Source organism: Flagellimonas chongwuensis, from assembly GCF_013376415.1.
GTDB lineage: Bacteria > Bacteroidota > Bacteroidia > Flavobacteriales > Flavobacteriaceae > Flagellimonas > Flagellimonas chongwuensis.
The window spans coordinates 1-171869 of record NZ_WYET01000009.1; the positions used below are offsets into that span (position 1 = coordinate 1).

At 41.8% G+C, this 171869-nt stretch carries 161 protein-coding genes, 3 tRNA genes, 1 pseudogene and 2 riboswitches; of the genes and pseudogenes, 93 read left to right on the top strand and 72 right to left on the bottom strand.

What is annotated here, in order from left to right; genetic code table 11:
• From GUA46_RS16855 to GUA46_RS15000, 3 genes and pseudogenes are all read left to right on the top strand, one after another.
• Nucleotides 1-128: pseudogene (locus GUA46_RS16855) on the top strand (gluconate 2-dehydrogenase subunit 3 family protein); the annotation flags it as partial.
• Nucleotides 129-288: 160 nt separating this feature from the next.
• Nucleotides 289-1089 (top strand): helix-turn-helix transcriptional regulator, encoded by an 801-nt coding sequence (locus GUA46_RS14995; protein WP_176621174.1) that lies wholly within the window; start codon nucleotides 289-291, stop codon nucleotides 1087-1089.
• A gap of 60 nt (nucleotides 1090-1149) precedes the next feature.
• Complete coding sequence (locus tag GUA46_RS15000) at nucleotides 1150-2463, top strand: serine hydrolase domain-containing protein (RefSeq protein WP_176621175.1); 1314 nt, start codon at nucleotides 1150-1152, stop codon at nucleotides 2461-2463.
• Between the two features lie 6 nt (nucleotides 2464-2469).
• On the opposite strand, the gene GUA46_RS15005 is transcribed toward GUA46_RS15000, so the two are convergent.
• From GUA46_RS15005 to GUA46_RS15025, 5 genes are all read right to left on the bottom strand, one after another.
• Nucleotides 2470-3372: a YihY/virulence factor BrkB family protein gene (locus GUA46_RS15005; protein WP_176621176.1), complete on the bottom strand. Its 903-nt coding sequence runs from the start codon at nucleotides 3370-3372 to the stop codon at nucleotides 2470-2472.
• Nucleotides 3373-3511: 139 nt separating this feature from the next.
• Nucleotides 3512-3596: transfer RNA gene (locus GUA46_RS15010), tRNA-Leu, on the bottom strand.
• A gap of 43 nt (nucleotides 3597-3639) precedes the next feature.
• Nucleotides 3640-3712, bottom strand: a tRNA-Gly gene (locus GUA46_RS15015).
• A gap of 150 nt (nucleotides 3713-3862) precedes the next feature.
• The gene (locus tag GUA46_RS15020; RefSeq protein WP_176621177.1) at nucleotides 3863-4606 is read right to left on the bottom strand and encodes a LytR/AlgR family response regulator transcription factor; all 744 of its coding nucleotides are present in this window, start codon (nucleotides 4604-4606) and stop codon (nucleotides 3863-3865) included.
• Nucleotides 4591-5670, bottom strand: a complete 1080-nt coding sequence (locus GUA46_RS15025) for a sensor histidine kinase (RefSeq protein WP_176621178.1) — start codon at nucleotides 5668-5670, stop codon at nucleotides 4591-4593. Before GUA46_RS15025 ends, GUA46_RS15020 begins: the two co-directional genes overlap by 16 nt.
• A gap of 217 nt (nucleotides 5671-5887) precedes the next feature.
• Here GUA46_RS15025 and GUA46_RS15030 point away from each other — a divergent pair, with 217 nt between their 5' ends.
• A complete protein-coding gene (locus GUA46_RS15030) occupies nucleotides 5888-8341 on the top strand; it encodes a TonB-dependent receptor (RefSeq protein ID WP_176621179.1) in 2454 nt (817 codons plus the stop codon).
• Here GUA46_RS15030 and mutS read toward each other — a convergent pair.
• On the bottom strand, nucleotides 8338-10920 hold the full coding sequence (gene mutS, locus GUA46_RS15035) for a DNA mismatch repair protein MutS (protein WP_176621295.1): 2583 nt from the start codon (nucleotides 10918-10920) through the stop codon (nucleotides 8338-8340). The two genes, GUA46_RS15030 and mutS, sit on opposite strands and share 4 nt — an antisense overlap.
• Before the next feature lie 147 nt (nucleotides 10921-11067).
• Between mutS and GUA46_RS15040 the strand changes: the two genes are divergently transcribed.
• Nucleotides 11068-11607: an RNA methyltransferase gene (locus tag GUA46_RS15040; RefSeq protein ID WP_176621180.1), complete on the top strand. Its 540-nt coding sequence runs from the start codon at nucleotides 11068-11070 to the stop codon at nucleotides 11605-11607.
• Between the two features lie 115 nt (nucleotides 11608-11722).
• Here the strand turns inward: GUA46_RS15040 and folK are convergent, their stop codons facing one another.
• Entirely contained in the window at nucleotides 11723-12865 is a 1143-nt protein-coding gene (gene folK, locus GUA46_RS15045; RefSeq protein WP_176621181.1) for a 2-amino-4-hydroxy-6-hydroxymethyldihydropteridine diphosphokinase, read from the bottom strand.
• 69 nt (nucleotides 12866-12934) lie between these two features.
• On the opposite strand from folK, the gene sppA reads away from it, so the two are divergent.
• Genes sppA through GUA46_RS15060 form a run of 3 tightly spaced genes read left to right on the top strand, consistent with a single transcriptional unit; the run spans nucleotide 12935 to nucleotide 18164 of the window.
• Entirely contained in the window at nucleotides 12935-14695 is a 1761-nt protein-coding gene (sppA, locus tag GUA46_RS15050; RefSeq protein WP_176621182.1) for a signal peptide peptidase SppA, read from the top strand.
• 20 nt (nucleotides 14696-14715) lie between these two features.
• Complete coding sequence (locus tag GUA46_RS15055; RefSeq protein WP_176621183.1) at nucleotides 14716-15423, top strand: queuosine precursor transporter; 708 nt, start codon at nucleotides 14716-14718, stop codon at nucleotides 15421-15423.
• Nucleotides 15424-15458: 35 nt separating this feature from the next.
• Nucleotides 15459-18164, top strand: a complete 2706-nt coding sequence (locus GUA46_RS15060) for an AsmA-like C-terminal region-containing protein (RefSeq protein WP_176621184.1) — start codon at nucleotides 15459-15461, stop codon at nucleotides 18162-18164.
• Between the two features lie 33 nt (nucleotides 18165-18197).
• On the opposite strand, the gene GUA46_RS15065 is transcribed toward GUA46_RS15060, so the two are convergent.
• The 3 genes from GUA46_RS15065 to GUA46_RS15075 are packed head-to-tail and all read right to left on the bottom strand — an operon-like array spanning nucleotide 18198 to nucleotide 21080.
• The gene (locus tag GUA46_RS15065; protein WP_176621185.1) at nucleotides 18198-18962 is read right to left on the bottom strand and encodes a DUF6090 family protein; all 765 of its coding nucleotides are present in this window, start codon (nucleotides 18960-18962) and stop codon (nucleotides 18198-18200) included.
• A 1-nt stretch (nucleotide 18963) separates the two neighbouring features.
• Nucleotides 18964-20247 carry an APC family permease gene (locus tag GUA46_RS15070; protein ID WP_176621186.1) on the bottom strand — a complete coding sequence of 428 codons (1284 nt, stop codon included), beginning with the start codon at nucleotides 20245-20247 and terminating at the stop codon, nucleotides 18964-18966.
• A 38-nt stretch (nucleotides 20248-20285) separates the two neighbouring features.
• Nucleotides 20286-21080, bottom strand: coding sequence for a DUF2797 domain-containing protein (locus GUA46_RS15075; protein WP_176621187.1), 795 nt, complete (start codon nucleotides 21078-21080; stop codon nucleotides 20286-20288).
• Between the two features lie 98 nt (nucleotides 21081-21178).
• Between GUA46_RS15075 and GUA46_RS15080 the strand changes: the two genes are divergently transcribed.
• Complete coding sequence (locus tag GUA46_RS15080) at nucleotides 21179-22693, top strand: GH3 auxin-responsive promoter family protein (RefSeq protein WP_108244853.1); 1515 nt, start codon at nucleotides 21179-21181, stop codon at nucleotides 22691-22693.
• 171 nt (nucleotides 22694-22864) lie between these two features.
• Complete coding sequence (locus GUA46_RS15085; RefSeq protein WP_218109572.1) at nucleotides 22865-23410, top strand: hypothetical protein; 546 nt, start codon at nucleotides 22865-22867, stop codon at nucleotides 23408-23410.
• Here the strand turns inward: GUA46_RS15085 and clpX are convergent.
• From clpX to GUA46_RS15120, 7 genes are all read right to left on the bottom strand, one after another.
• Nucleotides 23407-24642, bottom strand: coding sequence for an ATP-dependent Clp protease ATP-binding subunit ClpX (clpX, locus tag GUA46_RS15090; RefSeq protein ID WP_108244851.1), 1236 nt, complete (start codon nucleotides 24640-24642; stop codon nucleotides 23407-23409). The genes GUA46_RS15085 and clpX overlap by 4 nt on opposite strands.
• A gap of 86 nt (nucleotides 24643-24728) precedes the next feature.
• Complete coding sequence (clpP, locus tag GUA46_RS15095; protein ID WP_108244850.1) at nucleotides 24729-25409, bottom strand: ATP-dependent Clp endopeptidase proteolytic subunit ClpP; 681 nt, start codon at nucleotides 25407-25409, stop codon at nucleotides 24729-24731.
• 90 nt (nucleotides 25410-25499) lie between these two features.
• Entirely contained in the window at nucleotides 25500-26822 is a 1323-nt protein-coding gene (gene tig / locus GUA46_RS15100; protein WP_176621188.1) for a trigger factor, read from the bottom strand.
• A 99-nt stretch (nucleotides 26823-26921) separates the two neighbouring features.
• Entirely contained in the window at nucleotides 26922-27266 is a 345-nt protein-coding gene (locus GUA46_RS15105) for a phage holin family protein (RefSeq protein ID WP_166246891.1), read from the bottom strand.
• A 78-nt stretch (nucleotides 27267-27344) separates the two neighbouring features.
• The gene (locus GUA46_RS15110; protein WP_176621189.1) at nucleotides 27345-28847 is read right to left on the bottom strand and encodes an SGNH/GDSL hydrolase family protein; all 1503 of its coding nucleotides are present in this window, start codon (nucleotides 28845-28847) and stop codon (nucleotides 27345-27347) included.
• Between the two features lie 137 nt (nucleotides 28848-28984).
• A complete protein-coding gene (locus GUA46_RS15115) occupies nucleotides 28985-29755 on the bottom strand; it encodes an alpha/beta fold hydrolase (RefSeq protein WP_108244846.1) in 771 nt (256 codons plus the stop codon).
• The gene (locus GUA46_RS15120; RefSeq protein ID WP_108244845.1) at nucleotides 29755-30471 is read right to left on the bottom strand and encodes a pyridoxine 5'-phosphate synthase; all 717 of its coding nucleotides are present in this window, start codon (nucleotides 30469-30471) and stop codon (nucleotides 29755-29757) included. Before GUA46_RS15120 ends, GUA46_RS15115 begins: the two co-directional genes overlap by 1 nt.
• 85 nt (nucleotides 30472-30556) lie before the next feature.
• Here GUA46_RS15120 and GUA46_RS15125 point away from each other — a divergent pair, with 85 nt between their 5' ends.
• From GUA46_RS15125 to murI, 8 genes are all read left to right on the top strand, one after another.
• A complete protein-coding gene (locus tag GUA46_RS15125; protein ID WP_176621190.1) occupies nucleotides 30557-31213 on the top strand; it encodes a CBS domain-containing protein in 657 nt (218 codons plus the stop codon).
• A 1-nt stretch (nucleotide 31214) separates the two neighbouring features.
• Nucleotides 31215-32096 (top strand): NAD kinase, encoded by an 882-nt coding sequence (locus tag GUA46_RS15130; RefSeq protein WP_176621191.1) that lies wholly within the window; start codon nucleotides 31215-31217, stop codon nucleotides 32094-32096.
• Between the two features lie 112 nt (nucleotides 32097-32208).
• Nucleotides 32209-32892, top strand: coding sequence for a type IX secretion system protein PorG (porG, locus tag GUA46_RS15135; protein ID WP_176621192.1), 684 nt, complete (start codon nucleotides 32209-32211; stop codon nucleotides 32890-32892).
• A gap of 1 nt (nucleotide 32893) precedes the next feature.
• Nucleotides 32894-33634 carry an isoprenyl transferase gene (locus tag GUA46_RS15140; protein ID WP_176621193.1) on the top strand — a complete coding sequence of 247 codons (741 nt, stop codon included), beginning with the start codon at nucleotides 32894-32896 and terminating at the stop codon, nucleotides 33632-33634.
• Nucleotides 33606-36242, top strand: a complete 2637-nt coding sequence (locus tag GUA46_RS15145; RefSeq protein WP_108244840.1) for a BamA/OMP85 family outer membrane protein — start codon at nucleotides 33606-33608, stop codon at nucleotides 36240-36242. Before GUA46_RS15140 ends, GUA46_RS15145 begins: the two co-directional genes overlap by 29 nt.
• Before the next feature lie 275 nt (nucleotides 36243-36517).
• Nucleotides 36518-37339 carry an OmpH/Skp family outer membrane protein gene (locus tag GUA46_RS15150; protein WP_176621194.1) on the top strand — a complete coding sequence of 274 codons (822 nt, stop codon included), beginning with the start codon at nucleotides 36518-36520 and terminating at the stop codon, nucleotides 37337-37339.
• Nucleotides 37340-37388: 49 nt separating this feature from the next.
• On the top strand, nucleotides 37389-37898 hold the full coding sequence (locus tag GUA46_RS15155) for an OmpH/Skp family outer membrane protein (RefSeq protein WP_108244838.1): 510 nt from the start codon (nucleotides 37389-37391) through the stop codon (nucleotides 37896-37898).
• 89 nt (nucleotides 37899-37987) lie between these two features.
• On the top strand, nucleotides 37988-38767 hold the full coding sequence (murI, locus tag GUA46_RS15160) for a glutamate racemase (RefSeq protein ID WP_176621195.1): 780 nt from the start codon (nucleotides 37988-37990) through the stop codon (nucleotides 38765-38767).
• Nucleotides 38768-38770: 3 nt separating this feature from the next.
• Here the strand turns inward: murI and GUA46_RS15165 are convergent, their stop codons facing one another.
• Both GUA46_RS15165 and GUA46_RS15170 read right to left on the bottom strand, forming a co-directional pair.
• On the bottom strand, nucleotides 38771-39262 hold the full coding sequence (locus GUA46_RS15165) for a dihydrofolate reductase (protein ID WP_176621196.1): 492 nt from the start codon (nucleotides 39260-39262) through the stop codon (nucleotides 38771-38773).
• Nucleotides 39259-39651 carry a 2TM domain-containing protein gene (locus tag GUA46_RS15170; RefSeq protein WP_176621197.1) on the bottom strand — a complete coding sequence of 131 codons (393 nt, stop codon included), beginning with the start codon at nucleotides 39649-39651 and terminating at the stop codon, nucleotides 39259-39261. Before GUA46_RS15170 ends, GUA46_RS15165 begins: the two co-directional genes overlap by 4 nt.
• A gap of 54 nt (nucleotides 39652-39705) precedes the next feature.
• Between GUA46_RS15170 and GUA46_RS15175 the strand changes: the two genes are divergently transcribed.
• A complete protein-coding gene (locus tag GUA46_RS15175; RefSeq protein WP_176621198.1) occupies nucleotides 39706-40800 on the top strand; it encodes an aminotransferase class V-fold PLP-dependent enzyme in 1095 nt (364 codons plus the stop codon).
• 141 nt (nucleotides 40801-40941) lie between these two features.
• Complete coding sequence (locus GUA46_RS15180) at nucleotides 40942-41238, top strand: isoamylase early set domain-containing protein (RefSeq protein ID WP_108244834.1); 297 nt, start codon at nucleotides 40942-40944, stop codon at nucleotides 41236-41238.
• 95 nt (nucleotides 41239-41333) lie between these two features.
• Here the strand turns inward: GUA46_RS15180 and GUA46_RS15185 are convergent, their stop codons facing one another.
• Nucleotides 41334-41759 (bottom strand): Dabb family protein, encoded by a 426-nt coding sequence (locus tag GUA46_RS15185; RefSeq protein ID WP_176621199.1) that lies wholly within the window; start codon nucleotides 41757-41759, stop codon nucleotides 41334-41336.
• 18 nt (nucleotides 41760-41777) lie between these two features.
• Nucleotides 41778-41996, bottom strand: coding sequence for a helix-turn-helix domain-containing protein (locus GUA46_RS15190; protein WP_229418525.1), 219 nt, complete (start codon nucleotides 41994-41996; stop codon nucleotides 41778-41780).
• A gap of 111 nt (nucleotides 41997-42107) precedes the next feature.
• Between GUA46_RS15190 and GUA46_RS15195 the strand changes: the two genes are divergently transcribed.
• Nucleotides 42108-42311, top strand: a complete 204-nt coding sequence (locus GUA46_RS15195) for a hypothetical protein (RefSeq protein WP_176621173.1) — start codon at nucleotides 42108-42110, stop codon at nucleotides 42309-42311.
• A 150-nt stretch (nucleotides 42312-42461) separates the two neighbouring features.
• On the opposite strand, the gene GUA46_RS15200 is transcribed toward GUA46_RS15195, so the two are convergent.
• From GUA46_RS15200 to GUA46_RS15230, 7 genes are all read right to left on the bottom strand, one after another.
• Nucleotides 42462-43205 (bottom strand): HNH endonuclease, encoded by a 744-nt coding sequence (locus tag GUA46_RS15200; protein ID WP_176621200.1) that lies wholly within the window; start codon nucleotides 43203-43205, stop codon nucleotides 42462-42464.
• Between the two features lie 613 nt (nucleotides 43206-43818).
• A complete protein-coding gene (locus tag GUA46_RS15205; protein WP_176621201.1) occupies nucleotides 43819-44643 on the bottom strand; it encodes a thymidylate synthase in 825 nt (274 codons plus the stop codon).
• Between the two features lie 114 nt (nucleotides 44644-44757).
• A complete protein-coding gene (locus GUA46_RS15210; protein WP_176621202.1) occupies nucleotides 44758-45117 on the bottom strand; it encodes a four helix bundle protein in 360 nt (119 codons plus the stop codon).
• Between the two features lie 122 nt (nucleotides 45118-45239).
• Nucleotides 45240-46700 carry a NupC/NupG family nucleoside CNT transporter gene (locus GUA46_RS15215; RefSeq protein WP_176621203.1) on the bottom strand — a complete coding sequence of 487 codons (1461 nt, stop codon included), beginning with the start codon at nucleotides 46698-46700 and terminating at the stop codon, nucleotides 45240-45242.
• Nucleotides 46701-46713: 13 nt separating this feature from the next.
• On the bottom strand, nucleotides 46714-47343 hold the full coding sequence (locus GUA46_RS15220) for a bifunctional nuclease family protein (protein ID WP_108244830.1): 630 nt from the start codon (nucleotides 47341-47343) through the stop codon (nucleotides 46714-46716).
• 89 nt (nucleotides 47344-47432) lie between these two features.
• Nucleotides 47433-48401, bottom strand: a complete 969-nt coding sequence (locus GUA46_RS15225) for an electron transfer flavoprotein subunit alpha/FixB family protein (protein WP_176621204.1) — start codon at nucleotides 48399-48401, stop codon at nucleotides 47433-47435.
• Between the two features lie 16 nt (nucleotides 48402-48417).
• A complete protein-coding gene (locus GUA46_RS15230; RefSeq protein WP_176621205.1) occupies nucleotides 48418-49164 on the bottom strand; it encodes an electron transfer flavoprotein subunit beta/FixA family protein in 747 nt (248 codons plus the stop codon).
• Nucleotides 49165-49332: 168 nt separating this feature from the next.
• Here GUA46_RS15230 and GUA46_RS15235 point away from each other — a divergent pair, with 168 nt between their 5' ends.
• The 4 genes from GUA46_RS15235 to GUA46_RS15250 all read left to right on the top strand — a co-directional run bounded on the left by GUA46_RS15235 (nucleotide 49333) and on the right by GUA46_RS15250 (nucleotide 56092).
• Nucleotides 49333-50310: a pyruvate dehydrogenase complex E1 component subunit beta gene (locus GUA46_RS15235; RefSeq protein ID WP_176621206.1), complete on the top strand. Its 978-nt coding sequence runs from the start codon at nucleotides 49333-49335 to the stop codon at nucleotides 50308-50310.
• Between the two features lie 161 nt (nucleotides 50311-50471).
• Nucleotides 50472-52967 carry a DUF5686 family protein gene (locus GUA46_RS15240; protein WP_176621207.1) on the top strand — a complete coding sequence of 832 codons (2496 nt, stop codon included), beginning with the start codon at nucleotides 50472-50474 and terminating at the stop codon, nucleotides 52965-52967.
• A gap of 77 nt (nucleotides 52968-53044) precedes the next feature.
• A complete protein-coding gene (locus GUA46_RS15245; RefSeq protein ID WP_108244825.1) occupies nucleotides 53045-53572 on the top strand; it encodes an inorganic diphosphatase in 528 nt (175 codons plus the stop codon).
• A 117-nt stretch (nucleotides 53573-53689) separates the two neighbouring features.
• Complete coding sequence (locus GUA46_RS15250; protein ID WP_176621208.1) at nucleotides 53690-56092, top strand: sodium-translocating pyrophosphatase; 2403 nt, start codon at nucleotides 53690-53692, stop codon at nucleotides 56090-56092.
• A 69-nt stretch (nucleotides 56093-56161) separates the two neighbouring features.
• On the opposite strand, the gene GUA46_RS15255 is transcribed toward GUA46_RS15250, so the two are convergent.
• The 6 genes from GUA46_RS15255 to GUA46_RS15280 all read right to left on the bottom strand — a co-directional run bounded on the left by GUA46_RS15255 (nucleotide 56162) and on the right by GUA46_RS15280 (nucleotide 60324).
• Entirely contained in the window at nucleotides 56162-56794 is a 633-nt protein-coding gene (locus GUA46_RS15255) for a hypothetical protein (RefSeq protein ID WP_176621209.1), read from the bottom strand.
• Nucleotides 56795-56824: 30 nt separating this feature from the next.
• Nucleotides 56825-57541 carry an energy transducer TonB gene (locus GUA46_RS15260; RefSeq protein WP_176621210.1) on the bottom strand — a complete coding sequence of 239 codons (717 nt, stop codon included), beginning with the start codon at nucleotides 57539-57541 and terminating at the stop codon, nucleotides 56825-56827.
• A 138-nt stretch (nucleotides 57542-57679) separates the two neighbouring features.
• On the bottom strand, nucleotides 57680-58948 hold the full coding sequence (locus tag GUA46_RS15265; RefSeq protein ID WP_176621211.1) for a serine hydrolase domain-containing protein: 1269 nt from the start codon (nucleotides 58946-58948) through the stop codon (nucleotides 57680-57682).
• 26 nt (nucleotides 58949-58974) lie between these two features.
• The gene (locus GUA46_RS15270) at nucleotides 58975-59187 is read right to left on the bottom strand and encodes a hypothetical protein (protein WP_176621212.1); all 213 of its coding nucleotides are present in this window, start codon (nucleotides 59185-59187) and stop codon (nucleotides 58975-58977) included.
• 208 nt (nucleotides 59188-59395) lie between these two features.
• Complete coding sequence (locus GUA46_RS15275; RefSeq protein WP_108244821.1) at nucleotides 59396-60013, bottom strand: deoxynucleoside kinase; 618 nt, start codon at nucleotides 60011-60013, stop codon at nucleotides 59396-59398.
• Between the two features lie 140 nt (nucleotides 60014-60153).
• Nucleotides 60154-60324: a hypothetical protein gene (locus GUA46_RS15280; RefSeq protein ID WP_176621213.1), complete on the bottom strand. Its 171-nt coding sequence runs from the start codon at nucleotides 60322-60324 to the stop codon at nucleotides 60154-60156.
• An 18-nt stretch (nucleotides 60325-60342) separates the two neighbouring features.
• On the opposite strand from GUA46_RS15280, the gene metK reads away from it, so the two are divergent.
• The 20 genes from metK (at nucleotide 60343) to GUA46_RS15380 (ending at nucleotide 86257) form a co-directional block, all read left to right on the top strand.
• Nucleotides 60343-61596 (top strand): methionine adenosyltransferase, encoded by a 1254-nt coding sequence (metK, locus tag GUA46_RS15285; protein ID WP_176621214.1) that lies wholly within the window; start codon nucleotides 60343-60345, stop codon nucleotides 61594-61596.
• A 101-nt stretch (nucleotides 61597-61697) separates the two neighbouring features.
• On the top strand, nucleotides 61698-63632 hold the full coding sequence (locus tag GUA46_RS15290) for a CocE/NonD family hydrolase (RefSeq protein WP_176621215.1): 1935 nt from the start codon (nucleotides 61698-61700) through the stop codon (nucleotides 63630-63632).
• A 112-nt stretch (nucleotides 63633-63744) separates the two neighbouring features.
• A riboswitch (SAM riboswitch) is annotated at nucleotides 63745-63849 on the top strand.
• A 78-nt stretch (nucleotides 63850-63927) separates the two neighbouring features.
• The gene (thrA, locus tag GUA46_RS15295; RefSeq protein WP_176621216.1) at nucleotides 63928-67311 is read left to right on the top strand and encodes a bifunctional aspartate kinase/homoserine dehydrogenase I; all 3384 of its coding nucleotides are present in this window, start codon (nucleotides 63928-63930) and stop codon (nucleotides 67309-67311) included.
• Entirely contained in the window at nucleotides 67308-68480 is a 1173-nt protein-coding gene (locus GUA46_RS15300; protein WP_176621217.1) for a trans-sulfuration enzyme family protein, read from the top strand. The genes thrA and GUA46_RS15300 overlap by 4 nt, the downstream gene beginning before the upstream one ends.
• A 54-nt stretch (nucleotides 68481-68534) precedes the next feature.
• Nucleotides 68535-68942, top strand: a complete 408-nt coding sequence (locus GUA46_RS15305) for an RrF2 family transcriptional regulator (RefSeq protein WP_108244816.1) — start codon at nucleotides 68535-68537, stop codon at nucleotides 68940-68942.
• Between the two features lie 177 nt (nucleotides 68943-69119).
• On the top strand, nucleotides 69120-69383 hold the full coding sequence (locus GUA46_RS15310; RefSeq protein WP_108244815.1) for a DUF2061 domain-containing protein: 264 nt from the start codon (nucleotides 69120-69122) through the stop codon (nucleotides 69381-69383).
• Nucleotides 69384-69394: 11 nt separating this feature from the next.
• Nucleotides 69395-70018 (top strand): phosphoadenosine phosphosulfate reductase domain-containing protein, encoded by a 624-nt coding sequence (locus tag GUA46_RS15315; RefSeq protein ID WP_176621218.1) that lies wholly within the window; start codon nucleotides 69395-69397, stop codon nucleotides 70016-70018.
• Nucleotides 70019-70107: 89 nt separating this feature from the next.
• The gene (gene cysD, locus GUA46_RS15320; protein WP_108244887.1) at nucleotides 70108-71016 is read left to right on the top strand and encodes a sulfate adenylyltransferase subunit CysD; all 909 of its coding nucleotides are present in this window, start codon (nucleotides 70108-70110) and stop codon (nucleotides 71014-71016) included.
• 15 nt (nucleotides 71017-71031) lie between these two features.
• Nucleotides 71032-72279: a sulfate adenylyltransferase subunit 1 gene (locus tag GUA46_RS15325; RefSeq protein ID WP_108244813.1), complete on the top strand. Its 1248-nt coding sequence runs from the start codon at nucleotides 71032-71034 to the stop codon at nucleotides 72277-72279.
• Between the two features lie 73 nt (nucleotides 72280-72352).
• Nucleotides 72353-74443: a HEPN domain-containing protein gene (locus GUA46_RS15330; protein WP_176621219.1), complete on the top strand. Its 2091-nt coding sequence runs from the start codon at nucleotides 72353-72355 to the stop codon at nucleotides 74441-74443.
• A complete protein-coding gene (gene cobA / locus GUA46_RS15335) occupies nucleotides 74436-75212 on the top strand; it encodes a uroporphyrinogen-III C-methyltransferase (RefSeq protein WP_176621220.1) in 777 nt (258 codons plus the stop codon). Before GUA46_RS15330 ends, cobA begins: the two co-directional genes overlap by 8 nt.
• A 44-nt stretch (nucleotides 75213-75256) precedes the next feature.
• A complete protein-coding gene (locus GUA46_RS15340) occupies nucleotides 75257-76318 on the top strand; it encodes an NAD(P)/FAD-dependent oxidoreductase (protein WP_176621221.1) in 1062 nt (353 codons plus the stop codon).
• A gap of 89 nt (nucleotides 76319-76407) precedes the next feature.
• On the top strand, nucleotides 76408-77325 hold the full coding sequence (locus tag GUA46_RS15345; RefSeq protein WP_176621222.1) for a helix-turn-helix domain-containing protein: 918 nt from the start codon (nucleotides 76408-76410) through the stop codon (nucleotides 77323-77325).
• A gap of 84 nt (nucleotides 77326-77409) precedes the next feature.
• Nucleotides 77410-78171 carry an SDR family NAD(P)-dependent oxidoreductase gene (locus GUA46_RS15350; protein ID WP_176621223.1) on the top strand — a complete coding sequence of 254 codons (762 nt, stop codon included), beginning with the start codon at nucleotides 77410-77412 and terminating at the stop codon, nucleotides 78169-78171.
• A 144-nt stretch (nucleotides 78172-78315) separates the two neighbouring features.
• Nucleotides 78316-78412: riboswitch (SAM riboswitch) on the top strand.
• Nucleotides 78413-78529: 117 nt separating this feature from the next.
• Nucleotides 78530-79531: a homocysteine S-methyltransferase family protein gene (locus tag GUA46_RS15355; protein ID WP_176621224.1), complete on the top strand. Its 1002-nt coding sequence runs from the start codon at nucleotides 78530-78532 to the stop codon at nucleotides 79529-79531.
• Between the two features lie 3 nt (nucleotides 79532-79534).
• Nucleotides 79535-82210 carry a methionine synthase gene (gene metH / locus GUA46_RS15360; protein WP_176621225.1) on the top strand — a complete coding sequence of 892 codons (2676 nt, stop codon included), beginning with the start codon at nucleotides 79535-79537 and terminating at the stop codon, nucleotides 82208-82210.
• Between the two features lie 5 nt (nucleotides 82211-82215).
• Nucleotides 82216-83169, top strand: a complete 954-nt coding sequence (metF, locus tag GUA46_RS15365) for a methylenetetrahydrofolate reductase [NAD(P)H] (protein WP_176621226.1) — start codon at nucleotides 82216-82218, stop codon at nucleotides 83167-83169.
• A 19-nt stretch (nucleotides 83170-83188) separates the two neighbouring features.
• Nucleotides 83189-84289, top strand: a complete 1101-nt coding sequence (locus GUA46_RS15370; protein WP_176621227.1) for an acyloxyacyl hydrolase — start codon at nucleotides 83189-83191, stop codon at nucleotides 84287-84289.
• Nucleotides 84290-84303: 14 nt separating this feature from the next.
• Complete coding sequence (locus GUA46_RS15375) at nucleotides 84304-85107, top strand: head GIN domain-containing protein (RefSeq protein ID WP_176621228.1); 804 nt, start codon at nucleotides 84304-84306, stop codon at nucleotides 85105-85107.
• A gap of 70 nt (nucleotides 85108-85177) precedes the next feature.
• A complete protein-coding gene (locus GUA46_RS15380; protein ID WP_176621229.1) occupies nucleotides 85178-86257 on the top strand; it encodes a serine hydrolase domain-containing protein in 1080 nt (359 codons plus the stop codon).
• Between the two features lie 2 nt (nucleotides 86258-86259).
• On the opposite strand, the gene GUA46_RS15385 is transcribed toward GUA46_RS15380, so the two are convergent.
• Nucleotides 86260-87711 (bottom strand): pyridoxal phosphate-dependent decarboxylase family protein, encoded by a 1452-nt coding sequence (locus tag GUA46_RS15385; protein ID WP_176621230.1) that lies wholly within the window; start codon nucleotides 87709-87711, stop codon nucleotides 86260-86262.
• Nucleotides 87712-87792: 81 nt separating this feature from the next.
• A complete protein-coding gene (gldA, locus tag GUA46_RS15390) occupies nucleotides 87793-88686 on the bottom strand; it encodes a gliding motility-associated ABC transporter ATP-binding subunit GldA (RefSeq protein ID WP_176621231.1) in 894 nt (297 codons plus the stop codon).
• A gap of 377 nt (nucleotides 88687-89063) precedes the next feature.
• Between gldA and GUA46_RS15395 the strand changes: the two genes are divergently transcribed.
• The 5 genes from GUA46_RS15395 to GUA46_RS15415 all read left to right on the top strand — a co-directional run bounded on the left by GUA46_RS15395 (nucleotide 89064) and on the right by GUA46_RS15415 (nucleotide 93795).
• Nucleotides 89064-89891 carry a prephenate dehydratase gene (locus GUA46_RS15395; RefSeq protein WP_176621232.1) on the top strand — a complete coding sequence of 276 codons (828 nt, stop codon included), beginning with the start codon at nucleotides 89064-89066 and terminating at the stop codon, nucleotides 89889-89891.
• Nucleotides 89891-91033, top strand: a complete 1143-nt coding sequence (locus tag GUA46_RS15400; protein WP_176621233.1) for a pyridoxal phosphate-dependent aminotransferase — start codon at nucleotides 89891-89893, stop codon at nucleotides 91031-91033. The genes GUA46_RS15395 and GUA46_RS15400 overlap by 1 nt, the downstream gene beginning before the upstream one ends.
• 2 nt (nucleotides 91034-91035) lie before the next feature.
• Nucleotides 91036-91896 carry a prephenate dehydrogenase gene (locus tag GUA46_RS15405; protein WP_176621234.1) on the top strand — a complete coding sequence of 287 codons (861 nt, stop codon included), beginning with the start codon at nucleotides 91036-91038 and terminating at the stop codon, nucleotides 91894-91896.
• Nucleotides 91897-91904: 8 nt separating this feature from the next.
• Entirely contained in the window at nucleotides 91905-92987 is a 1083-nt protein-coding gene (locus tag GUA46_RS15410) for a bifunctional 3-deoxy-7-phosphoheptulonate synthase/chorismate mutase type II (RefSeq protein ID WP_108244796.1), read from the top strand.
• A 133-nt stretch (nucleotides 92988-93120) separates the two neighbouring features.
• Entirely contained in the window at nucleotides 93121-93795 is a 675-nt protein-coding gene (locus GUA46_RS15415) for a head GIN domain-containing protein (RefSeq protein ID WP_176621235.1), read from the top strand.
• 69 nt (nucleotides 93796-93864) lie between these two features.
• Here GUA46_RS15415 and GUA46_RS15420 read toward each other — a convergent pair whose 3' ends face one another.
• On the bottom strand, nucleotides 93865-94305 hold the full coding sequence (locus GUA46_RS15420; protein WP_176621236.1) for a hypothetical protein: 441 nt from the start codon (nucleotides 94303-94305) through the stop codon (nucleotides 93865-93867).
• Between the two features lie 95 nt (nucleotides 94306-94400).
• Between GUA46_RS15420 and rsgA the strand changes: the two genes are divergently transcribed.
• The 10 genes from rsgA (at nucleotide 94401) to GUA46_RS15470 (ending at nucleotide 103378) form a co-directional block, all read left to right on the top strand.
• The gene (rsgA, locus tag GUA46_RS15425; protein WP_176621237.1) at nucleotides 94401-95339 is read left to right on the top strand and encodes a ribosome small subunit-dependent GTPase A; all 939 of its coding nucleotides are present in this window, start codon (nucleotides 94401-94403) and stop codon (nucleotides 95337-95339) included.
• Nucleotides 95340-95792 carry a D-aminoacyl-tRNA deacylase gene (gene dtd / locus GUA46_RS15430; protein WP_176621238.1) on the top strand — a complete coding sequence of 151 codons (453 nt, stop codon included), beginning with the start codon at nucleotides 95340-95342 and terminating at the stop codon, nucleotides 95790-95792.
• Nucleotides 95792-96118 (top strand): nucleotide pyrophosphohydrolase, encoded by a 327-nt coding sequence (locus tag GUA46_RS15435; RefSeq protein WP_176621239.1) that lies wholly within the window; start codon nucleotides 95792-95794, stop codon nucleotides 96116-96118. The genes dtd and GUA46_RS15435 overlap by 1 nt, the downstream gene beginning before the upstream one ends.
• 69 nt (nucleotides 96119-96187) lie before the next feature.
• Nucleotides 96188-97417: a 3-phosphoshikimate 1-carboxyvinyltransferase gene (locus GUA46_RS15440; RefSeq protein ID WP_176621240.1), complete on the top strand. Its 1230-nt coding sequence runs from the start codon at nucleotides 96188-96190 to the stop codon at nucleotides 97415-97417.
• 87 nt (nucleotides 97418-97504) lie between these two features.
• Entirely contained in the window at nucleotides 97505-98554 is a 1050-nt protein-coding gene (gene queA / locus GUA46_RS15445; protein ID WP_108244790.1) for a tRNA preQ1(34) S-adenosylmethionine ribosyltransferase-isomerase QueA, read from the top strand.
• Between the two features lie 73 nt (nucleotides 98555-98627).
• On the top strand, nucleotides 98628-99668 hold the full coding sequence (gene rlmN / locus GUA46_RS15450; protein ID WP_176621241.1) for a dual-specificity RNA methyltransferase RlmN: 1041 nt from the start codon (nucleotides 98628-98630) through the stop codon (nucleotides 99666-99668).
• 171 nt (nucleotides 99669-99839) lie between these two features.
• Complete coding sequence (locus GUA46_RS15455; protein ID WP_176621242.1) at nucleotides 99840-100814, top strand: polyprenyl synthetase family protein; 975 nt, start codon at nucleotides 99840-99842, stop codon at nucleotides 100812-100814.
• A 111-nt stretch (nucleotides 100815-100925) separates the two neighbouring features.
• Nucleotides 100926-101501, top strand: a complete 576-nt coding sequence (locus tag GUA46_RS15460) for an RNA polymerase sigma factor (RefSeq protein ID WP_108244787.1) — start codon at nucleotides 100926-100928, stop codon at nucleotides 101499-101501.
• Nucleotides 101502-101505: 4 nt separating this feature from the next.
• Nucleotides 101506-102222: a hypothetical protein gene (locus tag GUA46_RS15465; RefSeq protein ID WP_176621243.1), complete on the top strand. Its 717-nt coding sequence runs from the start codon at nucleotides 101506-101508 to the stop codon at nucleotides 102220-102222.
• An 85-nt stretch (nucleotides 102223-102307) separates the two neighbouring features.
• Nucleotides 102308-103378 (top strand): hypothetical protein, encoded by a 1071-nt coding sequence (locus GUA46_RS15470; protein ID WP_176621244.1) that lies wholly within the window; start codon nucleotides 102308-102310, stop codon nucleotides 103376-103378.
• A 48-nt stretch (nucleotides 103379-103426) separates the two neighbouring features.
• Here the strand turns inward: GUA46_RS15470 and GUA46_RS15475 are convergent, their stop codons facing one another.
• Nucleotides 103427-103669, bottom strand: a complete 243-nt coding sequence (locus GUA46_RS15475; RefSeq protein WP_176621245.1) for a zinc-ribbon domain-containing protein — start codon at nucleotides 103667-103669, stop codon at nucleotides 103427-103429.
• Between the two features lie 106 nt (nucleotides 103670-103775).
• On the opposite strand from GUA46_RS15475, the gene GUA46_RS15480 reads away from it, so the two are divergent.
• Nucleotides 103776-104405: a 2OG-Fe(II) oxygenase gene (locus GUA46_RS15480; RefSeq protein ID WP_229418527.1), complete on the top strand. Its 630-nt coding sequence runs from the start codon at nucleotides 103776-103778 to the stop codon at nucleotides 104403-104405.
• On the opposite strand, the gene GUA46_RS15485 is transcribed toward GUA46_RS15480, so the two are convergent.
• Together GUA46_RS15485 and GUA46_RS15490 are read right to left on the bottom strand one after the other, a co-directional pair.
• Nucleotides 104406-104717: a phosphoribosylpyrophosphate synthetase gene (locus GUA46_RS15485; RefSeq protein WP_108244783.1), complete on the bottom strand. Its 312-nt coding sequence runs from the start codon at nucleotides 104715-104717 to the stop codon at nucleotides 104406-104408.
• 37 nt (nucleotides 104718-104754) lie between these two features.
• Nucleotides 104755-106533 (bottom strand): Xaa-Pro dipeptidyl-peptidase, encoded by a 1779-nt coding sequence (locus GUA46_RS15490; RefSeq protein ID WP_229418531.1) that lies wholly within the window; start codon nucleotides 106531-106533, stop codon nucleotides 104755-104757.
• A gap of 201 nt (nucleotides 106534-106734) precedes the next feature.
• On the opposite strand from GUA46_RS15490, the gene dnaG reads away from it, so the two are divergent.
• Complete coding sequence (dnaG, locus tag GUA46_RS15495; RefSeq protein ID WP_176621247.1) at nucleotides 106735-108708, top strand: DNA primase; 1974 nt, start codon at nucleotides 106735-106737, stop codon at nucleotides 108706-108708.
• 69 nt (nucleotides 108709-108777) lie between these two features.
• Here the strand turns inward: dnaG and GUA46_RS15500 are convergent, their stop codons facing one another.
• Together GUA46_RS15500 and nadE are read right to left on the bottom strand one after the other, a co-directional pair.
• Entirely contained in the window at nucleotides 108778-109407 is a 630-nt protein-coding gene (locus tag GUA46_RS15500; RefSeq protein WP_108244780.1) for a response regulator, read from the bottom strand.
• Between the two features lie 158 nt (nucleotides 109408-109565).
• The gene (gene nadE, locus GUA46_RS15505; protein WP_176621248.1) at nucleotides 109566-110354 is read right to left on the bottom strand and encodes an NAD(+) synthase; all 789 of its coding nucleotides are present in this window, start codon (nucleotides 110352-110354) and stop codon (nucleotides 109566-109568) included.
• A 66-nt stretch (nucleotides 110355-110420) separates the two neighbouring features.
• On the opposite strand from nadE, the gene gldB reads away from it, so the two are divergent.
• On the top strand, nucleotides 110421-111410 hold the full coding sequence (gene gldB, locus GUA46_RS15510) for a gliding motility lipoprotein GldB (protein WP_176621249.1): 990 nt from the start codon (nucleotides 110421-110423) through the stop codon (nucleotides 111408-111410).
• Entirely contained in the window at nucleotides 111411-111746 is a 336-nt protein-coding gene (gldC, locus tag GUA46_RS15515; protein ID WP_108244778.1) for a gliding motility protein GldC, read from the top strand.
• Between the two features lies 1 nt (nucleotide 111747).
• Here gldC and GUA46_RS15520 read toward each other — a convergent pair whose 3' ends face one another.
• The 4 genes from GUA46_RS15520 to GUA46_RS15535 form a co-directional block, all read right to left on the bottom strand.
• Complete coding sequence (locus GUA46_RS15520; protein ID WP_176621250.1) at nucleotides 111748-112248, bottom strand: hypothetical protein; 501 nt, start codon at nucleotides 112246-112248, stop codon at nucleotides 111748-111750.
• 108 nt (nucleotides 112249-112356) lie between these two features.
• Nucleotides 112357-113085, bottom strand: a complete 729-nt coding sequence (locus GUA46_RS15525; RefSeq protein ID WP_176621251.1) for a pirin family protein — start codon at nucleotides 113083-113085, stop codon at nucleotides 112357-112359.
• Nucleotides 113086-113190: 105 nt separating this feature from the next.
• Nucleotides 113191-113805 carry a ribosome biogenesis GTP-binding protein YihA/YsxC gene (gene yihA / locus GUA46_RS15530; RefSeq protein WP_176621252.1) on the bottom strand — a complete coding sequence of 205 codons (615 nt, stop codon included), beginning with the start codon at nucleotides 113803-113805 and terminating at the stop codon, nucleotides 113191-113193.
• A gap of 2 nt (nucleotides 113806-113807) precedes the next feature.
• Nucleotides 113808-114572, bottom strand: coding sequence for an alpha/beta fold hydrolase (locus GUA46_RS15535; RefSeq protein ID WP_108244774.1), 765 nt, complete (start codon nucleotides 114570-114572; stop codon nucleotides 113808-113810).
• Nucleotides 114573-114836: 264 nt separating this feature from the next.
• Here GUA46_RS15535 and GUA46_RS15540 point away from each other — a divergent pair, with 264 nt between their 5' ends.
• The 18 genes from GUA46_RS15540 (at nucleotide 114837) to GUA46_RS15625 (ending at nucleotide 134027) form a co-directional block, all read left to right on the top strand.
• Complete coding sequence (locus tag GUA46_RS15540; RefSeq protein WP_108244773.1) at nucleotides 114837-115292, top strand: division/cell wall cluster transcriptional repressor MraZ; 456 nt, start codon at nucleotides 114837-114839, stop codon at nucleotides 115290-115292.
• Nucleotides 115285-116187: a 16S rRNA (cytosine(1402)-N(4))-methyltransferase RsmH gene (gene rsmH, locus GUA46_RS15545; RefSeq protein ID WP_176621253.1), complete on the top strand. Its 903-nt coding sequence runs from the start codon at nucleotides 115285-115287 to the stop codon at nucleotides 116185-116187. The genes GUA46_RS15540 and rsmH overlap by 8 nt, the downstream gene beginning before the upstream one ends.
• An 8-nt stretch (nucleotides 116188-116195) precedes the next feature.
• Nucleotides 116196-116513, top strand: coding sequence for an FtsL-like putative cell division protein (locus tag GUA46_RS15550; RefSeq protein ID WP_108244771.1), 318 nt, complete (start codon nucleotides 116196-116198; stop codon nucleotides 116511-116513).
• Nucleotides 116513-118522: a penicillin-binding protein gene (locus GUA46_RS15555; RefSeq protein WP_176621254.1), complete on the top strand. Its 2010-nt coding sequence runs from the start codon at nucleotides 116513-116515 to the stop codon at nucleotides 118520-118522. The genes GUA46_RS15550 and GUA46_RS15555 overlap by 1 nt, the downstream gene beginning before the upstream one ends.
• Nucleotides 118519-119982, top strand: coding sequence for a UDP-N-acetylmuramoyl-L-alanyl-D-glutamate--2,6-diaminopimelate ligase (locus GUA46_RS15560; RefSeq protein ID WP_176621255.1), 1464 nt, complete (start codon nucleotides 118519-118521; stop codon nucleotides 119980-119982). The genes GUA46_RS15555 and GUA46_RS15560 overlap by 4 nt, the downstream gene beginning before the upstream one ends.
• Before the next feature lie 8 nt (nucleotides 119983-119990).
• Nucleotides 119991-121211 carry a phospho-N-acetylmuramoyl-pentapeptide-transferase gene (gene mraY, locus GUA46_RS15565; protein ID WP_108244768.1) on the top strand — a complete coding sequence of 407 codons (1221 nt, stop codon included), beginning with the start codon at nucleotides 119991-119993 and terminating at the stop codon, nucleotides 121209-121211.
• A 2-nt stretch (nucleotides 121212-121213) separates the two neighbouring features.
• Nucleotides 121214-122548: a UDP-N-acetylmuramoyl-L-alanine--D-glutamate ligase gene (gene murD / locus GUA46_RS15570; RefSeq protein WP_176621256.1), complete on the top strand. Its 1335-nt coding sequence runs from the start codon at nucleotides 121214-121216 to the stop codon at nucleotides 122546-122548.
• Nucleotides 122549-122551: 3 nt separating this feature from the next.
• Nucleotides 122552-123757, top strand: a complete 1206-nt coding sequence (locus GUA46_RS15575) for an FtsW/RodA/SpoVE family cell cycle protein (protein WP_176621257.1) — start codon at nucleotides 122552-122554, stop codon at nucleotides 123755-123757.
• Nucleotides 123744-124832 carry an undecaprenyldiphospho-muramoylpentapeptide beta-N-acetylglucosaminyltransferase gene (murG, locus tag GUA46_RS15580; RefSeq protein WP_176621258.1) on the top strand — a complete coding sequence of 363 codons (1089 nt, stop codon included), beginning with the start codon at nucleotides 123744-123746 and terminating at the stop codon, nucleotides 124830-124832. Before GUA46_RS15575 ends, murG begins: the two co-directional genes overlap by 14 nt.
• A complete protein-coding gene (murC, locus tag GUA46_RS15585) occupies nucleotides 124829-126178 on the top strand; it encodes a UDP-N-acetylmuramate--L-alanine ligase (RefSeq protein WP_176621259.1) in 1350 nt (449 codons plus the stop codon). Before murG ends, murC begins: the two co-directional genes overlap by 4 nt.
• Nucleotides 126168-126887: a cell division protein FtsQ/DivIB gene (locus GUA46_RS15590; protein ID WP_176621260.1), complete on the top strand. Its 720-nt coding sequence runs from the start codon at nucleotides 126168-126170 to the stop codon at nucleotides 126885-126887. Before murC ends, GUA46_RS15590 begins: the two co-directional genes overlap by 11 nt.
• Nucleotides 126888-126890: 3 nt before the next feature.
• Nucleotides 126891-128237, top strand: coding sequence for a cell division protein FtsA (ftsA, locus tag GUA46_RS15595; protein WP_108244762.1), 1347 nt, complete (start codon nucleotides 126891-126893; stop codon nucleotides 128235-128237).
• A gap of 27 nt (nucleotides 128238-128264) precedes the next feature.
• Nucleotides 128265-130274: a cell division protein FtsZ gene (gene ftsZ / locus GUA46_RS15600; protein WP_108244761.1), complete on the top strand. Its 2010-nt coding sequence runs from the start codon at nucleotides 128265-128267 to the stop codon at nucleotides 130272-130274.
• Nucleotides 130275-130374: 100 nt separating this feature from the next.
• Complete coding sequence (locus GUA46_RS15605) at nucleotides 130375-130827, top strand: GatB/YqeY domain-containing protein (protein WP_108244760.1); 453 nt, start codon at nucleotides 130375-130377, stop codon at nucleotides 130825-130827.
• A gap of 12 nt (nucleotides 130828-130839) precedes the next feature.
• Nucleotides 130840-130913: transfer RNA gene (locus GUA46_RS15610), tRNA-Arg, on the top strand.
• A 236-nt stretch (nucleotides 130914-131149) separates the two neighbouring features.
• Nucleotides 131150-131800 (top strand): phage integrase SAM-like domain and Arm DNA-binding domain-containing protein, encoded by a 651-nt coding sequence (locus GUA46_RS15615; RefSeq protein ID WP_176621261.1) that lies wholly within the window; start codon nucleotides 131150-131152, stop codon nucleotides 131798-131800.
• Between the two features lie 2 nt (nucleotides 131801-131802).
• On the top strand, nucleotides 131803-132417 hold the full coding sequence (locus GUA46_RS15620) for a site-specific integrase (RefSeq protein ID WP_176621262.1): 615 nt from the start codon (nucleotides 131803-131805) through the stop codon (nucleotides 132415-132417).
• Nucleotides 132418-133382: 965 nt separating this feature from the next.
• Nucleotides 133383-134027, top strand: coding sequence for a hypothetical protein (locus GUA46_RS15625; RefSeq protein ID WP_229418529.1), 645 nt, complete (start codon nucleotides 133383-133385; stop codon nucleotides 134025-134027).
• A gap of 570 nt (nucleotides 134028-134597) precedes the next feature.
• On the opposite strand, the gene GUA46_RS15630 is transcribed toward GUA46_RS15625, so the two are convergent.
• The 4 genes from GUA46_RS15630 to GUA46_RS15645 are packed head-to-tail and all read right to left on the bottom strand — an operon-like array spanning nucleotide 134598 to nucleotide 138675.
• Nucleotides 134598-135305, bottom strand: a complete 708-nt coding sequence (locus GUA46_RS15630) for a galactosamine-6-phosphate isomerase (RefSeq protein WP_176621264.1) — start codon at nucleotides 135303-135305, stop codon at nucleotides 134598-134600.
• Entirely contained in the window at nucleotides 135302-135856 is a 555-nt protein-coding gene (locus GUA46_RS15635; RefSeq protein ID WP_176621265.1) for a gluconate 2-dehydrogenase subunit 3 family protein, read from the bottom strand. The genes GUA46_RS15630 and GUA46_RS15635 overlap by 4 nt, the downstream gene beginning before the upstream one ends.
• Nucleotides 135857-135888: 32 nt before the next feature.
• Nucleotides 135889-136977 (bottom strand): Gfo/Idh/MocA family protein, encoded by a 1089-nt coding sequence (locus GUA46_RS15640; RefSeq protein ID WP_176621266.1) that lies wholly within the window; start codon nucleotides 136975-136977, stop codon nucleotides 135889-135891.
• Between the two features lie 9 nt (nucleotides 136978-136986).
• On the bottom strand, nucleotides 136987-138675 hold the full coding sequence (locus GUA46_RS15645; RefSeq protein ID WP_176621267.1) for a GMC oxidoreductase: 1689 nt from the start codon (nucleotides 138673-138675) through the stop codon (nucleotides 136987-136989).
• A 252-nt stretch (nucleotides 138676-138927) separates the two neighbouring features.
• Here GUA46_RS15645 and GUA46_RS15650 point away from each other — a divergent pair, with 252 nt between their 5' ends.
• The 3 genes from GUA46_RS15650 to GUA46_RS15660 all read left to right on the top strand — a co-directional run bounded on the left by GUA46_RS15650 (nucleotide 138928) and on the right by GUA46_RS15660 (nucleotide 140934).
• Nucleotides 138928-139728 (top strand): helix-turn-helix domain-containing protein, encoded by an 801-nt coding sequence (locus tag GUA46_RS15650; RefSeq protein ID WP_176621268.1) that lies wholly within the window; start codon nucleotides 138928-138930, stop codon nucleotides 139726-139728.
• 349 nt (nucleotides 139729-140077) lie between these two features.
• Complete coding sequence (locus tag GUA46_RS16780; RefSeq protein WP_218109574.1) at nucleotides 140078-140263, top strand: hypothetical protein; 186 nt, start codon at nucleotides 140078-140080, stop codon at nucleotides 140261-140263.
• Nucleotides 140264-140382: 119 nt separating this feature from the next.
• Entirely contained in the window at nucleotides 140383-140934 is a 552-nt protein-coding gene (locus tag GUA46_RS15660; protein ID WP_176621269.1) for a hypothetical protein, read from the top strand.
• Between the two features lie 240 nt (nucleotides 140935-141174).
• Here GUA46_RS15660 and GUA46_RS15665 read toward each other — a convergent pair whose 3' ends face one another.
• Together GUA46_RS15665 and GUA46_RS15670 are read right to left on the bottom strand one after the other, a co-directional pair.
• A complete protein-coding gene (locus tag GUA46_RS15665; protein ID WP_176621270.1) occupies nucleotides 141175-143562 on the bottom strand; it encodes a 7TM diverse intracellular signaling domain-containing protein in 2388 nt (795 codons plus the stop codon).
• A gap of 193 nt (nucleotides 143563-143755) precedes the next feature.
• The gene (locus tag GUA46_RS15670) at nucleotides 143756-144316 is read right to left on the bottom strand and encodes a hypothetical protein (protein WP_176621271.1); all 561 of its coding nucleotides are present in this window, start codon (nucleotides 144314-144316) and stop codon (nucleotides 143756-143758) included.
• 229 nt (nucleotides 144317-144545) lie between these two features.
• Between GUA46_RS15670 and GUA46_RS15675 the strand changes: the two genes are divergently transcribed.
• The 4 genes from GUA46_RS15675 to GUA46_RS15690 all read left to right on the top strand — a co-directional run bounded on the left by GUA46_RS15675 (nucleotide 144546) and on the right by GUA46_RS15690 (nucleotide 147289).
• Entirely contained in the window at nucleotides 144546-144992 is a 447-nt protein-coding gene (locus GUA46_RS15675) for a YHS domain-containing (seleno)protein (protein WP_176621272.1), read from the top strand.
• Nucleotides 144993-145053: 61 nt separating this feature from the next.
• Nucleotides 145054-145539, top strand: a complete 486-nt coding sequence (locus GUA46_RS15680) for a DinB family protein (protein ID WP_176621273.1) — start codon at nucleotides 145054-145056, stop codon at nucleotides 145537-145539.
• Nucleotides 145527-146243 carry an NRDE family protein gene (locus GUA46_RS15685; protein WP_176621274.1) on the top strand — a complete coding sequence of 239 codons (717 nt, stop codon included), beginning with the start codon at nucleotides 145527-145529 and terminating at the stop codon, nucleotides 146241-146243. The genes GUA46_RS15680 and GUA46_RS15685 overlap by 13 nt, the downstream gene beginning before the upstream one ends.
• Nucleotides 146244-146248: 5 nt before the next feature.
• Nucleotides 146249-147289, top strand: coding sequence for an ATP-grasp domain-containing protein (locus tag GUA46_RS15690; protein WP_176621275.1), 1041 nt, complete (start codon nucleotides 146249-146251; stop codon nucleotides 147287-147289).
• Between the two features lie 5 nt (nucleotides 147290-147294).
• On the opposite strand, the gene GUA46_RS15695 is transcribed toward GUA46_RS15690, so the two are convergent.
• The 11 genes from GUA46_RS15695 to tamL all read right to left on the bottom strand — a co-directional run bounded on the left by GUA46_RS15695 (nucleotide 147295) and on the right by tamL (nucleotide 160035).
• Nucleotides 147295-147768: a glutathione peroxidase gene (locus tag GUA46_RS15695; RefSeq protein WP_176621276.1), complete on the bottom strand. Its 474-nt coding sequence runs from the start codon at nucleotides 147766-147768 to the stop codon at nucleotides 147295-147297.
• A 5-nt stretch (nucleotides 147769-147773) separates the two neighbouring features.
• A complete protein-coding gene (locus GUA46_RS15700; protein WP_176621277.1) occupies nucleotides 147774-148193 on the bottom strand; it encodes a DoxX family protein in 420 nt (139 codons plus the stop codon).
• Nucleotides 148194-148275: 82 nt separating this feature from the next.
• Nucleotides 148276-149262, bottom strand: a complete 987-nt coding sequence (locus GUA46_RS15705) for a YpdA family putative bacillithiol disulfide reductase (protein WP_176621278.1) — start codon at nucleotides 149260-149262, stop codon at nucleotides 148276-148278.
• On the bottom strand, nucleotides 149262-149921 hold the full coding sequence (gene rpe, locus GUA46_RS15710) for a ribulose-phosphate 3-epimerase (RefSeq protein ID WP_176621279.1): 660 nt from the start codon (nucleotides 149919-149921) through the stop codon (nucleotides 149262-149264). The genes GUA46_RS15705 and rpe overlap by 1 nt, the downstream gene beginning before the upstream one ends.
• 66 nt (nucleotides 149922-149987) lie before the next feature.
• Complete coding sequence (locus tag GUA46_RS15715) at nucleotides 149988-151256, bottom strand: serine hydrolase domain-containing protein (RefSeq protein WP_176621280.1); 1269 nt, start codon at nucleotides 151254-151256, stop codon at nucleotides 149988-149990.
• Between the two features lie 272 nt (nucleotides 151257-151528).
• Nucleotides 151529-152392: a sigma-70 family RNA polymerase sigma factor gene (locus tag GUA46_RS15720; RefSeq protein WP_100817395.1), complete on the bottom strand. Its 864-nt coding sequence runs from the start codon at nucleotides 152390-152392 to the stop codon at nucleotides 151529-151531.
• Nucleotides 152393-152548: 156 nt separating this feature from the next.
• The gene (locus GUA46_RS15725) at nucleotides 152549-154789 is read right to left on the bottom strand and encodes a polyribonucleotide nucleotidyltransferase (protein ID WP_176621281.1); all 2241 of its coding nucleotides are present in this window, start codon (nucleotides 154787-154789) and stop codon (nucleotides 152549-152551) included.
• Between the two features lie 214 nt (nucleotides 154790-155003).
• Nucleotides 155004-155273 carry a 30S ribosomal protein S15 gene (rpsO, locus tag GUA46_RS15730; RefSeq protein ID WP_108244748.1) on the bottom strand — a complete coding sequence of 90 codons (270 nt, stop codon included), beginning with the start codon at nucleotides 155271-155273 and terminating at the stop codon, nucleotides 155004-155006.
• Between the two features lie 165 nt (nucleotides 155274-155438).
• A complete protein-coding gene (gene accD, locus GUA46_RS15735) occupies nucleotides 155439-156299 on the bottom strand; it encodes an acetyl-CoA carboxylase, carboxyltransferase subunit beta (protein ID WP_176621282.1) in 861 nt (286 codons plus the stop codon).
• A 27-nt stretch (nucleotides 156300-156326) separates the two neighbouring features.
• On the bottom strand, nucleotides 156327-157394 hold the full coding sequence (fbaA, locus tag GUA46_RS15740) for a class II fructose-bisphosphate aldolase (protein WP_176621283.1): 1068 nt from the start codon (nucleotides 157392-157394) through the stop codon (nucleotides 156327-156329).
• 52 nt (nucleotides 157395-157446) lie between these two features.
• Nucleotides 157447-160035: a translocation and assembly module lipoprotein TamL gene (gene tamL / locus GUA46_RS15745; protein ID WP_176621284.1), complete on the bottom strand. Its 2589-nt coding sequence runs from the start codon at nucleotides 160033-160035 to the stop codon at nucleotides 157447-157449.
• Between the two features lie 24 nt (nucleotides 160036-160059).
• On the opposite strand from tamL, the gene GUA46_RS15750 reads away from it, so the two are divergent.
• Nucleotides 160060-160779, top strand: a complete 720-nt coding sequence (locus GUA46_RS15750) for a TrmH family RNA methyltransferase (RefSeq protein ID WP_176621285.1) — start codon at nucleotides 160060-160062, stop codon at nucleotides 160777-160779.
• A gap of 1 nt (nucleotide 160780) precedes the next feature.
• Here the strand turns inward: GUA46_RS15750 and porT are convergent, their stop codons facing one another.
• Nucleotides 160781-161479 carry a type IX secretion/gliding motility protein PorT/SprT gene (gene porT / locus GUA46_RS15755; RefSeq protein WP_176621286.1) on the bottom strand — a complete coding sequence of 233 codons (699 nt, stop codon included), beginning with the start codon at nucleotides 161477-161479 and terminating at the stop codon, nucleotides 160781-160783.
• A 4-nt stretch (nucleotides 161480-161483) separates the two neighbouring features.
• Nucleotides 161484-162212, bottom strand: a complete 729-nt coding sequence (ubiE, locus tag GUA46_RS15760; protein ID WP_176621287.1) for a bifunctional demethylmenaquinone methyltransferase/2-methoxy-6-polyprenyl-1,4-benzoquinol methylase UbiE — start codon at nucleotides 162210-162212, stop codon at nucleotides 161484-161486.
• Nucleotides 162213-162406: 194 nt separating this feature from the next.
• Between ubiE and trkA the strand changes: the two genes are divergently transcribed.
• Both trkA and GUA46_RS15770 read left to right on the top strand, forming a co-directional pair.
• Nucleotides 162407-163756: a Trk system potassium transporter TrkA gene (gene trkA, locus GUA46_RS15765; protein ID WP_108244741.1), complete on the top strand. Its 1350-nt coding sequence runs from the start codon at nucleotides 162407-162409 to the stop codon at nucleotides 163754-163756.
• Entirely contained in the window at nucleotides 163756-165246 is a 1491-nt protein-coding gene (locus GUA46_RS15770) for a TrkH family potassium uptake protein (RefSeq protein ID WP_176621288.1), read from the top strand. The genes trkA and GUA46_RS15770 overlap by 1 nt, the downstream gene beginning before the upstream one ends.
• 88 nt (nucleotides 165247-165334) lie before the next feature.
• Here GUA46_RS15770 and GUA46_RS15775 read toward each other — a convergent pair whose 3' ends face one another.
• Together GUA46_RS15775 and GUA46_RS15780 are read right to left on the bottom strand one after the other, a co-directional pair.
• Entirely contained in the window at nucleotides 165335-166522 is a 1188-nt protein-coding gene (locus tag GUA46_RS15775) for a pyridoxal phosphate-dependent aminotransferase (RefSeq protein WP_176621289.1), read from the bottom strand.
• A 14-nt stretch (nucleotides 166523-166536) separates the two neighbouring features.
• Entirely contained in the window at nucleotides 166537-167640 is a 1104-nt protein-coding gene (locus tag GUA46_RS15780) for a fatty acid desaturase family protein (RefSeq protein WP_176621290.1), read from the bottom strand.
• A gap of 114 nt (nucleotides 167641-167754) precedes the next feature.
• Here GUA46_RS15780 and rsmG point away from each other — a divergent pair, with 114 nt between their 5' ends.
• Nucleotides 167755-168390 carry a 16S rRNA (guanine(527)-N(7))-methyltransferase RsmG gene (gene rsmG, locus GUA46_RS15785; protein ID WP_108244737.1) on the top strand — a complete coding sequence of 212 codons (636 nt, stop codon included), beginning with the start codon at nucleotides 167755-167757 and terminating at the stop codon, nucleotides 168388-168390.
• Nucleotide 168391: 1 nt separating this feature from the next.
• On the opposite strand, the gene GUA46_RS16920 is transcribed toward rsmG, so the two are convergent.
• From GUA46_RS16920 to GUA46_RS15805, 5 genes are all read right to left on the bottom strand, one after another.
• On the bottom strand, nucleotides 168392-168514 hold the full coding sequence (locus GUA46_RS16920) for a hypothetical protein (RefSeq protein ID WP_262889442.1): 123 nt from the start codon (nucleotides 168512-168514) through the stop codon (nucleotides 168392-168394).
• A 156-nt stretch (nucleotides 168515-168670) separates the two neighbouring features.
• Nucleotides 168671-169708, bottom strand: coding sequence for a DJ-1/PfpI family protein (locus GUA46_RS15790; RefSeq protein WP_176621291.1), 1038 nt, complete (start codon nucleotides 169706-169708; stop codon nucleotides 168671-168673).
• 99 nt (nucleotides 169709-169807) lie between these two features.
• Entirely contained in the window at nucleotides 169808-170758 is a 951-nt protein-coding gene (locus tag GUA46_RS15795) for a GlxA family transcriptional regulator (protein WP_176621292.1), read from the bottom strand.
• 2 nt (nucleotides 170759-170760) lie between these two features.
• Nucleotides 170761-171525 (bottom strand): creatininase family protein, encoded by a 765-nt coding sequence (locus GUA46_RS15800; RefSeq protein WP_176621293.1) that lies wholly within the window; start codon nucleotides 171523-171525, stop codon nucleotides 170761-170763.
• Between the two features lie 74 nt (nucleotides 171526-171599).
• On the bottom strand, nucleotides 171600-171869 hold a 270-nt coding region (locus GUA46_RS15805), incomplete at its 5' end, for an aldehyde dehydrogenase family protein (RefSeq protein ID WP_176621294.1).

Sequence of the window (171869 nt, forward strand, 5' to 3'; positions counted from 1 at the left end):
GGGTGCCACAGGACGTCCTTGACCAGCACGGGGTGGCCTACGACGAGGAATGGCTGGCCAAGTGCGTGGACCAGAGCAAGCGGGGCGTCATCGCAGAATGGGACGAAGACGGTAATTTGTTGACCTAGAAAAAAAATCGCTTCATGAAATTTGGAAAGCCCGCATCGCATTCAAGATGTGGGCTTTTTAATGGATAGAATCATCAGAACCTTTTTTGAATTGATTTGTGTTTGTCCGATTATTGTTCAACGCAATTATTATCTTAAAATGTTTTAAATATCAATATAAATGAACGTAGTCAGCTATAGTCCCCAAAAACCTTTCGATTCATTTTTTAGGGAATGCTACTACATTCATATAAACAAGGAAAAGGCAAATCGCCGCATTCCAGTTATCGATGATTGCTGTTATGATTTTGTGTTTTTTAAAGAGGCCAAAGGTGTTTTTTATTTTGGTGTCGAGCATGATTCCGTTCCCATACGAAGCAAAGTATTCACTATTCATGATGTTACGCCGCCATACCGGGTTGAGGCAGCCGAATCGTTGACTTTTTTCACCATCAAATTACAGCCATGGACCAACGCTTATTTCTTTTCAATATTAAAAGAATCCGGTGTGGTCGATATAAGTGATTTCAATACGAATCTGATTTCGTTCCATGAACAAATTTTCAGAACACATGAAGTAGAAGAAAAATTCACTTTGGCGGATAAATTCATGACCCAAACTATGCCGGAACTAACATCCACTATGGTTTTGGTTCGTGATCTTTGTGAATATATCTATGCTGAGCAGGGCAAGGTGACGGTGAATGAATTAAGTCATCAATTTGAGCGGTCTAGACAATACTTGGGAAAGATTTTCAAAAAGGAGGTATTGTACAGCCTGAAGCAGTTTATCATAACAGTTCGTATTTTGGATTTGGTTAAGTTCAAGCAGAGAACCCCGGATATTTCACTCACTGAGCTTAGCTACGACTATGGTTATTTTGATCAACCTCATTTTATCAATGACTTCAAAAAGGTCTGCGGGATTGCACCTCAAAAGTTTTTCAATAACCTACCTGAGTTTTTAATGCGACATCAATAGGTTTCCATTTTTACAATTAAATTACAGTGAGGTGTAGGTTCTTTGCATAAAAAGTAGACCATGAGGTATTTTTTAGTCATTTTCGGAGTGCTGGCGTTGGCATCTTGCAAGCAAAAACCGGAGAAAGGGGAAGTGTTGCTCTCGCCTAAATTGGAGCGGGTTCGCGATTCGGTGGACACCTATTTTACCAAATTAACGGAACTGGACCGCTTCAATGGTGTACTGCTGGTATTTAAAAATGATACGCTTTTACTGGACAAGGCCTATAATTTGAATCAGGATGGTACCAGCTCAACCTATGTAGCTACCGATTACCAGTTTGATATTCATTCCATAGCCAAGTTAATGACCCACTATCTACTGGTGAAATTAGAGTTGGATGGGAAATTATCCATGGATCAAACCTTGGACGCCTATTTTGATGATTTTCCCAGAGGCAACGAAATTACTTTGAAAATGCTCTTGGAACACAGTTCGGGTTTGCCTCGGGAATTAATAGGTTTTGAGGGAGAGGAATATCTACTGACATCGGATGAAATACTGGAATTGTCGAAAGAACAAAAACTATTGTTTCAACCTGGAACGGATGTGCAATATTCTAATGTTGGGTATGAAATATTGTACTGTATTGTGTCTAAAATATATGGAAAATCATTTTCTCAATGTGTGGTCGATGAAATTTTTGAACCGTTGGGGATGGATTCGAGTGGGGCGCATTTCTTTGTAAGTAAAAATCGTGTGGAGCGGATGGCGCAAAACCACATTTTAAAGGATGGTGCCGTAACGCACATTGATAATATCCAAAAAGATGAATTCCGAAATGCGCGATTTTTTTCAGCGGCCGAAGACCTTAAAAAGTTTATGGACCATATCAAGCAAGAGCCCTATGCATCATCTATAATGAATAAAAATGGAATCATTGCAAAAGATGGAGGTTCCAAGGGTATCCGGGCACAAGTGTATAGCGACCTCAAAAATCATTTCGATTTTGTGCTTTTGGCCAATTATGATGAAATGCCATTTTTTGATACCATTGATGATATGGTCAAATTGATGAAATCAGAACCTGTGGATTACCCGAAAGAAATTAACAGAGTTGCTATTCAGGTTGATGAAGAAGTGCTCCAAGAATACGCAGGAGCTTATACTTTTGCTGATTTTGACGGGTTGGTTTTGGAGATTGAGGTCGAGGGTGACCATTTGATTGTTTTACAAGAAGATGAAAAAGTAGGAGAGTTGAAGGCGGAAAGTCCTACCGTATTTTTTGAAGATTCCAAGTCGGCCGAGTCTTTCGAGTTCATTAAAAATGAAAAGGGAACCTATGATGCATTAATGGGGTGGAAGGGTATTGTTGTTGAAGGTAAAAGGAAGTAAAAAGGACTAGCTGTCAAGTTCGCTGTAAGGAACGAATAGAATATTGTACTTTTTTGCATAAATGTAGGTGAACTGAGCTCCAAAGAATAAGATCAGACAAGAATAGGACACCCATAACAGGACCAAAACGATAGCGCCTGCAGCCCCATAAGTGGAGCCAGGGTTTGCTTCTCCAAAGTAGAGACCTAGCAGAAACTTGCCAATCACAAATAAAATGGCTGTAATAAAGGCCCCGAACCAAACTGCTCTCCATTTGATCTTGGCATCGGGCAAAAATTTGAACATAAGAGCAAACATTACGGTGATTATACCTAAAGATGACATGATGTCCACCACGTAGGCGAGGTATACGGCAGCTTCCGAAATAAAACTTTTAAGATAATCATTAAGGGCCGTAATGGCCGCCGTTATGATGAAACTGATCAGTAATAAAAATCCGATCACCAGAATAAAGGCAAAGCTCTTGGCTCGCTCCGAAACCAATTTCCAAAAGTTGAATCCAGGAGAGCCTGAAATACGCCATATTTCGTTCAGGGATATTTTTAGCTGGTAAAAAACTCCAGTGGCACCAAACAGTAAGGTCGCGATACCGATAATGGTCGAGATTAAATTTTTGTCCTTGTTCTGCGTGTCCTCAATAATTCCCTGAATCGTTTGAGCGGCATTGGGCCCAAGTGCAATCGAAAACTCGTTGGTCAACCGCCCTTGAACGATATCTACCCCCCAGATAGACCCAACTACATTAATTATGATGACTAGCAGGGCAGGGAGCGACAGGACCGCATAATAGGCAACCACAGCGCTCAATCGCCATGGATTCGCTTTGTTCCAAGCATTAAAGGTGTCCGCAAAAAGATGAGGGAAATCCTTCAACTTAAACCGGTTGGCGTATGTGTATCCTTCTTTCAAACGATAAAATTAGATGGGTGCAAAAGCTTTAAGAAATGAATTTAATCGTTCTTAGGACCAAGAATTGCTCGAAAAGCATTAATTGTTGACCGGATAGAAACAAAAAACCCTGCAAAAAATAGATTTGCAGGGTTTAAAGTACTCGAGGCGGGACTTGAACCCGCACGGGCAAAAAGCCCACAGGATTTTAAGTCCGGCGTGTCTACCAATTCCACCACTCGAGCAGGACTTAAACAAAAAAACGCTGCAAGCAGCGTTTTTTATTCGAGCGAAAAACGGGATTCGAACCCGCGACCTCCACCTTGGCAAGGTGATGCTCTACCAACTGAGCTATTTTCGCATTTTAAAGAACTTGGCACTTTTTCCAAGCGCGGATGCAAATTTAATATATTTCTTTAAAAAGGAAAGCGTTTTGAATAAAAATATAAGTGGTATGGAATTGTTAATTTTTTTCCGCTAAAAATCATTCTGTTATCCCTTCAATACAGGTTTAGGAATCTTTTCGCTTTAGCACCTTGTCCTTGAGGACTTTGTCCTGCACGTATTTCGCATAATTTCGACTCACGGGTATTTTATGTCCTTCCTCCAATATAATTTCATGGTTTTCAAGGCTGCGGATTTTTGAAACAGGTACTATAAATGACTTGTGCACACGTACAAACTCCTCGGTGTCCAGATTCTCTTCAATAGTCTTTAATGGCATTAAGCTTAAGTGCTTTTCAGAAGAGGTCTGGATGAGAATGTAGTTCTCCATCGCTTTAACAAACAATATCTCGGAGGTGTATATTTTTTGATAGCGACCATCACATTTTATAAAAAAATGGTCTAGATCGGCAGCTTCCTCCATTGATTCCCTGTCGCCGGACTTGAGGTTATGGTACCTGCCTGCCTTGGCAATGGCCTTATAAAATCGATTGAAGGTAATCGGTTTCAATAAATAGTCGATCACATCAAAATGAAATCCGTCGACCGCATAATTTGGAAAGGCAGTAGTTATAATGACCATGGGTAAATTGGAACGGACCTTTAAAAAGTCCAGACCGGTTAAAAAAGGCATTTGAATATCCAAAAAAATAAGATCCACTGAATGCTCTCCCAGTATCAGGTCCAGTTCCAAGGCATTCTCTACCGTGCATATGAGTTCCAATTGATCAACTACCTTGATGTAGTCCCCGATCACCTCCCTGGCAAGAGGCTCATCGTCCACTATGATGCAACTTAACTTTTTTGCCATTCCAGTTCTAATTTTATCGAAAATCTATCTTTTTGGTTTTCAATGACCAGCGAATGTGACTCAGGATATAGCAAATCCAGTCTTCTGGCAACATTTTTGAGCCCTATACCGTTCGATGCTCCGCTATCATCAAGAATTTCATTGAAACCTTTGCTGTTTTCAATATACAATTTCAGGATTTTATCATCCACTTGAAGCGACATATGGATAAAATGTCGTTTTCCTTTTCCTTTTGAGATATGTTTGAAGGCATTTTCAATAAATGGAATCAAAATAAACGGGGCTATTTTTTTACCTTCCCTACTCAGGTTCAAAATATCGAACTGCATCTCGGTACTTTCAGAATCCAATCGAAGCTTTTCGAGGTCGATAAAGTTTTCAATAAAATGAAGCTCTTTGTCAAGATCGATTTTTTCATCGTTGCATTCGTACAATTGAAAGCGGAGCATGTCCGAGAAATTGGCAAGAGATTCTGATGCGAGGTCAGGGTTTTTATGTATCAGCGCAAAGATGGAGTTGATCGTATTGAACAAGAAGTGGGGGTTGATCTGAGATTTCAAATACTTCAGTTCGGTTTCCAGGTTTTGCTTTTCCAGACTGAGTTTTCGCTTTTCGGCCTCAAGCCAATTCTTTCCAAGTTTTATGCTCATCCCCAGGGTCATGCATGCAACCGTGGAGGGCAAGGCCCATACAAAATATATGGTCGCAAACTGATTTGGATAAACACCGAATAGTTCGAACAAGGATTTTCCCGATAGATAGGCCGTTAAAAAATACCCGCTTGTAATAAATGCATTGGAGATCAATATAGTGGCCAGTACGGAAAGGACATACCTAAAATATTTTCCCACATACAAAAGCTTGGGAATCAGGTAATATAGGTTGAAATACACCCCGATTACCTGAAATACGACGTAAAAATAGAATTTAAGGGTGGTATCGCTGTGGAGCAAATAGTCGGTTACCTCCGAAATACTTCCCACATTGATCGTGAGCCAAACCAAATGATAGCAGAGCCAAAACGGAATATGGTAGAGCTTGCTCCGTAGTATAAATTTTTTCAAGCGGCTAAGGTCCATGCGCAAAGACTAAAACATACAAGTTAGCTTTTTTGATAATTCATCCGTAGCGAATTGACATATGGCGCTAAATAATTGACGAAATGCATTTTAAGGCTTTGTCTTTCCAATCATGTCATTGGTCAATAGCTTTAGGGCTTAAGTCAATATGATTGGGCAAATAAAATGGCAGGGATTTCATTTGGGTCAAATTTGATTCAAAATGGAAAAAGACAGGACAATGCCACTTGTGATAATTGCCATCTACCTAGTGTTGGGATTCATTAAAGTCTACGGTCAGGTGTACGGTAGGGTGGTCGATACCCAAAATAGCCCCGTTCCCTTTGCCAACGTATTACTCCTAAGAGCCTCCGACGGTACCTTGGTGACGGGGACAATTACGGAGGAAGATGGTGGGTTTTTGGTAGATCATGACAATCCGGGCCTTTATATGGCCAGAGTTGTGAATTTAGGCTATTCCGACTACGAAACCGAAACCTTTGCTTTGGAATCTTCTTCCGTTTTGATGGATCTTGGTATTTTGGTGCTAGAGGAATCCATCAGCCAGCTGGATGAAGTGGTTTTGGAAGCCAAAAGAAATTGGGTGCAGAACACACCAGAAGGTCGGGTAATCAATGTCCAAAGCAGTATTTTGACAAAGGGCAGCAATGCACTTCAACTATTGGAAAGATTGCCCGGGGTTATTTTGGACCATAGGGACAATCAGTTTTCCCTGAACGGGCAAAGCGGGGTCACCGTATTGATGAACGGTAGAAGGGTGACCATGCCGATGGAGGATGTGATGTCACTTTTGGAAAGCACACTGGCTGATAATATTGAAAAGGTAGAACTTTTGACTTCGCCATCGGCCCAATATGATGCAGATGGGGGAGCGGGAATCATCAACATCGTATTTAAAAAAGGGCTGGACCAAGGTAGCCAATGGAACTTTAGCGGGAGTTTGGGATATGGCTATTGGGAAAAATCAAGTTCTTCCCTAAACTATTCGTATGGCAAGGAAACGCTTCGCCTAAATGCGGGCTATTCATGGTTCCACGACCATGGAAAAAATGGGTTCGAGGGTTCGGGTTCAAGTTTTCAACCCATTTTGGGAGCTCCCAGCCAAGCTGTATTTTCCACCTATTTTAACAATAACAACAATACGCACAATATCAATTTTGGCCTGGGATATCAGCTTTCGACCAACGTTGAGATTGGGGGTGAATTTATTTGGAATTTAGCCAATAATCTTTCAATTTCCGATGTGAACAATCAAAGATATATTGAGGGACAGGATTTTTTCAGGTCTCATTTGGTAACACGCGGAACTTCCGATAAGTCCAATGTTATCGCTTCGTTATATCTGAAAACAGACGTATCGGAACGTTCGGATTTTATGGTGGATATAAGCTACCTAGACTTCAAAAATGATAACCCGGCCACCACAGTAAGCCAATATTTTAACGAGGCTGGTGAAATGTTTCAGCCTGAAAATGAAATTTTTACGGACGGGAATCGTGGTTTTAGTGAATCTGCCATTCATCTAGGGGTGCTAAAATTGGATTATACCCATGAGTTCAATAAAAAAGTGGATGTAGGGTTTGGATTCAAGGGGAGTTATGCCAACAATTCCAACAACAGTAAAGTGGAAACCAACGTAGATGGATTTTGGGAGGTGGACCCACGGTCACAAAGCGTGATTTCGAGTACTGAAATGTTATGGGCATTGTATGGGCAGTTCAACATGGGGATTGGAGAAAACTCAAAATTGAGAACAGGGGTCAGGTACGAGGATTGGAAACGAACCCTTTCCAGTGCAGAGGATGATTTTTCCATACATCAATTCTTTCCGTCCGTAACCTATCAATATCAACTTTCCGAAAATGATCAACTGAACCTAAACTACAACCGACGAATAAGCAGACCGTCCTATTCCGATTTGGTGACAAGTCTATATTACAATGATCCGACCGCAATTTTTACAGGGAATCCTTTATTGCGTCCCGGCATCACTAATTCCTTACAGATGGAATATGCCAGGAACGGGTTCTTGGCAGGAATTTCGCTGCAAAAGGAAATCGACCCGATAATTCGATATCAGCTTACAACAACACCTCAAAACGATATTCTTGTGGTCTCTCCTCAAAATGCAGACTATCAAAAAAGCATCGGACTGTATTTGAACATTCCATGGCAATGGTCGGCATGGGGAAAACTTAATGTTTCCTCCACTTCGGCCATTCGTGATTATAGGATTTCTTACAGTCCCGACCCTGCGGAAAAAACCTATTTTTATCAAAGCCTAAACTTTAATCAAACTGTTTCGTTGCCTTGGGGAATGGATATGGAATTTTCCGGGTGGTATAATTTTGACCACTATAACGGAACCAACTTTACCAAAGGTTTTGGTGTTTTGAATTTTGGACTTTCCAAAGCATTTAAAAATAATTGGGGAACATTGCAGTTCAGTATCTCCGATGTGTTCAAGTCAATGAAGATTGATAGCCATCTCAGTGGTATGACCCCTATTGTTTTTGATATTGATACCCATTCCACCTACAGGGACGAATCGGCATTTACACGAATATTTCGCATTACGTATTCCAGAAGCTTTGGAAGAGCATCCGGCAAAAAATCCCGTGATCTGGAAAAAGAAGAGTTTAACCGTATCAATTAGGAGGATGCTTTCTTCTTTTTACCGAGTAGCCTTTTGATTTCGTTCAACTTCATCAAAGCTTCCACAGGTGTAAGCGTATCAATGTCCAAGTGTAAAATTTCCTCCTTGATCTCTTCCAGTAAGGGGTCGTCCAAATTGAAAAAACTTAACTGCATTTCGTTTTGGGAGGCCTGTAATTTATCGCTCACCTCTTCACTTGAGTGGGATTTTTCCAGTTTTTTCAGAATTTTGTTCGCTTTTTGAATTACCTGTTGCGGCATTCCGGCCATTTTGGCCACATGGATTCCAAAACTGTGCTCGCTGCCACCGGGAACCAATTTCCGCAAGAAAAGCACATTATCTTCCAGTTCTTTTATGGAAACGTTGAAGTTTTTAATGCGCGTGAACGTATTGGTCATGTCGTTGAGCTCGTGGTAGTGTGTGGCAAACAATGTCTTTGCCTTGGCCGGGTGCTCATGTAAATATTCGGAAATGGCCCAAGCAATTGAAATTCCATCATAAGTGCTTGTGCCACGGCCAATTTCATCAAGTAACACCAAACTGCGTTCCGAAAGATTGTTCAAAATGGAAGCTGTCTCGTTCATCTCCACCATAAAGGTCGATTCGCCCATCGAAATGTTGTCGCTGGCTCCGACCCGAGTAAATATTTTATCCACCACACCCAAATGGGCCTCTGTGGCAGGGACAAAACTTCCCATTTGCGCCAACAGAACAATCAATGCTGTTTGTCGTAAAAGGGCCGACTTACCACTCATGTTGGGTCCCGTAATCATAATGATCTGTTGCTCCTCACGGTTAAGGCAAACATCATTGGTTACATATGTATCACCAATAGGCAGTTGTTTTTCGATAACGGGGTGACGCCCTTCTTTAATGTCGACGTCCGTTGAGTTATTCATTACGGGCTCAACGTAATTGTTCTCCTTCGCCAATTGCGCAAATCCACAAAGACAGTCCAATTGTGCAATTAAGTGCGCATTGAGCTGTACGGGAGAAATATATTCCTGCATCCAGACGAGCAATTGCTCAAACAGCTGTTGCTCCAATTGAAAAATGCGTTCCTCGGCACCCAAAATCTTGGATTCATATTCTTTTAATTCCTCCGTGATGTAGCGTTCGGCATTCACCAAGGTCTGTTTGCGTATCCAAGTTTCGGGAACTTTATCCTTGTGTGTATTGCGGACCTCGATATAGTATCCAAACACGTTGTTGGACGCGATTTTTAATGAGTTAATGCCGGTTTCCTTGGTTTCGCGTTCCAGCATCTTGTCCAAATAATCCTTGCCGGAAAATGCCAATCCTCGGAGCTCATCCAGTTCCTCGGAATAGCCCTCGGCAATGGTGTTGCCTTTGGCAATGTTCACGGGAGCTTCCTCATTGAGGACTTCTTTGATTTTGGAGCGGAGCGAATCACAATCGTTCAAGCGCTCGCCAATATTTTTTAGGGAATCATTGGAGCTGTTTTGGGCCAACTTTTTGATAGGAACAACGGCCTCCAAAGAGTTTTTAAGTTGAACTACTTCTTTGGGGTTGATTTTACCCGTGGCCAATTTGGAAATCAATCGTTCCAAATCCCCCATCTGTTTGATATGTCCCTGAATTTTGTTCAGTTGTGCGTCCTCATCTTTTAAATAAGAGACAACCTGATGCCTTTGTTGGATTTTTTCCACATTTTTCAGGGGAAGTGCCAGCCATCTCTTCAGTAACCGTCCGCCCATCGGGGAAATGGTCTTATCGATGATGTCCAACAAGGTTACCGCATTCTGGTGCGAGGAATGATAAAGCTCCAGGTTTCTGATGGTAAAACGGTCCATCCAAACATATTCCTCCTCGGCAATGCGCTGTATTTTATTGATGTGCTGCAATCGGCTGTGCTGTGTTTCGGACAGATAGTGCAGAACAGCACCCGAAGCAATTATGCCGTGGTTGAGATGGTCTATGCCGAATCCTTTCAGGGTTTTTGTCCCAAAATGATTGTTCATGCTCTCTTGGGCATAGTCTTCCTGAAAAATCCAATCCTCCAAAAAGAAACTATGGAATTGGTTGCCGAAGCATTCCACAAAATCTTTTCTATGGCTTTTAGATACCAGGACCTCGTTTGGCGAAAAATTCTGGAGCAACTTGTCCACTTGTTCCACCGAACCTTCGGAGGTCAAGTATTCTCCGGTAGAGATATCCAAAAATGAGACCCCTAATTTGTTGCGTCCAAAATGTACGGCACATAAAAAGTTGTTGCTCTTGGCGGAAAGAATATCATCGTTTAGGGCTACCCCGGGAGTTACCAGCTCGGTGACCCCACGTTTTACAATGCTTTTGGTCTGTTTGGGGTCTTCCAACTGGTCGCAAATGGCAACACGTTGTCCTGCCTTTACCAATTTGGGCAAATAGGTGTTGAGCGAATGGTGCGGAAAGCCTGCCAACTCCGTCTTGTCGCCCCCGTTGTTCCTATGGGTAAGGATGATGCCCAATATTTTGGCGGCCTTTACCGCATCTTCACCAAAGGTCTCGTAAAAGTCCCCTACGCGAAAGAGTAACAATGCATCAGGGTGTTTTACCTTAATGGCATTGTATTGTTGCATCAATGGAGTTACTTTCTTAATCTTTTTCTTGGCTGCCAAAGCGATTTAATTCTTTTATTTTTGCCCAAAATTGGGATGGAAACGAATATATCGCTTTCATCATCCATCAGGAATTTTTGTTGATATTTTTACCTCAATGTTTAAAAAATGAGCCGAAAATTGGAAAATAGCGAGCTGGAACGGTTGGATGTGACCGGCTTTAAGGAGGCTGAGAAAACTCCTATCATCATCATTTTGGACAATATCCGTAGTTTGAACAATATAGGTTCCGTGTTCCGGACCGCGGATGCTTTTTTGGTTCAAAAAATATACCTCTGTGGAATCACTGCGACCCCGCCCCACAAGGACATTCGTAAAACAGCTTTGGGCGCCACCGAGAGTGTGGATTGGGAATATAGAAAGGATACCTTGGAGTTGGTCGAGGGGTTAAAGTCGGAAGGAGTGGAAATAGTGTCCGTTGAACAGGCAGAAAATGCGGTGATGTTAAACGATTATCAAGTGGATTCGGAAAAAACCGTTGCCCTAGTTTTTGGAAACGAGGTCAAAGGAGTTTCACAGGAAGTGGTTTCGGCCAGTTCTACCATTTTGGAGATTCCACAGTTTGGGACCAAGCATTCCTTGAATATATCCGTAAGTGCTGGTGTAGTGGTCTGGGATATTTGGTGTAAACAAAATGCTCAAAAATAAAAATGGCCCTGAAAAACAGGGCCGTATATAAAGTCTGAGTTAGTTAGTTTCTCTTTTAGAGGATGCTAATAAAATAAAACCATTCGTTATATCCAAACATTTTCCAAAAATTCTCTTAAATGTTTAACAAAAGTATGTTGTCTTCCAGCTTTTGTAGAATGAATTCATAATCCTCTGGATTGTTTACGAAATCCAGTTCGCCCATATCCAATATAATGCTGTTTTGACTGGGGTTACTTTTGATGAAATCCAGATAACCACGGTTGATTTTTTCCAGATAAACAGGGTCTATATTCTGTTCATAGTCTCGCCCACGTTTTTTGATATTGGCAAGCAACCGTTCGGTATTTTGATACAGATAGAGATAGATTTCGGGTTTCCTTACTTCTTTGTACATAAAATTAAAGACCTTTCGGTATAGATTGTACTCCTCATTCTGCAAGGTAACCTTGGCAAAAATCAATGATTTAAAGATGTCGTAATCGCTCACCATAAAATTCTTGAAGAGATCAAACTGCGAAGTGTCATCCATAAACTGTTGGTATCTATCCGCCAGAAAGGACATTTCTAAAGGAAATGCATAGCGTGCTTGATCTTCATAAAATTTGGGGAGAAAGGGGTTGTCCGCAAAGCGTTCCAGCACCAATTTGGCATTAAAGTCATTGGAAATCATTTTAGAGAGTGTAGTTTTCCCTGCTCCGATGTTCCCTTCAATGGCAATAAGCTGCAACTGGGAAAACAATCCCGACCTGTCTTTAAAGAGTTTGTACTTGGTTTTTGTGAGCTTGCTCTTATCTCTGCACTCCTGCAAAAGATTGCGCGTATCCTTGTAAAGCACAGGATGATAAAACTGCGGAGCAATATCGCTCAAGGGTTTTAAAACAAAGTTCCGATGCTGCATCTGAGGATGGGGGACAACTAGGTCGTCGGAGTTTATGGCTTCCGTGCCATAATATATAATGTCAATATCCAACGTTCTGGAGCTATGTCCCGATGCAGACCTAACTCTTCCGAAATCTTTTTCGATTTGCAAAAGAGCTTCAAGCAGTTCCTTGGGATTTAACGGGGTTAATAGGGAAAGGGCGATGTTTAGGAAATCATCCCCTTCAAATCCCATGGCCGGGTTTTCATAGACCGAAGAAATATCCAAGATTTTTCCCGCTTTCTCCTGAATACGGAAAATAGCTTTTTGGAGGTTCGCATAGCGATTTCCCAAATTACTGCCCAATGATAGATAAACCTTTTGTTTTATGACCATAATCGAAGAAACAAAGTAAACAAAACAATACTACATTGGTTATATTTGATGCGTATTAAATTTGACTGAATGAAGTTTTTAAGAAACCTGTTGGCCTCGATATTAGGGAGCTTGGTGGCATTTATGATCATTGTTGGGATGTTCTTCATATTTATTGCCCTTGTTGGGAGTATGGATGATGGTGTAGTGGTGAAAAGGAATAGTGTGTTGGAGCTCAGTTTTGTAGCTCCTGTTTTGGACTATACGGGTAAGGACGATAACGACCCTTTTGCTGCACTATGGGTGGAAGAACTCGGTTTGGACGAGATTCTACATTCCATAGCGGTAGCCAAGAATGATGATAATATTGAAGGAATAAGCCTGACCACCGGGTTTTTGCAGGCAGGAATATCCCAGGCCCGGGAAATACGCAAGGCCCTGATCGATTTTAAATCGAGCGGAAAATTTGTAATGGCACACTCCGATGTGTATGCTCAACGCGATTATTACCTTGCCAGCGCAGCCGATGAGGTTTACATTAACCCCGTAGGTGTTCTTGACTTTAAGGGATTGGCTACCGAAGTGCTTTTTTACAAGGGACTTCAGGAGAAAACCGGCATCAAAATGGAGGTCATCCGTCATGGAAAGTACAAAAGTGCGGTAGAGCCTTTTCTTTCCGATACCATGAGCGATGAAAACCGTACCCAGATAAAGGAATTGATTACATCGATTTGGAGTGTTATTGTGGATGATATTTCTGAATCCAGAAATATTACTCCCCAAAACCTGAATATTATTGCGGATACTCTTGGTGGAAGAACCCCCGAATATGCGGTTGCTTCAGGTTTGTTGGACGGAGCGTTACATTATGATCAATACGAAGACCTTCTCAAGGAAAAAATCGGAGTGGCCGAAGACGAAGAATTGAACTATGTTGGCCTTATGGACTATATGCGAAAGGCTAAGCTTAAAAAAATCAATAAAGGTTCCGATGATATTGCTGTAATCTATGCACAGGGCGAAATCTTGATTGGCGAAGGGGGAAAGAATTACATCGGTGAAAAACTGATAGTGGATGCGCTGCATAAGGCGATAGATAACAAAAATGTAAAAGCTATTGTACTTCGAGTGGACTCTCCGGGCGGAAGCGCACTGGTCTCGGATATTATTTGGAGGGAAATGCAATTGGCAAAAAAAGAAAAGCCATTAGTAGTTTCCTTTGGAAATGTAGCTGCATCAGGGGGTTACTATATTGGTGTGGGCGGTGATATGATTTTTGCAGAACCTACCACCATAACAGGTTCTATCGGAGTTTTTGGTACAATTCCCAACGTGCACGAATTGGCGGAGAATATGGGGGTGAACGCAGAACAGGTCGGAACCAACGAAAACTCGGTGGACTATTCCTTTTTTGAGCCGATGACCGATACTTTCCGCAATGTAATGCAAGAAAGCATCGAAGAAACTTACGATACATTTCTGGATCGCGTATCCAAAGGCCGAAACATGTCGGTTGAACGGGTCAATGAAATTGCCCAGGGCAGGGTCTGGAGCGGGGTCGATGCACATGCACTTGGTTTGGTGGATGAGCTTGGCAACTTGGAAGATGCTATAATAGCTGCAGCCGATATGGCGGGATTGGAAGAGTATGGTGTTAAAAAATACCCGCGTTACAAATCCGGTTTTGAACAATTTATGGAGAATTATGGCTCAGTAAAGACTAAAATTGGCGAATCCATCATTCAAGAGGAAATAGGCACTGAAGCTTACAAAATTTTAAAAGAGTTCAATCAGTTCACCAAACAAGAAGGGATCCAGGCAAAGATGCCTTTCAGTTTGAACATTAAGTAATCAGCCGTGTTGATCCATATATGACGCAAAAGGACAAAAAGCAAGCATTTTCTATATATCTGTACCTTGGGGCGCTGTTCATTACCTCATTGGTGGTATCCAACCTTATATTCCAAAAGTTTTTCTCTTGGAGTCCCTTTGGCGATGTTACGGTATTTGGAGCGCCACTTTTTGAACTTTCCGTGGGGATCTTGCCCTATCCCATCACTTTTTTGATTACTGATTTAGTCTCTGAGATTTATGGGCAGAGGAAGGCAAACCAAATAGTTACCGCAGGTATTTTTGCTTCGTTTTTTTCGATGGGCATTATTTTGTTGGCCAATTATTCCTCCGCCATCCTTAATTCTCCTGTGGATGACGCAACCTTTACCACCGTATTCGGATTGTCGCCATTGGGCGTATTGGCATCTATGCTTGCCTACTTGGGCGCGCAGTACATCGATATCACCATCTATCATTTTTGGAAAAGAGTGACCAACGGTAGAATGCTATGGCTCCGGAACAACTTTTCCACATTTTCTTCTCAATTCATAGATACCTTTACCGTGGTAGGGCTCTTGTGCATTTTTGGAGTCTTGCCTTGGGACAAATTTTATGGATTGTTGATTAGTGGTGTTATTTTTAAAATAATGATTGCCCTCCTCGACACCCCTTTGCTCTATTTTTTCGTATATCTAATGCGAAAAAGATTTAACTTAAAAATAGGAGAGGAAATTTCTTTGGATTGATGCTTCTCCTTTAATTTGTTGTAAAACACCGAAGTATGAAGAAAAAAGTCCTAAAGATTACTGGAATAACCCTACTTATCCTACTCGCGATCATTATTGCGGTCCCATTATTTCTTCAAGGTAAAATTGAAGAGATCATCAAAACAAAAGTCAACAACAGCTTCAATGCCACCTTGGATTTTGAGGATGCCGATTTGAGCCTTCTCAAAAGCTTTCCTTACGCCAATGTTGGATTAACCAATCTGTCGTTGGTGAACAAAGCCCCTTTTGAAGGCGACACCTTATTTGCGTCTTCCGAAATCGAACTTTCCATGTCCATAAAGGAACTGTTCAAGTCGGCAGATGAGCCAATCGTGATCAAGACCTTAAATATTGACGGAGCCAAATTGCACATCAAAGCGGACGAGGAAGGCAATGCCAATTACGATATAGCCAAAGAGTCCGAACCATCCGCTACCGCATCACCCGAGGAATCAAACAGCAATTTTACATTGAACATGGATTCGTATGCCATTACCAATTCCGAAATTATTTATGAGGATTTGGCAAGTGGTATGTTGCTGGACATTACTGAAATGAACCACTCTGGAACCGGAGATCTTTCCTTAGAAAAATGGGAATTGAAAACAATGACGGATGCCTTGGTAACCTTCGAAATGGACAGTACCCAATACTTGAACAAAAATAAAATCAATCTGGATGCCCTGATCGGTATCGACCTGAGCGAGAACAAATACACTTTTTTGGAGAACAAGGCGCTCGTGAACCAATTGCCATTGGTTTTTGACGGTTTCGTGAAGGTGAACGAGGACAATCAGGAGGTGGACATTACATTTAAAACACCATCTTCGGATTTTAAAAACTTTTTGGCGGTAATTCCCGAGGCCTATGCGGCCAATATTGAAAATGTACAGACCACAGGTAATTTTGAAGTGAACGGTGAGTTTAAAGGCGTGGTGGATGATGAGCATATTCCAACCTTTAAGATAGCCATCAACTCGGAAAATGCATCATTCAAATATCCAGATTTGCCTAAATCGGTGCGCAATGTGTACATCGATACGGAGATCAATAACGAGACTGGAATCGCCGAGGATACCTATGTCAATATCAATCGACTTTCTTTTCTGATAGATGAGGATAAGTTCAATTTGAATGCACAGATTAGGGAGTTAATGGGCAATACCAAAGTAAATGCCCATATGGACGGAAGAATCAATTTGGCCAATATTTCACAGGCCTATCCCGTACCCAACGATTTTAACCTTAAAGGAATTTTGAATGCAGATGTTACCACTGCCTTCGATATGGCTTCTTTGGAGAAAAAGCAATATCAGAATACCAAAACAACAGGTAAGGCTTCCTTGACCGGGTTTGAATATGCTTCTGAGGAACTTAAAAATCCTCTGGCAATTAGCACTGCGGCCGTAACATTTAATCCAAATACGGTGACTTTGGATTCGTTTCAAGGAAAAACGGGAAGTACAGATTTTAACGCGAAAGGAACATTGACCAATTTGCTTGGTTTTATGTTCAATGATGAAAACATCGAAGGAAAGTTTACGCTTGACTCCAACCAATTTGCCCTGAACGATTTTATGGTAGATGAGGTAGAAGGAAATGAGGGGGGAGGAACAGGTGAAGAAACGAGTTCTACCACTACGGGGGAGGAGCGAATCAAGATACCGTCATTTTTGGATTGCACCATTGAGGCATCTGCCAATACGGTGGTTTACGACAACCTTAATCTGAAAAACGTTAAAGGAACCTTGATCATCAAGGATGAAACCGCAACGGTACAGAATCTGACTTCCAATTTGTTCGGTGGTACTTTGGGACTGTCCGGCTCCGTATCCACCAAGCAGGAAGCATCGACTTTCGATATCAATCTTGGTATGGATAATTTCAATATTGGGGAATCGTTTGCAGGATTGGAATTGTTCAAGGTGCTAACACCACTTGCAACGGCGATTCAAGGAAAACTCAATTCAGATATTAAAATATCGGGTAACCTTAAAGACGATTTTACACCAAATTTGGCCACTATTTCAGGTAATTTGTTGGCGGAATTGTTGAATCCAACGGTAGATACCCAAAAAGCACCTTTGGTATCTGCACTGGACAGCAAGCTCAGCTTTTTAAATACAAAAGAAATTAATTTGGATGGCTTAAAGACTGCATTGACCTTTGATAATGGTACGGTAAAAGTGAAGCCGTTTACCTTAAATTATAAGGACATCGCCATAGATGTGAACGGCAGTCACTCTTTTGACAAGCAAATGAATTATTCGGCCACCCTGAACGTTCCTGCAAAATATTTGGGCACAGAGGTCACTAAACTGATCTCACAACTGAACGATGATAGTGTGGGTGAAGTTACAATCCCGGTCACGGCGAATATTGGAGGCAATTTCACCAATCCGTCAGTAAGTACCGACCTTACTTCGGGAGTGAAAACATTGACATCCAAATTGGTGGAGATGCAAAAGCAGAAGTTGGTCAATCAAGGCAAGGACAAGGTGAAAGATTTGCTGTCCGATGCATTTAAAAAAGATGGGGCCGATACTACCAAAAGCAAATCTGACGGAGTTAAAGAGGCTATTGGAAACATTCTGGGTGGTAAAAAGGATACTACGGCAACCGATAGTACAAAAGCGAAAAAGCAAGAGGACGTTAAAGATGCCGCCAAATCCATTTTGGGCGGACTGCTCAAGAAAAAGAAGAAAGATACCATAAACTAAGAATAAAAAAGGGCGATCATTGATCGCCCTTTTTTATTTCTTCAATTCTTTATTGATGTTTTCCAAAATGGTTTCAAGACTTGCCATTAGCGGATTGTAGTGGTCTATTTCGGTGGATTGGCTTGTGATAATGAATAACAGGATGTTGTTTTCAAAAGCAACGGATTCCAATGCGCCTAAGTTGCTGACTGGGTTTTTGCTAAGGGGAATGCCTAATTTTTCCGACATGCCCGTATGATCCAGCAGTGTGTGGATGCTATAACCTTCATCCCTAAAAACATTTACGGTATTGTTCCGTTCTTCACCTAGCATTTTTTCCTGATTGGTTATATCATCAATAGTAGATATCCAATTGGTGAGCCGAATTCGTAAGGTGTCATTGGAAATATCCTTTAAACTACCGGAGTTGATCATTTCATTCAGCAACGAGTTGTTCGGGTTGAAAAAAATATCGTTGGTGAAAGCATCGGAAAGTAAATTTGAAAAAGTTTCTTCTGTAGCTACTGTTCCATCTTCCATCAGCAAAACAATTTTTTGTGCAGCTTTATAGCTTTTCCGGTTGACTTTGATGAGCTCTTCCAGCTTAATTTTACTGATGTCAAATTCTTCTTTTAAGCCTTTAAGGTAAACCTGCTCCTTTTCCCGTTTTATGCGATTGTCGTTTGCATTGTCTATGGCCAATGCAATCAAGATGCCGATAACCACCAAAACAATTTCACCGATGGCGTACAGAAGATAATTTCCGACCTTTTTTTCGGCAATCAATTGCTTTCTGATTTTTCTGAAAAATTTGAGCATGCTATGGCTTTTTATTTTTTTCGAACTTCTTGTAGATCCATTCAATCAAAAAACAAGTCCCGATGATAGAGATGGCCACGATTACTCCCATTCTGTTTGTTCCGAATTGTTGCTGTAGCAGAACGCCCATGGCAACGATGCATAGTACAAACCCTATGATAGGAATTGTTTTTCTACTGCCCGTGGTTTTGGACAGCTTAAACCCAACGTAATTTACCATGGCAAAAACCAGAAGAAAACCTACACTGCCCGCAGTTGAAATACTTTCCAGTTTCAAGGTGTTGGTCAATATAATGGTAAGAATGGCCGTAATAAGTAATCCTACGGGCTGATTCCAAAGTTTAAAGGTGAACTGATGGGGGAGTTCGTCATCCTCGGCTATTTCATAGCTTACCCTGCTTCCGCCATAAATAGAGGCGTTTATTGCCGAAAACGTAGAGATGAGTGCAGCTATGGTAATGATGGTGAAACCAGTTTGGCCGAGCATAGGTTTGGCTGCTTCGGCCAAAACATAATCCTCAGCCGTTTTTATTTTGTCGAAGGGTAGGGAGCCTACAGTGACCACCGCAATAATAATGTACAAAAGCACCACAAAAATGATGGAAATATAATATGCTCTTGGAATGTTCTTTTCTGGATTTTTAATGTCGGGAGCCGAATTGGCAATGAGCTCAAAACCTTCATAAGCTACAAAAATTACCATCCCGCCTGTCAAAAGCTGTAAGGGAGCTTCCCAGTTTTGCGGGGATAATTGTTCCAAGTTCGGATTGCCCATCAAACCATACAATCCAACGCCGATAAAAGAAATCAGGATGACCAACTTTATGATTACGGCATAGGATTCTATCATCCCTACTACCTTAACACTGTAATAATTTATTATTGACGCCAAAACAATGATGCCCGTTGCATATATATGAAAATCCAACTCTGTTCCACTGATGGATAGAAGGTTTGGGGCATAGGAACCAAAGGCGGATGCATATAGGGATAACATAATGATGTAACTTACCCAAAGCAAGTTGTTGATGCCTCCGCTAAATATGGTTTCTCCAAAACCTTGGTTAATAAATTTGACGGTACCTCCCCAATCTGGATAGGATTTGGATAGTTTTACATAACTATATGAGGTAATCAGGGCTAAGATGCCCGCAAACAGAAAGGCCAGTGGGGTTCCTCCTTTGGAGAGGGTCACAGCCAAACCCAAAACCGCAAAAATCCCGCCACCGACCATACCGCCGATTCCTATGGAGATTGCTTCGGTAAGTTTGATTTTTTGGCTCATAACGTATGGTTTCGGTACTGGGATTTTAGGGATTAAAATCAGCTAAAATTGATGCCTACATAATATCCTTCGCTACCGCGTACATTGAATACGGTATTGTCTTCAAAAATAAGATACTGTCCTTTTATGCCCTTGAGAGTTCCTTTATAGCTTGGAGTTTTGTCAAGATTCAGGCTTTTTACCTTTTCTGGATATTTTAACACGGGAAACTCAAGGTTGGTTTCTTCTCGGTCATCCAAAAAATAATCCAAGGCTTCCTCGGGAATGCTTGCTTTTAATTTGTTGCGCCACTCCACCAAGTCTACGTCCTCAATATCGTTCTGGAGCATTTTCCGCCAACTGGTTTTGTCGCTAACATGATCTTTTAGGGCCACTTCGGTAATTCCTGCCAAATAGCGATTGGGTACCTCCACAATCTCTATGGCCTCATGTGCACCTTGATCTATCCAACGAGTGGGGACTTGTGATTTTCTGGTAACACCAACTTTAATACTGCTCGAGTTGGCCAAGTACACAATATGGGGCTGCAACTGCATCTTTTTCTCATATTCAAGGTCTCGGTCCTCTTTGTCCAGATGTGCCGTGCTCAATTCGGGCTTCATGATCCAATCTCCGGCACGGGGCGTTTCATAAAAGCAGGTTTTACAAAAACCCTGTCGGTAGATAGGTCTGTCCTCGCCACAGTTCAAGCATTGAAATTTGATAAAATCAATCTGAAGTTCCCTGTTCAGCCCCTGGTTCATATTGATAAAATCGTTCTCGAAAACCAAAAAATATTGGATTGGGCTCCCTATTTCTGTTCGCATCTTTCTTAGGACTCCTTCGTATAACATAATGAAATGAATGTGTTTGTCTTATTTGAAAATGAGTGTTAGAAAAGCTATTTTAGCAGTTGTACTAACCTTAACTTTATTGGTTAAATATACCTAAAATGCCAATACCTTTATTCAATTCCATTGCTTCTTGGTTATTAAGAAAGCGCTACCACCAAATAGAGCTTTTTTTAAAGTATCCTTTGGATGTTCAGGATGAGGTATTGCGACAACTTCTGGATTTTTCACAGGATACCATGATTGGTAAACAATATGGGTTCAAAGACCTTCCCAAATATGAGGAGTTCAGGAACAGGGTGCCGATTGTAGCTTATGAGGATATTGCCCCACTGATAGAGCGTACGCGTAGGGGGGAACAGAACCTATTTTGGCCAACATCCATAAAATGGTTTGCCAAGAGTAGTGGAACAACCAATGCTAAAAGTAAGTTTATCCCAGTAAGTACAGAGGCTTTGGAAGATTGCCATTATAAATCGAGCAAGGATTTATTATGCCTCTACTTGAACAACAACGAAAACTCTCAGTTGTTTACAGGGAAAAGTTTGAGGTTGGGCGGTAGCAAGGAACTTTATGAGGATAATGGGACTTTTTTTGGAGATCTATCTGCAATATTGATTGATAATATGCCCCTTTGGGCCGAATACAGCAGTACACCTAGCAACAAGGTGTCGTTAATGACGGAATGGGAATCCAAACTGGAGGCAATCATAGAGGAAAGTATACGCGAGAATGTGACCAGTTTGGCAGGTGTTCCTTCTTGGATGTTGGTGCTGCTCAATCAGGTTTTGGAGAAAACCGGGAAAACGCATTTATTCGAGGTTTGGGAAAACTTGGAAGTTTATTTTCATGGGGGAGTAAGTTTCACACCCTATAAGAATCAATATAAAAAACTGTTGCCCCGGAAAAAGTTCAACTTTTATGAAACCTATAATGCCTCGGAAGGTTTCTTCGGAATCCAAGATCAAAATAATTCTGATGAGCTGTTGTTGATGTTGGACTATGGCATCTTCTATGAATTTATTCCGATGGGTGTCAATGGGGAAGGCGAGCAGGCCATTCCGCTGTGGGATGTCCAATTGGGAGTCAACTATGCCATGGTGATAACCACCAATGCCGGGTTGTGGCGCTATAAAATTGGAGATACCATCCGGTTTACCTCCAAAAATCCGTATCGAATCAAAATCACGGGTCGTACCAAGCACCATATCAATGTTTTTGGAGAGGAACTTATCATAGAAAATGCGGAAGAGGCCTTAAAACAGGTTTGCCTAAAGACCGAAGCGGAAATTATGGACTATACGGCAGCACCTATTTTTATGACGGATAAGGAAAAAGGTGCGCACGAATGGATCATTGAGTTTAGAAGGCCGCCCGCAGATATTGCCTATTTTACAGAAATGCTGGACAATGCGCTAAAAGCACTTAACTCCGATTACGAAGCCAAACGCTATAACAACATTACTTTAAAGATGCCCAAAGTGCACGTAGCGCGGGAAAACTTGTTCCATAATTGGCTCAAATCCCAGAATAAATTGGGCGGACAGCATAAGATTCCCAGGCTCTCCAATGAGCGTGGCTGCATCGAAGAATTACTCGTCATGAATGCCCAATAATCTGTAATTGCTTTAAAATGTAACTTTATTTGCGGTTTACGAAAACGTTTTCGTAGATTTGCCCCGTTCGTCGTGGAAAGGTTTCTTTTGAACAAATAAAAGAGGATTTGCGACGTTTATTAATGAAATTCCCCTCATCAAATCTTTTATCAAACACAAAACCATTAAATCATGGCAGAAAAACTTGTTGTAATCTCAGATAAATGGGGTGCAAAAAAAGGCCTTTGGATAGCATCATATTTTGGCTATTTACAACAATACTACGATATTGTTTTCCACGATTGTCAGCAATTGGGCAATGTGGATGTCTCCATTTCTTCTGAAGAAAATATTGATAAAGCTTTTTTTGAAGACAATGGAATTGAAAGGGCTGTTTCCAACTTGATCAGGAAAGAAAATGAACCAGCCCATTATTTAGCCTTTGGTGTAGGGGCAACAGTGGTTTATAAAGCATCATTGAAAGGCTTACCGGCAAAAACAATTACTGCGATTTCCGCAATTGGTCTTGAATCGGAAGAGCAAACACCACTTACTACTAACGTACAGCTAATTTTCGGTGAGTGCGATAAAAGGAAACCCGGTCTTAAGTGGGCCAAAAGTGCGGCAGCCAACCTTAGGATTGTGCCCAATTTTGGACATACACTCTATTCTGACGAGAAAATCATCTCCGAAGTAAGTTTGGAACTATTGGAAAATGTCACAAAAAAAGCAGTCTAAGAGACTGCTTTTAATTTTTTCACGGTTTCGTAAGAGAGTTTTTTCTCTGCATAACCCTTAGTGACCTTGAATTCCGTTTCATCGCTGCTGGGCAATGTGAACATCGCGTCGGTAAAGACAGCTTCGCACAGGGAGCGCAATCCTCTCGCCCCGAGTTTGTACTCTACGGCCTTCTCAACAATATAGTCCAATGCTTGCTCTGTGATGGTGAATTCTATATCATCCATGGCAAACAGTTTTTCGTACTGCTTGATGATGGCGTTCTTGGGTTCTGTTAAAATGGCACGTAAGGTCTTTGCATCCAAAGGATTCATGTGTGTAAGCACGGGGAGTCTTCCAATTATTTCTGGAATTAGCCCGAACTCCTTTAAATCTTTGGGGATGATATATTGTAGGATATTTTCTTGGTCCAAATTTTCTTCCGCCTTGGAAGCGCTATAACCTACCGCTTGCATGTTCAAGCGTTTGGTGATAATACGTTCTATACCATCGAAAGCACCACCTGCAACGAACAGAATGTTTTCCGTGTTGACCTCGATAAATTTTTGGTCGGGGTGTTTTCTGCCCCCTTTGGGTGGAACGTTTACGGTGGTCCCTTCCAAAAGTTTCAACAGCCCTTGCTGAACACCTTCACCGGATACATCCCGAGTAATGGAAGGGTTGTCGCTCTTTCGGGCGATTTTGTCAATTTCATCAATAAATACAATGCCGCGCTCCGCCTTTTCCAAGTTATAATCGGCGGCTTGCAACAAACGGGTCAAAATACTCTCCACATCCTCGCCTACGTAGCCAGCTTCGGTTAACACTGTGGCATCTACAATGGCCAAAGGCACGTTCAGCATTTTGGCAATGGTCTTGGCGATAAGGGTTTTTCCCGTACCGGTTTGACCTACCATTACGATGTTACTTTTTTGGATTTCGATTTCCTCATCCTTGCCCTTGGGCTGCAACAATCTTTTATAATGATTGTATACTGCTACGGACATTACTTTTTTGGTTCTTTCTTGTCCAATCACAAAAGTGTCCAAGAACTCATGGATCTCCATAGGTTTTTTTAGGACCAGTTCGGAGGAGAGGTCTTGATTTTTGGTCTGTTTGGACTCTTCGGCTACAATGCTGTGGGCCTGTTCTATGCATCTATCGCAAATATGCGCATCCAAACCGGCTATCAATAGATTCGTTTCCGGTTTTTTTCTACCACAAAAAGAACATTCCAAATTTTCCTTTGCCATATAAATTCAATCTTCAACCGACAATAACGTAAAAAAAATGAAATTGTTCTACGTTAAGTGGTTGTTTTTTAGTCAATTGGTTTGAATTAAGATTTTTCTCTGACCAATATTTCATCAATCATACCATACTCTTTGGCTTCTGGCGCCTTCATCCAGTAGTCGCGGTCGCTGTCTTCGTATACTTTGTCGAAGGTTTGACCGGAATGCTTGGAAATAATCTCATATAGCTCATTTTTGATCTTGAGCACTTCTTGCGCTGCAATTTCAATATCGCTGGCCTGGCCCTGGGCTCCCGAAAGGGGCTGATGAATCATTACCCTTGAATGTGGAAGTCCGCTTCTTTTGCCCTTTTCACCAGCGCAGAGAAGCACCGCGGCCATTGAAGCTGCTATTCCTGTACAAATAGTGGCCACGTCTGGTTTTATGAATTGCATGGTGTCGTAAATGCCCAAACCTGCATAAACGCTTCCGCCTGGGGAGTTGATGTAGATTTGGATGTCTTTGGAGGCATCGGCACTTTCCAAGAACAGTAGTTGCGCTTGTATAATATTGGCCACTTGATCATTGATTCCCGTTCCCATAAAAATGATCCTGTCCATCATCAATCGGGAGAAGACATCCATGGCAACAGCATTCAATTGCCTCTCCTCAATAATGTTCGGGGTCATGTTCATTGGGTACATGGTACTCATGAGCTTATCATAGTACATACTGTTTATACCATGATGTTGGGTAGCATATTTTTTGAATTCTTTTCCGTAATCCATAGGATTTTAGTCGATTTATCTTAAAAAAAAGGTGCCGAAAAATTAGCTTTCCGGCACCGTAAAGATACTTAATTTTCTTTTAGCGAAGCCTTAGCTATATGCTTCCTTGATGAAGTCGTCATAGGAGACTTCCTTCACTTTAAGGTTAGCCTTTTCTTTGTAAAGGTCCAAAAGTTTTTGGCTCATCAATTGTTCGGACAATCTTTTTACTTCGTCCTGATTGCTCATTACCCTAGCTGCAACACTTTCCAACTCTTCTTCTTTTGGGTCCATGTGGCCGTACTGTGCCATTTGTGACTTGATGAATCCTTTGGCGAATTCCTTCAATTCATCAAACTGGACCTGAAGTTCATTTTCTTGGATAATCTTACCCTCGATCAATTGATAACGAAGACCTTGCTCGGATTTTTCAAATTCTTCTTTGGCTTCATCCGCGGTCAAAGGATTTTCTCCACTGATTTGAATCCACTTCTTCAAAAATTCTGCAGGAAGTTCGAATTTGGTCTCCTCGATCAATTTTTCAGTGATGTCGTTCAACAGTTTTTGGTCGGACTGCTGCTCGAACTGCTTTTCTGAATCTTCCTTGATTTTATCCTTTAGTTCTTTTTCAGAAGTAACCTTTCCTTCACCGAACAATTTATCAAAAAGCTCTTGGTCCAAAGCGGCAGGTTCTCTTTCGTTGATTTCTTCAATGGTAAAAGTTACATCGACCTTTAGGTCTTCTGCCTTGTCACGGGCAATGCCCAAGGCGCTTGATAGCAAATAGTCTTCTTTAAAAAGACCTTTGGTATTCAGGGTAACTTTGTCGCCCACTTTTTTTCCAGCAAGTGCATCAATTGCTTTTTTGCTTTTGATCTTGTCCATTTCAAGAGTGGTCTTGTGGTCGATTTCTTGCTCTTCGTTGGCGAAGAAGCCAGTAATCTCGTCTTTCTTTCCCACTTCGGTCTTGGAAATCAATTTTCCGTATTGCTTTTGAATACGTTCCACTTGCTCCTCGATCATTTTTTTATCGGCAACAATTTTATATTGGGTCACCGCTTTTTTGGTCTTCAAGTTTACATCGAAGCTTGGTGCCAATCCCAATTCAAATTCAAAATCAAGATTGTCTTTGTCCCAATCAAAGTTGTCCTGCTGCTTTGGGAGTGGATTTCCCAAAACATCCAATTTTTCTTCGGTAAGGTATTTGTTTAGATTGTCCTGAAGCAATTTGTTCACTTCGTCCACCAAAACAGCCTTGCCATACTGCTTTTTGATAAGCCCCATGGGAACTTGTCCTTTTCTGAAACCAGGAATGTTGGCCTGTTTTCTATAATCTTTAAGGATTTTTTCTACTTTATCCTGATAGTCTTCTTTGCTTATGGCAACCTTTACTACTGCATTAAGATCGTCAATCTGCTCTTTGGTTATATTCATTTCCTACCTAATTTGCTTTCTAAAAATGGGATGCAAAAGTAACTCTTTTTTGATTTGCTGCCAAGTTTTTAAACCGTTGACTTTCAAACCATAGAATTTCTACTGGTCTTCTTTTAAAACGGAGTGCAAAATTGCCTGCAAAAAGGAGAGTAAAAGGCTAAATATGATGGCCCACCAAAAACTCTCGACTTGGAATCCATCTATCAGATTTGCGGTCAATAAAATAATTATAGCATTGATTACCAATAAGAAAAGTCCCAAGGTCAAAATGGTGATGGGCAAGGTAAGGATGACTAGAATCGGTTTTACCAAAAAGTTGAGTAAACTTAATACTACTGCCACGATAATTGCTGTGAACATGGAAGACACGCCTACGCCAGGTAGCACATAGCTCAATATCACTACGGCCAATGCGTTTAATAATAATCTTAAGATAAGTTTCATAGGTTTGATAAATAGTTTGTTGCAAATAAAAAAGGCACCGAAATTCGGTGCCTTTAAGATAAGTAAAATAATGTTTGTTTAGTCAATATACAAACCGGTGTAGTCCAAAGGATTTACTCCGGGAAGATTAGAGCTATATTTGGCATTGATTGCCTCTATGAATGCATTCGCCACAATGGCATACCCTCTAGGTGCTGGATGGACCCCATCTAAAGAAAAACCTCCTCCTGTGGCAAAAGTTGCGTCCACAACGCTTCCGTCAGCTTGTTGGAATCCATTGGCGTTAAGTTCGGCCAATAAGGCATTGGCGTCTACAAATGCAAGGTCATAGGCTGTTGCCAAACCTGCTATGGTTTGGTTGTAAGCTGTAAGAGCGGTTTCCACAATGGCCTGCTCTTCTGGGGTAAGGACCCATTTGTCCGCCAAAGGAACCGCAACACCGTTTATCGATGTTGGGATGTCTGGGTTATCAAGTGTGCCTATAAAAGTTCTTGAAGTTAGCACCATCAGGTCGTCCGCCGTAGCCTGTCTCATGTTGATCAATGCAGGGTTGTATCCTGTCAGGTCAGTGAGGTCTTCATCAATAATTACTACGGCATTTCCTTCACCTGCGGCAAAAGAGATGGTTCGCTTTTCTAATTCTTCTTCGGTGATAATGCTAAGTTGTTGCAACTGCGCTAAGCCGGCGTTGTATGCACCGTATGCTTCGGCGCTATTCAGGTAAGCTGCCGTAGCTGCATCCAATGGAATTGGGTTGTGTGGAACCGTAGTGAAATATGGGATGTCCGTTACATTAGGTAGGTTGGCAATGGCGCCATCTGCCCCGTTGGCGGTCATCGCCTGTAGTATCGCATCCAATGATCCTGCAAACACATTGGGGTCGGTAATGTCATTTCTGTTGTAGGTGCTAGGGTCTACGTTCCCGGCTCGGTCAACACCTGTCCCTCCTCCCGTGGCATAGAGCAGAATATCGTTTGCGCCTGCCCAAACGGTGAAAAAGGTTGCTCCTTGTGCGGCTGCATCACCTATAACGGTTGCGGATTCCGAAGAGGAGAATCTCGCAAAATAAGGATTGGCAGTTCCCATGGCCACGCCGGTTACACTACCATATCCGGGAGCCAACAATTCGTAACTTTTAGCGCCGGGTACGCCCATGTTGTTGTATGTGCCGGGCAATTTAACGGCTACATCAGTAGTGCCTTGTCCTTCAACGGGAACAGGGCTTGGACTTTCGCCCAAAAAGGATAATATCAATCTATTACCAGCTATTTGGGTTCCGCCAAGAGTCATTCCTCCTAGATTATCCGCCATAAAGGGGATTTCGAAACTTCCGCCTCCAGCAAGGGCAAAGTTTGCAGCCAACATATTCGGAAAGGACGCCTTTTGTCCGTCTTCAAACAATGCATTGTCAGAGAAACCTGCGGTGAGAGAATTCCCTACAGCTACGTAGTTGGAAAAATCCGCAGATCCTGATGTATATTCAACTGGGTCTGGGCCAGTTGTTTCGGGTGGGGTTGTATCATCTTCGCATGCAATCAAGAATAAGCCTAGAAATGGGAGAAAGGCATAAAACTTTTTCATATCAAAAAATCTGTTACAGTTAGTTTATGTTAATTGTTGTGGTAAGAACCAGAATTAACCAAATCTATATCAAATTTGTCATACAGACAATTAAATAGCTGAAAAAATTATGCATGCATAATAAAAAGGGTTGAAATTTAAGAATTCAGAAACGCAAGACTCTTGTTGTAGAACTGTTTTGGGTTTTCGGCATGCAACCAATGTCCAGCTTTGTCAATGGTTTCTATTTCGGCTTGTGGAAAGTGTCTTTTTATCTCGGCAAAATTATCGGGTTGGATATATTCTGACCGATCTCCGCGTAAGAATAGCGTTGGTCCCTCATATACGGCATTGGAGGAAATGTTCTCTCCAATTTCTTCCATTCGTTCTTTAAGGACGTCAAAATTAAAGCGGAAACCCAATCTGTCTTTTTCTTCCCAATACAGGTTCTTGAGCAAGAACTGGCGGATGCCTTTTTCTTTGATGTGCTTGGAAAGCTCTTCGTCCGCTTCCCGTCTATCCGAAATCTTGTCGAAATCTAAGTGGGAAAGTCCGTTGAAGATAAAATGATGATGGGGTGGGTAATACCTCGGCGCAATGTCGGCAATTATCAATTTGGTTACCCTGTCCGGGTTTGAAGTGGCCAATTGCATAGCTGTTTTGCCGCCCATGGAGTGTCCCATCACGTAAGCTGAATCTATATTGTGATGGTCCATATATCGGATAACGTCTTCGCTGAGCACATCGTAGTTGAACTCTTCGGAATGAAAACTTTTGCCATGGTTACGTTGGTCTATCAGATGTACCTCATACCCGTTTTCGGAATATTGGGTTCCCAATGTCTTCCAGTTATCGGACATGCCCAAAAAACCATGTAGAATGATAAAAGGTTGTCCTTCTCCCAATATTTTAGAATGTAATATCTCCATTATTTCAATCTATGTAAGTACATGTTCACCACATTTTCTAGGCCAAGATATAAGGATTCACAAATCAATGCGTGGCCTATGGATACTTCCAATAGATGTGGGATGTGTTCTTTGAAAAATTTGATGTTGTCCAAGCTGAGGTCGTGCCCGGCATTGAGTCCAAGCCCAACTTCGTGTGCCATTTTGGCCGCTTCAACAAAAGGTGCTATTCCGCCTTCTTTATTGCCCTTGGCGAATTCATGGGCAAAGCTTTCTGTGTAGAGTTCTATGCGATTGGTGCCTGTCTCGGCAGCTCCCTTTACCATTGAGGGGTCAGGGTCTACAAATATGGAGGTGCGAATGCCGTTTTCCTTAAAGGTCTTGATCACATCGACCAAAAAATCTTTATGTTTTATCGTGTTCCAACCAGCGTTGGAGGTAATGGCGTCTTCGGCATCGGGTACCAAGGTGACCTGTGTGGGTTTTACCTCAAGCACTAGGTCGATAAATTTTGGGACCGGGTTCCCTTCGATGTTGAACTCCGTGGTCACCACTTTTTTAAGGTCTCGTGCATCTTGGTAGCGTATATGCCTTTCGTCGGGGCGTGGATGTATGGTGATGCCTTCCGCTCCAAAAGATTCAATATCCTTGGTGGAAGTTATCAGGTTGGGTACATTGCCGCCTCTAGAATTTCGTAATGTTGCCAGTTTATTTATATTGACACTCAACTTTGTCATGTAGTTGTTTTTAGAATGTCAAAAATAAGAATTCGGCATGCCTTTTGCCATTTTAAATTAGTATTTTGCACCTAATAGATTTGTTATGTACATCCAAGACAAAATAATCAATACGATTCCCATTTTTGAGGTTTCGGAAACTTTGAAGGACGTTATTAAGTTTTTTGAGGAGACTACGTGTTCCCATGTTGGGGTAACCGAGAACGGTACATATTTGGGATTGTTGTCCGAAAATGACCTGGCCTGTTTTGAGCCTGAAAAAAAGGTTGATGATTTTAGATTTGAGATGGAGGACTTTTTTGTGGTAAAGGAAACAGCTTGGTTGGATGTTTTGGAAATGTTTTCCAGAAACGAGGCCAATGTGCTTCCGGTGCTGGACGAAGACCGTTTGATAGTTGGGTATTACGACCTTGAAGATGTGGTCGATGTATTTATTGATACTCCTTTCTTTAGGGAGCCGGGCGCCATTTTGGTGGTCTCCATCGGTATCAAGGATTATTCATTTAGTGAGATAGCACAAATTGTTGAAGGTAATAATGCCCGTTTGTTGGGGGCATTTATCACCGATTCACAGAACGATATTGTTGAGATTACCTTGAAGGTGGGAACGCAGAGCTTGAACGAGGTGGCCCAAACCTTTAGACGGTACAACTACACCATCGTGTTCGGAAACAGTGATGACCAATTTATAGAGGATTTGAAACAACGTTCCGACTATCTGGAAAAATATCTTAACGTTTAGTATGAAGGTAGCCATATTCGGTCTGTCTTTTCAAAAGGAGGACCAGCTTTGTGTAGAGGAGCTTTTGGACGAACTCAAGAAGTTGGATGCAGCGGTTTATGTAGAGGAGAACTTCAATAAACTCGTGGCTACCATCACCAAAACACAGGTTAAGGGGACGTTCAACCAATCCAAAGGATTGGATTCCTCTTTTGATATGTTCGTGAGCTTTGGTGGGGATGGAACTATGTTGCGCGCCGTTACCTATATAAAGGACTATGGTATCCCCATTGTGGGTGTCAATACAGGGCGATTGGGTTTTCTGTCCACCTTTAAAAAGGAAAATGTCCGAAAGCTCGTAACCGAGTTTGAAGCTGGACACTATACCGTTGAGGAACGTAGCTTGGTGGAAGTAGAACTCAATTCGGAACTAGAGGAGTTCAACGGGCTCAATTTTGCGTTGAACGAAATAACCGTCAGTCGAAAGGATACCACTTCCATGATTACCGTAGAAACGTGGCTGGATGATGAGTATTTGACCTCGTACTGGTCCGATGGATTGATTGTTTCCACGCCTACGGGCTCTACCGGATACTCCTTGAGCTGTGGCGGCCCAGTAATCGCACCTTCGGCAAAGTCTTTGGTGCTTACGCCTATTGCACCGCACAACCTTAATGCGCGTCCACTCGTGATTTCCGATACCACACAGATAAGATTGAAGGTTTCAGGAAGGGAAGAGACGCATTTGGTTTCTTTGGACTCCCGTATCGCCGACATTTCCAATGGCAAGGAAATCCGAATCAAAAAAGCGGACTTCACCATCAAAATGATTGAGTACAAATCCGAAAGTTTTCTGAAAACTTTACGCAACAAATTGCTTTGGGGGGAAGATAGACGGAATTGATACCATCAAAAACAATAAAAGGAGCGAAAAACTGTTTTACAAGGGAAAGCAATAGTAAACATTTATCTATAGATCTTCCTTTACTCTTAACTCTAGTAACTTTTTGGATAGTATGCGGATAGTTTTGGCTGTTTTTCTATGCTGTGTGATGAAGATGAGCGCACAGACGTATGAGATAGGAGTATTTGCCGGTGGTGCCAATATGATAGGCGATGTGGGAAGGACTAATTATATATTGCCTTCCGGACCTGCCTTTGGCGGAATATTCAAATGGAATGCGGGAAAACGCTATGCTTGGAGGGCCAGTGTGCTCTACGGGGAAGTAACTGCCGACGACAATAAATCCCATATGCAATCCAGACAGCAAAGAGGATATGTGGTGGATAATTCCATTTTGGAGTTCTCCGCAGGTCTCGAAATCAACTTTGTTGAATACAACCTTCATAAGCTCGGACCCGCCTTCACGCCTTACTTGTACACGGGTGTGACCTACTTCAGATACGATTTTAATTACATTGATGCCCTTCAAATGCAGGATATTAACCAAAAAGACGGTAGTTTTGCAATTCCAATGACGGTTGGGGCTAAGTATCGTTTAAATCAATTCTTGATTCTTGGAGCCGAAATTGGGGCCAGATATACTTTTACGGACAATTTGGACGCAAGTAACCCAGAAGGTTCCAATTTTGAGCAATTCCGATTCGGGAATATATTGAGCGACGACTGGTACGTCTTTACAGGTTTTACATTAACGTATACCTTTGGACGTAAACCTTGCCAGGATTGTTTTCAATAAAATGCATACACTAGAGGACGTAGACAAAGAAAAACTACCGCAGCACGTGGCCATAATTATGGATGGCAACGGTAGATGGGCAAAACAACGAGGGAAACTCCGTATGTTCGGGCACGAGAACGGGGTGGAATCCGTAAACCAAACCGTGGAGAGCTGTGCAAAGCTCCAGATTCCTTTTTTAACGCTATACGCCTTTTCCACAGAAAACTGGAATCGACCAAAGACCGAGATAGAAACCTTGATGAAGCTTTTGGTAAACGCTCTTAAAAGAGAGTTGAAAACCTTGAACAAGCATAATATTAGGTTGAAGGCCATCGGAAAAATCGACACACTGCCCAAAAAAGTCTATAAGGAACTTACCGAAGTAATGTCAAAAACCGAAAATAATTCGGGTATGACACTTACGCTCGCATTGAGCTATGGCTCGCGGGAGGAGATAAAAACAGCGGTACAAGAGATTGCGGTCAAAGTTAAAAATAACATAATTTCCCCCGAAAATATTGACGAAACAGTTATAAATACACATCTTTACGCGCACTTTTTGCCTGATGTAGACCTACTTATACGCACAAGCGGCGAATGTAGAATAAGTAATTTTTTACTTTGGCAGATAGCATACGCCGAATTATATTTTATTGATGTATTTTGGCCCGACTTTAGAGAGCACCATTTGGTAGAGGCCATATTAAGTTATCAAAACAGAGAACGACGATTTGGAAAAACGAGCGAACAACTTAACTAAGGGTATCAAAAACATCATCCTTTCAACCCTTATTATCCCACTATTTTTATTTTCAGCCCAAGGTATTGCCCAAGAGACCGATTTTGAAGAAGGCAAGCAATACATTTTGGGAGGGTTGACCGTAACTGGCCTACAGAGCTACAATGAGCAGACCGTGAAGAGCTACACCGGTTTAAGGGTAGGGCAGCCCATTAAGGTGCCCGGCGATGAAATAAGTGCAGTGATCAAAAAGCTCTGGAATCTAGACTTGTTCAGCAATGTGGAAATGTTCTACACCAACATTGAAGACGATAAAATATTTTTGGAACTGAGCATTACCGAAAGGCCTACTTTGAACAACGTAACGGTTTATGGGGTCAAAAAGCGTAAGGTTGAAGATATTATCGACGACACAGACCTTAAGAAAGGAAAGAAAATCACCGAGAGTTTGATTGCCAATACCAAGAACTATCTTCAGAACAAGTACAAAAAACAAGGGTTCTTGAATGCCAAGGTGAGCATTGCTACAACTGCGGATACCACGGGTACCAATGTGCAGAACATGGTCATCAATGTAAATAAAGGTGATAAGGTAAAAATTAAGGACATCAACTTTGTTGGCAACGAAAAACTATCGGACAAAAGGCTCCGCAAATCCCTGAAGAAAACCAAAAAGAAAAAGTTTTATCGTTTTTGGAAGAAATCCAAATATATTGAGGCAGAATACCAAGAAGACCTCGATAACTTAATTGATACCTATGCAGAAAGAGGGTATAGGGACGCCCGTGTATTGTCCGATACCTTTGTGAAACTGGACGAGAAGAACATTGAGCTTACGATTAAGGTAGAAGAAGGCGACAAGTACTATTTCGGTGAAATCGATTTTGTAGGTAACTCTGTCTATACTGATAGAATGTTGAGTCAAGTACTCGGAATCAAAAAAGGAGATACCTATAATGGTGTAATGTTGAAAAAACGTATCGCCGATGATTCTGACCCGGATGCATCCGATTTAACAAACTTGTATCAGAACAATGGTTATCTTTTCTCCAGTATCAACCCGGTCGAGGTTTCAGCTGTAAATGATACCATCGATTTTGAAATACGAATCATAGAAGGAAAAGAAACCTTCTTGGATCACGTAACGGTTTCTGGTAACGACAAGACCAATGACCATGTAATTTACAGGGAAATCAGAACAAGGCCAGGTCAAAAATACAGCAAGTCCAATATTGTTAGAACAATAAGGGAATTAGGTCAGCTAGGATTTTTTGATGCAGAACAAATTGTGCCGGACATTCAAAACCCAGACCCTAATGCGGGTACAGTGGATGTGAACTATAGCTTGGTGGAATCCGGTTCCAGCCAGATTGAGCTTCAAGGTGGTTTCGGTGGTGGAGGTTTCATCGGTACGTTGGGACTTTCCTTCAGCAACTTCTCTTTAAAGAACATTTTCAACAAGGAAGCATACAAACCCGTACCAATGGGGGACGGACAAACCTTTGCCCTGCGTTTGCAGGCCAGTAGGACCTTCCGTGTCTATAGCTTGAACTTCTCCGAGCCATGGTTGGGTGGTAAAAAACCGGTAAGGTTTAACATGTCGCTGTCCAGAACACAACAGTTTGCTACGGGATATGATCAAAATGGAAGATTGGATGTGCAGAAAGATCGTGGATTCTCCATTACGGGAGTATCTGCCGGTTTGGCGAAAAGGGTTCAATGGCCGGATGATTTCTTTACGATTTCCCATTCCGTGGGTTATCAATATTATAAGTTCGATGATTATGATTTGGGACTATTTAACTTTGGTAACGGTAGCTCTAATTCATTGACATACACTTTTGGTATTTCCAGAAGTTCCCAAGGTCCCAGTAGAATTTTCCCCATGACGGGTTCCAATTTTGAACTAACGGCAAAATTCACACCGCCTTATTCGCTCTTTGGTGACAAAGATTTTAAATCGTTAAGAAACCGTAGGGAAGAATTAAGGGATATTTCTATAGAAAGAGAATTGACTACTTTGGAGGCCAATGAATTGAGAGAGATAGAAAAGGAACGCTTTAAGTGGTTGGAGTTCTATAAAGTAAAATTTAAGGGGGATTGGTACACAAACATAGTGGATAAGCTTGTTTTACGAACCAATGCCGAGTTCGGTTTCTTAGGTTCTTATAATAATGATATTGGGGATGTGCCCTTCGAGCGTTTTTATGTCGGGGGCGACGGTCTAGGAAACTTTAGTTTGGATGGTAGGGATGTGGTGCAGCTCCGTGGATACGAGAACAGTTCGTTGGCCTTTTCAGTGTATAACCCGATTAGACGGTCACAACAACAAGAAGGTGGCGTCATCTATAATAAATACTCCATGGAGCTTCGATACCCGTTGACCTTAAAACCATCGGCGTCCATTTACGTACAAACGTTTTTGGAAGCAGGTAACGCGTTCAATAACTTCCAGGACCTAAACCCATTTGAACTAAAAAGGTCGGCAGGTGCAGGTCTAAGAATCTTTATGCCGGCGTTCGGTCTTTTGGGGATTGATTTTGGATATGGTTTTGATGCAGATAACGTTAGACCAAATGCCGGACCTAGTGGTTGGCAGACACACTTTATCATTGGACAACAATTTTAATGACTTTAATCCGTTTCAGTTAAAAAGATCTGCCGGAGTGGGGCTACATATTTTTGGGCCGGTATCTATACTCTCTGGAATCAATTCTGATGAAAAGCTAAATGCAATGGCAAAATCAGGATTCAATATGGGGCAAGTAATCGGTAAACGGACTTCATCATCGGGCAGCAGTTTTAATTTATGGAAAACGCCTCTTTATTATTTTTCAAATAGTTCATTTTGAATAAATTAGTAATTTTGGCACGATATTTTCTATGTAAAATGCGGAATCAAAGATGAATACCAAAGTTCTTTTAACATTAGTCGTTTTGCTGACATCCTTTTACGGGCTTTCCCAACGGGGCGTTCGTATAGGTTATGTGGATATGGAGTATATCCTTGAAAATGTGGAAGAGTACAGGGATGCCACTAAGCAGTTGAACGATAAGGCCCAAAAGTGGAAGCAGGAAATCGAACTGAAGCAAAGCGTTGTCGAACAAATGAAAAAAGATTTGATGGCGGAAAAAGTGCTCTTGACCGACGAACTGATTTTGGAGAGGGAAGAAGAGATACAGCTATTGGAAAAGGAAATGTTGGATTACCAACAGAATCGTTTTGGACCGCAAGGAGATTTGGTCCTTCAAAAACAACTGTTGATACAGCCCATCCAGGACCAAGTGTTCAACGAAGTACAAAAAATCGGAGCCAATAAAAGATACGATTTTATTTTTGATAAATCCGCAGATGTTGTAATGTTGTACTCCGAAAAAAGACACGACATAAGTGACTTGGTTTTAAGGGAGATAGGACGCACCAGAAAAATAAGTGCTTCCAACAAAAAACAAGAGGAACAAAACCGTTTGGAACAGTTCCAAGAAGAGGAAGATCAAATAAGCGATGCACTAAGGGAAAGGCAAGAGCAAGCCGAGGAAGCCCTTGAAGAAAGAGAGAAGGCTGCCGATGAGCGCAGAGCTGAAAAGTTAAAAGAAAGGGAAGAACGCAAGAAAGCGTACGAAGAACGAAGGAGAAAATTATTGGAGGAGCGCGAAGCCCAGCGAAAAGCCAAATTGGAAGAGCGAAAAAAAGCGCAAGAACAACAAAAGGATTCAATAGGATAGATTATATTGAAACACTAAATTTAAAGTCAAAAAAGTAACGTTGAGAATCATGAAAAATGTAAAAAGAATCGCTGTAGCCCTAGTATTGTTTGTTGCGGCTACTGGTTTTGTAAATGCTCAGAGCAAGATTGCACACATTAATGTACAGCAATTATTGTCTGATATGCCGGAGATGAAGGCTGCACAAGCTGAATTGAAGAAATTACAAGAAACTTACAGAGCGGATATCCAAAGCTCTATGACCGAGCTTCAAAACAAGTATACACAATACGAAAACGAAGCAACTTCCAAAACAAGGGAAGAAAACGAGCAAAGAGCTGTTGAACTACAAGGTTTTCAGCAAAATATCCAAGAGGCTGAACAAGCTGCCATGCAGGAAATGCAAAAGAAACAACAAGAATTGTTTGCACCTATTTCTGAAAAGGCAAAAGCAGCAATCGAGAAAGTTGCAGCGGCAAAAGGTTACGATTATGTAATCGATGCAAGCCCAGGATTGAGCTTGATCGTATCCAAAGGTCCAGACCTTTTGGCAGATGTAAAAAAAGAGTTGGGTTTCTAAACCTTGCCGTCAATAATATTTTATTTGAAAGCCGCTTTTTTTAAAGCGGTTTTTTTATGCCATAAAAATTTAAGCCACTATTTTTAAGCATGCCAAAACCAATAGGAATTTTTGACTCAGGGGTAGGGGGAACCTCCATTTGGAAAGAGGTGGCCAAGATGCTTCCTTACGAGAATACCATCTATTTGGCGGATAGTGCCAATGCCCCGTATGGAGAAAAGTCAAAAGAAGAGATTTTAAGGCTCAGTATAAAGAATACGGAGTATTTGCTCAAGGAGGACTGTAAAATCATTGTAGTGGCCTGTAACACCGCCACAACAAATGCTATAGATCATCTTCGTTTGAATTTTGATGTGCCATTTATCGGAATAGAACCGGCAATTAAACCGGCGGCCCTCCAGACCAAAACAAAAAAGGTTGGGGTGTTGGCGACCAAGGGAACCCTATCCAGCAGTTTGTTCCACAATACCTCCAAACTCTTTGCTGAGGGCATCACTGTCTTGGAGCAAGAAGGTAAGGGTTTGGTAGAGCTTATAGAAGCAGGTGAGATTGACTCCCAAGAGATGAGAAGCCTATTGGCAACATTCCTGAATCCAATGCTAAAGGAGAATATAGATTGTCTGGTGCTGGGGTGTACGCACTATCCCTACCTTATTCCAGTTCTGAAGGAAATATTGCCAAGCAATGTCAATATCATAGATTCCGGTGAAGCCGTGGCCCGTCAGACCAAAACGGTCTTGGAACGGAACAACTTACTAACTAAGGTCAATCATAGTCCTGAACATCTTTTTTACACCAATGCCGATGTAAAAGTTTTGAAAGATTTGGTCAACGACCCCACTGCTCAGATATCTTCTATGGATTTTTAAACCCTATTTTCTTTTGTAGGTGAGGTAGGTAAAATCATATTCGTGCCTATCATCCTTTGGGTGATGTTCTTCTTTTACCAGTTTCCACTGTTCTTCATCAATCTCTGGAAAAAAGGCATCCGCTTCAAAAGTCCCATGAACCCTTGTCAATTCAATATCCGTGGCACGGTCCATGGATTGCTTGTAGATTTCTCCGCCCCCGATAATAAAAGCAGTCTCGTTGTCCTCTACCAGCGCAATTGCATCCGCCAATGAATGCACAATGGTGCAGGGGAACTTCGGATCATAGTCCTCGTCTCTGGTAATGGCAATATGGGTTCGGTTGGGCAAGGGTTTGGGAAAACTCTCCAAAGTTTTTCTGCCCATAATTATCTTGTGGCCCGAGGTCAGACTTTTAAAACGTTTAAAATCGTCCGGTAAATGCCACACCAAGTCGTTGTCCTTGCCAAGGGCATTGTTTTCGGCCGCGGCCGCAATAATGATCAATTTTCTCATTGATCTTTTTTTTTATTGATTTTGGAAATGGGAAAATCTGTCTCAATTTCCTTTTGGATTTCGCCGATACGCTTTTTTTGAAGGTTCACCAATCGCTCGCGCTGCTGGCGTTCCCAATCCTGCCCCATAAATTTATGAGTGACAAAAACATTGAATGTATGCAGCGCGACCAAAAAAGCCCATGCCAATACGATCCAAATGGACCAATCGTAGGCTTCACCGTATTTAAGGACTTTGTTGGCCAGAATCAAAAAAATACTGCCGATCAAAAAAATCACGAAGTGCGAGAACAACTGTTTCTTTTGTTTGGTGCGCTTATGGGCATTCTCCAAAAGTTCGTGCTGCTGTAAATCTATTTCGGACGTCTTCTTTTTACCAAATGACAACATGGAATGGCTATCTTTATCAACAAAGATAATCGAATTGTATCCAAAAATCCCGACATGCAAAACCTAAGAAAAAAATTTCCAGTACTCAATCATTGTGTTTATGCCAATACTGCGTCCGCAGGACTGTTGAGCGAAGATTTGATGGAGTGGCGCCAAGGACACGATCTTGACTTTTTGATTGGCGGAAGTGAAATGAAGAACAAGGGCTTTGCCCATATGCCCGAAATAAAGAAGACGGTTGGGAAGTTTTTTAACTGCAAGCCCGAGAATGTGGCCTTGGTGCCCAATTTTACGCTGGGGTTCAATTTGTTGCTGGAGGGGTTGCCAAAGGATAAAAAAGTATTGCTCGTAAATAAGGACTATCCAAGTGTCAACTGGCCGTTCGAGACCAGAGGGTTTGAACTTGACCATGTGGATGCCGATGAGCATATGGAGGAGAACATCCATCTCAAGGTCAAGAAGGGCGATATTGATATTCTCGCGCTCAGTTTGGTGCAATGGGTAGATGGGGTCCGTATTGATTTTGATTTTCTGAAAGATTTGAAAAAGGAGTTTCCCGACCTGATGATTCTTGCCGATGGCACACAATTCTGCGGGACGGAGCCGTTCGATTTTGAAGCATCCGGTATCGATATTTTGGGGGCCAGTGCCTATAAATGGATGTTGGCCGGCTACGGTAACGGATTTTTCTTGGTAAAGGATGCCGTAATGGACCAGTTTGAGCTTAGGGGCATCGGTAATGGTTCCGTAAACAACGATGCTTCCAAACGGAACAGTATTACGTTCTGTAAATTCTTGGAACCTGGTCATTTGGATTCACTGAATTTCGGGAGTCTTGAGTTTGCCGTTAAATTTTTGGATGATATAGGCTTGGAAAATGTACAGGCACAACTGCAAAAACTATCAAAAAAGGCAATGTCGGCTTTTACCGAGCTTGATTTACTGGAGCCTTCGGTAACTAAAAGAAAACAGCACAGTACCATATTCAATATTAAGGGAGACGATAAGCTGTTCAATAGGCTAACAGAGGAAAATGTGGTGGCTTCACCACGTGGGGGAGGCATCCGTTTGAGCTTTCATTTTTACAATACCGAGGAGGAAATAGATGTGATAGCGACACTTATAAAACGCTGGGCATCAAAATCATAATTGGTAAAAAACGCCGATCTAATTTGCTAAAAGTAAGATTGCGGTTAGGTGGATTTTATCAAATTGATAAATCGGTTCTAACTAATTGTAAATAAATGGTTTTATGTATTGTTTTGTATTGAAATTAAAAATTTCGGTACCATGGCAATTAAAAAACAATACCTGAAGAGCAAGCCTGTTTGCAAAGTAACTTTTACAGTTCCTGCAGATGAGGCAGAGACCGTTGCAGTAGTTGGCGATTTCAATAAGTGGAATCCCAAAAAGAGCGGCTTAAAGAAATTAAAGAACGGAACCTTTAAGGGTACGTTCGAACTACCTGTGGAGAACAGCTACGAGTTTAGATATTTGATAGACGGCAACTATACCAACGATGGTGAGGCCGATCGTTACCAATGGAACGATTATGCTGGAACCGAAAATGCCGTATTGGAGGTTTAAAAACATTATCCGCCATCAGTTTGCCCCAAAGCTGATGGCGGTTTTATTTGTTGAGGTTGTCCGTATTCTTTAAATCGATGGGAGTCTGATCAATATTATTTGGTCCAGTAATCCACAACAGTTACATCGGCAATATGCGGGCCTGCAATGTCTCCAAAAGCCACATGGTCGGGGTGGGTAAGGTAAGTGTCGCGATCAGCTTCGCTATCAAACGTCAAAAAGTAACAATGGGTAAGTCCTTTGTTCAAATTCTCTGGGCTGTTGTTCATGCCCCACTCGTATCCTTTTATTTCCGAAATTTTTGATGGCAGGGCATTGAAAGCCTCTTCCACTTGTTGTATTTCTTCTTCGGATGAGGTCTCCTTAAATTTGAACAATACTACGTGGCGCAATTTTGGTGAATCGATGGCTTCGGTTTCTTTCACGGTCTTTTCTTCTTCTTTTTCGGTGGTTTCTTTTTTGGCTTGCTCGCCACAACTGGCAAATAATAGTGCGGCGAATAGGGTGATGATGGGTTTCATGGGTTTGATTTTTTAGAATTAAAACTTGAACAGTTCTATAAACTCAATTTCAAGTGCAGTTGCAATTGTGTATAACGTGTAAGTGTTCGCTGAAACTTTGTGGTTTTCGATGAGTTCGATATGTTGTTTGTCGCGACCGCATAATCTTCCCAACTCAGCTTGAGAAATGTTTTTGTCCTTTCTGAGCTGTTTGATTCGATTCCCGATTTTTATTGATAATTCCTGCTTTGTCAACATTGAATGCGTCCTAACAAAACAAAATTGACCAGATAAAATAAAAGAATCGTCATAGTATATTATGACAAATTAAAATTATCAACTACTTTAGGGTCATATTTTCTTGTGACAATGAAGGATTTTGATAAAAATACTAGGGTTATATTTTTTTCTGAATTGTTTGAAGATGCCTACGCCTCTCCTGCGGAACTGGCCGAGGTTTTGGACTTAGGTATTGAAATGCTTTTTTATGTGGAGGGGGACGCTTTTTCCAGAGATGATATTAGAAATGTGGTTACCGCTTTAAGAAAGATAACTTTGGAGCTAAGAAAATGATTTCTCCGAAAATTATTATTTCAAGTCTATTTCTGGTGCGAGCGTTACGCTCGTTCCATTATTGAATTAGTAAGGTTGTGGGAAGTTGTACTGGTCACGAGCCAAGAGGCTTGCGCTAGCTGGAGATTTAACCTAGTTAGGAATTAAAGTTTAGTGAGAGTTATTAGCTGTCTTATTTATGAGAGTTTTTAATTCGATAATACTTAAGGTGGTTAGTTCACGATGTAACATTCTATGGCAATTCGCACAAACCAAGGCTAAATCGCTCATATTCGTAATTGTTTCCGCTTCTATTTCGGATAAAGGTGTTTTGTGATGGCATTCCATAAATCTTTTTCCCAATTCACCATACATATTGAAGAAATCAAATCCACATATCTCACAATCTAGTTTCCCATGTTTTTTTAAATAGCCATCTTTTTTTCTTTTGTTAAGTTTTGAATTACGCTCTCTATATTTATGTAATTTATAAATTACTTTGCCTTCTTTTACTTTTGGTTCGTCATCTTCCTCATCATTGTCAATTCTATTCAAGTTTTTAGTCAATTCTGAGTTGGAAATGGTATTTTTTATTTGATTAGCAATCCCATGTAATCTCTTTACATCATTTTTGAATTCAAAGAAAATTTCTTCATCCAATTTACTGTATCTATCCATTCCTTTGCCCTCATATTCTGGATCAATTGCCTTAAAGTTGTTTAGCTTCATGGACACGCCATTTGGATTTCTGAACTTTAAGTTGTCAATTCTTTCTTTATGAATGGGAAGCTTGTTCAGTATTTCAGAGACTGCTATTACTTTGGGATTTTTACTGTCCATTTCTCTTGACTCTATATTATGATATAGGTCGAGAGCGAGAATGATTTCATCCCGATGCCATTTAGGAGGTTTCATATGAGGTTTTATATATAACCCAAATTACTAAAAGTAATTCTAGCTATGTCCTCAAATCTATGAAAAACTAATAAACACTATGAGTTCAATATCGCAACCACTCCTTTGAGATGCGGATGTGGGCAGTAGTTCAGAATCTATTCAGCCAAAATTGTCAACCATCATGTCAAATGCGCATTATAATACAGGCATATTTGATTATTTTAGAATCTGTATTGATACTGTATGAATGGAATTTTACAGTAAACATTAAATGCTGCAATTGTTTTTCTCTTGTCCAAACACTTGACTTTGTCATTATTTAATTTGGCTTATTTTTAGGTTATGAACTTGGTAATCACATATTAATTCATTCAAAAGACTTTTTGTTATATCAGAGCCTCCAGGTAATATATGCATGAAAATCTCAACTCTGTCATCCGCAGTAAGGGTGTTCAGCTTTTCGTCATCACGAAAGAATTGCATAAACACTTTTCGTGTCATTTCTTTATATTCACATTTCATCAGTTGTAAAGGATTTCAGTTTAAACCAAACTGTATTTTTCAATAATTAAGAATCAATAGTGCATTAATGCAAGTTAATTGTGTCTTTTCAACTTACTTCCCATTAAATTCAAACCGCTACAACCCCCTTAATATGCGGATGCGGGTCGTAGTTCAATAGCTCAAAATCATCAAAGGTAAAGTCAAAAATATCCTTTACTTCGGGGTTCAATTTCATGGTAGGCAAGGGTCGCGGGTCTCTGCTCAATTGCAGTTCCACCTGCTCCATATGGTTGTTGTAGATATGGGCATCACCAAAGGTGTGGATAAAGTCGCCAGGTTGGTAGCCACAAACCTGTGCCATCATCATAGTAAACAGGGCATAGGAAGCAATGTTGAACGGCACCCCTAAAAAGATGTCCGCACTACGCTGATACAATTGGCAAGAAAGTTTGCCGTCCGCCACATAAAACTGGAAAAAAGCATGGCAGGGTGGGAGTGCGGCCTTACCGTTGGCCACATTTTCCGAAAAAGATACCGAAGTGTCCGGCATAACGCTAGGGTTCCAAGCGGAAACCAGCATTCTACGGCTGTTGGGATTGTTCTTCAAGGTCTCGATAACCTCCTTGATCTGATCGATTTCCTCGCTGTTCCAATTGCGCCATTGGTGTCCGTACACAGGACCAAGATTGCCGTTGTCGTCGGCCCATTCGTTCCAGATACGCACGCCGTTCTCCTGCAAATAGGCAATATTGGTGTCCCCTTTCAAAAACCACAACAATTCATGTACAATGGATTTGAGGTGCAATTTTTTGGTGGTCACCATCGGGAATCCCTCGGATAGGTCGAATCGCATCTGGTAACCAAAAACGCTCAAGGTTCCTGTTCCTGTACGGTCTCCTTTTTGGTTTCCGTGCTCCAATACGTGTTTTAGAAGGTCGTGGTACTGTTTCATAGTGGGGTTAAAGGTAAATGGTTACGGGTAAACGGACAATAGGTCAAGGGTTTGACTTATGAAGAGTTTATTAACTGTGAGGGGGTGAAATGTTTATGCTGTAAGGGTAAAGGGTTAATGGTTTGACCTGATATATTTTATCAGGGATGCTATCCCTTTTTGGAGTCTTTGAATTTTTTTGATGATAAGCGCTGAGGTATCAAAAAAAATAAAATTTAAATCTTCACAAAGAATAAGATGTGATTCCAATTCGTATGCAGAACCTAAACCAATTTGAAGAAATCGAACAAAATCTTTTTGGGAATGTTTACTGCATCCTTCGGCAATGTTGGCTGGAATGGAAATAACGCTTCTTTGAATTTGTGGAATCAATCCAAATTGTTCGGAATCTGGGATAAATTGGGTAAGCTTGTAAATCTCTTTCACTAAAACCCTTCCATCTTTCCAAACATTCAACTCTCGAAAATTTCGCATAGCGATATATGTTTAAAATTTCGAGGTTGAAATCTATATTTTAACTTTCCAGCTTCTTAAAAGGACCTTTTTTACCCTTTACCTAAAACCTTCTGCCTTTTTGCCATTAGCCTTTCACCTGACTATCCTAAAATCATCCCCGCAATGGTTGCTGACAACAACGAGGCAAGGGATCCGCCCAAAACCGCCTTCATGCCAAAAGAGGACAACACCTTACGTTGACCGGGCGCCAATGAGCCTATACCTCCAATTTGAATACCGATAGAGGCAAAGTTGGCAAAACCGCAGAGCATGTACGTGGCCATGATTACGGATTTGTTGTAAGTAAAGTGAACACCACTTGCCACATTCTTAAGATCGGCCAATTGAATGTAGCCTACAAATTCACTTGCGGCCAATTTAATGCCGAGCAACTGTCCCATGAGCATAATGTCCTCATTGGCAACACCTATCAACCACATAAGCGGGGCAAATATGGTGCCTAGAATGGCTTCCAGGGAAAATTCGGTGTACGGGGAATTGGCGGCTATCCAATTATTGAAAGTGGTAAGATCTCCGACCCAGCCCAAAATTCCGTTGATCATGGCGATAAAGGCCACAAACACCAAAAGCATGGCCCCAACGTTCAAGGCGAGTTTAAGGCCTTCGGTGGTTCCATTGGCAATGGCGTCCAAGATGTTGGCGCCTATTTTTTCGGAAGAAACCTCTACGTCCGTGTTGACCTTCTCGGTCTGCGGGTACAATATTTTTGAAATTACGATGGCCCCGGGTGCGGCCATTACAGATGCTGCCAAAAGGTGCTTGGCGAAGACCAAACGAAGTTCGGGGTCATCGCCTCCTAAAAATCCAATATAGGCGGCCAAAACAGCTCCGGCTACGGTGGCCATTCCACCGATCATCACCAAAAGGATTTCGGATTTGTTCATTTTTTCCAAATAGGCCTTGATCAGCAAGGGGGCTTCGGTCTGGCCCAAAAATATGTTGCCCGCTACGGAAAGACTCTCTGCTCCCGATATGCCCAAACTTTTGGAGAGCAACCATGCCATCCATTTGACCACCACTTGAATCACTCCCAAATAATATAAGACCGAAGTCAAAGCCGAGAAAAATATAATGGTGGGTAATACTTGGAAGGCAAATATGTACCCAAAGGTGTCCATATCCACGACCAATCCTTCAAACAGGAATTGGCTTCCGGCACGGGTGAAATCCAGTATGCTTACAAAGATGCTTCCAACCTGTTCAAAAATATATTGTACAAAAGGGACTTTGAGTACGCCAATGGCTATCAAAATCTGTAATGATAAACCGATTCCGACCGTTTTCCAGTTGATGGCTTTTCTATTGGAGCTGAACAGAAATGATATCAGGATCAGTACGGCCATTCCCAACGCCCCACGAAGCAATGTGGTAATAGTGAAACCTTGATTGGGAATAATTTCAGCGGTTTGCTGCACAGCAATGTTCTCGGTAATGGTAGAGCCTATGGCTACATTAAGGGAATCTGCGGGCAAAGAATTTTGGCCGAAAACGACCGAACAAAGGAGTAACAGGAGTAGTAAACTTTGGGTCTTTTTCGCCATGTATGTTGGTCGTTTATTTGCGCTTGGAAATCTCATCCCTCAATTTGGCGGCCTTTTCGTAGTCTTCGCTGGCCACCGCATTATCCAATTCTTTATGAAGTTCTTGTAGGGACATTTCTCTATATCCGTGTGTATCGGAACCTGACTCTAACTCCACGGCTTCTCCTTCTTGAAGGATTTCATCGACCATAATGCTGTCGTCCTCGTCCTCTTCTTTCTCTTTGGAAGAAAATTTTAGGAAAATACCGGCTTTGTCCAAAATGGTCTTGTATGTAAAAATAGGAGCGTTGAACCGCAGTGCAAGTGCAATCGCATCGCTGGTGCGGGCATCGATGATTTCCTCGTCGTTATCGCGCTCACAGATAATGCTGGAATAAAAAACACCGTCCACCAATTTGTGGATGATCACCTGCTTGACCACAATCTTGAACCTGTCCGCAAAGTTCTTGAATAGATCATGGGTCAAGGGCCTTGGCGGTTTTATCTCTTTTTCCAAAGCAATGGCGATGGATTGTGCTTCAAATGCGCCTATAACTATGGGAAGTTTTCGGTCTCCCTCCTCTTCATTTAAAATAAGGGCGTATGCGCCATTTTGTGTTTGGCTGTATGATATCCCCTTTATTTTTAATCGTACTAAACTCATATATCTCCTCCTAAAGCAAAGGGGCCGTCCAAATAAGTGGCTTTACCAGTTATCTGAACAGCCCCTTGCAATGGGCAAATTAACAAAATTTAAGTGTTTTGGGCTTTAAATTCTTTTAATTTTTCGATGAGTTCGGGCACTACTTCGAAGGCATCCCCGACTATTCCGTAATCCGCCGCCTTGAAGAAAGGAGCTTCCGGGTCGTTGTTGATGACCACTTTTACCTTGGAGGCATTGATACCTGCCAAATGCTGAATGGCCCCGGAAATCCCGATAGCGATATAAAGATTGCTCGCAACCGGCTTACCGGTTTGGCCAACGTGTTCGCTGTGCGGGCGCCATCCCATATCCGAGACTGGTTTGGAGCAGGCGGTCGCCGCACCCAAAACATCGGCCAGTTCTTCAACCATGCCCCAATTCTCGGGTCCTTTTAATCCTCGACCACCGGAGACAACGATATCGGCGTCGGCAATGGTTGCTTTTCCCACCACACGATCCACTTCTACCGATTTAACGGCAAAGGCATTATCGCCCAATGATGGGCCAAAATCTTCCACCGAAGCGGAAACATTGTTTTCAACAACACCGAAGGCATTACTGGAAACCCCTATTACCTTGACATCCGACGAAATCTCGGTCATGGCGAACCCTTTATTGCTGAAAGCGGTGCGCTTTACTACAAATGGTGAGGTGCTTTCTGGTGCAGCCACTACGTTGGGTACGTATCCGGCAGTTAATTTAGCAGCTAGGATAGGTGCCAAAAACTTGCTGTCCGCACTGGAACTCAATATAATTACCTTAGTGTCCTCTGCTTTTGCAGCCTCGGCCAATACTTCTGCGTAGGCCTTGGCATTAAAGGTTGCCAAGGAGTCGCCCGATACCTTCAAAACTTTGGAGACCCCGTAGGTTCCCAACAGGGCATCTTCCTCGGCATTAAAAGAGACAGCTGTTACGGTTGTGCCTAGATCTTGGGCCACCTTGTGTGCGTAGGAGGCTGCTTCGAAGGCATTTTTTTTGAATTTTCCCTTCAGGGATTCTGTATATACTAATACTGACATAATTTTTTACTCTTGTTTAGATGACTTTTGCTTCGTTGTGCAGTAGTTCGACCAATTCTCCCACATTGCTGGCATCGACCAACTTAACCGGTCCTTTGGCAGCGGGTTTTTCAAATTTTTGATCTTGGGTGGGTTGTGGTGCATCAATGGGTTCCACTACGTTCAGTGCTTTTTTACGGGCCATCATGATGCCTCTCATGTTAGGGATGCGAAGGTCACTTTCCTCTACCAATCCTTTTTGACCGCCAATGACCAATGGAAGCGATGTGCTGATTTTTTCCTTGCCCCCATCGATTTCACGGACTGCGGTTGCGCTATCACCATCGATTTCGAGACCGATACAGGTATTCACAAAGTTCATATCCAATAAGGTTGCGAGTATTCCCGGAACCATGCCGCCATTATAGTCGATGGATTCCCTACCTGCGATAATAAGGTCGTAATCACCATTTTTGACCACTTCGGCCAGTTGCTGTGCCACAAAAAAACCATCTTTTGGCTCGGCATCCACTCGAATCGCTTCATCCGCGCCAATGGCCAGCGCTTTTCTGATGGTGGGCTCTGTTTGGGCGCCGCCAACATTCACGACATGAACGGTAGCGCCTTGTTTTTCTTTGAACCACATGGCACGGGTGAGTCCGAACTCGTCATTTGGATTAATAACAAATTGAACCCCGTTTGTGTCAAACTTGGTATCGCCTTCCGTAAAATTGATTTTGGAAGTAGTATCCGGTACGTTGCTAATGCAAACTAGAATCTTCATATATACTTTAGGTTTATCTGCTCAAATATAAATATAAAAATCCTAAATTTATTATGCATGCATAATAAATTTTGTTCTTTTTTTGGATTTTGGTCAGGCAAGTTTCGGGTAGTTTTTGCTATTTTTGCTTGCGTTTTTAAGCAGACTATAAATATTTAGTACGATTCAATGAAAACATTACAGTTTAGGGAGGCAATAGCCGAGGCTATGTCGGAAGAAATGCGAAGGGATGATACCATTTATCTGATGGGCGAAGAAGTGGCCGAGTACAATGGTGCTTATAAGGCTTCCAAAGGCATGTTGGATGAGTTCGGACCGGAGCGTGTATTGGATACCCCAATTTCAGAACTTGGTTTTGCCGGTATCGGTGTTGGTTCTGCAATGAATGGTAATAGGCCCATTATAGAATTTATGACGTTCAACTTCTCCTTGGTGGGAATTGACCAAATTATAAACAACGCTGCCAAGATTCGTCAAATGTCCGGTGGTCAGTTCAACTGTCCGATCGTATTTAGGGGGCCTACGGCTTCTGCGGGACAGTTGGCCGCTACGCACTCCCAAGCTTTTGAAAGCTGGTTTGCAAACACTCCCGGTTTAAAGGTTGTGGTCCCATCGAACCCTGCTGATGCCAAAGGATTGTTGAAATCGGCCATTCGTGATGACGACCCGGTAATTTTTATGGAATCCGAGCAGATGTACGGTGACAAGGGCGAGGTGCCGGAAGGCGAGTATACCATTCCATTGGGCGTTGCCGATATCAAGAGAGAAGGTACCGATGTGACCATTGTTTCCTTTGGGAAAATCATTAAGGAAGCGTACAAAGCTGCGGATGAATTGGAAAAAGAGGGCATCAGCTGTGAGATTATAGATTTGAGGACAGTGCGTCCCATGGACCATGATGCTATCCTTACTTCGGTTAAAAAAACCAACAGGATGGTGATTTTGGAGGAGGCTTGGCCTTTTGGCAACGTGGCCACTGAAATTATATACCACGTTCAGGACAAGGCTTTCGACTATTTGGATGCACCTATCGTGAAATTGAACACTGCGGATACCCCCGCACCATATTCTCCAGTACTTTTGGCCGAGTGGTTGCCTAACCATGAAGATGTCATCAAAGCTGTTAAGAAAGTGTTATATAAGTAATACAAACATTTTTTAAGGTATATTAGCCCCGTCAATTTTGTTGACGGGGCTATATTATTTAGGGAACATTTTTTTGATTAGAAATTACTTTGAACCAAATTTGACCTAAGTTGAATGGAATTTGCCGTTGTGCTTTTCCCCAATGCCCCACATACCTGCCTATGAAAGGATTCTTTTCTGTTTTTTTTCTGTTTTTTATAGTTTGTGGCAGTGCCCAGACCAAGATAGAAGGGATAGTCACCGATGATACCGGGATGCCCGTCGCCTTTGCCAACATCATTTTTGTTAACTCTTCCGAAGGAACCATTACCAACGACAACGGTCGGTTTTATATGGAATCCGATGAGACCTATGATGCCATCAAAGTGTCCTTTATCGGGTATGAGACCAAGGAGGTTCCATTGGCGCAAAAGGTAAATTACAATATGGAAATTGTGCTGACCGAATCTGCGGAGCAGCTTCAAGAAGTGGTGGTTTATACTGGAAAGCAATCTAAGAAGAACAACCCGGCCATAGATATTCTGCGAAAAATTTGGGCAAAGAAAAGGGAGAACGGTGTGCGCAAGTTCAAGCAGTACCAATATGACAAATACGAAAAAATCGAATTTGACCTGAACACTATCGATAGCTCTTTAATAAAAAGCAAGCTATTCAAGGGGTTGGAATTTATGTTTGAGGACTTGGATACTTCACGAATTACGGGTAAAACATATCTGCCCATGTTCTTGAGCGAATCTTTTTCCAAAGTTTATGGGGACAACGTTCTCGATAGGGAGAAAGAAGATGTACTCGGCAACAAAAACTCCGGTTTTAGTGGGAATCAGGCGATAACCGCTTTCGTTGAGGATCTTTATTCAGATTACGATATCTACAATAACTATCTTAAGTTTTTTGATAAGAGCTTTACGAGTCCGTTGTCCAAAACAGGAATAGATGTATACAATTATGTTTTGTCTGACAGTACCTATATTGATGACAAGTGGTGCTACAATATTATTTACTACCCACGCCGAAAGAACGAGCTTACTTTTAAAGGTGATTTTTGGGTAAACGATACCACTTTTGCCATCAAAAAAATTAATCTTCAGGTCACCAAAAGCGCCAACATTAACTGGGTGAAGGAGATTTATATTGAACAGGATTTTGAGGTGGTCAACGATTCTGTTTTTCTTTTGAAGCGGGATTATATGCTGAGCGATTTTAGTTTTTCCAAAAAAGAAGAATCTCGTGGTGTCTACGGAAAACGGACCACCGTTTTTGATAATTATAACTTTAACAATCCACGCTCCGAAGATTTTTACAAGGCCGTTTCCGATCCATACGACCCACGTGTGTTCTCGCAGGATAGTATTTTTTGGGAAAATGCCCGTCTAGAGCGTTTGAACGAGGACGAATCAGGAATCTTCAAACTGCTGGATACTTTAAAAACAGTGCCCAAGTTCCGAACCTATTACGATATTGTCAGTATTCTGGGGTCGGGTTACGTCGAAATCGATAAATGGAATATCGACATCGGGGATATCTACAGCACTTTTGGCTATAATGATGCGGAAGGGATTCGTCTGAGAGGAGGTGCCCGGACCTATTTTGGCCAGAATGATTTATGGCGATTGGAAGGTTATACGGCCTATGGCTTTACCGATAAAAAGTTTAAATATGGTGTGTCTGGAAAGTTTTTGCTCGACCGCAAGAATCGTTTAATTGTTTCCGGGGGAAATCGAAGGGATATTGAACAGCTTGGACTTAGTTTGACCAGTACGAACGATGTAATGGGAAGGAGCATTGCCTCGTCATCCTTGGTAACCGTAGGTTCCAATGACCGTTTGACCAATATCAACCTTTCAACGCTCAACTTTGAAATGGAACCGGTAAAAAACTTCAGAATAGATATAGGCGGGTCTTTCCGTACTTTGAGCTCTGCCCTGCCCGATGCTTTTAGTCTGGATTATGTAGACCCAGGTTCGCCTTCTGGTATTTCATCGGAAATAAAACAGTTTGATCTGAACACCACGTTGATCTATACCCCGGGCAAACGGACGATTGGTTATGGCGTGGAACGATCTAATATCAATGATGATTATAGCACACTTGTATTAAAATATACCAAAGGTGTGGATGGGTTTCTAGAAAGCGATTTCGATTACGAGAAAATACAGTTTTCCTATCAGCAACCATGGCAAATTGGCGGCTTTGGTAGGTTAACGAGTACTGTGGAACTGGGAAAAACCTTTGGAACAGTGCCCTTGGGGCTGTTGAGCGTTATTCCGGGTAATCAAACCTTGTTTTCACTATACAATGTGTTCCCGAACTTGGATTTCTACGAGTTCGTTACGGATACCTATGCTACGGTTCATCTGGAACACAACTTTAACGGGCGTTTGTTTTCAAGAATTCCATTACTGCGAAAACTCAATCTAAGGGAGATTGTGGGGTTAAGAGGAGCTTGGGGTCAATTGTCCGAAGAGAATATTGCACTTAGTGCGCCTACCAACATTCCTTTAATGGCACCGGAGGATCAAGTGTATTGGGAATATTCCTTAGGAGTGGGCAATATTTTTAAAATACTTCGAATAGATTTTAATTTCCGGGGCAATTACCTCGAAAATCCGGATGCACGTGCTTTTGGTATTACAGGGACCTTTGGGTTTAATTTTTAATTCAAAGGAAACCTGCGATTTATGTGGTCTATTCCAGTAATACTGGTTATTTTTGCAGCATAAATTATATCACTAACATGTCTAAAAAACCACGTATTACTTTCGATGTACTTGTAGAAATTCCAAAAGGTAGTAGGAACAAGTACGAATACGACTTCACCCTCAACAAAATTCGATTTGACAGAACCCTTTTTTCTTCAATGATGTACCCTGGAGACTACGGTTTCATTCCAGAAACCTTAGCTTTGGACGGTGACCCATTGGATGTTTTGGTACTCTGCACCGAGCCAACATACCCTATGGTGGTCGTGGAAGTAAAGCCAGTAGGGGTTTTCCATATGACCGATGAAAAAGGACCGGATGAAAAAATAATCTGTGTACCCGTTTCTGACCCTATTTGGAGCAAAAGGGATGATATCAGCGAATTGAACCCCCATCGACTAAAAGAGATTGAACATTTCTTTCAAGTGTATAAGGATTTGGAAGAGAAGAAAGTAGATACAGGCGGTTGGGGCGATGTGAACGAGGCCATACAAATCTATCACGAATGCGTTCAGCGCTACGAAGATAGTGAGCACAAAAAGAGACGTGCTTACACCATATAAATTACATAACAATAACTTTAAAAAAATGCGCTTTTAATAATTAAAGGCGCATTTTTTTTATTACTTCGTATTTTACTACATTAGCTGGCATTAAATATTTCTAAATAATCTAAACCTATGGATTTAATCGTAAAGTTTTTGCCAGTATTTGGTGTCTTGGCCCTCCTGTATGTGTTCGTAAAGAACGCTTGGATTTCAAAACAAGAAGTCGGTGACGCCAAGATGGCAAGAATTGCAAAGAACATTGCAGAGGGTGCAATGTCTTTCTTAAAAGCTGAATATAAAATACTTAGCATTTTTGTAGTCGCTGTGGCCGTTTTGCTCTTCTTTAAAGGAAATAGTGAAACCGGTTCCAACGGCATGGTGGCCGTTTCCTTTATTGTCGGTGCCATATGTTCCGCCTTGGCAGGTTTTATTGGTATGAGGGTTGCCACTAAGGCCAACGTAAGAACCACTAATGCAGCAAGAACATCTTTGGGAAAGGCTCTAGAGGTCGCTTTTGCCGGTGGTGCAGTGATGGGCCTTGGTGTTGTTGGTCTTGGCGTTCTTGGTTTGAGCGGACTATTCATGATTTACAGCGGACAGGGCTGGGAATTAGGTGAAGTATTGAACGTACTTTCAGGTTTCTCCCTCGGTGCATCTTCCATAGCACTTTTTGCCCGTGTGGGCGGAGGTATCTATACCAAAGCCGCCGATGTGGGAGCTGATTTGGTGGGTAAGGTTGAAGCTGGGATACCAGAGGACCATCCTCTGAACCCCGCAACCATTGCAGATAACGTTGGTGACAACGTTGGTGACGTTGCCGGAATGGGAGCTGACCTTTTTGAATCTTACGTAGGTTCTATTATTGGTACCATGGTACTTGGGGCTGTTTTTGCAGGATTACCCGAATTCCAAGCTGCCTTTGATGGACTAGGAGCGGTGTATTTGCCTTTGGCATTGGCTGCTGTAGGAATTATAATGTCGATCATCGGTACATTCTTCGTACGGGTGAAAGATGGTGGAAACCCACAAACAGCTTTGAATATTGGTGAGTTTGGCTCCGCAGGTCTTATGTTGATAGCATCTTACTTTATTATTAATGCAATGCTTCCTGAATCTTGGATGGAAGGCGGAAGAGAATTTACGGCTATGGGAGTTTTCTGGGCCACTATTGCTGGCTTGGTTGCTGGTCTACTGGTAGGTAAGGTAACCGAATACTATACAGGAACAGGAACAAAACCTGTAAATTCCATTGTTCGTCAATCGGATACAGGTTCTGCTACAAATATAATTGCCGGTTTAGGAGTGGGAATGATGTCCACGGCCATCCCGATAATTTTGATTGCAGCGGCAATTTTGGTTTCCCATCATTTTGCAGGCCTATATGGAATCGCCATCGCCGCGGTGGGAATGTTGGCCAATACTGGGATTCAGCTTGCAGTTGATGCCTACGGGCCCATCTCGGATAACGCCGGAGGTATAGCCGAAATGGCAGAACTTCCTGGAGAGGTACGCGACAGAACAGATAAATTGGATGCCGTAGGAAACACTACAGCAGCCATTGGTAAAGGATTTGCCATTGCATCCGCAGCATTGACTGCGTTGGCACTTTTTGCTGCCTTTATGAAAACTGCTGGAGTTCAATCCATTGATGTTTCCCAACCTGATATAATGGCGGGACTCCTCGTGGGTGGGATGCTCCCCTTTGTATTCTCGGCACTTTCCATGAATGCAGTGGGTAGAGCTGCTATGTCCATGATTGAAGAAGTTCGTCGTCAGTTCAAGGATATTCCGGAATTGAAAGCGGCATTGGCGGTCATGCGGAAATATGATTCGGACCTTTCCAAAGCCAGTAAAGAAGATATGGCCATTTTTGAAGCAGCCGATGGAAAAGCGGAGTATCAAAAGTGTGTTGAAATTTCTACACAAGCATCCATCAAAGAAATGGTGCTGCCGGGATTATTGGCCATAGCCGTTCCCGTGGCAGTCGGATTTATAGGCGGAGCCGAAATGTTGGGCGGACTGTTGGCAGGTGTAACCACTGCCGGGGTACTTATGGCTATTTTTCAGTCCAATGCAGGCGGAGCTTGGGACAATGCCAAAAAAACTATTGAAAGCGAAGGACGAAAGGGAAGTGATGCCCATAAAGCAGCCGTTGTAGGCGATACCGTAGGTGATCCTTTTAAGGATACTTCGGGCCCATCTTTAAATATTTTGCTTAAATTGATGTCCGTAGTTGCTTTGGTAATTGCCCCCAGTTTGGTAAGTCTTTCTCCTGCTGATGGAGTTGGTATTACAAAAGAGGATGGTACCATGATTACCATTACCGAAGAGGGGATGAAAGAAACCAGAGCGATTGAAAAAGAAATCCGCGTAGAGATTAGCAATACTGCCGATGGCGGATATAAGGCTGTAGTTACTTCGACTACAAACGAAAACGGAGAAGTTGTTGAAGAGACAGAAGAACTGATGGCCGGTTCCAAAGAAGAATTAGAGAAAAAAATACAAGAATATAAGAGTGCCGAGGCAAAGGATTAGCTCGCGCTTTTTTGAAAGCTGGAAAAACCACGCCATTTGGCGTGGTTTTTTTATTGTATTGATTAAAACTTAATTATCATAAGGATCCATAATTCCCTGAGGTACGTGTCCTTCTTCTTTTTCTAGTTGGCTTGGGTTGAAGCTTCCGTAAAACTCATTGGAATAGTAGTTTGTGATATCATTAGGGTTCTTGGCAATTCCATTGTCGGCATTTAATTTGAACCTGAATTTCGTATTGACTTTTCCATTCAGACAGGGTGCCTGTAAATCCCAAAATTCATTAGGTTTAATAAAAACACTATGGTAACTATTGCCGCACCAACTATTGGGTAAGTATTCAATATCTTGCCACTTGTTTTTATGAAAGACCTGTCTTGTTAGATAAAGTCTACTATCTTGGGCGGGAAGTTGAACCGTGGATTGGGATTTGTTGATGATAAAGACCTTAAATCCCTGTACTTTATCGGAAAATCCAATTAGGGAATCTGACTTTACAACGATTTGGAATTTACCGGGAGTTGAAATAGTGTCAATTCTAGGTATTACTTTTTTGGGTCCGTTGGAGTCTTGATAATGACCTCCCAAAGCCATCGTGTCCCTTAGGCTTGTCCCAACATAAAAATATCCTCTAAGTTTATAATCAACATTTAAACATTCTTGCGCATTTAGCACATTGATCGTAATAAGAAATGATATGCACATTGTACAAAACGTTTTCATCATATTCCTTATTTAATTCAACTTAAAGGTAATTGGAATAGAATAGGGAACCTTAACCGCAGTACCGCGCTGTTTTCCGGGCGTCAATCTTGGTAACTTGGAAATGATTCGCGCTGCTTCGGTCTCCAAACTTTCATGTGGACCCCTTAACCTAATATTCTCAATACTGCCATCGGTCTGCACTGTGAATACAACGCTAACACGTCCTTCAAGACCCATTTCTTGTGCCATTTCTGGGTAACGGAAATTTTTCCGAATGTGTTTCAGCATTTGGGACTGAAAACATTCCCGTTTGTCCTTTTCGGTTTTTTCATTTTCACAGCCGGGAAAAATAGGGGCATTTTCAATTAGGACAAAAGGTATCTCTTCTGGAATGTCTTCCTCGGCAACAGCAAAATCTTCAAATTTGGCGATTTCCGTATCTTGATTGACATCGTTTGATTCGATAACGGTTTCCTCTATCTTTTCGTCATCATCTTTAATCTCGATTTTCGGAGGGGTCTGGATTTTGGGCTTGGGCGGGTCCGGTAGTTTAATTTTGAGTATGGTGGCATCTTCAATCAATTGCTCATCGACTTTTAACTCGCCAACGTCCCAAGAATCATCTGAGTAATAGGTTTTCCATTTCAAGGCCAAATAGGCCATGAGCAATACCAAGGTCATGCCGACAAAAAAGTAGAGCAGACTGTTTCGTCTTAAATCGAGTTGTGGATTTTTTTTCGGTTCCATAATTTTCAAGTTTTTGACTTTAAAGCCTTAGTTAATAGTAGTGGGTTGATCCCAATACTAAACTACCTTGAAAACAAACCGAAATAAACCGCCAATGAGTAAACGGGCTATCTGGTTGAGGGAAACGTACGCAAAATCTTAATCAATGATGGCTTGGTAGATCAATGCCCGTAATTTTCCGTGATCGTCCAAATCGTTGGCGGGAATCAATTGCGTGAAATACACAACAGTCATCTCTTCCTTCGGGTCTGCCCAATAGGTGGAATGGTATGCACCGCCCCATGCAAACTCACCTTCGGAACCCAATTCGCCCCTTAGGCCCAAATCTTCAACCGTGGAAAAGCCCAATCCAAAACCTGCTCCTTCACCGAGTGGAAATGGGAGATGGTTGGTGGTCATCAATTCTACCGTTTTTGGTGAAATGATGCGCTTGCCATTAAATTCCCCTTTGTTGAGCATCATTTGTAAGAATTTGGTATAATCCGAAGCTGTGCTCAACAATCCTGCACCTCCTGAAAAACTTTTCCTTGGACCATCCACATAGGCGCCTTGACCTACCATGCCACCATTATCAGGTGCACGCTCTAATCCATTTTCGGTCGCGGAGTACACAGTGGCCAACCGTTCTCTTTTGTTCTTGGGAAGGTAAAAATGGGTGTCCTCCATTCCAAGTGGATCAAGAATGTTTTCTTTAAGGAAAACATCTAAATTTTTATCGGATACCACTTCTATCAAAGCCCCAAGTATGTCCGTGTTGTATCCATACACAAATTTAGATCTCGGCTGCGATTCAAATGGTAGGTCTGCCATTCGGTTTACAGTAGCTTGAATAGGTTCGTCCCGATCTGCAAAATACCAGCCTTGGATTTTGGCCTTTCCCCATAGGTCGCCTGCAATACCATATCCATAGGATGCCCCGGAGGTGTGGGTCAACAAATCGCGAATGGTGATAGGCCTTTCGGCGGGCACAATCTCGTAGGAACCGTCTTCTTTTTCAATGGCGACCTTGGTTTCCATAAAGGCGGGCATATATTTTCCAACAGGATCTGTGATCAACAACTTACCTTGTTCCTGAAGCATCATAACACCGACACTAACAATGGCCTTGGTCTGGGAGGCAATCCTAAAAATGGAGCCTTCGTTCATTGGAATATTGCTTTCGATATCGTTCTTTCCAAATGATTTCAAATAGGCGATTTTGCCTTTTCTAGCTACGAGAATTGTAGCACCGGGCAATTTTTCTTCATCGATATAATCCTGAAAGGTTTGCGATAGTCTTTCCAATCGCTCAGAGGACATGCCCACCTCTTCGGGAGAGACTTTGACCAATTGCTGGGCGGTTACGGTAAATTGTATAAAGAAGTAAAAAAGAAGAATGGAAAATCTAAAAGGGAATGCAGTTTTCATGATGGGTTGAGCAAAATGTTTCTTTATCATTTCTGAAGTTCCAGAAGTTCCAATGCCTTTTTTAACTCCTCTTGTAATTCATCATAACCGATGATGCGGCCAATACTTACATACTCCAAAAAGTGGGTTCGTAGATTTTGGTACAGGGTTTCCTTGATTTGATTTTGCAATTGGATAACCTCCTTGGTTTGTTCCATACCTTCCAATTGCTTGTAAAGTTTTAAAATATCTGAATTCATGGTATCAGGTTTTCTTTGTTATTTATTATTCTGTTGAAATGGATATGAATCCAATTCATATCATATAAGAAGAATATAAATCAAGCAAAATACACCAAATCCTTTGGGAAAATACTTGATGAACTTAAAAAACGGAAACAATTTAATTTTGAGTTTCAATTTTCTGCATTTTTAAATTCTTGATTAAAAACAAATATAAAATTCTGTTTTATTCAAACAATCCGTGAATCTCTCCGTCAATACGATTGATGACCTCTCCCAAATCCTCAGGGTTGTCCACAAAATCAAGATTGTCCACATCAAAAATCAGTAGCTTGCCCTTTTGGTAGGTGTTCACCCAAGCCTCATAGCGTTCGTTCAAACGGCTGAGGTAATCAATGGATATCGAGTTTTCATAATCCCGGCCGCGCTTATGGATTTGATTGACCAAATTGGGGATGGAACTGCGCAGATATATCATTAAATCCGGGGGTTGCACCAAGGATTCCATTAGCTCAAAAAGGCCCTTGTAATTTTCGTAGTCCCGGTTCGTCATCAGTCCCATGGCATGGAGGTTAGGGGCGAATATGTGGGCATCTTCATAAATGGTCCTATCTTGGATCACACTTTTTCCACTTTCCCTGATCTTTAGAATTTGACGGTACCTACTGTTCAAAAAATAAATTTGTAGGTTGAAGCTCCATCGTTCCATCTGGGTGTAAAAATCGTCGAGATAGGGATTGTCCACCACATCTTCAAAATGGGCCTCCCACTTGTAATGTTTTGCAAGTAAATTGGTCAACGTAGTTTTGCCGGCCCCGATGTTGCCTGCCACAGCAATATGCATAAGATGTCAGTGTTTATTGTGTTTGTACCAAGGGAATCAAATCGTCGCAATATACAAAGTATATCTGCTTATCGAAAAAAAACTGGTTCAAATGGACGATGTTACATTGCCTTAAAACAAAGTTTTGAAATATCAACCAATTACGTACTTTTGCCCTTCAAAATGAGGAAAGATTTGACTGATTGCAACCTCTTTTCCTGAATGTAGTTCAGGACAAAAAATGCTAAAGCAGTTCTTGCGGGACCCAAATAGGTCCGCACATCTCTTCCCAAAGGGTCAGGAACTTCTTCGCGGTGCGTCGTCAAATCCATCAATATTAAAATTTAGAAATGGCGTATTTGTTTACATCAGAATCTGTAAGTGAGGGGCATCCGGATAAGATTGCGGATCAGATCAGCGATGCTTTATTGGATAATTTTTTGGCCTTTGACCCAGAGAGCAAGGTTGCGTGCGAGACCATGGTGACCACGGGACAGGTTGTATTGGCAGGTGAGGTGAAGAGCCATACTTATGTGGATTTGCAGAGCATAGCCAGAGAGGTCATCAATAAAATTGGCTACACCAAGGGAGAATACAAGTTTAGTGGGGATTCCTGTGGGGTGATTTCATTGATTCACGAACAGTCACAGGACATTAATCAGGGTGTTGACCGTGGTTCAAAAGAAGAGCAAGGTGCGGGGGACCAAGGTATGATGTTCGGTTACGCCACAAAAGAGACCGATAATTATATGCCGTTGGCGCTGGATATTTCCCATAAAATTTTGGAAGTTTTGGCTGATTTGAGGAGAGAAGGAAAGCGAATTCCTTACCTGCGTCCAGATGCCAAAGCTCAGGTTACCATTGAATACTCCGATGATAATGTTCCGCAAAGGATAGATACCATTGTAGTGTCCACCCAGCATGATGAGTTTGATAAGGATGATGTAATGTTGGCCAAGATCAAGGAGGATATCGTGAACATTCTGATTCCAGAGGTGAAGAAATTGATGCCCGAAAGCATTCAAAAATTGTTTACCGATAACATCAAATATCACATCAACCCAACTGGGAAATTTGTGATAGGCGGTCCGCATGGTGATGCAGGTCTTACCGGAAGAAAAATAATTGTGGACACTTACGGTGGAAAAGGAGCACACGGTGGAGGTGCCTTCAGTGGAAAAGACCCTAGTAAGGTAGATCGTAGTGCTGCCTACGCTGCTCGACATATGGCCAAGAACTTGGTCGCTGCGGGTGTTGCCGATGAAATTTTGGTCCAAGTGAGCTATGCCATTGGTGTGGTGGAGCCTACCTCTATTTTTGTGGACACCTATAAATCTTCCAATGTGGATATGACTGATGGCGAGATAGCAAAAAAGGCGTCCGAACTATTTGATATGCGACCTTTTGCCATCGAAGAGCGGCTAAAACTACGAAACCCGATTTATCTGGAAACGGCCGCTTATGGTCATTTGGGCAAACAACCTAGAATTATGACCAAGGTTTTTGAATCACCTTACAATGGTAGAATCGAAAAAGAAGTGGAACTCTTCACTTGGGAAAAACTGGATATGGTGGACAAGGTGAAGGCCACTTTCGGACTTTAATCCATCAAAAATAAAAAGATAAAGGAGCTTCCATGAGGCTCCTTTTTTTATTGGCATACTACGGCCAACTTTAGTAGCTTTAACACATCAAAAACGAGATAATGAAAAGTTCTTTCAAAATTCTACTGCTTAGTGTTTTAATGTTGACGGTAACCGTCAGTTGTAAAAAATCGACCAAGACCGAGGTCAAAGAGGTCGATACCTACGTGGTGGACAACTACACCAAAAAAGAGGTGGACATTGAAATGCGGGACGGAATTACCCTGCATACGACCATTTATTCGCCCAAGGATACATCCAAAGAATATCCTATCATTATGCAGCGTACGCCTTACAGTTCCCAACCCTACGGAGAAGGGAATTTCAGGACCAAAATAGGTCCGAACGAGCATTTGATGAAGGAAGGGAACATTATCGTTTACCAAGATGTTAGGGGAAGATGGCTCAGCGAAGGCCATTACGTGAATATGCGCGCCTACATCCCCAATAAAACCTCCGATGATCAAGTAGATGAAAGTTCGGATACCTACGATACCATTGAATGGTTGGTGAACAATGTGGAGAACAATAATGGCAATGTGGGCATCTGGGGTATTTCGTATCCCGGACATTATGCCACCTATGCCACGGTGGATGCGCACCCAGCCTTAAAAGCAGCTTCTCCCCAAGCCTGTATCGGAGATTTCTTTTTTGATGATTTTCATCATAACGGTGCCTATTTGTTGAGTTATTTTAGGGCTACTTCGCTATTTGGAACTCCGCGGCCGAATGGTGATGCTCCCATAGATACGGCGTGGTACACCTTGCCAAGTTTGCCCACGGAAGACCAGTACCAGTTCTTTTTGGATGCAGGACCGCTTAAAAATCTGGATTATTTCTTTGAATATGATACCGCCGATACTCCTACCATGCGTCCAGAAGGGGTGACCGATGATTATTTTTGGAATGAACTCAAAGAACATCCAAATTATGATGAAATGTGGCAGAGCCGCGGCCTGATCCAGCACCTTAAAAATGTGAAGAGCAGCGTCGCCACCATGATCGTTGGGGGGTGGTTTGATGCTGAGGACCTGTACGGACCATTGGAAACCTACAAAAATATTGAAAGATATAACGAAGGCAACTACAATACCATGGTGTTCGGTCCTTGGGATCATGGAGGTTGGGCAAGAGACCGAGAAAGAAATGTGGTAGGAAACTACTACTTCGGTGACTCTATTTCGTTGTTTTTTCAGAAGGAAATCGAGACCAAGTTCTTTAACCACTTTTTGAAGGGTGAGGGTGATAAAAATTCTGGGTTGCCCGAAGCATATGTTTTTGATACAGGTAAAAAGGAATGGAAAAAGTACGATACGTGGCCTCCGGAGAATGCGACAAAACAGACCATGTTCCTTTCGGATGACCAACAACTTACCACTGAGCAAAAAGAGATCACAGAAATTCAATTTATCAGTGATGTGAAAAAGCCGGTCCCTTACTCCGAAGATGTGAAGACCGTTTTCACACCAAGAAAATACATGACGGACGACCAGCGTTTCGCTGCGCGCCGTTCCGATGTTCTGGTTTTTGAAACCGATGTGATGGAAGAGGATATGACCTTGGCCGGTGATATTTTGGCACAATTAAAAGTGGCCACTACGGGTACCGCAGCCGACTGGATTGTAAAAGTGATCGACGTGCACCCTGCAGATGCCGAGACCAATGATGAAATGCAGGACCATCTTAAAATGAGCAATTATCACTTAATGGTTCGCAGCGAGGTGCTGCGAGGTCGTTTTAGGAACAGCTTCTCGGACCCCGAACCGTTTACGCCCAATGAAAAGACCGATGTGAACATCAAGCTTCAGGATGTGTTCCATACCATCAAAAAAGGGCACAAATTGCAGGTTCAGGTACAGAGCACGTGGTTTCCGCTTATCGATTTAAACCCACAAACCTATGTGGACAACATCTTTAAGGCGGACGAGTCGGATTTCAAGACCCAGACACATACCGTCTTCACCGATTCCAATATTGAGTTTACGGTATTGAAATAATAAAGCAACGAGTTTCGTGGGGCAAGGTAAATTGATGAAAATTTTCCAAAAGATTAGGAAAATCAATGTTTCCATCAGTATATTTGTCCCACGAAGTTCAAACACGTATTGTTAGTTATCAAGAAAGGTGGAGGGAATAGACCCGTTGAAGCCTTAGCAACCCTTGACTCCCGTCATGAAGGTGCTACGTTCTATCCCTTTTGGGAATAGATAACATCACAGGTAGTTTCTGCCCCACTTTCTTATAACCATACTATTTATTAATTGTCGACCCACGGGGTCTATAGCTGTATATATGGATTTAAGGCATTTGGCCATATCGGATTTTAAGACATTGAGCGGTTCCGTTCAAGAAATAAAGTTGTCGTACCAAGTTTTTGGGAAGCCCTTGGGCACCTCGCCCATTATTTTGGTGAACCATGCGCTTACAGGAAATTCCAACGTAGCGGGCAAGGATGGATGGTGGTCCGACCTGATTGGTGATGGGAAATGTATCGATACCGAGAAATACACTATCCTTTCCTTTAATATTCCGGGTAATGGATTCGATGGTTTCATTATTGAAAATTACAAGGATTTTGTAGCTGCGGATATCGCTAGAATATTCCTCTGGGGATTGAAGGAATTGGAGATTGATAAGTTGTTCGCCATCATTGGAGGGTCTCTAGGAGGTGGAATTGCATGGGAAATGACAGCCATTAACCCCAAAATTACGGAGCATTTGATTCCGGTGGCCTCTGACTGGAAATCTACGGATTGGTTGATAGCGAACTGCCAGATTCAGGAGCAGTTCTTGGTCAACTCAAAACAGCCCGTCCACGATGCCCGTATGCACGCCATGTTGTGTTACCGAACACCAGAATCTTTCAAGGAGCGGTTCAAAAGAAGTACCAACGAGGAACTCAAGGTGTTCAATGTGGAATCTTGGTTGATGCATCATGGTAAAAAGTTACAGGAGCGTTTTCAATTGTCAGCCTATAAGTTGATGAACCAACTCCTCAAATCCATCGATATCACCAGAAATGGTGAAGAAGCCTTCAGGGCATTGCAAGAAAGTGATACCAAAATCCATATCATCGGAGTGAATTCCGACCTGTTCTTCACGGCCGAAGAAAATAAGGAGACCTTTAAGCGTTTGGCGCAGGCCAATACCAATGTCACTTACGGCGAGGTCCAATCCGTACATGGCCACGATGCTTTTTTGATGGAGTTTGAACAATTGGAGAAATTGTTGGAAACTGTTTTTCAAAAGAATACCGAACGTATCAAAATATTGAAGTTTGGAGGAAAGTCTCTAGCAAACGGTGAAGGCATTGAGCGCGTTTTGAATATCATTCGTAAAAGGCATGACGAAGAAGAGCACTTTGCAGTTGTGGTCTCTGCTCGAGGAAAGGCGACCGACCAACTCGAAAATCTTTTGGAGAAAGCGGCCAAAGGAGTTGATTTCAAAGCTGATTTGAAAAAGTTCGCAGACTATCAAAAAAACAATTTTGATGGCGTTGATATTGATGAAGAACTGGCCGCCATTGAAAAAATATTGAGTGGGGTTTCCTTGACTGGAGATTACAGCTTAAAGACTAAGGATGAGGTATTGTCCTTTGGGGAACTGTTGTCCGCAAAATATGTGACAGCTTCCCTAAACGCCTCTGGCTTACAAGCAAAGCTTTTGGATTCCAGAAAGTTGATCGCCACGGACGATAATTTTAGCAATGCGGAAGTAGATCAAAGTACGTCCAAAGAAAATGTTATCCGTCAGTTTCACGAATTGGATAAGGGTGTGATACCTATAGTAACCGGTTTTATCGGTTCCAATCGAGATGGTTCCACAACAACATTGGGAAGAAACGGAAGTAACTATTCCGCAGCCTTACTGGCCAACTTTTTGGATGCGGGCGAGTTGGTAAACTATACCCATGTGGATGGTATTTTTACCGCCAATCCGGATTTGGTAAAGGATGCCCGGTTAATTGATGTGATATCCTATGGCGAGGCCAATGAGCTGGCCAATTTTGGAGCCAATATTTTGCATGCGAAGACCATTATTCCGTTAATCGAGAAAAATATTCCGTTGCGCATCTGCAACACCTTCAACGATGACAATAAGGGCACATTGATCGGCCCAAAAACTGACAATGGCGGAATAAAATCACTTTCGGTGCTGGACAACATGGCCCTTATCAATTTGGAGGGTAGGGGATTGCTCGGTAAAGTTGGTGTCGATATGCGGATTTTTAGAGCGTTGGGCCAGAATGGCATCAGTGTGGGTATTGTTTCCCAAGGATCGTCCGAACGCGGCATAGGCTTGGTAGTGGATGCATCCAAGGCGGACAAAGCTAAAAAAGTGTTGGACCAAGAATTTGAAACGGATTATTCCTCACAGGACATCAACCAGATATCGGTAGTGAAGGATGTTTCGGTAATTTCTATAGTTGGGATGGATTTGAGCAGCTTCCATAAACCCTTCAACGCATTGGCCAAAAATCAGATTATACCATTGTTGTTCAACAACACCGTTACCGGTAAGAACGTGAGTATGGTGGTGAAGAAATCAGATTTGAACAAGGCCATCAATGTGATTCATGGACAGATTTTTGGAATAGCCAAGAAGATAAATCTGGCATTGTTTGGTCACGGAACGGTTGGAGGAACCTTGATTAGTCAAATTCTGGATTCAAAAATGAGTATTGAGGACCGAAAGAGCATTGACTTAAAAGTGTTTGCCGTGGCAAATTCCAGAAAAGTGCTTTTAGATGCTTCGGGAGTGGGGTCGGATTGGAAAGAACGTTTGGAAAAGGAAGGACAGCCCTATCAAATTGAAGATATTACGGCATTTGCCAAGAAATACCATTTGGAAAACTTGATTGCTGTGGACAATACGGCGAGCAAAACATTTGTGGAGCAATATGAGCCGTTGATAGGGCACGGTTTTGATTTGGTCTCTTCGAACAAAATTGCCAACACACTGAGTTTTGAGAAGTACAAATCCATTCGGAAATGTTTGGATAAGAACCAGAAACAATATCTATACGAAACCAATGTGGGCGCTGGTCTTCCACTTATCGACACCATAAAATTATTGCACCTCTCCGGAGAAAATATTACCCGAATCAAAGGAGTGTTCTCAGGATCGTTGAGTTATATTTTCAATACCTTTTCAGAGAAAGATGTTCCTTTTTCAGAAATTGTAAAGGAGGCCATGGAAAGTGGCTTTACCGAGCCGGATCCAAGGGAGGATTTATCCGGTAATGATGTGGGACGAAAATTGTTGATTTTGGCAAGAGAACTAGATCTTCAGAATGAGTTTTCTGATATCAACGTACAAAATCTGATTCCGGAAGAACTTCAGACTTTGGATTTTGAAAGGTTCATGGAGCGTATCGGGGAGATGGACAAAATGTATAAGGAAATCAAAGGGAACCAGGAGCCAGGTCATGTGCTACGCTATGTTGGCGACCTGCATGGGGATTTGCAACAGGACAAGGGGGTTTTAGAAGTGAAATTGATCTCTGTGCCCAAGGAAAGTGCTTTGGGGCAGGTAAAAGGCTCCGATTCCATCATTGAAATTTATACCGAATCTTATGGAGAACATCCATTGGTGATTCAAGGAGCTGGCGCAGGTGCCGCGGTAACGGCAAGAGGTGTGTTTGGAGACATTTTAAGAATAGCAGAAAAGATATGAGCAAGCAAGGCAAAAAATTTGAGACACAGGCAATAAGGACGCAAATGGAGCGCAGTCAAAATTTGGAGCATTCCAGTCCCATTTATATGACCTCCAGCTTTGTTTTTGAGGATGCAGAGGACATGCGTGCCTCTTTTGCAGAGGAAAAGCAGCGCAATATTTATTCCAGGTATTCCAATCCCAATTCCAATGAGCTCATTGAAAAGGTGTGCTTGATGGAAGGTGCGGAGAACGGGTTTGCTTACGCTTCTGGTATGGCTGCCGTATTTTCTACACTGGCAGCATTGTTGGATGCTGGTGACCACGTGATATCCTCCAAAAGTATCTTTGGCTCAACGCATACGTTGTTCACTCAGTTTTTTCCGAAATGGAATATTGAAACAACTTATTTTGATGCCAATGATCTGTCCCAAATTGAAGAGTTGATACAGCCCAACTCCAAAATTCTTTATGCGGAAACACCGACCAACCCCGGTGTGGATGTGCTGGATTTGGAGTTGCTGGCGAGCATTGCCAAAAAGCACAACCTTATTTTTATTGTAGATAACTGCTTTGCGACACCGTATTTACAGCAGCCCATAAAGTATGGGGCAGATTTGGTCATCCATTCTGGAACTAAATTGATGGACGGTCAAGGGCGGGTTCTGGCCGGAATTACCGTCGGTAGTGGTGAATTGATGGACAAGGTGTACCGTTTTTCAAGAATAACAGGTCCTGCGTTATCACCTTTCAATGCATGGGTGCTTTCCCGGAGTTTGGAAACTTTGGCCATCCGTGTGGACAGACATTGCGAGAACGCTTTGAAGTTGGCAACCTATCTGGAAGCACACGATAAAATCGAATGGGTTAAATATCCATTCCTGAAATCACACCCTAAGAACGAAATAGCCAAAAAGCAGATGAAAGCAGGTGGTTGTGTTGTCGCTTTTGAGGTGAAAGGTGGTCTGGAAGCAGGTCGGGAATTTTTTGATAGCATCCAGTTATTATCCTTGTCGGCAAACTTGGGAGATGCAAGGAGCATTGTTACGCATCCTGCATCCACTACACACAGCAAATTGACCACTGAGGAACGCAACGCCGTGGGCATCTCTGACGGAATGGTTCGGGTTTCGGTAGGCTTGGAGCATATAGATGATATTATCGCCGATATCGAGCAGGCCTTGGGGTAATCTTTCCGCAACCTGTCGGTTAGGCGGGTTGCTAAATTTCCCTATCTTCGTGTGATGCTCTCCAAGAAGACAAAATACGGACTTAAGGCACTTACCTACCTTGCCAAGGTAGAGGGTAGGCAGCCGGTACAGATTGCGGAAATCGCCAAGTGTGAAAATATCTCCCAAAAGTTTTTGGAAAGCATATTACTTACACTTCGCCGTAATGGGCTGTTAGGGTCAAAAAAGGGAAAAGGAGGGGGCTATTATCTTATTAAGGAACCTCACGAGGTGCAAATGACTACTGTTATGCGGGTATTGGAAGGCCCTATTGCCATGGTGCCCTGTGTAAGTTTGAATTTTTACGAGAAATGTGAGGATTGTCCCGACGAAGGAGAGTGCTCCGTTCATAAACTAATGCTTCAGGTAAGGGACAGCGCACTCGATGTCTACCGAAACAATACGCTGGCAGATTTGCTTTAAATCAATGCTTCACGGTAAATTCTAGCTTAAAAATTCTCAAAATTTCCTATTGATTATCGATAATCTACTAAAACTATAGGGTAAAAGTAAATTTATGATTCATTTTGCTTTTTCTTCGGGAAAATAATTTTACTTTTGAAATTCCTACCAATTCAGTAGGGTAATAAAAGTTTAAAAATGATTACCGATCAGTTGATTATAAAAAACGAAAAACAGCAAAGCACATACACTAAGGATAGTGCTTCGGAGAGTCCAAAGAGAAGTATTGTAAAATCCATAAGCTGGAGAATAGTAGGTACTATGGATACGATATTGATTTCTTGGATTGTTACAGGAACATTGAGTTTGGCATTTTCAATTGGATTGGTGGAGCTGGTCACCAAAATGGTGCTTTATTTTTTTCACGAAAGAATTTGGAACTCCATTAAATGGGGAAAATAAATTTATAGGCAATGGCATTGACACAAGAAGAAATACAGAAGTTGAACCTTCAGTTTAAGGGCATTTCTCCCGAAGAAATTATCTCATGGGCCGTTAAACACGGAAACAACCCTGTGGTCACTACCAATTTTAGGCCATATGAGGTGGCAATTTTGCACGCGGTGACCGAAGTGGATAAAAACATTCCCGTGATTTGGTGCGATACGGGGTACAATACGCCTCAAACCTATAAACACGCAGAGGAACTGATTTCCACTTTGGGGCTCAATGTGAAACTATATGTCCCAAAACAAACAAGTTCACATCGTGATGCTGTTATGGGCATTCCACAGATTGATGATCCCCGGCACAAAGAGTTTACCGAACAGGTAAAGTTGGAGCCGTTTAGAAGAGCAATGGAAGAGCACAAGCCAGATGTTTGGTTCACTAATCTGCGCAAAGGACAAACTGCCCATAGGGATTCATTGGATGTTTTGAGTATGAGCAAAGATGGGGTCTTAAAGGTAAGCCCTTTCTATCATTGGAGCGATACCCAATTGGATGCTTATTTGAAAGAACGCAAATTGCCGAACGAGCATAAATATTTTGATCCAACAAAGGTTTTGGAGAACCGCGAATGCGGTTTGCACACATAAGAAGAATGAATTGTCGCCAATTACGGTGATCGAACAAAAATGATATAGCCTTGAGCACACTTGCAGAAGAAATTAAAAAGCCAGAGAATTTGAACGGGGTCGAAAGACCGTCCGCAAATGCTTTGGAACACGAAGCCATTTACATTATCCGCGAAGTGGCGGCACAGTTTGAGAAACCTGTACTGCTTTTTTCCGGAGGAAAAGATTCAATAACCTTGGTGCGCTTGGCGCAAAAGGCATTCTGGCCGGCCAAAATCCCATTTCCATTGATGCATATCGATACGGGGCACAACTTCCCCGAAACTATTGAGTTTAGGGACAAATTGGTAGAGGAACTTGGTGTTGAATTGATAGTCCGTAATGTTCAGGATTCCATTGATGAAGGAAAAGTGGTGGAAGAAACTGGTAAGTACGCCAGTAGAAATATGTTGCAGACGACCACCCTTCTAGATGCCATTGAAGAATTTAAGTTCGATGCATGTATCGGTGGGGCAAGACGTGATGAAGAAAAGGCAAGGGCTAAGGAGCGTATCTTTTCTGTGCGCGACGATTTTGGCCAGTGGGACGAAAAAAACCAAAGACCAGAGCTGTTCGATATGTTGAACGGAGAGATAGAAATAGGTCAGAACGTAAGAGTGTTCCCAATCAGTAACTGGACGGAGCTCGACGTATGGAGCTATATCCAAAAAGAAAGTATTGAAATTCCATCCATCTATTTTGCGCACAAAAGAAATACCTTCCTTAGGGATGGGTTGATATGGTCTGCAGAGGACGATGTGGTATTTAGGGCCGATGACGAGCAAGTAGAGGAAAGAATGGTTCGTTTTAGAACCGTTGGGGATATGAGCTGTACCGCAGCAGTTGAGTCGCATGCCGATACGATTGATAAGGTCGTATCCGAAATCAGGGATTCCAGAATCTCGGAAAGGGGCGCCCGTATCGATGATAAACGTTCGGAAGCGGCAATGGAAAAACGTAAACAGCAAGGATACTTTTAACAGGAAGAAAGACAAATGGAAGTTTTAAAAATAGCAACAGCAGGAAGTGTAGATGACGGTAAAAGTACCTTGATCGGAAGATTGCTTTACGATACAAAATCTATGACCGACGATAAATTGGAGGCCATTGAAAGAACAAGTAAGCAGAAAGGATACGATTATCTCGATTTTTCATTGGCAACCGATGGTTTGGTGGCCGAAAGAGAGCAGGGCATCACTATAGATGTGGCCCACATTTACTTCTCTACGCCATCCAAAAGTTACATCATAGCCGATACCCCAGGTCATGTGGAGTATACCCGAAACATGGTTACGGGAGCTTCGACCTCTCAAGCATCCATCATTTTGATAGATGCGCGAAAAGGAGTGATCGAGCAAACACACCGTCACTTTTTTATCAATAACCTCTTGCGGGTGAAAGATGTTATCGTGGCCATCAATAAAATGGATTTGGTAGATTTCTCCGAAGAAACCTATAATAATATCAAGGCCGATTTCGAGGAATTGATGAAAAAAAGAGATTATCAGGACCAAAACATAACTTTTATTCCCGTAAGTGCGCTTAAGGGCGATAATGTGGTAAATCCATCAGAAAATACACCTTGGTACAAAGGCCAAACGCTTTTGGAGCATTTAGAGGAATTGGACCAAAAGGATATCTACAATACGGGTACCCCACGTTTCCCGGTTCAGTATGTGATTCGACCAAAAACGGAGGATTTTCATGATTTCCGTGGATTTGCTGGAAAGGTATACGGAGGCGAACTAAATGTTGGGGACGAAGTGGTAGTGTTGCCCTCGATGACACGTTCCAAGATCAAGGACATTTATTTTTACAATAAACAATACAAGACGGCTCCCAGAAGGTCTTCGGTTACCATAACCTTGGAAGATGAGGTAAACGTAAGCAGGGGAGATATGTTGGTGAAAGTGGGTGATTTGCCAACGATTGACAAGCAACTCACTGCAACCATCTCTTGGATGGACAGTGACAATTTTACCCCGGGAGGAAAGTATTTGCTTCAGCATGGAGTCAACAAGGTCTTGGCCAAGGTCGATGCCATTGAACATAAAATACATCCTGATTATTCTGGAATCGAGGAGAACGTTACCTCGCTTCAGATGAACGATATTGCCAAAGTACGCCTAAGGTTGAACAAACCTATTTTTTATGATAGGTTCAAAGACCACCGTACAAACGGATCCTTTATAATAATCGATAGCCGTACCAATACAACGGCAGGCGTCGGATTTATAGAATAAAGACGTGCACTTAGGTGCTGGAACAGAGAGTTTATTTGATTTAACTCTATAAAATAGATAGGAAAACTAGATTATGCAAAGCTTTAGAACAGAGATAGAAAACCCAGTTGTAGAAAAGGACATCATTGAATTGGAGAAAAAAATCCGACAGTTCAAAGGTGGGGAAGTGGATGAGGAAAAATTCCGTAGCCTACGTTTGGCCCGAGGGGTTTATGGACAGCGTCAACCGGGGGTGCAAATGATTCGGATAAAATTGCCTTACGGTAAGGTAACCTCCAATCAGTTGCTTCGAATCGCAGATGTATCCGATGAATACTCTCGTGGACGCTTGCATATCACCACACGTCAGGATATCCAGATTCACTACGTGGATTTGGAGCGTACCCCTGAACTTTGGGCACAATTGGAAAAGGATCAAGTAACCTTAAGGGAAGCTTGTGGAAATACCGTTCGTAACGTAACGGCCAGCGAAACTGCAGGAATCGATGTGGACGAACCCTTTGATGTATCTCCATACGCTCAAGCGGTTTTCGAATACTTTTTAAGAAACCCGATAGGTCAGGAAATGGGAAGAAAATTCAAAGTTTCCTTCTCTGCAAGTGATGCCGATACGGGACTGTCCTATATGCATGATCTTGGTTTTATCGCCAAAGAAAAAGATGGTGAGCGTGGATTTAAAGTGATGTTGGCCGGAGGCCTAGGTTCGCAACCGCGCCATGCCGATGAATTGTACAGCTTTTTGCCAACGGATAAAATTATTCCTTTGATGGAAGGTGTTATCCGTGTATTCGATAGATATGGAGAGCGTAAGAGTAGGGCAAAGGCGCGCATGAAGTTTTTGTTGAAAGATTTGGGATTGGATGGTTTCAAAGAATTATTGGAAGAAGAACAAACGGCTATTCCAAACAAAACCTATCCTATTCATATAGAAGATTATCCGAAGGTAAAGGTGGCCGAGGTCGAAGCTCCCAAAGTTTCCATCGAAGACCAAAACGCTTTCGAAGAATGGAAGTCTACCAACTTGGTACCTCAAAAACAAGAAGGCTACGTGGCCATCGGAATCAAAGTGCTTTTAGGTGATTTTTATACCGATAAGGCCCGATTATTGGCCAAATTGGTTCAGGATTACGCAGCAGGCGAAATCCGTTTGTCCTTGAGACAAAATATCTTGGTTCCCTATGTTAAAGAAGAGTTGGTTCCTTTCTTTTATCAAGAGTTGAAAAAACTTGGCTTTGCGGAAGCTGGATACAACAAGGCATTGGATATCACCGCATGTCCTGGAACAGATACCTGTAACCTAGGAATTGCCAGTAGTACCGGAATTGCCGATGAGTTGGAACGAGTCATTAAAGCGGAATATCCACAATACATCAAAAACCCTGATGTGGTCATCAAGATCAGCGGTTGTATGAACGCCTGCGGTCAGCACAATATGGCACATATCGGATTCCAAGGAATGTCCGTCAGAACCAAGGATAAATTGGTAGCTCCAGCGCTTCAGGTTTTGTTGGGAGGAGGAAACTTTGGAGATGGCAAAGCACGATTTGCCGATAAAGTAGCCAAGATTCCAAGTAAAAGAGGGCCACAGGCGTTACGTTTAATCTTAGATGATTTTGAAGCCAACGGAAATGGAGCATCATTTACGGATTACTACGAGGAAAAAGGACAGATTTATTTCTACGATTTCTTGAAGCCTTTGACCGATGTGGACAACCTTACCCAAGAAGATTTTATCGATTGGGGGAACGAAGAAAAATATAAAAAAGAGATTGGCGTCGGCGAATGTGCCGGTGTTATCGTGGATTTAGTTGCAACCCTCTTCCTTGAAAGCGAAGAGAAAATCGAAAATGCTGAGGAAGCTCTCACAGAAGGTAAATGGGCAGCAAGTATCTACTATTCCTACCAATCCATTGTGAACTCTGCCAAAGCATTGTTGACAGCGGAAAAAGTTAAGACGAATACCCATGCAAGCATCATCAAGGATTTTGATGAACTGTATGTGGCAACCGATAAAGTGGCCTTTGAGGGCGGGTTCGAAAAAGTGGCCCTTCAGTTGAAAAAGAACGAACCATCAGAAGCTTTTGCAAAAAGCTATCTGGAAGATGCCAAAATTGTTTTGAGCAAGTTGGAAACGTTCAGAAAAATGGAGTTGGAACATGCTTAGAGGAAAATTGACTGTTGTGGGCGCTGGCCCGGGCGATGTAGATTTAATCACGCTTAAAGGTATAAAGGCCTTGCAAAGTGCCGATGTTGTTTTGTATGATGCCTTAGTGTCGCCAGAGCTATTGGATTATGCGACCAAAGCTGAAAAAGTGTTTGTTGGCAAGCGCAAAGGATGCTACTCCTATCAACAAAATCAAATCAACGATTTGATTGTTGAACGTGCTAGTCAAGGATTACATGTAGTACGGTTAAAAGGCGGAGACCCTTTTGTATTTGGTAGAGGTGCCGAAGAAATGGAATACGCTGCCGGATTTGGTGTGGAGGTTGAGGTCGTTCCCGGAATATCATCATCGGTATCGGTGCCTGCATCGCAAAACATTCCTGTGACCAAAAGAGGTGCGGCAGAAAGCTTTTGGGTGATTACCGGGACCACCAAAGAGCACAAATTATCCAATGATGTGGCTCTGGCTGCTAAATCCAATGCAACTGTCATCATTCTCATGGGTATGTCCAAATTGGGTGAGATTATGGAACTTTTTAAAAACGAAGAAAAAGAAAATACACCAGTGGCCATCATTCAAAACGGCACCACTGAAAACGAGAAGATTGGAATTGGCACTGTTGCTTCAATTGAGCACAAGGCAAAGGAGCAGCAGCTGTCAAATCCAGCTATCATTGTAATTGGCGAAGTGGTAAACCACCGTCAACGTGTATTGGATATTCAAAGAGAATATCAGTTTCAGGGAGAAAAATTGCAAGAGAGAGTTTAAAATCAGTCAGGTCTCGCCAGATGGGGCCATATAAAAGTAGAATTATGATCAAAACAGATATCATTATAATCGGAGCGGGACCTACGGGTTTGTTCACTGTTTTTGAAGCAGGATTGCTCAAATTAAAATGTCATTTAATCGATGCCTTGGCACAACCAGGAGGACAATGTTCAGAGATTTACCCAAAGAAACCCATCTATGATATTCCTGCTTATCCAGAAATTTTAGCAGGTACCTTGGTGGATAACCTTATGGAACAAATCAAGCCATTTGAACCTGGTTTTACTTTGGGAGAACGTGCCGAAACCTTGGATAAACAAGAAGATGGTTCTTATATCGTTACCACAAACAAAGGCACTCAACACCACGCTCCTGTAGTTGTTATAGCTGGTGGGCTTGGTTCTTTTGAACCTAGAAAACCGATAATTCCGAACATTGAGCTCTTTGAAAGTAAGGGTGTGGAATATATGGTAAAAGATCCCGAACAGTTCCGAGATAAGAAAGTGGTGATTTCAGGTGGAGGTGATTCTGCATTGGATTGGGCCATTTTCTTGGCCGATGTTGCTTCCGAAGTTTCTTTGGTACACAGAAGAAATGAGTTCCGAGGAGCTTTGGACTCTGTGGAAAAAGCTCGTGAACTTGCCAAGTTGGGCAAAATTCGATTGTTCACCAAGGCAGAGGTCACTGAGATCCATGGTCAGGAAGATTTACATGCCGTGGTCATTAAGTACAACGATGAGGAAAAAGAGTCTACCTACGTAGAGACCGATTTCTTTATTCCATTGTTCGGATTGTCCCCAAAATTAGGCCCGATAGGCGATTGGGGATTGGAAATCGAGAAAAATGCCATCAAGGTGAACAATGCGATGGACTATCAGACCAATCTTCCTGGAGTGTTTGCCATTGGTGATGTGAATACCTACCCAGGTAAGCTTAAGTTGATTTTATCAGGATTTCATGAGGCGGCCGTGATGTGCCAATATGCCTATCAGATTATCAATCCAGATAAAAGATTTGTAATGAAGTACACCACGGTTGGCGGAGTTCAAGGATTTGACGGTTCCAAGAAAGAAGCCAAAAAAGAAGTGGTGCAGAGTATCGATTAAAAGTTTTGTTTTTAGAAGTGAAGACACCTTTCAAGAGTAATTTTGAAGGGTGTTTTTTATTTTAGGGTATATTTGAATTTTACAAACGTATGGATGTAGCTTTTACTCTTAACGATTTCTACGGAAAGCTTGGCCTGCCCATTCCAGAGAACATTGGAAAGGATATCGGACACTTTAATGTTTTCAATATTGCCGAATATCGTACCCGATTGAGCAAGGGTGAGATGCGCTATGATAGACGGGCCTATTTTAAAATTAGCCTTATCAATGGGAAAAACCGGGCAGAATATGCAAATAAGGTTATCGATATTGATAACAAGGCGCTGTTGTTTGCATCTCCTAAAATCCCGTACAATTATGTTCCTCAAGATGATGAGCAGTCAGGATATTTTTGTGTGTTCACAGAAAGTTTCTTGTCAAAGGACAAAAGTGGTGTCATATTGGAAACCCTACCGATTTTTCACCCTGGGGGGTATCCTGTTCTAAGCCTTTCGAATGATGAATACCCTGAGGTTGAACAACTGTTTGTTAAAATGGAAAAGGAAATTTCTTCAGATTATCCCTTTAAGTTTGATTTAATTCGGGCTTACGTAATCGAACTGTTGCATATGGGGCAAAAATTGCATCCAGTTCAACCGAACGAAGGCGGAAAAAATGCCGCTGTTAGAATCACGGATATGTTCGTGGAACTGTTGGAGCGTCAATTCCCGATAAATACACCAGCTCAGCGGTTAATGTTAAAAACAGCAAATGATTTCGCTGAACAACTTGCGGTGCATCCCAACCACCTCAACAAAGTTCTCAAAGAAACTACGGGAAACACAACTACCGAGATCATTCATTCAAGAATAGTTGAAGAGGCGAAGCTACTTCTTAATGGTACGGACTGGAATATATCTGAAATTTCATACAGCCTTGGGTTTGAAGAGGTGGCTCATTTTTCCAATTTCTTTAAAAAGCGTGCGGATCAATCCCCATTGAAGTTCAGGTCCGCCGTCAAAATTTGATTTTTGCAAAAAACAGATTGATGCATGCAACCCTGTAGATAACTTGCGGTGCTAATTTTGTTTCGAATTCAAAAATCAATTAACATGAGCAAAGCAAAAATAGCATTGGTTACCGGTGGAAGCCGTGGACTTGGAGAAAACATGGCCATTAACTTGGCCAAAAAAGGATTGAACGTCCTATTGACTTACCGCAGTAATAGGGAAGAAGCCGACAAAACCGTAAGTGAAGTTGAAAAGCTGGGTCAAAAAGCCTATGCATTGCAACTGGATGTGGCAGAAAGCAAAACTTTCGATGCCTTTGTGGATGAGGTCAAAAATGTGCTCGAATCCCATTTTGATTCAGCAACATTGGATTATATGGTCAATAATGCAGGTATTGGGATTAATACACCAATTACCGAGACCACGGAGCAAGACTTCGACACTTTGATGAACATTCATTTTAAGGGAGCCTTCTTTCTTACTCAGAAACTTCTTCCTATCATGGAAAATGGTGGAGGCATTGTGAACATTTCAAGTGGATTGGCACGCTTTTCATTTCCGGGCTATTCTGTTTATGGCTCCATGAAAGCTGCCATTGAAACATTGACCAGATATCAGGCCAAAGAATTGGGATCACGTCAAATTAGGTCCAATGTGGTCGCACCGGGCGCCATTGAGACAGATTTTGGTGGCGGCACCAACAAAAATGATGGGGATAAAAGAACTGCAATTGCAAACTTTACAGCTTTGGGTCGAGTCGGTATCCCGAGTGATATTGGTGGAGTAGTGGCTTTTCTTTGCACGGACGATGCCAAATGGGTAAATGCGCAGCGCATTGAAGTTTCCGGAGGAATGATGGTATAACACCTATAACAAAAAAGCGAGTGAAAACGGGTTGAGCGATCAACCCGTTTTTTTATTGTTGCATTTCTAAAAATTCAGGGGCTTTTTTTGCTTTTCACTAAGGAGTGCCGTTTCTTTGCAGTTCAGTTCATTTATAAATTGAAAGTGTTATCAAGAAAGGTGGAGGGATTGGACCCTTTGAAGCCTTAGCAACCCTCGACTTCGAGAAGGTGCTACATTCTACCCTTGCCTTGGAAAAAACCCAAGGCCATTTAGAAAGCTTAATCTGTAAGGGGAAGGATAACGTAAAGTATTCAACACAGTACCTACGCACTTTTCTTGATTTAACTATACCTTTATTTTGAAGGGAAATTATACTATGGAAAAAATTGAAGATATATTGAAGAAACGGATTTTAGTGTTGGATGGAGCCATGGGTACCATGTTGCAGCGCTATAAATTCAATGAGGAAGATTTTAGGGGCGAACGCTTCAAGGATTGGCCAAGCGATTTACAAGGAAACAATGATTTGCTGTCTTTGACTCAACCAGAGGCCGTAAAAGAGGTACACCGGAAGTTTCTGGAAGCAGGCGCAGACATTTTAGAAACCAATACATTTTCGGGAACTACCATAGCCATGGCGGATTACGGTATGGAAGAACTCGTTTATGAACTGAATTACGAATCGGCCAAACTGGCAAAGCAAGTAGCTGAAGAGTTCACTGAAAAGGACCCAAGCAAACCACGGTTTGTAGCCGGTAGTATTGGTCCGACCAATAAAACGGCCAGTATGTCCCCAGATGTGAACGACCCGGGATTCCGTGCCATATCTTTTAATGAATTGCGTATTGCATACAAGCAGCAAATAGAGGCACTTTTAGATGGAGGTGTCGATATTTTGTTGGTAGAGACCATTTTTGATACGTTAAATGCCAAAGCGGCCCTTTTTGCCATTGAGGAAGTAAAGGATGAGCGCAATATAGAAGTGCCCGTTATGGTCAGTGGAACCATCACCGATGCTTCGGGAAGAACTTTGTCTGGACAGACCGCCGAAGCGTTTTTGATTTCCATTTCTCATATCCCCATTTTATCGGTCGGCTTTAATTGTGCCTTGGGAGCCAAACAATTGGTGCCACATTTGGAAGTTGTTTCAGCAAAATCAGGGTTTGCCGTTTCCGCGCACCCCAATGCCGGACTGCCCAACGCCTTCGGCGAATACGACGAAACACCAGCGCAAATGGCCGCCCAGATCAAGGAATATGTAGAAAAAGGATTGGTGAACATTGTCGGCGGTTGCTGTGGGACCACTCCAGAACATATAAAGGCCATTGCCGATGTGGTGAAGGATTATGAACCGAGAAAACTTCTGACCCCAGCATAGTTTATGGCAGCGAACAACGAACAACGATATTTGAAACTGAGTGGCTTGGAACCACTGGTGGTAACCCCGGATAGCAATTTCATAAATGTGGGGGAGCGAACCAATGTGGCTGGTTCCAAACGGTTTTTAAGGCTCATCAAAGAAGAAAAATTCGATGAGGCACTTGATGTGGCACGCGATCAAGTGGAAGGTGGTGCCCAAATCATCGACGTGAACATGGATGATGGTTTGATCGATGGAAAAGAGGCCATGGTCAAATTTTTGAACCTGATTGTTTCAGAGCCCGATATTGCTCGTGTGCCTATCATGGTCGATAGTTCCAAGTGGGAAATTATCGAAGCTGGATTGCAAGTAGTGCAAGGCAAATGTGTGGTAAATTCCATAAGCCTAAAGGAAGGAGAGGAAGAATTTATCCACCATGCCAAATTAATCAAGCGCTACGGCGCCGCTGTGATCGTTATGGCTTTTGATGAAGTGGGCCAGGCCGATAACTTGGAACGCCGGATTGAAATTGCCAAACGGTCATACGATGTCCTTGTCAACAAGGTGAATTTTCCTCCGGAAGATATCATTTTCGACCTTAACATTTTTCCGGTGGCAACGGGAATGGATGAACATAGACGCAATGCTGTCGATTTTATAGAAGCCACTCGCTGGGTAAAGGAAAACCTGCCCTATTGTAGCGTAAGTGGAGGAGTGAGCAATGTTTCCTTTTCATTCAGGGGGAACAATCCAGTTCGTGAGGCCATTAACTCCGCATTTTTGTTTCATGCCATTAAAGCAGGCATGAACATAGGTATCGTAAACCCGACCATGTTGGAAGTGTATGACGATATTCCCAAAGACCTCTTGGAATATGTGGAAGATGTATTGTTGGACCGACGGGATGATGCTACTGAACGATTGTTGGACTTTGCGGAAACGGTTGTAGGTACCAAAAAGGAATCCAAAGTGGACCTGTCTTGGAGGGAAGAGCCACTTCAGGATAGGATCACACGCGCTCTGGTCAAAGGCATAGACCAATATATTATAGAAGATGTGGAAGAGGCGCGTCAACAAGCCGCGAAACCTTTACATGTCATCGAAGGCAACTTGATGACTGGGATGAATGTGGTCGGTGACCTTTTCGGAAGCGGAAAAATGTTCTTGCCCCAGGTAGTGAAATCCGCCAGGGTCATGAAAAAAGCCGTAGCCTATCTGACTCCTTACATCGAAGCATCCAAAGATAAAAATGCGAAGGCCGCAGGTAAAATTTTAATGGCTACCGTAAAGGGAGACGTGCACGATATTGGCAAAAACATTGTAAGTGTCGTATTGGCTTGTAACAATTATGCGATTGTGGATATGGGGGTGATGGTGCCACCGGAAAAAATCATCAATAAGGCCAAGGAAGAGCAGGTGGATATTATTGGATTGAGCGGACTGATTACCCCTTCGTTGGATGAAATGGTATTTCTGGCCAAGGAGATGGAACGCCAAAACTTTGAAGTGCCGCTTTTGATAGGCGGGGCTACCACGAGCAAGGCGCATACTGCGGTTAAGATAGACCCTCAGTACAGTCAATCCGTGGTACACGTGAACGATGCATCCAGAGCGGTAACGGTTGTGGGCAATTTGCTTCAAGATGAGTCTTCCGTTCAGTATAAAAAATCCATCAAACTGGATTATGAGAGTTTTAGGGAGAAGTTTTTAAAGCGAGGAAAGCAGAAGGAATATTTGACCTTGGAACAGGCTCGTAAAAACAAATTTCAAATCGATTGGAATCCATCGGACATCAAAAAACCCAACCAGTTGGGTATTGAGGTCTGGTATGATTTTGACCTGACCAAATTGGAGGACTACATTGATTGGTCACCCTTTTTTCGAAGCTGGGACCTGCATGGTAAATACCCAAATATTTTGACGGATGATGTGGTAGGTGAACAGGCTAAAGAACTTTTCAAGGATGCCAAAACACTTTTGAAAAAAGTTTTGGATGAAAAATTGTTGAAGGGCAAAGCCATCTTTGGACTGTTGCCGGCAAACCAAATTAATGAGGATGATATTGAGGTGGACAAGGATGGGGAAACCTTTATTTTTAGGACTCTTCGCCAGCAATTGAAAAAGCGTGAGGGAGTACCGAATATTGCATTGGCGGATTTTATTGCGCCAAAGGGTTCCGGAATTCAAGATTATATGGGCTTTTTTTGTGTAAGCACCGGATTTGGAACGCAGGAATTGGCCGCTGAGTTCGAGAAAAACCACGATGATTACAATTCTATCATGATCAAAGCTTTGGCCGACAGACTTGCAGAGGCTTTTGCCGAGTATCTGCACAAAGAAGTACGAACCAAATATTGGGGCTACGCGGTTGATGAAAACTTGGACAACACTGAATTGATCAAGGAAAAGTATAGGGGGATCCGGCCGGCTCCGGGTTATCCCGCATGTCCAGATCACTTGGAAAAATTGACCATTTGGGATATGTTGGAAGTTAAAGAAAAGATAGGAGTAAAGTTGACGGATAGTTTGGCCATGTGGCCTGCAGCCAGTGTCAGTGGCTATTATTTTGCGCACCCAGAGGCAAAGTATTTTGGATTGGGTAAAATAGAACAAGATCAAGTTCAGGATTTTGCAAAACGAAAAAATATGAAACTAGAGGAAGCCCAAAAGTGGCTGGCCCCGAATATTGTTGATTAAGACCGATGAAAATTACCGACCACATAAAAAAGGCAAACGGAGAAACACTTTTCAGTTTTGAGATTGTGCCGCCCGTAAAAGGAAAGAGCATTCAGGAGCTGTACAATAACATAGACCCTTTGATGGAGTTCAAGCCTCCGTTTATTGATGTGACTACCTCCCGAGAGGAGTACATATATAAAGAAAAGGATGGATTGTTGGATAAAAAACTGACCCGTACCCGTCCCGGTACTTTGGGTATCTGTGCCTCATTAAAACATAAATACGATGTGGATACAGTGCCACATGTGCTTTGTGGAGGATTTACCAAAGAGGAGACTGAATACCTTCTGGTGGATTGCCAATATTTAGAGATTGAAAATGTGATGGCGCTCCGCGGTGATGCCCGTAAAGAGGAAAAGTATTTTGCCCCGACCAAAGGGGGACATCAATACGCCACAGAACTGGTAAAACAGATTCAAGACATAAACCAAGGGAATTATCTGCATGACACCATCAAATCGAGCGATTTGAGCACTTTCTGTATTGGAGTTGCGGGCTATCCAGAAAAACACATGGAAGCACCCTCTTTGCAAACCGATTTGAAACGTTTGAAGCAAAAAGTGGATTTGGGGGCGGACTATGTGGTGACCCAAATGTTTTTCGATAATCAGAAATTCTTTGCATTTGTAGAAGCGGCCCGTGAGATGGGAATAGAAGTGCCGATAATACCGGGAATCAAACCCATCGCAGTAAAAAGGCACCTTCAATTACTTCCCCATGTTTTTAGTATAGACCTTCCAGAAGATTTGATCAATGCTGTCGAGGCTTGTAAAGACAATAAGGAAGTGCGACAAGTAGGAGTGGAGTGGGCCATCCAGCAGTCCAAGGAATTAAGGGAGGCAGGGGTGCCCGTACTACATTATTATTCCATGGGTAAATCGGATAATGTGAAGGCAATTGCCAAGGAACTTTTTTAATTTCCTACTTTAGTGCCCCATGAGGTACCTGCTTAGCCTATTATTATTGTCGATTTCATTTTGCGGACTTGCGCAAACCGATGAGGCCCCCAAGAAATATGTGTTGGATGTAACCCAGTTTTATGGTTCCATTTTGCTGCACAATACAGATATTTCCCATTTGATCACCAATCATCCTGCTGGTGTTATTTTAGGAGTGAGCCGAAAAACGTATGGTCATAAGGAATGGGAGACAGGTTTTGGTTATCCTGATACGGGTTTCACTTTTGCCTATCAAAATACCAATAACCCCACTTTGGGAGAGCATTTTGGCCTGTATGGCCATTATAACTTCTATTTTTTAAAACGAAACGTGCAATTACGTGTCGCACAAGGATTGGCATACAATACCAATCCCTACGACAAGGAAGAAAATTTTAGGAACAACGCCTACGGAAGCCATATTTTGAGCAGTACTTTGTTGATGCTGAATTATCATAAAGAGAATTTGGTAGCAGGATTGGGCGTGCACGCAGGACTATCCTTCATACATTATTCCAATGCCAATTTTAAGGCCCCCAACACATCCACCAACACTTTCGCCTTTAATCTGGGGTTGAACTACACATTGGATAACGAAACTGAATATGAATATCTAAGACCGGAATCAACAGGAAAAATTAACGAACCGTTACGGTATAATTTGGTCTTTCGCGGGGGTGCCAATGAAAGCGATGTCATCAATATGGGGCGATATGGCTTTGCCATTGTTTCTGCATATGCCGATAAAAGATTGGGCAAGCGCAGTGCCATTCAGTTGGGGACGGATATATTCTTTTCCAATTTTTTAAAAGAACTGATTCGATACCAATCCATAGCTTTTCCGGAGCTGGATGTTGCTCCTGATACCGACTACAAACGAGTGGGAGTATTTCTGGGGCACGAACTTTTCGTCAACAAAATGAGTGTGGTCGCCCAATTGGGGTATTATGTCTATTACCCTTTTGATTTTGAAGGAAGAATGTACAACCGAATAGGAATGAAACGCTATTTTGGGGATAAAGTCTTTGGAGCACTCACGTTAAAGTCTCACGGAGCTAAAGCAGAGGCGGTCGAATTTGGAATAGGGATACGATTATAGTATTGAGATTTGAGATGTTAGTATTGAGAAAATTTTATAAGAAAGTAGTTGTCACCTCGAGCGCAGTCGAGAGGTTCCTGTTGTCATCTATATTCCTAGTATTGGTTTCCTGCAATGGCGACAATGTTCCAGATTGTTTTCAAAATGCAGGTGACATGGTACGTCGACCAATTGATGTGCCGGAGTTTAGCACTATAACCGTGTTCGAAAATCTAAATGTGGTTATAAAACAAGGGGAAGAACAACAGGTAGAGGTAGAAACAGGAGAGTACCTCTTTAACGATGTTTCCGCTGTAGTAGAGGATAACCGCCTAGTGCTTCGAAATGAAAACAGTTGCAATTATGTTAGGGATTATGGATTAACAACCATTTACATTACTTCGCCTAACATTACTGAAATCCGAAGCGGCACGGGATTGTTGATTTCCAGTGATGGAATATTGGAATACCCAACTTTAAGTTTGATTGCGGAGAGCTTCATAAATCCAGAGACCGAAACAACGGACGGTTCTTTTGATTTAAACCTTAATTCAACCACGGTCAGAATTGTGGTAAATGGAATAGCTTATTTTAAGCTACGGGGCAACACTGAAAATTTTAATGTAAATGTTGCAGCTGGTGATTCTAGAATAGAGGCGGAAGGATTGATGTCGGAAAATGTAACGGTAAACCACCGTGGTTCCAATGATGTTTTTGTGAATCCGCAACAGTCTTTGAACGGAGTAATACGGGGAACCGGAGATATCATCAGCGTAAACACACCTCCTGAGATTGATGTGGAGGAACTATTCAATGGTAGATTGATTTTTCAGGATTAATCTTATAGAGTTGCACTATTCTTGTCTAGCGTCACTATTTCTCTTTAATTTTGAGGCTTAAACCAAGTTTTTGGCAAATTTTCTCACACATATTAAGAACCTATTTTCACCATTTCCAAAGGTCAGGTCACTCGATGGATTGATGGGATTGGAGAAAGCGGATGCACTTTTCCATAATCTAGTTGCGGAAAAAAAGGTTCCTGGGTTAGCGGTTGCCATTTTGGATAAAGGGAACGTGGTGCTTCAAAAAGGGTATGGTTTCTCCAATTTTGAAAATAGAGAAACGGTGGATGCCCAACGTACGGTTTTTCGCATCGCGAGTATTTCCAAATGCATTACTGGCTTGGCTTTGGGTAAAATGATGGAAGACGGCATCTTGGATTTGGATGAATCCATCTACACTTATCTGCCATATTTCCCAAAAAAGAAATATGATTTTACCTTACGGCAACTGGCGGGCCACACCGCGGGTATTCGTGGGTATCGGGGCAAGGAATATGCTTTGAATCAAGATTACTCGATAAAAGAGGGTATTGATGTGTTTAAAAACGATCCGTTATTCTACGAACCAGGAACGAGCTATCTCTACAACAGTTTTGATTTTGTATTGTTGTCCCTGGCTATACAAGAAGCTAGTGGTGTTCCCTTTCATGACTATGTTAAGGAACACATTTTGAACCCTTTGGGAATGCAAAGCACCTTTTCTCCAGATGAACTTGAGAATACCGCTAGCTCAGATACCTTTAAAGCACAATTCTACACGAAGAGGTCACTGTGTTTTACGGATGCTGCTCAGGTAAACAACACCTACAAATTGGCAGGTGGGGGCTACTTGTCCACTTGCGAGGATGTAGCGAACCTGGGACAGGCTATTTTGATGCAAAAACTTCTTAAAAAGGAAACCTACAGGGAATTACTGACATCCCAAATTATAGAAGATAAACCCACGTATTATGGCTTAGGATTTCAGGTCAGCCAAGACTCTGTAGCTAGGAAATTTGTGGGTCACATCGGAAGCAATGTTGGGGCATACACGAATCTTTTTGTTTATCCAGAGCAAGATAAAGTGTTTGCAGTCCTAATAAATTGTACGGACCCAAAGGTGCAACCGATTTTAGATGAGGCGATTGATGCTGTTTTAACGAGATGAGTTTAGACTTTCTTGACCAATTCCTCCTCAACCTCTAACGCATACTTTTTGCACAAATCAAAAGTCTCGGTAACATCTTCCATTATGGTTCTAGGGTTGATTAGGCACATGCGAAGCACAATCTGTCCATTCAAAATGGTGGTAACAAGCAAAGCCTTGCGCGAATCCACCACTTTTCCAGAAATGTATTGGTTGATTTTGTCCAATTCCTTTTCCGAATAATTTTTATTGATGGGATTGTACCTAAAGTTGATAACAGCCAAGGTAGCAGGGAACACAACCTCCCAACTTTTGCTGCCTCGAAGCTTATTTTCCACTTCTTCGGCCAAATCAATATTGTAAGTAATCGCATCACGAAACTCCTTTAAGCCAAAGGTTTTTAGGGACATGTAAAACTTCAAGGCACGGAACCTACGCGTTAATTGGATACCGTGGTCATAAAAATTAATTTCGGAAGTGTTGCCCTCAATATCTCTCAAATATTCAGGTTTTTCGGTAAAAGTATGGCTTAGGTTTTTGTGGTTTCGTACTAAAAGACAGCCCATTTCGTAGGGTTGGAAGAACCATTTGTGTGGATCTACCGTCAACGAATCTGCTTTTTCAATGCCTTTCATCGCCTGTTTGCCCTTTTGGGACAAAATGGCCGCACCACCGTAGGCACCATCAATATGGAACCAAATATCTTCTTTCTTACATATTTTTCCTAATTCCACCAATGGGTCAACAGTACCGGTATTGGTTGTTCCCGCCGTAGCAATCAAACAGAAAGGATAAAGACCTTCCAATCGGTCTTTAGCGATACAGTTCTTCAATTTATTTACGGAAAACTTGAGCTCGCTATCTGTTGGAATAATTCTGATTTGTTCTTTTTTAAAGCCGAGGACACGAATCGCCTTTATATTTGAAGAATGTGCTTGGTCCGACAGATAAATAACGGCTTTGGAAAAATCATCGCCACATTTTATTCTTCTAGCAGTGACCACGGCGGTTAAATTGGCCATGGAACCACCACTGGTAAAAATGCCCCCACCTTTCTTCTTGGGGAAGCCGAAAATTTTTAACAACCACTGAATGGTGACTATTTCTAGTTCGGCAGCGGCCGGGCTAGCTGCCCATCCACCAGAAAAGATGTTGTAACCCGTTGCCAAGGCGTCTGCCATTACACTCACATAATTACTAGGGCCCGGAACAAATGAAAATGACCTTGGGTGCGCCATATTGGCACTATTGGTCATTACCTTGTCTAGAACAAAATCGAGTACTTTAGAAGGATCCATTCCTTGTTCGGGAGCTTCTTCCAAGAACAAAGAGTCCATTTCCTCCCGTGAGCCTAGCGCTACGGGGAGTTTTTCATGTTGAGTGGCGTGATGGTCCACAATGGCATCAATAATTTGATAACCATAGCTTTTCATTTCTTCCTTGGAAAGTTCCAATCTGGCGGTATTCTTCTTCATAGGTCCGTTTTCTTCTGAACCGCAAAAATACCATATTTGGAACGGTTTTCCATCCCATTTAGCAAGGTTGTTGAGAGGAAATTAGGCGGTCAGCTCAGTGAAAAGACTTTCCAAATTTTTGTTTTTTCTACTGAGTTGAAGTGTTTTTAGTTTATTGTCGTGAGCAAAATCGAACACGGCTGGCCGCATGTCTTTTGAAGTGTTGAAGGTGATTTCATAAACGAATCCACCTATATTTTTAACGTTGGAAACATTGGGCATTTGTTGTAGAAGTTGTTCTTCCACACGATAATCAAATTCCACTTCGATGATTTGTTCCTCAGCTTCACGGAGTTCCTCCAGTTTTTTGTCGGCCACCAATTCTCCTTTGTTGATGATGATTACTCGGTCACAAACTGCCTCGACTTCCTTCATGATATGTGTGGAAAGCAAAATGGTTTTCTCCTTTCCTATTTCACGAATCAGTTTTCTAATTTCAATCAATTGATTTGGGTCGAGCCCCGTGGTGGGCTCGTCCAGGATCAAAACCTCCGGGTCGTGCAGCAGTGCAGCTGCGAGCCCGACTCGCTGACGGTATCCTTTGGATAACTGTCCAATTTTTTTGTGGGCTTCGGGAGACAATCCGGTTTGCTCTATAACCTCATTTATTTTGGCTTTGTCCACTTTATAAACATCGGCGTTGAAGGCCAAGTATTCCTTAACGTACATCTCCAAGTACAGCGGATTGTGCTCTGGTAGATAACCGATACTTTTCTGAACATCTTTTTCGGCCTGTAAAACATCGAACCCGTTTACATTTGCTTCGCCTTCATCTGCCTTGTAATAGGTGGTCAAAATTCGCATCATGGTCGACTTTCCCGCGCCATTGGGTCCCAAAAAACCCACTACCTCACCCTTGTTGATGGTAAATGAAACATTGTTCAATGCTTTTTGTGCGCCAAAGGTCTTTGTAATGTTCTGTACGGTGATGGACATTCAAGTTGAATTTAAGGTATTCCAAAAATACACTTTTACTTGTTTTAATCATTGGTTTTCAAAAGCAAGGATTTTGCAAATGGAATTTATATGTAAATGCTCTTATGGTAAGAATTCTCAAAAAAGAGTCCATTCTGTAAAATAATGTGCAGTGAAAATCTCTTTTTTGAAAAAAATCAAAAAAAATTTAGGAATCTCTGTCTGTTTCCGATTGAATACCTAAATTAGCCGACAATTAACAATGAGATGACAAACACGTATTTCTGGAACCGTTTTTATTTTTACTTCTTTTTTGAGAGAGGTACGGGACTATTATAGATACGTTTAAAGTATAACCAATTTATAAAGTCCCGATACATCGGGACTTTTTTTTTGCAATGGAATTAAAAGTTGCCATACAAGGAATAAAAGGGTCGAACCACCATCAGGTGGCCACGGATTTTTTCGGAGAAAACATTGAATTGCTCGAGTGCAACTCTTTTGATGCCGTAATCGATAGTTTGATCATAGGTGCTGCGGACAAAGGTATTATGGCCATTGAGAATTCTATAGCCGGTTCTATTATTCCAAACTACAATTTAGTGTACCACAACAATATCCATGTGATCGGGGAGCATTACTTGAACATTCACCATAACCTTATGGTTATGAAAGGGAAAACTTTTGATGACATCCAAGAGGTACATTCGCACCCTATGGCATTGTTGCAGTGTAAGGAGTTTTTCAAAGCGCATCCACAAATCAAATTGGTGGAAAGTGTGGACACGGCCGAGACAGCGAAAAGAATCAAAGAGGAAGAACTGGGCCATATTGCTGCAATTGCACCAAAAATGGCAGCTGAATTATATGATTTGGAAATTATTGCCGATAACATCCAGACCATAGTGAACAATTCTACGAGGTTTATTGTTCTTAAAAAACAGAATAAAGTGTTGCCAGAGGAAGAAATCAACAAGGCATCAATACGATTTATCACAGATCATAAAAGAGGTAGTTTGGCAACGGTTTTAAATGTGATGAGCGATTGCAATATGAACCTGACCAAAATCCAGTCCCTACCTGTAATCGAGACCCCTTGGAAGTATGCTTTTTTCGTTGACGTGACTTTTGATAAGTACAAGCATTTTGCCAAAACCAAATCTTTAATGCAGATCATGGCAGAGGATTTCACGGTTTTGGGAGAATATAAAAATGCATTGTTGTAATGATAACAGCAGATAGATTAAATACCGTACAGGAGTATTACTTCTCCAAAAAACTGAGAGAAGTGAGGGAATTGATGGCCCAAGGAAAACCAATCATCAATATGGGGATTGGCAGTCCAGATTTGGCTCCATCACCACAGGTGCTGGAAACCCTTCGGGATTCCATTATCGAGGCTGGGGCACATCAGTATCAAAGCTATCAAGGGTTGCCGCAGCTACGGGAGGCCATTGCAGATTTCTATCAGCAGAAATTTGAGGTAAGCGTAGACGCATCCACGGAGATTTTGCCATTAATGGGTTCCAAAGAAGGAATCATGCACATCAGCATGGCCTTTTTGAATGAAGGCGATGAGGTTCTGCTGCCCAACCCAGGATACCCAACATATGCATCGGTGACCAACTTGGTGGGCGGAAAAGCTGTTACTTACGATTTGAAGGCTGAAAATGGTTGGTTTCCAGATTTAGGGGAACTGTCCGAAAAAGACCTATCCAAGGTAAAATTGATGTGGGTCAGTTATCCACATATGCCCACAGGTGCAACAGCGACCAAGGAGCAATTGGTATCGTTGGCGGAGTTTGCCAAACAAAATGAGATTCTTTTGGTAAACGACAATCCGTACAGTTTTGTGCTGGCGAATAATCCGACCAGCATACTTTCAATCGAGGGAGCGAAAGAATGCACCTTGGAATTGAACAGTTTAAGCAAGACATTCAACATGGCAGGTTGGCGTGTTGGGATGGTACTAGGGAGTGCAGAGCACATCAACGCAGTGTTGAAAGTAAAGAGTAATATGGATTCTGGAATGTTCTACGGCATTCAAAAAGGCGCCATTGCAGCATTACAAAGTGGACCTGAATGGTTCGAAGAGTTGGACAAGGTGTATACCAAGCGACGTGAATTGATGTTCCAATTGGCCGATAAATTAGGTTGTACGTATGATAAAAATGCCGTAGGCATGTTTGTATGGTGCAAGTTACCGGAAGGCGCCAAGGCTTCGGAAGAATTCATAGATGAAGTGCTGCACGATAAAGATATTTTTATTGCTCCGGGAACCATATTCGGAAGCAATGGCGAAGGCTACATTCGTTTTTCACTTTGCGTGAGCGAAGAAAAAATCAAAGAAGCCATAGAAAGATTTTAATTATGAAAGTAGTCATCATAGGAGTTGGGTTGATTGGCGGTTCTTTTGCCAAGGATGTAAAAAAGGTGCATCCTGAAGCGGAAATTATTGGAGTGGACAAAAGTGATGCTCATTTGGAAGAGGCACTTCAACTTCAAATCATAGATAAAAAGGGCGACTACCAAGATTTGGCGACCGCTGATTTGGTCTACGTAAGCATCCCTGTGAACGTCTTAGTGGCCGAACTATCTAAAATTTTGGATGCTGCCGGAGATGAAACCGTGGTGATGGATGCAGGCTCCACCAAACGCTTGATTTGTCAGCAAGTTGCCGACCATCCTAAACGAAGAAATTTTATGGCCTGTCACCCCATTGCAGGAACCGAGTTTTCTGGTCCGACCGCAGCTTTGGAAGGATTGTATAGTGGCAAAACCATGATTATTTGCGAGGTCGAAAAAACTGCCTTTAAACTTCAGGAACCAGCATTGGCCATTTTTCAGGAGATTGGTATGCGAATCCGCTATATGAACCCAGAGGCCCATGACAAACACATTGCCTACGTCTCTCATTTATCACACATTAGCTCTTTTATGTTGGGAAAGACAGTTATTGAGAAAGAAAAAAATGAGCGTGATATTTTTGACATGGCCGGGAGTGGTTTTGAAAGCACCGTTCGACTTGCAAAAAGTTCACCGGATATGTGGACACCGATTTTTGAGCAGAACAAGGACAATGTTGTGGAAACGTTGGAAGAGTATATCGAGAACCTCACAAGGTTCAAACAACTGATCGTGGACAACGATTTTGAAAATGTCCATCAAGAAATGAGTAATACCAATAAAATAAAACAAATACTAAAAGGAATACCACTTACAAAAAAATAGAGAGTATTATGGAAAACAAAAAGGAAATGAGGAAATGGTTGGATGACATGAATTTAGATCATCCCTTGGTAATTGCAGGTCCATGTAGTGCCGAAACCGAAGATCAAGTGCTGAAGATTGCACATGAACTTAAAGATACCGACGTGAATTACTATCGCGCCGGAATCTGGAAACCAAGAACTCGTCCTGGAAACTTTGAGGGAGTTGGAGCCATTGGATTAAAGTGGTTGCAAAAAGTCAAGGAAGAAACAGGTTTGAAAACCGCTACCGAGGTGGCCAATAGGGCACACGTTGATTTGGCATTGGAGTATGATGTGGATTTGTTATGGATCGGTGCACGTTCCACCGTAAGTCCATTTATTATCCAAGAAATTGCAGATGCATTGGAAGGGACCGATAAAATTGTGTTGGTAAAGAACCCGGTAAATCCGGACCTTTCCTTGTGGTTGGGTGCTGTTGAGCGTTTGTACTCTGCCAATATTGAAAAATTGGGAGTGATCCACAGAGGGTTCTCCACATATGAAAAGACGAAGTATAGAAACATTCCAGAATGGCAATTGGCCATTGAATTGCAAACCAAGTTTCCTGACCTTCCCATCATTAATGACCCTAGCCACATTACCGGTAAGCGTGATATGATTTTTGATGTATCCCAAACCGCATTGGACCTGAACTTTGATGGTTTGATGATCGAAACACACTACGATCCGGACAATGCTTGGAGTGATGCTGCACAGCAAGTAACCCCCAAAACATTGGTTCAGATTATGAAAGATCTTCGAATTAGAAAGGAAACTGATGAGGAAGCCGAATACAACAGCAAGTTGACCAACCTTAGGGCACAAATTGATGTGTTGGACAATCAATTGATTGATTTGCTAGGTAAAAGAATGAAGGTTTCCGATGGCATCGGTGAATTGAAAAAACAAAAGAACGTTGCCGTACTTCAGAGTAACCGATGGAACGCCATTTTGGGAAACATGATCTTGGAAGGAGAGCAAAGAGGCTTGAGCGAAGAGTTTATCTTAAAAATGTTCAAAGCGATTCACCAAGAATCCATCAACCACCAAGAAAAGATAATCAACGCATAACAAGATTTTTTAAGCTGGTATTTCTAAAGCCGCCCTTGGTTAAAATTAATTTGACACCAAGGGCGGTTTTTTTTGTTTTAAACTGTAACAATCAAGAAAAAGGGTCATCTTTCAAAAGTAAAAACACTCTATCATGAAAAAAATATACACACTGAGCCTTCTATTGTTGCCATTAGTCATGTTTTCACAACGAATCATTGATACGGAAGTGGGGGAATTCAACAAAATCAAGGTTTTTGATTTAATCGAGGTCAATTTGATTCAATCTGATGAGAACAGGATTATGATCAAAGGCTGGAATGTTGACGATATCCAATGGGTCAACAAAAACGGGGTCTTGAAACTGAGAATGCAATTGGACAAAAAGTTTCAGGGCGAGGATACTATGATCGAAGTCTATTATACCAATCTCGATGTTATAGATGGTAACGAAGGTGCCCAAATCACCTGTAACGAGATGGTGCAAAAGAGTAAAATTGAGTTGCGGGCCCAAGAGGGCGCTATGATCCGCATAGGTATGGATGTTGATTACGCAGAAGTGCGTGCCGTTACAGGAGGAATTGTAAAAGCATCCGGATTGGCCAAAAACCAGAGTGTTGTATTGAACACGGGCGGAATTTTTGAAGGTCGTGAGCTTAGGACCACTACTACCGATGTTAAAATTTCAGCCGGTGGCGAAGCCGATGTATTTGCTTCGGAAATGGTAGATATCAATGTAAAGGCCGGGGGCGATGTTTATGTATACGGAAATCCAGAAACGGTCCATAAAAAAACTTTTGTAGGCGGAAGAGTCTATATTAAGGATTAATGAAACTTGTTGCCAACAAAAAGCCCTCCAAATTTGGAGGGCTTTTTTCTTTTCGGCAATCGCCCATATTTATTTTTTAAAGATGTATCGGGTAATAAAAATCCCTTGCCCGTCACCTTTTCCACCTTCGCTTTCCACGCCACTTACCACAAAGGCCAGTTCCCATCCGTTGGAAACCATGTCGTTGATCATGGAAGTAATCATGGCGTCGTTGGCCGCAATGTTCTGGAAACGAATACCGCCGATGTTATAAAAGTTCAAAAGTTTGGTTTCCTCGAAATTTTTCACTCGAATCTCGCTCCTGTCAGATTTGTTCCTTGAGTTATCATCCTCGGTCTGGACACTCGTAAATTCTTTGTAATCTTTCTCTTCCAGCGCATTAATGATTCTTGATCTTCCCAATCCATTGGGTACAATGGACTCCACACTGGTAATTACATGGTACTGTTGCGCACTCATGGTAAACGTAGCTGCAAAAAGTACTACTGCAGCCAAAACGATTTTTTTCATAATAGATTAAGTTAATGATTGTTAAAACTGTTAACAAAGATATACGACGAATAAGCAGTAATATTGTTTCTTTGTAATCAAAATATAAACAAATAGTGAACGGAACTGTTTATAAATCAACTGGAAGCTGGTATACCGTAAAATCTTCGGATGGAGAGTTTTACGAATGCCGTATCAAAGGAAAGTTCCGGACACAGGGCATAAAAAGTACCAATCCTGTTGCTGTGGGAGACGTGGTCGAATTCCATCTGGAGAATATTGGAGATGAGACCATCGGTGTAATTTCTGAAATCGGGGAGCGTAAGAATTATATCGTCCGTAGATCGGTAAAACTATCCAAACAGACCCATATCATTGCATCCAATCTGGACCAAGTATTTCTATTGGTCACATTGAACAACCCTCCAACATTTACCAGTTTTATTGACCGTTTTCTGGTAACTGCGGAAGCTTATGACATTCCCGTGATATTGTTGTTCAATAAGATGGATTCCTATTCCGAAGAAGAAAAATTCGAAGTTCATTGGTTGATGGACCTTTACTCGAAAATCGGGTACAAGTGCATACCGATTGAGGCCAAGCAGGGCAAGAACGTGGATAAGGTCAAGGAATTGATGCTCGGTAATACGAGTATGTTTGCAGGACATTCCGGAGTGGGCAAATCAACTTTGGTGAACGCTTTGGAAACGGGGCTCGAATTAAAGACAGCGGAGATTTCCGAACAGCACATGCAAGGACAGCACACCACCACCTTTGCCGAAATGTACGACCTATCTTTTGATGCACGTATTATTGATACACCCGGTATAAAGGGATTCGGTATCGTGGATATGGACAAGTATGAAATTGGTGATTATTTCCCAGAATTCTTTGAATTGAAATCCGACTGTAAATTCAATAATTGCCTGCACTTGGATGAGCCAAAATGTGCGGTAAAAGAAGCCTTGGAGAATGATGAGGTTGCAGCCAGCCGGTACAGGAGCTACGTGCAAATGGTAACAGGAGATGAAGATAATCCATACAGGGAAAGATAAATGAGGACAGTATTACAAAGAGTTTCAAAAGCCAGCGTAACCGTTGAGGGAGAATTGATGTCGTCCATAGGTCATGGGCTTTTAATATTGTTGGGCATTGAAGATGCCGACACCAAAGAGGATATTGATTGGTTGACCAATAAAATTCTCAACCTCCGTATTTTCAATGATGAAAATGAGGTAATGAACCGTTCCGTTGTGGATGTGGAAGGCGATATTATCGTGGTAAGTCAATTTACCCTACATGCCCAGACCAAAAAAGGAAATCGTCCTTCCTACATTAAAGCGGCAAAACCGGATATAGCGATTCCCTTGTATGAAGATTTTGTTCAGGTTTTGGAAGAAAAAATCGGTAAAAAGGTGGGCACCGGAGTTTTTGGTGCGGACATGAAAGTGGAATTGCTCAATGATGGTCCGGTTACCATTACAATGGATACAAAAAACAAAGAATAATGAATATTTCAGACGCACAAAAAGCCGTTGATGAATGGATAAACAATCACGGTGTCCGATACTTTAACGAACTGACCAACATGGCACAGCTTACGGAAGAGGTCGGGGAAGTGGCTCGAATCATTGCAAGACGATATGGTGAGCAGAGTGAAAAGGAATCCGATAAGGCCAAGGATCTGGGAGAGGAGCTTGCCGATGTTGTTTTTGTGGTACTTTGCCTGGCCAATCAAACAGGTATCGATCTTCAAGAGGCGTTCGAAAAAAAATTGGACTTAAAGACCAAACGCGACCACGACCGTCATCAGAATAACAAAAAACTAAAATAAAGTTGTTCCCTTAAAAGGAGTTTAAGCCCGTTTTTTCTAGTTTTGACAATTCATTCAAACTATAAAGAATTGAGACTCCAGCTTTCTTCTCCCGACAATAGAAAAATTCAAAAATCAATAGCGATTACGGGCTCAAAAAGTGAAACCAATCGGTCACTTTTGTTGCAGGCCTTGTTTCCAAACCTCAAAATTGAGAATCTTTCCAATTCAGATGATGGAGAAGTTATGCAAAAGGGCTTGGTAAAATCCAAGGGTGAAGTGGATATACACCACGCCGGGACGGCGATGCGATTTTTAACAGGCTATTTTGCCACCCAAGAGGGAAAGCAAGTGGTGCTGACAGGGTCTCAACGCATGCAGGAACGCCCGATCAAAGTCTTGGTGGATGCTTTAAGGTCACTTGGTGCGGATATTGAATATGTAAAGGAAGAAGGTTATCCCCCTTTAAAGATTACGGGGAAAAAACTGGAAAAAAGCTCGGTGTCTCTACCTGCAAATATCAGTAGCCAATATATTTCTTCGCTATTGTTGGTGGCGCCAAGTCTCCAGAATGGAATAGAATTGGAACTAGTCGGCAAGATTACTTCAGTGCCCTACATAAAAATGACCTTGGCACTTCTTGAACAAATAGGTGTGGAAATCTCGTTTGAAGGAAATAGTATCAAGGTGTCACCAAAAACAAACGTTGAGGATACCACTTTGGTGGTCGAATCGGATTGGAGTTCGGCAAGTTATTTTTACAGCATTGCCGCAATGAGCGAAATCGGTACCGAGCTACAATTGTCTTCTTACAAAGAAAGTTCTTTGCAAGGTGATAGTGTGTTGGCCAACATCTATAAAGATTTTGGAGTGCAGACCGAATTTTCCAACAATACCATTCTTCTCAAAAAAACTTCCGAAGTAAAATCGGCTCATTTGGAGTATGATCTTTCCAATGCCCCTGACATCGCCCAGACCATATCGGTAACTTGTTTAGGTTTAGGAATTGGATGTCGTCTTACGGGCTTACATACACTGCCCATCAAAGAAACTGATCGTTTGGCGGCTTTACAGACCGAACTTGGAAAATTTGGTGCCACTGTTGCCATTGATTCAGAAAGCCTAACCCTTACCGCCCAATCACAGCTAAATAATGGGGTCGAAGTTGATACCTATAACGATCACAGAATGGCAATGGCGTTTGGACCGTTGGCGCTCAAAGCGGATTTTGTGGTGAATGATGCCGAAGTGGTCTCCAAGTCGTACCCCGATTTTTGGAACGATCTGGTTACACTAGGATTTGGTGTAAAGGAAATGTAATCCACAATTAATCATCAAATTACTTGACATCCGCTATCGGTAGGTCGTATATTTGCCCCTCTTTAAAAAAATCGAAAAAAAGCCCAGATGAAATTATCAAACTTCAATTTTGAATTGCCCAAGGAATTATTGGCAGAATATCCCGCAGAACACAGGGACGAATCCAAACTTATGGTGATTCACCGGGATTCCGGAAAAATTGAACATAAAATGTTCAAAGACCTAGTCGACTATTTTGATGAAGATGACGTAATGGTCTTGAACAATACAAAAGTTTTTCCTGCCAGACTTTTTGGTAACAAGGAAAAAACCGGCGCCAGAATCGAGGTTTTCTTGTTAAGGGAGCTTAATCAAGAACAACGTCTTTGGGATGTTTTGGTGGATCCAGCCAGAAAAATAAGAATCGGGAACAAACTTTATTTTGGTGACGACGAAAGTTTGGTGGCAGAAGTAATCGACAACACCACATCCAGAGGAAGAACATTGCGTTTCCTTTACGATGGTTCCTACACCGATTTTAGAAGAAAACTAAGGGAACTGGGCGAGACCCCACTACCAAAATATATTAAGCGCGAGGTAACTCCGGACGATGAAGAACGTTACCAGACCATTTATGCAAAGCACGAAGGTGCCGTAGCTGCTCCAACGGCCGGTCTTCACTTTAGCAAGCATTTGTTGAAGCGTTTGGAAATAAAGGGAATCAACTTTGCAGAGGTTACACTTCACGTTGGTTTGGGAACATTTAATCCGGTTGAAGTAGAAGATTTGTCCAAACATAAAATGGATAGCGAAGAGTTGGTGATCGATGAAAAGGCAACCGAAGTAGTGAACAATGCCAAGGCCAATAAGAGAAAAGTTTGTGCCGTGGGGACCACTGTGATGAGAGGTTTGGAAAGCGCGGTTTCTTCCGAGCATACATTGAACACGTTTGAAGGTTGGACCAACAAGTTTATCTTCCCTCCATACGATTTCAGCATCGCAAACTGTATGATCACAAATTTCCACTTGCCAAAATCCACTTTGTTGATGATGGTCTCCGCATTTGCCGGTCATGATCTGATCAAGAAAGCATACAAGCAGGCCATTTTGGAAGGATACCGATTCTATTCCTACGGTGATGCCATGTTGATTCTTTAAAAACAAAATTTCATAGAAGAGAAATCCCGTTTGCCAATTGCCAGCGGGATTTTTTCTTGCTTATCTTTAAGAGATGGAAACCAAGAAAAGGGACATACGGGCATTGACAAAGGAGCAGCTTCGAAACTTTTTTGTGCAGCAGGGGGACAAGGCATTTCGGGGAAATCAAGTGTATGAATGGTTATGGCAGAAATCTGCCCACGATTTTGATGCAATGACCAATATTTCCAAGGAGACCCGGCAGATGTTGGAAGATAACTTTGTTATCAACCACATACGCGTGGATCAGATGCAACGTAGTTCCGATGGTACCATCAAAAATGCCGTTCGCTTGCATGATGGTTTGGTAGTGGAGTCCGTATTGATTCCAACGGAAACTCGAACCACTGCCTGTGTCTCCAGCCAAGTTGGGTGTAGTCTGGATTGCCGATTTTGCGCTACCGCCCGTTTAAAACGGATGCGGAATTTGAACCCGGATGAGATCTACGACCAAGTAGTGGCCATAGATAATGAAAGCCGCCTGTATTTTGACAGACCCTTGAGCAATATCGTTTTTATGGGTATGGGCGAACCGTTGATGAACTACAATAACGTGCTGAAGGCGATAGATAAGATTACTTCCCCTGAAGGATTGGGGATGTCTCCCAAAAGGATCGTAGTGTCCACTTCAGGAGTGCCTAAAATCATCAAAAAAATTGCCGATGAGGATGTAAAATTTGGATTGGCCGTGTCCCTACATTCCGCTATTGATGAAGTGCGAACCTCCATTATGCCGTTTAATTCCACATTTCCGTTAAAGGATCTTAGAGAGGCCTTGGAATATTGGTACAGTAAGACCAAGAACAGGATTACCTACGAATACGTAGTTTGGAAAGGTATCAATGATACGCAGGAAGCCGCCGATGCATTGGTGAAATTCTGCAAGTTTGCACCATCAAAAGTCAATATCATCGAGTACAATCCCATTGATGATGGCGAGTTCCAACAGGCACATGGCAGTGCGGTGGAGATGTATCAAAATACCTTGGAGCGCAACGGGATAACGGTTACTGTAAGAAGGTCCCGTGGCAAGGACATTGATGCCGCCTGTGGACAGTTGGCCAATAAAAGCTAATGTTATGTTTCCCGGACAGGAAATATGTCAAAGTGATTTTAACCCTTGATCATCCCACCATGCAGGTCATCGATGGTTTTAGGTATGTATCTTAAAACTTAGAATTCATTCCTACAACTCTGTCATTTTCCCTACTTTTATAGATTCAAAACCAAACACCACACCGTTACGTTGAAAATCGTTTCGCAGATAAGAGAACCCATAGAGGATGAGATGCAGCTTTTTGAGGAAAAATTCCTCAAATCCATGTCCTCCAAAGTGGCGCTCTTCAATAGGATAACCTATTATATAGTCAACAGAAAGGGTAAGCAAATGCGCCCAATGTTTGTTTTTTTGACCGCCAAATTATTGAACGGCGAAGTCAATGAGCGGACCTACACAGGAGCATCGATTATTGAACTAATTCACACGGCTAGTCTGGTACACGACGATGTCGTGGACGATAGCAATAAGCGAAGAGGGTTTTTCTCCATTAATGCCTTATGGAAGAATAAAATTGCCGTTTTGGTCGGCGATTTTCTATTCTCTAAAGGTCTTTTGGTATCCTTGGAAAACAAGGATTATGATTTGCTTCATATTATTTCCAATGCGGTACGCGATATGAGCGAAGGGGAATTGCTCCAAATTGAAAAGGCCCGTTTATTGGATATTACAGAAGACGTTTACTACGATATCATCCGACAGAAAACTGCGACCTTAATTGCTGCGTGTTGCAGCATGGGCGCTTGTTCGGTACGACCTGATTCCGATGAGGTCGAAATCTTCAGAAAGTTCGGAGAGCTTTGCGGAATGGCCTTTCAAATTAAGGATGATCTGTTTGATTACGGTGCGGAGAAAATCGGAAAACCTACGGGAATCGATATTAAGGAACAGAAGATGACCCTTCCTTTAATATACGCTTTGAACAATAGTGATAAGGATAAGAAGAAGTGGTTGATCAATTCCATCAAAAAGCATAACAAGAACAAGAAACGGGTAAAAGAGGTAATCGAGTACGTCAAGGAAAAAGGCGGACTGGATTATGCCGTGGTCAAAATGTTGGAGTTTAAGGACGAAGCTCTGGCCATTTTGGATAATTATCCCGATTCTGAGTACAAAAGTGCCCTCACACTTATGGTTAACTACGTAGTGGATCGTAAAAAATAAATTTTTAAATTATTGATTATCAAATAAATACTGAAATTTTTTTATTTTCAGGCAACTATTCGTGTCCATATCCCGTCTATGTAAATAGAGACACCAATGTAAACCAAACTTTTGAAGATCATTACGCTACATAGCAACGAAAAACAATTGATCAAAAAATCAATCAAAGGGGACCAACAGGCCCAAAGGTTGTTGTACGATAAATTTTCGCCCAAGATGTTGGGGGTTTGTAGGCAGTACATCAAGGACCTTCAATTTGCGGAAGATGTAATGATTCATGGTTTTGTCAAGGTGTTTAACCATTTAAGTTCATACCAACATAAAGGGAGTTTTGAAGGTTGGATCAGAACAATAATGGTCCGGGAAAGTATCTCCTATTTGCGGAAAAGACAGTTCGTGGTATATGACGACGCCGTGGTGGATTCAAATACAATAGTCTCAACCACCAACGATGGAATTTTGGATGTCGAGTACGTGCAACATTTGATTGATGAACTTCCGGAGGGCTATAAGGCGGTATTTTTACTTTATGCTATTGAAGGGTATGGCCATAAAGAGATTGCGGAGCTATTGGAAATATCCGAGGGAACCTCAAAATCGCAACTGTTCAAGGCCAGAAAGATGCTTCAGGAAAATTTAAGTTTAAAGGGAATGTCGCCCAAGTCACATTCGGCGAACAAAATATAGAGGTATGGATAAACTCGAAAAACATATCAGGGAAAAACTGGAAGAGCGAACCATTGTTCCATCAAAAGGTTCTTGGGATCAAATTGCTTCGCAACTGGAACATAAACCACAGCATAAGAAGAAGTGGTTCCCTTATGCCATAGCTGCAAGCGTTGTGGGCATTGTGCTGGTATCGGTCTTCTTTTTTACAAATAGTGATACGGAGATGGAAGCGCCACAAGTTGTAGAATCAGAAACATTGCAAGAAACCGATATAAAATTTATAGAAAAAGTTGAAGAGAAACTAACCCCGGAGATGGAAGCCAAAGTTGCCGTTACCGAAGTTGAGGCCAAAGGACCAAAGGAAACCAAAACGTTTAAACAGCCGGATTCCAATATACTGGTTGCCGAACAACAGACCAAGGAGCCTTTGCAAGACGAAATCAAGATTAATTCTGATAAGCTGATCGCGCAAAAGGTGGAAGAAGTAGTGGCACAGGTGCAGCTAATGGAAAATACAAGCCAAGAGGTGACCGATGCCGAAGTGGATTCCCTTTTACGAGCAGCACAAAGACAGATTTTAACGGATAAGTTATTCACTGACGGTAGTTCCGTTGATGCCATGTCCCTCTTGGCAGAAGTGGAGGACGAACTGGACGAATCGTTCCGGGACCAAATCTTTGATGCTCTAAAATCTGGATACTTAAAAGTACGTACGGCAGTGGCGGACCGAAACCAATAAAATTATTCATCAATCAAGTGGAACCTTCTGTAACTTCCTGTCCAAATGGGCAGGGAGGAGGGAGGTTTATAATCCAAAAACAATCATGAAGACAATTACATTTTATTCGACCATTTTGCTTTTGTTCCTTGTTGCACATTCTGTTTGGGGACAAGAAGATTATCAAAAGAAAATAGAAGCGTTGAAAATTGAAAAACAGCGAATCATTGAACAGGAAAAGGATGCCCTAAAGTTCGAGGTTAGGGATATTAACCAGCGTTTGGAGGATGGTAATATCTCGGAAAACGAGGCTAGGATGTTAAAAGAAGAAGTGGCCAAACAGCGCGCCTTGAACATAGAGAACCGTGTTGCCATTGTTGAGAACCAAATTGCTTTGCTGGAGCGAAATAAAGGAGACGTACTAACATTGAGAGAAATAGATACTATTTACGGTGATCGTATGCGGATAGGTTTGCTCATTGATGGGAAACCCGCCATTACTTTTAATTCCAATAGATGGAAAAAAGAGATTAAGTACGACAGGAGAACCTACTCCGACTTTGTGATGGCCATAGGGCTGAACAACGCCATTATAGAAGGACAGTCGCTTTCCGACTCCCCCTATAAAATTGGTGGAAGCCGTTTTTTTGAAATGGGATGGCAGTGGCGTACCAGAGTGTTCAAGAATTCGAATTGGCTGCGTTTCAACTACGGTTTCTCATTTCAGTTCAATGGATTAAAACCTGATGGAAACAGAATATTTGTACAGGAAGAGGGGCAAACCGTATTACAGGAATTCGAATACGATTTGGATAAATCCAAGTTTAGAATGGACAATCTAGTGTTTCCTGTTCATTTTGAGGTAGGCCCATCAAAATTGAGAAAAACGGAGCGTACCATGCGTTATTCCATTAGAGATCAATTTAGACTTGGTTTTGGTGGATACGGGGGATTTAGTCTGGGAACCCGTCAGAAATTAAAGTACAACCGTGATGGGGAAAATGTCAAGGATAAACTAAAGCGCGATTACAACAGCAGTGATTTGATTTATGGGGTTAGCGGCTATATGGGTTTTGATGGCGTCCTACTTTATTTAAAATATGATCTTAATCCAATCTTTAAGGATGCAGAAGTAAAGCAAAACAATATTTCATTGGGCCTTCGGTTCGATATTTAACCATTTTTGAACCTTGAAGAAAGGCGGTCAGGTTATCCTGGCCGTTTTTTATTGCGATAGCGCCCGTTCCATTTCAGGGGTGAACTCCTCTTTGTAGTATACTTTTTTACAGTGGGAGCATTCCGCATAGCGAATGTTGTTGATGGTGAACAGCGGAATCCAGAACAAATGTGCGTAGTTCGGTTGGGCAACTGCGGTCAATGTTCCAGTTTGGCCGCAATGCGAGCAGGAAACATGGTTCAGTACTTTGGTTTCTTTTTTGCCAGGTCTTGTTCCGAAGAAGAGTATCATTAAACACCAATATTAATCCATCTCAAAGTTAGAGCTTTCAAGAGCGAATGAAAAAAATGATTTTCGTTTTTAAATATTTTCTACATTCGCCCACATTTTTGAAACATTGAACGCCTACCACGCTTTGGAGGAATGGTTGTCTTGGATGGACGACATCTCCAGTAAGGATTATGTAATCGTAGACAATTTTCTACGTGACGAACTTTATACCGAGATCAAATCTTTTTTTCTGGGTAAGCTCCCCAATTTTAAGGAGGCAGGAATCGGCGCCCATTCCGAAAATCAGATTGATACGAAGATACGAGGTGATTTTACGTATTGGTTGGATAGAAACCGGGACGCCCATTTGAAAACGTACTGGGAATTGTTGGATGAAACCATGCATATATTCAACCGGTACTGCTATTTGAGTTTGTCAGGATATGAGTTTCATTTGGCGCATTACCCTTCTGGAGGACATTATGACAAACATCTGGATCAGTTTGAAAATCGAAGCAACCGCATGATTTCAATGATTATTTATTTGAACGATGATTGGAAGCCTGGTGATGGAGGAGAATTGGAAATTTTTGAAAAAGATGGGTCAAGTTTTCTAGTGGAGCCCTTGGCCGCCCGTTGTGTGATGTTCAAAAGTGCGGAGGTTCCCCATGCCGTCCTCGAGGCGCATAAAAGCAGGTTCAGCCTTACCGGTTGGTTATTGTATCAGCCTTCTTCTGTGGGCAAGCTCTATGTTTGATTATTTCTTTCTAACAGGAATTTGACGAATGAGTTCTTCATTCTGCGCGGTCGAAGCTCCGTAGGAAATCACCAAGGTTCCCTTTGTGCCATCTTTTGCCTCTATAGCGAAGACAGTGGATTCATCGGCGGGGTCTGTCATGCCCTCAAAACGATATGAATCAATTATCAATAATTCATCCGGATTATATTCTTTCTTTGAGTACAGAGCCTTTATGGAGGACTCATCTGCTTCAAAGTCTTCCTTATAGCCCTCTTCTTGTGTCAAGTAATTGACAACTTCCGAGAGTGTGCTAAAACTATGTTTGTCCATTATGATTAAATTTTCAGTGTTGTTGTAATTGAATCAATCAATCATGTTCTACAAAATCAATACTTCCACCAACGATAGGCAGCATAAGTTCAGTTCCATCCAAATCCACGGTCAGCTCTGTACCCGGATTTGGCCAAAGGGTAAATTCTTTATCACTGGAAAAAATCATCAGACCAATTTGCTGTCCTTTTGGAATTATTTGATCATCAGGCATTAATTCAAATTCCATTTCGTAGAATTTTCCGGGAACTAAAGGTTTACTTTCTGTCAATGAACTGTGGTTTTGAGGGTCGGCCCATCCACGGGTAATGATGTTGTCTGTTATTTTGCTGTTTAAAGCTTCAGACCATGGTAGCGAAACCACCCAAACCGATAGATTGGCCGCAGGTTTACTACTGGCCAGTTTTATTTTGATTTTGGGCACACCGGAAATATGTACATCTTCTGTCAGAGGAGCGGTTACATACAATAACCTATTTTGAGAGGATTCGGCATTTGCCAAATCTGCACCTGAAACGTTATGATCGTCCACCAAGGTTTCTTTGCCCTTATTTTTTGATTTTTTGGATGATAGCCCACCAAATTGTAATCCGCCTTTTTGCAAGTACAATGTAATATCTTGGGCATCTGGATTTGGATAATCTGAGTACGGTGTGGGATTGTCCTTGTTGTCATTTTCTCTAACAATCCATGCCTTTGGGTCGTTTTCTACACCATTTTCCACATCAAATAAATAGCGTGTGAACCATCGGTTCATCATAGAAATTGGAGGTGGTCCCCCATGACCGTTTTGATGGTAGTAGATTTGGGTCGGAAGCCCCATCTCTTTGGCTTTTTTATAAATACGGTAACTGTGTTCGGGCATCACGTTCCAGTCATTAAAACCGTGTGACATCAAAAGAGCTGCTTTCATGGGTTCCATATCGTTCAGATAGTCCCTTCCGGCCCAAAAATCGTTGTAATCCCCAGTTATACGGTCCTGTCCGTTCTTCATCTCCGTATCGCGAACCACTTCATTGTTTCTGGCCCGTTTGGATTCATCGCCACTGTGGATAAAATCATAGAGTACATCAATATCTTCGCCCAAGTATCCGCCAGGTGAACGAACCAATCCATTGGAGCGGTAATAGTGATAGTATGAAGTATTTGGTGCTATTGGAATAATGGCCTCAAGCCCATCAGCGCCTGTGGTTGCAGCTGCTAATGGTATAGTTCCGTTGTAGGAGGTACCCGTCATGCCCACTTTTCCGGTGGACCAATACGCTTTTACTTCTTTGTCTCCGTCTCTTTCAGTAAATCCTTTTGCCCTTCCGTTGAGCCAATCGATAACTGCTTTTGGTGCTAAGGATTCGTTGTCGCCCCCAACGGTTGGTGCTCCATCGGAGAGGCCAGTGCCTGGAGAAGAGGAATGAACCACGATGTAGCCTCTTGGAACCCATGTCATAATTTGCGAGTTGGATATGATAGGCCGTTCGCCCAAGCGGGTGACCTCAGGGTGCTTTCTAGGTTTTCCCGGTTCACCAAGTTCGTGTTTTACATCCCAAAAAACACCTTTGTCCAAGCCGGCCGTACCTGCATAATAAGGGCTCGATTCATAAATCACGGGAAGTTTTAAACCTTCTGATTCCGTTTGTTCGGGTCGGGTTACGTCTACGTGCATGCGGTCCAGTTTTCCATCACCATCAGAATCAAAAGTGGTCTCTACCCAAAGATCATGACGTATCCATTTACTTGGGTCGGAGAAGGCTTCCACCACTTGAGCTTCACCATCTTCAATAATTGGAGCTGCTTTTTCTGCCATTTGGCCATGTGCCATCAATGAAAATACCAAAAAAAATGCTGCAAGTCCCCAATGTTTTTTAGATATGCTATTTATCATAAAATCGATTTTACATTAAAATATACCGCAGTTATGCAAGGCGGTCCTAAGATACTAAATCTAAAAGAGGGAATTCCTTTTGGGGTTCATCAAAACTTTGTTTTTATTTACCTTTAACAGCTATTTTAACGGAACGCTTTGATTTCAAAAACCACCATAGACCAAGTATATGAAACCGCCCGATTGGAGGAGGTCATCGGTGATTTTGTACAATTGAAAAAATCGGGTTCCAATTTTAAGGGACTGAGCCCCTTTACGGATGAGCGTACACCCAGTTTTATGGTATCCCCAGTTAAGCAGATATGGAAGGATTTCAGTAGCGGCAAAGGGGGTAATGTGGTGGCTTTTTTGATGGAGCACGAGCATTTTACCTATCCTGAAGCCATAAAGTATTTGGCTAAAAAATATAATATTGAAATAGAGGAGACCGAGCAAACGGATGAGCAGAAGGAACAGGCCAATGAGCGGGAAAGTATGTATTTAGTGTCCGAGTATGCACAAAAGTACTTTGCCGAAACGCTTTGGGATACTGAACCTGGCAAGGCCATTGGGCTAAGTTATTTTAAAGAGCGCGGCTTTACGGATGATACCATCAAAAAGTTTGGCTTGGGTTATGGCCTGGATGAGTGGGACGCCTTTACCACAACTGCACTCGATAAAGGCTACCAGCTGGAGTTTCTGGAGAAAACCGGTCTTACCATTGTTAAGGAGCAGGCTGGCGGAGAAAGCAGAAAATTTGATAGGTTCAAAGGCAGGGTCATGTTTCCTATCCATTCCATGAGCGGTAGAGTATTGGGGTTTGGAGGTCGTATTTTGACAAATGATAAAAAAGCCGCTAAATATCTGAATTCTCCCGAGAGTGACATCTATCACAAGAGTAAGGTGCTGTACGGTATTTACTATGCCAAGCAAGCCATTGCCAAAGAAGATAACTGTTTTCTGGTTGAGGGTTACACAGATGTCATCCAGATGTACCAAAGAGGAGTGGAAAACGTGGTGTCATCTAGTGGGACGGCATTGACGCCGGAGCAGATAAGACTCATTAACAGGCTTACCAAGAACATTACAGTTTTGTTTGATGGGGATGCCGCCGGATTACGGGCATCTCTCCGTGGCATCGACCTTATTTTGGAGCAGGGCATGAACGTAAAGGTCTGTACATTTCCAGAAGGGGAGGACCCGGACAGCTTTGCCAAGAACAACACTTATGAAGATTTGGTGGAGTACTTGACGGAGCATGCCATGGATTTTATCCAGTTCAAAACTTCTTTATTGGCCAAAGAGGCGGCCAATGACCCTATAAAACGTGCAGATACGGTTAGGGATATCGTAAACAGCATCAGTAAGATTCCGGACCGTATCCGACAAGAAATCTACGTGCAGGAATGTGCAAAGATTATGCAGATTTCCGAAGATGTGCTGTACAATACGTTGGCACAGATTGATAAGAAACAGCAAACAGATACCTCAAAAAAGGAAAAGCAGGAGCGTAAAGCCTTTGAAGTCGTAAAGAATGATGCTGTAGTCGAGAAGGTAGATGTGCAGTACGAATTGGAACGAAAAATCATTGAAGTGCTGTTGCTTTATGGAAACCAAAAACAGGAATTCGAAGATTTAGTGCTCAAAGAAAATGAAGAGGGAGAGTTGGTACTCGAGCCCGAAGTCTCTGAGGCCAAAGTATATGAAAAGGTGTTCTTAGATCTTCAGGAGGACGAAATTGAACTCACCAATGAACAATTCAAGGCAATATATTATAAGTTGATAGAGCGATTGAACGAAGATTCCGATTTTTCGGTCAGTACTTTTTTGTCAGATTTGGATCAAGAAACCGTATCCCAAGTATCATCCATTTTAATGGAGGAGGAACAGTATGTTTTGCATGATTGGGAGCGGCGTGACATCTACCCAAAGGAAAAACAGGTAGGTGTAGCGCAGTTGGTAGGAGAGACCATACTTACTCTACGCTGCAATTTGATAAAGAACCGAATCGAAAAACTTAAGGAAAGGACACAGGATAGCCAAGGGGACCACACAGAAATTTTGGAGGAAATCATGAACTATCTTCAGCTCAACAAATTGTTGAACGCTAAATTGAACCGTGTGCTTTCTTAAATTATAAAACCCCTTCCAAAATTTTGCTTTGAAAGGGGTTCCCACAATAGTTGGTTTGGTTGGGTATTCCTAATATAGTTCCAAGGCTTTTGCCTGTTGGAGTAAGTCCACTAAATTATCCACGTTCAATTTTTTCATCAGACGGGCTTTGTATGTACTTACTGTTTTTTCATTGAGGTTCAGCCCCTCCGCAACCTCTTTGTTCCTTTTGCCGCTTGCCAATAATTTAAGTACTTCGACCTCTCGGGAAGAAAGTTTTCTAAAGAATCTACGTGGCTTTTGTGTTCCTTCGTCAAAAGCAAGGCGTTGGGCAAGTTCATTGGTAATGAACATATTGCCTTCACTTACTTTTTTAACTGCTGAAATAATATATTCCAAATCAGCAGTTTTGGATAAGTATCCAAATGCTCCGGCGCGAATTGTACTAAGGGCGTAAACATCTTCGGACTGCCCGCTGTACATTAGCGTTTTAATGTCCGGAAACTCCAATTTCATTTTTCTTAGGGTGGCGATTCCGTTGATTTCCGGAATATCCATTTCTAAAATAACAACGTCTGGATTTACGTCTTTTAGTGTTTTAAAAAGCTCTTCTGTAGTAGATACATCTGCAATGACTTCAATATCTGAGCTCGTTTCAAGTACCTGTCTTATACCAAGCCTAACAATAGGATGGTTGTCAGCAATCAATACTTTAATCATTATGAAACGGTTTATTTAGTGAATGGTTAGCTGCTAATACTTAAAGTATATAGCGAGCAAGATAACAATTTAATCATGTAAAATTGTAACTTTTTTCTTAAAACCATAGTTTTTCTATGGTTTTTTTCGTCTTATACTGGGATTTTTCGGACGAATCGCTACTTTAATTCATTTGGAATCTCGCAAATAGGTATAGGAACCATCTTATGCTTGTTTGCGGTATTATACCTTTTATATATGATGAAAATTTCCTTTTCCCTATCAGAAAAATCTTCAGATGTCTTGCCTTGTTCATCCATTTCCATTGCCCATTCCAATTCTGGGTACGATGCTCCGATTTGGTCCTCATCGGTTCTACTATCTCCCCATAAGCCATCTGTTGGGGCTGCTTCCATAATGTCTTGATTTACTCCAAGTACGCGTCCAAGCTCATAAACCTCGGTTTTGACCAAATCAGCGATTGGACTAAGGTCAACTCCTCCATCGCCATATTTTGTGTAGAACCCGATTCCAAAATCTTCCACTTTGTTTCCTGTACCGGCAACCAGATAGCCTTCCAAAGCAGCAAAATAGTAAAGCGTCGTCATGCGAAGTCTTGCCCGGGTATTTGCCAAGGACATAAATCGGTCTTCTTCTTTGTCCACCTTTGGAAAGGCATCTACCAATGAATCGAATACGGGTGTAAGGTCGACCGGTTGCCTGGATACATTTGGGTAGTTTTCAATCAACCAATCAATATGTCGGTCGGCACGTGTAACCTGGTTTGCACCTTGGTGAATGGGCATTTCCAGACATAAAAGGTCCAATCCAGTTTTTGCACATAAGGTAGAGGTTACGGCAGAATCTATTCCGCCTGACACGCCAATGACAAAACCTTTGCATTTTGCATTTTCGGCATATGTTTTTAACCAATCAACAATATGGTCTATTACCTTTTCTGTTTGCATATCTTACTATTTAGATTCTATAAATTACCTTTGTGCCCTGTAAATTTAATCCCTGTGTTCTTAAAAATGAAGCGGTTGTTGAAATACTTTACTATTCCCGTATTGAGATGTTTTATTTTGGTTATGATTTTATCGATTTCATCATGTGGTGAAACGGATAAAACCGAAGAGGAGGTCGCCAAAATTCCGGTGGATTTGAAAGTTTCAAGGTTCGATAGGGAATTTGCAAATGCTTCCGTTGATGACATTCCCAAATTGAAATCAAAGTATCCCTATTTGTTTCCGGAACAGTTTCCCGATAGTGTTTGGTCGGCCAAATTAACGGACACGCTTCAAATTGAGCTTTCCGAGGAAGTGGCAAAGGAATTTGGCAATTTTGAACAGGAATCGGCAGACTTGGAGTCTTTCTTTAAACATGTGAAATATTATTTTCCGGCAACAGAAACCCCTCATATCATAACATTGACCTCTGATGTACGTTACGAAAGCCGCATCATTTTGGTAGACTCTTTATTGTTGATTGGACTTGATAATTATTTGGGTGAAGACCATCATTTTTATGAAGGCATGCAAAGGTATATTGCTACTTCCCTCGATAAAAAATTTATGACATCGGATGTCGCCAGTGCCTTTGCCAAAAAGGTTATTTCCTATCCGCGTAACAGAACTCTATTGTCGAGGATGGTCTATTATGGCAAAGAACTTTATTTAAAGGATAAATTGATTCCCTCTGCATCCGATGCACAAAAAATAGGATATTCCGAAGAAGAAATAGAGTGGGCGCGAGCCAATGAGGAGCAAATGTGGAAATATTTTGTGGAGCGTGAATTATTATATAGTACCGATACGGGATTGGACCGAAAGTTTTTGGACCCTGCACCTTTTACAAAATTCGGACTGGAATTGGACAATGAGTCGCCAGGTCGTTTGGGCAGGTATATGGGATGGCAGATTGTGAGGGCCTTTATGGAAAAGACCAATACAGGACTTGGACAAATGCTGGATACGCCCGCAGATGAAATTTTAAAACAGTCAAATTACAAACCAAAAAGATAAATGGCAGTAGAACACACTTCGGAAATAACCTTAAAGGTTGGGTTGGATGAGAACCGAGTGCCCGAGGAATTGACCTGGTCGGCACAGGATGGCGGAATTAAGGAAGAAGATGCCAAAGCAATGATGCTATCCGTGTGGGACAGCAAAAATCAAGAATCCTTAAAAATTGATTTATGGACAAAGGATATGCCGGTAGATGAGATGAAGGTATTTTTTCATCAAACCTTGGTATCCATGGCCGATACTTTTTACAAGGCCACACAAGACGAAAAAATGACAGCTACCATGAAGGATTTTTGCGAATATTTCGCGGAAAAACTGGAATTGAAAAAATAACTCAATCCACTGGTTCGTGTATGCGGTCGAACTTTGCCTTTTCGGCTCCTTTTAGGTCGAGGGCACTCTCAATTTTTGACTTGGTTGGTCTTTGTAGATATAAATAGCCAATCAGTACAACACCGATAATAAGGTAAGTGAGGTTTTGGGTATTCGAAAAAATAACAATGCTAAAAAGTGAGGCTCCCTCCAACAAGGCATATTTTATAATCGATGCCGTTTGAAATTTGGTCAACTTTTCCCTGAGCCCGTTCTTTTGGGATACGGACCTCAGTGTTTTTTTGAAAATCAAATCTCCCAAGAAAATACTTGTCAAGGCTACCACCGGAACGATTGCCAAAAATATATCGTTTGTGTCGGAAGTGCTGAGCTCTTGGGCGTCTGCATTAAAATAGAATAGGATGGCCAATATTACTGGGGTCGTTGCGATACCGAGATGTAAAAAGGACATTACCTTAATAAATCCTCCGGGAGTGAATTGGTTCGATGTTTTTTGAGCCATTTGTGTCATATTTATGGACCTAAAATACCTAAAAAGCACTTGGAATATAATTTTAAGTAAAAATCAGAATAAAAAAAGCCCCGATATGGGGCTTTTCAATTTGTAAGCTTAACGTCCTATGTTGTCCAAGCTCATAGGGACTTCCATGAGCAAGACCCTGCTGTCTGTGTTGGATTTAAAATCGAACGAGTTCGTGTCCCAAATCCCAAATCCATCCCGTTTTTCGAGCTTTTGTCCATTGATTTCGACTTCACCCTCCAAAACGAAGGCATACACGCCATTTCCTTCTTTTTTGATTTGATAGGAATCCGTTTTCCCTTCTTCGAATTTCCCTAAATGGAACCAAGCATCTTGATGGATCCAGACACCTTCATCTTCAGAACTAGGAGAAAGGACCTGGTAAAAGGCATTCTTCTTTGCAATCTCCCGAATAGAGATTTGGTCGTATCGAGGTTCAACATTGCGTTTGTTCGGAAAGACCCAAATCTGCAAAAACTTTACTTCTTGATCACTATTCTTGTTGTACTCGCTATGTTGAACTCCAGTACCGGCACTCATCACCTGTACATCCCCTTCCTTAATAGTGGTAGTGTTGCCCATGCTATCCTTATGCTCCAAATCTCCTTCCAAAGGAATGGATATAATTTCCATATTGTCGTGGGGATGCGTCCCGAAACCTCTTCCGGGCGCTACTTGGTCATCATTGAGTACGCGTAGTACCCCAAAATGCATTCGTTCGGGGTCGTGATACCCTGCAAAACTAAATGTATGGTGTGAATTCAACCAGCCATGGTCTGCATGGCCTCGGGTTGCTGCTTTGTGTAATACAGATTTCATTGTATCAATCTTTTTTAAATTAAAACTTGAGTTTTAGCTGGTTGATTTGTCGTAAAAACGAGCTATTTCTTACCAAATTGATTGATGGTGGTAAAGGGCTGATGCCTAAGTATTGCTTTTGAAGAAATCTTGGTTGATGCTGTCAATAAACTCCAAAAGTTCTTCGCGCCCCATACGGTTGGTTGATGAAGTGGTAAAATGTGGAGGGGCCTCCTCCCAAGCACCATCCAGTAGTTTTTGAAGGTAGGCATTGGCTTGCTTTTCGATAACGGCCGGCTTCAGTTTGTCCGCCTTTGTAAAGATTATCGCAAACGGAATCTGATTGCTGCCCAGCCATTCCATGAACTCCAGGTCCACGGGTTGAGGCTCATGACGTATGTCCACCAGTACAAAACCGCATACTAGTTGTTTTCTTTTTTGAAAATACTCGGTGATGTATTTCTGAAATGTTTTTTTGTCCTTTTTGGACACTCTTGCATATCCATATCCGGGCAAATCCACCAAAAACCAATTATTATTGATTTTAAAATGGTTAATAAGCTGCGTTTTTCCCGGTCTTCCAGAGGTTTTTGCCAACGATTTGCGTTCCATCAACATATTGATCAAGGAAGACTTGCCAACATTGGACCTGCCGATAAAAGCATACTCCGGTAATGGTTCATTGGGGCACTTGGCAACATTGGAGTTGCTCATTACAAATTCTGCCGAGGTGATTTTCATGCTTAGAAGTTACGTTTTTTCAACCAAGCTTCGAGAATATGGTTAAAATCGTTCGGATGTTCCATCATCGGTGCATGGCCACACTTTTCTATCCAGTATAAATCGGAGTCGGGGAGAAGTTCGTGAAATTCCTTTGCTACATTGGGTGGGGTAACTGTATCGTTTTCTCCCCAAATGATGCAAGTCGGTGTGTTCATGTGAGGCAGATCCTTGGCCATATTATGGCGAATGGCACTTTTTGCTATGGCCAACGTCTTTACCAATTTCATTCTATCGTTCACCGTAGCAAAAACTTCGTCCACTATTTCCTTGGTGGCTACTTTTGGATCGTAAAATACGTCCTCTGCCTTTTTTTTGATGAATTCGTAATCACCTCGCCTTGGATATCCATCGCCCATGGCGCTTTCGTAAAGGCCCGAACTTCCAGTGATTACAAGTGCTCTTACCATTTCCGGAAACATTTTGGTGTGCAAAAGGCCAATGTGTCCGCCGAGAGAGTTTCCTAACAAGATGACGTCCTTCAGCCCTTTGTGCTCAATGAACCCTTCCAGAAAGTTGGCAAAGTTTTTTACCGTGGTTTTCAAAAGAGGCAAATCGTAAATCGGCAATTCGGGAATCAGCACCTGATATCCCTTTGGGGGAAAATATTCGGATACGCCCTGGAAGTTGCTCAAACCCCCCATCAAACCGTGCAATATGATCATGGGAGTCCCTTCTCCCTTTTCTATATATCGGTATTTGCCATCCTCGATTAAATGCTCTTCCATCTATAGTCAGTTGGTAGTAAGAGGGGCAAATATAGGAATTTCATATCACAAAGATTTTAGGTTTTGGTTTATCGGTAAGAAGTTTTTTCATTTTGATCAAAACTATTTTCAAATGGGCTCATGCCGCAATAATCAATTTTCATATGCAAATCGGATGAAATAGGTCAAAAGTGGGGAATTTATTAACAAAAGTGGTGTTAAGTGGAGAAATGTGGAAATAAAATCTATATATTTGAGTTGTATTAAGTAACCAATTGATTTCTAGTGACCCATATCATAGGACAACATGATTGCAAAGCGGACTCCAAGGGAAGGGTGTTGTTGCCCATTTCTTTGAAGAATCAGTTGGTGCCCGTAATCAAGGATGGGTTCGTAATCAAGCGATCTGTTTTCCAGCAATGCTTGGAGTTGTATCCCAAGGCCGAGTTCGATGTGCTGATGCAGAAAGTGATGAAGAAAAGCAAAATCAACCGAAAGTACGATGCTTTTGTAAGGAATTTTGTTGCAGGGATGAAGGAGGTCAGTATTGACGGTGATTCCGGAAGGTTGCAGATTCCAAAAAACTTGGTGGAGTTTGCCGGAATTGAAAAAGAAGTGGTTCTGAATGCGGTTTTTGATAAAATCGAGATTTGGAACAAAGATCTGTACGAGAAAGTCTTGGCGGAAGGGGAGAAGGATTATGCCGACCTGGCCGAGGAGATTTTTGACGACGATGAGTAGTGAATATCATAATCCGGTACTGCTAAAGGAATCGGTGGACGGATTGAATATAAAGGATAATGGAGTGTATGTGGATGTCACCTTCGGTGGCGGCGGGCACTCCAAAGAAATTTTGAAAAGATTGGGTAGCGGCGGCAAGTTGTTCGCTTTTGATCAAGATGAGGATGCGCTTCAAAACGCAATAGATGATGAAAGGTTTCAATTGATCAATCAGAACTTTCGCTACCTCAAACAGTTTTTAAAGTTCTATGGCATTCGGAAAGTTGATGGAATCTTGGCGGATTTTGGGGTTTCCTCCCATCAGTTCGATGAAGCCGAGCGCGGTTTCTCCATTCGGTTCAATGCGGATTTGGATATGCGGATGGACAAAAAAAGCGAATTGTCGGCCTTTCAGGTGGTGAACACCTATTCCCAAGAAGATTTAGCATCGGTTCTTTTTCAATATGGCGAGTTGCGCAACGCAAATGCCATGGCCAAAACCTTGGTCGAGGCAAGATTGGAAGAGCCCATCAAAACAACAGATGATCTTAAAAATGTATTGAAAAGGTTTTTGCCGAAAATGAAGGAGAATAAAATTTTGGCACAGATTTATCAAGCCATCAGGATTGAGGTCAATCAGGAAATTGAAGTGCTCAAGGAATTTTTTGAGCAAGTGCCAGAGATGTTGAACGAAGGTGGCAGGTTGAGTGTAATCAGTTATCATTCTTTGGAAGACCGTTTGGCAAAACGCTTTATCCGAGCAGGTAGATTTGAGGGTGAACCGGAGAAAGATTTTTATGGGAACATTAATGTTCCTTTAAAAAAGGTCGGGGGACTGATTGTTCCATCAGCAGAAGAAATAAAGAACAATAATAGGGCGAGAAGTGCAAAACTTCGCATAGCGGAGCGCATATAAAATGTAAAATGAGAAAAGGATTACTGGACATATTAAAAGGAAAGTTTTTGGTGAGCGGAGATGCGCCCAAGAACTGGATGTTTTTATTGTTTGCCTCTTTCTTGGCAGCATTGATGATTTCCAGTAGTCACAATGCGGATAAAAAAGTATTGGAGATTGCCGAATTGAACGAAGAGGTTCGTAAGCTAAAGAGCGAGTTTTTTGAAGCCCGTTCCAGTGTACAACAACTCAAATTAGAATCAACCTTGCGAGAGGTGGTTGCGGAGAAAGGCTTGATGCCATCACAAAACCCTCCAAGAAAAATTAAAGTTAAATCAGCGGAATAGTGGCCATAACCGAAAAAAATATCATGAACAGATTGTACCTCGTAGCCGGGGGACTTCTTGTTTTGGCCATAGCCGTAGTGGTGAAGTTGGTGGATATTCAGATGGTGCAGGGCGAAAAGTACAAGGAGCTGGCGCTCAGCAAAACCGAAAAGATGTTCACCATAGAGCCCAATCGAGGAAATCTTTATTCTGAAGATGGTAGCTTGTTGGCGGCATCTGTTCCAAAATATGATATTCGGTTCGATGCTCAGACCGTTTCGCAAGAAAACTTCGAGAACAATGTTGCTGCATTGTCCGATTCCTTGGGCAAATTGTTCGAGAGACCTTCATCTTATTACAGGCAATTGTTCCGTAAAGCACGGGCAAACGGTAACCGATATAAGCTTGTGGCCCGCAATGTAGGCTATCTGGATTATGTGCGCATTAAGCAGTTCCCATTATTCAATCTTGGGCCCTACAAAGGAGGGTTCATTGAAACGCATCGCGTGGTCCGTGAATATCCTTTGGGCAAGATGGCCGCAAGGAGCATTGGTTACGAGCGTGTGGACGAAAACGGATATTACACCCGCGTAGGATTGGATGGTGCGTTCGGTGAAACCTATTTGCGCGGCAAGGAAGGGAAGCGCCTAAAGCAAAAAATAGCCAAAGGGCAATGGAAACCTGTCGGGTTGGACAATATAGTGGAACCCAAGGATGGTTTGGATGTGGTTTCGACAATCGATGTGAACATTCAGGATATTGCGCATCACGAATTGTTGAAACAATTGGAAAAATATAAGGCCGACCATGGTTGTGTGGTCGTCATGGAAACGCAAACCGGGGAAATCAAGGCAATTTCCAATCTAGGAAGAACTTCCGAAGGAAAATATTATGAAAAGTTGAACTACGCTGTTGGTGAATCCCATGAGCCCGGTTCTACTTTTAAATTGATGTCAATGGTTGCCGCTTTGGAGGATAAAGTGGTCGATACCAGTACGGTCATCGATACCGAAAAAGGTAGGTACCGTATTTATGATGGGGTTGTAAAGGATACCAAATGGGGAGGCTATGGAAAAATAACGTTGTCCAAGGCATTTGCTGTTTCGTCCAACGTAGCTTTTGCAAAAATCATCAATGAAAATTATAAAGAACAGCCTGAAAAATTTGTGAACCGCTTAATGAATATGGGTCTTCATAAAAAGTTGGGCTTGCCCATTATTGGAGAAGGCGATCCGGTAATCCGATATCCTGGGGATAAGGGTTGGTCGGGGATTTCCTTGGGTTGGATGTCGCACGGCTACGAAGTATCGTTGACCCCTATTCAAACCTTGGCTTTCTATAATGCCATTGCAAATGATGGTGAGTATGTGAAGCCCCGGATGATTCAAGAGGTGAGAGAAGGCAATAAAGTGGTGCAGCAATTTGATAAAGAGGTGTTGAACTCTTCCATCTGCTCAAAGGAAACGGTAAAAAAGGTTCAACAACTACTGAAGGATGTTGTGGAGAAGGATTATGGGACGGGACATAGAATGTACTCCAAAAACTTTTCCATGGCGGGCAAAACTGGTACAACGCAGAAAAACTATGTGGAGAAAAACCCTGATAAATTGGCCTACATCTCCTCGTTTGCTGGCTATTTCCCGGCAGACAATCCAAAGTATTCCTGTATCGTGGTCATTCATGAGCCAGATAAGCAAGAGGGGTATTACGGAGCGGATGTTTCAGGTCCGGTATTTAAATCCATGGCCCAAAAAATACATGCCATTTCTCCCATGGTGGATGAAGTGGATAGTAGGATTAGAGAGAATATTGATTTGGACAAGGACTATCAGCAGTACTATGTCCAAGTCCAAAAAAAGTACAGTACCGTGCCGAATGTGAAGGGGATGAGTGGAATGGATGCCATTTCCCTTTTAGAGAATTTAGGGATTGAGGTGGAAGTGCACGGCAATGGAAAAGTTAAAAATCAGTCGGTAAACCAAGGGACCAATATCAAACAGGTCAAAAAAATAGTATTGGAGCTTTCATGAAGTTATTGAAGGACATATTATATGGAGTAAGTCTTTCCGCAGTGAGCGGGGATACCAATGTAATGGTGAACAACGTTCATTTTGATTCCAGAAAGGTCGAAATGGACGATGTGTTCGTCGCCATTCGAGGTACTGTTACCGATGGACATGGATATATCCAAAAAGCCGTGGATTTAGGGGCAAGGGCCATTGTATGTGAAGAGCTTCCCGAACTCATGGTAAATGGAGTTACCTATTTGCAAGTGGATAATTGCAATAGCGCACTTGCGGTGATAGCTTCCAATTTTTATGGCAACCCGTCCAAGAACCTAAAATTGGTAGGCGTAACGGGTACCAATGGAAAAACTACCGTTACCACATTATTGTATAATCTGTTCAAAAAAGCTGGTTTTAAAGTGGGATTGATTTCCACTATCAAGGTGCTGGTGAATGACAAAGAATTCAAAACTTCACATACCACCCCAGATGTGATTACCATCAATAATTATCTTTCCATGATGAGCGAAGTTGGGGTGGAATTCTGCTTTATGGAAGTGAGTTCCCATGGAATCCATCAAAAAAGGGCGGAAGGCCTGCATTTTGAAGGAGCCATTTTCACCAATCTGTCCCATGATCATTTGGATTATCATAAAACCTTTGCTGAGTACAGGGACACCAAGAAGATGTTGTTCGATGGGCTGCCCAAAACGGCTTTTGCCTTGGTCAATATCGATGACAGGAACGGATTGGTAATGTTGCAAAACACCAAAGCCAAAAAATATACTTACGCCTTAAAAACCTTCGCCGATTACAGGGCACAAATTTTGGAAAGGCAATTCAACGGTCAGCTTTTAAAAGTTGACGACAATGAGTTGTGGTCCAGGCTTATCGGGGACTTTAATGCGTATAATTTGCTTGCCATATACGCCACGGCCGATATCCTTGGTCTCGAGAAGATGGAGATTTTAAGGTTGATGAGCGAGTTGGAGAATGTGGATGGCAGGTTTCAATATTACATATCAAAAGATAAAATAACAGCTATTGTTGATTATGCCCATACGCCGGATGCACTAAAAAATGTGTTGGTTACTATCAATGCGTTGAGGACTGGAAATGAAAACGTCATCACCGTAGTGGGGTGTGGTGGTGACAGAGACAAGTCTAAGCGTCCGGTTATGGGTCATATCGCATCAGAAATGAGCAATCAGGCCATTTTTACATCGGACAATCCGAGAACAGAGTCGCCGACCACCATAATTGAAGAGATGGAAGCCGGTGTTGAGGCGCAGAACGTTCGCAAAGTGTTGTCCATTGAAAATAGAAAACAGGCCATAAAAACCGCATGCAAGCTTGCGATGGCCAACGATATTATCCTAGTGGCGGGAAAGGGCCACGAGACCTATCAGGAGACCAATGGTGTCCGGGTCGATTTTGATGATTTTAAAGAAGTGAAAGAAGCTCTGGAGAGCCTTAAAAAATAATGTAGTCCATGTTATACTACTTGTTCGAATTTTTAGAGAAACAATACCAACTGCCAGGTGCGGGACTATTTCAGTTCCTTACGTTCCGGGCTGCGCTATCCGTATTGTTGTCCCTATTGATTGCCATGGTCTACGGAAAACGCATCATATTATTCTTGCAGAAAAAGCAGATAGGGGAAAGCATCCGTGACCTCGGTCTCGAAGGACAAAAGCAAAAAGCTGGAACTCCAACCATGGGCGGATTGATTATCATCATGTCAACCTTGCTGCCCGTTATTCTTTTTGCGGACATCAAAAATATTTATGTCATCCTGTTGATAGTGACCACTGTTTGGATGGGTATCATTGGGTTTATCGATGACTATATCAAAACATTCAAAAAAGATAAGCAAGGCCTTAAGGGTAAATTTAAGGTGATGGGTCAAGTGGGATTGGGATTGATTGTGGGGCTGACGCTTTACTTTCATCCTGCAGTTACCATAAAAGAGAAAGACACCACCACCATAACCGAGACCTTTAAGGTGGAAAAGGTATTTGGCGAAGAGACCAAGTCCGTTCGTACCAATGTGCCCTTTTTTAAGAACAACGAATTGGATTATGCCGATTTTATATCATGGATGGGCGAGGGTGCCGAAGATTATGCATGGCTCATTTTTATCCCTGTTGTGATTTTAATTGTGACCGCAGTTTCCAACGGGGCCAATTTAACCGATGGCATCGATGGCCTGGCAGCGGGTTCTTCAGCTATTATTGTAATGACACTGGGGATATTCGCCTGGGTGTCGGGGAATATTCAATTTTCTGATTATCTCGATATTTTCTACTTGCCCCGTGTGGGCGAATTGGTGGTTTTTATTGCTGCTTTTGCGGGAGCGTTGGTTGGATTTTTATGGTACAACACCTTTCCGGCCCAAGTTTTTATGGGCGATACGGGTAGTTTGACCATTGGAGGGGTAATCGCAGTAATTGCCATCATAGTTAGAAAGGAATTATTGATACCAATTTTGTGCGGAATCTTCTTTGCTGAATCATTATCCGTAATGCTTCAGGTGGGCTATTTCAAACGGACCAAGAAGAAGTATGGGGAAGGAAGACGAATTTTTTTGATGGCACCATTACACCATCATTATCAGAAGAAATTATATCACGAGAGCAAAATAGTGACCCGTTTTTGGATTATTGGAATCATGCTGGCCATCATCAGTATTGTTACGCTAAAAATTAGATAACAATGGGTCGCTTGGTGATACTTGGTGGTGGAGAAAGTGGCGTAGGAACCGCCATTTTGGGAAAACAAAAAGGATTTGAAGTCTTTGTTTCTGACAAAGGCGAAATCCAAGAGAAATACAAAGAAGTTCTTGAACATTTTGAGATTGAATGGGAGTCCGGTGAGCATACCGAAGCCAAAATTTTGAATGCCGACGTGGTAATGAAGAGTCCAGGTATTCCGGATAAAGTATCATTGGTAAAGGCGTTGGTTGAAAAAGGAGTGTCCGTGATTTCGGAGATTGAGTTTGCATCAAAATATACCGATGCGACTTTGATTGGAATCACAGGAAGCAACGGAAAAACCACCACCACCATGTTAACCAATCATTTATTGGTAGATGGTGGGTTGAATGTGGGCATGGCCGGAAACATTGGTGATAGCTATGCTAAAATGGTGGCCGAACAAGACTTTGACCACTACGTGCTGGAAATAAGCAGTTTTCAGTTGGATGGTATTGTGGATTTTAAACCCCATATCGCCATCATTACCAACATTACGCCCGATCACTTGGACAGATATGAGTACAAGTTCGAAAACTACATCGCATCCAAATTTAGAATTGCGATGAATCAGAATGAAGATGATTACTTGATTTACGATGCAGATGACGAAGTGATTCGGGATTGGTTAAAAGAACACCCTGTTCAATCCAAATTATTACCTTTTTCGGTGAAGCAAAAGCTTAACGAGGGTGCTTGGTTGGAGAATAAAACGATTAAAATAAAATTAGAAAATAAAACCTTGGAAATGAGTGAAGATATTTTGGCCTTGGAAGGTCAGCACAACGTAAAGAATACAATGGCGGCAAGTATGGCGGCCATGCTGGTTAAGGTCAGAAAAGAGACGATTCGCAATAGCATCCAATCTTTTCAAGGGGTGCCCCATAGATTGGAGAAGGTGTTGAAGATCAACCATGTGGAGTATATCAATGACTCTAAGGCGACCAATGTAAATGCTACGTATTATGCTTTGGACGGCATCAAAAGACCTATAGTGTGGATTGTTGGAGGTGTGGACAAAGGGAACGATTATTCCGAGTTGATGCCGTTGGTCCGCGAGAAAGTCAAGGCGATTGTTTGCTTGGGTGTGGATAACGCCAAGTTGTTGGATGCCTTTGGGAATGTAATCGACCTTATGGTAGAGACCTATTCCATGCAAGAGGCGGTTAAAGTGGCCTACAAGGTAGCGGAACGAGGAGATGCAGTTTTGCTTTCCCCGGCATGTGCGAGTTTTGACCTGTTCAAAAATTATGAAGACAGGGGAGATCAATTTAAAAACGCAGTCAAAAATTTGTAAAACGTGTTTGCAATTTTCAAAAATCTGAAAGGTGATAAAGCCATTTGGGGCGTAGTGGCCCTATTGGCACTTTTCTCATTTTTGCCAGTGTACAGTGCCAGTACCAATTTGGTTTACGTCAATGGTGACGGGACCACATTGGGTCATTTGGTAAAGCATGCTGTGCTCTTGTTTTTGGGCTTCGGTATTATTTATGCCGTACACAGGATACCTACACATTATTTTAAGGGGCTTTCCATCATAGCCATGCCCATAGTTATATTGCTTTTGATATACACCTTGACCGTGGAAACTCGAATTGGCGGTGTGACGGCAAACCGTTGGATAAAAATTCCTTTGGTGGGGGTCAACTTTCAGACATCAACATTAGCCGCAGTGGTTTTAATGATTTGGATAGCCAGATATCTAACCAAGATCAAGGACGTGAAGATAACGTTCAAAGAGAGTATCCTTCCGCTTTGGTTGCCGGTTGCCCTAGTGGTTTTGTTGATTTTGCCGGAGAACTTTTCAACAGCGGCAATTATTTGTTTTATGGTGTTGGTATTGTGTTTTTTGGGGGGATATCCCTTAAAATATTTGTTCGCCATGGTGGCTACGGGAATCATATTTGCAGGAATGTTCCTGTTTGTACTGTTCAAAGCACCAGAAGTATTGCCGCAACGTGCAGGAACTTGGAAATCAAGGATAGAGACCTTTATCCATCCCGAACAAGCGGATAGAGATGATTTGCACCAGTTGACCTTGGCTCAGATTGCCGTGGCCGAAGGTGGTGTTGTGGGCAAAGGAGCAGGAAAAAGTGTGATGAAGAATATGTTGTCCCAGAGTACGTCGGATTTCATTTTTGCTATCATCATAGAAGAATATGGATTGTTGGGTGGAGGAGCATTGCTCTTTTTCTACCTGTTGTTATTGTTTAGAATCGTTGTTGTGGCGCATTCGTCCAAAACGGTTTTTTCAAAATTATTGGTGATAGGGGTCGGACTGCCGATTGTGTTCCAAGCCTTCATCAATATGGCCGTAGTGGTGCAGTTGTTTCCCGTTACGGGTCAACCGTTGCCATTGATCAGTATGGGAGGAACTTCCATTTGGATGACCTGTATGGCGATTGGAATCGTGTTGAGCGCCAGCAATAAAAAAGAAAATTTAGAGGAGCAATCCCATGGAATAGATGAAACGAATCCTTTAAAAGTATTGAGTGGACAGATATAGGTTTATACTTTCTGGAGGAGGAACGGGAGGACATATTTATCCCGCCGTGGCCATAGCGAATGAATTGAAGCGAAGGTATCCCGATGCTGAATTTTTGTTCGTAGGCGCCAAGGATAAAATGGAAATGGAAAAAGTGCCGCAAGCAGGATATAAAATAAAGGGCTTGTGGATAAGTGGAATACAACGGAAACTGACATTGAAGAATCTCATGTTTCCATTAAAACTGATAAGTAGTTTGTTAGAAGCACGCAAAATAGTGAAGCAGTTCAGACCCCATGTGGCCATCGGCACGGGAGGTTTTGCTAGCGGACCATTGTTACGGATGGCCGAAAGCTCGGGTGTTCCATGCGTGCTGCAAGAACAGAACTCCTTCGCGGGAATCACGAACAAACTATTGGCGGGAAAAGCGGATAAAATCTGTGTGGCATACGACGGAATGGAGCGCTTTTTTCCCAAGGAAAAGATTATAAAGACAGGAAACCCTATCCGAACGGATTTGGTCGAAATAAAGGAAAGCAAGAAAGAGGCGACTGCATTTTTTGAACTTGATTGTGATAAAAAGACTGTCTTGATTTTGGGCGGGAGCCTTGGGGCAAGGAGAATCAATCAATTGATTGAAAAGGAGCTTGATTTTTTTGCTGAACAGGGATTACAAGTGCTTTGGCAGTGTGGTAAACTGTATCATGAAGAATACAAAAAGTATGAATCGGATAATGTCAAAGTATTGGCTTTTGTAAATAGAATGGATTTGGCCTACGCTGCTGCAGATGTCATCATATCAAGAGCGGGAGCAGGGTCGGTCTCTGAGCTTTGTTTAGTGGGCAAACCTGTGGTTTTTATCCCATCGCCCAATGTGGCCGAGGACCATCAAACGCAAAACGCAAAAGCATTGGTAGCTAAGGATGCCGCCATCATGCTAAGAGAAAATGATTTGGATGCTGAATTTGAAAATAGCCTTTCTCATTTGATGAACTCAAAAGGGCTTCAGGAAGAATTGGGAAGGAACATCAAAAAAATGGCCATGCCAAAGGCTACGGAACATATTGTGGACGAAATAGAAAAGTTGTTGAAGTGAATTTGAAGGATATACATAGCGTTTATTTTATCGGTATTGGTGGTATCGGGATGTCCGCCTTGGCACGCTATTTCAAATTTGTAGGGAAAGAAGTGGCCGGCTATGACCGTACACCGACGCCTATCACCGATGGATTGGTTGAAAATGGGATATCCGTTCATTTTGAGGATAATATCGATTTGGTTTCGGATACTTTTAAGCATCCAGATACTTTGGTGGTGTATACGCCTGCAGTACCATCCAAACATACCGAATATCAATATTACAAAACTGGTGGATTCAACCTTAAGAAGCGTTCCGAGGTGTTGGGCATCATTACCAAGGATTCGTTTTGTTTGGCGGTGGCGGGTACACATGGAAAGACTACCACATCAAGCATCTTGGCCCATTTGCTCAAAGAGTGCGATTTGCCAATGACAGCTTTTTTGGGAGGTATATCCGAAGATTTTGATAGCAATTTTGTGCTGGATGGCACAGAGTATTCCGTGGTGGAAGCGGATGAGTTCGACCGGTCATTTTTACGGTTGACGCCTACCATTGCCTGTGTCACATCTATGGATGCCGATCATTTGGATATTTATGGAACCAAAGAGGAACTTGAGCATTCTTTTAGGGAGTTCGTGGATAGAATTAAACCTAACGGAAAATTGTTCGTGCGCAAGGGACTTCCTTTGGAGGGAATCACTTTTGGTATAGAAGATGGGGCCGATTACCGAATAGAAAATATAGAAATTGAACATGGAGCCTACATATTTGATCTCATAACGCCTTCCGAGGTTATTGAGAACGTAAAGTTCAACAAACCGGGAAGACACAATTTGCTCAATGGATTAGCTGCTTTTGCGATGGCGGTGCAAACCGGTTGCCCACCACACCGCCTTGCCGAAGCTTTGGCCACTTTTAAAGGCGTTCAACGTAGGTTCTCTTACCAGATAAAAGAAAAGGATTTTGTGTTTATCGATGATTATGCACATCACCCCACAGAAATCAGTGCGGTGCACCAAGCCATTCGGGAAATGCACGCTGGAGAAAAGGTAACGGTGATTTTTCAACCACACCTTTTTTCGAGGACACAGGATTTTGCCGATGATTTTGCGGCAAGTCTTTCGGATTTTGATGAAATCATTCTACTGGATATTTATCCAGCAAGGGAAGAGCCAATCGAGGGCGTTACATCGCAATGGCTTTTGGATAAGATTGAAAATCCCAGTAAAAAGCTGATAACAAAATCAGAGTTGTTGGGAGAAGTAAAGAACTGCAAAACAGGGGTTTTAGTGGCTCTAGGAGCAGGTGATATTGGACTTGAGGTACCAAAAATCAAAAAAGAATTAAGCTATGCGCATTAATTGGGATTACATAAAATTGACAGTTTTGTTGGTTGCCGTAGTCGCGCTTTACGGTTTTGCCGATCAACGAAATGAGCGGAGAATGGTGGAAAATGTCACCGTAAAATTTGTTGGTGAAAACAGTTTGTATTTAACTGAGGATGCGGTTAATAAATTGTTAATACAAAATTACGGACCCCTAGAGAATAGGCCCAAAGAACAGTTAGTTTTGAATACCATAGAGGAGGTAATACTATCCAACGATATGGTAAAAAACGCCCAGGTCTATCTTACTGTAAACGGGGAACTTGTATCCAAGATTGTTCAGCGAAAGCCAATTGGAAGAGTAGAAGGTGTCTCCAAATTTTATTTGGATGATGAGGGCAATCGCATGCCATTATCAAAGCACCATTCTGCAAGGGTTCCCATCATCACAGGTAAGATAACAGGGAAAACGCTGGAAGATGCCTACGTGATTTTAGATTATATAAACAAAGATGATTTCTTGAGAAAGAACATTATCGGGATACACATACTGGAAGAAGAAAAATATCAGCTCAAGTTCCGCATGGAAAATTTTGTGGTGAACTTGGGCGGAGTGGATAACCTGAACAAGAAGTTCAGCAATTTTATGGCCTTTTACGCAAAGGCGGCCAAGGACAATTCCTTGGAGGATTATGCAACAGTTAGTTTGGAATTCAACAATCAAGTGGTTTGCACCAAAATTTAAATTATGGAACAAGGTAATTATTCAGTTGGATTGGATATTGGAACCACCAAGATCGTAGCGATCATTGGTAGGGAAAATGAGTATGGAAAAATTGAAATTTTGGGCACCGGACGATCAAAAAGTTTGGGTGTTCACCGTGGTGTGGTCAACAATATCACACAGACCATTTCGTCTATTCAACAGGCGGTGGAACAGGCCGAATTAAATTCTGGCCTTAAAATTGGTTCCGTGGTCGTAGGTATTGCAGGCCAGCACATACGCAGCTTGCACCACAGCGATTACATTACCCGACCCAATTCAGAAGAAGTAATCGATAACGAGGATTTGGACAAATTGTGTAACCAAGTGTACAAATTGGTGATGCTTCCCGGGGAGGAAATCATCCATGTGTTGCCTCAGGAGTACAAGGTTGATGGCCAGTCCGAAATTAAGGAGCCTGTGGGTATGTACGGTGGACGTTTGGAAGCCAATTTTCATGTAGTGGTTGGCCAAGTGTCGTCTATCAAGAATATAGGAAGATGTATCAAAAGTGCCGGATTGGATTTAGGGAACATCACTTTGGAACCTTTGGCGTCTGCTGATGCTGTTTTGAGTCAGGAAGAAAAAGAAGCCGGTGTTGCTTTAATCGATATAGGAGGTGGAACTACGGACCTAGCCATTTTTAAGGATGGTATTATCCGTCATACTTCTGTAATCCCTTTCGGCGGTAACGTTATCACAGAAGATATCAAGGAAGGTTGCTCCATTATTGAAAAACAGGCCGAACTATTGAAAATAAAGTTTGGTTCCGCTTGGCCAGGGGAGAACAAGGACAATGAAATCGTTTCCATTCCCGGACTGAGAGGTCGTGAGCCAAAAGAAATCACACTAAAGAATCTTTCCAAAATCATCCATGCTCGCGTAGTAGAGATCGTGGAGCAGGTGTATGTGGAAATAAAGAATTACGGTCACGAGGAACAAAAGAAAAAATTGATTGCTGGAATTGTGCTTACCGGTGGAGGTAGCCAATTAAAGCATTTAAAACAATTGGTGGAATACATTACAGGTATGGACACACGTATCGGTTATCCGAACGAGCATCTTGCTGGTGATTCGGATGAAGAGGTGGCCAGCCCATTGTATGCAACAGCCGTGGGATTGCTAATGAATTCTTTGGAGGCCAAGAAGAAAAACCGTATCGAGCATCATGAAGAAGAGATGACCGAAGAAGAGGTTTTGGTAGCACAAGAAAACGATATGGGAGCTAAGGCTACGGCATCAGCTTCGGCAGCAGCTACCCATACGGATAGAAAATCCATTTTTGATAAATGGTCAGAAAAGTTGAAGGACTTTTTGGACAACGCAGAATAATAACCCCATAAGAGAAACATAACTGTCATGAGTAAGAACACTGAATTTGACAATATCGCTTTTGATTTGCCCAAGAACAAGAGCAACGTAATTAAAGTTATTGGAGTAGGTGGCGGTGGTAGCAATGCCATTAACCACATGTTCCAGGCCGGTATCAACGGTGTGGATTTTGTAATCTGCAACACTGATGCACAGGCCTTGCAAAATAGCGCTGTGCCTAATAAAATCCAGTTAGGGGTATCCCTTACCGAAGGACTTGGTGCAGGAGCCAATCCTGATGTTGGTGAGCAGGCTGCTTTGGAAAGCATGGAGGATTTAAAAGCCATGTTGGACAACAATACAAAAATGGCCTTTATCACTGCTGGAATGGGTGGTGGAACGGGTACGGGGGCAGCCCCGGTTATTGCAAAAATCGCTAAGGAAATGGATGTTCTTACGGTTGGTATCGTTACCATGCCGTTCCAGTTCGAAGGTGCCATGCGTAACAAACAAGCACAGATAGGAATCGAGAAATTGCGTGCGAACGTGGATTCCTTGATCGTAATAAACAACAATAAGCTTAGAGAAGTATACGGTAATCTTGGGTTTAAGGCCGGTTTCTCAAAAGCTGATGAAGTATTGGCCACTGCGGCAAGGGGTATTGCAGAGGTAATTACGCATCATTACACACAAAACATTGACCTTAGGGATGCCAAGACGGTACTTTCCAATAGTGGTACCGCGATTATGGGCTCATCGGCCGCTTCTGGGTCATCTAGGGCTACCGAGGCCATTATGAAGGCGTTGGACTCCCCATTGCTGAACGATAACAAGATCAACGGCGCTAAAAACGTATTGTTGCTTATCGTATCCGGTTCCCAAGAAATCACCATTGATGAAATCGGGGAAATCAATGATCACATCCAAATAGAAGCAGGTCACGGAGCCAACATCATTATGGGTGTAGGTGAGGATGAAAGTCTTGGAGAGGCCATAGCCGTAACCGTTATCGCTACTGGTTTTAATGTAGACCAACAAGATAACATTGTAAATACAGAATCCAAAAAGGTGTTTTATACTTTGGAGGACGAACAAACTGCGGAGCAGGACCTGACTCCAGAATCTACTTCGGTACAAGAAGTCAAAGTTGAAAGGATACCTGAGCCCGATTCGATTCCTGAACCAGAGCCTAAAGTGGTGAAGCACACCTTGGAAATGGAGGATGAGCCGGTAAAGGAGGTAAAGCAAACGATTGCTCCAAAAGCGGAACCAAAGGATCCCCTTATTCCAACCACCAATTATATTAGAAACTTCAATGTATTCTATGAGGAGGTTATCGCCGATAAAGTGGATGATGATTTCGTTATTATCGAGGCCAAAAATGTTATCAACAACTTTGATGTTATTGATGCAGAGGTAGTATCATCCAAAAGCAACGAAGACCAGTTCACGTTGAGTTTTGATATGCCTTTGAACAATGATGAAGCTGAAGAAGAGGAGGAAAAGGAACATACCGTAACTTTCAATCTGGATGATGATGGTTTGGGTGATGTGGAAGTGAACGATTATGTAGAGGTAAAACCTGTTTTGGAATACAAAAAGGAAGGTGAGACCAGATACGACCTTCAAGAATACATGGAATTGGAGGAGAAGTTGACCGGAGCCAAATCCAAGGCAGAGACCCACGAGCCAAAAATGGTAGAAAACGAGCTTGTTTTTGAGAAGAAGACAGTTCAAGTAGAGGAAAAGAAGGAGGCCAAAGCCCAAAATGAGGAAACTATGGCCAGTTTAGATCCAATGAACAGCTCTATAAGCGATATTCTTAAAGATCGTGCCGATGAGCGTAGGAGAAAGCTGAAAAATTTCAATTACAAGTTCCAGAACAATAGGAACAGTATTGATGAAATTGAAAAGCAACCTGCATACAAAAGACAAGGGGTTGACTTGAACGACGTTCCGCGTGAACAAAAGGTATCCAGAACCTCTTTGGGCGAGGATAGCAACGATGATTTGCAATTACGTTCCAACAACTCTTTTTTACACGATAATGTTGATTAGTAGTGTTTAAATTAACATCCATTTTAATGGAAAGCATAAACCCGGAAGTACAGAAACTTTCGGGTTTATTTTTTATCTTCGCGAACTAAAATCAGAACAGATGAATTTACAAGACAAGGTGATGACAGAAATGAAGGCCGCAATGAAGGCTAAGGATACCGTTGCCTTGGAATCTTTGCGAGCAGTTAAATCGGCCATTTTATTGGCTAAGACCGATAAAGGCGGTGGAGCTGAATTATCTGAAGAAGATGAGATTAAACTGGTTCAAAAATTGGTAAAACAGCGAAAGGACAGTGCTGCAATTTACCAAGAGCAAGGTCGTGAAGATTTGGCCGAACCGGAATTGGCGCAAGTTGCTGTAATAGAAAAATTCTTGCCAGAGCAGCTTACCGAAGAAGAAATTGAAAAAGTAGTAGTACAGACCATTGATGCTGTTGGTGCTTCCGGCATGCAGGATATGGGCAAGGTAATGGGAATTGTGTCCAAAGAATTGGCGGGACAGGCAGATGGTAAGACCATTTCGGCCATGGTAAAAGCAAAATTGAGTTCATAAATATTTAAAAATGGCCCAGTAGTTCAACTGGATAGAATATCAGATTTCGGCTCTGAGGGTTGGGGGTTCGAATCCTCCCTGGGTCACTTTTTAAGTTTAAACAAAAACAAAACCTTGCATATCTTATTGATTTGCAGGGTTTTGACTTTTTTGAGCTATCATATCATATGATATGGTTTGATTTGACCTTTTTTGGTTTGTAATTCGGTTAGTAAAATTTTATTTTGAAAGTGTTAACCGAATAAGCTTGTAATTGACTATATTACAGATACTTGGTATTTGACTTTCGTAGGTAAAATTCGTTTAATTTAACACAAATCCTATGAGAACAAGGTCAACATTTTCAATTAGTTTTTGGATAAGTACTGCAAGGAGGGTTGATGGCACAGGAAAGATTTATGCCCGTATCACGGTCGATTCACAAAGGACCAACTTGAGTCTGAAGTATACTATCCCGACAGAAATTTGGGACAGAAAAGGGTCGAGGGTTTTGGGGCATACCAAAGAGGCAAGGGAAATCAACACCTATCTGATGGAGGTTGAAACAGAACTTTTTCAATGTTATCGAGAATTAAGATCTAAATCCCACTATGTTACCCCACAGATGGTCAAGGCTCACTATTTTGGTGAAGACGGAAGTAATATCAAAATAAAGACACTCTTCGAGCACCACAATGTGAATTGCGTCCACAATTTGTGCAAGGCTACCCTGAGACATTACAGGACGAAACAGAACTACCTATTGAAGTATATCAATGAACAATATAAAAGCGACGATTATCCAATTTCACAGTTAGACCATAATTTTATTGTCGGATTTGAGACGTTCCTTCGCAAACTTTATCCCAGGCATAAACACGAAAAGCTTTCAAATAATGGAGCGATGAAGCATATTCAACGCCTGCGCAAGATGACAAGAATGGCTTTGGACAATGAATGGATAGACAGAGATCCTTTCCGCAGGTCAAAGTAAAGATGGAAAGAAAAGAAAAGGAGTTCCTGACCTTGCAGGAACTACAGGCAATTCAAGATTACTATACGGGTATTGAGCGACTACGCATCGTTAAAGATTTATTTGTTTTCAGTTGTTACACAGGCATTTCCTATTGCGACCTGATGGAACTTGGAGAGGATAATCTAATACTTGGAATAGATGGAAAACATTGGATAAGTACCAAAAGACTAAAGACCAAGAACTCCTTCAAGCTTCCCCTAGGTCCGGCCCTTTCCATTATCAAGAGATACCAATACCATCCGAAAAAGCGCCCGGAAAAATTATTCCCAAGCATCTCTAACCAAAAATTGAATAGTTATCTCAAGGAGTTGGCAGATGGCTGTAAAATAAAGAAGAATATCACTTTTCATATGGCAAGGCACACATTTGCCACCACGATTACCTTGAGTAACGGGGCGCCAATAGAGACAGTCTTAAAGATTTTGGGGCATACTAAATTGACCACCACCCAAATCTATGCACGGGTGCTGGACAGAAAGATAAGTGAGGACATGGATGGACTGGATACCATACTGGATAAAAAGATGTCAGAAACTAAAATTGTAAAGGAAAGGATTGGAAATTTGGACCATTAAACTGCAATACTATTTAAACCAAGACGTATCAAAAGTCCCAATCTTACCCCAACTTTTGCACCTGGTTCCTGATTCAATTTTATAGTGATCGGAAAGATAAGCGTGAAGTAAAATTGAAATAGGGTGCAATAGCCTATTTACAATAATTAAAAACTTCTGTTTTCCATCTTATTGAACATGGCTATTTATGTTTTCTTTGCCTTGCTAAGAAAATATGAAGAGCAAGAGGATAGCGTGCTGACGCACCGCGCTATTGATTCATTTTCCTTCGGAAAAGCCCATTATTAGAAGATTTGTTGAAAATCTTCATATATGATGTTATATCATTTTTGGTGAAAAAATGGGCTCAGCCCAATAAAATCAATGAATTTTTGGTGAAAAATGACGGTTTAATGTTAGAATCGAATATTGTTTTCTATTCATTGCTTTGGTAGTCTTATATTTTTGGATTCAACTCATTTTTAAAGGAAAAATGCTTTCAGCCCAGTAAAACAGACAAATTTTTAATAGAAAATGGGTTTCAAGAAGTCTTACAGGTCAAATTTCACCTCGCTCAGCAAGTTAGTTTGGCAAGATTTGGGGCTTACAGCACTTCACTTCGTTACGTTCGCCATTATATCGATTTCTGATTTATGAGAGGTTTTTTTAACCACCGTTTAATTGAACTTTCACTCTTAGACAAGCTCACTGATTCTAAGTAGTTTACTTTTTCGGTACACTTAAATAGTTTACCTTATATACCCTTTTTTACACCTATATTTAAACTCTATTTGTCAATACTGATTGACCACTATTCTATCCTTTCGCCGAAAACCAAATTTTAACAACTAGAAAATTCTTACATTTATTAAAGTTCAAATAAACGATTAAGAAGCTATAGTGCATTTAGAAAGTCCATTGATTGAAATATGATAATGCCTTCCGACAAAGACTATAAGTCTACAAAAAAAATAAAACAGGGAATCTTGAAAATAAAAGAGGAATTCACACCTCTTGCAAAATGGATTGACGAAAAATACGATGTTAAAACATTGAATCTAGTTTTCGATTTTATTAAAAATGACAAATCTTATCCTCGACTTCAAGTCTGTCTCGAATATGTAAAAGACAAAGGGAAATTTATGGACAATCAAACATATAGTTTTGATAAAACTAAACAAAATGAGGTTTCAGATAAATTTGCCGAAATCGTATCTGGTTATAATATAAAAAATAGACAGAATTGGATAAAAAAAATATTCGGATTGACATATAAGCCAAATAACTTATTTGTCTACTTCTCAGATTTTGAATCAATAGCTAAAATTGAGGCGAATGAAAACATTCCTGAAAAGAAAATTAAGGAACTGAAAACTGCCATAAATAATTCAGAGTTATGGGAAATTGATAGAAGATTTGACAGTGTAACTTATTTTTTACACACAGAGGAGCAATTAATAAGATATCAGAATTCTGAAATACATAAGAAGTGGAATCAAGAATATTTTGATTTGCTCAAGGATTATGACGAATTCGGTTATTTTATAAGAGAGTCCTATTCAGTCTTTTTAGATAGCAAAGAGAATTTCGATAAAAATTATGAGAGTAATTGGTTTTACTATTATAAATAATCCTTAGTGTAAAATTCAAAAGTCAAACAAAGTTTAAATAAATGATGAAACTTCAGTCATTATTCACTAACCAAACGGAACAACTTAGAGTAAAAATCAGTTTAGTGGATTTGAAAAAACTATTGGATGACGACCACAAAAAGTTTCATTTCAATTGGCTGTCTGAAAACAGTTTCGTAATAAGTTTAAATTTTTCGGTTGGATCTAATTTGGTATTTGACACGAACTATCCGAATACTAAAAGTGATATTATTTTTTATGGGAATTTAACTGAGATGGAGGATTTCAAAACGGAAATTAAGTTGAAAACCAAAAAGAAGTCTTTTCTTCTGGTGCTAATGATAGTTCTACCTTTGTTGGTTTTATTTTTTCAAAGCTTCCTAAAAATAGAATTCCCTGTTTTCTTGATTGCCTTATTCTTGTTTCCAATTCTAATTATTGGATTACTGAATTTCATTAAAAGTGAGGAGAATAGATTATTAAGGGTATTCATGGAATTCCTCAACAATAGATTAAATTCATAATCTTAAAGTTCAAATAAACTATTCAATCCAAACCCTTCAGGGGCCACTAGGTACTTTTTAATTGCAAACAATCAACTTTGGGGTGAAGCCATAAGAAAGTAGCAGGCAATTGGGTGGTTATGATTTTTTTTTTCAATTTGGAGCATACTTCTTCTTTGCCTGTTCCATAAATCAAGAGGATTATTCTTTTGGCGGAGAGGATGTTTTGCATACCTAGCGTCATTCCGAACGATGGTTTTATATCCAAATCCTTAACCATACCATGCTTTTGTGATGCCTCCGAAAGTTGAGCCACATGGCAAAATGGCTGCAAGTGGTAATCAGGCTCATTAAAGCCAATATGTCCGTTATTACCCAATCCCAAAATACACAAATCGATTAAACCATCATTTTCAATCTTTTGTTGGATTCTTTCGCATTCTAGTCGAGCATTTTGTGGATTGGTGCTAAAACCAGTATATCGGTCATTCGAAATGTTTAAAGGCTTCAAAAGGTGTTCCTGCAAATAGTGCTCACAAGAACCTGGGTGTGTGTCTGGGAGCCCGCCCCATTCATCCAATTTTACAATATGGAGCTCCTTGAAAAGCTCGGGGTGATTCAAATATTGCCTTGCCAAAAACTCATAGGTTCCTGTTGGTGAGTTTCCCGTTGCTGTACATATACGAAGGTCTTTCTTCTTTTTTAGTTCTGAAAGTACGATATGGCCAGCATGAGCACTCATATCTCTATAGTCGTCAAAGAATAGGTTGTTCATGATATCCAAGCACTTTCTCCATTATAAGGAATACAGCCTTCAAATCTGCCAGGAACGGGATTGTAACGGAGTGCTTCGGTCGCACCAATCTCAGAAGTAAAATAACCCCAAACGGTAAGCTCTTTGAGCATGGTAAAGAAGTGTGGCTCCTCCAAAGATCTGTGTTTTTTGGCCTCTTTATCAAATTGGGTCAGTAGATTTAGTTTTTTTTCTTTGGAAAGGGAAAGGAATGATTCCCCAAATTGATCCATGGACTTTTCTTCGACCCTATCCAAACCATCAATAAAAATTAAGGTTTCATCCTCACTATAACAGTCATTTACGATTGTTTTCATGAATGCTCCTATATGGGCGGCCTTAGCTCCAGGGGATTCATCCGTGTCGGGAAGAATGGTTTCGCCTATTTCGTCAAGGAAGGGAACATCCCCATCGGTGACCATTTCAGACCTTTTCTTAGGAGGTGCAACACAGCCCGATAAAAAGAATTGGGATCCTATGATACTCCCACCCAAAATGGTGGCTGTAAGTTTTAAAGCATCTCTTCTTTCCATGTTTTGATTTATTTAAAATAATAGGAATGTAACTACTTTACTTTCTTCCACAATTTATAGGGTTTGTCCACATCGGATTTGAAAGGAAGTTGCACTTTTTTTCCAGTCCCTGCGGATTCATAGGCAGCAAGTATCACTTCCAACACAGCCTTGCCATCTTCTCCTGTTACCAAGGGCTGTTTGTCATTTTTGACACAATCCACAAAATGTTCAAATTCCTGAGGGAATCCATAGTTCCAGCTCTCTTCAAACATGGTATAGCTCCATCCAATGGTGTTTCCCGCCTTTTCCACTGCATAGCCCACTCCTTTGCTGCTGTATGTTTGGATGGAGTTGCCTTGGAGTATATCTGCATAGGCAACCCCTTCGGAGCCATGTATTTCAGCTTTATCGTCCATGCCCCCAAGTTTGGTCCAGCTTTCTTCCATGACTGCCGTTACACCATCTTCGAATTCAAGAATAATAATGGAGTTGTCCTCACCTTCGGTTTTATCCTGATGTACACTGGTCATCATTTGTGCATACACCGATTTGATATCTTTCTTAGGATGCAACCACCTAAAGAATTGGATGGCATGGCAGCCCATGTCCATGGTCACCCCACCTCCGGAGCGTTCAATATCCCAAAAGTGGTCGGCATGGGGCCCGTCGTGTTTTTCCGATTGTTTAAAGAGTACGGGGGCTCCAAGGGCACCTTCATCCAATAAAGCCTTCAAACGAACATACTTGGGAGCAAAACAAAGTTCTTCGGCATACATCAACTTTACATTGGCCTGTTTGCAGGCATCGATCATAGAATCGGCTTCCTTAAGGTTCATGCACAAAGGTTTTTCAACCACTACATGTTTGCCAGCTTTTGCAATTTTTAAAGTAATCTCACAGTGCAGATAGTTGGGTGCGCCAACGACAACCATATCAATTTGCGGCATTGCCAACATTTCATCCAGATCCGTAAAATGATTGGGAATGTTGAACTTTTTCGCAAAGTTTTCGGCATGGCCTTTTGTAGGAGACATTACCGCTAAAATCTCTGCATCCGATACCCTGCTCAATGCATCGGCATGTATACTTGATATGAATTGAGAACCGACGAGTCCGACTCCAACTTTTTTGTTCATCATCTTAATTTATTATAATAAACCTTTTTTTAACTGTGCTGCAGCATATGTGGCTGCCCGTGCTGTAAGTGCCATATACAAAATGGATGGGCTTTGATTGCCCGTACTGGTCATACAAGCACCATCGGTCACAAATACATTTTTGCACTCATGCATCTGATTGTATTCGTTCAAAAGGGAGGTCTCAGGGTCTTTCCCCATTCTTACACCACCCATTTCGTGGATATCCAATCCAGGTGCTTGGTTGTTGTCCTGTGTGTCTATATCCGTACACTCCATTTTTTCGAGCATGCGACGACTTTCCACAAGAAAATCTTTGATCATTTTTTCGTCATTTTCATCATAACCAACATCTGTAACAAGCAAAGGAATGCCCCAATCATCTGTCTTATCCTGGCTCAAATAAACCCTGTTCGATGCTTTTGGGATAGTTTCTCCCTGCATGTACATATAGATTTGCCAGTTTCCAGGTTTACTTAGTTTATGCTTAAAAGCTGCACCAAGATGAGGTGTTTCGTCTGGGATTTCTTCGGCCCTGTTCCGATAAGCTCCTGTAAAAATGGTATATCCCCCAAGAAAATCGGTATCCTGTTCCTTTAGATTACGATAATTGGCAATAATACATTCGGATGGTCTTGAACCATAATAATATTTGTCCTCATATCCGCTGATTTTTCCGCCTGCACCTGCCCTATAAATATGAAACCCAATATATCTTCCCAATAAGTCATGATCGTTGCCCAGACCATCGGGAAAACGATTTGATTTGGAGTTAAGTAAAATCAAATTGGAATTGAGTGCCGATGCGTTGACAAAAATAATTCTGGCACTGAATATAAACTCTTCTTTGGTGTTGGCATCAATGACCTTAACACCTGAAGCCTTTCCCGAATCCTCATCATATATGATCGAATGGACCACCGAAAAGGGTCTTATCGTTAGGTTTCCTGTCTTTTCGGCCCAGGGCAGTGTGGACGAATTGGAACTGAAGTACCCTCCAAACGGACATCCTCTCATACACTTATTGCGACAAAGGCACTTGCCCCTACCTTGGTCCAGATGGGTTTGTTTTGGTTCACTGAGATGTGCCCATCTTCCCTGAGCCAAATATCTTCCAGGGAAATGTTCTTCGAGCGTGCTTTTCATGTGTTCCTCCACGCAGTTCAGTTCGAATGGGGGCAAAAACTCACCATCGGGCATGGCCTCAATCCCGTCCTTATTACCACATACGCCAATGAACTTCTCCACATGAGAGTACCATGGGGCAATATCATTGTAATCAATGGGCCAAGCTATCCCATAATTGTACTTTTCAGGTGCTTTGAACTCGTAATCGCTCCAACGTTGACAGGCCCTTCCCCAAATCAGGGATTTGCCGCCAACTTGATACCCTCGTATCCAGTCGAATGGTTTTTCCTGCACATAGGGGTGGTCCGCATCCTCTATAAAAAAGTGGGCCGTATCTTCGCCAAATCCAGATGCTTTGGTAATAAGCGGATTTTCTTCTTGGAACTTTTTAGTCATTTGGCCCCTGTGTTCAAAATCCCAAGGGTTCATGGTCATGGTAGGGTAATCTTTGATATGTTCTACATCCCTACCCCTTTCCAGTACCAGTGTTTTTAGACCTTGTTCGCAAAGTTCTTTGGCCGCCCAGCCCCCAGATATTCCCGACCCTATAACGATGGCATCAAAATGTTCCATAAAAATTCATAATTAAGAAATGTTCCATTTGATTGTTAATGAACCAGATGTGCCTAACTAATAAATCCGTTCAAAAAAACAACCTCGATTTTCCGGTTTACTGTGTGTCCGAGTTTCTAATCAGTAGTGATAAACTCATTCCCAAGAACAAATTGTAGTTGCCTTGATTGAAGTTTAATTTCAAATATGGTCAATTCTTATATGTGTCTTTTTGTAAATTACTTCATATTTTTTGTAAAATCATGAAAGAATATGATAAAAGGAGCACAGATAGATGATTTTAAACGCTTTTATTTTGAACTTGACGATAACAAGCCCATCCAAATCTTATTGAACAGGCATGAAAACAGGGAAGAAGGTTGGTTTGACATGCATTATGAATTCGAACTGGGAGTAGTATTGAAAGGTAAAATGAAACGCTCGTACCTAGGATACGATATAGAAATAGGGCCAGGGGAGGTTTGGTTTTGCAATATGTGGGAACCACATGGTTTTGAAATACTGGAGGCACCTTGTGAGGTGGCTGTATTTGTTATCGACCCAAGATATTTGGCAACCACACTTTTTTTAGATAGGGATATGACTTCAACATTTATGGTTCCACCAATGGATAGACCTAGGACGGCAGTAAATTTGAAGGGCGAAATAAAGAATCTGGCAAAAAAAGTCCAACAAAGGTTTTCCAAAAAATATGATGCGGACTGGGCTAAAATATATTTATTTGAATTGTTGCTTTCCCTTATGGAAGAATGGAAAGTTCCCTTGCAAGAATCAAATCATGGGCATAGAACCTCCATTCAAGGAGCCTTACGCTTGATTTTTGAAGAAAAAAGGCTCATAACTACTAAAGAGGCAGCTTTGGCGTGCCGCATGTCCGTAACTAAATTCACGGCCTTGTTCAAAGATTTGATGGGTTCAACTTTTTCCGATTTCGCGTTGCAGTATCGGGTAAAAGGCGCCTCTTTCCAGCTAAAAAACTCCAACCTGACCCAAGAGGCGGTGGCACTTAACTGGGGATTTTCCGATGCAAGCCACCTTCATAAATATTTGTAAAACACATAAAATCCAAAATGGCATAGCAACAAGCAAACCCATGACAAGGTATGGCAGTTGCAAGGTTCAAATCTAAGGTAATCGAACACATCGGTTAAATTCCATTTTGGGTGTATGAAGATGTATATTATTTTCATTAAAATTAGGATGTCAACAACCTAAAAAAGAACGTTCTGAAATTGGAAATCACATAAAATGACAAAAATTATTCCAATCCCTAATTGTGGTAACTCACCGAAAATGGAGTTCCTGAAAGAATTTAATATTGCTTTTGCAAAAGAAAATATGAAATTTATTGCCAAGAGTGTGACTGATGAGATTGTTTGGAACATAATTGGTGTTAGAAAAAATGGAAACAGAAACGGTAACCGAGTTAATAATTGACCAGATCTCATCTCAAGAAAAAGAAGGAGCAACAAACGAAATTATGAAAATGAAAAACAGAAAAAAATATGTGTTCTCTGACTTCTACAAATTCAAAGGGGCAAAAGATGTAAAAATAAAGTCGATAACATCATACGTAATCGGAATTTAATAGCAGAAAGCACCAGTCCTCTTTCTTAACCAAAAACCTTTTCTTGGCAGTTAAACCCTATACTATGCCCAAAGTTCAACTAAACGATGGAGCATTTCATAAAAGAATAAATGCATTAAATGAAAAACAAATTGCTTGAAATATTATATAACCAGATTCTATTTTGTTCGGACAATGGGAAATCAATAATTGAGAACCCAAACTTTGTCGTTCAGGAGACACATAAATTCTCAAGTAAAACCAGAAAGGAGGTGATTAGTCTATTTAAAGAACTAAATGAAGTTGGCTTCATTGATAAAGTATCTGGTGAAAAAACAGCTTATCGTATAAAAAGTATGATGAGCATTCAAGAATTAAATAGTTTACTACCTAAGTTCAAAGAAACGATGAACCAAAAGAAAAAGCTTGATAAAGAATACAAGGTTCACTTTTCCAGTCTTAGGGATTTGATTAATTCATGGAACCTGATTCCTGATTCACCTCCCGATGAATTTGATTCTATAAGTCATATGTGTTTAAGACTTTTATATCGAGGAGTAGATAGAAAAAAGCTTGGTGCAGCATTATATCATGAATTATCTACAAATTATGGGTATTCTGTTAATAAACATTCAACGGACGTTCTTGCAAAACAGATATTTGAATGGTGGTTAAGAATAAACAAAGTTTAAATAAACGATTAACAGTTTACAGGTTACTGCATGGATCGATATTTAACCCTATTTGATTATTATTGATTAATTTTTGGCTTATACGAAAGGAGATTGCTCATAGAGGTCTGTAATTCGGTTAGTTACTAAACATAAGCAAGGCACATGTCAATAAACTTAAGGGCTAGCGGATGGGGTTCGAATCCTCCCTGGGGTCACCATAAAAAAGCACGCTAACAGGCGTGCTTTTTTATTTAGCCTTTAGGCCACCTTATCAACGGCTTTTACCAATGCGTTTTTGTTCATTTTTGAGAATAGTAACGGGCCATTCACGGGTTTGGTCACCAAATCGTTTGCTCCCAGCTCAAATATCTTCTTTCGTGTGCTACTGGTGTTGTCGGCAGTTAGTACTATAATTGGTACTTGGGGGTTGCAGTTCGCTTGGCCATTTCTAATGATCGAAGTAGTTTCAAAACCATCCATCTCGGGCATTTGTAAATCCATCAAAATAATGTCGAAACTTTGCTTTTTCATTATTTCCAATGCCTCTTTACCGTGGTTGGCAATGGTAAGGTTGGCATTGGTCCAATTTTTCTTGAAAAGCAATTTAACCACAGTCTGGTTCATTTTGTTGTCTTCTACATAGAGTATATTGCCGATTTCCCTATTAAATGGGGTTTCTACTTTTGATTCCTCATCAACTGTTACCTGGTCCTCATCAATTTCAAAACTTAGCGTTAGCTCACAGGTCGTGCCCAAATCAGTATTTTGTCGTAAATCAATAGTGCCGCTTTGCAGGTCGACATAGGTTTTTACAATATATAGCCCCAGTCCTAAACCACTATACTCCCGTTTGTCCATAAAGGATTTTTTGGTAAACGATTCAAAAATAGTGCTCATCTTCTCTTTGGAGATGCCAATGCCCGTGTCCTTTATATTAAAGCGTATCGAGGCTTTGTTTTCGCCATTTCGAGTACATAAAACTTCCACTTCTACCTTTCCCTGATTGGTGAATTTGATGGCGTTATCCAAAAGATGGTTAAGGATTTGGGCCAGTTTAGCCTTGTCGCCCACAATTCTGGACGGTAAATTATCCGCAATCGATATGGTAAATTCCAAACCTTTGGCTAGTGCTTTTTTCTCTTGAGACTTTAAGATTTTGGTCAGTGTGGAATTCAAGTCAAAAGGAACTTCTTGCAACTCTTGATCGCCCTTTTCAATAACGGTAAAGTCCAAGATATCTTCAATGTTTCCCAATAGGTTCTTTGAGGAACTCAAGAGCATTTTGCATTTTTCATCAAGGTTTTCCTCCTCTTTGTTTTCTTGTAGCGAAGTGGCCACACCCATAATCAAATTAAGGGGTGTTCGGAGTTCGTGACTGATGTTCGATAGAAAAGAAGATTTGATCTCGTTCATGTCCTCGGCCCTTTGTAGGGCCAACAATTGGTTTTGTTCGTTCTCCATTCTAAGGTCCCTAATCCTATTGCTCATCGATATGGATAGGAAAATAATTTCAAGGCCAATGCCAAATTTGGTGCCATTACTTGTGAAGAATGAGTTTTCTATGGCATTGAAGTTGTTCAGGATAAAGACCACAAAACCCAAGACCAGAAAACAAATACCAATTACAAAATAGTGGTCTACTTTTATTTTTTTGATTTTTAGTACTATCAATGAGGTAATCATTTGTAGCAATACCAAAATTCCTATGCCGTTGGCCAATGGGTAGCAGTATTCAAAATTGGGGACCAGGGCCAAAATAAGTATGCCCAGGACAATGGAAACTGCCATCATATTGTTTGTAATATGCAAGATGGGACTGTTCTTTTTTAGGTTAAGGTATACGTCGCCATACTTACCAAAGAAGAGTAGTGATGTAAAAGCCGTTAACAATACGGCTCTATCGGATAACCAACCACCTTCTGGGGTAAAATATTGATGGAAAAATCCGTCCAAAGAAAATTGCATCAATGCAATAAAGAGTACATAGCAGGCGTAGTATACAAAAGCCTTGTCCTTTAAAGCGAAAAAGAAGAACAGGTATATAATGCTCGCTAGTACCAAAATGCCATAAAAGAACCCGTAGAACACTTGCTCCTTATAGGTCAAATTTAAAAAAATTCCTTCTTGGAATAGATTCATGGGCAACATTACCACTTCACCATCACTTTTTAGATGAATATAGGCCGTTACTTTTTGATAGGGTTTCAACTCTATATCAAAAATGGATTTTCTGTGTTGTACTGTTTTTTCGGAAAAGGAGATTTTATCACCACTGAGCTGTTTCTGTACATCGCCAGTTTCATTGACAAGGTATAGGTTCACGACATCCGTTATTGGACGTGCTGTCTCCAAGTAATATTGTTCAAATGATTCTGTTTGGTTGTGCAAAGTAAATTTCAACCAATAGTTGTCACTGGAAAAACCAAGGTTTTCTTTTAAACTGGATAGTGGAACAAAATCCAAATCTGAATTATTTCTTATTTCCTCAAAACTATAATCCTTTTGCCCTGCCAAAAAAACCGATGTTATGGGACGCAGGGAAAGTGCTTCTGTGGTATTTTCATTCTTGGAAAACTGGGCGTTGGCTATGGCAATAGAAGTAAATAATAAGGTGATAAACCCTATTAATGGCTTTGGGAGAGACATGTGATACATTAAGTAGGCTTTACTGACACCATTTTTGGGAAAACGGAATCCTAGTTAGTTTGGTTTGTATCCAAAACGTATGTAGACTACACTTATTATTATTTTCGTGGTGAAAGGGCCGAACTTTGGATGTAATTGGGGAAAACTTCGATGAACGGAAGTTTTGTAATGAGAAATCTCCATCTACGGCCGCTTATTGGCTAGGATTTATTCCTAAAAGCTCCATGGTTTCCTCATAATCCGCGGAAATGGTATTGGATATGCCAGTTGTTGAAGCAATTGGTTGAGGGACCAAAACATATCGAAGACCTGTATTTTCCGTTTCATTTTCCAAGATGTTTACGGTAACGGGTACCCCGTCAAAATACACCCTGAACCCTGTAAATGCTTCTGTTTGATAGTTATCGTTCTTTACAAACTCACCAAAGCCGAAATCAAAATAATCGAATTCGGAAAAATTAAAGGGAAGAATGCGTACATTATTATCGTTCTTGTAGTACATCAGCGCGACACCGCCATTTTCAACATACGAATCAATATTTGCCACAGGAATATCCATAAATGCCTTTCCCTCCAGAACTTCCTTATAGGTCCATTTAATGGGTATCCAATCGGAAACAATTACATTGGCATTGCCGTCTTTGCCAGCAGGTCCCGTTGCACCGTCTTCCCCAGAGCATGAAAGTAGTGTGAGCCCAAGGCCCAATAAACAATAGATTGCCAGTTTTCTTGAAGTTATGTTGATAGCTTTCATGGATATCTTCCTTTGTTCAAATAAAAATAGGCTTTGGTTATTAAAAATTTTGGGCCGATTGATGGATGTGGATTATGAATTGACGGATGCATACTTTGAAGCAGCAGAATGGTTTAACCAAACCTACAAAGTGGTGAAATTGCCCCTCTATTTTTTTATAATGCAATATTGATTGAAAGGAATAGATGGCTTTTAGGACTATTAAAGGGTTAAACTTTCAATTACTGATATGATCAACAAGTTTATTGTTCTTTTGTTTTTAGTGATGTGTACATGTGGCCTTTCCCAAACCATTGATTATAATACCAAGAAAGGGTATGCAGTTCAAGGTTATGATGTGGTCTCTTACTTTGATAATACTCCATTGGAAGGAAAAGAAGAGTTTTCTACGACTTTTGATGGGGTCAAGTTTAAGTTCTACGATGCAAGAAACTTGCAAAGGTTCAAGGGAAATCCATCAAGATATCTTCCAGAGTATGGTGGTTATTGCGCTTATGCAGTCGCTGTGAATGGAAAAAAAGTGAGCGTAGACCCCGAAACCTACGAGATTAGGGATGATAAACTTTACCTTTTTTATAATAAAGGGAAAAACAACACCCTAGAATTTTGGTTAAATGAATCACCAGAAGTACTTCGTCAACAGGCCGATAAAAACTGGGAAAAAATAAAGAATTGATTATTCTTTCTATCTTAATACTCAAAATCATCAAAAAACGAATTATAAATAATCCACCATCATGTTCAAATCTTCTTTGAAAACATTGGAACAGTTCAAAAACGTGCTGTCAGAATTACCCGCTGGATGTTATTCGCAATCCTGCCAAATATTATCCAATGCAAGTATTGGGCAGCATACTCGTCACATTATAGAACTGTACCTCTGTTTGATCAATGGATATGAGGTGGCAGATGTTTCATATGATAAACGGGAACGCAACACCAAAATTGAGGAGGATGTTGATTTTGCATTGGAACAATTGACGTATATCCAAATGAATTTGACGAAACCGGACAAGGCGATAAAAGTCTCTTATGAGTTGGGGGATGAAGAGACCTGTTTGGATTCAAATTATTTTAGGGAGGTAATGTACAATTTGGAGCATACCATCCATCACCAAGCTTTGATCAAGATAGGGGTAAGGCATTTTTCGACCCAAGAGATCCCGGAATCCTTTGGGGTTGCTCCATCAACCATAGAATACAGAAAGGCATGTGCACAGTAAGCTTTATTTATTCAGGAGGTAGGCATTTCATTACTTCCAACCGCGACGAACATGTTTCCAGGCCATTGGCTTTGCAACCGCAGGAGGAAACCATTGGTTCCGCAAAGGTACTTTTCCCAAAAGACCCTAAAGCGGGAGGTACTTGGTTTGCACTTAACGAATATGGTTCGGTAGCAGTTTTGCTCAACGGAGGTTTTGTAAACCATGTGCCCAGTGGCAATTATGCGAAGAGTAGGGGCTTGGTGCTGTTGGATGTGATTTCATCCGAATATCCTTATGCTTCTATTCAGAGCATGGAACTGCAAAACATTGAGCCGTTTACTTTGATTTTGTTCAATGGTAACTTGTTGGAGTTTAGATGGGATGGACACCAGAAATATTATAGACCGTTGGATGCAACAAAAAATCATATTTGGTCCTCGGCAACACTTTATACGGATGAAGTAATCGAGCACCGAAGGAAGTTGTTTCAAACGTTCATGGACGGGAAAACCCAAATTGCGGGCAGTAGTGTCGTAGATTTCCACTCCAATAACCACGATGATTATCAGAACGGATTTATTATCGATAGGGATTCCGGTCTCAAAACCTTTAGTGTAACCCAAGCTATTTTGGATGACGGTGAAATCGTGATGCGCCATATCGATTTATTGAACGATAAGTTTTTCGAAGTTCCCTTTTCACCGAGTCAACTTACATTTTAACTCAAATGGATTCGTTGAAACTGATATGGCATAGAATCACCCATTGGGAATATTGGCCATTTTGGCTGATTTATTATCCCATGGCCCCTGTTTGGTTGTATTACTCGATTAAGGCCCGTTCGTTATTCTTTTTTAATGCTGCCAATCCGGGAATGAAAAATGGGGGTATGGCCATGATATCCAAAATGGAGATTTACAACATGATTCCTACGGAATTTATTCCACAAACGCTATTTTTTGATAAGGATGTTGCGCCAGAGAAGGCATTGGAGCGAGTACTGGACCATGGCATCGGTTTTCCCTTTATCGCCAAGCCCGATATTGGTATGAAGTCCTTTGGCGTGGAGAAAATCCATAACAAGAATGAATTTCAAATATATGTAGCTTGGACACCTTCCCATTTTCTGGTACAAGAACGTATTCCTTATCAAAAGGAGGTGGGCATATTCTATGTTCGTAAACCCAATGAAGTTCATGGAAAGATTACGGGGATTGTTTCTAAGGAGTTTTTATCCATCAAAGGTGATGGTGAAAGCACCATGTTGGAACTCATCAAAAAAAATCCCCGAAGTCACTTTCAGTTAAGCGTGTTGCAACAGAAGTATGGTGATACACTTCAAAATGTATTGAAAACAGATGAAGAATTTGTGCTTGTACCCTACGGAAGCCATACGCGGGGGGCCAAGTTTGTGGATGTCAGCCATAAAATCAATTTGAAACTGGAAAGGACGATAGATTTTATCTGTTCCCAAATGGATGGCTTTTACTATGGCCGATTGGATGTGCTCTATAACTGTTTTGATGAACTTTGTGAAGGGAAAAACTACAGCATTATTGAAATAAACGGTGCAGGAGGGGAAGCCACCCATATCTATGACCCCAAACATTCCTTGTTCTGGGCCTGGCGCGAAGTGGCCCGCCATTGGAGTATGTTGTGCGAAATTAGTATTGCCAATAAAAGGGCAGGCCATACGTATTTAAGCTTTAAAGAGGGTAGGGCAATGCTGAAGCAAACCGGCGCTTTGCAAACACAATTAAAGTTTTAGAAAACTTAAAGGATATCCTTGATATAGTTCTCCATGGCACTGGGCTCCGTTGTGGGGGCAAATCGTTTTGCGGGCTTTCCTGTTTTATCGATGACAAACTTGGTAAAGTTCCATTTGATTTTTCCACCCAATAACCCACTTAATTCTGATTTAAGATATTTAAAAATGGGATGGGCATCACTTCCGTTGACATCGATTTTTGCGAACATGGGAAATGAGACACCATAGTTCATTTGGCAAAATTCTTGGATATCCTCGCTGGTCCCCGGTTCTTGGTTTCCAAATTGATTACAAGGAAATCCTAATATCACCAATCCTTGACCCTTATATTTCTGATAGAGTTCTTCCAGACCTTCATATTGGGGTGTAAGACCGCATTTGCTGGCAGTGTTCACCACTATAACAGTCTTGCCCTTATATTTTTCCATGGACTCTTTGGTGCCATCCAATCGTTCTGCTTCAAACTTGTAGAATTCCATAGGTATCATTTTTGTTTGTTCATCAAATGTTTCAATGCTCCTGTGGACCAAAGGGCCCAAAGTATCAATACGGGTTGAAAAAATAAACGAATTAACCTCTTGAGGTCGGTGTCTAGTCCAAAAGCGTCTATACCATTGGTGTATTGTGAAATGTTTCCGGGGAATATCAAAACATAGAAAATGGCAAGCACAATACCCACTTTTACCTTGTATTTCACTAAAAGGACCATGGCAAGGCCTAAAAGAATCTCAACTACACCAGAAGCTACCACCACAAAATCCATAAAAGCGTCGCTAGTAGGTAACCATCGGGGTACTTGGGCCTGAAATTCCTCGCGTTGAAAGGTAAGGTGACCGATTCCGGCCATAATCATCAATAGTCCAAGTATAACCCTGAATACATTTTGTGTTGTGCTAGTTTTCATTTGAAGACTTTTTCAGATTCCCTTAAAGATAATCATATCCAAAAGGAAGCCTTTTCTGAAAAGCTGCAAATGTTGACCCAAATCAAGATTCCTCTGCTACGGATTGCATCTTATGCTTGATGGCATTCATGATAATTGGAGCATGAATCCGAGAATTTTCGATAAACCATTTGTGGGTTTCCATACCACCGCAAATCACACCTGCCAAGAATAGGCCGTCCACATTGGTCTCCATGGTGGCTGGGTCGTACTTAGGCAATCTTTTTGGGTCGTTGGAAAGTTCGATGCCCAGTTTCTCCAAAAATGCAAAATTTGGTTTGTAGCCGGTAAGTGCCAAAACAAAATCGTTTTCCAATAGAATTACACCTTCTGGGGAATTGATGACAATTTCGTGGGGTCTGATTTCTTTAACGGTAGAGTTGTAGTAGGCTTTAATGCTACCTTCCTCGATACGGTTGATGATATCAGGGCGCACCCAATATTTTACCCGTGGACCTACTTCCGGACCACGAATCACCAAGGTTACCTCAGCTCCTTTTCGCCAGCATTCCAGAGCGGCATCGATGGCGGAGTTACTGGCCCCGACCACTACCAATTTTTGACTGGCATAAAAATGAGGGTCGTTGTAGTAATGCGACACTTTTGGCAAATCTTCACCGGGAACTTCCATGGTGTTGGGTATGTCGTAGAAACCTGTGGCGACCACTACGTTCTTGGATTGGTACTCATCTTTATCTGTTTTGACCAAAAAGGTTTCTCCTTGTTTTTCGGTATCAAGTACTTTTTCAAAAAGATGAATGTTAAGCTGGTTGGAGGTCACAATCCTGCGGTAGTATTCCAAGGCTTCGGCGCGTTTGGGCTTGGCCTCCTTGCTTATGAAGGGTATCTCGTCTATCTCCAACTTTTCGGAAGAGGAGAAAAATTGCATGTTCATTGGGTAGTTGAACAAGGAATTGACAATAGGTCCTTTTTCTATAATGATATAGGAAATCCCCTGTTTTTTAGCTTCAAGGCCACAGGCTATCCCGATGGGGCCACCCCCGATGATGACAACATCAAATTGCTGCATTATGCTATTTCTTCTTTTAATTTTTTGATGGTTTGGGTCGGGTTGGTGCTTTTAAATACAAAACTGCCCGCAACCAAAACATCCGCTCCGCAATCAATGAGTTTTTTTGCATTGTCTGCATTGACCCCTCCATCAATTTCAATCAAGGTGTTGGCATTTTTCCGATTGATCAATTCTTTTAAATCGGCTACTTTTTGATAGGTGTTCTCGATAAAGGATTGTCCTCCAAACCCTGGGTTGACACTCATCACGATAACAATATCAATATCCTGAATTGTATCCTCCAATAGTTTTACCGAAGTATGTGGATTGATTGCTACCCCAGTTTTCATGCCCTCTGCCTTGATGGCCTGTAAGGTCCTGTGCAAATGTGGGCACGCCTCGTAATGGACGGTAAGGTTATCTACACCCAAATCTCCAAAGATTTTAATGTACCTGTCCGGGTCAATGATCATGAGGTGGGTGTCCAACGGTTTTTTGGCATGTTGGGCAATAGCTTGTATCACGGGCATTCCAAATGAAATGTTGGGCACAAAAACGCCGTCCATTACATCTAAATGGAACCAATCGGCATCACTTTGGTTCACCATTTCTATTTCTTGTTGAAGATTGGCAAAGTCGGATGCCAGTAGCGAAGGGGCGATAATTTTTTTGCTCATGTGAGAATCTGCTCGTTCCCTACAAAGATAGTGAAATGTTAAAGCAATACCTTAATCGGTTCATGCCTATTTAGAACCTTTTGGCAGTACTATTGGGCCATAGACTGCATCCCTGAACCGCTTGTGAAGTGAGCCGTTATATGGAAAAATCTGCACGAAGAACACCGCCGTTAATTCATTTACGGGATCTATCCAAAACAAGGTGCTCGCCGCTCCGTCCCAAAAGAATTCTCCGACAACCCCATTGTTCTCTTCAACGGATGCAGGGGCACGAAGCCGAACGGCAAAATCTATCCCGAAGCCTACTTGTCCCTTGCTGGGCAACCACGACCTTTCCGTAATGTTTTCATCCAAATGGTTGGTGGACATCAACTTCACGGTTTCTGGTTCAAGAATTTCCGCTCCCTCCAAGTTTCCCTCGTTGACCAACATTCTGGCAAAGCGCATATAATCGTCAAGTGTGGAAGTCAGTCCCCAACCACCAGGGGTCAGTGGCCATTTTTTATAATTGAATGCATGCGCTTCTTCGTTGGGGGATTGGTTCAATTCACCCATTTCAGTTTTACGATAAGCCGGTGACATTCTATAGCGCTCATCCTCTGGGACTACATAGCGGGTATCTGTCATTTTCAAGGGGTCAAGAACATGCTCACGGACATATTCCTGATACGGTTGACCCGAAATCCGCTCCACTAAAAATGCTTGTACATCGACCGAAGGACCATATTCCCATTTGGCTTCGGGCTGGAACCATAGAGGTACGCTTCCCAATTTTTCTGCCATTTGGGGCAAGGTATTCTCCCAGTTGAACGGGTCCGCTTCTTTTAAGGCCTCACTATGTCCTGGAATATCGTCCCGGGTGGAAAACCCCGCCGTATGGCGTGTAATGTCACGGATGGTAATCGGTCGGTTCAAGGGTTCGAGTATCATCTCACCATCGGAGTCCACCCCTTGGTACACTTTCATGTTGGCAAATTCGGGAGCATATTTTTCCAACGGGTCGTCCAATTGAAACTTACCTTCATCATACAATGTCATCAAAGCGGTTCCCGTAATAGGTTTTGTCATTGAATAAATCTGCACCAGAGTATTACGTTGCATAGGGATTTTTTTGTCTACATCTGCATGGCCAAAAGCATTGAAGTAAACCTCTTTGCCCTTTTCAAAAATCAATGCCGATGCCCCGGCCACTTCACCGTTTTTCATAAAACTTTGTAAGGTAGAATCCAGTCTGGTCCTTGCGGCTTCTTGAATGATATCTTCTGTATTTTCCTGACTTGTACCTAATGAGATTACAGAGGCTATAAATAAAATGGAGAGGAATATTCTTTTCATGTTGGGTTGATTGGTGTTCTTAAATAGTGAACTGGTTCGGTTAAAGAAAGGTAAGGATTATTTGAAGACCTAAATCAGGGTTCATTGTGCCGTAAAAAAGTGTTGCTAAGTATAGAAACAAAAAAAAACTCCGGTAATCAGCCGGAGTTTATTCATCAATCAAAAAACGAACAGTCATGATAAACTGTTATATCTTACTAAATTACAACTTTCCTGCCAAAAATCAAATTTAAGGATAGTTTAACTGTAATTTAGTGGGTGTTTTTTACACTTTATCCCAAATATGTCTTTAAAATCTTACTTCTGGAGGTGTGTTTTAATCTGCGGATTGCCTTTTCCTTGATCTGGCGAACTCTTTCTCTAGTAAGGTCAAAAGTTTCACCGATTTCTTCCAAGGTCATGGAATGTTGTCCGGCCAAACCGAAGTAAAGCCTGATTACATCTGCCTCACGTGGGGTAAGGGTTTCCAATGCACGCTCGATTTCTGTACGAAGTGAATCGTGCAAAAGTTCCTTGTCCGGGTTAGGGGACTCACCGCTGCGCAATACATCGTATAGGTTGGAATCCTCACCATCGATCAAAGGTGCGTCCATGGATACGTGGCGACCAGAGTTTTTCAAGGATTGCTTCACATCTTCCACTGTCATGTCCAATTCTTTGGCAATTTCCTCTGCAGATGGTGGGCGCTCGTGGGCTTGCTCCAAGAAAGCAAATGTTTTGTTGATCTTGTTGATGGAACCAATCTTGTTCAAAGGCAAACGTACAATACGGGATTGCTCGGCCAATGCTTGTAGAATGGATTGACGAATCCACCAAACGGCGTAAGAAATAAATTTAAATCCACGGGTTTCATCAAAACGCTGTGCTGCTTTGATAAGTCCCAAGTTTCCTTCATTAATCAAATCAGGAAGTGTTAACCCTTGGTTCTGGTACTGTTTTGCAACAGATACAACGAACCTAAGGTTGGCTTTAGTTAATTTTTCCAAGGCTACTTGGTCTCCCGCTTTTATTCGCTGTGCCAACTCTACCTCTTCATCGGCGGTAATCAAATCTACCTTTCCAATCTCCTGCAAATACTTGTCTAACGACGCGGTTTCCCTGTTGGTAACCTGTTTTGTAATCTTTAACTGTCTCATCTAAAAATTCCCTTCAAATTAAATTTGTGAACCGGAGCTCATTAGGTTATACGTTCAAAAAACTGAAAAGTTACATTTTGGTTACATTTTTTTTAAAAAACAAAACCCCGAGGTGTTGCCCCGGGGTTGTTTTATTAATTAGGATTACTTTAAAAACTAATCCCTTCTTGGCTTTCTGTCGCGGTCACCACCTCTTCGGTCACCACCACGGCGGTCACCACCACCTCTTCGGTCACCACCTCTATCGTTGCGAGGTTGACGTTCTTGATATCCTTCAGGTTTTGGCAACAAAGCTTTTCTTGATACCTTTTCCTTTTTGGTCCTTGGGTCTATACCAAAGTATTTTACATCAAAAACATCGCCCATGTTTACCACATCGGATACATTTTCGGTGCGTTCCCATGCCAATTCGGATACGTGAAGCAATACTTCGTTCCCTGGTGCTTCGGTGTATTCCACCACAGCGCCGAAGTCAAGCATCTTGATCACTTTCACTTCGTAAACACTTCCCACTTCAGGCTTGAACATCAAGGCATCGATTTTTGCCAATACTTTGTTGATTCCATCCTGATCGGTACCAAGAATTTCCACAATACCTTCCTCGGTTTCTGGGTCTTCGTTGATAACGATTGTAGTTTTGGTTGTTTTTTGAAGCTCTTGAATCACTTCACCTCCTTTTCCGATAAGGGCACCGATATACTCACCAGGAATAACTCTGGTTACAATTTTTGGTGCATAAGACTTCACTTCCGGTCTTGGAGCTTCAATGGTCTCGGTAAGTTTGCCCAAAATGTGCAATCTACCGTCTTTGGCCTGCATAAGTGCTTTTACCAAGATTTCATAAGAAAGACCTTTTACTTTAATATCCATTTGGCAAGCTGTGATACCATCTGCTGTACCGGTTACCTTAAAATCCATGTCTCCCAAGTGATCTTCATCACCCAAGATATCGGATAGTACGGCATATTTACCGGTTTCGGTATCGGTGATCAACCCCATTGCTATACCAGAAACAGGCTTTTTCAATTGGACACCGGCATCCATCAATGCCATGGTACCTGAACATACGGTTGCCATGGAAGAAGAACCATTGGACTCCAATACTTCGGATACCACACGTACGGTATATGGGCAATCAGCAGGAATCATTCCTTTAAGTGCACGTTGTGCCAGATTACCGTGACCTACCTCTCTACGGGAAGTACCACGAATGGGTCGTGCTTCACCAGTTGAGAAAGGAGGGAAGTTGTAGTGCAAATAGAATGTTTCTTCACCTTCGTAAGATGGCATGTCTATTTGGTTCGCTTCTCTGGAAGTACCCAAAGTAACGGTTGCCAATGCTTGTGTTTCACCACGGGTAAAGATGGCAGAACCATGTACCGATGGTAAATAATCCACTTCACACCAGATAGGACGGATATCCGTAGTCTTACGACCGTCCAAACGAAGTCCTTCTTCTAGGGTAAGGTTTCTTACGGCATCTTTTTCTGCCTTATAGAAGTATTTGGAAACCAAATCTCCAAACTCTTCCAATTCTTCGTCAGTAAACGTCGCCTTCACTTCTTCTTTTATAGCATCAAAAGCAGCACTGCGCTCATGTTTGGAAGAACCGGCTTTTGCTACGGCGTATACCTTATCATAGGTAAGGTCGTATACCTTCTTCTCAAGATCGGCATCCTCGTTTTCTGGTTCGTACTCACGTACTTCTTTTTTACCGAAAGCTTCGGCCAATTTTTCTTGTGCAGCACATTGTACTTTAATGGCTTCGTGGGCAAATTTGATGGCTTCTACCATTTCCTCTTCGGAAATTTCGTCCATCTCACCTTCTACCATCATTACAGAATCTGCAGAGGCACCGATGATCATATCAATGTCCGACTCTTCAAGCTGTGCTCTGGTCGGGTTGATGACCAATTCACCGTTAACTCTACCAACACGAACCTCAGAAATAGCACATTCGAATGGGAAGTCCGAAAGTTGAATGGCAGCCGAAGCGGCCAATCCGGCCATTGCATCCGGCATAACGTCTTCGTCATGGGACATCAACTGGATCATTACCTGTGTTTCGGAGTGATAATCCTTTGGGAACAATGGACGTAGTACCCTATCCACCAAACGCATGGTCAATACTTCACCATCACTTGGTCTTGCTTCCCTTTTGAAGAAACCACCGGGGTAGCGTCCGGCAGCAGCAAATTTTTCGCGATAATCCACGGTAAGTGGTAAAAAGTCCACATCCGCAGCTTTGTAATTTGAGACAACTGTACACAATAGCATACACTTGCCAGATTGGACAACTACAGAACCATGGGCCTGTTTTGCCAATTTTCCGGTTTCGATAGAAATCTCTCTACCGTCACCAAGGTCTATGACCTCTTTGAATGTCTTTGGAATCATAAAATTAATCTTACCTAACCCAAAAGGTCAGGCTGTTAAACTTTGGTCTACCGCCATCCGGGCGGTCGGGTTGTGTTGTTGTTGTGTGTGCCTGGGGCACTTGACCAATGAAAAACTATTTTGTAGCTTTTTGTGTTTGCCCGGTTACCCGGGACTTTTGGTTGAAACAAATTCAACTAAAACAAAGGGGAAGCCTTAGCCTCCCCTTGTGTTTTTATTTTCTAATACCTAGTTCTTTAATCAAAGTACGGTATTTTGCAATATCTTTTTTCTTTAGATAATCCAAAAGACTACGTCTTTTACCTACCAACGCAACCAAGGAGCGCTCGGTGTTGTAATCTTTGTGGTTTCTCTTAAGGTGTTGTGTCAAGTGGTTGATACGGTGAGTGAACAAAGCGATTTGTCCTTCCGTAGAACCGGTGTTGCTCTCAGAGCCGCCGTGTTTCTTAAAAATCTCGGCTTTAACTTCTTTTGTTAAATACATTCCAATATTATTTAAATGATTTTTATGTATTGATTGTCTTTCAATCAGCGTGCAAAGATATGCTTTTATTTGAATTCAAAAGACTTATTAAAAATAAACTTTGAAGGCAGGTATGCCGTAAAAATCGCATACAAAACAAAAAAATCCCCTAACTCGGGGCCTTTTTTAGTTTCGTACAGGTTGATTGGTAATCAAATCAATGTACAGATTGATTTTTTTCTTCAAGTCCCTACGGTGCGTGATAAAGTCCAAAAATCCATGCTCTTTCAAGAATTCGGATGTTTGGAAGCCATCGGGAAGATCTTTTCCCGTAGTGTCCTTAACTACCCTTGGCCCGGCAAAACCGATAAGAGCGCCTGGCTCGGCAATATTGATATCTCCCAACATGGCGTAGGATGCGGTAGTTCCCCCTGTTGTAGGGTCTGTACATAAAGAAATGTATGGAATCTTTGCATCGGCCAATTGGGCCAACTTAGCTGATGTTTTGGCTAACTGCATCAATGATAACGCAGCTTCCATCATACGGGCACCTCCGGATTTGGAAATCATTACAAATGGAATTTTTTTCCTTTTGGCGACATCGATGGCACGAGAAATTTTTTCTCCTACCACACTTCCCATAGATCCTCCGATAAACGCAAAATCCATACAGGCTACTACAATATCCTTGCCCCCGGATTTCCCGACAGCTGTTCGTACAGCGTCTTTCAATCCTGTTTTCTGTTGCGCTGCTTTTAAACGATCGGAATATTTTTTGGTATCCTCGAACTTTAAAGGGTCCTTGGCGGTCATTTTTGTGTCAAGTTCACGAAACTTGTTATCATCAAAAAGAATCTCAAAATATTCTTTGCTTCCTATTCGTACGTGATAATCATCTTCTGGACTTACGTAAAAGTTTTTGGCCAGATCTTCGGCCTCAACAATCTTACCGGTAGGGGATTTGTACCACAGCCCCTTGGGGGTGTCCTTTTTTTCCTCCGTAGCGGTCTGTATTCCTTTTTCCTTTCTTTTAAACCAAGACGACATGCAATCAATATTTAGTTAGACTAAGGCTTACAAAGTGTTTACGTTGTTCAGGTCCTCGAATGCCTTTTTTAGACGGGCAATAAAAGTTTTTTGTCCTTCTCTAAGCCATACACGTGGATCGTAATACTTTTTGTTAGGTTGTTCTTCGCCATCAGGATTGCCTATTTGGGCCTGAAGGTAACCTCCTTTTCCTTGTACATAATCGCGAACCCCTTCCAAAAATGCGTATTGCAAGTCGGTGTCGATGTTCATTTTGATTACCCCGTAACCGATAGCTTCTCTGATTTCTTCAACTGTAGACCCGGAACCACCGTGGAATACAAAATCGATATGGTTGTGCTCCACTCCGTATTTTTCGGTAATGAACTCTTGGGAATTCTTAAGGATTTTTGGAGTCAACTTTACGTTTCCTGGCTTGTATACGCCATGTACGTTGCCAAATGCTGCGGCAATGGTAAACCTTGGGCTTACTTTAGAAAGTTCTTCGTAAGCGTATGCCACTTCTTCCGGTTGGGTGTACAATTTTGAATCGTCTACATCTGTGTTGTCCACACCGTCTTCTTCACCTCCGGTAATTCCCAACTCTATCTCCAAGGTCATATCCATTTTGCTCATGCGCTCAAGATAATTCTTGCAGGTTTCAATATTTTCCTCGATCGGCTCTTCTGAAAGGTCGATCATATGTGAACTGAACAATGATTTGCCAGTTTCTTTATAATGTTTTTCGCTGGCGTCCAAAAGCCCATCGATCCAAGGCAATAATTTTTTTGCACAATGGTCTGTATGAAGGATTACAGTGGCGCCATAGGCCTCGGCCAATTGGTGTACGTGTTTAGCTCCTGCTACGGCACCCAAAATAGCTGCTTTTTGATCTTCGTTGGATAGGCCTTTACCTGCATTGAACTGGGCTCCTCCATTAGAAAATTGAATGATTACAGGGGAATTCAATGTTGCGGCAGTTTCCATCACAGCATTGATGCTATCTGAACCGATTACGTTTACGGCCGGAAGCGCATATCCGTTTTCTTTTGCATGGTTGAAAATTGCCTGTACTTCATCACCGGTAGCGACACCGGGCTTGATATTGTGGGACATAGTTATATTGGTTTCGAATTAAATAGGAAACAAAAGTAATAAATTATTTGCTCTAGAAAGGATAATTGATACCTATGTTAAAGGCAGCTTGTTTAAAGTTGTACCCATCGAACCAACGAGCGGACCCATCTTTGGCGGGATTGTAGGTTTTGAAACCGACGTCCAACCTAAATACAAAGTAGGTGAAATCATACCGAAGACCTACCCCGGTACCCAATGCGAGGTCGCCAAGGGAAGAGAATCCAGTGAAAATGGCGTCTGGATTTGTTTCGCTATCGAATACGTTCCAGATGTTACCGGCATCTGCGAAAAGGGCACCTTTTACATCGCCAGCTATCGGGAACCTGTATTCAAGGTTCAGTGCAATTTTTAGGTTAGCTTCGTTAAAATCATTGATGTTGTCTGTTTTTCCTGGACCAAGCTCGTAAGCGTTCCAAGCACGGTTGTCGTTGGAGCCCCCGGCAAAGTAACTCCGAACAAAGGGAATATTGTCTGAATTGCCATAAGGAATTGCCAAACCGGTGAAGCTCCTAAAGGCAATTACCTGCGAGCCGCCTATTTCCCAGTGCCGTATATAATCGAACTCGGTTTTTACATATTGGGAATAGGGAACACTGAAAACAAGATTCTGTCCGTTGTCATTTTTGTTGAAAGGAATTACGTTGGTGAGCAGTGAAAGCATGGCACCGGCACTTTCAACTTTTATTCGATATTGATAAAAATCGAGGTCGTTGATGCCTGATTTACTGTTTTTGGTGTGGGTGAAATTGGTCGCGAAAATAAGGTTGTTTTCCGTTAATCTTCTGCGTCTTTCTTCAATGCTGTTGACCAATTCTTTGTCCTCCGCGCTTACAGGAATCGAATCATTCAATATGTTTCGAACAAAACCATTCGCCCCTGTTGGGATGCTAAGTACCGGTTCGTCATCAACATCTTCCAAAGGTCTGAAGTATTGTGAATATTGCGGATCGTCCTGAAATTGGTCGGCAACCCTGTTCAAGTTGGAAAATGTATTTCTGTATACGTTGTAAAAATTGTCAGGATTTACGTTTCTTACAAATTCGACATTCAGCAGTTCAATGTTGTTTTTCAGCCTTTCAGAAGGTGTCCAATTAAAGGAAAGTATGGAGTTCAGGGATTGTTTGTCCAGCCCAATGTTTCGTTGGAAGTTGGTACCTGCCGACAATCGGGTCTGGGGCAACATATAATAAGGAATAATGCCTTCTGTGTTAAAGGGGAGCCAGATGCGGGGAAAGGTGATGTTGACATCTCCACCGAGTTCCGATGTAAAATTTCCATCCGATAGGGAGGCATCACTCAATAAACCGATGGAACCCCTTGCAGAAATGTTCAATGTCTCCGCACCTCCAAAAACGTTCCTTGTGATAACGGATGCACTAAAAGCAGTCCCCACCTGTTGAATATTGGAATGGGTAACATCAAAATTTAGATTTAATGAATATTTGGGCTTGGCCGCCAGATAAATGTTTGTTTCCAGTTGTGTTTGGGTGGAGTCCGGGATAAACTCGATGTTGGGGTATTTAAAAGTATTCAGGTTGGTGATTTGTCGGTAGGTCCGTATCCTGTCCAAATCACGGTAAATACTGTCTTTTTCAAAGAAAATCGCATCGGTCAGCGCTTTGGGACGATATCTGAGCTTTCCACTATATATAATGTTGTGGTTGTCGTATTCAAGTGTTTTTAAGGAGTCTGAGTTTCCGTTCAGGTCATAGTCAGCATAGATATTGATTTTTCTGTGCCGTGCCACTTTGTAGGGCATGTTGGTGTCCGTGGTATCATTAGTGCTCCTAAACTTGCGGATGTTTAGTTCCACATCCATCAATTGGTCGTCCGAGGCTTGGGTGGTATCCCTAAAGATATTGTAGTTTATGGAGCTTTCTTGAAAATTGTACACGCCAGAATTTCGGAAAAGGGCGGTAAGGCGCTCACGCTCTAAAGTGAAATTGTCCAGATCAAATTGTTGTCCCTGTTTTACAAAACTACCTTTAACAGCTTGGTTGTAAATGGAATCCAGTTCGGGGGAGGTGATGTTTTTCTGAATCGTGTCCACAATGTAAGGTTTGTTCAAAGTAACACGGTACTCTATTTGGGCCTTTTTCACTTTTTTACCCTCAATGATTTCGTACTCGCCTGTGTTGTTGAAATATCCTTTGCTGTTGTAATAAGATTCGAGCTTACTTACGGATTTGCTGGTTTTTGAAGTGTCAATGACCACAGGAGGTTCTCCGATTCTTTTGAGAAATTCGCTATATCCTTTCACCAAAAACGATTCCTGTAATCTATAAACCTGTTTTTCGGACAATAGGTTTTTCAGTCGTTTTTCCCTTTTTTCTTTTCGGTTTAACCAGTCTTGGAAAGATGAGTCGGGATTTTCCTTGGCCAGATTGTACAGATTTAATTTTAAAGGATAGCCAAGTACGCTGCTGTTCGGTTTTTGGGTGATCAGGCCTTTGATTTCGGCATTTGTCACTTTTTCTTCATCTACCAAAATGATGTTCTTGGTGAGCAATAATTCATCCTCCCCGACCTTTTTTAAGGTATTGCAGCCAAAAATACTGAGCAAAAGCAACAATAATCCTATTTTTGCCCAGTTGCCCCTTACACCAAAATAACCACTCATAGAAGCCAAAAATACACGATTTAGATGGTTACAAAAAACCAAATTAAGCTAGTTGTTAGCCTAAAGCAAAAAAAGTACCGATCTCAACATGGACTATTTGTTGTTGAGGGCGAAAAGCTTGTGGATGAGTTGTTGAAAGCGGGGTTAAAACCTTACCAGATTTTTGTGGATGATAGTCTTGTTGCCCATAAATTTGACGAAGCTGAGTTGGTTTCCACCAAAACGTTGAAACAGATGAGCAGCCTGACCCATCCCAGCGGCGTACTTGGTGTTTTTCATATGATGGCTCCAAGTTCCGGGGATTACTCAGATTGGACCGTGGTGTTGGATGCCGTTAGGGACCCGGGCAATTTGGGAACCATTATCCGGCTTTGTGATTGGTTCGGGATAGGGCAATTGGTGTGCTCTACCGACACGGTGGATTGCTATAATCCAAAAGTATTGCAGGCCACCATGGGTTCCATTGCCCGAGTGAAGGTCATATATACAGAGCTTGAATCCTTCTTGGCCAAAAGCGAAGTCCCTATTTACGGTGCTTATATGGACGGTGAGCCGGTTTATGGTTCCAATTTAGCTGAAAAAGGGATTCTTGTTATGGGCAACGAGGCCAACGGTGTTTCTGCGGAGGTTGGAAAATTCATCACCAAAAAAATCTCCATTCCACAATTTGGTGGAACTACTGCGGAAAGTTTAAATGTGGCCATGGCCACGGCAATTCTCCTTAACGAAATCCGGAGAGGATAGGTTATTCAAAAGTAAAATTGATGAAGATTCCGCGCGTGCGCATGGCGGCAATATTGCCAGTCCAAGGACTATTGGGGTCGGCATCGGGGACCAACTCGTCTGTAAGGGCAAAAACCCCTCGAATGGATGGGGTAAACTTAAAATACTCCGTGTAGAAATCAATCCCAAAACCAACTTCGTACCCGTACACATTTTGTTTCATCCTAAACTGGCCACTGCTGTTGTCGTCCAAACTATCTTCGTTGCTTCCTAAATTGATGGAAGTGTATAGCCCTCCAACAATAAATGGTCTCCAGTTTCCGATTCTTCGGGTACTCGCCTTGAGCAATAAAGGAAATCGAATATAGGTGGAGCGCACCTCGCGAAGCGCGTCGTTCTCCGTAGTGAACCCAGGAAAGCCCAATGTTCTTGCTGAATAGAGCAGGCCTGGCTCAAAACGGGCATCCAAAAACTCATTGATTCGAAGCTCCCCAATCAATCCAACATTGAATCCCAGACTTTTATCCACCAATATATCTTGCCCAATATCGTCTTTGTACTCAAATTGAAAATCATATTGGTTAAAACCTAGATAGTATCCCCAGTTCAGAAGTTTTTTGTCCTCGTTCTGAAGGTTGAGGATGGGATCGCTTCCAAATTGGGCAACGGCCATTTGGTTCGACAATACGATAAGTCCAAATAGGATCAGGAGATTTTTCATCAATCTATTTTGAAGCAACATAAATGGATGCTACACCCATTGTTTGTGGTTTGTTCTCTATTCCTATAAACCCGATTTTCTTCAAAATATTGTTGAAAGCCTGTCCATGAGGAAAAACTGAAGCCGATTCACTCAAATATTTGTAAGCGGACCTATCTTTTGAGAATAAATTGCCAATGGAGGGCAGTACGTATTTTGTGTAGATTTTATAACCCTGTTTAAAAGGTGTTCTAGTGGGGACCGAGGTCTCCAAGACCACAAAATTTCCTCCAGGCCTCAATACCCTATGGATTTCTTCCAGTCCCTTTTCCAAGTTTTCGAAGTTCCGTACCCCAAACGCTACGGTGATGGCGTCAAAGGAGTTGTCTTCAAACGGCAGGTTTTCGCTATCACCAACGACCATTTCGATAGTGTTCTGTAAGTTTTTGTTGGCTACTTTTTTCTTTCCAACTTCCAACATTCCGGGAGAAAGGTCGAGTCCAATAATGTTCTTCGCCCCCGTATTGGCCATGGCTATGGCGAGGTCTCCCGTGCCGGTAGCTATATCAAGGATGGAATCGGGTGACTTCTCTTTTAAAAAGGCCACTATTTTCTTGCGCCATTTTACATCTGTTCCAAAGGAAATAACGCGGTTAAGCCCATCGTAGTTCCCAGAAATGTTATCGAACATTTGCTTTACTTGCTCCTTTTTGCCGAGCTCAGATTCTTTGTAAGGTTTTACCTTTTCCGACATAGCTTTTATTTGCTGGCAAATATACAACTTAGGTTAGGGGATGCGGACAAAAATATTTGTGTAATTTTGCCCTCCAAAGGGATTTATTTTCCGTATTTGGTTAAAAGTATGGAGTTTACGTATAGCATACCATTCTTAGTGTCGGTTGCAGCGTGCAAACCGAAGTTATTTAAGAACACATCCTATTCTATTCAATGAGAATAATTATTGCAGGTGCTGGTGAAGTTGGATTTCATTTGGCAAAACTATTGTCCTACGAAGCGCAGGAAATCACTTTGATCGATACGGATAAGGAACGACTGTCCTATGCGGATACCCATTTGGATATAAGGGTACTCCGTGGAGATGCTACATCCATACAAGTGCTACAGGATGCCGATGTTGACGGTTCGGATCTGGTTATCGGGGTCACTGCTTCGGAGACCACCAATCTTACCCTTTGTGTGCTGGCAAAACAGTTGGGGTGCAAGCGTACCATGGCACGGATTTCCAATACGGAGTTCATGGACAACAGGGAACTTATTAGGTTTGAGCAGTTGGGAATCGATGAGTTGATCTCACCAGAGCGTCTTGCCGCTACAGAGATTCAGCTAATGCTGAATCAATCTGCATTTAACGATACGTATCAATTTGAAGAAGGATTGCTGACCATGTTCGGTGTGATTCTTCCCAAGACCGCACCTTTTGTGGGCAAGATGGTAAAGGAAGCCGCAAGGATCTTTCCTGAACTCAACTTTATGCCCATTGCACTACAACGAAAAGGAACACAATTCACTCTGATTCCAAGGGGTGATACTGTTTTTAAGGAGGGGGATCAAGTCTATTTCATTACATCGGATAAAGGGGTCGAGGAGCTGTACAAGCTCTCCGGCATGCAAAAACAGGATATCAAGAATGTTATGATACTGGGCGGAAGCAAGGTAGGCTACAAAACGGCGCGCGACCTTTGTAATAAAAAATTCAACGTCAAACTTATTGAGAAAAATAAGGAGAAGGCCTTTGATATTGCCGATGAATTGCCGCATGCGCTTGTTATCAATGGCGATGGGCGTAATGTGGAATTGTTGGAAGAGGAGAGCCTAGAGTCCATGGACGCCTTTATCGCGGTAACGGGTAATTCCGAAACCAATATTATGTCGTGCTTGGTGGCCAAGAACAAGAAAATCAAAAAAACCATAGCCTTGGTAGAGAACATGGACTATTTCCAGTTGTCACATTCCATTGGGGTGGATACCCTCATCAATAAAAAACTACTTGCGGCAAACAGTATATTCCGGTATATCAGAAAAGGAGAGGTGCTGGCCCTCACCCGCCTGAACAATTTAAATGCCGAGATTTTGGAGTTTGAGGTGAAGGCGTCCTCGCTGGTGAACGGGGAAATCATCCGTGAGCTTAACTTTCCAAGAGAGGCGAGCATAGGTGGTGTTATCCGTAATGGGGAAGGAATTATAGCACTGGGTGACTTTAGGATTGCCGAAGGTGATAAAGTGGTGGTGTGTTGTTTGCCCAAAGCCATTCCTCGTATAGAAAAGCTGTTCCTCTAATGAAGCTCAATACACGAATCATTATCCATATTATGGGACTTTTGTTGCTTTGCAATGGTTCCTTTATGCTATTGGCGGCATTGGCCAGTGGTATTTATAAAGATGGCGCCACCATGGATATCATGTTGTCCGCCATTGTAACAATGCTTTTCGGGATGATGGCCATGTTCTATACCCGTGGACATAAAAAGGAGGTTAAAAAGAAGGAAGGATATATTGTGGTGACCTTTGGATGGATTGTAATGTCCATTTCTGGAATGCTGCCTTATCTTTTTTCGGGTTCCATACCGTCCATAACCGATGCTTTTTTTGAAACTATGTCCGGTTACACGACAACCGGAGCATCCATATTGGATGATATCGAAGCACTTCCGGAAGGTATTTTGTTGTGGCGGAGCCTTACTCATTGGATCGGGGGAATGGGTATTATAGTTTTGGCCATAGCCATTTTGCCGTTGCTTGGTATTGGAGGTATGCAGTTGTTCAGTGCAGAGGCGCCTGGCCCCGGTGGGGATAAGCTGCATCCTAGGATTACGGATACCGCTAAAAGGCTTTGGCTTATCTATTTTGGATATACTGTATTGGAGACCATATTGTTGAAATTTGCTGGAATGTCTTTTTTTGATGCCATTAACCATGCCTTGGCTACGATGTCCACTGGAGGTTTTTCCACTAAAAATGCCAGTTTGGCCTATTGGAACGATTCTCCAATAATCCAATACATCATCATCATTTTTATGTTCTTGGCGGGCAGTAACTTTGTACTAAGTTATTTTGCACTGACCGGACGGGTGAAGCGTGTTTTTCAAGATGAAGAGTTCAAATACTATTTTGGGTTTGTGGCGATTTTCACCATTTTGGCCGCATTGGGCGTTTATTTTAAGACGGATGTTCCGGTATCCGATTTTCATCCGATGGTTTGGGGAAAGGCGGAAAGCGCCTTTAGGCATACCTTGTTCCAGGTGATCGCGGTAATTACGACTACAGGTTTTGTTTCTGCGGACTTTACTTCATGGACCCACTTCTTGACCGTTTTCTTTTTTGGCCTGATGTTCCTCGGAGGGTCTGCAGGTTCCACAGCGGGAGGAATTAAAGTGATGCGCCATTTATTGATTATAAAGAACGGTATCCTGGAGTTCAAACGTACCCTGCACCCCAATGCGGTGATTCCGGTTCGCTACAACCAAAAAACGGTTACCGAGCATATTGTATATAATGTAGTAGCATTCTTTGTGCTCTACATGTTGCTGTTTATTATCGGCTCTCTGGTGCTTGGTTTCTTGGGCTTGGATTTTGTTTCCGCGGTTGGTGGTTCCGCCTCCTCCTTAGGGAACGTTGGGCCTGCCTTGGGTAGTTTGAACCCTGTGAGCAATTATAATAGTCTTCCGGATGCAGGTAAATGGTGGTGTGCCTTTCTGATGTTGTTGGGGCGTTTGGAACTGTTCACTGTATTGATCGTGCTTACCCCATATTTCTGGAAAAAGACCTAATAAAAAACCTCTCAAAGTAAACTTCAAGAGGTTTTGATTTATTATGACGGATAGCCGATGTACTTACTTCAGCATTTCCTTTTTTATGTTAAAGTACTGACTTTATCCTTGAAATAGCTTCCTTTAGCTCATTCTCCGATGCGGCATAAGATATACGGATGCAGTTAGGGTTTCCGAATGCTTCACCGGTAACCGTGGCCACATTTGCATGTTCCAATAGATACAGTGAGAAATCAGAAGCATTGTTGATCGTCACACCTTTCAATGTTTTTCCAAAGTAAGCGGATATGTCCGGGAACACGTAAAATGCACCTTCCGGAACATTGAGGTTAAATCCTTCTATCTCACCCAATAGACCTAGGACAAGGTCTCTTCTTTCGTGGAACTTGTCGATCATAAATTGAATCTTGCTCACAGGGGCATCCAAAGCTGTAATAACGGCCCGTTGAGCAATAGCATTCGCTCCACTCGTTACCTGACCTTGCAATTTGGTACAGCCCTTGGCAATCCATTCCGGTGCGCCGATGTAACCAATACGCCATCCGGTCATGGCAAATGCCTTGGATACACCGTTTACGGTTACCGTTCTATCGTACATGCCATCAATGCCAGCAATGCTGGTGTGACCACCTTCGGTAAAATTGATATGCTCATAGATTTCATCGGATACCACATAGATATCCGGATGTTTTTTCAATACCTCAGCCAATCCTTTCAATTCATCCTTGCTGTATACAGAGCCACTTGGGTTACATGGAGAGCTGAACCAAAGCATTCTTGTCTTTGGGGTAATGGCAGCTTCCAATTGTTGAGGCGTCATTTTAAAATCGGTGTCGATTTGAGTGGGAACCTCTACAGGAACTCCTTCGGCCAATTTTACGATGTCGCTATAACTTACCCAGTATGGTGTCGGAAGAATTACTTCGTCACCAGGATTAAGTACTACCATTGCCACATTAAAGAGCGACTGTTTTGCTCCTGTAGAAACCACGATTTGGTTTGCTACGTAATCGAGGCCGTTGTCTCTTTTGAATTTATTGGAAATAGCTGTCTTAAGCTCAGCGTACCCATCAACTGGGGTATAGCTGCTATAATTTTCGTCGATGGCCTGCTTCGCGGCATCCTTGATAAAATCTGGAATATTGAAGTCGGGTTCCCCCAAGCTCAGACCGATGATATCCTTTCCTTCATTTCGTAATTCCCGCGCTTTGGCTGCCATGGCCAAAGTTGCTGACGTGGACATGTTCTTGATCCTGTCAGATAAATGGTTGCTCATTGATGCTTCGTTTTTTACTGATACTGGAGTGCCGGGTTTTTGCCCAACTCCTTTAAGTGTTTGAAGTGCGAAATTATAGCTTTTCTGGTAGTTTTATATTCGTGGTACGGTAAATTGAACTCCTGAGCAGTCTGTTTCACAATTTTGGAAATATTTGTGTAATGGATGTGACTGATGTTCGGGAAAATATGGTGTTCCACTTGATGGTTCAATCCGCCGGTAAACCAGTTAACGATTCTATTCTTGGTACCAAAATTCACTGTGGTGAACAATTGGTGAATCGCCCATGTATTTTTCATGTTTCCTGCTTCATCTGGAAGAGGTGTATCAGCATGGTCAACAATATGAGCTAGTTGGAATACCACACTAAGAATCACACCGGCAACGTAGTGCATAATAAAGAATCCAAGCAATACTTGCCACCAGGCTATATCAACAAAAATTAATGGAAGTACGATCCAAATGGTCAAATAAATAATTTTTGTAATAACCAATGTACTCCAGTTGATTACTGGGTTGGGCAGTTTACCGTAGCTCAATTTCCTCTTCATGTAACGGTACATTTGTTGGAAATCTGTTGTGATGGCCCAGTTAAATGTCAATAGGCCGTATAGAAAAATAGAGTAATAGTGTTGAAATTTGTGGTGCTTTCTCCATTCGGCATGTTTGGAGAATCTTAAAACGCGTCCGGCTTCCATATCCTCGTCATGTTCGTGGATGTTGGTATAGGTATGGTGCAGTACATTGTGCTGTACTTGCCAATTGTAAACATTACCGGCCAAAATGTAGATGCTGCTCCCCATCAACTTGTTTACCCATTTTTTGTTGGAATATGCGCCGTGGTTTCCATCGTGCATCACGTTCATTCCCACTCCGGCCATTCCTACGCCCATGGTGATGGAAAGCAGAAGATAGCCCCAAAAAGGGAGGTGGAGGGTCAGCATTAAAAAATAAGGGGTCAAAAAAATGGCAAACATCACAATGGTTTTCAAGTGAAGTTTCCAGTTCCCGGTTTTCTTAAGGTCGTTTTCTTTGAAGTATTCGTTTACTCTCTTGTTCAGTGTTCTAAAAAACTGTGCTGAATCTCTTCTTGAAAACCGGACGGTATTCTTATCCATAAAAAAATATTTTTACAAAGGTAACTAAAATGCTTTTTTAGAGTTACAACCTTTTGTTAGAACGGTGTTAAGGTCTATAAAAGTATTAATTTTGTCAAAAATACGGTTGGCAACATGAAAGCGGAACTTATCTTTAAATATTTTACGACGCTCAACGAGGAACAGAAAGAGCAGTTTGTAAAACTGGAAACACTTTACCAAGATTGGAATCAGAAGATAAATGTGGTTTCCAGAAAAGATATTGACGAGTTATACCTGCGACACATACTTCATTCCTTGGGAATAGCCCAGGTCCAGCTGTTCAATGAGGGGGCGGAAATTTTGGATGTTGGAACCGGTGGTGGTTTTCCTGGAATTCCGTTGGCCATTATGTTTCCAAATGTAAAATTTACCCTTGTGGATGCCATTGGGAAAAAAATAAAAGTGGTTAATGAGGTGGTGGAAGGATTGGGCTTGGAGAATGTCGAAACCCACCATTCCAGAGTAGAAGAAATTCCGGGACGATTTGACTTTATTGTGAGCAGAGCGGTTGCAGCCATGCCTACTTTTGTGCATTGGACCAAAGGTAAAATCAAAAAAGACTCCGCACATCAGAGAAAAAATGGCATTCTTTATCTAAAGGGCGGAGATCTTAGTGAAGAACTGAAGGGCTATGAAACCGTTCAGACCTTCGATTTAAACGAGTATTTTGAGGAGGATTTCTTTGAGACCAAAAAAGTGGTTTACTTACCACAGAAATATAAAGGATAGACTAAATACTGTACATCCTTTTGTATACCAATCTACATTTTCGGGCATAATCCTTGGCATATAGCCAAAGTTGCTGATATTTTTTACTCATCAATTTCCCCCATGCATATATTCTAACAGTCATAACTAATTGATTTTATGTAATCAAAGATAAATAGGTTATGATTAATTTACAATTAGTTAACGTTAAATTTACATTTAAATTATCTGTTTATAGGTAAATATAATTTTAATTGACTGATATAAGATTTTTGGTTTTGTGTCTTCTTAATTTTTTGGATTAATCAAGTTTCTTGAATATTTCACCATTTTTCTCCAGCTGGTAACCTATTATCTCCCCAGAAGGATTTCTTAGAAACCCTACATATTCACTGTTTACGTCAGAGAAAACATCATCGATTTCATGGTAAATGGGATAAAATACATCGTCGATTTCTACCAATAAATTTTCTTGGTTTTTATCATATTTTAGATTGAAGGTTGTATCATTTTTGTATTGATAAACGCCTTCAAAATCTTTAAAAAAGACATCATGCTTTTGGTCGGCATAAGGATTAGATTCCGATAATAGGAGCCCGTTGCCCATATTCCAGTTGTCGTATTCCATGTAGAAAGCTGTTCTCTTGGCTGCGTTTATGCCCTGTAATTTGGCCACAAGGTGAAGGGCGCCATCGATTCCGGCAGAAATCCCTGCGGTAGTGATTACTTCTCCATTGTCTACATATCTAACATTTTTACGCACATCCACTTTGGGATAGTTCGTTTCCAGGTCGGATAGGGCGTTATGGAAAGTTGTGGCTACTTTTCCATCAAGAATACCTGCTTCGGCCAGCACAAATGCACCGGTACACACCGAGAAATGGTATTCAATATCCTTTTGTTCCTTTACCCATGCGATAACCTCCTTGTTCTGGGAGGCAGCTTGGGAATTGCCTCCAAAGAAGGCCAATATATCCGCCTTTGGGGCATCATAAATACTGTAGTCAGGAACTACGGTTAAAATACCCTGTGACTTAATGGGGTCTTTGGTGGCCGATACGGTAAAAACGCGATAACCAGCATAGCTGAATACTTCCATTGGTCCTGAAAAGTCCAACACCTCCACTCCATCTTGAAGGTAAAATGCAATAGTTTTGGACATTTCTTTTTTGATAAACGGCATATTGCAATGCTGGCATGTGCCGGGAGCATTGTAAGTGATGTCGTCGCAAGCACTGTTGCAGGGTGGACAAACATAAGCTGTGGCTTGGTCACTTGAATTTTGAGACATTGTGCCCATTGATATTAGGTTGCACAATATGATTAATGACTTTTTCATTCTTTTTTGGATTTGATGAATGGTCCAAAATTAAATGGGTAATTAATCTTTTGAAAGGACAATTGTGCTCAGTATCGGGCCATCAAGATGGATGCCTCACTATGGGGTGATGGTGTGCTTTTTCAGTAGTGTCCTAAGTTGGTTGCTGCTTTTGAGTCCACAGGCCAATGCAGCAGCACTGACCTTGGAACCATTTTCAATCAACTGTTTGGCATGTTCCACTCTTAATTGTTCCAAGTACTCTCCAATGGTGATTCCTGTGGCGGTCTTAAACAGCCTCGTGAGATTTCTTCGGCTCATGTGAACCATTTCGGCCAGTTCCTCGATTTTTAACTTTTTGTCAAGGTTTTGGCTCAAGATGTCCTGTATCTTATGTATTCGGTTTTCCAAATGGTTCCTGAAACGGAGATAAATACTTAATTGTGGATCTTTTGATGTCCTTCTTGCATAAATGACCACTTCTTTGGCAATTTTGGAAGCGAATACTGCTCCAAAAAGCTCTTCTAGAATAAAAAGGGAAAGGTCGATGCCAGATGAAACACCTGCACTTGAATAGATGTTGTCATCCTTTACGATTAAGCGGTCGGTCAGCACCTGCGTATCTGGAAACCTTTGTTTAAAATCATCGAGGTACTTCCAATGGGTGGTACACTCCTTATTGCTTAAAAGTCCCGCAATTCCAGTAAGGTAGGCTCCGGTACAAACTGAGCAAATTCTAGCCTTGGCTTTGCCCTGCTTTTTCAGCCATTCAAAAAAGCTTTGGTGTTGTTTGATAAACTGTTCTGACAAAAAGAGTTTGGACTCCAGTCCTGGTACAAACAGTAAGTCATTGCTATTCAATTCAAAAGTGGTAAATGGTAAAAGCCCCCCAATGGCAACTCTGGCACTTGATTGCTGTGAAGAGTTCTCGTTTAAACTTATATAGTGTATTTCTATTTCGGCACCGTATTCTTTGGCTTCGTAAAAAAGATGGGCGGGACCTGCAAAATCCAAAAGTTGGACTTCTGGTGGTATCAAAAAGAATACGCGTAATGGATTGCTTTTGGACATTTTTACTGATAGAGGTCGTTGATATCAGCGTTGGAGAGATCAACAAGTAGCTTGCCCATTTTGGCACACACCAAATTGAAGAATGTCTCGCCTTTTTCTTTCGTGGCCAGACTGGGGTCACCAACCCCTGTGTCTTGGGTCACTTTAGACCAAGGTCGCTCTGTCCATACCCAGCCTTCAGAAAATGCTTTGATTTTGTTTTTGAATTCCCTGCCTTCTCCCCAGTCCTCCTTAGGTAGCACCAGTTCGGGGGTTAAATGTAGGATAAGACTGGTTTCCATTTCATCGGCATGATCGCCCGGTTTTTCAAATACTCCCGAATCACTGCCAAGTTTGAACCAATTGGTAACGCAAAGGAACATTTCTGGAAAGAGTAGTCCGAGTTCCCTGATGATGGCCTTCCAATTATTGCCTCCATGACTGTTCAAGATCATGAACTTTTTTACTCCTTGTCGGTTAAGCACGGTAATCAAATCCTTTAATATGGCAAATTGTGTACTTGGGTTTAGGTTCATGTCCAGATAAATGTCCGATTGACCTGTGTTTACACCAAACGGTATAGTGGGCAATACAATTACTTTGCTTCCTTGCTCCCAAGCAATTCTGGCAGATTCTTCCGCAATCGATGTTCCTTCGATTACATCGGTGGCGTAGGGGAGGTGGTAATTATGGGCTTCAGTGGCGCCCCATGGTAGGATGGCAAGGTCAAAAGATTCATCTTTCAAGTGTTTCCAGTTGGTCTCTGCCAAAATATAGGGTCTGGGCATGTCTAAGAAGGGTTAGGTTAAACAAAAAGGCCGTCATTCTAATATGACGGCCTTGAAGTTACTCGTTTTTGGTGTTATCCCAAAAAAGGATACCTGTAATCCTCCGGGGTCACAAAAGTTTCCTTGATCAGTCGAGGGGATACCCATCTGAGGAGGTTCTGCATGGACCCTGCCTTGTCGTTGGTCCCAGATCCCCTTGCCCCTCCGAAGGGCTGTTGCCCCACCACGGCGCCGGTCGGCTTATCGTTGATGTAGAAATTGCCCGCTGCGTTCTGCAGGGCCTTGGTGGCCTCGTCTATGGAATAGCGGTCGCCGGAGATCACTGCCCCGGTAAGCCCGTACTC

Excerpts from the sequence above, each read along its gene's own strand:
- GUA46_RS14995 (WP_176621174.1), top strand. The coding sequence starts at position 289 with ATGAACGTAGTCAGCTATAGTCCCCAAAAACCTTTCGATTCATTTTTT.
- GUA46_RS15000 (WP_176621175.1), top strand. The coding sequence starts at position 1,150 with ATGAGGTATTTTTTAGTCATTTTCGGAGTGCTGGCGTTGGCATCTTGC.
- GUA46_RS15020 (WP_176621177.1), bottom strand. The coding sequence starts at position 4,606 with ATGGCAAAAAAGTTAAGTTGCATCATAGTGGACGATGAGCCTCTTGCC.
- GUA46_RS15030 (WP_176621179.1), top strand. The coding sequence starts at position 5,888 with ATGGAAAAAGACAGGACAATGCCACTTGTGATAATTGCCATCTACCTA.
- mutS (WP_176621295.1), bottom strand. The coding sequence starts at position 10,920 with ATGCAACAATACAATGCCATTAAGGTAAAACACCCTGATGCATTGTTA.
- GUA46_RS15040 (WP_176621180.1), top strand. The coding sequence starts at position 11,068 with ATGAGCCGAAAATTGGAAAATAGCGAGCTGGAACGGTTGGATGTGACC.
- folK (WP_176621181.1), bottom strand. The coding sequence starts at position 12,865 with ATGGTCATAAAACAAAAGGTTTATCTATCATTGGGCAGTAATTTGGGA.
- sppA (WP_176621182.1), top strand. The coding sequence starts at position 12,935 with ATGAAGTTTTTAAGAAACCTGTTGGCCTCGATATTAGGGAGCTTGGTG.
- GUA46_RS15055 (WP_176621183.1), top strand. The coding sequence starts at position 14,716 with ATGACGCAAAAGGACAAAAAGCAAGCATTTTCTATATATCTGTACCTT.
- GUA46_RS15060 (WP_176621184.1), top strand. The coding sequence starts at position 15,459 with ATGAAGAAAAAAGTCCTAAAGATTACTGGAATAACCCTACTTATCCTA.
- GUA46_RS15065 (WP_176621185.1), bottom strand. The coding sequence starts at position 18,962 with ATGCTCAAATTTTTCAGAAAAATCAGAAAGCAATTGATTGCCGAAAAA.
- GUA46_RS15070 (WP_176621186.1), bottom strand. The coding sequence starts at position 20,247 with ATGAGCCAAAAAATCAAACTTACCGAAGCAATCTCCATAGGAATCGGC.
- GUA46_RS15075 (WP_176621187.1), bottom strand. The coding sequence starts at position 21,080 with ATGTTATACGAAGGAGTCCTAAGAAAGATGCGAACAGAAATAGGGAGC.
- GUA46_RS15080 (WP_108244853.1), top strand. The coding sequence starts at position 21,179 with ATGCCAATACCTTTATTCAATTCCATTGCTTCTTGGTTATTAAGAAAG.
- GUA46_RS15085 (WP_218109572.1), top strand. The coding sequence starts at position 22,865 with ATGGCAGAAAAACTTGTTGTAATCTCAGATAAATGGGGTGCAAAAAAA.
- clpX (WP_108244851.1), bottom strand. The coding sequence starts at position 24,642 with ATGGCAAAGGAAAATTTGGAATGTTCTTTTTGTGGTAGAAAAAAACCG.
- clpP (WP_108244850.1), bottom strand. The coding sequence starts at position 25,409 with ATGGATTACGGAAAAGAATTCAAAAAATATGCTACCCAACATCATGGT.
- tig (WP_176621188.1), bottom strand. The coding sequence starts at position 26,822 with ATGAATATAACCAAAGAGCAGATTGACGATCTTAATGCAGTAGTAAAG.
- GUA46_RS15105 (WP_166246891.1), bottom strand. The coding sequence starts at position 27,266 with ATGAAACTTATCTTAAGATTATTATTAAACGCATTGGCCGTAGTGATA.
- GUA46_RS15110 (WP_176621189.1), bottom strand. The coding sequence starts at position 28,847 with ATGAAAAAGTTTTATGCCTTTCTCCCATTTCTAGGCTTATTCTTGATT.
- GUA46_RS15115 (WP_108244846.1), bottom strand. The coding sequence starts at position 29,755 with ATGGAGATATTACATTCTAAAATATTGGGAGAAGGACAACCTTTTATC.
- GUA46_RS15120 (WP_108244845.1), bottom strand. The coding sequence starts at position 30,471 with ATGACAAAGTTGAGTGTCAATATAAATAAACTGGCAACATTACGAAAT.
- GUA46_RS15125 (WP_176621190.1), top strand. The coding sequence starts at position 30,557 with ATGTACATCCAAGACAAAATAATCAATACGATTCCCATTTTTGAGGTT.
- GUA46_RS15130 (WP_176621191.1), top strand. The coding sequence starts at position 31,215 with ATGAAGGTAGCCATATTCGGTCTGTCTTTTCAAAAGGAGGACCAGCTT.
- porG (WP_176621192.1), top strand. The coding sequence starts at position 32,209 with ATGCGGATAGTTTTGGCTGTTTTTCTATGCTGTGTGATGAAGATGAGC.
- GUA46_RS15140 (WP_176621193.1), top strand. The coding sequence starts at position 32,894 with ATGCATACACTAGAGGACGTAGACAAAGAAAAACTACCGCAGCACGTG.
- GUA46_RS15150 (WP_176621194.1), top strand. The coding sequence starts at position 36,518 with ATGAATACCAAAGTTCTTTTAACATTAGTCGTTTTGCTGACATCCTTT.
- GUA46_RS15155 (WP_108244838.1), top strand. The coding sequence starts at position 37,389 with ATGAAAAATGTAAAAAGAATCGCTGTAGCCCTAGTATTGTTTGTTGCG.
- murI (WP_176621195.1), top strand. The coding sequence starts at position 37,988 with ATGCCAAAACCAATAGGAATTTTTGACTCAGGGGTAGGGGGAACCTCC.
- GUA46_RS15165 (WP_176621196.1), bottom strand. The coding sequence starts at position 39,262 with ATGAGAAAATTGATCATTATTGCGGCCGCGGCCGAAAACAATGCCCTT.
- GUA46_RS15170 (WP_176621197.1), bottom strand. The coding sequence starts at position 39,651 with ATGTTGTCATTTGGTAAAAAGAAGACGTCCGAAATAGATTTACAGCAG.
- GUA46_RS15175 (WP_176621198.1), top strand. The coding sequence starts at position 39,706 with ATGCAAAACCTAAGAAAAAAATTTCCAGTACTCAATCATTGTGTTTAT.
- GUA46_RS15180 (WP_108244834.1), top strand. The coding sequence starts at position 40,942 with ATGGCAATTAAAAAACAATACCTGAAGAGCAAGCCTGTTTGCAAAGTA.
- GUA46_RS15185 (WP_176621199.1), bottom strand. The coding sequence starts at position 41,759 with ATGAAACCCATCATCACCCTATTCGCCGCACTATTATTTGCCAGTTGT.
- GUA46_RS15190 (WP_229418525.1), bottom strand. The coding sequence starts at position 41,996 with ATGTTGACAAAGCAGGAATTATCAATAAAAATCGGGAATCGAATCAAA.
- GUA46_RS15195 (WP_176621173.1), top strand. The coding sequence starts at position 42,108 with ATGAAGGATTTTGATAAAAATACTAGGGTTATATTTTTTTCTGAATTG.
- GUA46_RS15200 (WP_176621200.1), bottom strand. The coding sequence starts at position 43,205 with ATGAAACCTCCTAAATGGCATCGGGATGAAATCATTCTCGCTCTCGAC.
- GUA46_RS15205 (WP_176621201.1), bottom strand. The coding sequence starts at position 44,643 with ATGAAACAGTACCACGACCTTCTAAAACACGTATTGGAGCACGGAAAC.
- GUA46_RS15210 (WP_176621202.1), bottom strand. The coding sequence starts at position 45,117 with ATGCGAAATTTTCGAGAGTTGAATGTTTGGAAAGATGGAAGGGTTTTA.
- GUA46_RS15215 (WP_176621203.1), bottom strand. The coding sequence starts at position 46,700 with ATGGCGAAAAAGACCCAAAGTTTACTACTCCTGTTACTCCTTTGTTCG.
- GUA46_RS15220 (WP_108244830.1), bottom strand. The coding sequence starts at position 47,343 with ATGAGTTTAGTACGATTAAAAATAAAGGGGATATCATACAGCCAAACA.
- GUA46_RS15225 (WP_176621204.1), bottom strand. The coding sequence starts at position 48,401 with ATGTCAGTATTAGTATATACAGAATCCCTGAAGGGAAAATTCAAAAAA.
- GUA46_RS15230 (WP_176621205.1), bottom strand. The coding sequence starts at position 49,164 with ATGAAGATTCTAGTTTGCATTAGCAACGTACCGGATACTACTTCCAAA.
- GUA46_RS15235 (WP_176621206.1), top strand. The coding sequence starts at position 49,333 with ATGAAAACATTACAGTTTAGGGAGGCAATAGCCGAGGCTATGTCGGAA.
- GUA46_RS15240 (WP_176621207.1), top strand. The coding sequence starts at position 50,472 with ATGAAAGGATTCTTTTCTGTTTTTTTTCTGTTTTTTATAGTTTGTGGC.
- GUA46_RS15245 (WP_108244825.1), top strand. The coding sequence starts at position 53,045 with ATGTCTAAAAAACCACGTATTACTTTCGATGTACTTGTAGAAATTCCA.
- GUA46_RS15250 (WP_176621208.1), top strand. The coding sequence starts at position 53,690 with ATGGATTTAATCGTAAAGTTTTTGCCAGTATTTGGTGTCTTGGCCCTC.
- GUA46_RS15255 (WP_176621209.1), bottom strand. The coding sequence starts at position 56,794 with ATGTGCATATCATTTCTTATTACGATCAATGTGCTAAATGCGCAAGAA.
- GUA46_RS15260 (WP_176621210.1), bottom strand. The coding sequence starts at position 57,541 with ATGGAACCGAAAAAAAATCCACAACTCGATTTAAGACGAAACAGTCTG.
- GUA46_RS15265 (WP_176621211.1), bottom strand. The coding sequence starts at position 58,948 with ATGAAAACTGCATTCCCTTTTAGATTTTCCATTCTTCTTTTTTACTTC.
- GUA46_RS15270 (WP_176621212.1), bottom strand. The coding sequence starts at position 59,187 with ATGAATTCAGATATTTTAAAACTTTACAAGCAATTGGAAGGTATGGAA.
- GUA46_RS15275 (WP_108244821.1), bottom strand. The coding sequence starts at position 60,013 with ATGCATATTGCTGTGGCAGGCAACATCGGGGCCGGCAAAACTACGTTG.
- GUA46_RS15280 (WP_176621213.1), bottom strand. The coding sequence starts at position 60,324 with ATGGATTTGACGACGCACCGCGAAGAAGTTCCTGACCCTTTGGGAAGA.
- metK (WP_176621214.1), top strand. The coding sequence starts at position 60,343 with ATGGCGTATTTGTTTACATCAGAATCTGTAAGTGAGGGGCATCCGGAT.
- GUA46_RS15290 (WP_176621215.1), top strand. The coding sequence starts at position 61,698 with ATGAAAAGTTCTTTCAAAATTCTACTGCTTAGTGTTTTAATGTTGACG.
- thrA (WP_176621216.1), top strand. The coding sequence starts at position 63,928 with ATGGATTTAAGGCATTTGGCCATATCGGATTTTAAGACATTGAGCGGT.
- GUA46_RS15300 (WP_176621217.1), top strand. The coding sequence starts at position 67,308 with ATGAGCAAGCAAGGCAAAAAATTTGAGACACAGGCAATAAGGACGCAA.
- GUA46_RS15305 (WP_108244816.1), top strand. The coding sequence starts at position 68,535 with ATGCTCTCCAAGAAGACAAAATACGGACTTAAGGCACTTACCTACCTT.
- GUA46_RS15310 (WP_108244815.1), top strand. The coding sequence starts at position 69,120 with ATGATTACCGATCAGTTGATTATAAAAAACGAAAAACAGCAAAGCACA.
- GUA46_RS15315 (WP_176621218.1), top strand. The coding sequence starts at position 69,395 with ATGGCATTGACACAAGAAGAAATACAGAAGTTGAACCTTCAGTTTAAG.
- GUA46_RS15325 (WP_108244813.1), top strand. The coding sequence starts at position 71,032 with ATGGAAGTTTTAAAAATAGCAACAGCAGGAAGTGTAGATGACGGTAAA.
- GUA46_RS15330 (WP_176621219.1), top strand. The coding sequence starts at position 72,353 with ATGCAAAGCTTTAGAACAGAGATAGAAAACCCAGTTGTAGAAAAGGAC.
- cobA (WP_176621220.1), top strand. The coding sequence starts at position 74,436 with ATGCTTAGAGGAAAATTGACTGTTGTGGGCGCTGGCCCGGGCGATGTA.
- GUA46_RS15340 (WP_176621221.1), top strand. The coding sequence starts at position 75,257 with ATGATCAAAACAGATATCATTATAATCGGAGCGGGACCTACGGGTTTG.
- GUA46_RS15345 (WP_176621222.1), top strand. The coding sequence starts at position 76,408 with ATGGATGTAGCTTTTACTCTTAACGATTTCTACGGAAAGCTTGGCCTG.
- GUA46_RS15350 (WP_176621223.1), top strand. The coding sequence starts at position 77,410 with ATGAGCAAAGCAAAAATAGCATTGGTTACCGGTGGAAGCCGTGGACTT.
- GUA46_RS15355 (WP_176621224.1), top strand. The coding sequence starts at position 78,530 with ATGGAAAAAATTGAAGATATATTGAAGAAACGGATTTTAGTGTTGGAT.
- metH (WP_176621225.1), top strand. The coding sequence starts at position 79,535 with ATGGCAGCGAACAACGAACAACGATATTTGAAACTGAGTGGCTTGGAA.
- metF (WP_176621226.1), top strand. The coding sequence starts at position 82,216 with ATGAAAATTACCGACCACATAAAAAAGGCAAACGGAGAAACACTTTTC.
- GUA46_RS15370 (WP_176621227.1), top strand. The coding sequence starts at position 83,189 with ATGAGGTACCTGCTTAGCCTATTATTATTGTCGATTTCATTTTGCGGA.
- GUA46_RS15375 (WP_176621228.1), top strand. The coding sequence starts at position 84,304 with ATGTTAGTATTGAGAAAATTTTATAAGAAAGTAGTTGTCACCTCGAGC.
- GUA46_RS15385 (WP_176621230.1), bottom strand. The coding sequence starts at position 87,711 with ATGAAGAAGAATACCGCCAGATTGGAACTTTCCAAGGAAGAAATGAAA.
- gldA (WP_176621231.1), bottom strand. The coding sequence starts at position 88,686 with ATGTCCATCACCGTACAGAACATTACAAAGACCTTTGGCGCACAAAAA.
- GUA46_RS15395 (WP_176621232.1), top strand. The coding sequence starts at position 89,064 with ATGGAATTAAAAGTTGCCATACAAGGAATAAAAGGGTCGAACCACCAT.
- GUA46_RS15400 (WP_176621233.1), top strand. The coding sequence starts at position 89,891 with ATGATAACAGCAGATAGATTAAATACCGTACAGGAGTATTACTTCTCC.
- GUA46_RS15405 (WP_176621234.1), top strand. The coding sequence starts at position 91,036 with ATGAAAGTAGTCATCATAGGAGTTGGGTTGATTGGCGGTTCTTTTGCC.
- GUA46_RS15410 (WP_108244796.1), top strand. The coding sequence starts at position 91,905 with ATGGAAAACAAAAAGGAAATGAGGAAATGGTTGGATGACATGAATTTA.
- GUA46_RS15415 (WP_176621235.1), top strand. The coding sequence starts at position 93,121 with ATGAAAAAAATATACACACTGAGCCTTCTATTGTTGCCATTAGTCATG.
- GUA46_RS15420 (WP_176621236.1), bottom strand. The coding sequence starts at position 94,305 with ATGAAAAAAATCGTTTTGGCTGCAGTAGTACTTTTTGCAGCTACGTTT.
- dtd (WP_176621238.1), top strand. The coding sequence starts at position 95,340 with ATGAGGACAGTATTACAAAGAGTTTCAAAAGCCAGCGTAACCGTTGAG.
- GUA46_RS15435 (WP_176621239.1), top strand. The coding sequence starts at position 95,792 with ATGAATATTTCAGACGCACAAAAAGCCGTTGATGAATGGATAAACAAT.
- queA (WP_108244790.1), top strand. The coding sequence starts at position 97,505 with ATGAAATTATCAAACTTCAATTTTGAATTGCCCAAGGAATTATTGGCA.
- rlmN (WP_176621241.1), top strand. The coding sequence starts at position 98,628 with ATGGAAACCAAGAAAAGGGACATACGGGCATTGACAAAGGAGCAGCTT.
- GUA46_RS15465 (WP_176621243.1), top strand. The coding sequence starts at position 101,506 with ATGGATAAACTCGAAAAACATATCAGGGAAAAACTGGAAGAGCGAACC.
- GUA46_RS15470 (WP_176621244.1), top strand. The coding sequence starts at position 102,308 with ATGAAGACAATTACATTTTATTCGACCATTTTGCTTTTGTTCCTTGTT.
- GUA46_RS15475 (WP_176621245.1), bottom strand. The coding sequence starts at position 103,669 with ATGATACTCTTCTTCGGAACAAGACCTGGCAAAAAAGAAACCAAAGTA.
- GUA46_RS15485 (WP_108244783.1), bottom strand. The coding sequence starts at position 104,717 with ATGGACAAACATAGTTTTAGCACACTCTCGGAAGTTGTCAATTACTTG.
- GUA46_RS15490 (WP_229418531.1), bottom strand. The coding sequence starts at position 106,533 with ATGGCACATGGCCAAATGGCAGAAAAAGCAGCTCCAATTATTGAAGAT.
- GUA46_RS15500 (WP_108244780.1), bottom strand. The coding sequence starts at position 109,407 with ATGATTAAAGTATTGATTGCTGACAACCATCCTATTGTTAGGCTTGGT.
- nadE (WP_176621248.1), bottom strand. The coding sequence starts at position 110,354 with ATGCAAACAGAAAAGGTAATAGACCATATTGTTGATTGGTTAAAAACA.
- gldB (WP_176621249.1), top strand. The coding sequence starts at position 110,421 with ATGAAGCGGTTGTTGAAATACTTTACTATTCCCGTATTGAGATGTTTT.
- gldC (WP_108244778.1), top strand. The coding sequence starts at position 111,411 with ATGGCAGTAGAACACACTTCGGAAATAACCTTAAAGGTTGGGTTGGAT.
- GUA46_RS15520 (WP_176621250.1), bottom strand. The coding sequence starts at position 112,248 with ATGGCTCAAAAAACATCGAACCAATTCACTCCCGGAGGATTTATTAAG.
- GUA46_RS15525 (WP_176621251.1), bottom strand. The coding sequence starts at position 113,085 with ATGAAATCTGTATTACACAAAGCAGCAACCCGAGGCCATGCAGACCAT.
- yihA (WP_176621252.1), bottom strand. The coding sequence starts at position 113,805 with ATGAAAATCACCTCGGCAGAATTTGTAATGAGCAACTCCAATGTTGCC.
- GUA46_RS15535 (WP_108244774.1), bottom strand. The coding sequence starts at position 114,572 with ATGGAAGAGCATTTAATCGAGGATGGCAAATACCGATATATAGAAAAG.
- rsmH (WP_176621253.1), top strand. The coding sequence starts at position 115,285 with ATGAGTAGTGAATATCATAATCCGGTACTGCTAAAGGAATCGGTGGAC.
- GUA46_RS15550 (WP_108244771.1), top strand. The coding sequence starts at position 116,196 with ATGAGAAAAGGATTACTGGACATATTAAAAGGAAAGTTTTTGGTGAGC.
- GUA46_RS15560 (WP_176621255.1), top strand. The coding sequence starts at position 118,519 with ATGAAGTTATTGAAGGACATATTATATGGAGTAAGTCTTTCCGCAGTG.
- mraY (WP_108244768.1), top strand. The coding sequence starts at position 119,991 with ATGTTATACTACTTGTTCGAATTTTTAGAGAAACAATACCAACTGCCA.
- murD (WP_176621256.1), top strand. The coding sequence starts at position 121,214 with ATGGGTCGCTTGGTGATACTTGGTGGTGGAGAAAGTGGCGTAGGAACC.
- GUA46_RS15590 (WP_176621260.1), top strand. The coding sequence starts at position 126,168 with ATGCGCATTAATTGGGATTACATAAAATTGACAGTTTTGTTGGTTGCC.
- ftsA (WP_108244762.1), top strand. The coding sequence starts at position 126,891 with ATGGAACAAGGTAATTATTCAGTTGGATTGGATATTGGAACCACCAAG.
- ftsZ (WP_108244761.1), top strand. The coding sequence starts at position 128,265 with ATGAGTAAGAACACTGAATTTGACAATATCGCTTTTGATTTGCCCAAG.
- GUA46_RS15605 (WP_108244760.1), top strand. The coding sequence starts at position 130,375 with ATGAATTTACAAGACAAGGTGATGACAGAAATGAAGGCCGCAATGAAG.
- GUA46_RS15615 (WP_176621261.1), top strand. The coding sequence starts at position 131,150 with ATGAGAACAAGGTCAACATTTTCAATTAGTTTTTGGATAAGTACTGCA.
- GUA46_RS15620 (WP_176621262.1), top strand. The coding sequence starts at position 131,803 with ATGGAAAGAAAAGAAAAGGAGTTCCTGACCTTGCAGGAACTACAGGCA.
- GUA46_RS15630 (WP_176621264.1), bottom strand. The coding sequence starts at position 135,305 with ATGAACAACCTATTCTTTGACGACTATAGAGATATGAGTGCTCATGCT.
- GUA46_RS15635 (WP_176621265.1), bottom strand. The coding sequence starts at position 135,856 with ATGGAAAGAAGAGATGCTTTAAAACTTACAGCCACCATTTTGGGTGGG.
- GUA46_RS15640 (WP_176621266.1), bottom strand. The coding sequence starts at position 136,977 with ATGATGAACAAAAAAGTTGGAGTCGGACTCGTCGGTTCTCAATTCATA.
- GUA46_RS15645 (WP_176621267.1), bottom strand. The coding sequence starts at position 138,675 with ATGGAACATTTTGATGCCATCGTTATAGGGTCGGGAATATCTGGGGGC.
- GUA46_RS15650 (WP_176621268.1), top strand. The coding sequence starts at position 138,928 with ATGATAAAAGGAGCACAGATAGATGATTTTAAACGCTTTTATTTTGAA.
- GUA46_RS16780 (WP_218109574.1), top strand. The coding sequence starts at position 140,078 with ATGGAAACAGAAACGGTAACCGAGTTAATAATTGACCAGATCTCATCT.
- GUA46_RS15660 (WP_176621269.1), top strand. The coding sequence starts at position 140,383 with ATGAAAAACAAATTGCTTGAAATATTATATAACCAGATTCTATTTTGT.
- GUA46_RS15665 (WP_176621270.1), bottom strand. The coding sequence starts at position 143,562 with ATGTCTCTCCCAAAGCCATTAATAGGGTTTATCACCTTATTATTTACT.
- GUA46_RS15670 (WP_176621271.1), bottom strand. The coding sequence starts at position 144,316 with ATGAAAGCTATCAACATAACTTCAAGAAAACTGGCAATCTATTGTTTA.
- GUA46_RS15675 (WP_176621272.1), top strand. The coding sequence starts at position 144,546 with ATGATCAACAAGTTTATTGTTCTTTTGTTTTTAGTGATGTGTACATGT.
- GUA46_RS15680 (WP_176621273.1), top strand. The coding sequence starts at position 145,054 with ATGTTCAAATCTTCTTTGAAAACATTGGAACAGTTCAAAAACGTGCTG.
- GUA46_RS15685 (WP_176621274.1), top strand. The coding sequence starts at position 145,527 with ATGTGCACAGTAAGCTTTATTTATTCAGGAGGTAGGCATTTCATTACT.
- GUA46_RS15690 (WP_176621275.1), top strand. The coding sequence starts at position 146,249 with ATGGATTCGTTGAAACTGATATGGCATAGAATCACCCATTGGGAATAT.
- GUA46_RS15695 (WP_176621276.1), bottom strand. The coding sequence starts at position 147,768 with ATGGAATTCTACAAGTTTGAAGCAGAACGATTGGATGGCACCAAAGAG.
- GUA46_RS15700 (WP_176621277.1), bottom strand. The coding sequence starts at position 148,193 with ATGAAAACTAGCACAACACAAAATGTATTCAGGGTTATACTTGGACTA.
- GUA46_RS15705 (WP_176621278.1), bottom strand. The coding sequence starts at position 149,262 with ATGCAGCAATTTGATGTTGTCATCATCGGGGGTGGCCCCATCGGGATA.
- rpe (WP_176621279.1), bottom strand. The coding sequence starts at position 149,921 with ATGAGCAAAAAAATTATCGCCCCTTCGCTACTGGCATCCGACTTTGCC.
- GUA46_RS15715 (WP_176621280.1), bottom strand. The coding sequence starts at position 151,256 with ATGAAAAGAATATTCCTCTCCATTTTATTTATAGCCTCTGTAATCTCA.
- GUA46_RS15720 (WP_100817395.1), bottom strand. The coding sequence starts at position 152,392 with ATGAGACAGTTAAAGATTACAAAACAGGTTACCAACAGGGAAACCGCG.
- GUA46_RS15725 (WP_176621281.1), bottom strand. The coding sequence starts at position 154,789 with ATGATTCCAAAGACATTCAAAGAGGTCATAGACCTTGGTGACGGTAGA.
- rpsO (WP_108244748.1), bottom strand. The coding sequence starts at position 155,273 with ATGTATTTAACAAAAGAAGTTAAAGCCGAGATTTTTAAGAAACACGGC.
- accD (WP_176621282.1), bottom strand. The coding sequence starts at position 156,299 with ATGTCGTCTTGGTTTAAAAGAAAGGAAAAAGGAATACAGACCGCTACG.
- fbaA (WP_176621283.1), bottom strand. The coding sequence starts at position 157,394 with ATGTCCCACAATATCAAGCCCGGTGTCGCTACCGGTGATGAAGTACAG.
- tamL (WP_176621284.1), bottom strand. The coding sequence starts at position 160,035 with ATGAGTGGTTATTTTGGTGTAAGGGGCAACTGGGCAAAAATAGGATTA.
- GUA46_RS15750 (WP_176621285.1), top strand. The coding sequence starts at position 160,060 with ATGGTTACAAAAAACCAAATTAAGCTAGTTGTTAGCCTAAAGCAAAAA.
- porT (WP_176621286.1), bottom strand. The coding sequence starts at position 161,479 with ATGAAAAATCTCCTGATCCTATTTGGACTTATCGTATTGTCGAACCAA.
- ubiE (WP_176621287.1), bottom strand. The coding sequence starts at position 162,212 with ATGTCGGAAAAGGTAAAACCTTACAAAGAATCTGAGCTCGGCAAAAAG.
- trkA (WP_108244741.1), top strand. The coding sequence starts at position 162,407 with ATGAGAATAATTATTGCAGGTGCTGGTGAAGTTGGATTTCATTTGGCA.
- GUA46_RS15770 (WP_176621288.1), top strand. The coding sequence starts at position 163,756 with ATGAAGCTCAATACACGAATCATTATCCATATTATGGGACTTTTGTTG.
- GUA46_RS15775 (WP_176621289.1), bottom strand. The coding sequence starts at position 166,522 with ATGAGCAACCATTTATCTGACAGGATCAAGAACATGTCCACGTCAGCA.
- GUA46_RS15780 (WP_176621290.1), bottom strand. The coding sequence starts at position 167,640 with ATGGATAAGAATACCGTCCGGTTTTCAAGAAGAGATTCAGCACAGTTT.
- rsmG (WP_108244737.1), top strand. The coding sequence starts at position 167,755 with ATGAAAGCGGAACTTATCTTTAAATATTTTACGACGCTCAACGAGGAA.
- GUA46_RS16920 (WP_262889442.1), bottom strand. The coding sequence starts at position 168,514 with ATGACTGTTAGAATATATGCATGGGGGAAATTGATGAGTAAAAAATAT.
- GUA46_RS15790 (WP_176621291.1), bottom strand. The coding sequence starts at position 169,708 with ATGAAAAAGTCATTAATCATATTGTGCAACCTAATATCAATGGGCACA.
- GUA46_RS15795 (WP_176621292.1), bottom strand. The coding sequence starts at position 170,758 with ATGTCCAAAAGCAATCCATTACGCGTATTCTTTTTGATACCACCAGAA.
- GUA46_RS15800 (WP_176621293.1), bottom strand. The coding sequence starts at position 171,525 with ATGCCCAGACCCTATATTTTGGCAGAGACCAACTGGAAACACTTGAAA.